207 protein-coding genes, 1 tRNA gene and 3 pseudogenes are annotated in these 223,147 nt (G+C 60.1%); 111 read left to right on the top strand and 100 right to left on the bottom strand.

From position 1 onward, the window contains the following. Window positions 1-22: 22 nt before the first annotated feature. A complete protein-coding gene (locus tag DJFAAGMI_RS21910; protein WP_211459134.1) occupies window positions 23-1,963 on the bottom strand; it encodes an ATP-binding response regulator in 1,941 nt (646 codons plus the stop codon). A 91-nt stretch (window positions 1,964-2,054) separates the two neighbouring features. Between DJFAAGMI_RS21910 and DJFAAGMI_RS21905 the strand changes: the two genes are divergently transcribed. Next, entirely contained in the window at window positions 2,055-2,843 is a 789-nt protein-coding gene (locus DJFAAGMI_RS21905) for an SIR2 family NAD-dependent protein deacylase (protein WP_211459132.1), read from the top strand. Window positions 2,844-2,855: 12 nt separating this feature from the next. Here DJFAAGMI_RS21905 and DJFAAGMI_RS21900 read toward each other — a convergent pair whose 3' ends face one another. The 6 genes from DJFAAGMI_RS21900 to DJFAAGMI_RS21875 form a co-directional block, all read right to left on the bottom strand. Next, on the bottom strand, window positions 2,856-3,455 hold the full coding sequence (locus tag DJFAAGMI_RS21900; RefSeq protein WP_019042193.1) for a chromate transporter: 600 nt from the start codon (window positions 3,453-3,455) through the stop codon (window positions 2,856-2,858). Beyond that, window positions 3,452-4,039, bottom strand: coding sequence for a chromate transporter (locus DJFAAGMI_RS21895; RefSeq protein WP_211459130.1), 588 nt, complete (start codon window positions 4,037-4,039; stop codon window positions 3,452-3,454). The genes DJFAAGMI_RS21900 and DJFAAGMI_RS21895 overlap by 4 nt, the downstream gene beginning before the upstream one ends. A 157-nt stretch (window positions 4,040-4,196) precedes the next feature. Next, on the bottom strand, window positions 4,197-4,844 hold the full coding sequence (locus DJFAAGMI_RS21890) for a GntR family transcriptional regulator (RefSeq protein WP_003053771.1): 648 nt from the start codon (window positions 4,842-4,844) through the stop codon (window positions 4,197-4,199). A gap of 145 nt (window positions 4,845-4,989) precedes the next feature. Further along, window positions 4,990-5,736: an aspartate/glutamate racemase family protein gene (locus DJFAAGMI_RS21885; protein WP_211459128.1), complete on the bottom strand. Its 747-nt coding sequence runs from the start codon at window positions 5,734-5,736 to the stop codon at window positions 4,990-4,992. Window positions 5,737-5,751: 15 nt separating this feature from the next. Further along, the gene (gene hydA, locus DJFAAGMI_RS21880; protein WP_211459126.1) at window positions 5,752-7,185 is read right to left on the bottom strand and encodes a dihydropyrimidinase; all 1,434 of its coding nucleotides are present in this window, start codon (window positions 7,183-7,185) and stop codon (window positions 5,752-5,754) included. Between the two features lie 155 nt (window positions 7,186-7,340). Further along, window positions 7,341-8,645: an MFS transporter gene (locus DJFAAGMI_RS21875; RefSeq protein WP_003053774.1), complete on the bottom strand. Its 1,305-nt coding sequence runs from the start codon at window positions 8,643-8,645 to the stop codon at window positions 7,341-7,343. A 273-nt stretch (window positions 8,646-8,918) separates the two neighbouring features. Here DJFAAGMI_RS21875 and DJFAAGMI_RS21870 point away from each other — a divergent pair, with 273 nt between their 5' ends. Together DJFAAGMI_RS21870 and DJFAAGMI_RS21865 are read left to right on the top strand one after the other, a co-directional pair. Then, window positions 8,919-9,650 (top strand): maleate cis-trans isomerase family protein, encoded by a 732-nt coding sequence (locus DJFAAGMI_RS21870; protein ID WP_211459125.1) that lies wholly within the window; start codon window positions 8,919-8,921, stop codon window positions 9,648-9,650. Between the two features lie 130 nt (window positions 9,651-9,780). Continuing rightward, complete coding sequence (locus tag DJFAAGMI_RS21865; RefSeq protein ID WP_211459123.1) at window positions 9,781-10,629, top strand: fumarylacetoacetate hydrolase family protein; 849 nt, start codon at window positions 9,781-9,783, stop codon at window positions 10,627-10,629. 81 nt (window positions 10,630-10,710) lie between these two features. Here DJFAAGMI_RS21865 and DJFAAGMI_RS21860 read toward each other — a convergent pair whose 3' ends face one another. Then, the gene (locus DJFAAGMI_RS21860) at window positions 10,711-11,244 is read right to left on the bottom strand and encodes a GAF domain-containing protein (protein WP_043005251.1); all 534 of its coding nucleotides are present in this window, start codon (window positions 11,242-11,244) and stop codon (window positions 10,711-10,713) included. Between the two features lie 84 nt (window positions 11,245-11,328). After that, window positions 11,329-11,583, bottom strand: coding sequence for a helix-turn-helix transcriptional regulator (locus tag DJFAAGMI_RS21855; RefSeq protein WP_003053782.1), 255 nt, complete (start codon window positions 11,581-11,583; stop codon window positions 11,329-11,331). Window positions 11,584-11,751: 168 nt separating this feature from the next. Between DJFAAGMI_RS21855 and cls the strand changes: the two genes are divergently transcribed. Together cls and DJFAAGMI_RS21845 are read left to right on the top strand one after the other, a co-directional pair. Beyond that, window positions 11,752-13,191, top strand: coding sequence for a cardiolipin synthase (gene cls, locus DJFAAGMI_RS21850; RefSeq protein WP_419095622.1), 1,440 nt, complete (start codon window positions 11,752-11,754; stop codon window positions 13,189-13,191). Next, entirely contained in the window at window positions 13,191-14,036 is an 846-nt protein-coding gene (locus tag DJFAAGMI_RS21845; RefSeq protein ID WP_211459119.1) for an NAD-dependent protein deacetylase, read from the top strand. The genes cls and DJFAAGMI_RS21845 overlap by 1 nt, the downstream gene beginning before the upstream one ends. 17 nt (window positions 14,037-14,053) lie before the next feature. On the opposite strand, the gene rtcA is transcribed toward DJFAAGMI_RS21845, so the two are convergent. From rtcA to DJFAAGMI_RS21825, 4 genes are all read right to left on the bottom strand, one after another. Next, on the bottom strand, window positions 14,054-15,091 hold the full coding sequence (gene rtcA / locus DJFAAGMI_RS21840) for an RNA 3'-terminal phosphate cyclase (protein WP_211459117.1): 1,038 nt from the start codon (window positions 15,089-15,091) through the stop codon (window positions 14,054-14,056). A 33-nt stretch (window positions 15,092-15,124) separates the two neighbouring features. Beyond that, window positions 15,125-15,973, bottom strand: a complete 849-nt coding sequence (locus DJFAAGMI_RS21835) for a nucleotidyltransferase domain-containing protein (RefSeq protein WP_211459115.1) — start codon at window positions 15,971-15,973, stop codon at window positions 15,125-15,127. Window positions 15,974-16,026: 53 nt separating this feature from the next. Next, window positions 16,027-17,253 carry an RtcB family protein gene (locus DJFAAGMI_RS21830; RefSeq protein WP_211459113.1) on the bottom strand — a complete coding sequence of 409 codons (1,227 nt, stop codon included), beginning with the start codon at window positions 17,251-17,253 and terminating at the stop codon, window positions 16,027-16,029. Between the two features lie 824 nt (window positions 17,254-18,077). Beyond that, complete coding sequence (locus DJFAAGMI_RS21825; RefSeq protein WP_211459111.1) at window positions 18,078-19,655, bottom strand: vWA domain-containing protein; 1,578 nt, start codon at window positions 19,653-19,655, stop codon at window positions 18,078-18,080. A 202-nt stretch (window positions 19,656-19,857) separates the two neighbouring features. Here DJFAAGMI_RS21825 and rtcR point away from each other — a divergent pair, with 202 nt between their 5' ends. Next, entirely contained in the window at window positions 19,858-21,468 is a 1,611-nt protein-coding gene (gene rtcR, locus DJFAAGMI_RS21820) for an RNA repair transcriptional activator RtcR (protein WP_211459109.1), read from the top strand. A gap of 102 nt (window positions 21,469-21,570) precedes the next feature. After that, window positions 21,571-23,010: an exodeoxyribonuclease I gene (gene sbcB, locus DJFAAGMI_RS21815; protein ID WP_211459107.1), complete on the top strand. Its 1,440-nt coding sequence runs from the start codon at window positions 21,571-21,573 to the stop codon at window positions 23,008-23,010. Between the two features lie 30 nt (window positions 23,011-23,040). On the opposite strand, the gene DJFAAGMI_RS21810 is transcribed toward sbcB, so the two are convergent. Then, complete coding sequence (locus DJFAAGMI_RS21810; protein WP_211459105.1) at window positions 23,041-24,063, bottom strand: ABC transporter substrate-binding protein; 1,023 nt, start codon at window positions 24,061-24,063, stop codon at window positions 23,041-23,043. Between the two features lie 320 nt (window positions 24,064-24,383). On the opposite strand from DJFAAGMI_RS21810, the gene DJFAAGMI_RS21805 reads away from it, so the two are divergent. Then, window positions 24,384-25,037 carry a flavin reductase family protein gene (locus DJFAAGMI_RS21805; protein ID WP_211459103.1) on the top strand — a complete coding sequence of 218 codons (654 nt, stop codon included), beginning with the start codon at window positions 24,384-24,386 and terminating at the stop codon, window positions 25,035-25,037. 6 nt (window positions 25,038-25,043) lie between these two features. Here the strand turns inward: DJFAAGMI_RS21805 and DJFAAGMI_RS21800 are convergent, their stop codons facing one another. Together DJFAAGMI_RS21800 and DJFAAGMI_RS21795 are read right to left on the bottom strand one after the other, a co-directional pair. Beyond that, the gene (locus DJFAAGMI_RS21800) at window positions 25,044-25,661 is read right to left on the bottom strand and encodes an HD domain-containing protein (RefSeq protein ID WP_211459101.1); all 618 of its coding nucleotides are present in this window, start codon (window positions 25,659-25,661) and stop codon (window positions 25,044-25,046) included. A 62-nt stretch (window positions 25,662-25,723) separates the two neighbouring features. Beyond that, on the bottom strand, window positions 25,724-26,953 hold the full coding sequence (locus DJFAAGMI_RS21795; protein WP_211459098.1) for a nucleoside recognition domain-containing protein: 1,230 nt from the start codon (window positions 26,951-26,953) through the stop codon (window positions 25,724-25,726). 332 nt (window positions 26,954-27,285) lie between these two features. Between DJFAAGMI_RS21795 and DJFAAGMI_RS21790 the strand changes: the two genes are divergently transcribed. Continuing rightward, window positions 27,286-29,460, top strand: a complete 2,175-nt coding sequence (locus tag DJFAAGMI_RS21790) for an autotransporter-associated beta strand repeat-containing protein (RefSeq protein WP_211459096.1) — start codon at window positions 27,286-27,288, stop codon at window positions 29,458-29,460. A 317-nt stretch (window positions 29,461-29,777) separates the two neighbouring features. Next, window positions 29,778-30,203 carry a virulence factor MviN gene (locus DJFAAGMI_RS21785; RefSeq protein WP_211459094.1) on the top strand — a complete coding sequence of 142 codons (426 nt, stop codon included), beginning with the start codon at window positions 29,778-29,780 and terminating at the stop codon, window positions 30,201-30,203. 33 nt (window positions 30,204-30,236) lie between these two features. Here the strand turns inward: DJFAAGMI_RS21785 and DJFAAGMI_RS21780 are convergent, their stop codons facing one another. Further along, window positions 30,237-31,379, bottom strand: coding sequence for a PQQ-dependent sugar dehydrogenase (locus tag DJFAAGMI_RS21780; protein ID WP_211459092.1), 1,143 nt, complete (start codon window positions 31,377-31,379; stop codon window positions 30,237-30,239). Window positions 31,380-31,567: 188 nt separating this feature from the next. Here DJFAAGMI_RS21780 and DJFAAGMI_RS21775 point away from each other — a divergent pair, with 188 nt between their 5' ends. Together DJFAAGMI_RS21775 and DJFAAGMI_RS21770 are read left to right on the top strand one after the other, a co-directional pair. Continuing rightward, a complete protein-coding gene (locus tag DJFAAGMI_RS21775) occupies window positions 31,568-32,272 on the top strand; it encodes a YebC/PmpR family DNA-binding transcriptional regulator (protein WP_003053809.1) in 705 nt (234 codons plus the stop codon). A gap of 130 nt (window positions 32,273-32,402) precedes the next feature. Then, window positions 32,403-34,277, top strand: coding sequence for a hypothetical protein (locus DJFAAGMI_RS21770; RefSeq protein WP_249334676.1), 1,875 nt, complete (start codon window positions 32,403-32,405; stop codon window positions 34,275-34,277). A gap of 18 nt (window positions 34,278-34,295) precedes the next feature. On the opposite strand, the gene DJFAAGMI_RS21765 is transcribed toward DJFAAGMI_RS21770, so the two are convergent. Together DJFAAGMI_RS21765 and DJFAAGMI_RS21760 are read right to left on the bottom strand one after the other, a co-directional pair. Next, the gene (locus tag DJFAAGMI_RS21765; protein ID WP_211459090.1) at window positions 34,296-35,270 is read right to left on the bottom strand and encodes an NAD-dependent epimerase/dehydratase family protein; all 975 of its coding nucleotides are present in this window, start codon (window positions 35,268-35,270) and stop codon (window positions 34,296-34,298) included. A 205-nt stretch (window positions 35,271-35,475) separates the two neighbouring features. After that, complete coding sequence (locus DJFAAGMI_RS21760) at window positions 35,476-36,366, bottom strand: LysR family transcriptional regulator (protein WP_211459088.1); 891 nt, start codon at window positions 36,364-36,366, stop codon at window positions 35,476-35,478. 92 nt (window positions 36,367-36,458) lie between these two features. Between DJFAAGMI_RS21760 and DJFAAGMI_RS21755 the strand changes: the two genes are divergently transcribed. The 4 genes from DJFAAGMI_RS21755 to DJFAAGMI_RS21740 are packed head-to-tail and all read left to right on the top strand — an operon-like array spanning window position 36,459 to window position 40,435. Continuing rightward, window positions 36,459-37,436 (top strand): tripartite tricarboxylate transporter substrate binding protein, encoded by a 978-nt coding sequence (locus DJFAAGMI_RS21755; protein WP_211459086.1) that lies wholly within the window; start codon window positions 36,459-36,461, stop codon window positions 37,434-37,436. 2 nt (window positions 37,437-37,438) lie between these two features. Then, window positions 37,439-38,443 carry a Bug family tripartite tricarboxylate transporter substrate binding protein gene (locus DJFAAGMI_RS21750; protein WP_211459084.1) on the top strand — a complete coding sequence of 335 codons (1,005 nt, stop codon included), beginning with the start codon at window positions 37,439-37,441 and terminating at the stop codon, window positions 38,441-38,443. A gap of 23 nt (window positions 38,444-38,466) precedes the next feature. Next, window positions 38,467-39,534 (top strand): isocitrate/isopropylmalate dehydrogenase family protein, encoded by a 1,068-nt coding sequence (locus DJFAAGMI_RS21745; RefSeq protein WP_211459082.1) that lies wholly within the window; start codon window positions 38,467-38,469, stop codon window positions 39,532-39,534. A gap of 19 nt (window positions 39,535-39,553) precedes the next feature. Further along, on the top strand, window positions 39,554-40,435 hold the full coding sequence (locus DJFAAGMI_RS21740) for an amidohydrolase family protein (protein ID WP_211459080.1): 882 nt from the start codon (window positions 39,554-39,556) through the stop codon (window positions 40,433-40,435). A 34-nt stretch (window positions 40,436-40,469) separates the two neighbouring features. Here the strand turns inward: DJFAAGMI_RS21740 and DJFAAGMI_RS21735 are convergent, their stop codons facing one another. Next, on the bottom strand, window positions 40,470-41,063 hold the full coding sequence (locus tag DJFAAGMI_RS21735) for an isochorismatase family protein (protein WP_211459078.1): 594 nt from the start codon (window positions 41,061-41,063) through the stop codon (window positions 40,470-40,472). Window positions 41,064-41,171: 108 nt separating this feature from the next. Here DJFAAGMI_RS21735 and DJFAAGMI_RS21730 point away from each other — a divergent pair, with 108 nt between their 5' ends. Beyond that, window positions 41,172-42,152 carry a GlxA family transcriptional regulator gene (locus tag DJFAAGMI_RS21730; protein WP_211459076.1) on the top strand — a complete coding sequence of 327 codons (981 nt, stop codon included), beginning with the start codon at window positions 41,172-41,174 and terminating at the stop codon, window positions 42,150-42,152. Between the two features lie 216 nt (window positions 42,153-42,368). Here the strand turns inward: DJFAAGMI_RS21730 and DJFAAGMI_RS21725 are convergent, their stop codons facing one another. Both DJFAAGMI_RS21725 and DJFAAGMI_RS21720 read right to left on the bottom strand, forming a co-directional pair. Further along, window positions 42,369-43,163, bottom strand: coding sequence for an ornithine carbamoyltransferase (locus DJFAAGMI_RS21725; RefSeq protein WP_211459074.1), 795 nt, complete (start codon window positions 43,161-43,163; stop codon window positions 42,369-42,371). Window positions 43,164-43,315: 152 nt separating this feature from the next. Further along, window positions 43,316-43,897: an HD domain-containing protein gene (locus DJFAAGMI_RS21720; protein WP_211459072.1), complete on the bottom strand. Its 582-nt coding sequence runs from the start codon at window positions 43,895-43,897 to the stop codon at window positions 43,316-43,318. Window positions 43,898-44,506: 609 nt separating this feature from the next. Between DJFAAGMI_RS21720 and DJFAAGMI_RS25095 the strand changes: the two are divergent. Then, window positions 44,507-44,739, top strand: a pseudogene (locus DJFAAGMI_RS25095) (IS5/IS1182 family transposase); the annotation flags it as partial. Between the two features lie 94 nt (window positions 44,740-44,833). On the opposite strand, the gene DJFAAGMI_RS21715 reads toward DJFAAGMI_RS25095, so the two are convergent. The 3 genes from DJFAAGMI_RS21715 to DJFAAGMI_RS21705 all read right to left on the bottom strand — a co-directional run bounded on the left by DJFAAGMI_RS21715 (window position 44,834) and on the right by DJFAAGMI_RS21705 (window position 49,042). After that, a complete protein-coding gene (locus tag DJFAAGMI_RS21715; RefSeq protein WP_211459070.1) occupies window positions 44,834-46,414 on the bottom strand; it encodes an esterase-like activity of phytase family protein in 1,581 nt (526 codons plus the stop codon). 101 nt (window positions 46,415-46,515) lie between these two features. Beyond that, complete coding sequence (locus tag DJFAAGMI_RS21710; RefSeq protein WP_249334674.1) at window positions 46,516-47,658, bottom strand: porin; 1,143 nt, start codon at window positions 47,656-47,658, stop codon at window positions 46,516-46,518. A gap of 820 nt (window positions 47,659-48,478) precedes the next feature. Further along, window positions 48,479-49,042: a fasciclin domain-containing protein gene (locus tag DJFAAGMI_RS21705; RefSeq protein WP_211459068.1), complete on the bottom strand. Its 564-nt coding sequence runs from the start codon at window positions 49,040-49,042 to the stop codon at window positions 48,479-48,481. A 427-nt stretch (window positions 49,043-49,469) separates the two neighbouring features. Between DJFAAGMI_RS21705 and DJFAAGMI_RS21700 the strand changes: the two genes are divergently transcribed. The 3 genes from DJFAAGMI_RS21700 (at window position 49,470) to DJFAAGMI_RS21690 (ending at window position 51,764) form a co-directional block, all read left to right on the top strand. Then, window positions 49,470-50,045 (top strand): RNA polymerase sigma factor, encoded by a 576-nt coding sequence (locus DJFAAGMI_RS21700; protein ID WP_211459066.1) that lies wholly within the window; start codon window positions 49,470-49,472, stop codon window positions 50,043-50,045. Window positions 50,046-50,063: 18 nt separating this feature from the next. After that, the gene (locus DJFAAGMI_RS21695) at window positions 50,064-50,867 is read left to right on the top strand and encodes an anti-sigma factor (protein ID WP_211459060.1); all 804 of its coding nucleotides are present in this window, start codon (window positions 50,064-50,066) and stop codon (window positions 50,865-50,867) included. Between the two features lie 372 nt (window positions 50,868-51,239). Beyond that, complete coding sequence (locus DJFAAGMI_RS21690) at window positions 51,240-51,764, top strand: RrF2 family transcriptional regulator (protein WP_211459058.1); 525 nt, start codon at window positions 51,240-51,242, stop codon at window positions 51,762-51,764. A 76-nt stretch (window positions 51,765-51,840) separates the two neighbouring features. On the opposite strand, the pseudogene DJFAAGMI_RS21685 reads toward DJFAAGMI_RS21690, so the two are convergent. From DJFAAGMI_RS21685 to DJFAAGMI_RS21675, 3 genes and pseudogenes are all read right to left on the bottom strand, one after another. Then, a pseudogene (locus DJFAAGMI_RS21685) lies at window positions 51,841-53,000 on the bottom strand (NAD(P)/FAD-dependent oxidoreductase). Window positions 53,001-53,734: 734 nt separating this feature from the next. After that, window positions 53,735-54,718 (bottom strand): catalase family peroxidase, encoded by a 984-nt coding sequence (locus DJFAAGMI_RS21680; RefSeq protein ID WP_211459056.1) that lies wholly within the window; start codon window positions 54,716-54,718, stop codon window positions 53,735-53,737. A 49-nt stretch (window positions 54,719-54,767) separates the two neighbouring features. Beyond that, window positions 54,768-55,157: a COG4315 family predicted lipoprotein gene (locus tag DJFAAGMI_RS21675; RefSeq protein ID WP_211459054.1), complete on the bottom strand. Its 390-nt coding sequence runs from the start codon at window positions 55,155-55,157 to the stop codon at window positions 54,768-54,770. 270 nt (window positions 55,158-55,427) lie between these two features. Here DJFAAGMI_RS21675 and DJFAAGMI_RS21670 point away from each other — a divergent pair, with 270 nt between their 5' ends. Then, window positions 55,428-55,877: a MerR family transcriptional regulator gene (locus tag DJFAAGMI_RS21670; RefSeq protein WP_211459052.1), complete on the top strand. Its 450-nt coding sequence runs from the start codon at window positions 55,428-55,430 to the stop codon at window positions 55,875-55,877. Here the strand turns inward: DJFAAGMI_RS21670 and DJFAAGMI_RS21665 are convergent. Continuing rightward, a complete protein-coding gene (locus tag DJFAAGMI_RS21665) occupies window positions 55,862-56,548 on the bottom strand; it encodes a type 1 glutamine amidotransferase domain-containing protein (RefSeq protein ID WP_211459050.1) in 687 nt (228 codons plus the stop codon). The two genes, DJFAAGMI_RS21670 and DJFAAGMI_RS21665, sit on opposite strands and share 16 nt — an antisense overlap. Before the next feature lie 292 nt (window positions 56,549-56,840). Between DJFAAGMI_RS21665 and DJFAAGMI_RS21660 the strand changes: the two genes are divergently transcribed. After that, a complete protein-coding gene (locus tag DJFAAGMI_RS21660; protein ID WP_211459048.1) occupies window positions 56,841-57,641 on the top strand; it encodes a MetQ/NlpA family ABC transporter substrate-binding protein in 801 nt (266 codons plus the stop codon). A gap of 4 nt (window positions 57,642-57,645) precedes the next feature. Beyond that, entirely contained in the window at window positions 57,646-58,749 is a 1,104-nt protein-coding gene (locus tag DJFAAGMI_RS21655; protein WP_211459046.1) for a DUF6817 domain-containing protein, read from the top strand. A 117-nt stretch (window positions 58,750-58,866) separates the two neighbouring features. On the opposite strand, the gene upp is transcribed toward DJFAAGMI_RS21655, so the two are convergent. The 5 genes from upp to DJFAAGMI_RS21630 all read right to left on the bottom strand — a co-directional run bounded on the left by upp (window position 58,867) and on the right by DJFAAGMI_RS21630 (window position 65,116). After that, entirely contained in the window at window positions 58,867-59,499 is a 633-nt protein-coding gene (gene upp, locus DJFAAGMI_RS21650) for a uracil phosphoribosyltransferase (RefSeq protein ID WP_043005336.1), read from the bottom strand. A 111-nt stretch (window positions 59,500-59,610) separates the two neighbouring features. Beyond that, a complete protein-coding gene (locus DJFAAGMI_RS21645; protein WP_211459044.1) occupies window positions 59,611-60,585 on the bottom strand; it encodes a threo-3-hydroxy-L-aspartate ammonia-lyase in 975 nt (324 codons plus the stop codon). A 181-nt stretch (window positions 60,586-60,766) separates the two neighbouring features. Next, window positions 60,767-61,663: an enoyl-CoA hydratase-related protein gene (locus DJFAAGMI_RS21640; protein ID WP_211459042.1), complete on the bottom strand. Its 897-nt coding sequence runs from the start codon at window positions 61,661-61,663 to the stop codon at window positions 60,767-60,769. Window positions 61,664-61,755: 92 nt separating this feature from the next. After that, window positions 61,756-63,330: a methyl-accepting chemotaxis protein gene (locus DJFAAGMI_RS21635; protein ID WP_211459040.1), complete on the bottom strand. Its 1,575-nt coding sequence runs from the start codon at window positions 63,328-63,330 to the stop codon at window positions 61,756-61,758. 259 nt (window positions 63,331-63,589) lie between these two features. Then, window positions 63,590-65,116, bottom strand: coding sequence for a helicase HerA-like C-terminal domain-containing protein (locus DJFAAGMI_RS21630; protein ID WP_211459038.1), 1,527 nt, complete (start codon window positions 65,114-65,116; stop codon window positions 63,590-63,592). A gap of 80 nt (window positions 65,117-65,196) precedes the next feature. On the opposite strand from DJFAAGMI_RS21630, the gene DJFAAGMI_RS21625 reads away from it, so the two are divergent. From DJFAAGMI_RS21625 to DJFAAGMI_RS21565, 13 genes are all read left to right on the top strand, one after another. Further along, window positions 65,197-65,916: a YebC/PmpR family DNA-binding transcriptional regulator gene (locus DJFAAGMI_RS21625; protein WP_043373644.1), complete on the top strand. Its 720-nt coding sequence runs from the start codon at window positions 65,197-65,199 to the stop codon at window positions 65,914-65,916. Further along, a complete protein-coding gene (purD, locus tag DJFAAGMI_RS21620) occupies window positions 65,913-67,205 on the top strand; it encodes a phosphoribosylamine--glycine ligase (RefSeq protein WP_043005274.1) in 1,293 nt (430 codons plus the stop codon). The genes DJFAAGMI_RS21625 and purD overlap by 4 nt, the downstream gene beginning before the upstream one ends. Beyond that, on the top strand, window positions 67,205-68,158 hold the full coding sequence (hemF, locus tag DJFAAGMI_RS21615; protein WP_211459036.1) for an oxygen-dependent coproporphyrinogen oxidase: 954 nt from the start codon (window positions 67,205-67,207) through the stop codon (window positions 68,156-68,158). The genes purD and hemF overlap by 1 nt, the downstream gene beginning before the upstream one ends. A 250-nt stretch (window positions 68,159-68,408) precedes the next feature. Then, window positions 68,409-69,086, top strand: a complete 678-nt coding sequence (gene rsfS / locus DJFAAGMI_RS21610) for a ribosome silencing factor (protein ID WP_211459034.1) — start codon at window positions 68,409-68,411, stop codon at window positions 69,084-69,086. Next, entirely contained in the window at window positions 69,087-69,554 is a 468-nt protein-coding gene (rlmH, locus tag DJFAAGMI_RS21605) for a 23S rRNA (pseudouridine(1915)-N(3))-methyltransferase RlmH (protein ID WP_003053899.1), read from the top strand. It abuts the gene before it with no gap. Window positions 69,555-69,664: 110 nt separating this feature from the next. Continuing rightward, complete coding sequence (locus DJFAAGMI_RS21600) at window positions 69,665-70,279, top strand: Maf family protein (protein ID WP_211459032.1); 615 nt, start codon at window positions 69,665-69,667, stop codon at window positions 70,277-70,279. A 139-nt stretch (window positions 70,280-70,418) separates the two neighbouring features. After that, the gene (gene rng / locus DJFAAGMI_RS21595) at window positions 70,419-71,906 is read left to right on the top strand and encodes a ribonuclease G (RefSeq protein WP_211459030.1); all 1,488 of its coding nucleotides are present in this window, start codon (window positions 70,419-70,421) and stop codon (window positions 71,904-71,906) included. Window positions 71,907-72,157: 251 nt separating this feature from the next. Then, window positions 72,158-74,752, top strand: coding sequence for an EcoAI/FtnUII family type I restriction enzme subunit R (gene hsdR, locus DJFAAGMI_RS21590; protein ID WP_211459028.1), 2,595 nt, complete (start codon window positions 72,158-72,160; stop codon window positions 74,750-74,752). A 165-nt stretch (window positions 74,753-74,917) separates the two neighbouring features. Further along, window positions 74,918-76,408, top strand: coding sequence for a type I restriction-modification system subunit M (locus DJFAAGMI_RS21585; protein WP_211459026.1), 1,491 nt, complete (start codon window positions 74,918-74,920; stop codon window positions 76,406-76,408). Window positions 76,409-76,450: 42 nt separating this feature from the next. Further along, window positions 76,451-78,214: a restriction endonuclease subunit S gene (locus tag DJFAAGMI_RS21580; RefSeq protein WP_211459024.1), complete on the top strand. Its 1,764-nt coding sequence runs from the start codon at window positions 76,451-76,453 to the stop codon at window positions 78,212-78,214. Between the two features lie 87 nt (window positions 78,215-78,301). Beyond that, complete coding sequence (locus tag DJFAAGMI_RS21575; RefSeq protein ID WP_211459022.1) at window positions 78,302-79,129, top strand: HNH endonuclease; 828 nt, start codon at window positions 78,302-78,304, stop codon at window positions 79,127-79,129. Window positions 79,130-79,242: 113 nt separating this feature from the next. Continuing rightward, entirely contained in the window at window positions 79,243-80,784 is a 1,542-nt protein-coding gene (locus tag DJFAAGMI_RS21570) for a DUF262 domain-containing protein (RefSeq protein WP_211459020.1), read from the top strand. Then, a complete protein-coding gene (locus DJFAAGMI_RS21565) occupies window positions 80,781-82,826 on the top strand; it encodes a DUF262 domain-containing protein (protein ID WP_211459018.1) in 2,046 nt (681 codons plus the stop codon). Before DJFAAGMI_RS21570 ends, DJFAAGMI_RS21565 begins: the two co-directional genes overlap by 4 nt. 234 nt (window positions 82,827-83,060) lie before the next feature. On the opposite strand, the gene DJFAAGMI_RS21560 is transcribed toward DJFAAGMI_RS21565, so the two are convergent. Further along, window positions 83,061-84,851, bottom strand: a complete 1,791-nt coding sequence (locus DJFAAGMI_RS21560; RefSeq protein ID WP_211459016.1) for an acyl-CoA dehydrogenase — start codon at window positions 84,849-84,851, stop codon at window positions 83,061-83,063. 483 nt (window positions 84,852-85,334) lie between these two features. Here DJFAAGMI_RS21560 and DJFAAGMI_RS21555 point away from each other — a divergent pair, with 483 nt between their 5' ends. From DJFAAGMI_RS21555 to DJFAAGMI_RS21545, 3 genes are all read left to right on the top strand, one after another. Beyond that, window positions 85,335-86,315 carry a quinone oxidoreductase family protein gene (locus tag DJFAAGMI_RS21555; protein WP_211459015.1) on the top strand — a complete coding sequence of 327 codons (981 nt, stop codon included), beginning with the start codon at window positions 85,335-85,337 and terminating at the stop codon, window positions 86,313-86,315. A gap of 92 nt (window positions 86,316-86,407) precedes the next feature. Continuing rightward, on the top strand, window positions 86,408-87,064 hold the full coding sequence (locus DJFAAGMI_RS21550; protein WP_211459014.1) for a DsbA family protein: 657 nt from the start codon (window positions 86,408-86,410) through the stop codon (window positions 87,062-87,064). Next, the gene (locus DJFAAGMI_RS21545) at window positions 87,033-87,386 is read left to right on the top strand and encodes a Rieske (2Fe-2S) protein (RefSeq protein ID WP_211459013.1); all 354 of its coding nucleotides are present in this window, start codon (window positions 87,033-87,035) and stop codon (window positions 87,384-87,386) included. Before DJFAAGMI_RS21550 ends, DJFAAGMI_RS21545 begins: the two co-directional genes overlap by 32 nt. A gap of 137 nt (window positions 87,387-87,523) precedes the next feature. Here the strand turns inward: DJFAAGMI_RS21545 and DJFAAGMI_RS21540 are convergent, their stop codons facing one another. The 4 genes from DJFAAGMI_RS21540 to DJFAAGMI_RS21525 all read right to left on the bottom strand — a co-directional run bounded on the left by DJFAAGMI_RS21540 (window position 87,524) and on the right by DJFAAGMI_RS21525 (window position 91,559). Then, window positions 87,524-88,636: a porin gene (locus DJFAAGMI_RS21540; protein WP_249334671.1), complete on the bottom strand. Its 1,113-nt coding sequence runs from the start codon at window positions 88,634-88,636 to the stop codon at window positions 87,524-87,526. Window positions 88,637-88,877: 241 nt separating this feature from the next. After that, window positions 88,878-89,930, bottom strand: a complete 1,053-nt coding sequence (locus DJFAAGMI_RS21535; protein ID WP_211459012.1) for a Bug family tripartite tricarboxylate transporter substrate binding protein — start codon at window positions 89,928-89,930, stop codon at window positions 88,878-88,880. 99 nt (window positions 89,931-90,029) lie between these two features. Beyond that, the gene (locus tag DJFAAGMI_RS21530; protein ID WP_211459010.1) at window positions 90,030-90,632 is read right to left on the bottom strand and encodes an RBBP9/YdeN family alpha/beta hydrolase; all 603 of its coding nucleotides are present in this window, start codon (window positions 90,630-90,632) and stop codon (window positions 90,030-90,032) included. A 15-nt stretch (window positions 90,633-90,647) separates the two neighbouring features. Further along, on the bottom strand, window positions 90,648-91,559 hold the full coding sequence (locus tag DJFAAGMI_RS21525) for a TauD/TfdA dioxygenase family protein (protein ID WP_211459008.1): 912 nt from the start codon (window positions 91,557-91,559) through the stop codon (window positions 90,648-90,650). A 110-nt stretch (window positions 91,560-91,669) separates the two neighbouring features. On the opposite strand from DJFAAGMI_RS21525, the gene DJFAAGMI_RS21520 reads away from it, so the two are divergent. After that, window positions 91,670-92,692, top strand: a complete 1,023-nt coding sequence (locus DJFAAGMI_RS21520) for an AraC family transcriptional regulator (protein WP_043005288.1) — start codon at window positions 91,670-91,672, stop codon at window positions 92,690-92,692. Between the two features lie 78 nt (window positions 92,693-92,770). Here the strand turns inward: DJFAAGMI_RS21520 and DJFAAGMI_RS21515 are convergent, their stop codons facing one another. Both DJFAAGMI_RS21515 and DJFAAGMI_RS21510 read right to left on the bottom strand, forming a co-directional pair. After that, on the bottom strand, window positions 92,771-93,823 hold the full coding sequence (locus tag DJFAAGMI_RS21515; RefSeq protein ID WP_249334663.1) for a Bug family tripartite tricarboxylate transporter substrate binding protein: 1,053 nt from the start codon (window positions 93,821-93,823) through the stop codon (window positions 92,771-92,773). 20 nt (window positions 93,824-93,843) lie between these two features. Then, complete coding sequence (locus tag DJFAAGMI_RS21510) at window positions 93,844-93,990, bottom strand: hypothetical protein (protein ID WP_155293383.1); 147 nt, start codon at window positions 93,988-93,990, stop codon at window positions 93,844-93,846. A gap of 304 nt (window positions 93,991-94,294) precedes the next feature. Here DJFAAGMI_RS21510 and DJFAAGMI_RS21505 point away from each other — a divergent pair, with 304 nt between their 5' ends. Further along, entirely contained in the window at window positions 94,295-95,365 is a 1,071-nt protein-coding gene (locus tag DJFAAGMI_RS21505; protein WP_211459006.1) for a beta-keto acid cleavage family enzyme, read from the top strand. A 133-nt stretch (window positions 95,366-95,498) separates the two neighbouring features. Here the strand turns inward: DJFAAGMI_RS21505 and DJFAAGMI_RS21500 are convergent, their stop codons facing one another. Then, window positions 95,499-96,437, bottom strand: coding sequence for an MBL fold metallo-hydrolase (locus DJFAAGMI_RS21500; RefSeq protein WP_211459004.1), 939 nt, complete (start codon window positions 96,435-96,437; stop codon window positions 95,499-95,501). Between the two features lie 96 nt (window positions 96,438-96,533). Between DJFAAGMI_RS21500 and DJFAAGMI_RS21495 the strand changes: the two genes are divergently transcribed. Both DJFAAGMI_RS21495 and DJFAAGMI_RS21490 read left to right on the top strand, forming a co-directional pair. After that, window positions 96,534-97,127 (top strand): NUDIX domain-containing protein, encoded by a 594-nt coding sequence (locus DJFAAGMI_RS21495; RefSeq protein WP_211459002.1) that lies wholly within the window; start codon window positions 96,534-96,536, stop codon window positions 97,125-97,127. A 233-nt stretch (window positions 97,128-97,360) separates the two neighbouring features. Then, window positions 97,361-97,669, top strand: coding sequence for an ArsR/SmtB family transcription factor (locus DJFAAGMI_RS21490; RefSeq protein ID WP_003053925.1), 309 nt, complete (start codon window positions 97,361-97,363; stop codon window positions 97,667-97,669). Between the two features lie 59 nt (window positions 97,670-97,728). On the opposite strand, the gene DJFAAGMI_RS21485 is transcribed toward DJFAAGMI_RS21490, so the two are convergent. After that, complete coding sequence (locus DJFAAGMI_RS21485; RefSeq protein WP_211459000.1) at window positions 97,729-98,142, bottom strand: DsrE family protein; 414 nt, start codon at window positions 98,140-98,142, stop codon at window positions 97,729-97,731. A 160-nt stretch (window positions 98,143-98,302) separates the two neighbouring features. Here DJFAAGMI_RS21485 and DJFAAGMI_RS21480 point away from each other — a divergent pair, with 160 nt between their 5' ends. The 11 genes from DJFAAGMI_RS21480 to DJFAAGMI_RS21430 all read left to right on the top strand — a co-directional run bounded on the left by DJFAAGMI_RS21480 (window position 98,303) and on the right by DJFAAGMI_RS21430 (window position 108,235). Beyond that, window positions 98,303-99,337 (top strand): MBL fold metallo-hydrolase, encoded by a 1,035-nt coding sequence (locus DJFAAGMI_RS21480; RefSeq protein ID WP_211458991.1) that lies wholly within the window; start codon window positions 98,303-98,305, stop codon window positions 99,335-99,337. Next, window positions 99,334-99,828, top strand: a complete 495-nt coding sequence (locus tag DJFAAGMI_RS21475; RefSeq protein ID WP_211458990.1) for a thioredoxin domain-containing protein — start codon at window positions 99,334-99,336, stop codon at window positions 99,826-99,828. Before DJFAAGMI_RS21480 ends, DJFAAGMI_RS21475 begins: the two co-directional genes overlap by 4 nt. A gap of 115 nt (window positions 99,829-99,943) precedes the next feature. Beyond that, entirely contained in the window at window positions 99,944-100,264 is a 321-nt protein-coding gene (locus DJFAAGMI_RS21470) for a c-type cytochrome (RefSeq protein ID WP_167002751.1), read from the top strand. A 55-nt stretch (window positions 100,265-100,319) separates the two neighbouring features. Next, window positions 100,320-101,672 (top strand): sulfite dehydrogenase, encoded by a 1,353-nt coding sequence (gene soxC / locus DJFAAGMI_RS21465; protein WP_211458989.1) that lies wholly within the window; start codon window positions 100,320-100,322, stop codon window positions 101,670-101,672. Beyond that, entirely contained in the window at window positions 101,656-102,726 is a 1,071-nt protein-coding gene (locus tag DJFAAGMI_RS21460) for a c-type cytochrome (RefSeq protein WP_211458988.1), read from the top strand. The genes soxC and DJFAAGMI_RS21460 overlap by 17 nt, the downstream gene beginning before the upstream one ends. Before the next feature lie 36 nt (window positions 102,727-102,762). Further along, a complete protein-coding gene (soxY, locus tag DJFAAGMI_RS21455) occupies window positions 102,763-103,218 on the top strand; it encodes a thiosulfate oxidation carrier protein SoxY (protein WP_019042819.1) in 456 nt (151 codons plus the stop codon). Window positions 103,219-103,250: 32 nt separating this feature from the next. Next, window positions 103,251-103,562, top strand: coding sequence for a thiosulfate oxidation carrier complex protein SoxZ (gene soxZ, locus DJFAAGMI_RS21450; RefSeq protein WP_211458987.1), 312 nt, complete (start codon window positions 103,251-103,253; stop codon window positions 103,560-103,562). Window positions 103,563-103,640: 78 nt separating this feature from the next. Continuing rightward, a complete protein-coding gene (gene soxA / locus DJFAAGMI_RS21445) occupies window positions 103,641-104,450 on the top strand; it encodes a sulfur oxidation c-type cytochrome SoxA (RefSeq protein ID WP_211458986.1) in 810 nt (269 codons plus the stop codon). 9 nt (window positions 104,451-104,459) lie between these two features. Then, window positions 104,460-105,113, top strand: coding sequence for a sulfur oxidation c-type cytochrome SoxX (gene soxX / locus DJFAAGMI_RS21440; protein ID WP_211458984.1), 654 nt, complete (start codon window positions 104,460-104,462; stop codon window positions 105,111-105,113). Between the two features lie 182 nt (window positions 105,114-105,295). After that, entirely contained in the window at window positions 105,296-107,029 is a 1,734-nt protein-coding gene (gene soxB / locus DJFAAGMI_RS21435) for a thiosulfohydrolase SoxB (protein WP_211458982.1), read from the top strand. A gap of 96 nt (window positions 107,030-107,125) precedes the next feature. Further along, window positions 107,126-108,235 (top strand): YeeE/YedE family protein, encoded by a 1,110-nt coding sequence (locus DJFAAGMI_RS21430; protein WP_211458980.1) that lies wholly within the window; start codon window positions 107,126-107,128, stop codon window positions 108,233-108,235. A gap of 116 nt (window positions 108,236-108,351) precedes the next feature. Here DJFAAGMI_RS21430 and DJFAAGMI_RS21425 read toward each other — a convergent pair whose 3' ends face one another. From DJFAAGMI_RS21425 to lptF, 5 genes are read right to left on the bottom strand one after another with little or no spacing between them, the layout of a single operon-like run. Continuing rightward, complete coding sequence (locus DJFAAGMI_RS21425) at window positions 108,352-109,518, bottom strand: pyridoxal phosphate-dependent aminotransferase (protein WP_211458978.1); 1,167 nt, start codon at window positions 109,516-109,518, stop codon at window positions 108,352-108,354. Window positions 109,519-109,558: 40 nt separating this feature from the next. Then, window positions 109,559-110,500: a CysB family HTH-type transcriptional regulator gene (locus tag DJFAAGMI_RS21420; RefSeq protein WP_003075706.1), complete on the bottom strand. Its 942-nt coding sequence runs from the start codon at window positions 110,498-110,500 to the stop codon at window positions 109,559-109,561. 58 nt (window positions 110,501-110,558) lie between these two features. Continuing rightward, window positions 110,559-110,987 carry a sirohydrochlorin chelatase gene (locus DJFAAGMI_RS21415; RefSeq protein WP_211458976.1) on the bottom strand — a complete coding sequence of 143 codons (429 nt, stop codon included), beginning with the start codon at window positions 110,985-110,987 and terminating at the stop codon, window positions 110,559-110,561. Between the two features lie 2 nt (window positions 110,988-110,989). Continuing rightward, window positions 110,990-112,093: an LPS export ABC transporter permease LptG gene (gene lptG, locus DJFAAGMI_RS21410; protein WP_211458974.1), complete on the bottom strand. Its 1,104-nt coding sequence runs from the start codon at window positions 112,091-112,093 to the stop codon at window positions 110,990-110,992. After that, window positions 112,090-113,199, bottom strand: coding sequence for an LPS export ABC transporter permease LptF (gene lptF / locus DJFAAGMI_RS21405; protein ID WP_043005306.1), 1,110 nt, complete (start codon window positions 113,197-113,199; stop codon window positions 112,090-112,092). The genes lptG and lptF overlap by 4 nt, the downstream gene beginning before the upstream one ends. A 23-nt stretch (window positions 113,200-113,222) precedes the next feature. On the opposite strand from lptF, the gene DJFAAGMI_RS21400 reads away from it, so the two are divergent. From DJFAAGMI_RS21400 to DJFAAGMI_RS21390, 3 genes are read left to right on the top strand one after another with little or no spacing between them, the layout of a single operon-like run. Then, complete coding sequence (locus DJFAAGMI_RS21400) at window positions 113,223-114,779, top strand: leucyl aminopeptidase (protein WP_211458972.1); 1,557 nt, start codon at window positions 113,223-113,225, stop codon at window positions 114,777-114,779. A gap of 52 nt (window positions 114,780-114,831) precedes the next feature. Next, window positions 114,832-115,263, top strand: coding sequence for a DNA polymerase III subunit chi (locus DJFAAGMI_RS21395; RefSeq protein ID WP_211458970.1), 432 nt, complete (start codon window positions 114,832-114,834; stop codon window positions 115,261-115,263). 3 nt (window positions 115,264-115,266) lie between these two features. Continuing rightward, the gene (locus tag DJFAAGMI_RS21390) at window positions 115,267-116,079 is read left to right on the top strand and encodes a hypothetical protein (RefSeq protein ID WP_211458968.1); all 813 of its coding nucleotides are present in this window, start codon (window positions 115,267-115,269) and stop codon (window positions 116,077-116,079) included. A gap of 29 nt (window positions 116,080-116,108) precedes the next feature. Here the strand turns inward: DJFAAGMI_RS21390 and DJFAAGMI_RS21385 are convergent, their stop codons facing one another. Further along, a complete protein-coding gene (locus DJFAAGMI_RS21385; RefSeq protein ID WP_211458966.1) occupies window positions 116,109-117,128 on the bottom strand; it encodes a D-2-hydroxyacid dehydrogenase family protein in 1,020 nt (339 codons plus the stop codon). A gap of 653 nt (window positions 117,129-117,781) precedes the next feature. Between DJFAAGMI_RS21385 and DJFAAGMI_RS21380 the strand changes: the two genes are divergently transcribed. Both DJFAAGMI_RS21380 and DJFAAGMI_RS21375 read left to right on the top strand, forming a co-directional pair. Next, window positions 117,782-119,257 carry a sensor domain-containing diguanylate cyclase gene (locus DJFAAGMI_RS21380; protein WP_249334657.1) on the top strand — a complete coding sequence of 492 codons (1,476 nt, stop codon included), beginning with the start codon at window positions 117,782-117,784 and terminating at the stop codon, window positions 119,255-119,257. Between the two features lie 159 nt (window positions 119,258-119,416). Further along, complete coding sequence (locus DJFAAGMI_RS21375) at window positions 119,417-120,583, top strand: GGDEF domain-containing protein (RefSeq protein ID WP_211458964.1); 1,167 nt, start codon at window positions 119,417-119,419, stop codon at window positions 120,581-120,583. A gap of 11 nt (window positions 120,584-120,594) precedes the next feature. Here the strand turns inward: DJFAAGMI_RS21375 and DJFAAGMI_RS21370 are convergent, their stop codons facing one another. Then, complete coding sequence (locus DJFAAGMI_RS21370) at window positions 120,595-121,374, bottom strand: YoaK family protein (protein WP_029158460.1); 780 nt, start codon at window positions 121,372-121,374, stop codon at window positions 120,595-120,597. Window positions 121,375-121,516: 142 nt separating this feature from the next. Then, window positions 121,517-122,734, bottom strand: coding sequence for a GGDEF domain-containing protein (locus DJFAAGMI_RS21365; RefSeq protein ID WP_211458962.1), 1,218 nt, complete (start codon window positions 122,732-122,734; stop codon window positions 121,517-121,519). Window positions 122,735-123,054: 320 nt separating this feature from the next. Here DJFAAGMI_RS21365 and DJFAAGMI_RS21360 point away from each other — a divergent pair, with 320 nt between their 5' ends. Then, window positions 123,055-123,309, top strand: coding sequence for a putative hemolysin (locus tag DJFAAGMI_RS21360; protein WP_249334655.1), 255 nt, complete (start codon window positions 123,055-123,057; stop codon window positions 123,307-123,309). 402 nt (window positions 123,310-123,711) lie between these two features. Here DJFAAGMI_RS21360 and DJFAAGMI_RS21355 read toward each other — a convergent pair whose 3' ends face one another. The 4 genes from DJFAAGMI_RS21355 to DJFAAGMI_RS21340 all read right to left on the bottom strand — a co-directional run bounded on the left by DJFAAGMI_RS21355 (window position 123,712) and on the right by DJFAAGMI_RS21340 (window position 125,586). Beyond that, window positions 123,712-123,906: a hypothetical protein gene (locus tag DJFAAGMI_RS21355; protein ID WP_019042799.1), complete on the bottom strand. Its 195-nt coding sequence runs from the start codon at window positions 123,904-123,906 to the stop codon at window positions 123,712-123,714. A gap of 67 nt (window positions 123,907-123,973) precedes the next feature. Then, entirely contained in the window at window positions 123,974-124,144 is a 171-nt protein-coding gene (locus tag DJFAAGMI_RS21350; RefSeq protein ID WP_155293384.1) for a hypothetical protein, read from the bottom strand. Window positions 124,145-124,975: 831 nt separating this feature from the next. Next, a complete protein-coding gene (locus tag DJFAAGMI_RS21345) occupies window positions 124,976-125,323 on the bottom strand; it encodes a PRC-barrel domain-containing protein (RefSeq protein WP_043005313.1) in 348 nt (115 codons plus the stop codon). Between the two features lie 68 nt (window positions 125,324-125,391). Continuing rightward, a complete protein-coding gene (locus DJFAAGMI_RS21340; protein WP_249334653.1) occupies window positions 125,392-125,586 on the bottom strand; it encodes a hypothetical protein in 195 nt (64 codons plus the stop codon). 407 nt (window positions 125,587-125,993) lie between these two features. On the opposite strand from DJFAAGMI_RS21340, the gene DJFAAGMI_RS21335 reads away from it, so the two are divergent. Then, window positions 125,994-127,523 carry an EAL domain-containing protein gene (locus tag DJFAAGMI_RS21335; protein ID WP_211458956.1) on the top strand — a complete coding sequence of 510 codons (1,530 nt, stop codon included), beginning with the start codon at window positions 125,994-125,996 and terminating at the stop codon, window positions 127,521-127,523. Between the two features lie 290 nt (window positions 127,524-127,813). On the opposite strand, the gene DJFAAGMI_RS25090 is transcribed toward DJFAAGMI_RS21335, so the two are convergent. After that, the gene (locus DJFAAGMI_RS25090; protein ID WP_249334651.1) at window positions 127,814-128,218 is read right to left on the bottom strand and encodes a hypothetical protein; all 405 of its coding nucleotides are present in this window, start codon (window positions 128,216-128,218) and stop codon (window positions 127,814-127,816) included. Further along, entirely contained in the window at window positions 128,215-128,673 is a 459-nt protein-coding gene (locus tag DJFAAGMI_RS25085; protein ID WP_249334649.1) for a hypothetical protein, read from the bottom strand. The genes DJFAAGMI_RS25090 and DJFAAGMI_RS25085 overlap by 4 nt, the downstream gene beginning before the upstream one ends. Window positions 128,674-129,029: 356 nt before the next feature. Between DJFAAGMI_RS25085 and DJFAAGMI_RS21325 the strand changes: the two genes are divergently transcribed. Next, a complete protein-coding gene (locus DJFAAGMI_RS21325) occupies window positions 129,030-130,856 on the top strand; it encodes a clostripain-related cysteine peptidase (protein ID WP_211458954.1) in 1,827 nt (608 codons plus the stop codon). A gap of 227 nt (window positions 130,857-131,083) precedes the next feature. Here the strand turns inward: DJFAAGMI_RS21325 and DJFAAGMI_RS21320 are convergent, their stop codons facing one another. Next, the gene (locus DJFAAGMI_RS21320; protein WP_211458952.1) at window positions 131,084-131,527 is read right to left on the bottom strand and encodes a universal stress protein; all 444 of its coding nucleotides are present in this window, start codon (window positions 131,525-131,527) and stop codon (window positions 131,084-131,086) included. A 317-nt stretch (window positions 131,528-131,844) separates the two neighbouring features. On the opposite strand from DJFAAGMI_RS21320, the gene DJFAAGMI_RS21315 reads away from it, so the two are divergent. Continuing rightward, window positions 131,845-133,650 carry an alpha/beta fold hydrolase gene (locus DJFAAGMI_RS21315; protein WP_211458950.1) on the top strand — a complete coding sequence of 602 codons (1,806 nt, stop codon included), beginning with the start codon at window positions 131,845-131,847 and terminating at the stop codon, window positions 133,648-133,650. A gap of 96 nt (window positions 133,651-133,746) precedes the next feature. On the opposite strand, the gene DJFAAGMI_RS21310 is transcribed toward DJFAAGMI_RS21315, so the two are convergent. From DJFAAGMI_RS21310 to DJFAAGMI_RS21295, 4 genes are all read right to left on the bottom strand, one after another. Next, complete coding sequence (locus DJFAAGMI_RS21310) at window positions 133,747-134,388, bottom strand: FABP family protein (RefSeq protein WP_211458948.1); 642 nt, start codon at window positions 134,386-134,388, stop codon at window positions 133,747-133,749. A 115-nt stretch (window positions 134,389-134,503) separates the two neighbouring features. Beyond that, window positions 134,504-134,908 carry a hypothetical protein gene (locus tag DJFAAGMI_RS21305; protein ID WP_043005319.1) on the bottom strand — a complete coding sequence of 135 codons (405 nt, stop codon included), beginning with the start codon at window positions 134,906-134,908 and terminating at the stop codon, window positions 134,504-134,506. A 95-nt stretch (window positions 134,909-135,003) separates the two neighbouring features. Continuing rightward, complete coding sequence (locus tag DJFAAGMI_RS21300) at window positions 135,004-135,312, bottom strand: hypothetical protein (RefSeq protein ID WP_019042789.1); 309 nt, start codon at window positions 135,310-135,312, stop codon at window positions 135,004-135,006. An 18-nt stretch (window positions 135,313-135,330) separates the two neighbouring features. After that, a complete protein-coding gene (locus tag DJFAAGMI_RS21295) occupies window positions 135,331-135,918 on the bottom strand; it encodes a hypothetical protein (RefSeq protein WP_211458946.1) in 588 nt (195 codons plus the stop codon). Window positions 135,919-136,204: 286 nt separating this feature from the next. Between DJFAAGMI_RS21295 and DJFAAGMI_RS21290 the strand changes: the two genes are divergently transcribed. Beyond that, window positions 136,205-136,588: a hypothetical protein gene (locus tag DJFAAGMI_RS21290; protein WP_211458944.1), complete on the top strand. Its 384-nt coding sequence runs from the start codon at window positions 136,205-136,207 to the stop codon at window positions 136,586-136,588. Window positions 136,589-136,875: 287 nt separating this feature from the next. Here DJFAAGMI_RS21290 and DJFAAGMI_RS21285 read toward each other — a convergent pair whose 3' ends face one another. Continuing rightward, the gene (locus tag DJFAAGMI_RS21285) at window positions 136,876-137,337 is read right to left on the bottom strand and encodes a universal stress protein (protein WP_211458942.1); all 462 of its coding nucleotides are present in this window, start codon (window positions 137,335-137,337) and stop codon (window positions 136,876-136,878) included. 145 nt (window positions 137,338-137,482) lie between these two features. Then, window positions 137,483-137,728 carry a hypothetical protein gene (locus DJFAAGMI_RS21280; protein WP_211458940.1) on the bottom strand — a complete coding sequence of 82 codons (246 nt, stop codon included), beginning with the start codon at window positions 137,726-137,728 and terminating at the stop codon, window positions 137,483-137,485. Between the two features lie 29 nt (window positions 137,729-137,757). Here DJFAAGMI_RS21280 and DJFAAGMI_RS21275 point away from each other — a divergent pair, with 29 nt between their 5' ends. Continuing rightward, window positions 137,758-138,015 carry a hypothetical protein gene (locus DJFAAGMI_RS21275; RefSeq protein ID WP_211458938.1) on the top strand — a complete coding sequence of 86 codons (258 nt, stop codon included), beginning with the start codon at window positions 137,758-137,760 and terminating at the stop codon, window positions 138,013-138,015. Window positions 138,016-138,150: 135 nt separating this feature from the next. Here the strand turns inward: DJFAAGMI_RS21275 and DJFAAGMI_RS21270 are convergent, their stop codons facing one another. Both DJFAAGMI_RS21270 and lexA read right to left on the bottom strand, forming a co-directional pair. After that, window positions 138,151-138,543 (bottom strand): hypothetical protein, encoded by a 393-nt coding sequence (locus DJFAAGMI_RS21270; protein ID WP_211458936.1) that lies wholly within the window; start codon window positions 138,541-138,543, stop codon window positions 138,151-138,153. A 167-nt stretch (window positions 138,544-138,710) separates the two neighbouring features. Then, window positions 138,711-139,382, bottom strand: coding sequence for a transcriptional repressor LexA (gene lexA / locus DJFAAGMI_RS21265; protein WP_029158456.1), 672 nt, complete (start codon window positions 139,380-139,382; stop codon window positions 138,711-138,713). Between the two features lie 82 nt (window positions 139,383-139,464). Between lexA and DJFAAGMI_RS21260 the strand changes: the two genes are divergently transcribed. Then, entirely contained in the window at window positions 139,465-140,448 is a 984-nt protein-coding gene (locus tag DJFAAGMI_RS21260; RefSeq protein ID WP_211458934.1) for an asparaginase, read from the top strand. A gap of 275 nt (window positions 140,449-140,723) precedes the next feature. On the opposite strand, the gene adk is transcribed toward DJFAAGMI_RS21260, so the two are convergent. From adk to DJFAAGMI_RS21235, 5 genes are all read right to left on the bottom strand, one after another. Beyond that, window positions 140,724-141,380, bottom strand: coding sequence for an adenylate kinase (gene adk / locus DJFAAGMI_RS21255; protein ID WP_003054002.1), 657 nt, complete (start codon window positions 141,378-141,380; stop codon window positions 140,724-140,726). A gap of 390 nt (window positions 141,381-141,770) precedes the next feature. Then, entirely contained in the window at window positions 141,771-142,547 is a 777-nt protein-coding gene (gene kdsB / locus DJFAAGMI_RS21250; protein ID WP_211458932.1) for a 3-deoxy-manno-octulosonate cytidylyltransferase, read from the bottom strand. Between the two features lie 3 nt (window positions 142,548-142,550). Next, window positions 142,551-142,742, bottom strand: a complete 192-nt coding sequence (locus DJFAAGMI_RS21245) for a Trm112 family protein (protein ID WP_003054006.1) — start codon at window positions 142,740-142,742, stop codon at window positions 142,551-142,553. A 97-nt stretch (window positions 142,743-142,839) separates the two neighbouring features. Continuing rightward, a complete protein-coding gene (gene lpxK, locus DJFAAGMI_RS21240) occupies window positions 142,840-143,883 on the bottom strand; it encodes a tetraacyldisaccharide 4'-kinase (protein WP_211458930.1) in 1,044 nt (347 codons plus the stop codon). Between the two features lie 292 nt (window positions 143,884-144,175). Further along, window positions 144,176-145,078: a LysR family transcriptional regulator gene (locus DJFAAGMI_RS21235; protein ID WP_211458928.1), complete on the bottom strand. Its 903-nt coding sequence runs from the start codon at window positions 145,076-145,078 to the stop codon at window positions 144,176-144,178. 436 nt (window positions 145,079-145,514) lie between these two features. Between DJFAAGMI_RS21235 and dkgB the strand changes: the two genes are divergently transcribed. Next, window positions 145,515-146,321, top strand: a complete 807-nt coding sequence (dkgB, locus tag DJFAAGMI_RS21230; protein ID WP_211458926.1) for a 2,5-didehydrogluconate reductase DkgB — start codon at window positions 145,515-145,517, stop codon at window positions 146,319-146,321. 21 nt (window positions 146,322-146,342) lie between these two features. On the opposite strand, the gene DJFAAGMI_RS21225 is transcribed toward dkgB, so the two are convergent. Together DJFAAGMI_RS21225 and DJFAAGMI_RS21220 are read right to left on the bottom strand one after the other, a co-directional pair. Continuing rightward, window positions 146,343-147,182, bottom strand: coding sequence for a CHAD domain-containing protein (locus DJFAAGMI_RS21225; protein ID WP_211458924.1), 840 nt, complete (start codon window positions 147,180-147,182; stop codon window positions 146,343-146,345). 197 nt (window positions 147,183-147,379) lie between these two features. Continuing rightward, a complete protein-coding gene (locus tag DJFAAGMI_RS21220; RefSeq protein WP_211458922.1) occupies window positions 147,380-147,814 on the bottom strand; it encodes a hypothetical protein in 435 nt (144 codons plus the stop codon). A gap of 187 nt (window positions 147,815-148,001) precedes the next feature. Between DJFAAGMI_RS21220 and DJFAAGMI_RS21215 the strand changes: the two genes are divergently transcribed. The 6 genes from DJFAAGMI_RS21215 (at window position 148,002) to DJFAAGMI_RS21190 (ending at window position 155,092) form a co-directional block, all read left to right on the top strand. Then, a complete protein-coding gene (locus DJFAAGMI_RS21215; RefSeq protein ID WP_019042959.1) occupies window positions 148,002-148,451 on the top strand; it encodes an SRPBCC family protein in 450 nt (149 codons plus the stop codon). 411 nt (window positions 148,452-148,862) lie between these two features. After that, complete coding sequence (locus DJFAAGMI_RS21210) at window positions 148,863-149,345, top strand: GreA/GreB family elongation factor (protein ID WP_211458920.1); 483 nt, start codon at window positions 148,863-148,865, stop codon at window positions 149,343-149,345. Between the two features lie 428 nt (window positions 149,346-149,773). Beyond that, window positions 149,774-150,271 carry an RNA polymerase sigma factor gene (locus DJFAAGMI_RS21205; RefSeq protein WP_029158488.1) on the top strand — a complete coding sequence of 166 codons (498 nt, stop codon included), beginning with the start codon at window positions 149,774-149,776 and terminating at the stop codon, window positions 150,269-150,271. Window positions 150,272-150,351: 80 nt separating this feature from the next. Then, entirely contained in the window at window positions 150,352-151,509 is a 1,158-nt protein-coding gene (locus tag DJFAAGMI_RS21200) for a FecR family protein (RefSeq protein WP_211458918.1), read from the top strand. Window positions 151,510-151,639: 130 nt separating this feature from the next. Further along, window positions 151,640-154,054: a TonB-dependent siderophore receptor gene (locus DJFAAGMI_RS21195; protein WP_211458916.1), complete on the top strand. Its 2,415-nt coding sequence runs from the start codon at window positions 151,640-151,642 to the stop codon at window positions 154,052-154,054. Window positions 154,055-154,450: 396 nt separating this feature from the next. Next, window positions 154,451-155,092 carry a hypothetical protein gene (locus tag DJFAAGMI_RS21190; RefSeq protein WP_211458914.1) on the top strand — a complete coding sequence of 214 codons (642 nt, stop codon included), beginning with the start codon at window positions 154,451-154,453 and terminating at the stop codon, window positions 155,090-155,092. Between the two features lie 287 nt (window positions 155,093-155,379). Here the strand turns inward: DJFAAGMI_RS21190 and DJFAAGMI_RS21185 are convergent, their stop codons facing one another. Further along, entirely contained in the window at window positions 155,380-157,026 is a 1,647-nt protein-coding gene (locus DJFAAGMI_RS21185; protein WP_211458912.1) for a CehA/McbA family metallohydrolase domain-containing protein, read from the bottom strand. Window positions 157,027-157,052: 26 nt separating this feature from the next. On the opposite strand from DJFAAGMI_RS21185, the gene DJFAAGMI_RS21180 reads away from it, so the two are divergent. Together DJFAAGMI_RS21180 and DJFAAGMI_RS21175 are read left to right on the top strand one after the other, a co-directional pair. Next, the gene (locus tag DJFAAGMI_RS21180) at window positions 157,053-158,435 is read left to right on the top strand and encodes a PIN domain-containing protein (RefSeq protein WP_211458910.1); all 1,383 of its coding nucleotides are present in this window, start codon (window positions 157,053-157,055) and stop codon (window positions 158,433-158,435) included. Between the two features lie 16 nt (window positions 158,436-158,451). Then, the gene (locus tag DJFAAGMI_RS21175) at window positions 158,452-160,869 is read left to right on the top strand and encodes a hypothetical protein (RefSeq protein ID WP_211458908.1); all 2,418 of its coding nucleotides are present in this window, start codon (window positions 158,452-158,454) and stop codon (window positions 160,867-160,869) included. Between the two features lie 279 nt (window positions 160,870-161,148). On the opposite strand, the gene DJFAAGMI_RS21170 is transcribed toward DJFAAGMI_RS21175, so the two are convergent. Beyond that, the gene (locus tag DJFAAGMI_RS21170) at window positions 161,149-161,670 is read right to left on the bottom strand and encodes a P-loop nucleotide/nucleoside kinase family protein (RefSeq protein WP_211458906.1); all 522 of its coding nucleotides are present in this window, start codon (window positions 161,668-161,670) and stop codon (window positions 161,149-161,151) included. A gap of 406 nt (window positions 161,671-162,076) precedes the next feature. Between DJFAAGMI_RS21170 and DJFAAGMI_RS21165 the strand changes: the two are divergent. From DJFAAGMI_RS21165 to blaOXA, 4 genes and pseudogenes are all read left to right on the top strand, one after another. Next, window positions 162,077-162,595, top strand: a pseudogene (locus tag DJFAAGMI_RS21165) (sigma-70 family RNA polymerase sigma factor); the annotation flags it as partial. A gap of 34 nt (window positions 162,596-162,629) precedes the next feature. Then, on the top strand, window positions 162,630-163,700 hold the full coding sequence (locus DJFAAGMI_RS21160; protein WP_211458905.1) for a FecR domain-containing protein: 1,071 nt from the start codon (window positions 162,630-162,632) through the stop codon (window positions 163,698-163,700). Window positions 163,701-164,026: 326 nt separating this feature from the next. Next, entirely contained in the window at window positions 164,027-166,447 is a 2,421-nt protein-coding gene (locus tag DJFAAGMI_RS21155) for a TonB-dependent siderophore receptor (RefSeq protein WP_249334647.1), read from the top strand. Window positions 166,448-166,658: 211 nt separating this feature from the next. Beyond that, on the top strand, window positions 166,659-167,459 hold the full coding sequence (blaOXA, locus tag DJFAAGMI_RS21150; protein WP_211458904.1) for a class D beta-lactamase: 801 nt from the start codon (window positions 166,659-166,661) through the stop codon (window positions 167,457-167,459). Between the two features lie 198 nt (window positions 167,460-167,657). Here blaOXA and DJFAAGMI_RS21145 read toward each other — a convergent pair whose 3' ends face one another. After that, window positions 167,658-168,107 (bottom strand): winged helix-turn-helix transcriptional regulator, encoded by a 450-nt coding sequence (locus tag DJFAAGMI_RS21145; protein ID WP_211458903.1) that lies wholly within the window; start codon window positions 168,105-168,107, stop codon window positions 167,658-167,660. A gap of 97 nt (window positions 168,108-168,204) precedes the next feature. Here DJFAAGMI_RS21145 and DJFAAGMI_RS21140 point away from each other — a divergent pair, with 97 nt between their 5' ends. Continuing rightward, entirely contained in the window at window positions 168,205-169,422 is a 1,218-nt protein-coding gene (locus tag DJFAAGMI_RS21140) for an MFS transporter (RefSeq protein WP_211458902.1), read from the top strand. A gap of 178 nt (window positions 169,423-169,600) precedes the next feature. Here DJFAAGMI_RS21140 and tssA read toward each other — a convergent pair whose 3' ends face one another. Both tssA and DJFAAGMI_RS21130 read right to left on the bottom strand, forming a co-directional pair. After that, window positions 169,601-170,710 (bottom strand): type VI secretion system protein TssA, encoded by a 1,110-nt coding sequence (gene tssA / locus DJFAAGMI_RS21135; RefSeq protein ID WP_211458900.1) that lies wholly within the window; start codon window positions 170,708-170,710, stop codon window positions 169,601-169,603. A 541-nt stretch (window positions 170,711-171,251) separates the two neighbouring features. Beyond that, window positions 171,252-171,328: transfer RNA gene (locus DJFAAGMI_RS21130), tRNA-Val, on the bottom strand. 174 nt (window positions 171,329-171,502) lie between these two features. Between DJFAAGMI_RS21130 and DJFAAGMI_RS21125 the strand changes: the two genes are divergently transcribed. Further along, the gene (locus DJFAAGMI_RS21125; protein ID WP_211458898.1) at window positions 171,503-172,423 is read left to right on the top strand and encodes a Dyp-type peroxidase; all 921 of its coding nucleotides are present in this window, start codon (window positions 171,503-171,505) and stop codon (window positions 172,421-172,423) included. Between the two features lie 82 nt (window positions 172,424-172,505). On the opposite strand, the gene DJFAAGMI_RS21120 is transcribed toward DJFAAGMI_RS21125, so the two are convergent. Continuing rightward, entirely contained in the window at window positions 172,506-172,937 is a 432-nt protein-coding gene (locus tag DJFAAGMI_RS21120; protein ID WP_211458896.1) for an ExbD/TolR family protein, read from the bottom strand. A gap of 19 nt (window positions 172,938-172,956) precedes the next feature. After that, window positions 172,957-173,589: a MotA/TolQ/ExbB proton channel family protein gene (locus DJFAAGMI_RS21115; RefSeq protein ID WP_043007850.1), complete on the bottom strand. Its 633-nt coding sequence runs from the start codon at window positions 173,587-173,589 to the stop codon at window positions 172,957-172,959. A 438-nt stretch (window positions 173,590-174,027) separates the two neighbouring features. On the opposite strand from DJFAAGMI_RS21115, the gene xseA reads away from it, so the two are divergent. After that, window positions 174,028-175,374 carry an exodeoxyribonuclease VII large subunit gene (xseA, locus tag DJFAAGMI_RS21110; protein WP_419095621.1) on the top strand — a complete coding sequence of 449 codons (1,347 nt, stop codon included), beginning with the start codon at window positions 174,028-174,030 and terminating at the stop codon, window positions 175,372-175,374. 325 nt (window positions 175,375-175,699) lie between these two features. Further along, window positions 175,700-176,284, top strand: coding sequence for a superoxide dismutase (locus tag DJFAAGMI_RS21105; RefSeq protein WP_043007846.1), 585 nt, complete (start codon window positions 175,700-175,702; stop codon window positions 176,282-176,284). Window positions 176,285-176,469: 185 nt separating this feature from the next. Here the strand turns inward: DJFAAGMI_RS21105 and DJFAAGMI_RS21100 are convergent, their stop codons facing one another. Together DJFAAGMI_RS21100 and DJFAAGMI_RS21095 are read right to left on the bottom strand one after the other, a co-directional pair. Next, window positions 176,470-177,039 (bottom strand): SMI1/KNR4 family protein, encoded by a 570-nt coding sequence (locus DJFAAGMI_RS21100; protein WP_211458892.1) that lies wholly within the window; start codon window positions 177,037-177,039, stop codon window positions 176,470-176,472. A gap of 416 nt (window positions 177,040-177,455) precedes the next feature. Continuing rightward, the gene (locus DJFAAGMI_RS21095) at window positions 177,456-178,229 is read right to left on the bottom strand and encodes an AraC family transcriptional regulator (protein ID WP_211458890.1); all 774 of its coding nucleotides are present in this window, start codon (window positions 178,227-178,229) and stop codon (window positions 177,456-177,458) included. Between the two features lie 179 nt (window positions 178,230-178,408). On the opposite strand from DJFAAGMI_RS21095, the gene DJFAAGMI_RS21090 reads away from it, so the two are divergent. After that, window positions 178,409-179,644: an MFS transporter gene (locus DJFAAGMI_RS21090; protein WP_211458888.1), complete on the top strand. Its 1,236-nt coding sequence runs from the start codon at window positions 178,409-178,411 to the stop codon at window positions 179,642-179,644. Window positions 179,645-180,082: 438 nt separating this feature from the next. Then, a complete protein-coding gene (locus DJFAAGMI_RS21085; RefSeq protein ID WP_211458886.1) occupies window positions 180,083-180,451 on the top strand; it encodes a DUF1428 domain-containing protein in 369 nt (122 codons plus the stop codon). Between the two features lie 199 nt (window positions 180,452-180,650). Here DJFAAGMI_RS21085 and DJFAAGMI_RS21080 read toward each other — a convergent pair whose 3' ends face one another. The 4 genes from DJFAAGMI_RS21080 to DJFAAGMI_RS21065 all read right to left on the bottom strand — a co-directional run bounded on the left by DJFAAGMI_RS21080 (window position 180,651) and on the right by DJFAAGMI_RS21065 (window position 185,523). Then, the gene (locus tag DJFAAGMI_RS21080) at window positions 180,651-182,168 is read right to left on the bottom strand and encodes a PepSY domain-containing protein (protein WP_211458885.1); all 1,518 of its coding nucleotides are present in this window, start codon (window positions 182,166-182,168) and stop codon (window positions 180,651-180,653) included. 11 nt (window positions 182,169-182,179) lie between these two features. Beyond that, the gene (locus DJFAAGMI_RS21075) at window positions 182,180-184,366 is read right to left on the bottom strand and encodes a TonB-dependent receptor (RefSeq protein WP_211458884.1); all 2,187 of its coding nucleotides are present in this window, start codon (window positions 184,364-184,366) and stop codon (window positions 182,180-182,182) included. 90 nt (window positions 184,367-184,456) lie between these two features. Beyond that, window positions 184,457-184,816, bottom strand: coding sequence for a DUF2946 family protein (locus DJFAAGMI_RS21070; RefSeq protein WP_043007835.1), 360 nt, complete (start codon window positions 184,814-184,816; stop codon window positions 184,457-184,459). Window positions 184,817-185,229: 413 nt separating this feature from the next. Continuing rightward, window positions 185,230-185,523 (bottom strand): H-NS histone family protein, encoded by a 294-nt coding sequence (locus DJFAAGMI_RS21065; RefSeq protein WP_211458883.1) that lies wholly within the window; start codon window positions 185,521-185,523, stop codon window positions 185,230-185,232. Between the two features lie 321 nt (window positions 185,524-185,844). Here DJFAAGMI_RS21065 and DJFAAGMI_RS21060 point away from each other — a divergent pair, with 321 nt between their 5' ends. The 3 genes from DJFAAGMI_RS21060 (at window position 185,845) to DJFAAGMI_RS21050 (ending at window position 190,503) form a co-directional block, all read left to right on the top strand. Continuing rightward, window positions 185,845-186,189 (top strand): energy transducer TonB, encoded by a 345-nt coding sequence (locus DJFAAGMI_RS21060; protein ID WP_211458882.1) that lies wholly within the window; start codon window positions 185,845-185,847, stop codon window positions 186,187-186,189. 1,405 nt (window positions 186,190-187,594) lie between these two features. Beyond that, entirely contained in the window at window positions 187,595-188,737 is a 1,143-nt protein-coding gene (locus tag DJFAAGMI_RS21055; RefSeq protein ID WP_211458881.1) for an SIR2 family protein, read from the top strand. Then, window positions 188,734-190,503, top strand: coding sequence for an ATP-binding protein (locus DJFAAGMI_RS21050; RefSeq protein ID WP_211458880.1), 1,770 nt, complete (start codon window positions 188,734-188,736; stop codon window positions 190,501-190,503). The genes DJFAAGMI_RS21055 and DJFAAGMI_RS21050 overlap by 4 nt, the downstream gene beginning before the upstream one ends. 123 nt (window positions 190,504-190,626) lie before the next feature. Here the strand turns inward: DJFAAGMI_RS21050 and DJFAAGMI_RS21045 are convergent, their stop codons facing one another. From DJFAAGMI_RS21045 to DJFAAGMI_RS20990, 13 genes are all read right to left on the bottom strand, one after another. Further along, window positions 190,627-191,256 carry a hypothetical protein gene (locus tag DJFAAGMI_RS21045; RefSeq protein WP_211458879.1) on the bottom strand — a complete coding sequence of 210 codons (630 nt, stop codon included), beginning with the start codon at window positions 191,254-191,256 and terminating at the stop codon, window positions 190,627-190,629. Window positions 191,257-191,421: 165 nt separating this feature from the next. Then, window positions 191,422-191,838: a Mor transcription activator family protein gene (locus DJFAAGMI_RS21040; protein WP_249334645.1), complete on the bottom strand. Its 417-nt coding sequence runs from the start codon at window positions 191,836-191,838 to the stop codon at window positions 191,422-191,424. After that, complete coding sequence (locus tag DJFAAGMI_RS21035) at window positions 191,835-192,293, bottom strand: regulatory protein GemA (RefSeq protein ID WP_211458878.1); 459 nt, start codon at window positions 192,291-192,293, stop codon at window positions 191,835-191,837. The genes DJFAAGMI_RS21040 and DJFAAGMI_RS21035 overlap by 4 nt, the downstream gene beginning before the upstream one ends. A gap of 10 nt (window positions 192,294-192,303) precedes the next feature. Next, window positions 192,304-192,531: a hypothetical protein gene (locus DJFAAGMI_RS21030; protein WP_211458876.1), complete on the bottom strand. Its 228-nt coding sequence runs from the start codon at window positions 192,529-192,531 to the stop codon at window positions 192,304-192,306. Beyond that, window positions 192,528-193,157, bottom strand: a complete 630-nt coding sequence (locus DJFAAGMI_RS21025) for a DUF3164 family protein (RefSeq protein ID WP_211458874.1) — start codon at window positions 193,155-193,157, stop codon at window positions 192,528-192,530. Before DJFAAGMI_RS21025 ends, DJFAAGMI_RS21030 begins: the two co-directional genes overlap by 4 nt. A 31-nt stretch (window positions 193,158-193,188) precedes the next feature. Then, window positions 193,189-193,377: a hypothetical protein gene (locus DJFAAGMI_RS21020; protein ID WP_211458873.1), complete on the bottom strand. Its 189-nt coding sequence runs from the start codon at window positions 193,375-193,377 to the stop codon at window positions 193,189-193,191. Then, window positions 193,370-193,615, bottom strand: coding sequence for a hypothetical protein (locus DJFAAGMI_RS21015; protein WP_211458871.1), 246 nt, complete (start codon window positions 193,613-193,615; stop codon window positions 193,370-193,372). Before DJFAAGMI_RS21015 ends, DJFAAGMI_RS21020 begins: the two co-directional genes overlap by 8 nt. Next, window positions 193,599-194,060, bottom strand: coding sequence for a hypothetical protein (locus DJFAAGMI_RS21010; RefSeq protein WP_211458869.1), 462 nt, complete (start codon window positions 194,058-194,060; stop codon window positions 193,599-193,601). Before DJFAAGMI_RS21010 ends, DJFAAGMI_RS21015 begins: the two co-directional genes overlap by 17 nt. Continuing rightward, entirely contained in the window at window positions 194,057-194,650 is a 594-nt protein-coding gene (locus DJFAAGMI_RS21005) for a hypothetical protein (RefSeq protein WP_211458867.1), read from the bottom strand. Before DJFAAGMI_RS21005 ends, DJFAAGMI_RS21010 begins: the two co-directional genes overlap by 4 nt. Further along, window positions 194,647-194,796 carry a hypothetical protein gene (locus tag DJFAAGMI_RS25080; RefSeq protein WP_249334643.1) on the bottom strand — a complete coding sequence of 50 codons (150 nt, stop codon included), beginning with the start codon at window positions 194,794-194,796 and terminating at the stop codon, window positions 194,647-194,649. Before DJFAAGMI_RS25080 ends, DJFAAGMI_RS21005 begins: the two co-directional genes overlap by 4 nt. A gap of 12 nt (window positions 194,797-194,808) precedes the next feature. Next, a complete protein-coding gene (locus tag DJFAAGMI_RS21000) occupies window positions 194,809-195,345 on the bottom strand; it encodes an AAA family ATPase (protein ID WP_249334642.1) in 537 nt (178 codons plus the stop codon). A 103-nt stretch (window positions 195,346-195,448) separates the two neighbouring features. Beyond that, complete coding sequence (locus tag DJFAAGMI_RS20995) at window positions 195,449-197,638, bottom strand: Mu transposase C-terminal domain-containing protein (RefSeq protein WP_211458864.1); 2,190 nt, start codon at window positions 197,636-197,638, stop codon at window positions 195,449-195,451. Window positions 197,639-197,927: 289 nt separating this feature from the next. Then, window positions 197,928-198,164 carry a helix-turn-helix domain-containing protein gene (locus tag DJFAAGMI_RS20990; protein WP_211458863.1) on the bottom strand — a complete coding sequence of 79 codons (237 nt, stop codon included), beginning with the start codon at window positions 198,162-198,164 and terminating at the stop codon, window positions 197,928-197,930. 39 nt (window positions 198,165-198,203) lie between these two features. Between DJFAAGMI_RS20990 and DJFAAGMI_RS20985 the strand changes: the two genes are divergently transcribed. The 17 genes from DJFAAGMI_RS20985 to DJFAAGMI_RS20905 all read left to right on the top strand — a co-directional run bounded on the left by DJFAAGMI_RS20985 (window position 198,204) and on the right by DJFAAGMI_RS20905 (window position 213,382). After that, the gene (locus DJFAAGMI_RS20985; protein WP_249334640.1) at window positions 198,204-198,926 is read left to right on the top strand and encodes a S24 family peptidase; all 723 of its coding nucleotides are present in this window, start codon (window positions 198,204-198,206) and stop codon (window positions 198,924-198,926) included. 113 nt (window positions 198,927-199,039) lie between these two features. After that, window positions 199,040-200,125 carry a DUF3800 domain-containing protein gene (locus DJFAAGMI_RS20980; protein WP_211458862.1) on the top strand — a complete coding sequence of 362 codons (1,086 nt, stop codon included), beginning with the start codon at window positions 199,040-199,042 and terminating at the stop codon, window positions 200,123-200,125. A gap of 184 nt (window positions 200,126-200,309) precedes the next feature. Beyond that, window positions 200,310-200,954, top strand: coding sequence for a lysozyme (locus DJFAAGMI_RS20975; protein WP_211458861.1), 645 nt, complete (start codon window positions 200,310-200,312; stop codon window positions 200,952-200,954). Beyond that, a complete protein-coding gene (locus tag DJFAAGMI_RS20970) occupies window positions 200,951-201,478 on the top strand; it encodes a hypothetical protein (RefSeq protein ID WP_211458860.1) in 528 nt (175 codons plus the stop codon). The genes DJFAAGMI_RS20975 and DJFAAGMI_RS20970 overlap by 4 nt, the downstream gene beginning before the upstream one ends. A 24-nt stretch (window positions 201,479-201,502) precedes the next feature. Then, window positions 201,503-201,775 carry a hypothetical protein gene (locus DJFAAGMI_RS20965; protein ID WP_057092523.1) on the top strand — a complete coding sequence of 91 codons (273 nt, stop codon included), beginning with the start codon at window positions 201,503-201,505 and terminating at the stop codon, window positions 201,773-201,775. Then, the gene (locus tag DJFAAGMI_RS20960; RefSeq protein WP_057092522.1) at window positions 201,775-202,272 is read left to right on the top strand and encodes a DUF1804 family protein; all 498 of its coding nucleotides are present in this window, start codon (window positions 201,775-201,777) and stop codon (window positions 202,270-202,272) included. Before DJFAAGMI_RS20965 ends, DJFAAGMI_RS20960 begins: the two co-directional genes overlap by 1 nt. Window positions 202,273-202,274: 2 nt before the next feature. Continuing rightward, complete coding sequence (gene terL / locus DJFAAGMI_RS20955; protein WP_211458858.1) at window positions 202,275-203,945, top strand: phage terminase large subunit; 1,671 nt, start codon at window positions 202,275-202,277, stop codon at window positions 203,943-203,945. Continuing rightward, a complete protein-coding gene (locus DJFAAGMI_RS20950) occupies window positions 203,942-205,450 on the top strand; it encodes a hypothetical protein (RefSeq protein WP_249334638.1) in 1,509 nt (502 codons plus the stop codon). Before terL ends, DJFAAGMI_RS20950 begins: the two co-directional genes overlap by 4 nt. Next, a complete protein-coding gene (locus tag DJFAAGMI_RS20945) occupies window positions 205,443-206,399 on the top strand; it encodes a hypothetical protein (protein WP_211458857.1) in 957 nt (318 codons plus the stop codon). The genes DJFAAGMI_RS20950 and DJFAAGMI_RS20945 overlap by 8 nt, the downstream gene beginning before the upstream one ends. Before the next feature lie 118 nt (window positions 206,400-206,517). After that, window positions 206,518-207,591, top strand: a complete 1,074-nt coding sequence (locus DJFAAGMI_RS20940; protein WP_211458856.1) for an AlbA family DNA-binding domain-containing protein — start codon at window positions 206,518-206,520, stop codon at window positions 207,589-207,591. Window positions 207,592-207,716: 125 nt separating this feature from the next. Then, window positions 207,717-207,926, top strand: a complete 210-nt coding sequence (locus DJFAAGMI_RS20935) for a hypothetical protein (protein WP_211458855.1) — start codon at window positions 207,717-207,719, stop codon at window positions 207,924-207,926. A gap of 3 nt (window positions 207,927-207,929) precedes the next feature. Beyond that, a complete protein-coding gene (locus DJFAAGMI_RS20930; protein WP_211458854.1) occupies window positions 207,930-210,347 on the top strand; it encodes a phage major capsid protein in 2,418 nt (805 codons plus the stop codon). A gap of 134 nt (window positions 210,348-210,481) precedes the next feature. Beyond that, window positions 210,482-211,159, top strand: a complete 678-nt coding sequence (locus tag DJFAAGMI_RS20925) for a hypothetical protein (protein ID WP_211458853.1) — start codon at window positions 210,482-210,484, stop codon at window positions 211,157-211,159. Continuing rightward, entirely contained in the window at window positions 211,156-211,656 is a 501-nt protein-coding gene (locus DJFAAGMI_RS20920; RefSeq protein ID WP_211458851.1) for a hypothetical protein, read from the top strand. The genes DJFAAGMI_RS20925 and DJFAAGMI_RS20920 overlap by 4 nt, the downstream gene beginning before the upstream one ends. Continuing rightward, entirely contained in the window at window positions 211,653-212,162 is a 510-nt protein-coding gene (locus tag DJFAAGMI_RS20915) for a hypothetical protein (protein ID WP_211458849.1), read from the top strand. Before DJFAAGMI_RS20920 ends, DJFAAGMI_RS20915 begins: the two co-directional genes overlap by 4 nt. Continuing rightward, window positions 212,159-212,377 (top strand): DUF7210 family protein, encoded by a 219-nt coding sequence (locus tag DJFAAGMI_RS20910; RefSeq protein WP_211458847.1) that lies wholly within the window; start codon window positions 212,159-212,161, stop codon window positions 212,375-212,377. Before DJFAAGMI_RS20915 ends, DJFAAGMI_RS20910 begins: the two co-directional genes overlap by 4 nt. Window positions 212,378-212,380: 3 nt before the next feature. Then, window positions 212,381-213,382, top strand: a complete 1,002-nt coding sequence (locus DJFAAGMI_RS20905; protein WP_211458845.1) for a hypothetical protein — start codon at window positions 212,381-212,383, stop codon at window positions 213,380-213,382. A 103-nt stretch (window positions 213,383-213,485) separates the two neighbouring features. Here DJFAAGMI_RS20905 and DJFAAGMI_RS20900 read toward each other — a convergent pair whose 3' ends face one another. Next, window positions 213,486-213,644 carry a hypothetical protein gene (locus DJFAAGMI_RS20900; RefSeq protein WP_211458843.1) on the bottom strand — a complete coding sequence of 53 codons (159 nt, stop codon included), beginning with the start codon at window positions 213,642-213,644 and terminating at the stop codon, window positions 213,486-213,488. Window positions 213,645-213,663: 19 nt separating this feature from the next. Between DJFAAGMI_RS20900 and DJFAAGMI_RS20895 the strand changes: the two genes are divergently transcribed. The 5 genes from DJFAAGMI_RS20895 to DJFAAGMI_RS20875 all read left to right on the top strand — a co-directional run. Continuing rightward, window positions 213,664-216,873 (top strand): tape measure protein, encoded by a 3,210-nt coding sequence (locus tag DJFAAGMI_RS20895; protein WP_211458841.1) that lies wholly within the window; start codon window positions 213,664-213,666, stop codon window positions 216,871-216,873. Beyond that, window positions 216,870-217,265: a hypothetical protein gene (locus DJFAAGMI_RS20890; protein WP_179626342.1), complete on the top strand. Its 396-nt coding sequence runs from the start codon at window positions 216,870-216,872 to the stop codon at window positions 217,263-217,265. The genes DJFAAGMI_RS20895 and DJFAAGMI_RS20890 overlap by 4 nt, the downstream gene beginning before the upstream one ends. A 2-nt stretch (window positions 217,266-217,267) precedes the next feature. Then, window positions 217,268-220,861, top strand: coding sequence for a hypothetical protein (locus DJFAAGMI_RS20885; protein WP_211458839.1), 3,594 nt, complete (start codon window positions 217,268-217,270; stop codon window positions 220,859-220,861). A gap of 16 nt (window positions 220,862-220,877) precedes the next feature. After that, the gene (locus DJFAAGMI_RS20880; RefSeq protein ID WP_211458837.1) at window positions 220,878-222,047 is read left to right on the top strand and encodes a hypothetical protein; all 1,170 of its coding nucleotides are present in this window, start codon (window positions 220,878-220,880) and stop codon (window positions 222,045-222,047) included. Further along, the coding region (locus DJFAAGMI_RS20875) for a WD40/YVTN/BNR-like repeat-containing protein (protein ID WP_419095620.1) at window positions 222,044-223,147 on the top strand (1,104 nt) is incomplete at its 3' end. The genes DJFAAGMI_RS20880 and DJFAAGMI_RS20875, both read left to right, overlap by 4 nt.

The following is a 223,147-nucleotide window of genomic DNA, read 5'->3' as shown; positions in this document are numbered from 1 at the left end:
TTTGCGGGCGGCCGATCCGTTCTCAGGCGGCCGGCAGATCGGCCGGGGTCGTGCAGCCCGGGTGCAGCATGCGCTGTACGGTGCGTGCCAGCTCGCCAATATCCATGGGCTTGCTCAGCACGACATAGCGACATTCCCGGGCCTGAGGCAGTTCGGCCTCTTCGCTGCTGGTCATGAGAACGAGCGGAATGAGAATCTGCTTGCGGGCCAGCTCCTGCTGCATGTTCGCGATGCTCAAAGGAGCCGGGAACTCATCGGCGGCAATGATGAGGTCCACCTTCATGCCACTGTTGATATAGCGCAGCGCGACTTCTGGCAGGTAGGCGGTCACGACCTGGTAGTCAAGTCCGTACAGCACCTGGGCCATGGCATTGCGCGCGGCCAGGTCCGGCTCGATGAGCAAGATCGTTTCCTGCCGGCCTGCCGGGGTAGCCGCTTGCGGGACCTGCGCAGCAGCCGGCTGTGCACGCGGGAAGTACAGGCTCACGATGGTGCCCAGGCCCTGGGTGCTTTCGACTTCGATCAGGCCCTGGACATGGTCCATGAAGTTCTTGACCATGGGCAGGCCCAGGCCCGCGCCCTTGCCCTCGGGCTTGGTGGTGAAGAACATGTCGAAGATGCGGACCTTGATTTCTTCGCTCATGCCCATGCCGTTGTCTGCCACGCTGACCATGACATAGTCGCCCACATGGCCGGCACGCTTGAGCAGCACGTTCTCTGCGGTCAGCGTGATCTGGCCGTGTTCTTCGGTGGCATCGCGCGCATTGATGCAGAGATTGATCAGCGAGTTCTCGAAATACAGCTTGTCCACGCTGATGGGCCAGATGCTGGATGCCATGTGCAGCTGCAGTTCGGCGTTCTGGCCGACGGCCTTGCTCAGCAGAGGCTCCAGATCCTGCACCAGCGCACGGGGGTCGGCAGCGGCCAGCTGCATGGATTTGCGGCTGCTGAAGCCGGTCAGATGCGATGCCAGGCTGCCCGCTTTCTGAATCGTGTTGAGGATCACGTCCACATGCTCGAGCTGCTCGGGCTCGCCCAGCTGCTTTTCCAGCATGCCGGCATGCAGGCCGGTGATGAAAAGCAGGTTCTTCATGTCATGCGCGACACCGGCAGACAGCTGGTTCACCATGCCCATTTTCTGGGCCTGGGCGAGGTAGGTTTCAGCCTGATCCAGAGCCTGCTGTTTGAGCCTCAACTGGTGGCTCAGCGTGGTGATCTGGTCGCGCAGCTGGTTCTCGGACTGCCGGATGCTGTCTATGCCCAGATTGGCGCCGACCCAGTAGAGAATCCTGCCCTGCGCATTCTTGACCGGAGACAGCGAAGAAAAAAACCAGTGGAACTGGCCGTCATGGCGCTTGATGCGCAGCCGGTATCCCGTCGGCTTTTCGGTGATCAGGGCACGCGACAGCCCGGTGTTGACGGCGGCCAGATCGTCGGGGTGCACGATGTCGATCCAGATGCCTTCGCGCAGGCTCAGCGGGCGTACCTCGCGGTAGGCATACTCCTGCAGGGCCTGGTTGAACCAGGTCACTTCTCCATGGGGGGTGGCCATCCAGATCTGATAGGGCAGATGATCCAGAAAGGCCTCGAAGCGGTTGACATGGCCCAGCCCGAGTTCGTCATCGGGCTCAGGCGATGCGGTCTCGGCCTGCAATACATAGCACTGCACTGCGGGGAGCATTCCATCGTCCGGAATCGGTGAGAAATGCCAGAGCCCGGCGAGACCGGGCAAACGAGTTGTGGTTTCCCGGCCTGTTTCCATGCATTGGCCGACAGCCCGCCTGGCCGACTCGAACATCGCCAGCCCCGGCGTGGCAGGGGATTGACTGCCGGCCTGAAGAAGCCGCTGCATTGCGGGGTTGGCAAAGCGCAGTTCCAGCGTTCTGGCATCAACAACAGCCCATGCCAATGCTGCGGGCAGCATGGCTTGCTGAAGTGCGAACAATCGGCCCGACTCGTTCATGTGCTGGTGTGGTGCAATATCAGGCAGAGCAAACGCTCTGCACAGTGATTCAAGTATTCCACGATGCAACTTGATTTTTGGGGTCATTGCCTTGGTTCAAGCACTTATTGACAATTCTTCGGCGTCCTTGGGTGCGATTGCCTGCGTACGCCGCTGGCTGGGCGAAGCGCAGCGGTTGACCGTGCTTACCGGGGCCGGCGTCAGTGCCGAATCGGGAGTGCCGACCTTCAGGGACGCGGCCAGCGGATACTGGTCCCAGTTCAAGCCCGAGGAAATGGCCAGCGAGGCGGGATATCGTCGCGATCCGGCTCATGTCTGGCGCTGGTACCAGCACCGGCGATCCCTGCTTGCCAAGGTAGCTCCCAACAAGGGACATCTGGCGCTGGCGCGCTGGGCAACGCAGCATCCCGGGCAGATGACGCTCGTCACGCAGAACGTGGATGGGCTGCACCAGCAGGCGGGCAGCGAAGAGGTGCTGAGTCTGCATGGTGAGCTGAGCAGGAATCGTTGGCTGAATCGCCGCTGTGCGTTATGCGATCTCGAGCATGCTGTCCCTGGCGAGCCGCCGCATTGTGCTGCCTGCGGCAATTTGCTGCGGCCTGCGGTCGTCTGGTTCGGCGAGTCTTTGCCCGGTCAGACCTGGGCCAGGGCAGAGCAATGTCAGCTGATGCTGGTGATCGGCACATCGGGCGCCGTCTACCCGGCCGCAGGTCTGGCCAAGATCGCCAGGCGCAACCGGGCCCGCGTGGTCATTGTCAACCCGCATGCCAGCGAGCTGGACTCGGTGGCCGATCAGATGATTGCCATGCCGTCGGCGCTGGCGTTGCCCTTGCTGCTGGCAAGTCCAGAGGATGGCTCTCAGCCGGGACAGCCCTGCTGACTGCTGCCTCGACTAGACCCAGCCCAGCGCGCCTAGCGCCGCACCTGCAGCCAGCAGCCACAGCAGATGAATGCGGGTGCGCCATACCAGCAAGGTGCACGCAAGGCTTAGCAGCCATAGCTTCCAGTCCTTGCCTGGGCTGCCGCTGGCGCTGCCCAGCAGCCAGCCCGTGGCCAGCAGCAGCCCGATCACCAGCGGAGCCATGCCTTGCTTGAAGGCGCGCACGCCGCGCTTGTCACGGTTGCGCTGGCCCCAGCGCGAAGCCTGCCAGGTCAGCAGCGAGCTGGGCAGCAGAATGCCCACCATGCATACGGCAACACCGAGTGCACCCAGACCCCAGGCCGCAGGGCCGGTGCCGCCACCTGCATTCAGTCCCACGTTCCAGCCCAGCAGGGCGATGAACAGCACGTTGGGGCCGGGGGCTGCCTGGGCAATGGCGATGGAACTGGTGAACTGGGTTTCCGACAGCCAGTGGTTGCCGTCGACCAGATAGCGGTGCATATCGGGCGCGGCGGTGATGGCTCCACCCACGGCCATCAGCGACAGCGTCAGGAAGTAGACAAGCAGATGCAGCCAGTCCACGGTCTGCAGATCGATCACCAGCGTGTTCATGCCAGCCTCCGGTAGGTCAGCACGCAGCCGGTCGCGCCCACCAGCAGCAAGGCCCAGAACAGCGGCAGGCGCAGCACGGCGACCAGCACAAAGGCGGCAATGGCCAGCCCTGCGCAATACCATTTGCCCAGCGGGTGTTTGCGCAGCGTGCCGGCCAGCTTGAGACCCATGCCTGCGACCAGTCCCGCCGCCACGGCACCCATGCCGCGCAGGGCGCCGGCCACGGCCGGGTTGGCCGCGAACTGGGTATAGACCAGGGTGAGGCTGATGACCACCAGCATGGGAAAGGTCAGCATGCCGCACAGCCCCACGAGGGCACCGCGCCAGCCGAAGTAGCGCTCGCCCAGCATGATGGAAAGATTCACCACATTGGGGCCGGGCATGATCTGCGCCACGGCCCAGTCCTCCATGAACTCCTCATTGCTCAGCCATTGGCGCTTTTCGACCAGTTCGCGCTGCACCACGGCCAGCACGCCGCCAAAGCCCTGCAAGGCCAGAAAGGTCAGCGACCAGAAAAGTTCGCTCAGATGGGCTGGGCGTGGCCGCTGGGCTTGCGGCAAGGAATGTGGGGCGGGTGCGCTCATTGAAACGGCCTCAGGGCCTCTGGAGAAAGTGATGGCGATCAGCCGTGGATGCTAATGCGGGCGCCTCTGCCCGGATAGCTGCCAGCCATCTCCAGTCGAGAAGGGCGTATCGATCACTGCGATGGCTCCCGTTGCCGGATCGCGACGCCGGCTGTGATCAGAGGTCGCCCAGTATCTGTTCCAGATCGGCGTCGTCGGCATCGGCCTCCAGGCGCAGGCTGCCCTGTATGTGATCCAGATGGCTGAGCATCAGCTGTTCTGCCAGCTCGCCATTGCCCGCGACAATGGCATCGACCACGGCTTCGTGCTCGTCCACCAGGCAGCAGGTGTTGACTGCCGATTCATACAGCGAGATCGTCAGGCAGGTCAGTGTGGACAGTTCACGCATGCTGCGCAGAAGCGCGGAGTTGCCGGCCAGCTCCGCCAGCAGCACATGGAACTCGCCGGACAGGCGCACCGTGGCTCGCTTGTCGGAGTTGGCGCGAGCATCGCGCTCCTGCTTCAGATGGGCTTGCAGACGACGGATCTTGCCATTGTCCATGTGCAGGACGAGGCGGCGCACAATGCCCGGCTCTATCAGCCGGCGTGCTTCGAAGACGTCCAGTGCCTGTTCGATGCTGGGCTTGGCGACAAAGGCTCCGCGCTGCGGGAAAAGCTCCACCATCTGGTCGCGGGCCATGCGGGCCAGCACCTCGCGTACGCGAGCCCGGCTGGTGTTGAAGATATTGGCCAGCCGGTCTTCGCCGAGCTTGGTTCCCGGCAACAGCCGATGCTCATGGATGGCTGTGGCAATGCGGGCGGCCATTTCATCCACGGTAATTTCAGATCGAGATGTATTGCTTCGATTGTTCACTTTTGTAGTGCTTTTTGTCGACATGCTGCTGAATTCTAGTGTCAGACAGCATGCTGGCTCGCATCATCTCGATGAAGGTTATCCCGCAGCCGCGTGTTCAGGGTAGCTGGCTCAAGAGCTGGGTGAGTCCCGGGGGAAGATTCCTGAACTCCTTGCGTGGCGGCTTGGCAAAGCTGCCAGCGCGTGCCGCTGCGGGTGCCAGCGAGACCAGGCTTTGCGCGTGGTTGACGGCGCTGGAGACGCCATCGACGGCCGGCACCGGCAAGCGCTGCTTGATGGAGCGTGCCAGGCCGGCCAGCGGCGCGCCGGCAATGATCAGTACATCGGCGCCGTCTTCGCTGACCGCTGCTTCGCACAAGGCTTGCAGGCGTGCTCCATGATCGTCCTGTACGCTGGCAATGTCTCGCAGAGGCTCGTCCAGGCAGCGAATGCTGGCCAGCCGGTCTATGAGTCCGTTGCGCTCGACCATGTCTCTGTACCAGGCGGTAATGCGCCTGGAGATGGCAATGATGGAAAAGCGCTTGCCCAACATGCATGCGCTCATGAGCGCGGACTCCGTCATGCCCAGCACGGGAATGTCCAGGGCCTCGCGCAGGCCTTCGAGACCGGGGTCGCCAAAGGCCGCCAGGATGACGGCGTCATGCCGCGCGGCATGGGTGGCTGCCAGCTCGGCCACGGCATAGGCGGCAATCATGGCCTCAAAGCGCGTCTCGATATAGGCCACGCCCATGGGGGCGGTCAGCATGGTGATTTCCGTACCCGGAGCAGCGGACAGCCTGGCTTCTTTCTCTATCAAGCAAGTGACGCTCTCGGAGATATTGGGATTGATGATCAGCAGTTTCATGGTGTGTGCTCCAGTTCAGAAGCGGGGTGCGGGTCGCTTGGGCAGCAAGGTCGGGGCGCCACGCTGCAGGAATCGTCCCTGGCCGGCGCGAACCTGGAATCTCTCGCCATCCCAGACAATCTGGCCGCCCGACAGGGTCAGGCAGGGCCAGGCCTTGATCAACTGGCCTTCGTAAGGAGTATGGTCCACGTTGTGATGCAGGTCGCGGTTGCGAATGGTTCGCTCGCCCTCCTGCCAGACGACCAGGTCGGCATCGGCACCTATGGCGATGCTGCCCTTGCGCGGATGCAGTCCATAGACCTTGGCCGGGTTGGTGGAGGTCAGCTCCACGAAGCGGTTGAGTGTCATGCGTCCCGCCAGCACGCCATGGGTGTAGAGCAGGGACAGGCGGGTCTCGATGCCCGGGATGCCGTTTGGAATATGGCTGAAGGACACTTCCTGGCCACCCGGCTTTTTGCCTTCCGGGGCGTCGTAGTTGAATGGCGCATGGTCGGATGAGAACACGGTGAAGAGCCCGTCGTTGAGACCGTTCCAGATGACCTCCTGGTTGGCCTTGTCGCGTGGCGGCGGGCTGCATACGCACTTTGCGCCTTGGTAGCTGTCGTCCAGGCCCAGGTCTTCTGCGCTCAGGAACAGGTATTGAGGGCAGGTCTCGGCCATGATGTTCATGCCGTGGGAGCGCGCCCAGCGGATCTGCTCGACAGCCTCGCGGCCCGAGACATGGACGATGAGGATGGGCACATCGGCAAGCTCCGAGAGCGCGATGGCGCGGTGCGTGGCCTCGCGCTCCACCAGCATGGGGCGAGAGACTGCGTGATAGCGAGGGGCGGTGCGGCCGCTGGCTTCCAGGCGCTTGGTCAGCCATTGGATGCAGTCGGCATTCTCGGCATGGATCATGGCCGTGGCATCGTATTTGCGGGCCACGTCCAGGACATCGAGAATCTGGCCGTCATCAAGCTTCAGATCGTCATAGGTCATGTAGATCTTGAAGGAGGTATAGCCTTCCCGAATCAGCGCGGGCAACTCGTTCTCCAGTACTTCGGGCGTGGGGTCGCTGACGATCATGTGGAAACCATAGTCCACATAGGCCTTGCCTTCTGCGCGGCGATGGTAATCGGCCACGGCAGCGCGCAAGGACTGGCCTTTGGCCTGGGCGGCGAAGGGGATGATCGTGGTGGTGCCGCCGCAGGCCGCCGCACGCGTGCCGCTTTCGAAATCGTCTGCCATGCACACTGGCGGCTCCATGGGCTGATCCAGGTGGCAGTGGGCGTCGATGCCGCCCGGTGTGACGACCCGGCCTTGAGCGTCGTATTCGTGAGTGCCGGCGGGCAGCTGCTTGCCCAACTGGGCGATCTTGCCGTTGCGGATGCCGATGTCGGCTTCAAAGATGTCGCTGGCAGTCGCGACTTGTGCGTTGCGCACCACGATATCGAATTCGCAGGGGTTCATGTTCGGGATCGGTTTTACGGTGAGTGTGAGAGGCCAGTTACAGCTGGCATGACTGTGGCGAGGTTCCTGAACGATGACGTGTCATCGCTTCCAGCGAGGGGGCTGGTGCCGGGCGGGCAGGAGCGTGCCGCTCCTGCCGCCTTCGGGTCCGAGGTCTACACGGGTACTTTCTTGCTGTAGTCGATCAGCAGGGCCGAGCAGATGAACAAGCCCAGGCCTGCGCCGGTGAACATCATCAGTGCCATGAAGTAGGAGCCTGTTGCCTGCACGATCAGCCCCACGATGATGGGCACGCCAATTCCGGCGCAATTGCCGCCAAGGTTCATGACGCCGCCCAGAAAGCCGACGCGATTGCGCGTGCCGATCAGGGAGGGGATGCACCAGAACAGGCCGCACCAGCGCAGGAAGAACAGAGTGATCGACAGCAGGATGACGACCGTGACGGGGTCGGTGATCTGCGAGACGCCATAGATGGCGATGGTGGCGATGATGGATGCAATACCGAACAGGGTGCGCAGCACGGTGGCCTGGTTACCACCTTTCTCGCGCCATTTGTCGGCGATCCAGCCGCCGATCATTTCTCCCACGAAGCCGGAAAAGAACATGGCGAAAAGTGCGCCACCCATGGCTTTGATGTCCATGCCGTGCACCTTGGACAGGTAGGTGGGCATCCAGGTCAGCAGGCCATAAAAGAGCGCGTTGAAGCACATCCAGCCAAAGAACATGCCCCACACCGAGCGGTACTTGAAGAAGTCCAGCAGCTTGCCCTTGCTGGTTCCGGCGTCGGCCCTGGCATCTTCGGCATGTGCTGCTTCGATGTGACGGGCTTCGGCCTCGTTCACACCGGAATGCTCGCGAGGGTGATTGCGGATATAGGACCAGGCAAAGTAGCCAGCGATCATGGTGCCGACGCCCGCGACCACGAAGGAGATGCGCCAGGAGCCGAAGAAGGCGATCAGGCCCGCAATGATGATGGCTCCCAGGGCGGCCCCCAGCGGTGCGCCACCGTCAAGCAGCGTGGCGCCGCGACCGCGCTCGTTCTGGGACATCCAGATGCCGTTGAGCTTGCCTCCGGCCGGGTAGATGGGGGCTTCGGCGGCTCCCAGCCCCAGGCGTGTCAGCAGCAGAGAGAACCAGCCCGTGGTGAAGGCGGCGATGGTTTGAAACAGACCCCAGCCCAGGGTGGCGCCGGCGATGACGGAGCGCGGGCCATATTTGTCGGCAAGCATGCCTCCCGGGATCTGCATGAAGGCATAGGTCCAGAAAAACGAACTCAGCAGCAAACCCTGCATGGCAGGACTCAGATCGAATTCCTTGGCAATCATCGGCATGGCCACCGATAGCGAAGCACGGTCGATGTAGTTGATCGAGATGAGGAACAACATCATCAGGAAGATCTTCCATCGGACTTTGGTCGGAGCCTGTGTGTGCTCCGCTGCGGCTGTGGTCGGGATATGCATCTTCGGGGTCACTCCATCCAGGGTTGGTTGATGTGATGAAAATTTAAATGTCGACAATGTTGTAAACAATATAGAAAACACCTATACGACCAAATTGGCAACGAGATATCAGAATTTCTACAGTGCTGCAGACGAAGTGGAATGTATTTTCTGGCGAATTTAAGAAGTGATGCTTTTATTATTGTTGACAATATTGTTGACGTTTTGTGGTGAGCTGAGAACAATGTGATCCGGCCGCCGAGACGGTCGACCCTTCACGGAGAAACACAAGAGATGACTGCAACCAAGACATGCCTGGGCGTGCTGACGCCTTCCTCGAATACGGCGCTGGAGCCTCTGACCAGTGCGCTTGCCGCCAGCGCGGGTCGATGCTCGGCACATTTTTCGCGCTTCACGGTGACGGAGATTTCGTTGGCGCAGGCCGCGCTCAATCAGTTTGATGACAGCAGGATTCTTGCGGCCGCAGAGCTGTTGGCGGATGCCAAAGTGGATGTGATCGGCTGGAGTGGTACCGCCGCGGGCTGGCGCGGCTTTGACTGCGATCGGCAGCTATGCGAGCGCATCGAGCAGCGCACGGGCATCAAGGCGACGACGGCCATCCTGGCGCTCAATGAGCTGATGCAAAAGCTTTCCGTCAAGAAGCTGGCCATCGTGAGCCCCTATACCGCGGATGTGCAGCGATGTATCGTCAACAATTACCGCGCAGCCGGCGTGGAGACCACGGCTCACCGGCATCTGAACATTTCGGTCAATCACCGTTTTGCGCTCGTGGAGCCGGAGCAGCTGCTGGGGCTGATCGAAGAGGTGATCGAGGAGGGCGCCCCCGATGCGGTGGTGACTTACTGCACGAATCTGCATGCAGCGCAGCTGGCGGATCAGGTGGAGCGGCGCTGGAATGTGCCACTGCTCGATACTGTCAGCACTACGGTATGGGGGATGCTGCGTACGGCAGGACGTAATCCGGCAGATATCAAGGGATGGGGACGCTTGTTTGAGGTGGCGTGACAGCCGGTGGCTCAAGCATGGGCCGCCGGCAGGCGGTGGTGAAAGACGAGTCGAGGATGAGGCGCCTGGTGATGGAGTGCCTGGGTCTGTGCCGAGTGCCCGAAAGTGATGTCCGAGGAATGGAGAGACTATGAAACTGGTTCGATTTGGAGCTGTCGGCGAGGAAAAGCCCGGCCTGCTGGATGCGCAAGGGGTGTTGCGCGATGCCTCGAGCTGGGTGGCCGACTGGCGTGGCACCGAGCTGCAACCTGAAAAGCTGGCGCAATGGCGCGGCCGGCAAACCGAGGAGCTGCCGGCAGTGTCAGGAGCCCCCCGACTGGGCTGCCCGGTGGCGCAGGTAGGCAAGATCGTCTGCGTGGGCTTGAATTATGCGGACCATGCGGCAGAGGCAGGGGCTGCGCCACCGGCCGAGCCGGTGCTGTTCATGAAGGCGGTCACGGCCATCAGCGGGCCCAACGACGCCATACAGATCGTTCCGGCGGCGACCAAGGTGGACTGGGAGGTGGAGCTGGGTGTGGTCATCGGCAGCCGCGCCACGCGGGTGAGCGAGCAGGCTGCGCTGGGGCATGTGGCAGGCTATGTGCTGGGCAACGATGTGTCCGAGCGTGCCTGGCAGATGGAGCGCGGCGGCACCTGGGACAAGGGCAAAAGCCATGACAGTTTTGCCCCGCTGGGGCCCTGGCTGCTGACGGCCGACGAGGTGGCCGATCCGCACTGCATTGCGCTGTGGCTGGAAGTGAACGGCCAGCGCATGCAAAGCGGCAACACCCGCAATTTCATCTTTGGCGTGCCCAGGGTCATCAGCTACATCAGCCAGTTCATGACCCTGGAGGCAGGCGATGTGATTCTTACCGGAACGCCTGCAGGCGTGGGTCTGGGGCAAAAGCCGCAGCCCGTCTTTCTCAAGCCCGGCGACGTGGTGCGGCTGGGTGCCGACGGGCTGGGCGAGCAGCGTCAGGTCTGCGTGGCCGTGAACTGAGCTGCATTCCTCCTGGAGAGCTGGCTTTCAGAGCATTCCGGGAGACGCCGGATCGGAAGACATGCGCCTTTCTTCGGCCGGCTACGGATGCTGGGCCTGCTTGATGTCGATTCGTCTGGCGGTGATCTTGGCCACGCATTCGAGTTTTTGCAGGTCCTTGGCCGTCAGGCTTTCATCGGCAGCCTGACTGAAGCAGCACAGCGTGCCGTAGACCTTGCCGCTGGCCAGCACGATAGGGGTGCTCAGATGGGCGCCTACGCGAAAAGGCGTTGCCGGCAGCTTGGAAAAGGCCGGATGGGTGGCAGCATCATGGACCAGGCCGGGCAGAATGCCGTCGAGCACGCACTGGCAAAACGACTCTTCCAGAGGGCCACCGCCGCCGGTGGCAATCAATTCCTTGCCGGGGGCCGTATCGACATGCTGGAACATGCGTTGGCCGTTGCGGATCTCGGAGACAAAAATCACCTCCATATGCAGGTGCTGGCGCAGCTCCTGCAGGACCAGGCGCACGTTTTCATCGACCAGTTCGTCGCTTTGATCTGCCGTGGCCAGCAACAATTCGCTGACCTGTACCTCAAGTGCCTCGGGTGCGTAGTCCCAGTTGTGAATCGCCATCTCTCAAACCTCTGCATATCGCGCAAAAACTCGGTCCATTGTGGCCGAGCCAACAGGGTTCTCAAGTTAACAATACGTAAGACTTCAAAGTGAATCCTGGCCGGCTTGAGTCTGGATCAGCGCCAGCACCTGGGCATGCAGCTCGGCGGGTACGGCGATCAGCTCCATATTCAGCACACGGGCCATTTCCTGCAGGGTGGAAAAGCGCGGGTCGACATCGCCGGTTTCCGTGCGTTGCACTGCCATGCGCGACAGACCGGCGCGTTCGGCCAGATCGGCCTGGGTGATACGGGCAGCCTTGCGGGCCTGGGCCAAAGTCGTGATGAGTTCGGAAGTCATGCGTATCAATATACTCTTTGTAGCGCGGTACAAAAGCGTGGCGCCTGCTGGAGGGTGTTTCCCCGGAGCAGGCCGGGCGCCGCAGTCTGCCACGTCACTGCCATACTGCGAGGGCATGGTGGTGATGGTTCACGGAACAACAGGAGTGCGCAATTGGACTGGATAGCAATGCAGCTGAGCCACGAGAGCGTCAAGCTCTGGCTGTCCGTGGGCTGGTCGCTGTATGTCATCGTGGTGGGCATCTGGATCTTGCTGCAGCGCAGCCAGCCGATTGCCACGCTGAGCTGGCTGATGTCCATGGCGGCGCTGCCCGTGGTGGGCCTGCTGGTCTATTACTACTTCGGCCCGCAACGCATGAAGCGCCAGCGCATCAAGCGGCTGCGCTCGCGAAAGCGCTCGCGAGTGCGCAACAGCATGCAAAAGCTCAGGGAACGCATTCCGGCCCAGCAGGAGCGCCTGCGCCAGGTGGCGCGGCTGGTCGGCATGACCAGCGATTTCCCGGTAAGCACGGCCACCTCCATGCAGTTGCTGGTGGGCGGAGCCGCGACCTTTGATGCGATTGCGGAGGCCGTGAGCGCCGCACGCCACCATGTGCATCTGGAGTACTACATCTACGAGCCCGATCAGACCGGCACGGCCTTGCGTGATTTGCTGGTCGATAAAGCACGCGAAGGTGTGCAGGTGCGTTTGCTGGTGGATGCTCTGGGCTCCAAGAAGCTGGGGCGCAAATTTCTGGAGCCGCTGCTGCAGGCCGGGGCCGAGGTGCTGCGCTTTCACGACGCCAAGATAGGGCGGCGGCTGCGGCCTGTGGTCAACTTCCGCACCCACCGCAAGATTCTGGTCTGCGATGGCAAGGTGGGCTTTACGGGAGGCGTGAACGTCACCGACGAAGAGAACGAGCGCATCTGCGACGATGCCTATCACGACGTGCATCTGCGCGTCGAAGGCGCCGTCGTCAACTGGCTGCAGACGGTGTTTCTCGAGGACTGGGCCTACACCCGCAGCGATGATCCGCACCGCCTGCCCGACGATCTTGATGACCTGCTGCCCGACTGCGAAGACGGCTCCATGCCCATGCAGGTCGTGACTTCGGGGCCTGACGATCAGCTGGACGCCATCTACCGCGCCTATCTGGCGGCCATCAACGCGGCTCAGCAGCGCATCCTGCTGACCACACCGTATTTTGTGCCGACCGAAGGCGCACTGACGGCTCTCACCAATGCAGCGTTGCGCGGTGTGGAGGTCCGCATCCTCGTGCCCAAGAAGTCGGATTCGCTATTGGTGACGGCCGCTGCGCGCTCCTATTTTGACGAGCTGATTCGCTGTGGTGTGCACATCTATGAATATGCGGCCAGCATGTTGCATTCCAAGACGCTGGTGGTCGATGACAATATGGCCATGATTGGCACGGCCAATTTTGACTATCGCAGCTTTTTCCTCAATTACGAGGTCTGCGTGATCGGCTATGGGCCGGAGCTCAATCAGGCCATCGCTGCCCAGTTCGAGGCAGACCTGGGCCAGGCTCGAATGGTGCAATATCGCAGCGAGAAAGGTCTGCGGCGACGGTTGTTCGGCTCCATGGCCCGGCTGACATCGCCGCTGCTGTAATGAGTGAAACCGTGAACCATTGTGTGGACGCTCTGGCGCTGTGGCGCCTGCAGGACTGGCTGCATGCGCATCCGCGCGTGGTGGTCATTGGCGGTGCCGGCTGCAGCACCGAAGTCGGCATCCCCGACTATCGTGACCGCAACGGGCAGTGGAAACGTCCGCAGCCCGTGACCTATCAGGCCTTCATGGGCGATGCGCTGGTGCGTCAGCGCTACTGGGCGCGCTCCATGCTGGGCTGGCGCGTGATGGGCCAGGCGCGGCCCGGTGCCGCCCATCAGGCGCTGGCGCGGCTGGAGCAGCAAGGCCGGCTGGAGTTGCTGATTACCCAGAACGTCGATGGCCTGCATGATGCGGCCGGCAGTCAGAACATCGTGGACCTGCACGGTCGCATCGACACCGTGCGCTGCATGGACTGCGGCCAGCGCTCTGCCCGCGCCGATCTGCAAGTGCGGCTGCTGGCGCTGAACCCGGCCTGGGCCGAACTGTATGCGGCTCCTGCCCCTGATGGCGATGCCGATCTGCAAGGGCAGGACTTCAGCCGCTTTGTCGTGCCGGCCTGCCCGCATTGCGGCACGGGCCTGATCAAGCCCGATGTGGTGTTCTTCGGTGAGACCGTGCCGCGTGAGCGTGTGCAGGCCTGCATGGCTGCCGTCGCCAGGGCCGATGCACTGCTGATCGCCGGCTCTTCGTTGATGGTGTATTCGGGCTACCGCTTTGTGCTGGCAGCGCATGAGCAAGGTAAGTCCGTCGTGGCCATCAATCAGGGGGTGACGCGAGCCGACGCATTGCTGGATTTCAAGCTCGAGGCCGATGTGGGGCAGGTCTTGACGAGCCTGAGCCTCTAGCCGCTCCTGCAAGGGGATCAGCCCGGGGTGATCCGCACCCGATGGGCGTTCGCCCCGGACTCCGTCGTGATCCGCACAGGCAGAAAGCTCTGAATCACCGCGAAGTTGCTCAGTGCGTGGGGCGTCAGCTCCGTGCAGCTGTAGCTGGCGGGCTGCCCGCGCAAATGCACGGCCAGCGCCAGCGGCAGCACCCACTGGTCAGCCAGGTGCGGCCCCAGTGCGCCGTCGCTGCTTTGGTAACGGCGCATTTCCTGCGCAAGCTGGGTGGCCACGGTTTCGGCGGTTACGCCTTTTTCGCCGAATTCGGTAAAGACCTCGGTCACCTGCTCATGCACCAGCGTGCCCAGCAGCGCATTGCCAGGACCCTCGTTCTGGCGCACGCCGGCTTGGCGCAACTGCTCGGGCTGCCAGGCCATGAGGGCGGCCAGCTTGTTGAGTTCGCGCCGGGCAATCGACGAAGGCAGGGCCGGAGCAAGGCAATCCGCATACGCCTCGAGAGCGCTGCCTCGCTCGTTAAGGTCAAAAGGAGTCAGCGCTTCTCGGGCGCCGCCGATCACGGCCTCGAACTCGCCGCCTCCGGCAGGGTAGAAGCCGTGGCGCTGCAGTGTCAGCTGCACAGGCGCGCCAAGGCGGCGCAGCAGCGGCGCATAGCTGCGCTCCAGGAAATGGAAGGGCGGAGCCATGGGATTGTGCGTGCCGCCTCTGAGCTGGACACGGCTTTCGCCAGCAGCCAGCATCAGCGCGGGCCACACGGTCTGCAGCACCAGGGTGCAGCTTCCGGCTGAGCCCACATTGAACGCATAGCTGCCGCAGCGCACGGTGCCGGGCGTGAACTGCAGTGCCTGCGAATTCAGCTCTGCACCTTCCACCTGGGCGCTGCTGATTTCGCTGGCTGCGTGAACGCAGGTCAGGTGCTGGCGCATCAGCCCGGGCTTGGAGCGGCCCGCGCGGATCCGGGTCAAGGCAAAAGCCTGGCCCGTGCACATGGACAGGGCCAAGGCGCTGCGCAGTATCTGGCCGCCGCCTTCGCCCTGGGAGCCGTCGATTTCTATCATTGCTCTATTCCTCTTGTTCTTGATTTTTATTGATTACTGGGTGCTGAAACGCGTGACGGCTTCCAGCAAAAACGCATCGGCAGCCTGCATGGTTTCGGCGCTCAATGGCTTGGCCTGCGGCGCATATTGTTCGGCCAGGGTCAGCTCGGTCTGCAGAAAATCCTGTATGCGATGCCAGGGGGCGCTGGTGGCCGCTTCGCCGGCGCGCATCTTGACCGTCAGCAAGGCATTGAGTTCGCTCAGCAGGTCGGCATCATGCAGCAGCGCGGTTGCCAGCTCGGCAAAGCGCATGGGTGGCACGCCGCCGACCTCGCGTATCCAGCGCGCGGCCAGCAGCGGGCGCAGGGCGTAAAAGTATTTTTTGTACTTCACGACTTCGCTGTCCGGACGCAGGTGGTTCTTCATGGTCTTGCGGGCCATGGACAGATAGTGGTGATAGCCGCGCACGGGCGAAAAGCTCTGCAGCGCCAGCTTGTGCAGGCGCTCGACCCAGTCTGTCTCACTGCAATAGACCACGGGCGAGCGCAGCCATTCCAGTAGCACCGGGTTGGAAGCCTGCATCAGTTGCAGAGTCTTGCGCAGTTCCCAGCCGCTCACGTCCAGCTCGGCGCTCACAGGCAGCTCGATCACATCGCGGCCCGTGCGGGTGCGCAGATACCAGGGCAGGCGCGGCACATAGACAAAGCGCACGTCATAGTCGCTGTCGGGCGAAGCAAAGCCCCAGCCGCGGCTGCCTGACTCGCAGGCAAACAGCACCTTCACATCGTGTGCACGCTCAAGTGCCTTGAGCTGGGCTTGCACGGCACTGCGCATGGCGCCGGATATCGGGTGTGCGCTCAGCACGCTCTCTTGGGGCTTGAATTCTTGTTCAACGGTTTGCATGATGGCTCTCGTTCTTCTACAAGCAGCGAGAACCAATGCTCCCGCTGCATTTGCTAACCCTTGACGCAGATCACCTGCTTGAGGGTATGGACCACTTCCACCAGGTCCTTTTGGGCGGCCATGACGGCGTCGATGTCCTTGTAGGCCATGGGGATCTCGTCAATCACGCCCTCGTCCTTGCGGCATTCCACGCCTTCGGTGGCCTTGATCTGGTCAGCCACCGAGTACAGCTTTTTGGCCTTGGTGCGGCTCATTACGCGGCCCGCGCCGTGGCTGCAGCTTTCAAAGCTCTCGGGGTTGCCCAGGCCGCGCACGATATAGCTGCGCGCGCCCATGCTGCCGGGGATGATGCCCATCTCGCCGCGCCTGGCGCTCACGGCACCTTTGCGGGTGACAAACACATCCTCGCCAAAATGGCGTTCCTTTTGCACATAGTTGTGGTGGCAGTTCACGGCTTCCACATGGGCCTCGAAAGGCTTGGCAATCACCTTGCGCACGGTGGTGATCAGGTTGGCCATCATCACTTCGCGGTTGCTCATGGCGAACTTCTGCGCCCAGGACACCGCGCGCACATAGTCGCCAAAGTAGCGGGCTCCTTCTTCAAGGTAGGCTAGGTCCTGGTCGGGCAGATTGCGCTGGTGCAGCTCGGCATCCTTCTTGGCCAGCTCGATGAAGTGGTTGCCGATGGCATTGCCCACGCCACGCGAGCCAGAGTGCAGCATGAACCAGACAAAGCCCAGTTCGTCCAGGCACACTTCCACGAAGTGATTGCCGCTACCCAGAGTTCCCAGGTGTTTGCGGTTATTGGTCTTTTCCAGGCGAGGGTGCAGCTCGCACAGTGCGTCGAAGTCGTCCGCCAGCGTGGCCCACTTCTGGTCCACCAGCGCGGGAGGGTTCTCCCAGGCGCCAGGATCACGGCCACGGCTTTTGGGTGCCGATCCATGGGGCACGGCTTTCTCAATGGCCGAGCGCAGTGCGGCCAGGCTGTCGGGCAGGTCTTCGGCGCGCAGTGTGGTCTTGGCGGCCATCATGCCGCAACCGATATCCACGCCGACGGCTGCAGGGATGATCGCCTTGACGGTGGGAATCACCGAGCCGATGGTGGCACCAATGCCCAGGTGCACATCAGGCATGGCGGCGATATGTTTGAAGACAATGGGAAGGCGAGCAGCGTTGGACAGCTGTTGCCGGGCCTCGGCTTCCACGGGCACGCCCTTGGTCCACATCTTGACGGGCACGCCGCCAGTGACTTCCAGCAGTTGGTAATTGTGTTCGGACATCTTGATTTCCTTCGGGACTTGCGCAAACAGTAAGGCAACAATTGACTGCCTACTGAGGCGGTCGTCTTGCCTGAACCCGTTTTGCGCAAGTCGTTTCCTTGTTGTTCATGTCATGGATGGCGGTCTTGCAGCGACAAGGAGTGGTGAAACATCGTGCTCTACCAGGCTGAGCTACAACAGCTTTGCAACTGCTGGCGGGATTCGAACCCGCGACCACGAGATTAAAAGTCTGTAGTTCCACCGGCATTCGCTGCAGGGCAGCCAAACCGAAAATTCATCAGGACTCACGCTTGCGCAAGTCGTGTTCAAAAAAAAGACGGCGCGACCAGAGAAGCAAGACATAGCCATGACCGGTTTCCCGGCTTGGGAATCGAACCCGTGGCAACCGATGTAGTCCTGCTGGCATTCGCGCCAAACTCAAACCGTGGTGATGAATGTCTTGCTGCGACAAGGGTTGGGTGAAACATAACCCGTGCTGTACCTTTGGCTACCGCTCGTTGATCTTCCGATCCGACGAGGCGGGCAGGAATCGAACCTGCAATCCGGGCACCCATGTAGTTCCACCGGCATTCGCAGCCAGCCATTCAAACCGTTCAACTTCATTCAGGACATCTGCTGCGGGCGACAAGGGTTGGTGAGACGGGACAGTTTGGATATGTAGTCCCACCGGCATTCGCCAGCAACAGATGATCACTTCAACTCCGAGCTGCTAGCACGAACCTTGATACGTCGTTGCTCAGCCTTGTCGTACTTTTGTACTGACTGCGGCTAAGTGCCTCGTCTCAAACGCAAACCTTGGGTTTGCTGGCCCGCGCCATCAGCTCTCACTGGGACTCGAGAGCGATCTTTTCGATCTCGCCCACCCAGTGCTCGGCGCCAAGCCTGCCCTCGGCAAAACTTGCCACCACATCGAAAACCGCATCGCTGAAGCCGCCGACATTCAGAATGTCGCCACGCTCCATGGCCTGCGTCGTACCGTAGGGCTGGATGTCTATGCAGACCAGCCGGGCGTCGGGGTTGCGCTGCTTGATGCGCTCCCACTGCAACATGGTTTCAGTGGCACCGCGGCGCACACCGTCGACCCAGGACTCGTTGTCCGAGACCATGATCACCATATCCACCCTGGCCTTTTCATCGGCCAGCTGCTTCAGTGGTGCGCTGCAGTTGGTGCCGCCGCCGCCGATCTTTGCCAGCTTGGTTGCATTGGTCATTACCGAGTCGCGGCCGTTAAGTTCCAGCTTCACCACCTTTTGCTCGAAGGGCAGCACGCGGGCTGTCCTGTTCTTGCGCAGCACAGCGGCGGCCATCAGCCCGGCCACATCGATGCAGCGCACCGCCGTGGTGGCTCCGGCGCGATAACCCGTCACAGGGCTGTGCATGGAGCCCGATACATCGGGGCAGACCACTACCGCTCCCGCAAAGCAGGGCACATTGGCAATGGCATGCTCCATGGCATCCTGCAGCGCATCGCGCACCTGGGCCGGTACTTGCTCACCGGCAGCCTGGTAGGCCGACAGCAACTGGTAGGGCATGGCACGGGCCCTGGCCACGGCGTCGGTATCTCCCAGCTTGCGGGCGATCAGTTCCGCCATTCCCTTGATCTCGAACACGCCGTGGCGTGCAAAGGTGTTCAGGTTCTGGCGCACCATCTGCCATGAGCCGCTGCGGGCGATCTGCGCCCATTGCTGGGCGTTCAGCTCCAGCGCGGTCAACATCTGAAACGGCACATCAGGCAGCTCGGCACTCACCAGGCCCTGGGCCGCATCGCGCTTGAAACGCTCGAAGGCCTGGGTGATGGGAGGCAGAGATGCCTCATCAAAAGGCTTGCCGATCAACCAGGCAAACCATGCGGAACGCCAGGCCTCCTGAGGCTTGGGGTGCACCATCTTCACCACATCGGCCAGCGATGGCTGCTTGCCCACCGCAGCGCTGAGCAGCTGCTTCTCGCTCGCATTGAGCAGCCAGTTCTGCACCAGCTTCTTGGGTGCCGAGCCCAGGGACTTGCGACCCATGGCGCCGCTGCGCACGATCTGAACAAAGTTGCGCAGCATCTTGCCGTTGTCGATCACGCGGCCAAACACCTGGCTCAGCAGCGCGGTATCCCAGACGGCCAGCGCGGCAGCCAGGGTGGCTGGCATGTCCTTCATATAGCCGCGTTGGCGGGCATAGACGGCCGTCTGGGCGGTAAAGCGCGTGTCCACTTCCAGCACCAGATTGCCCAGCTGCTCCAGTTGATCCTGACCATCCGCATAGAAAGTCTGGCTCAGGCAGCCGGTCACGGCCATCTGGGCCAGCTGGTGGCGGGGGCTGAAGGCATAGGCTGCTGCGCTTTGCTGATTGACCGTGTTGGCGGCTGCAGCCAGTGCGCCGCGGCTGGTTTGAAACAATTGCGTGTTGACCATTCTTCTTCTCCTGTTTGCATTCAACTTGCAGATGCTTTGGTTATTGCAAGCGGTGTGCCAACTTCTTGAAGAGGGAGTGATTAATTTGCAATCCATTGAATTTATTGGATAAATTTCATTTCAACTGTTTGTTGTGGTAGATGTGGTGGAAGAGGGATTGAAAGATTATTAGAATTAAAGATAGATATTTATCTGGAAAGATATGTCCAAAAAGAATGTGGTGATTGGCTTCATGGGCACGCAGCTTGATTCAGGGCAGGGAGCAGGGCGCTGGAGCAAGTGGCGGCCCACGGTGTCTCTGATGCAGCACGAAGACCAGGTGATAGACCGGCTGGAGCTGCTGTACTCCAGCCGCTATGACAAGCTGGCGCAGACCCTGGTGCAGGACATTGCCAATGTCTCGCCCGAAACCCGGGTCAACCTGGTGGACTCCGAGGTCCAGGACCCCTGGGACTTTGGCGAGATGTATGCCGCGCTTTATGACTGGGCGCGCAATTACCGTTTTGATACCGAGCGTGAGAATTACTGGGTGCACATCACCACGGGCACCCATGTGGCCCAGATCTGCATGTTCCTGATGGTGGAGTCGCGCCAGATACCGGGTGTGCTGCTGCAAACCTCGCCACCGCGCAAGCAGCAGGCGGGCTCGCCGGGCAGCATGATCCTGATCGATCTGGACCTTACGCGCTACGAAGCCCTGGCCCAGCGCTTCCATCAGGCCCAGACCGAGGCGCTGGACTTCCTCAAGAACGGCATTGCCACGCGCAACCCGCAGTTCAACCAGTTGATTGAAGAGATAGAGCGCGTGGCGATTCGCTCGCGTGCACCGATTCTTTTCACCGGGCCCACGGGTGCGGGCAAGTCGCATCTGGCGCGGCGCATCTTCGAGCTCAAGAAATCGCGCCACCAGGTGGTCGGCGATTTTGTCGAGGTCAACTGCGCTACCTTGCGCGGCGACGGCGCGGCCTCCACCTTGTTCGGCCACAGAAAGGGCGCGTTCACCGGGGCCGCAGCAGACCGTGCTGGCCTGCTGCGGACGGCGCATGAAGGCGTGCTGTTTCTCGACGAGATCGGCGAGCTCGGTCTGGACGAGCAGGCCATGCTGCTCAAGGCCGTGGAGGAAAAGCGCTTTTTCCCCATGGGCAGCGACAAGGAGGTCAGCAGCGACTTCCAGCTCATAGCCGGCACCCATCGCGATCTGCGCGTCGATGTGGCCGAGGGGCGCTTTCGCGAAGACCTGTTCGCGCGTATCAATCTCTGGTCCTATACCTTGCCAGGCCTGGCACAGCGCCCCGAGGATCTGGAGCCCAATATCGACCACCTGCTGCTGCGCGCCGTGGCCGAGACCGGCAGCTCCGTGCGTTTCAACGCCGAGGCCAGGGCGTTGTATCTGCAGTTCGCCAAGTCTGCCCAGGCTCCCTGGAGCGGCAACTTCCGCGACCTTGCGGCCAGCATCACGCGGCTGGCCACGCTGGCCGACAGCGGTCGCATCACGACCAGGCAGGTGGAGGCCGAGATCAAGCGCCTGGACTGGCTGTGGCAGCATTCGCAAAGCCATGTCCTGCCCAAGGCTGAGGTGGATCTGGGCGACTATCTGTCCGAAGACGCCATCGCCCAGATCGATCTGTTTGACCGCTTGCAACTGCAGTCCGTCATCGCCGTCTGCCGCGCATCGACTACGCTGTCCGATGCGGGTCGCAAACTGTTTGATCAGTCGCGCCAGCAGAAAGCCGTGGTCAACGATGCAGACCGGCTGCGTAAATTTCTGCACAAATTTGGTTTGAATTGGGAGCAGCTCAAACAATCATATTGATAGCTGCTTGCGCTTTATCCATAAGGGATAAAGGCCAAAAAGGCTTGAAGTTGATGGGGCTGAGTCCTAAGCTGTGCCGGTTCGCAGGCATACTTCGGGCCCATGGCTCATACCTTCTTCTGGCACGACTACGAAACCTTTGGCGCTCAGCCGCGCTATGACCGTCCCGCGCAGTTTGCGGGCATACGCACGGATGACCAGCTCAACGAGATCGGCGAGCCCGTGATGTGGTATTGCCAGCCGGCCAATGACTATCTGCCCGATCCGCAATCCTGCCTGATCACGGGCATCACGCCCCAGCGTGCACTGCAGGAAGGCGTTGCCGAGCATGAGTTTGCAGCGTTGATCGAGGCCGAGCTGGCGCAGCCCGGTACCGTGGGCGTGGGCTACAACACCATTCGATTCGACGACGAAATCACGCGCTTCATGTTCTGGCGCAATCTCACCGACCCCTATGCGCGTGAGTGGCAGAACGGCTGCGGCCGCTGGGATTTGCTGGATGTGGTGCGCATGGTCTATGCGCTGCGTCCCGATGGCATTCAGTGGCCGACCAAGGAGGACGGCACGCCCAGCTTCAAACTCGAGGACCTGGCCCGCGCCAATGGTCTGCTGCACGAGCAGGCACACGATGCGCTGAGCGATGTGCGCGCCACGATCGCCCTGGCTCGGCTGATCCGAGAAAAGCAGCCGCGCCTGTTTGACTTTGCCTTTGGTCTGCATAAAAAGGAAGGCGCTCTGCGCGAGATGGGCCTGCCCGCCACGCAGGAGCACGCACGCCCGTTTCTGCATGTGACCGGCATGATCAGCCCCGCACGTGGTTGCATCGGCGTGATGTGGCCGCTGGCTACCCACCCCACCAACAAGAACGAGGTGATTTGCTGGGACTTGGCAGCTGACCCTTCGGAGCTGGCCGGCATCAGCATCGAAGACCTGCGTCTGCGCCTGTTTACGCGCCAGGCCGAGTTGCCCGAGGGTGTGAGCCGTCTGCCCATCAAGAGCATCCACGTCAACAAGTCGCCCATGGTGGTGGGCAGCCTCAAGACCCTGAGCCCGGCCATGGCCGAAAAATGGGGCGTGGACATGGAGCTGGCGATGCAGAATGCGGCGATCGCCCGCGACCTGCCCGATATGAGCGCGCAATGGAAGGCCGTCTTCACGCGCGAGGCGGGTGAGCCGCTGGATGCCGACCAGGATCTGTATGGCGGCTTTGTAGGCAACGAGGACCGCCGCCGTCTGGAGCGCATCAAGCGCCTCTCGCCCCAGGAGCTGGCGCTGGACAAGACCGGCTTTGATGACGCACGCCTGACCGAGCTGGTCTGGCGCTACCGTGCGCGCAACTTCCCGCAGACCCTCAATGCCGGCGAGCAGCAGCGCTGGGAGCAGCACCGCGCTGCCTGCCTGATCGAAGGCCAGGGTGGGGCACGCACGGCGGAGCAGATGTTCGCCATGATCGACACCCTGTCCGAAACCGCCGATGAGCGCGCCGAGGAGATTCTGGGCGAGCTCTACGACTATGCCGACGCCATGGTGCCCGAGGCCTGAGGCCTCGGCGGTGGCTGACTCTATGCAGGCCTAGCGTTTGGGCAGGATGTCCAGCTCTGCTGCGGTGGGCAGGAAGCTGCCGTTCCATACGGCGTTGGCCGGCACCGGGTTCTTGGTGGCATAGGCCTTGGCAACCTGCTCGGCCATCCTGGCCAGGCGCTCGGTGCGCAACTGGCCAAAGCCTTCTTCACGTGCGCCCTTGCTGTCGATGGCGGTCTCGATCGTCAGCTTCAGGCGTTTGACCTCCTGCGGCACGTTGACCAGCCCGTCCTTGGCTTTCATGGAGGCAATGGCGGCTTCGGGATTGGCAATCCCTTCCCTGGCACCCCGCGCAAAGGCCTTGAGGAAGGCGCGTACGGCTTCCGGCTTTTCGGCAATCAGCCTGGGGCTGGCGATGATCACATTGCCGTAGAGCTGAACGCCGTGCGTGGCGTAGGGCAGGACCACCACATCCTCGCGCTTGATGCCGCGGGCCTCCAGATTGAGCAGGCTGGTGAAGGTATAGCCGGTGACGGCATCCAGGTCGCCGCGCGCCAGCATGGTTTCGCGCAGCTGCGGCTCCATGGTGCTCCATTGCACCTCGCCCACGCCATTGGCCTGGGCGAAGATGGGGAAGGTGCGGCGGCCGGCGTCAAAGATGGGGGCTCCCATTTTCTTGCCCGTCAGGTCGGCGGCCTTGGTGATGCCTGACTTCCTGAGTGCCATCACCGAGGCCGGTGTGGTGTTGTAGATCACCATGATCGCCACGGGCTTGATGGGCGCGTCGGGGTTGTTGGCGTGGAATTCCATCAGTGCAGCGAGGTCGGCAAAGCCCAGATCATGGGTGCCGGAGGCCACGCGCTGGATGGCGCCTGCGCCGCTGGCAGCCTCCACATTCACATCCAGACCGGCCTGTTTGAAATAGCCTTTTTGCTCGGGGTGGACAAACAGGGCTGCAGGTCCTTCGAAGCGCCAGTCCAGCTGGAACTTGAGCGGCGTGTCCGCCGCCTGGGCAGCGCCCCAGCTCAGGGCTGCAGCGGCCGTGGCGGCCTGAAGAAAGGTTCGTTTGCGCATATGACTCCTTGGTTTATCGATGGCGAAGGGACTGCTGCCTGTGCGCAAGATCGATGCCAATGTGTATACAAAGCGTGAACCGCTGGAGAGGGCACTGCGACGGTGCGTGCCGGACCTGCATGTCCGGCTCTGGTGCATGGGGCGCCTGCGATGGTGCGTGGCCGTGCGCAGATCGAGAGCGGGTCGGCCGGAGGCGTCCGGCATGAATATTGCAGTCCTGCACAGCTTCAGGGCTGCTGCTGATTGCGCAGCCTGCTATCGAATCCATACCAGATCCGCCGCCAGGGCGATAACGGCCGCAAGGGCCGGGAGAGACTGCAATGACCGAAATTGATTTTGCGCAACTGGACACCTATGCCCGCTACAAGCTGATGGCTAGCCTGATCGTGCCGCGCCCGATTGCACTCGTGACCACGCTGGGAGTCGATGGCACGGTAAACGCGGCGCCTTTCAGCATGTTCAACATGATGGGCGAGGACCCGCCGGTGGTCATGCTCAGCGTCAACAAGCGCCAGGATATGGTGCAGAAGGACACGGCCACCAATATCCTGCGCACGGGCGAGTTCGTGGTGCACATCACCGACGAGGCCATGGCCGCCGCCATGCACCGTTGCGGCGACAGCCTGCCGCCCGAGCACAGCGAGTTGCAGCACACAGGCCTGACAGCGACCCCGTCGCAGAGCGTGCAGCCGCCGCGCATTGCCCAAGCGCCAGTGGCCTTTGAATGCGTGTTGCACGAGACGCTGGAGACCGAGAGTCGCTATGTCTTTATCGGCCGCGTCCAGTGGCTGGCCGTGCGCGAAGGGCTGGTGGACACCGAGAAATGGCGGGTGCGTCTGCAGGAGTTCTTCCCGGTGGGGCGTTTCGGGGCCAGCTTCTACGTCAACTGCCGCGACCGCTTTGCCGTCGAGGCCCATGAGGGCAGGGCGCCCGCGCTGAGCGCCACGGCCAGCACGGTCATTGACGAGATGTAGACCTGTTCAGGTGATCCGCTGCAGATTGCTGCGGGCCTGGGCCTCCAGCAGTTGCCGAAAGTGCGGTGTGGCATAGATGAAGGCCTGGTCCAGAAAGCCGCGCAGCACCTGCTTGCGCTTGAAGCCATAGACCAGACGCGGCACCCAGGCATATTCGGCGGCGACCTGACGGTCGTATTCGGCAAAACGTACCGGGTCGGCACCCAGAATCGCCAGATCGATATCGACCAGCAACCTGGCATCGGCCTGCGTGGGTGTGGCGGTGTGGCAGGTTGCCATGATCAGCTCATGCACCCGACGGCAGCAGGCCTCGGGCGCGCCACTGTCCTGCAGTGCCTGAGCCGCCCAGTCGGCGCTGCGCAGCTCGTTGTCGCTGGCCTTGATGTCGTAGACGGCATCGTGAAACCAGAGTGCCACAGCCACTTCGCCGGGCCGCTGCGCCTGTTCCCAGACGCAGTCGAGTTGGCCCAGGCATTCGGCCAGATGCTGCTGGGTGTGATAGTGGCGCTGGGGTTCGGCCCAGGCCTCGAGCAGGCGTGGCAGCAGATCTGCGGGCGGCGTCAGCCCCAGAGCCTGCCATGTGCGCTGCCAGGAGGCCTGGAACAGGGAAGCTGCGATGTCCATGGCATTGCTCTTTCCGGTTGATTTGATGAAAAATGGCTTGCAACGCCCGCCAGTTCAGGGATTCATCCAAAAAACTGATAGCAAACCACGATGGCGGCGACCACGCCGGCCAGCTCGGCCACCAGCGCGCAGGGCACGGCATGGCGCGCGCGCTGAATGCCCACGGCTCCAAAGTACACGGCCAGCACATAGAACGTGGTTTCGGTGCTGCCCTGAATCGTGGCTGCGGCCAGAGCCGCAAAACTGTCCACACCCTGGCTTTGCATGGTCTCGATCAGCATGGCGCGTGCCGCGCTGCCGGAAAAGGGCTTGACCAGCGCCGTGGGCAGGGCATCGACAAAGCGGGCATCCATGCCCAGAACGTCCACCGTCCAGCGGATGGCCGATAGCGCATATTCCAGTGCCCCCGAGGCGCGAAACACGCCAACGGCGCAAAGCATGGCGACCAGATAGGGCAGCAGGTTCCTGGCTACATCAAAGCCCTCCTTGGCGCCCTCGATAAAGCTGTCGTACACGGCCACCTTGCGCAATGCGCCCAGGCCCACGAACAGCACGATCAGCGCAAACAGCGTGAGGTTGCCCATGAGCGCGGAAAGCTGGGCCAGCGCCGCTGCGCTGAGCGTGGCCAGAAAGGCCATGAAGGCTGCCAGCGACAGCCCCACGGGCAGCAGATAGGCCAGCACCACGGGGCTGAAGAGAGGCAGCCGCTGCACGAGTGCGACGCTAAGCAGGCCCACCAGCGTGGAGGCGGAAGTGGCCAGCAGAATCGGCAGGAAGACCAGCGTCGGATCGGCCGCCCCCTGCTGCATGCGGTACATGAAGATGGTGACCGGCAGCAGCGTCAGCGACGAGGCATTGAGCACGAGAAACAGGATCTGCGCATTGGTCGCGCTGTCGGGCTGGGGGTTCAACTCCTGCAGTGCGCGCATCGCCTTGAGCCCCATTGGCGTGGCCGCGTTGTCCAGCCCCAGGCCGTTGGCGGCAAAGTTCAGCGTGATCAGACCGAGCGCGGGGTGGCCGCGCGGTACCTCGGGCATGAGCTTGGCAAACAGCGGGCCCAGCATTTTTGCCAGCCATTCGACCACGCCTGCCTTTTCTGCGATGCGCAGAAAGCCCAGCCACAGCGTGAGCGTGCCAAACAGCAGCACCATCACTTCGACCGACAGCCTGGCCATGGCAAACAGGGCCTGCACCATGGCCGAGAACACCTGGGCCTGACCGCCGAGCAACCATTGCGCGAGCGCCGCCACGGCCGCCACCAAGAAAAAACCGAGCCACAAGGCATTGAGCATATGAGCGCCTGTTCTGTACTGCTGCCGATTGTGGCGCGAAACCAGGGGTGAATGATGCCTGGCGCCCGCTATCCATCGCAGATGCGAAGGCCGGTTCGAGAGAAGCAAGGAGCGCTGGTCCGGCTTGAGTCCGGCAGCTTCAGACGTTCAATGGCGGCCTGCAGCCGCGGTCGCTCGAACCTTGCCTGGCACGCCGGTTGCAGCCAACCCTGGCAGCTACAGGCGCAAGCTGCAGGAGGGAATAACCGTACCGTACCGACTTGTTATGTCACGACGGTTTCATAGTTGGTCTTGAACATGGCGAGCTTTCGTCCATAGAGATCCGTTAGCGTATGCAAACTTCCGTTCATTTTTCGGCGCCCAGGACAAGCTTCGCGCTCCGCGCCGTCGCCCTGGCAACTCTCCTGACCCTGGCAGCATGCGGCGGCGGCGGGAGCGCCGAAGAGACCGCCGAGGGCTATGTCATCCCCGGCCCGCCCGCAGGACTGGGCACGGAGACGTTCAACACCACTCCGCAAGCCGCCGCCAGCATGCCTGCGTCGCGCACGGATGTGCCCAGGTACCGGGAAGATGCCACGGTCTACAACTCCGGCAGACACGATGCAACGGCCGACGGCAACAATTCCTGCTACGCCGATCACACAACCAACAGCACGCTGCGCATCCTGTCGGGCTTTCTCGATATCTGGGAGCCTTCCGAGCGCAAGATGAACGGCTTCAAGGCTTCCGACTATGCCGGCATTTTTGCCGCCGGTGCGACCACGCCGGACAAGAATGTGGCCGGCAAGGAAGCTTGTGATGCGTTCGCCCTGACCACCTGGAATGGCGTCTGGCATGTGCTGACTGCCGACAACACCAATGGCACGCCAGGTCAGGCGCCAACGGCCGGGACTACGGGATCGGTCAAGAGGAACGATCTGTTCCTGCAGAACATGGCGTATTCCTCCAAGCTGACCACACAGACCAGCTACACCGATGCGCAGAAGGAAGATATCAAGCTGGACGATACCGGCAACAAGGTCACTCGCACCGTCATGGGCGGCTCGCTGGGCCCGCTGGGCCAAGCCTGGGACGATCTTGCGAAGAATCCCAAATCGGGATGGGGCGACACCAGCACGCAGACCAATCCCGAATTCGGCGCGGTGCTTCAGTTTGTGGACAATGCCACGGTGGGCAACATTGCTTCGGACAACGGGCCCAAGGGCTTCTACAAGTTTGCCCGTCCCTACCGCTGGTCTGCAGCAGACAGCAGCCTTCCGGTGGTCAAGGTACTGCCCGAGCTGCTGTCGCGCCGCGCGGCAGGCGATGACGCGGCGGCAGCCCAGACGAAAGCACAGCAGGACTCCGATTTCCCCAGCGGCCACACTGCCGAATTCGTGCGCTACTCCATGGCCGTTGCTTACGTGGCACCGCAGCGCTTCCATGAAGCTGTCGCCCGTGGACTGGAGGCCGGAGAGAACCGCATCCGCGCAGGCATGCACTCGGCATTGGGCGTCATGGGCGGGCGCATGCTTGGCTCCTCCGTCTGGATGCCCTTCCTCAAAGGTGCTGGGGATCGGGGCCTCTCATATACCGAAGCCCAGCGTGCGGTCGTTTTCCAGCAGGCCCAGGATCAGCTGCGGACCAGGCTCGGCGCGAAGACCGGGGTCGAGCTTTGGAATATCGCCCACTCGGCCAGTGTCAGCGAAGACCGTTTCGCGGATTTCCAGGCTGCCAGAGCCGATTATCTGCGCCGCCTGACCTTTGGCTTTGCCAAGGACAGCGCCAAGGCAGGCAAGCCGGCCGTCGTGCCAAAGGGCATGGAAACTCTGCTGGAAACCCGTTTCCCCTACTTAAGTGCCGACCAGCGACGCGCAGTGCTCAAGACCACGGCCATTGATTCGGGCTATCCGGTGCTGGACGACGAGGAAGGCTTTGGCCGCCTGAACCTGTTCGATGCGGCCAGCGGCTATGGCCGGTTTGAGGCCGACGTCAGCGTCACCATGAACAACCGTACCGACGGCTTCTGCGTCTCGGGCTTCTGCTCCTTTGACCGCTGGCGCAACGACATCAGCGGCGGCGGCAAGCTGACCAAACGCGGAGACGGCACGCTGGCATTGACAGGTACCAATACCTACAGCGGTGGCACCATCATTGCTGCGGGCACATTGCGCGCCGACTCTTCGTCCGCGATGGGCAAGGGGGCGGTCTATGTCGATGGCGGCACGCTGGCCACCAGCGGTCTCCAGGTCAATGTGGCAAGCAGCTACACCCAGAAATCCGGTACGCTGAATCTGGCGCTGTCCGCAAGCAGCGCTGGTGCGCTGGTGGTGAGCGAGCATGCAGCGCTGGCTGGCGCGCTGAAGGTGAGCTTTACCCAGGGATACGTTCCCAAGGCCGGTGACCAGATCGTGGTGCTCACCGCCAAGGGTGTACACAACAGGTTCGATAGCGTTGCCGTGGATGGCTTTGCCAAATCCACCGTGAGCTATGGCGATACCAAGGTGACCATTACGCTGGCCAGCTGAGCCAGCTGAGCCAGCTGAGCCAGCTGAGCCAGCTGAGCCAGCTGAGCCAGCTTGCCAGTCAAGGGCCTGCGCGGTTCGGCCGCGCAGGCCTTTTTGCTTTCGGGGCGCATGCATGCTCTCAGTGGCCAGCCTCGATGGCCAGATATCGCCCGACCTGAGCATGGGCGTCTTTGAGTACCGCGCCTGGCACTGGACCGCGAAGCTGGCCGCTGCCCGCAGTAGGATGTCAGCGGTCACGCACCCCATGTCTAGGGACGGCTGCGTACCGTCACGGCAGTCACGCCGATTCGCAGGATCAGACGGGAAGCCTTGCATTGATGAAAACAACGAAGACGCTTTGGGAGCAGCCGCACGGCAAAGGCCTGTCGCTGCTGATGTGCCTGTTCGGAATTCTGGGCCTGATGAGCGGCTGGATGCTGCTGGAGGCGGATTTTTCCGACGGCTGGCACGCTTCAGGACGAGCCTGGTGGGCGCTGTTGCTGCAGGCCCTGCTGGCGCTGAACTCGGCTCTGTGCTTCACGCTGGTGTGGCTGCTGTGGACTCGCAATCGCGCAGCGGTGTTGGTGGGCGCTCTTTATGTGGCTCTTGGCATTGCCAGCCAGGGCGCCATGTCCTGGTATGTCTCCAGGCTGGGCAGCCGTATCGATGCGTTGTCCATCGGCTTCTGGTTTGCCGAAGCCTTGTTCTGGTCGGCCATTGTGGCTTATTTGTACTGGCTGCGGCGGCGGGCTGTACTGTGCTGAGCATCGCCGCAGCTGCTGGGAGGCGAGGGCTGCTCAGGGCTTTGCCAGCACGCGCAGCAATTGACCATCGGATGAATCGGTGAGCAGGTACAGCAGGCCGTCCGGTCCCTGGCGCACATCGCGCACGCGCTGGCTCAGACGCGGCAGCAACACTTCGGTGGCGGTGACCTTGCCATCGGCAATCTGCAGGCGCTGCAGTTGCATGGCCTTGAGCGCACCCGTGATGAACGAGCCTTTCCAGGCCACGCCATAGCGCTCGCTGCTCAGATAGGCGAGTCCCGAGGTAGCGATGGACGGTACCCAGTAATGTCGGGGCTGCTCCATTCCTGCCTTCTCGGTGATGCCGGCGCCAATCTTGCCGCCCCCATAGTTTTCGCCATAGGTGATGACGGGCCAGCCGTAATTCTTGCCCGGCTCGATGCGGTTGAGTTCGTCACCGCCCTGCGGGCCATGTTCTGTCATCCAGAGCTCGTCTCCTGGCCCCAGCGCGGCACCCTGGCTGTTGCGGTGGCCATAGCTCCAGATCTCGGCCAGCGCATCGGGCCTGCCAGCAAAAGGGTTGTCGCGAGGCACGCTGCCATCCTTGTTGACGCGTACGATCTTGCCCAGATGGGTCTGCAGGTTCTGGGCCTCCTGCATGGCCTTGTAGCGCTCTCCGAGTGTCAGAAACAGTGAGCCGTCGGGTTTGCCGTTCACCTTGCGTTCGACGATGCGGCAGCCGAAGTGCAGGGCTGAATCGATCTTGGGGCGCTGGCTGAACAGAATCTGCACGTTTTCAAGGGAGCCTGCGTCGGCTGAAAGCCGGGCTTTGGCCATGGCCGTGCTGTTCTTGCCTCGGTCCGCACCCTGATCCGGCTCCGAGAAGCAGAAATAGAGCTGGCGGTTGCTGGCAAAGTTGCTGTCCAGCACCACGTCCAGCAGGCCGCCTTGCCCGGCTGCGGCGATGGCGGGAAGGCCTTTGAGAGGGGCGTTGAGCCTGCCCCCGGCCTCCACAATGCGCATGCGGCCAGGGCGCTCTGTCACCAGATAGCGTCCGTCCGGCAAAAAGGCCAGTGCCCAGGGGTGCTCCAGTCCTGTTGCCACGGTTTGGGTGCCCAGCTCGGCGGCAGCCAGGGCCTGCGAACCGAGCAGGGCCAGCACGCTGCAACTCAGGGCTTGAATGGTGATGCGATGCATGTTTTTTCCTCTTTGGTGGCTGGGTGGTAGTGCGCTGTTTGCCTGTGTTTGTGACCCGGGCTTGATGCAGTTTGCCAACAAAAGATTGCGCGCAGGTGTATAAATCCGGCTTTTGCTCGCCGCAGTTTGGCGAGCGGCCTGTGTGTGCACAACGCAGGCTTGGACCATATTCAACAAGGAACGCAGCCATGGGCGCGCAATGGAAAGCAAAGGGCAAGGCGCTGGTCGCCGATGCCAAGGGTAAGCTGTTTGGCAAGCTGGTCAAGGAAATCATGGTTGCTGCGCGCCTGGGCGGCGGCGATCCTGCAGCCAATTCGCGTCTGCGCATGGCGGTGGAAGCGGCCCGCAAGGCTTCCATGCCCAAGGACACGCTGGATCGTGCCATCAAGAAGGGTGCCGGCGTTGGCGCCGACGCCGTGAACTACTCCAGCGTGCTGTTTGAAGGCTACGCCCCCCATCGCGTGCCCGTGATGGTGGAGTGCCTGACCGATAATCCCAATCGCACGGCTCCCAATATGCGCGTCTGCTTCCGCAAGGGCCAGATGAGCGCCGTGGCCTGGGATTTTGACCATGTGGGCATGATCGAAGGCGAGCCTGAAAACGGCGCCGACGTCGAAATGGCTGCCATCGAAGCCGGCGCGCAAGACTTCGAAGCTGGCGAAGAAGAAGGCACCACCTTGTTCATTACCGATATTGCCGATCTGGACGCCGTGAGCAAGGCTTTGCCCGCGCAAGGCATCAAGGTGCTGTCGGTCAAGCTGGGCTACAAGGCCAAGAACCCCATCAGCATGAGCAGCCTGTCTGCCGAGCAGCAGGAAGAAGTGCAGGAATTCCTGGCCGGTCTGGAAAACGACGACGACGTGCAGCATGTCTACGCCGGTCTGGTGGACTGAAGCCATTGCAGCATGTCAAAGAGAGCGGCCCTGGAGCCGCTCTTTTTTTGCCCTGAGTCGTCCCAGGCCTGCGGGCAGGTAGCGGCTTTCTATACTGCAAGTCTGCTGAACTGTCTTGTGGATCGACTTCATGGTTTTCTTGCCTCGCATCCCCGCGCCTGTTTCCCTGACCGCCATGGCGGTGGCCTTGTTGCTGGCGGGCCCTGCGCCGCAGGCGGCTGAACCGGCAAGGCAGACGGGGGCTGCCGGACAGGCGGATTCGCCCGCCGAACAGGATTCGCTTTTTTTCAGGCTGCGCCGTGCCGTGGTTGAGGCCGCACAGGCCAAGCGCTGGGACGAGGCCATCGCCCAGGCGCACAAGCTGCTGGACATGACGCTGCCGCGCGGCAATCCCTACGAACAGCTCGATGCTTCGGGCTTGCTCTACGCCTTGCTCTATCAGCAAGGGCAGTACCCGCAGGCCGTGTTGCAGACCGACCAGATGATGGCTCTGGCTGCAGCCGACGGCTACGACCCGGTCAGCGGACAGATGCAGGCGCTGATACAGCGCGGCCTGACGGCCGCCATGATGGCCGGCGATCAAGGCGCACTGACTCGCTATCTGCAGGCGCTCAAGCAGGAGTCCAAGGCTTTTGTGCCGCTGTGGCAGTGGAATACGGCAGACCAGCAACTGCGCTACCAGGCCGCTCAGCTCAGCGTGCCGCTGGTGCAGGGGCGCTGGGTCCTGGTCCAGCTGGAGCCGGCCAGGGATCGCAAGGAGGTCGCGAATCTGGAGTATGTCTATCTGAAGCCCGATGGCAGGCGCCTGCGGGTCCGCATGCGGCTTGGCTATGACGATGCTCTGAAAGACATGGACACTGCAGCCAGGCAGAAGTCGTTGCAGCAGGAACATGGCATTTTTGCCAGTGAGCAGATGCCAGAGCCTGGGCTGAGGATGCCGGCCCTGCCGTTCGCCGATGCTGTGCAAAGCCAGCAGGCCAGCCGCGAGAAAAGAGAAGAGGGGAGGCCCGATGTCCTGCATCTGGAGTGGGGGCTGGTGCGCGGTAACTGGAAACTGAGCCTGCACGCCGAGCAAATGGATAGCGAGCGTGATAGCGCGCTGCAGCAGCTACCCCAGCTGTGGCAGGCCATGCAGTGGCCCAAAGCGCCCGAGTTGCCGCCCGAGCTACCGCGCCAGGAGCGCGAGGTGAGCCAGACCTGGCGGGTCGATGACGACTGGTCCAGGGCCGGTCAACTGGCCCGCGCGGCCTTGGCCGATGCGCAGTTCCCCGCCGAGCTGGCACGCCTGAATACGGTGGCTGGCATCTCGGCCTTCAAGGCCGGTCAGCAAGCCGAGGCTGGCCGCTATCTGGATCAGGCACTGCAGGCCTGGCCCTATGTCAGCCTGTTCAGGCTGGAGTCCGAGCTGGTAGACCTGGCCCAGCAATATGGGGCAGAGCTGGCGGCGCAGCAGGGTCGCGACGCCGATGCCGCGCGACTGATGCGTCAGTACCTGCGCAATGCCGGCGGGCTGCAGAACATCTGGGTGCAGGCCCGGGACCCGAAGGTGGCCGACCTGGAAAATCGGCATACCGGCATGGTGCTGCCCATGCGTGCGGCGGGTTTTCATCTGCAGGAACCAAGGCACTCGCAGCGCATGATGTACCGCGATCTGATGACCGGACAACTGCTGGGCCTGACCACGGGGCTGAAAATCCCCGAGTCCGACGAAGCGCAGGAGAAGCTGTTGCGCACAGCGTTGGAAAAGCAGTTCCGCTTGAAGGCGGGGAGCATGAAGAAGCGCAGCTTCACTGCGCAGACGCGCTCCAGGGACCGCCGGCCTGAAGGTCGCCAATGGACGTTTGAAGTGAGCCCGCAGGAGAGCCGGCCGGGCGCAGATCCTGTCAAGCGTGTCGTCTTCTGGATTGTCGACCAGGGCGAAAGCCGCGCCATCCTGCGCGCCTCGGTGGCGAGCTTGCGCGAGCAAACTCGGGCCGAGCAGCTGGCCCAGGCGCTGAGCTGGTAGCTTTTTAACTATTGATACTTATTTGATAGCTGCTTTCGAAGGCTGGGCAAGGGATTGCTGCTGATTACTCTGAAATTCCTCGGCAATCAGCGTCAGCCCCTGCCGGTAGCTGGTGACGGCAAACCCCGGAAATGCCTGCTTGAACTTGCTGGAGTCAAACAGATTGTCGTGGGCATAGCGGGCCAGCAGCTCTTGCAGCTCGGCCACGGGTTTTGAGATCAGGCCGGCTGCGCCCAGTGCCCAGCGGGGCAGCCTGTGATTGCGGCAAGAGCGGCCAAAGCTCTGGCTGGCCCAGTCGATCAACTGCTTGTAGTTGGGGCGTGCATCGTCGCATGGCAGATGCCAGGTCTGGCCATAAGCATCGGGCGTGTTGCCCAGCAAAGCCAGTGAGCGGCTGGCATCGGGCGTCCAGATCAGGGTGCGCAGACGATCGTCTCGCACCGGGGCCAGCGGTGTCTTGCCGGCCTTGAGCCTGTCAATCACCAAAGTGTTGGTAATGCTCTGCGTCTGGGCCGGGCCGTAGAACTCGGGCGCCCGCGCGATCAGCACGGGGATCTCTCCGCGTGCCATCTCGGACAGCACCATCTCGGCCATGGCGGCGCGCACCCTGCCTTTGCGCCCCACTGGGGCGAATGCCGTCTGTTCGGTCTGCAGCTGTGCGTCCTGCGGATACATGTAGGTGTTGTCGAAATAGACAAATGGGGCCCCCGCAGCGCGGCTGGCCGCCAGGGCGTTGTGAAGCATGCTTGGAAACTGCTGCTCCCAGAGCTGGGTATCGGGAGGCAGGCCTGCGGTGAAATAGACCACACTGCTGCCTTGAACGGCTCTGGCTGTTTGCTCGGCATCGAGCAGGTCGGCGGCTTCGAGCATGTCCGAGTCATGTATCTTGCGCGGCCTGCGGCTCACCAGCTTGAGCTCATCGGTGTAGTTGCGCTTGAGTTCGCGCGCCAACTCGGTGGCGATCTGCCCGTTGGCGCCCAATATGGTCTGCATTCCTGCTCCTTGATGAAGAGTTTCACCAGCCTTGATGACCGGGAATGACGCAAGCGTAAGCTTGAAGCTTGGTTCAAGGTCAAGCCCAATTTGCGCAGGAATGACGGGCCTGCCCGCTCAGCCCGTAAGGAGAGCAGGCTTGGGCGAGGAATAGCCGCTACACCGGCAGCTCTAATCAGGCAGTCATCTACTCACAGCTTTGCGCTCAGTCCAACTGCTGGATATGAACCAGTCGCAAGGCCCTCTGGAGTTCCTGAGCCATGGCAGAAAGTGCCTTGCCCCGTCGCGAGATCAAACCGATGCTGCGTAGTACCTGCGGCTCTACCAACGGGATGCCGCAGAGATCGGTCCCGCTGATTGCGTGCTGAGGGACTGCGCCCACGCCCACCCCGCGCCGAACCAGGCTGAGCAGGCTGGGGACATGTTGGACTTCGCATACCCAATGGGGTCGGGTGACGGTGTCTGACAGAGCCTGGTCGATGAGCAGGCGATTGCCGCTGCCTTGCGCTTGGGTGACACAGTCCTGATGTGCCAGCTCACTCCAGCAAATGCTGCTGCGGGTGGCAAGAGGATGGTCTTTGCGGCAGGCCAGCACAAAAGACTCCGAAGCCAGTTCTTCGAAGTCGAGGTCAGGCTCGCTGGCTCCGAGATAGCCGATTCCGAAATCCACTTCGGAGCGCGCCACGGTCAGCAGGATGTCTGCAGCGGGTTGATCCAGGATGCGCAGCCGAATGCGAGGAAACTGCTTCTTGATCTGATGGATGGCGCTCGCCACCACCGTATCCACGACAGAAGGGATGCAGGCAATGGTCACCAGACCGTGCAGCCGTTCGTTGAGTTCGGTCATCCCGATCAGCGAGGCCTCCAGCTCGGCCAGCACATGCTGGGCACGAGGCAAGAAAACACGTCCCATGGCATTGAGTTCCACTTTGCGAGTGGTGCGCTCCAGAAGCTTGAGCGACAAGGCTTGCTCCAGTTTCTCGACCCGTCTTGATAAGGCTGGTTGGGAGATGTGCAGCAGCTCGGCTGCGCGCTTGAAACTGGCCAGCTCCGCCACAGCCACAAAGGCCTTGAGATCAGCAATGTCGAAATTCATTTGAAAAACGCATCAATTAGAAGATTTTTTGCAATTTACTGCATTAATTAAATCACTGATCATTCGTCCAGAACATAAGAAACGGAGACGAAATGCAAGGCTTGGGTGATTTCAGAAAAGCGTGGCTCGCTGCTGCCGCTGGATTGATGCTGGTGAACTCGGCAGCAGCTCAGGGAAAGTGGCCCGAGCGTCCCATCACGCTGGTTGTTCCTTTTGTGGCGGGTGGCGGTACAGACAGCATCGCACGTGACATTGCCAGCCAGTTGTCAAATCGCTTTGGCCAACCAGTTGTCGTTGACAACAAGGGTGGGGCAGGTGGCTCCATAGGTGCGAACTTTGTGGCAAAAGCCAAGCCCGATGGCTACACGCTGCTGTTTGCAACATCCACTTTCGCGACGAACGCAGCCATTGATCCCAAGCTGCCCTACAAGCCGGAAACTGACTTTGCTCCGGTGGCAATGATCGGTCGTGGGCCTCTGCTTTTGGTCACCAACAAGGCTCTGGGGGCGAAGTCGGTCGCGGACCTGCCAAAGATTGCCAAAACACGCGAAGGCGGCATCAATTACTGTTCAGCTGGCGCAGGCAGCATCAACCACCTGTCTGGCGAACTTTTCAGGCAGCAGGCGACACTTCCAATGACGCATGTCCCCTTCAAAGGCAGCGGCCCCGCTGCGCTGGAACTGCTGGCAGGTCGTGTGGATGCATTCTTTGCCACGGTGCCGACCATTCTTCCTCACCTCAAGACCGGCAAGCTGGAGCTTCTGGCCGTCACCAGTGCTCAGCGCTCCAGCCTGTTTCCACAGGTGCCCACCATGGCAGAAGCCGGGATCAAGGGCTATGACGTGACCACTTGGTGGGGTGTGCTTGCGCCAGCCGGGGTGTCACCAGAGATCGTGAATCAGCTCAATCAGGCCGTCAATGCAGCCGCCGCCGCTGAGCCAGTGCGCTCGCGTCTCAAGCATGAAGGCGCAACGCCTATTTCCCTGAGCCCGAAAGCCTTTGCCGCGGAACTTCACGATGAGTTGGGCAAATGGAAAGCGGTGGCAAGCAAGCCCGGCATGGAGCTCTGAGCATGTTGCCATCCCACGACCCATCAGGCTTGGTGTCGAGAAGACAGTTGCTGGCTGCCATCTGCGCTGGCTCTGCAGCGGTGGCCACGAGCATGGCAAGAGCACAGGCAGGCTTTCCAGGGCGGCCAGTCACTGTTGTCGTTCCGTATGCGCCAGGAGGACAGGGCGATGTATTCGCACGACTGATTTCCAACGATCTGGGCAAGGCGCTTGGGCAATCTGTCATCGTTGACAACCGTCCTGGCGCCAGTGGAGCGCTGGGCACACGCATGGTGGTGCGCGCTCCAGCCGATGGACTGACACTGCTGCTGGGCCAGACCGGAGAGATCGCCATCAATGGTGCGGCCATGAAGAGCCCGGGCTATGACAGTCTGAAGGATCTGCAAGGCTTGGCCCTGGTTGGCGACTCTCCGCTGGTGCTGGCGGTTCCCGCCGGCGCGCCATGGAAATCGCTGGACGACCTGATCGCCGCTGCCAAGGCAGCGCCGGGCAAGGTGGCATACGCTTCGTCCGGTACGGCAACGCCGGGGCATTTGGCAGCTGCAGCTCTTGCAGATGCCGCCAAAGTGCAGATGGTCCATATTCCGTACAAGGGAGCCGGCCAGGCGATCACCGACCTCATTGGAGCGCAGGTGCAGTTCTTCATGGCCAGCACGCCATCCATCCTGTCACATATCAAAGGCGGCAAGGTGCGGGCATTGGCGGTCACCGGTCTGGAGCCCATCGCGGCGCTGCCTGGGGTGCCCACGGTTGCAGAGAAATTTCCGGGCTTCGAATTCAGCCTCTGGGGTGGTTACTTCGCGCCCAGGCAGACGCCGGCGCCGGTGGTGCAACTTCTGTCGCAAAGAATCAACCAGATCGTGCAGCAGCCCGCGTTGAAGGCACGCTTCGAGGCAGAAGGCACTTTGGTCAAAAGCTATACGCCGCAGGAGGTGGATGCTTTTGTCCGCAAGGAAATCGCCAAATACCGGCAACTGGTCCGAAGCACTTCCGTATTGATTGACTAAGCGTTGAAAAAAGAAAGTTGAGTATGAAACTGGTTGTATTGCCCGGCGATGGAATCGGCCCGGAAACCATGGCCGCCACGGTGGAGGTGCTGGAGGCTGTATCTCATAAGTTTGATCTGAATCTGGCCCTTGACCACGATATCGCCGGCCACGAAAGCCTGCGCAAATATGGTGCGACGGTCACGCCGGAACTTCTGGCCAAGGTCAAGGCAGCCGATGGCCTGATGCTCGGTCCCATGGCCACCTATGACTTCAAGGACGAAGCCAAGGGCGAGATCAACCCTTCCAAGTTCTTCCGCAAGGAGCTGGACTTGTTTGCCAACATCCGGCCTGCGCGAACCTGGGCTGGCGTGCCACACAAGGTGGATGATTTCGATCTGGTCGTGGTTCGTGAGAACACCGAAGGCTTCTACGCAGATCGCAACATTGCATCGGGCGGCAGCGAAATGCTGATCACGCCCGACGTGGTCGTCTCTCTTCGCCGGATCACCCGCGAATGCTGCGCACGCGTGGCACGCTCGGCCTTCGAGCTGGCTCAGCGCCGGCGCAAGCATGTCAGCATCGTCCACAAGGCCAATGTGCTCAAGCTGGGCGATGGCATGTTCATTGAAGAATGTCAGCGTGTTGCCAAGGATTTCCCGGAGATCGAAGTTGACGAGTTCATCGTCGACGCGATGATGGCCCATGTGGTGCGTGCACCTCAACGCTTCGACGTCATCGTCACGACCAATATGTTCGGTGACATCCTCTCTGACCTGACGGCCGAGCTGTCCGGCAGTCTGGGCCTGGGAGGCTCCGTCAACGCCGGCCGGCAATATGCGATGGGGCAAGCGGCTCATGGATCTGCGCCGGACATCGCAGGCCAGGACATTGCCAATCCGTTTTCGCTGATCTTGTCGGCCAGCCAGTTGCTGAACTGGTACGGTCAGCGCAGCAATGACATGCGTTTTGTGCGGGCCAGCGAGGCTATCGTCACCTGTGCCGGCCAGGCTGTCGAGCACGGCGAGGCCACGCGCGATGTGGGCGGTCAGCTCGGCACCGCTGCCACAGGCCGCAAGCTGTCACAGCTTATCGCTGCGTTGACGCGGTGAAGCCAGGCAAGGCGAAGTCATGGAGCTAGTTGAGCGAAGTTCAAGGACGGAGGCAGGGCCTCCGGCTTTCCGCTGCGACACGCACACCCATGTATTCGGGCCGCAGCAGCAATATTCCATGGATCCGATGCGGCACTACACACCGCATCAAGCATCTGCGCAGGCGCTGTGGCAACATTTGCAGGCTATAGGCATGCAGCGTGTGGTGCTGGTGCAGCCAAGCGTTTACGGGTTTGACAACCAGTGCCTGCTGGATGCCCTGGCCGAGCTCGGCGACAGTGCGCGTGGCGTGGCAGTAGCACCGCGCGACGTCAGCGAAGCTCAGCTGAAGGTCTGGCATGCAGCAGGTGTGCGAGCAATCCGCGTGAATCTGCAAAGCTCTGGCAACGAAGACGTCGCCTCGGCTTGCAACGAACTCTCTTACTGGAGTGAGCGCGTTTGCCATCTGGGCTGGAGTATCCAGCTGTACATGGCATATCCGGTGCTGCAAGCCGTGAGCACGCACCTGAGTCGGTTGCCGGGGTCTTTTGTCCTAGACCATTTCGCAATGGTGCCGTTCTCGGCTGCAGCCTCTCAAGATGACGGATTGCTGCTGCGGCTTGCTGAAAGTGGCCGCATATTTGTCAAGCTTTCCGCGCCTTATCGTCTGGCTGATGCGCAATGGGCCCGCGCCTGGGCAAGACATCTGGTGAGCCATGCTCCACACGGAATACTGTGGGGCAGTGACTGGCCGCATACAGCCAGGGATGCAGGCGTCCCGGCCTTGGAGCCTAGTCAGTTTCGCACGGTGCCTACCCAGACCATCCAACAGGACATGGGGCACTGGCTGATGGATGACGATGAGCAGCAACAGGTGCTGGTGAAAAATCCGGCGCGCCTGTTCGGCTGGGCTTCAGGTTAAGTGCTCAGTTAAAGCCACCGGACCCCGCCAAACTTCAGTGCAGCGTAGCGCCCGAGGAGACGACGACACCGTACAAATCGGCAATGGTCGCCAGCGCGCAATGATGCAGCTGCTCTGCCTCTACGTCTGCCACGGCACTGCGCAGCGGGCGTGTGGCGCAGGCATCGGCCACGACGGTTGGCTGGTTGCCGCGCAGAAAGGCGCCTTCGGCCGTGAATGTCACGCACATATGGGTCATGAAGCCGATGATGATGAGTTGCTGGCGACCTGCTGCGTCCACCAGCTCGCCGAGATTGGTTCCTACAAAACTGTTGGGGGCATGCTTCACCACCACGGCTTCGTCGGCCATGGGTGCCACGCTGGCGTGAATCTGCCCGATGTCCTTCGTGATGTCGTAGGGAGAGCCCGTGCCGCCGTCATGCATCACATGAATGATCTTTGTTCCCGCTGCACGTGCGCGGGCAAGCAGGGCTGAGGCTGCTTCCAGCGCAGGCTTCCAGCCCGTGAGTTCCATCACGCCGTGTGTGTAGGTGTTCTGGTAGTCCACCAGCACCAAGGTGGCGTTGGCCAGGTTGGCAGGCGATTCGTCGAGGGCGTTGAGTTCTCTCAGGGTCCTGGAGGGGGTCATGGTCCGGCTTCCTTATCAATGTTGAGCGATGAAGGAATGGTAGGAACGTGGAGTGGTGTCTGCAATGTCATATAACATGCAGATTCAGACATTTTCTGCAAGCAACACATGGAACGCCTCATCGTCATCGTCCTGTTCGATCAGGTGGATCTGCTGGACATGACGGGTCCCGCCGAGGTGTTCTCGCTACTCGAGCGCGAGATGGATCAGCCCACAGGCTATCGTGTGGTGCTGGCGGCCGAGACATTGGAGGCGGTGCAGACCTCCGCGGGTGTGCGCGTGCTGCCCGATACCACCTTTGCCCAATTGGCGCGCAAGCGCATCGACACTCTGGTAGTGCCAGGTGCGGTGCAAAGGAATGCGGCGCGCGAGCTGCGCGCCGTGGTCGACCCGCAGGTCGTATCTTGGGTGAAGAAGCTGGCTGCCCGTACCCGCCGCGTTACCTCTGTCTGCGTGGGCGCACATGTGCTCGCCGCGGCAGGGCTGCTGGATGGCAAGCGTGTCACCACGCACTGGTCCACCGCGCAGCAACTGGCGGCAGAGTACCCGGCCGTGACCGTGGATGCCGAGCCGATCTTTATCCGCGAGGGCAATCTGTGGACGGGGGCGGGTCTTACAGCCTGTCTCGATCTGGCACTGGCCTTGGTGGCAGACGACTTCGGTGAGGCAGCTGCACAGCGTGTGGCCCGGCAGCTCGTCATGTTCCTGAAGCGGCCCGGCGGGCAGAGCCAGTTCAGCGTAGCCATAGCCCAGCCTTCGACCACACGTCGCATGGACGCGCTACGCCATTACATAGCGCAGAACGTTGCGAGACCGCTCACGCTGCCGGTCTTGGCCGAGCGAATCCATGTCAGCGAGCGACAACTGACCCGCCTGTTCAAGACCGAGTTGTGCACCACACCTGCCGCGTACATTGAGTCCGTGCGTGTGGAGATGGCACGCAATCGCCTTGAAACGTCTGATGAGCCATTGGTGCGCATTGCCACTGCCTGCGGCCTGGGCACTACCGATACGCTGACTCGCGCGTTCCGCAGGCAACTGAACACCACGCCTGCCGAGTACCGCAGCCGATTTCGCACCCATGAATGAAGAGGCTGGGCAGAGAACCGGTAACTCATGCGTAGCTATTGCGCAGGCGATCAGGCCAGGTATCACCGGTTCGCAGCTTGCACGCGCTGCCGCTCAGATTGGCTTGCTTGCTTTGCTTTGCCAAGCTTTCGGTGGAAGCGGACATCGGATGCCAGGTCAGGCATAGTGGCTGCGTTTATCAGAGACTGGCATCAATCTCTGCATTGATACGGAAGCTCAGCGGGCGAGCAGGTATCGCAGAATTGCTTTTTGCACGGGCAGCAATAACGACTTTTGACTGTACCCGGAGAAGCGGGGATATTGAACCGGGTCAAATGCAATCTCGCGCCCAATGGAAAATGGCGGTGTAGCAAGCAGCATGGGCATGCCCATGCAATCCAGATCGGCCACAGTGAGTGATTTAGCCATTGCTTCGGCACCGCCTGGCCAGCCATCGGTAATGACAATGTCAGCGGCTCGGGATGGGGTTGATGCAAATTCAACGTATGGCAGGGTCTCATGCAGCCGTTCATCGCAGATATGCATGATTGGCAGTTGCAGCGAGAAAGCCAGCTCGTGCCACGACCGCAGCACATTGGTCGTCGGGCCCCACAAACAGATGCGGGCTTGCTCGATGGGCGCTATCGACCTGTCAATGTAGAAAGCGTCAGTCAGCACCTCACATGGATGCCCCAAACCGGACATGGCATTGATTACCGGGCGTTGTGACGCAAAGGCAAACTCCGCGAGGCGCTGGTGATTGGATTCCCTCACGACATAGACATCGTAAAAAGGGTCGAGATAGCCGGCCAGATCGGCAGCTCTCTCGGGCGTTTTGAGCAAATTGGGCAACTCGACAAATGACAAGCCAAGCTCTTGAAACGCCTGGATGAAGCTTGTGCGAGTGCGAATGCCGTTGCCTTCAAACGACCAGGCCACCTTGCCCTGCAGAGGTCGGCAGGGCGTATCGACGAGCGCCCAAATGGCACGCACTCGCTCAGTGTTCAGTTGCGAAAGGTCGATAAGGTTCATGACATGCCGCTCGACGAGACTCCAGGCCGTATCTCAGAGACTTTACCTTCAAGCGCCGCAGTCTGGCGAGCCACCCCAACTCCACACTTCGTCGGCGTCTGTGCTTGACCGGGAGTTGCGATTGACCTGCTGCGGCTTTCGTCCGATTGCAGTCACTGAGAACTGGCTTTTTCGGCCAATCTCTGGCGTGTGGCTTCATCAATGATGCTACGCATCAATGCGAACAGAGGATCGGCGCTTGTGTGTTTCTGACCGTAGGTCAGATTGAACTCGTAGTCGAAATCAGGAGGATTGATCCCCTGGTTGTGCTGAAGGATTGTTTCAAGCTTATCCAATGCTTTGACAGCTTTTGCTTCGGGTGAGGCTGCATCCTCATACTCCTGCCACAGTGCCAGGATGTCGGCCCGCTGGGCTTCGTCGAGGGAACGAGTCAGATGTAGAAGGTCGGTCTTTTCCTGCGCACTCTTGTCAGGATGCTGGTTTTTCTCGATGGCTGGAATGTCCCCATGAATGGCTTCGCCCAAATCATGAACGATGCACATTTTGAGAATCTTCAGCATGTCCATGCCAGCAAGCTCGTCCGCGAAGGTCATAGCCATCAGGCACAGGCGCCATGTATGTTCGGCGGTGCTTTCCGCTCTGCCCGTCGAGGTGTGAGAGCTTCGGAGCACGCTCTTGAGCTTTTCGGCCTCTTGGAGAAAGGCTAGACGGCCCTTGATGTCAGCGATATTCATACCCGATTCTATAAAGCGTCTCATAACCCAGACCGTTGCATACCCAAAGCCCGGCTGAACCGCCTTCAGCTATGCTGCAAGCCCCGTACACGTTCTTTCGCACCAACTCAGATCGCATGGCCTGTGACTTGGCGCGATCTACGTAATATTTGAGATTGATGAGACCTCCGATATCCGTCGTTATCGCCTGCAGTGTGATGGCAGCAATCTGCGCCAGCGTAGGTTGGATTGGCATCACAGAGCATCAGCTCACAACCGGGGGGAAGCTTGGTATTGCCACCTCTTACGGACTGAGTGCCGTAGTGAGTGGTTGGTTGTTCATTGCCGCTGCATTTGGTTTTGCCGGAATCTTGGCGTCACGTTCGGGCTTTAGAAATGTCATCTGGCTTGGCTTGTCAGTTATCTATTTTTCATTTCTGGCAATCTTCTGCTATCGAGCCTAGCGACCCTGGCTCTGGCCTCTGGCTTGAACCAATCTGTCTATGGTGGCCGACTTACCTTGTCCATCAGGTTGCATGAAACTTTGCAAAAATTCTCGACAGCACCTTGTTGTTGTCTTCGCCTTTGCGGGGGCTGGAAATCGGGCCCTCCTCCAATGCACGCAGGCGGCGTTGCCGCCATCCATTGAGGCAGCGGGGCATCGCAGGCCGTATTTACAGGTGACCCGTTGAGAGCTTCGGGCCACTGGATAGGCATTACCGGGTGGGAGCCCGACGCAAGGATGTATGCAGGCTTTGGCAAGCCGCGAATCCATTTTCGTACGGCGGCTGGAGATCAACGAAGCGCTGCTGACGTTGGCACCGGCGATCATCTGTGCGTGCTTCGTGGATCGGTGTTGTTAGCCACTCTTTATGAAAGTGGCTGTCGCGGCCCGGCTGGCGCCGATGCGGCGCCCTGGGGTATACAGCACAGAGCGGCTTGTGCGGCCGCTGTCTTTCAGAGAGCGCCGTATTCGCTCAACTTCTTGCTGAACTTGAAGGTCCACAGTCGCTGCGCACGGTCATTGACGTCATTGGTGGTGAAGCGCAGGCTCTCCGCCCCCTTGGCGCACCTGCCATCGTTCACGATCTTGCCGTCGGCGTCCACCATGCATTGGGTGACGTCCGAGGCTTCGATCTCCTTGCCGCTAGCATCCAGCACGGCCAGAGAGACACCGAAGTCGGTGTCGTTGGTCAGCGCCAACGTGTAGTCATCGACCAGTGCCAGGCCCTCGGCCTTTTCAGCTGCCCAGCCGGTGGCATTCAAGTTGAAGAGCCGTGTTTTCTTGAGCGCCACCACCTTGGAGTAGTCCGAGCCATTGACCGGCTTTCCGGTCAGGCTGCTCTTTTCCAGGTCGGAGCCCAGCGCGGTGATGTCGGTGGCGTTGGCCGGAAACTCGATCAGCACCAGATCGTTAAAAACTTTCTTGTCTTTGCCCGTGCCTTGCTCAATGGCGATGAACTTTCCATTGCCCAACGAAACCACATCCCCCAGCTTGGCGTTGCCGGTCTTGCCCTGGTGGTACCAGCTGCCGTCGACGGGCAAAGCAAACAAACGGGTTTTCTCGGTGGTCGGGTCAAACTCCACCCAGCGCACAAAGCGGGCGTAGTCACGCACGTTTTCCGACTTGCCGGTTGCATCGGGTACGGCGGCAGTGGTGTAGTCGGCCTTGCCGTCGTTCAGCGGACTTTGTAGAAAACCGTGTAGCTTGCCGCTGGCCGCATCGATGCTCAGCCCTTCCATGCCACGGTTGGCGCGGCGTTTGGCGAGGATGGCAGGCAGATCGGCCGCGCCAGTGCCGGGCTTGTATTTCTTGAGGATGATGCCGGTAGCCGGGTCGATCTTCACGATGAAGGGGCCGTATTCATCGGACACCCACAGCACATTGCGTGCAGCATCCACCACCACGGATTCGGTGTCCAAGCCGAACTCACTGTAGCCCTTGGCCTTACCGGGGTAGGTGAAGGAGTCGTCCAGAACTTGCTCGCCTGTGTTGCCCGTGATGCCCCGTGGCTGAACACGACCATTGGCATTCTGCGCGGCGCTGAACTTGACCGGCAGGCTCGAGACGAGCCTGGCTCCGTCCTTGCCGAGAGTGATCACGCCAATGGACGGCGTGAAGTTGGGCGAAGGAAACACCGTGGAACTGGAGAAGCCCGTGGGGTTGGAGCCGTCGGTGATCTGGGTGACCGGGCCGGTGGTGGCGTTCGGGCCGCGGTCGGTAATGGCGTAGAACTCCAACGTGCCGTCGGCGCGCCTGCCCTTCAAAGCCAGGCCCGAACCGTAGGCCGGCAGAAAGCCCTTGGGGAAATCAGCCTTGGTGGCAGGGTGGCGGCCTTCATAGGGGAAATAGAACTTGTCGTCGAACTGGACGTCCTGCCGCGTGACGATGGCGCTGATGCTGCCGACGCCGCTGGTCTGAGTGACCGTCTCGGAGCTAGCGGCCTGGAGCGGGCGAGTGTCGGCGCAGGCGCTCAGCAAGGTAACCGTGACGGCGGTCGCTGCCATCAGGCAGGAGGAAGAGGTGAGGTAGCGCATGGCGGGTATGGCTTGAAAGAAAGATGGAAGTCACCAAGCCCGACGAGGCGAAGGCCTGCTGGGCTTTGGAGACTTCTTTGCGCAAAGAGGCGTCGTGCCGCTCAGAATGAGTGGCTGATGCCGATATCCACGCCAGTCGACCCGGTGTTGGCTACACCTGCAGGGCCGCCGATCAGGCCAATGCTGGCGCCATTCTTGTTGTTGACACGCGCAATCCCTGCGTACATGGAGGTGCGCTTGGAGAAGTCGTAGACGTATCCGATCGAATACTTGTCGGTCTTGCCGCCGCTGCGCGTGAGTGCTGTGGCGTTACCGCTGAACTTGGCACTGGCGTACTTGACGCGGAAGCTGCCCGGCCCCACGGGGATGGTGGCACCCAGGTAGACGCCGTCCACCTTTCCGGAGGTTGCGCCGCTGACCGGCTTCCACTTCAGGCTGTTGTATCCGCCATTGAGCACGAAACTGCCGAAGTTGTATGAAGCGCCCAGCACCAGGTCTTCCAGATCGCTGGTTGCGGCGATGGCGCTGGGCGAAGTCACGGCTGCAGTGCCGTCGATCTTGCCGTAGCCGATACCCACGTTCAGAGGACCCGAGCGATAGCCCAAGTTGCCGCCAATGTATCTGCGGGCCTTGCTTGCTCCAGAGTTCGAGGCGTTCTCATCACCAAAGGAAACCGAGAACTGGCCGTAGACACCACCCAGGTCGCGTGGCAGGAAGTAGCCCACGGAGTTGCTGATGCGCGTGCGATCCACCGTGCCGCTTTGGCTGGCTGCGTTATAGGCCGTCTGGCGGATCGTCTGGAACAGGTTGGCCTGCACGCCGGTGGTCGTGTCGGGGCCCCCGAAGGCGGTGAAGATGTTGTAGCTTGGGGTGTAGTCGCGCCCCAGACGGATTTCACCCCAGGAATTGTTGATCAGCCCGATGGTGGAGCGGCGCTCGAAGCCCAGAGAGCCGCTGCTGCCGCCACTGCCGGCGTCAGGGTTGAGGCCACCTTCGAGCCAGAACTGAGCATGGTTGCCGCCGCCGAGGTTTTCGGTGCCGCGAAAGCCAATCAGGCTGGTCTTGCCTTGGCTGGAGTTCAAGGCATTGAGCCTGTTGCTGCCTGTCTTGGCACTGGTGATGCCGACGTCCACTATGCCAAATATGGTGATGGAGGATTGTGCCAAGGCAACGCTGGAAGAAGAGGCGACGAATGCACCAATCACGATTGCCAGATTGCGCGAGCGCGTTTTTTGATTTTTCATTGGCGAGATACGAACGGAACTTATCAGAGGGATTGACGGTGGCTTCTTGCAACCGCTGGGCGAACTCTAAGCAACACATAAGTACTTTTTGTGACGCTTGTGCTGGGTGACATGAAAGTCACAGCAGAGGTGCATGCGCAGCGTTCCAGGCAGCAAACCCCCTCTTGCCGCAACGTTCGATGTTGGCGAGCCGATGTTCAGTCCGGTTTCCACGAAACGCTGCTGAAGTTGGCGGCAGCGATCATCTGTGTGCGTTTGGTGTAGCGGTGGCACTGGCCACTTCAACCCGTCACACAAGTGGTCTGGCCTATGACCAGCCGCTTGCCTTTTCCATTGGGAACCCGCTTTTAGTTGCAGCTACCGCCAGCTTCTGGCCTGTATCAGCCAGCCTCCGAGGGCTGCTCACGACGACGGATTCAACCGATCGCTTGCATGATCGCTAGCCAGCGCCTGCTCTCGGCGGGAGCGGTCACTCGACGCAGGGCAATCTGGACGAGGTCTGGCCGTAAGTTTGCATGCCGGTTAGCGGTCATTGGCGAGGGCCTGTGATCGACCCAATGCCCAGTGCGGGGCAACTGTTCTGACTCACAAGGACCGCCTGGCAGTACGACCACTGATACGTTGGCGCGAAGCCTTTTCGCACTTGATTCGGCTTCGCGCCTCGTCTCAATCAAGACTCTCCGATTGGTTGCTTGAATTCACACCTATTGGACTTGGGGAAATTGAGCAGCCAATCCTATTTTGTTGTCCTGATACTGCATTTTGGCCACTCAAATTTGCGGCCAGGGATCGAGACAATACCCTCGTGACAACCCTTCCGTTACTTGGGCAGTAGCACCTTGTCTACTACATGAATCACGCCGTTGGATTGGTATACGTCAGGAATGGTCACAGTGGCCATGCCACCTTTTTCATCCATCAGCATAATTTTCTGTCCACTGGACTTGGCCGTAAGAGTGCCGCCACTGACGGTTTTGATCATGGCCTTGCCGTTTCCGTCCTTGATCATCTTGCTCAGTGCTGCTGCATCCCATTTGCCCGGTACGACGTGGTAGGTGAGGATGGTCGTCAGCATCCCTTTGTTTTCAGGCTTAAGCAGCGTGTCTACGGTGCCAGCTGGAAGCGCATCAAACGCCGCATTGGTAGGCGCAAAGACCGTAAATGGACCAGGTCCCTTGAGCGTGTCGACGAGGCCAGCAGCTTTGACCGCTGCAACCAACGTGGTGTGATCCTTGGAGTTGACCGCGTTGTCGATGATGTCCTTGGTAGGCAGCATGGGCGCACCACCAACCATCACATCAGCCATCGCTGCGACGGAGGCCGCAGTCATCGAGATGGCCAGACCGAACGAAGCCAACTTGCGTGCAGATTGAATCGAGAACATGGATGCTCCTTGATGTACAAGCCGAAAAATGCCGGCTGTAAGGAATACGCAGCCACTTCCTGTCTGGATTCATTGAATTTTGCTATTCAATTTTTGCAAGCGATGAGACGGATGCACGGGCACAAAGCAAGGCTGCCTCTGACTTTATTTCAGCGGGAGAAGTCGGTGCCCCGTCTGCGAGGTATTCGGGTAGTTCGTCAGGTCACGCTCCGCAATTCGCGGCGCTGCGATGCCCGACGCTTGAAGTACACGTCCTTTGACGAGATGCACTCAAGATTCTGAGAATATTTTTTGGGCACGATTCGTGCATTGCCCACATCCAGAAGCTCAGTTGCTGCGTATAGGGATATACCCAAGGTCGGCATCATGCCTTGGCAGTTATCCAACAGCGCGGCATGAAGGAGGTGCTTCTGATCACAATGGCTGCATGAGCGCCAATACACCGGACCACGAACTGATGGACTTACTCGATCGCGTAGCAACTCGGGATGAGGTTGCTCTCAAGCTTCTGTACGATCAGACTGCCTCTCGGCTGTATGGTCTGGCTTTGCGCATCCTCGGCAATAAGGAGTGGGCCGAGGATGTGTTGCAAGAGAGCTTTCTGGGTATTTGGCGCAGTGCTGGGACTTACCGGGACTCGCTCAGTCCGCCCATGGCCTGGATGGGCATGCTAGTGCGCAGCCGAGCCCTGGACTTTTTGCGCAGACGTAAAGCAGAGCGTCTGCATCTCAATACTCCCATTGAGGATGTCGACGCGCTGGCACAGGACAAGGACACGCAAGGGCCCATGCAGTTGGTGGAGGCTAGCGAACAAGCAGCAGCGCTTCATCAGTGTCTGCAACGGCTGGAGCCGCCCCAGCGCCAAGTAGTGAGCTTGGCCTATCTGAGGGATATAAGCCATACCGAGCTGGCCAGCAGCCTGAAGCTGCCACTGGGGACCGTCAAAACATGGGTACGCCGCAGCCTGGAGCAACTGCGCAAATGCATGGCACGCCATGTCTGAGTGCCAGGAGTCCACATCATGAATCTGACCCGAAACCCTGAATTGCTCGATCGCTTGGCAGCCTCCTATTCTCTGGGCACCTTGCACGGCGGAGCGCGCCGGCGTTTTGAGCAAATGGCTCGTGAGTATCCTCAGGTTCGTGCAGCGGCCTTGCTCTGGCAAGGTCGCTGGTCAGCCTTTTCCGAGGTGCAGGCTCCGGTGCAGCCCGACCCGGTAGTCTGGACACGCATCGCCAACCTGCTACAAGCAGAGGGGTCCAGCGCTAGGCTGGCTCGGCAGCGTGAAGCAGCCACATCGAAGTCGCCTGCAGGAGCACTGGCATGGTGGCGCGGACTCGCACTGGCAGGCGGCTTGGCTACGGTGGCGGCAACCTCGGTGGGGCTTTGGTCGCATCAAGGGCTGAGAGAAACCACGCAGCAGAAATTGTCTGCGCTGCAGACCCAGCTCCAGATGGCGCAGGCTGATTTGCAGGCGGCACCCCAAATTCAATATGTGGCGGTACTGGCCGACGGCAAAGCCGATGCGTCCATGCTGGTGACCTTCGATCCCCAGCACCAACAACTGGTGCTGCAGCGCGTGAGCGGCTTCAAGGAGGCAGAAAACAAGTCTCTGCAATTGTGGGCTTTACCTCATCAGGGCGCGCCACGTTCCCTGGGGGTCATGGGTGACGGCAAGCTTGAACAGCTCACGGCGCAAGAGACCGATGTGAAAGCGATCCCTGCCCTGGCTATCAGTCTGGAGCCCAAAGGCGGCGTACCCAGCTCAACGGGTCCGACTGGCCCAGTGCTGTTCAAAGGGGCACTCATTCGCCGAGATCTTTGAACCATGTCTGCGCCGACTCTGCGGATAGCTGCACTCAATTAACTAAAAGCTGTCGAGATTCAAGGGCCGCTCGGGACAACAGATTCCACTCAACGCTTACAAAAGAGGTAACTCGGAATTCCTGAGATTCCAGGGGCCACTTCAAGATGCAGAGCAATGTCTCCGTGCCCTGACTGCTTTCAGTCTGCTGCCTGTTACAACCCTCTCGTTTATCCAACCCATTCATTTTGCTTTCCACTCGTTATCGGAACGCCAACCAGTGGCAGAGATAGAGTGCCTGGAAATTGACCTGTTGTGCCCGGATGAGTCCCCTCTGTAGCATGGCAGTAACCCTTGCGACTAAACTAAGCACGTATTAGTCGGAGTTATGCGATGAGTTTTTTGAGCGCAGGTGTCGAATACGGTTTGCATTGCATGCTGTACCTGGTCCACTCCGCCGAGCATGGCGTTGCGGAGGCCAGCACGCGTGACCTTGCAGATATGCAGGGCGTATCTGTGGAGTACGTCGCCAAGCTCTTTACCAAGCTCGGGCATGCCGGACTCGTACGTGCGGCAGAGGGTGTTCGCGGCGGTTTCTCCCTGGCGCTTCCAGCCGAAGAAATTACGGTGAAAGACGTCGTTGAGGCCATTGATGGTGTCAAGCCAGTTTTCGATTGCAAGGAAGTACGAGAGCGTTGTGCTGTCTTCGGCGAGGTGCCACCCGCCTGGGCCACACGTGGTACCTGTTCCATTCATGCCGTGATGGTAGGGGCAGAGAAGGCCATGCGTGACGAACTCAACCGGCACACGCTTGCGGACCTTGCCAGCCGGACCAGGTCTAAAGCGCCGAAGAGCCACGAAGCCAAGGTCATCGAGTGGTTTGGTGCGCGCTCGGCAGCCCGGCGCTCGGCTTCCTAGGTCGGATTTTGGCCGGGCACCAAGACCCGGCTCTCTTGCAGAAGGGGCACGGAGCCCCTGTTAGCAATTGCTTGGATTAGGCGACGACTATTCGTAAGGGGTCAGCCGATTGCAGCGCTTCGGCGCGATTCGCCGAAGGCGGGTAAATCCATTCGGTGTTGATTTTCTTTTTGAGTGCCTTGGCTTCCGCTCCAATCAGCTTGACCGAACGTTCCCACCCTTCGGTATAGACCGCGCCCCAAGGGCCAAGGTCGAGGCAAGTCACATACTTCGGCTGGCTATAAGGAATCGACGCGAGCCCAAGCAGGTCGGCTGCAACATTGTGTCCGGCGGAGCGGCCGAGATTCATTGCGTGCTGGCAAGACATCATCGCAACGTGGCCGTGCTCGTCGGTCGCGGCATAGGCAACATCTCCCGTTGCATAGACGGAGGGTGCCGCCTTCACGCGCAGATTCTTGTCGACGTGCAATCGGCCGTATGCGTCCCGCTCTCCGGGGATTTGGGAGGTGAGTTCATTCGCGCGAGCACCTGCCGTCCACACGACCGTGCTCGCATCGATGCGCTGGCCCGCTGATGTGACCAACCCATGTTTATCGATGGCCGTCACCCCTGCACCCAGAACCACAGTGACGCCAAGCTCGGCGAGCGCCTGTTCAATTACTGGTCGCGGGCCTGGACCGAGGTCCGGACCGATGTCATTGTTACGTTCGACAATGACGACATTTACATCTGCGCTTTCACCCAAGGCTGCGCGCAACCGGGCAGGCATTTCCGCGGCAGTCTCAATTCCGGTAAATCCACCGCCGACAACGACAAGAGTGCGTCTGGCCTCAGTGTCGGGCTGCGCATGAAGCCCTTGAATGTGCGCTTCAAGAGTGGCCGCGTCCTCCACTTGGTCTACGTTGAAGGCGTGCTCGGTGAGCCCAGGGATATCGGGGCGAAAAGCTTGCTCCCGGCGGCAAGCACAAGTCGGTCGTAGGAAACCTGAACACCTTGTCCCTGCGCATTGACGAGCACGAGCTGTTGCTGCACGTCAATTTTTTCGACACTGCCTTCCATGAATTTCACGCCAACTGCATCAAGCAGCTCGGTCAGTTTGACGCGCATGCTGTTTGGGGCTTCCTCGTACAAGCGAGGTCGAACATGTAGCTCAGGCAGTGGGGCAACAAGCACTACTTCGATGTCAGAACGCTTTTGCATATCCAAGACGCGCGCCGCAGCAAGGGCGCTCCACATGTCAGCAAAGCCAGCACCAACAATCACGATGCGTTGAGTATTCACGATTTACCTTCATCCCACGAACCACGGCATGCCTGGTGAGCCCGAAGGCTCACCAAGGTCAGGTAGAAGTGTCGACAGTTGGCGTGCAGGAGACCGCCTTGGTTCGGCAAATCAGAAGCTGCCGGTCGAACACATAACTACGACAATGATAGTCGGAGTTAAGGTGGGACGCATAAAATGCAGGATTTCCAGCCGAAGGAAGGGGACTTCGGCTGTTGCAAGAGATACGAGGGTCTCTGAGAGGGAATGCCTGAGGAGTTGCCTCCGATGTGCCTAATTCGGGATTAGTCTTGCTCCAAGAAATTTGATTGCTTCGCCTTGTCCATAGCATTCTTGAGGCGAGCCAGGGCAGCTGCGTGCGAGGTTGAATCAGGGCCATTTGCACGGTGCACAAGCCGATGATTAAAGCGTCCGAAGCGCCTTGATAGGCTCCACGGAAACGCGCCTCGTGTGCTCTACGACCAAGCGCGCCAAGATGCCGTAAGTCAAGGCATCCATGTTTGATGGCAGTTCGTGAATGACAGAACTCACCTTAGAGCCGTCGTCGACAGGGAGGCCTGTAAGGACGGCTTCTGGCCGATCATCGGCCTACGAAGATCGGCTGGTAGCTTGCTTTCCAGGCTCGCGCTTGCTTGGACCTGGCCATGCTGGAGCCTAAGGAGGAATGTACTGAGCTTGATCCTCGGAGTTCATTGACCACTCAAGCGCTTGCCAAATGACACCGCATAGGCCTGGGAGCGAAAGCGGAGCACCGGATCATTGGTGGGCGCAATGCCGTCGGCCATCACCATCGGATCAAAGTTGATCGGCTCGCACAAGCCTCCTTTCTGAGTCGAAGCGCTGGTGATCGTCAAGGTGCCAGCCTTGAATTCAGGTCGCTGCGCGGGCCATGACTGCGTGGGGTCATCCTGCGCATCACCTGGCTGTCCGACCGTCACCAGCATGTCCCAGCGAGCCGGTTTTTCTGATGTGCTGCGGATCAATGCGGTTTCCAGAAAGTCCGACCCAGCCGTCTTCAGCGCCTCATTGCTTAGCGGCTTCTCTCCCTCCTGCGGTACGAAGCGCCAGCGCACCAGAGTCACCTTGTCCTGTGCATTGATGAACTTGAAGGTGTGAATGCCAAAGAATGCGCTACGGGTGTAGCTGTCGGGAGGGTTGTGGCTGGCCAGGTATTGCGCCTGAGCCAGGTTGTCAGGATGGGTGGCTTTGAATGCTTTGAGCTTTTCCGGGTCCGGCTTGCCGGTGGCTGGATCGGGGCGCTGAGCTTCAGTCAAGTCCAGAAATGTTGCGGGGTGGGCGGCGCCGAACATGGGGGTGTTCAACATGGACATCTGGTGTACCTGACCCTGAGGGAGCTTGAATTGCAGGGCCATTCCACGCGCGCTTTGGGCAACATCTGGCACCCTGGGGTTTCCTCCTGCCAGCGAGAAGCGCGCAATCACCGGAACGGCTTGGCCGGAAAACAGTGTGGAGCGTGAGTATCTGGCGGCCTCGGCGGTAGCGGTGAATTCGCCCACCGCGCAGCTCCCCTTGATGTGATTGCGGCGCTCTCCCTGGTGAACGCCAAAGGTTGCTTCCAGGGCCTGGACCACCCGCTGTGCCGTCACTTCCGGCTCGGCTGCCTGCGTGAAAACTGGCGGCACCAGCATGGCACAGCTCAGCGCGAGCTTCATTTTTCGGAGCTTCATTGTTTCTTCCTCTTGATGATCCAGGCTTGATTGCTTAGGGTTTGGCGATGTGCCAGCTGTTGTTGAGCAATCCGTCTCCCGTTCTGTCTCCGGGCTTGACATCCTTGGCCCAGTAATAAAGAGGACGGCCCTTGTAGGCCCATTGCTGATCACCGTTGTCGCGGGCAACCAGGCTCCAGTCACCGGTAGCCGTCGCACCCGGAGCCACCATCAGAGGTGGCCAGTTTGTGGCGCAGCCACCGTTGCATACGCTCTTGCCGGATCCGGCGGCATCTTTGTCGAAGACATAGAGCGTCATCTGATTGGGGCCCACGAGCACGCCATTCATGGCAGAAGCGGGCGTCTGCCCCTGGGCGGTAGTTGTCACGGCACAGGCTGCCAGGAACACCGAGGTGAGGGTGGCGAAGGAAGCGCGACGGGTCATGGAGATCTCCTTGAGGTTGACCTGCTGTAAACAGTTCAATGACGCTGTTTATTCCATTGAAGACTCTGCCTTTTCATCCTTCGAGGCTGCCCAGGCGGAAATCGCCTTACACCGTGCCGCGCAAGGCGATCTGCCCATTGGTACCCGAGTGGGTCTGGGATTCCACTCTTTGACGCATAGGCTTCACCAGCCTCGACGACCGGGAATGGTGCAGGCGTGAGCTTGAAGCCTGGTTCAAGGTCAAGCGCGGATTGCGCGAGAATGGCGCACATGAAGATCGGAGAACTCGCCCAGCGCACAGGCTTGGCCGCATCGCGCATTCGCTTTTACGAGCGCATCGGGCTGCTGGGCGTTGCCCGGCGCCAGGCCAACGGCTATCGCAGCTATCCCGAAGAGGCGGTGCTGGCGCTCAGGCTGATTGCCACGGCGCAGCGGGCCGGCTTCAGCTTGCAGGAGCTGCGCCAGCTGCTGCCCGAGGATCTGGAGCAGTGGCAGCATGACGAGTTGCTGGCCACACTGCATCACAAGCTGCAGAGCATTGATCTGATGCTGGCACAGCTGACGCAAAATCGCGCCGATCTGGGCGAGCTGATCGCCCATATCGAAGCCAGACCCGAAGACATGGACTGCGCCGCCAATGCTCGGCGTGTGCTGTCGCAGATGCGCTTGCTGGGGCGGGACGAGGAGGCGGCGGGCCGGCCTGCTCAGCCCAGCAACTGAGCCACCTGCAGGGCAGTGGCCCGGGCCGATTGCGGGTTCTGCCCCGTCACCAACCTGCCGTCTGTCACGACCTTGGAGACAAAGGGCAGCCAGGCTTTCTCATACCGGGCACCGCGCTGGCGCATCAGCGCTTCGGCGTTGTACGGCACTTTGCCGGCCACGCCGGCCAGCCTTTCTTCCAGCCAGGAAAAACCAGTCAGCCTGCGTCCGGCGACCAGCAGCGAGCCGTCGGACAGACGGGTTTCGAGCAGACCGCAATAGCCGTGACAGACCGAGGCAACGACGCCACCGCGCTCATGGATGTCGCGCGTGATGCGCTGCAGCTCCTGCGAGGATGGAAAGTCCCACATCACTGCATGGCCGCCGGTGAAATAAATGGCATCAAAGTCCTGCGCGTCCACGGCGTCAGGAGCGGCCGTATTGGAGAGCAGGGCCATGCGCGCTGCATTCGCCAGCCATGCCCTGGCCGTGGCATCCCGGTTCGGCCATTTCAGCGAGCGCGGCTCCAGTGGCGAGCGGCCACCCAGCGGGCTGACCAGGTGCTGCGCATAACCCCGCCGGGCAAAGACTTCCCAGGCATGGCTGAGCTCCGACAGCCACAGGCCGGTGGGCTCGGCAGGGTCATCGTAGTGGGCGACGTTGCTGACGACGTGAAGAATGCGACGAGGCATGGGGTGTCTCCTGTGGCTACCAACTTAAGCTTGAAGTGCAGTTCAATGTCAAGCTCGCGATGTGCTTGAGAAATTCCTGTTTTGATAGCTTTCATCGCTTGATGGGTAAGGGATTGAGATGTTTTTGTTGGTATTTTCCGAGCCACGCTGCCAGCCATCCTGCTTTGTGATGGGGGCGGGCCTCAGCCTGGCTGCCGAGGTTTGCTTTATGCGTTAAGTTTCAAGCAGCTGTCCCTGAGCGTGCACATGCTTGGTGGACCCGAGTTTCCCGGATTTGTCTTGAAAGGTGCCCATGGTGCACAAGCGTTCTCTCGTAAAAGCCCTGGCAGTTGCCGCCCTGGTAGCTGCCGCATTGCTGGCCCAGGCACAGGATCTGGCCGTGACTGTCGGCGTGACGGCAGGCCCCCACGCCCAGATTGCCGAAGTGGCCAAGCAGGTTGCAGCCAGGCAGGGCCTGAAGGTCAGGCTGGTGGAATTTGGCGACTTCATCCAGCCCAATGCGGCGCTGTCTACCGGCGATCTTGACGCCAACATCTACCAGCATCAGCCCTTCCTCGATGCCCAGAACAAGGACCGAGGCTACAAGCTGGTGCCCGTGGCCAAGGCCGTGAATCAGCAAATGGGCGTGTACTCCAGAAAGATCAGGAAGCTGGCCGATCTCAAGAGCGGCGCGCGCGTGGGCATTCCCAACGATCCCACCAATGGCTCGCGTGCTCTGATGGTGCTGGCCAAGCAGGGATTGATCACACTCAAGGCCGATGCCGGTGCGCGTGCCTCGGTGCTGGACATCACGGCCAACCCGAAAAAGCTCAAGTTTGTCGAGCTCGAAGCCGCCCAGTTGGCCCGCGCCCTTGATGATCTGGATGCCGCGGCTGTCAACAGCAGCTACGCCGTGGCAGCCGGCCTGTCCCCCCAGGGCGACTCGCTGGCGCTGGAAGATGTGAACACGCCTTATGTGACCGTGCTCATCGTCACGCGCGCCGGTCATGAAAACAGCAAAGGTTTGCAGGCCTTTGTGAAGGCCTACCAGTCACCCGAGGTCAAGGCCTTTGTGGAAAAGACCTTCAAGGGTGCCTACACAACTGCATGGTGAGCGCATGAATCAGCCCTGGAATCAACTGGATGAGGCGCTGTTCGAACGCGCCAAGACTTTGCTGGACGAAGAATGGCTGAGCCGTGACGCCGATCTGGCGCCGCTGCTGCCTGTGGTGCTGGAGCGCGGCGTGGGTCAGGATTGGCACAAGGCCGGCACTTTTCGCCACCATCTGGCAGGCGTGGCGCGCTCTCTGGCGCTGTGGCAGCAGCCCAGGGAGGTGCGCCAGCTGGGTCTGCTGCACAGTGTCTACGGCAATGCCTTTGTCGATCTGGTCAAGTTCGATGCCGGCAACGAGCGCGAGCAGCTTAAGAGCCTGGTCGGGGAGCAGGCCGAGCATCTGGTCTATCTGTTCTGCACCATGAGCCGTACTCAGTTCGTGCAAAAGCTGCTGGCCGGCGAGCTGGGTGCCGATGGCAGCCTGCAGATCGAGCGTAACGGCCCCGAGCCGCGCGAGACCATCAGGCTCACGGCCTATGAAGTAGCGGTGTTCGCGATCGTCAGCATGGCCGACAGCATGGAGCAGTGGTTCAGCTGGCAGGAAGACATCTATTCGCGCTTCCCGGCCGTGGACCACAGTCGCCAGCAGGCCGTGCACTGGGCGGCGTCGCTGTGGCCCGGCCCCATGCGCCCGAGCAGCCGCATGCTCAGCCAGATCAGCGGCCTGGGCCAGGCGCTGCAGCATCCTGCGCTCAAGACCCAGCTGCCGCTGCCGCCCGTGTTTGCGAACTGCAGCCAGCTGCTGAGCGCGGGCAACGAGGCTGTGGCCGTGGCGCTGTACTGGTCGGTGATTCAGCTCGATCAGCCGCTGGTCGATCTGGACGCTGCCACCGCCACGCTGGAGCAGGCCGTGGCCCTCAACCCCTGGGTGGGCGAGCCGCAGATGGTGCTGGCCCAGCTCTATCTGAGCGCTGGCCGCAGCGCCGATGCCGCTCGTGCCGCCGAGAGCGCGCTGCAGTGCTTTTGCACCTGGGGCAATGCCTGGGACAAGCGCGTGCAGTGGGATGCCTGGATCGCCTGGACGCGTATCTTGCTGCAGTCGGCCCTGCAGGACAGCTGGCCTGCTCGGCTGGACAAGCTCAACAACATGGCGCTGAATCAGATCTGAACTGGATCTGAAATTGATAGCTGTCAGCGCTTGATACATAAGCGCTGCAGGCTGTTTTAGGCATGAAAAAGCCCCAAGGCTTTGCGCCTGGGGCTTTTTGTTGGCAAGCAGCCGTGCTTACTTGGTGCCAAAGATACGGTCGCCCGCATCACCCAGGCCGGGCAGGATGTAGCCATGGCTGTCCAGCTCGCGGTCCACCGCGGCGGTGTAGATGTCCACGTCGGGGTGGGCGGCCTGCATGGTCTTCACGCCTTCGGGGGCGGCCAGCAGGCACATGAACTTGATGGACTTGGGAGCGCTCTTGTCCTTGAGCTGCTGCACGGCCGCCACGGCCGAGTTGCCGGTGGCCAGCATGGGGTCGACCACGATCACGTCGCGCTCGCCCATGTTCTCGGGCATCTTGTAGTAGTACTCGACGGGCTTGAGGGTCTCGGGGTCGCGGAACAGGCCGATGTGACCGATACGGGCACCGGGCACCACGTTGAGCATGCCATCCAGGAAGCCGTTGCCTGCGCGCAGGATGGAGACCAGCGCCAGTTTTTTGCCGTCAATGACCTTGCCCATGGTCTTTTCCATGGGGGTTTCGATCTCGATGTCCTGCAGCGGGAAGTCGCGCGTCAGCTCATAGGCCATCAGGGTGGACAGCTCGCCCAGCATGCGGCGAAAGCTGTTGGTGCTGGCTTCCTTGCGGCGCATCAGCGTCAGTTTGTGCTGGACCAGAGGGTGGTCGATCAAATGCAGAGTGCTCATGTTCTTGGTCTTTGTGGTGAAGGCAGGCAGGCCCGCTTGTGGCGGGCTCGTGCTTGCAAAATTGAGATCAGGCGGATGCGGGCCGGGCCGCAACGGACGCTATTTTCGCTGTCACTCGGACAGCAGGCTGGCAAAACGCTCTAAATCCACATTGCCACCACTGATCACGATGCCCGCGCGCTTGCCCTTGAGCGGCAGACCGCCGTGGATGGCGGCTGCCAGCGAGAGCGCGCCCGTAGGCTCGACCACGATTTTCATGCGCTCTGCGTAAAAGCGCATGGCCTGGACCAATTGCTCGTCGTTGACAGTCAGCACCTCGCTCACGCGCTGCTGGATGATGGCAAAGGTTAGATCGCCTGCTGCCTGGGTTTGGGCACCGTCGGCAATGGTGCGCGGTGTATCGATCTTGACGATATGGCCTGCACGCAGCGACTGCTGCACATCGTTGCCGGCTTCGGGCTCGACGCCGATCACCTTGCATTGCGGAGCCAGGGCGTTGGCGGCCAGCAGACTGCCCGAGAGCAGACCGCCGCCGCCCAGGCAGACAAACAGATAGTCCAGGTCCGGCACTTCCTCCAGCAGCTCCTTGACGGCCGTGCCCTGGCCGGCGATCACGTCGCGGTGGTTGTAGGGCGGGATCAAGGTCATGCCGCGCTCGGTCGCCAGCTTGTGGGCGATGGCTTCGCGGTCTTCGGTGAAGCGGTTGTAGGTGACGACCTGGGCGCCATAGCCGCGCGTGGCCGCCATCTTGGAAGCTGGTGCATCCTCGGGCATGACGATCAGGGCCGGCATGTCCAGCAGCTGGGCCGCCTGGGCAATGGCCTGGGCATGGTTGCCGGAGGAAAAGGCCAGTGCGCCGCCTTTGCGCTGCTCGGGCGTGAACTGCGCCAGAGCGTTGTAGGCGCCGCGGAATTTGAAAGCGCCTATGCGCTGCAGGTTCTCGCATTTGAAGAACAGGCGCGCGCCCAACTGTTCGTCCATGGTGCGGCTGGTCAGCACCGGCGTGCGGTGGGCTACGCCCTGCAGGCGCTGGGCAGCGGCCACGACATCGTCATAAGTGGGCAGGGGGGCGTTGTTTGTGCTCATGGCAAGACAGGCTGGGGTGGTACTGAATCCATGATAACGGGGCCCCGCACACTTCGAGCCGATTTGCTGCGTTGCGGCTCGGCTACCTGTCGATGGCGCCCAGCGGGCCATCGAGAAGAGAGAGGAGTACCAGTAAAAAAGGCATGCAGCCCTTTACTAGTAAGCGCTGATAGCTATTAAATCAGGATCTATCGCTTGCTGGAGGCAGTGCTGGTGCAAACGCCTGCAGCGGCTCCAGCGAAGGGAAGTCGCCAGCGCGCTTGGCCTGCATGGCACTCACGGCCTCCATGACATGCCGGTTGCTCCAAATGCCGCTCTGCACCCAGCCCATTTGCTGCAGCGAGTCGCTCACGCTGTGATCGCGCGCATAGTTGATCACCTGCTTGCTGCCCCAGATGGCCACGGGCGGCTTGGCTGCAATTTCGCGCGCGCAGGCGAGAGCTGCTGTGACGGTGGCTTCGGGCGTGTCGTGGACAGCGTTGACCAGGCCGTGACTGGCGGCCTCCTGCGCAGTCATGCGGCGGCCGGTGTAGGCCAGCTCCTTGACGATGCCCAGTGGCATCAGTTTGGGCAGGCGCTGCAGGCTGCCCAGGTCGGCGGTCATGCCGATATTGATCTCCTGCACGCAGAAAAAGGACTCGGCGCTGGCATAGCGTATGCATGCGGTGGCCACCAGATCCAGTCCGCCACCCACGCAGGCGCCCTGGATGGCGCAGATCACGGGCATGCGCAGGGCTTCGATCTTGTTGAAGGTGGATTGCAACTGGGCCAGGGTGTCGATGATGGCGGCGCGGCCCTCGGGCGTGCGGTCATTGGGCGCAAAGGCAGGGTCGGCAAAGGTATCGAGTGCCATGCCGGCGCAAAAATGCTTGCCCGTGCTGCTGATCACCAGCGCGCGTGACTGGCCGCTGCGCTGCAGCGTATCCAGCACCAGGTCCAGCTCCTGCCAGAACCTGGGGTTCAGGGTGTTGAAGGCATCGGGGCGGTTGAGCACCAGATGGGCGATATGGTCGACCAGGTCCAGGCGAAAGCTGCTCAGACCGGCGGTCAGCAAGGTGTCGTCAGAGGTATGGGGCATGCCGCATGGTGTCTTGCGGCGCCGAGCGGGCCAGTCACAAGCGTGACTGCCCCGGGCAAACCGGGGTAGCCGGCAGGCATGCCCCTGCCGGCTCAGACCGTCAGCGCCGGCGCTCTGTCTGCGGCCTGGACCTTGAATACGGACACCATGCCGGTCAGGCGCTGGGCCTGGTCGCTCAGCGAGACGGCGGCCGCCGTGGATTCCTCGACCAGGGCGGCATTCTGCTGCGTCATCTGGTCCAGGTTGGTCACGGCCTGGTTGACCTGGCTGATGCCGTCATGCTGCTCCATGGCCGAGGCACTGATCTCGCCAATCATGTCCGAGACCTTGCCGACGCTGCTGACGATTTCCTCCATCACGCGCCCCGCCTGGGAGACCTGGTCTGCGCCTTCCTGGGCGGCGTCCACGGAGGTGGTGATGAGCGCCTTGATCTCCTTGGCCGCCTCGGCACTGCGGTGAGCCAGGGCGCGCACTTCGCCGGCGACCACGGCAAAGCCTCGGCCTTGTTCGCCGGCGCGCGCGGCCTCGACCGCCGCGTTGAGGGCCAGGATATTGGTCTGGAAGGCGATGGAGTCGATCACGCCGATGATGTCGGAGATGCGGTGTGCGCTGTCGCTGATGCGTCCCATGCTGCTGACCACGGACTGCACCACATGGCCGCCGCGCTGAGCGACCTGTGCAGCATTGCCTGCCAGATGGTTGGCCTGGCGGGCGGTGTCCGAAGCCTGGGCGACGGTGGCGGTCAGCTGTTCCATGCTGGCCGCGGTTTCCTCAAGATTGGCGGCGGTCTGCTCGGTGCGTGCAGACAGGTCGTGGTTGCCGGTGGCGATTTCGGCCGATGCGGTGCTGATGGAGTGCACGCTGGTGCGTACATCGGCCACCAGGCTGCGTAGCTGGGCAGCCATGGTCGAGACGGAGCTCAGCAGGCGGCCGAACTCGTCATGGCGGTCGTTGCTGGCGGTCACCGTGAGGTCGCCCTGTGCAATGGCCTGGGTCAGCTCCACGGCTTCATTCAGAGGCTGGGTGATAGAGCGGGTCAGTGCCAGCGCCAGGCCCAGTGCGGCGGTCAGCACCAGGGCCTGCACCGCCCAGGACAGCCAGATCGCTTTTTGCTGGTCTTGCTGCAACTGAAGGCTGGCGGCGTCGCGCTGCTGCTCCTGCAGCTTCACAAAGTCCTGCAGCGAATCGACATAACGGCCGATGGCGCCCAGATACTGCAGGCGGATGAAGTCGCGCATGGCTTCGATATCGCCGGTCAGCTTGATCTCCCGCGCCTGCTTGTTCAGCGCCAGAACTTCGGCACGCACGGCTGCAATCTTCTGCAGGGCAGCCTTGTCGGCATCGCTTTGAGCCAGTTTGATGACCTGTGCCTGCAGCGCCCCATTGACGGCCACGCCTTCGCTGACACGCTCGTCCATGCGCTGGGTCAGCGCTTCGTCGGTGGTCATATTGCTGGTGAGCACACGCTCGCCCGTGGTCTCGGTGGCACCTTTCCACTGAAGGGCGAGATTGATGCGATTGTCATAGTCGGTCAGGGTCTGCATGCCGGCCTGCAGGGCCTGGGTGGACGAGTGCTGGTTCCATAGCGAGACGGCCAGCATCATGGTCAGAAGCCCGCCCAAAGTGCACCACAGCTTGGTGGATACACGCCATTGATTGAATTGCATTGGCTGTAAATTTGCAAAAGCACTGCCCGGCCGGAGCGAACTGGTGGTCTGCGGCAAGACTGGGCAGCGTGGTTAGCGTAGAGGAAAGAAGCGGCTGTGCCTGCTGGCAGCAGCACATGTCCAAGAGACTGGCGGTTGGCACCAGGGGATGGATTTATTATGTATCGACATAATGACTGCCGCCTTGAGCGCTTTCTGTCCGAAGGCCATAAAAAAAGGCCTGCTGACGCAGGCCTTGGAGCGAGTGAGTGCGTTGGAATCAGCGCTTCTTGTTGCCCAGAATGCCGCCCAGCACGCCGCGCAGAATCTCCTTGCCCAGGCTGTTGCCCACGGTGCGTACCGTGGACTTGGCCATGGTCTGCACCAGGCCGTCGTGCTGGCCGCCGCGCGGGCCGGTGCGGCCGAACAGCAGCTCCTTGAGGCCGTCCATCATGGAGTCTGTGGCGCCGCCTTGCGCGGCCGCTCCGGCCGCTGCAGGTGCATCGCCGGGCTTGGCGGGCACGGCGCTGGCAGTACGGTCGCGCAATATCTCGAAGGCCGATTCGCGGTCCACGGCTTTTTCATAGACGCCGGCGACCAGGGAACCCTCGATCAGCGCTTTGCGCTGCTCGGCCGTGATGGGGCCGAGCTGGCTGCCGGGCGGAATCACGAACACGCGCTCGGTCACGCTGGGGCGGCCTTTTTCGTCGAGGAAGCTGATCAGGGCCTCGCCCACTGCCAGCTCGGTGATGGCGGCGGCAATATCCAGGCCCGGGTTGGGGCGCATGGTGGAGGCGGCCGAGGCCACGGCTTTCTGGTCGCGCGGGGTGAAGGCGCGCAGGGCGTGCTGCACACGGTTGCCCAACTGGCCGAGCACGCTGTCGGGAACGTCCAGCGGGTTCTGGGTGACGAAGTACACGCCCACGCCCTTGGAGCGCACCAGGCGCACGACCAGTTCGATGCGTTCGATCAGCACCTTGGGTGCATCGTTGAACAGCAGGTGGGCCTCGTCAAAGAAAAACACGAGCTTGGGCTTCTCGGGGTCGCCGATTTCCGGCAGCTGCTCGAACAGTTCGGACAGAAGCCAGAGCAAAAAGGTCGAGTACAGGCGCGGCGCATTCATCAGCTTGTCGGCCGCCAGCACGTTGATCACGCCCATGCCGTTGGCATCGGTCTGCATCAGGTCGTTGATGTCGAGCATGGGCTCGCCGAAGAACTTGTCGCCACCCTGGCTTTCAATGGTCAGCAGGCCGCGCTGTATGGCGCCCACGCTGGCCGAGCTGATATTGCCGTACTGGGTGGTGAACTGCTTGGCGTTGTCGCCCACAAAGTTCAGCATGGCGCGCAGATCCTTGAGGTCCAGCAGCAGCATGCCGTTGTCGTCGGCAATCTTGAACACCAGATTGAGCACGCCCATCTGGGTCTCGTTCAGATTCAGCATGCGGCCGATGAGCAGAGGGCCCATGTCCGAGATGGTGGCGCGTACGGGGTGGCCCTGCTCGCCGAACACATCCCACAGCGTGGCGGGGCAGGCCAGGGGCTGGGGCAGCGTCAGGCCGCGCTCCTTGAGCGAGGCGGCCAGCTTGCCTTCGATCTTGCCGGCCTGGCTGATGCCGCTCAGGTCTCCCTTGACGTCGGCCATGAAAACCGGCACGCCGATCTGCGAGAAGCTTTCGGCCAGTTTTTGCAGCGTGACGGTCTTGCCGGTACCGGTGGCGCCTGTGATCAGGCCATGCCGATTGGCCAGTCCGGGCAGCAGTACACATTCTGTGGCAGAGTGCTGGGCAATCAAAAGGGGTGAAGCCATTTCGGGTTTCCTCTGGGGGGGCATGCAGTCAAAAGTAAAATCGCTCCCGCTAGGTTAAATCAAATATCAAAGGATTCCCTGTGGCAGGACACAGCAAATGGGCCAACATCCAGCACCGCAAGGGTCGCCAGGATGAAAAACGTGGTCGCATCTGGACGCGCATCATTCGTGAAATCATGGTTGCCGCCCGCCAGGGTGGGGGCGATCTGAGCGCCAACCCGCGTCTGCGTCTGGCGGTGGACAAGGCCAAGGCGGCCAATATGCCGGCCGACAATATCAAGCGCAATATCGACAAGGCCACCGGCAACCTCGACGGCGTGACCTACGAGGAAATCCGTTACGAAGGCTATGGCATAGGCGGCGCGGCCATCATTGTCGACACAATGACGGACAATCGCGTGCGTACGGTGGCCGATGTTCGCCACGCATTCAGCAAGTACGGCGGCAATATGGGTACCGAAGGCTCGGTGGCCTTCCAGTTCAAGCATGTGGGTCAAATCATGTTTGCCCCCGGTACGGACGAAGAAAAAGTCATGGAGATCGCGCTGGAAGCCGGTGCCGAGGATGTGATCACCGATGACGAAGGTGGCATCGAGGTGCTGACGGCCCCCGGCGACTTTGAAGCCGTGCGTGACGCACTGCAGGCCGCCGGCTTTACCGCCGACATGGCCGAGGTGACCATGCGCCCCGAAAATACAATCGCTCTCGAAGGCGATGATGCAGCTCGCATGCAGAAGCTGCTGGACATGATTGAAGACTTGGATGACGTTCAGGACGTCTACCACAACGCAGAAATATGAAAATTCTTGTGATTGGCGGCGGTGGCCGTGAGCACGCTCTGGCGTGGAAGTTGGCCGAATCGCCCAAGGCGACCAAGGTCTATGTGGCTCCCGGTAACGGTGGCACTGCCCTGGCTGGCGGCAAGCTGGAGAACCTCAACATCACCGATGTGAAGGCTCTGCGCGAATGGGCCCAGGCTGAAAAGATTGCCGTGACGGTGGTGGGGCCCGAGGCTCCGCTGGCGGCCGGTGTGGTCGATGAGTTCCGTGCCCACGGACTCAAGGTCTTCGGCCCGACCAAGACTGCAGCCCAGCTGGAGTCTTCCAAGGCCTATTCCAAGGACTTCATGGCGCGCCACAGCATTCCCACGGCGCAATATGAAACCTTCACCGACGCCGTCGCGGCCCACGCCTATGTGGATCGCCTGGGTGCTCCCATCGTCATCAAGGCCGACGGCCTGGCTGCCGGCAAGGGCGTGGTGGTGGCCATGTCGCTGCAGGAAGCCCATGATGCCGTGGACTTCATGCTGGTGGACAACAAGTACGGGGTCCAGCACAACGAAGGCGGTGCACGCGTCGTGATTGAGGAGTTCCTCGAAGGTGAGGAAGCCAGCTTCATCGTGCTGTGCGACGGCAAGAACGTGCTGGCGCTGGCGACCAGCCAGGACCACAAGCGCTTGAAGGATGGCGACCAAGGTCCCAATACCGGCGGCATGGGCGCTTATTCGCCTGCGCCCGTGGTGACGGCCGATGTGCATGCCCGCGCCATGCGCGAGATCATCCTGCCCACCATCCGCGGCATGGAAAAAGACGGCGTGCCCTACACCGGCTTCCTGTATGCAGGTCTGATGATCGACAAGGCCGGCCATCTCAAGACGCTGGAATTCAACTGCCGCATGGGCGATCCGGAAACCCAGCCCATCATGATGCGCCTGAAGAGCGACCTGGTGGACGTGATGCTGGCTGCCTGCGAAGGCAAACTGGACCAGTTGGAGCTGCAGTGGGACCGCCGCACCGCATTGGGCGTGGTCATGGCTGCTGCCGGCTACCCCGAAGACCCGCGCAAGGGCGATGTCATCACCGGTCTGCCTGCCGCCGCCGACGATGCCATGGTCTTCCATGCCGGCACCCAACTGGGCGACGACGGCCAGCCCGTGACCAGCGGTGGCCGCGTGCTGTGCGTGACCGTGCTGGCCGACAGCGTCAAGCAGGCGCAGCAGAAGGTGTATGACGTGGCACGTGGCATCCACTTCGATGGCGCCCAATATCGCCGCGACATCGGCTTCCGCGCCGTCAAGAAAGCCGACTGATGACCCAGGCATCCTCATCTTCTGTGGCTGATCAGCTGCCTGCGGCCGAGGTGCGTGAGTACCTGATGGGTCTGCAGACCCGCATCACCGAGGCGCTGGAAGCGATCGAAGGCGAGGGTGGTGCGCGGTTTCTGGCAGATGCCTGGCACAAGGAGCCGGGCGAGAAGCTGCAAGGCAACGGCGTCACCAAGATCATGGAGGGCGGGCGCGTGTTCGAGCGCGCAGGCTGCGGTTTCTCGCATGTGCGCGGGCCACAGCTGCCGCCTTCGGCCACACAGCACCGGCCCGAGCTGGCAGGGGCCCCGTTCGAGGCCATGGGCGTGTCGCTGGTGTTTCATCCACGCAACCCCCTGGTTCCCACGGTGCACATGAATGTGCGCATGATCTCGGCCGGCCATGAGGGGCAGCCCAAGACCTGCTGGTTTGGCGGCGGTATGGATTTGACGCCGGTCTACGGCTTCGAGGAAGACGCCGTGCATTTCCACCAGAGCTGTCGCGATGCGCTGGCGCCATTTGGCGAGCCGCTCTATCCGCGCTTCAAGCAATGGTGCGACGAGTATTTCTTTCTCAAGCATCGCAACGAGCAGCGCGGCATTGGCGGCATATTCTTCGATGATTTCAGCGAACTGGGACAGCAGCAGAGCTTTGCCATGCTGCGTTCGGTTGGCGATGCCTTTCTGAAGGCCTATCTGCCCATCGTGGAGCGACGCCGGAATGCGCAGTACACGCAGCAGCAGGTGGATTTCCAGCGCTACCGGCGTGGCCGCTATGTGGAATTCAACCTGGTCTGGGACCGGGGCACGCATTTCGGCCTGCAGTCCGGCGGTCGCACGGAGTCCATCCTGCTGTCCATGCCTCCTCATGCGGACTGGAGCTATCAGCGTGAGGATGCACCCGGTACGCCCGAGCGCGATCTGCTTGAAAAGTACCTGATTCGCCGTGACTGGCTCTGAGGCGCAGGCCTCTGTCCGGTAGGCCGGATTCCCCTGTTGATCGGGCATAAAGCCCTGTCAGCAGGGAAATTTTTAGAAAACTATAATTTCCATAGCTGGATGCGCGCTAATGACTGGCGCGTCAACCTTTTTCAATGCGTGAAGAGCACAGGCCCCTGGCGGTCTGGACGCCTATGTCAACCCAACCCTGATACGGGTGTGGCGCGGCACACGCTATATTGATCCCATCATTTACTGATTCCATCGCCTGATGACCACCTCCACCAAATCGGATTCCGCAGCCAAGCGCGACGTCGCCAAACTCCAGCGAGCCATTGTTGACGGCCTCGAAGACGTCAAGGCCCACGACATCCAGGTGTTCAACACCGAAGCGCTGTCCCCGCTGTTCGAGCGCGTGATCGTGGCCTCGGGTACCTCCAATCGCCAGACCAAGGCACTTGCCTCCAGCGTGCGCGAAGCCGTCAAGGAAGCAGGCTTTCCCGTGCCCCGTCAGGAAGGTGAGCAAAACGGCGAATGGATCATCGTGGATTGCGGCTCGGTGGTCTGCCACATCATGCAGCCGGCCATTCGCCAGTACTACCGCCTGGAAGAAATCTGGGGCGAGACACCGGTGCGTATGAAGATCGGTGCCGCCAAGCCTAAGCCCGCCGAAGTGGCCGCCAAGAAGCTGGCCGCCAGGCAGGCCGTGGACAAGGCCGCTGCGGAAAACACTGTGGTCGAGAAAAAACCTGCTGCCAAGAAGGCTGCGGCCAAGAAGCCCGCCACCAAGACAGCCGCTGGTGCCAAGCCTGCAGCCAAGAAGCCCGCTGCCAAGTCCGCCGCCGCCAAGACGGTCAAGACCGTGGTCGTCAAGCCCAGCACTCCCCGTACTGCCAAGCCGGCTGCCGCCAAACCCGCAGCCAAGCGTGCTCCTCGCGCCAAGGCCTAAATGAAGCTGACCATCGTGGCCGTAGGCCTGCATGTGCCCGACTGGGCGCAGACGGCCTACGACGATTACGCCAAGCGCTTTCCGCCCGAACTCAAGGTTGAACTCAAGGCTGTCAAGACCGAGCCGCGCGGCTCCAAGACGCTGGAGACCCTGTATGCGGCAGAGCGCAAGCGTATCGAAGCCGCCATCCCCAGAGGCACCCGCATCGTGGTGCTCGACGAGCGCGGCACCAATCTGACCACCAAGGCGCTAGCCCAGCGCCTCAAGGGCTGGCAGCTCGAGAGCGACGACGTGGCCCTGGTCATTGGCGGCCCCGACGGTCTGGACCCCGAGTTCAAGGCTGCCGCCCATGAGCGTATCCGTCTCTCTGACCTGACCTTGCCGCATGCCATGGTGCGCGTGCTGCTGATCGAGCAGCTCTATCGCGCCTGGTCGGTCAATGCCGGTCATCCCTATCACCGCGAATAAGCGCTTGTGATCGGACTCTGCGTGCAATTTTACGCAGTGCGTGATACTATGATTTTGATAGCCTGTCGCGCTTGATATATGGGCGCTAGAGGCCATTTTTAATCAAAATCATGGCGCCATTTCTCTATCTTGCATCCCAAAGCCCCCGCCGTCGTCAACTGCTCGAGCAGTTGGGCGTGGCGCATGAATTGCTGCTGCCCAATGCAGCCGGCGATATCGCCGAGGATGCCGAAGCCATAGAGGCCGAGCTGGCCGGGGAAGATCCCCATGACTATGTGCAGCGCGTGACGGCGGGCAAGCTCGCTGCGGCCGTGGCCCGCCATGCACGGCGCGGTCTGCCGGCTGCGCCCATTCTGTGCTCGGACACCACCGTGGCCCTGGGCCGACAGATTCTGGGCAAGCCCGCCGATGCCGAAGACGCACGACGCATCCTGCGTCTGCTCTCCGGGGCCGAACACGAGGTGCTGACTGCCGTGGCGCTGCAAAGCGGTGCCCGGCGTCTGCAGGCCCTGTCGGTGTCCACCGTGCGCTTTGCGCCCATGACCGAGGCTCAGATCGATGCCTATGTGCTTTCGGGCGAGCCCATGGGCAAGGCTGGTGCCTATGGCATACAGGGCAGGGCTGCCGCGCATATTGCGCAGATCCGCGGCAGCTATTCGGCCATCATGGGCCTGCCCGTTTACGAAACTGCCGAGCTTTTGCGCCAGCTGGGCTGGCCGCTCTGAACCTTTGGCGCAATCGACACTCTGTTCTTGAGGCTTCCCCAAGGGAAGGTCTGCATGGCAGCTGTCTTGCGCCAGCCATGCGCGCGTCGCACACTGGGCGCAGCAAAAGCCAGGACATATAAAGAAAGAACGACAGTCAATGCAGCAAGATATTTTGATCAACTGGTCGCCGCAGGAAACGCGGGTGGCGATTGTCGAGAATGGCGCCGTGCAGGAGCTGCACATGGAGCGCCCGCTGGAGCGGGGACTCGTCGGCAATATCTATCTGGGCAAGGTCTCGCGTGTGCTGCCCGGCATGCAGTCCGCCTTCATCGATATCGGCCTGGAGCGTGCGGCCTTTCTGCATGTGGCCGATGTCTGGCAGCGCCAGGAAAGCGGCGAAGCTCCGATGTTCGCGCGCAAGGACCAGCCGCTGATACCCATCGAAAAGCAGGTGTTCGAAGGCCAGTCCATCATGGTGCAGGTCATCAAGGACCCCATAGGGACCAAGGGTGCGCGCCTGTCGACGCAGATCAGCATTGCCGGGCGCCTGCTGGTGTTTCTGCCGCAGGACGACCATATCGGCATCTCCCAGAAAATTCCCCAGAACGAGCGCGATGCCTTGCGGGCCCGCCTGCAGGAGCTGGTCGGCACCAAGGAGGGCGGCGGTGGCGGCGGCTTCATTCTGCGCACCAATGGCGAGGAGTCCAGCGATGCCGAGCTGGCCGATGACATCCGCTATCTGCGCAAGACCTGGGCGCGCATCAAGGATGCGGCGCAGAAGCTGCCCGTCATGTCGGTGATGCACCAGGATCTGAACCTGCTGCAGCGTGTGCTGCGGGATCTGGTCGGCGAGAACACTCAGAGCATTCGCATCGATTCGCGCGAGCAGTTTGCGCTGCTCAAGAGCTTTGGCCAGGAATACATGCCGGCGGCCGTACCCAAGCTGGCGCTGTACAAGGGCGAGAGGCCGATTTTCGACCTCTACAACATCGACGAGGAAATCGCGCGTGCGCTGGGGCGGCGTGTGGATCTGAAGTCGGGCGGCTATCTGATCGTCGATCAGACCGAAGCCCTGACCACTATCGATGTGAATACCGGCGGCTATGTCGGTGCACGCAATTTTGACGACACCATCTTCAAGACCAATCTGGAAGCGGCGCAAGCCATTGCGCGTCAGTTGCGGCTGCGCAATCTGGGCGGCATCGTCATCGTGGACTTCATCGACATGGTGCGCGAGGAGCATCAGGGCGAAGTGCTCTCCGAATTCCGCCGCCAGCTGGCGCGCGACCGCGTCAAGACCATGGCCGGCGGCTTCTCTCAGTTGGGCCTGGTGGAGATGACACGCAAGCGTACGCGCGAGTCGCTCGCCCATATGCTGTGCGAGCCCTGTGCCGCCTGCTCCGGCAAGGGCAACGTCAAGACTGCGCGCAGCATCTGCTACGAGGTTCTGCGCGAAATCCTGCGCGAAGCGCGCCAGTTCAATCCGCATGAGTTCCGCGTTGTGGCATCCCCCAAGGTGGTGGAGATGTTCCTCGACGAGGAAAGCCAGCATCTGGCCAGTCTTTCGGACTTCATCGGCAAGCCCATTTCGCTGCAGGCAGAGACTGCGATGGCGCAGGAGCAATACGATATCGTGCTGCTGTGAGTGAGAGTGCATTCAGTGTCATTTGATTTGAAAATCATTTTCCAAATTTAGACAATGCTCAAAGTAATTTGTTGCTCAACTTCTCCAAACTGATTTACTTGCATTTGGCATTTCCAGGTAGCAGAAGTGTGGGGAGTTAGGCGACGCCTACGGATTAAATGGAAAACTCCTGCGAATCTAAATGACCACGAGGCCTGACTGAGGGCCTGTACATCCGCGTCATAATCCCGGTGAAAAGCAATGAGGATGGCATGGACAAGAAGCAGCTTAGCGAAGCCGACATTTGTGCGAAATTCATCAGCCCGGCTGTGTTGAATGCTGGTTGGAGCGAGTTGGATCAGATCTACCGTGAGTACACCATTGCTCCAGGGCGTATTGTGGTCAGAGGGCAGAAGGCCCAGCGCAATCTGCAGTCAGTTTTGCGTGCAGATTACTTGCTGTGCCATCAATATGGTCAGCCTTTGGCCGTTATTGAGGCCAAAGACAACTGCCATACCGTCGGTGCGGGCATGCAACAAGCCGCTGAATATGCGCAGCGCATGGGGGTGCCTTTTGCATTTGCCAGCAACGGCGACGGTTTTGTATTCAGGGATGCCAGCCTGCTTTTCAACGGGCAGTTGTTGACCGACCTCGGAATGGATGAGTTCCCATCGCCTGCGCGGCTTTGGGCGCTATTTCAGCAATGGAAAGGCTGGTCAGCTGAACAAACCCGTGTGAATGGCTTCGCCTACCACCAAGGTGACAACGGCCGTGTGCCGCGCTACTACCAGTTGCACGCCATCAACCGCACGTTGGAGGCGGTAGCCGCGGGGCAAAACCGTGTGTTGCTAGTCATGGCCACAGGCACCGGCAAAACTTACACCGCCTTCCAGATCATCTGGCGCCTTCTCAAAAGCGGGGCTAAAAAGCGGGTGTTGTTCCTCGCCGACCGAAACATCCTGGTGGACCAGACCATGGTGGGCGACTTCAAGCCCTTCAAGGGTGGAATGGCCAAGCTCAGCCCCAACGCCAAAGGCATTGAGCGTGTGGATGCCAATGGAGTCACCACAGTGGATGAGCTGGAGCTGGCTGTCACCAAAGGCAAGAAAAGCACAGGTGGCAAGCAAGTCATCAAAGCCTATGAGGTGTATCTGGGCCTGTACCAAGCCGTTACCGGCAAGAGCGGGGCGGATGATGTGTACAAACAGTTCAGTCCCGACTTTTTTGACCTCATCATCATTGACGAATGCCACCGTGGCAGCGCCAATGAAGATTCGGCATGGCGCGAGATTCTGGACTACTTCAGCAGTGCTACGCAGGTGGGGCTGACGGCTACGCCCAAAGAAACCGAGGATGCCTCCAACATCCACTACTTTGGCGAGCCCGTCTACACCTACACCCTCAAGGAAGGCATTGAAGACGGCTTCCTGGCCCCGTACAAAGTTGTGCGCGTCGATCTGGATCGTGACACCTTCGGCTGGCGGCCCCCCAAGGGCATGCTGGACGACAACGGACACCCCATTGAAGACCGCATCTACAACGCGGCTGACATGAACCGCAACCTGGTGCTGGGCCTGCGCGACCGCGTGGTGGCGGGCAAAATTACCGAATACCTCAAGGGCACCGACCGCAACGCCAAAACCATTGTGTTCTGCGAAGACGTGGACCATGCCCAGCGCATGACGGCCGCGCTGGCGCAGGCCAACAAAGACATCTGCGCGACCCGCCACAAATATGTGATGCAGATCACTGGCGACAACGAGGTAGGCAAGCGCGAGCTGGACAACTTCATCGACCCTGACAGCCCAGACCCCGTGATTGCCGTCACCAGCAAGCTGATGAGCACTGGTGTGGATGCCCAGACCTGCAAGCTCGTGGTTCTGGATCAGAACATCAAGTCCATGACGCTGTTCAAGCAAATCATTGGGCGTGGCACGCGGTTGAACGAAGAGCATGGCAAGCAGTTCTTCACGATTTTGGATTTCAAGCGTGCCACGGAGCTGTTTGCAGACAAGGACTTTGACGGTGAGCCCGTGCAGATCTACCAGCCCACGGGTGATGACGATGTGGTGCCACCATCGCCCACGGATGATGAAAGCACCGTGATCGACGGCGACAGCTGGTTGCCAGACGCGGATGGCGATGGCCAGGGTGACGGCAGCTCCGTGCCGGGCGGCAACACCAAGGACCCGGCAGGCCTCTATGGCGATGGGACTGGTGGTAGCGCTGGCGCGGCAGGCGACACGGACAAGCCGCGCAAATACCAGATCGGCAGCCGCGTCACCGTGGCCATTGCCCGTGAGCGCGTGCAATACCTGGACGCCAACGGCAAGCTGGTCACGGAAAGCCTGCGCGACTTCACCCGCATCAACCTGGCCAAAAAATATGAATCGCTGGACGCCTTTATGCAGGCCTGGAGCAGCGCTGACCGCAAGCAAGCCTTGATCGAGGAGCTGCAGCACCATGGCGTGCTGCTTGATGTGCTGACCGAAGAGTTGTCACTGGAAAAGGGCGACGGCAGCAGCCTGCAAGGGGCTGACCCGTTCGACGTGCTGCTGCACGTCGCCTATGACCAGCCCATACTTACTCGCAGTGAACGGGCCAAACGGGCCAGGAAGAAGCTGCACGACGATGGCATCTACGCCAAGTACGGTGAAACCGCCCGCAAGGTGCTGGACGCTTTGATCGACAAGTACGCAGACGAGGGCATTGCTGCCATTGAAAATACCGATGTGCTCAAGGTCCAGCCCTTGAGCCAGATGGGCTCGCCAGTGGAGTTGATCAAGAGCTTTGGCGGCTCCAAGCTCAATTACCAGACTGCCATCGCCCATCTGGGCCAAGCTATCTACCAGCCAGGCCATCCATAAGCTTGCAAAATGTATAGCTGCCCACGCTTTTCTGAAAAGCGTGGGCAGCATTTTTTACACGACTTACGCAAAACGGGTTCGGGCAAGGCGACAGCTTCAGAAGGCAGGCTGTTGTTGCATTCTTGTTTACGTAAGTCCTAATTCAGATATCCAGAAGTTCGCAGCATGTCCAATCTGTCATCCATCATCAAATCCATCCAAGACACCATGCGCCAGGACAGTGGGGTGGATGGAGATGCCCAGCGGCTGTCTCAACTGACCTGGCTGCTGTTCCTGAAGGTGCTTGATGCCCTGGAAGAAGAGCTGGAGTTCACCAGAGACAACTACCAAAGCCCTATCCCCGAAGCACTGCGCTGGCGCAACTGGGCCGCTGACGAAGAAGGCATGACGGGCGAAGCCTTGCTGGACTTTGTGGACAACCAGCTCATCCCTACGCTCGCCAGTCTGCCCGGCAGCATCGAGCAAAACCCGCGCGCCTATGTGCTGCGCAGCGTGTTCGACGACACCTACAACTACATGAAAAGCGGCCACCTGCTGCGCCAGGTTATCAACAAGCTGGCCGTCATCGACTTCAACCGCCAGGCCGAGCGCCACCAGTTCAACGACCTGTACGAAAAGCTGCTCAAAGACCTGCAGGCCGCAGGCAACGCGGGCGAGTTCTACACGCCCCGCGCCGTCACCCAGTTCATGACCGATATCGTCAACCCCCAGCTGGGTGAAACCGTCATGGACCCTGCCACCGGCACCGGCGGCTTTCTGGTCTGCGCCATCGAGCATTTGCGCCAGCAAGCCCAGACGCCCGAGCAGCAGGCCCTGCTGCAAACCGCCGTGCGCGGCGTGGAGAAAAAGCCGCTGCCCCACAGTCTGTGTGTGACCAACCTCATGCTGCACGGCATTGAAGTGCCCAGCCAGATCAAGAATGACAACACCTTGAGCCGCCCGCTGCGCGACTACGGCCGGGCCGACCAAGTGGACATCATCCTCACCAACCCGCCTTTTGGCGGCACCGAGGAGCCGGGTATTGAAGACGGTTTTCCCGCCGACCTGCGCAGCCGCGAAACGGCTGATTTGTTCATGATTCTCATCATGAAGCTGCTCAAAGACGGCGGCCGCGCCGCCGTGGTGCTGCCCGATGGCTTTTTGTTTGGCGAAGGCAGCAAAAGCCGCATCAAGGAAAAGCTGCTCACCGAGTGCAATCTGCACACCATCGTGCGCCTGCCCAATGGTGTGTTCAACCCTTACACCGGTATTAAGACCAATATCCTGTTCTTCACCAAGGGCCAGCCCACGCAAGACGTTTGGTACTACGAGCACCCATACCCCGTGGGCGTGAAGAACTACAACAAGACCAAGCCCATCAACATCAAAGAATTCGATGTGGAGAAAGCTTGGTGGGGCAGCGCCACAGACGGCTACGCCAGCCGCGAGCAGACCGAGCAGGCGTGGAAGGTCAGCATCGACACCTTGCGCGCCGCTAACTGGAATCTGGACCAGAAAAACCCCCATGTGGGCGAGCAAGTCAGCCATGACCCGGATGAACTGCTGGCGCAATACCAGCAACTGCAGACTGACGCACAGGCCCTGCGCAGCCAGTTGCAAGCCATGCTGGCCCAGTCGCTGGCGGGTGGTGTAGATGCTGCTGCATCGAAGAAGTAATAGCCGCTAGCGCTTGATAACAAAGGATTTCAGGGTCAAACCATGCTGAACACAAGCAATGACCAGCGCAAGCTGCTACCTAATTTTGAACAACTGTTTGCCACTACCGCCCAAGCTCCCGGCGGTGTGGCCCGTCTGCGCGAGCTGATCTTGACGCTGGCCGTGCAGGGCAAGCTGGTGCCTCAGGATACAAATGATGAACCGGCCAGCGAATTGCTGAAAAAGATTCGCGCAGAGAAAGACCGGCTGATTGCGGAAGGGAAGATCAAAAAGGACAAACCGCTGGCGGAAATTACGGAAGAAGAAAAGCCGTTTGAATTGCCGGTGGGGTGGGAGTGGGTAAGATTTGGAAAATTGCCTTTTTCTAGCAGTACTGGCTTGGATCGTGGGCGTGATCAGCAAAGCGAATCACTTGCTTATCCATATTTTAAAATGAACAATATAGCGAATAGTGGTGGCGTCACATATTCAGCTTTAATTCGGGTTAATGCAAATGATGAAGAGTTGCAAAAATTTAAATTAAAGATAGGCGACTTCTTATTTAATACTAGAAACAGCCGTGAACTAGTCGGTAAAACTTGTGTTATTGAATTTCTTCCAGAAGAAAACACAATATTTAACAATAATATCCTTGTTTCGCGTTTTCACGGAAAAATTGAAGCAAATTTTATTGATGCATGGTTTCGTAGTCCACTAGGTCAAATAAGGCTTGATCAGATTAAGTCGGCGACTACCAATGTTTGTGCAATTTATCAAGGCAATTTGTTCCATTTTTTGTGTCCCATCCCGCCCCTCGCCGAACAATCCCGCATCGTCACCCGCGTTGAAGAACTGATGCGCCTCTGCGATGCGCTGGAGGAAAAAGGCCAGCTGGAACACACCCAGCACCAGCAATTGCTGCAAGCTTTGCTGGACAGCCTCACCCAAACCCAAAGCGCGCAAGAACTGGCGCGCAACTGGCAGCGGCTGGCGCAGCACTTTGACCTGCTCATCGACCGCCCCGAAGCCGTGGACGCACTGGAGCAAACCATCCTCCAACTCGCAGTACGTGGCTTGCTGGTGGAGCAGGATGCGAATGATGAGGCTGCGAGTGAATTGCTCAAGAAGATTCGGCTGAAAAAGGATCGATTGATTGCAGAGGGGAAAATTAAGAAAGATAAACCGCTGCCTGCGATTAATGATGATGAAAAGCCGTTTGACTTGCCGGCGAGGTGGGAGTGGGTGAGGATGAGTTCCCTTGGAGAGTCGTTTGATTACGGGTCATCCCAGAAATCGGTAGATGACAGTGCTGCTGTTCCCATCTTACGTATGGGTAATATTCAAGGTGGCCGAGTTGTCATGAGCAATTTGAAATATCTGAAGGACCTTCAGGGCGAATTGCCATACCTGTTTTTGCACAAAGGTGACCTACTTTTCAATCGTACAAATAGCTATGAGCTTGTGGGCAAGACAGGGTTGTTTGAGGGGTATTCACGCAAGGTGACTTTTGCCTCTTATCTCATTCGCATACGGCTTATGAATGGCTTGGTTAATTCCGAGTACATCAATGCTTACATGAACACTCGCGACTGCCGCGAAAATGAGATCGAACCGGATTTGACTCAACAGACCGGTCAAGCAAACTACAACGGCACCAAGTTAAAAAGCATTCGAGTTCCTCTTCCTCCCTTCGACGAACAATCCCGCATCGTCGCCCGCGTCACCGAGCTACGCGCCCTGTGTCAGCAGTTGCGCGAAAAGCTCACCCAGGCGCGCAACACCCAGACCCAGTTAGCGCAGGCATGGGTAGAGCAGGCTGCGGCCTGAAAGCGGTTGGCTGCACCTCAGTAGACCGATCGTTAGTGCGCAAGCCAGGGTTGGCTTGCGCTTGTTGTGTGTAAGTAAAGAGATCTGATGTCTTTGTCTGTTGAAGTGGTAGAGCCCGTGCTGGTCGCACGCGGCTATGGCGAGAAGAATCGAACCAAGAAAAAGGTGGTCTACCAGCGTGGCAGCTCCTACCCGCTGTATCTGAACCTGCAAAGCAAAAATGGCACTACGGTGCTCGTGGCGCACCCGCAATCTGGCGTCGGAGCCGTGCAAGGGGCTGGCGTGCATGTGGGGAGCGGCTACTTTCACTCTTCCAATATGGGGCTGTTCCCCAAGCATATGCACACAGGGGCAACGCCGATTCCCTTTGGGCTGGGACTGACCTTTGACAGCGAAGTAGCACTGACGCGTTGTCTGGATTTTCTGGAGGGCGTACAGCCTGCGTCGTTGTCAGTATCTGATTCCCCATCAGGTAGTGATGCGTCTGCAGCGCTTGCACAAGACGCCGCGCTCCCGCCTGGTCAAGATGTGCAGACCCAGAGCACTCGCCGCGTTGGCCACAACAGCTTTCGCGAGGCGCTGGTGCAGTACTGGGGTGGGGTATGTGCCATCACAGGCGTAGCCAATACGGGCTTGTTGCGCGCATCACATATCAAACCGTGGGCAGCAAGTACCCCAGAGGAGCAAACCAACCCGTTCAATGGCTTGCTGCTGGCGCCACAGTGGGATGCTGCGTTTGACCGCGGGCTGATCACGCTGGATGCGGTTGGACAGGTGCTTGTATCCCCCCAACTGGCTGCGGCGGATGCCGCTTTGCTTGGGATTGGGGTGGGCATGCGCTTGCGCAAGCCGCTGCAGCCCCAGCACCAAGGGTTCATGGAGTATCACCGGCAGCATGTGTTTCAGGCCGCCTGAGTCGGCTAGATTCACGCGGAGCAGTTGCCGTGGAGAGGCGGCTGCATGTGCGCGTAGTGGTGGAGGAGCACCTGCGCATTCCCTATTTAGAAGAAAGAGCCACGATGGGAAGCATGAATGAGGGAGCAAGCATGGCGGCGATGCAGCCATTGCCTGAGCAGAGATCGTCACCGGCCAGCGCCGAGGTTTGCACGCTGCGAAATTGGCTGTGCGACCTGTCGCTGAATATTCCGCATTACCAGCGGCCCTACAAATGGGGCTTGGCGCAGGTACAGCAGTTGCTGCGTGATATTGAGCTGCAGGCTCAGACGACGGCACAGGACCAAGGGGCCAGCAGCTATCGCATGGGCACTGTGGTGGTGCATGTGGAGCAGGCTGAGGACCGCGAGGTGCAACTGCGGCATGCACTGCGCCATATCGTGGACGGGCAGCAGCGCACGGTGACCTTGTTGCTGGTGCTGCATGCCATGTGTGCAGAGTCCAAGCTGGTGCCAGAGGGGCAGCGCCAGCCTTGGCAGCAGGAGCTGCTGGCGCTGGAGCTGTTTGAGCCCCAGTTTCCCAGCCCGTTGTCGCACCAACTGGTGCAGGCCAACTACCAGGCGGTTGCCCGCCATATTCGACAGGCGCAGTGGGGGCAGATGCAGGCTTCGTTCTTGCTGGAGCGCTGCGAGCTGGTGCGCGTTGAGCTGCACAGCCTGACGGAGGCGTTTCAGTTCTTTGACGCACAAAACGGGCGTGGCAAGGCATTGTGCGTGCATGATTTGCTCAAGGCGTTTCATCTGCGGGCGTTGCGCCCGGTGGAGCTGGCGCTGCAGGGGCATGCCGTGCAGGCTTGGGAGAAGTGTTCGCAAGACGACCTAGAGCGGCTTTTTGCGCGCTTTTTGTTTCAGACCCGCCAGCGCAGCCGGGGGCGGGATGCGGAGTTTTTTGGCAAGCGGCATGTGGGCGTGTTCAAAGGCATCAGTCTGGAGAGCGGTGCGGCTGCGCCCATGAGCCGTGCGTGGCGCATGCTGGACGATGCTGTGCATTTGCTGGAGCGCCATACGGGCACGCGCGGTCGGGTCTGGCCTTGTCAGCTGGATGCGCCAGTGGTCAATGGGCTACGGTTTTTTGACTGGGTGCAGCATTACTGGGGTATGGGCTTTCACCTCAAGCAGGAAAAGGACCAGTTGCCGCCGTGGGCGCAAAAGCTGCAGCGGCCGCTGGCTGGTGAAGCCCATGAGATTTTGCTGACGCTGGGCCGCTATGCGGGGCGCGAGCGCAAGGGCGATTCGCATGTGCGGGCCGTGTTTGATGCGCTACTGATGTATTACCTGGACAAGTTTGGCGAGCAAGGCTTGTCGCAGGCCGTGGAGCTGGCCTTTGCCTGGGCCTATGCGCGCTTGCTGAACCGGCGGGTGATGGTGGGCAGCATGGACAAGTTTGTGAGCGAAAGCGGGGTCAACCCGTTTGCGGTACTGCGCGATGCAGTGACGCAGCAGGACTTTTTAGGGATGGCGTTGCCGGCTGCTTTTTATGGCAATAGCTACCAGGGCGGCGAGCAGTCGCGTCCCAAGGGGCTGGCAACCTTGGAAGGCTTGATGCGCAAGCTGGGCTACTGGCAGCAGAACACACAACAAGATGCCCAGAAGCAGGGCGCAGGAGAAAACGCATGAGCGACAAGCAGAAGCCACAGCTGCTGACGGTGCAGCGTGTGTTGAGTGACGGGATTTATTCGATCCCGGTGTACCAGCGCAATTACGCTTGGGGCGTGAGAGAAATTGGTCAGCTGATTGCCGATGTGCGTGACTATGCCCAGCGCAATGCACAGAGTCAGGCGCATGACTACTACATTGGCACTTTGGTGGTGTATGAGCGATACACAGAACAGAAGGCCCATTGGGAGGTGGTGGATGGCCAGCAGCGGCTGACGACGCTGAGTTTGCTGGTGTCCGTACTGCGCGCATTGCACCCGGAGCTGGCTGCCTCGATGCAGCGTATGCCATTGCAGTTTGAGTCGCGTGCGGCTTCCAGTCATGCGCTGCAGGCGGTGTTTTCTCAGCCATTGCACGCTGCTGCTTTGGCGCGGGAGGATGCGACAAAAGACAGTTCCGATGACGCCAGCGGCGCCAGCAGCATCTGGCAGGGGCGTGCAATCATCGAAAGCTTGCTGCGCGAAATACCAGGAGCTGAACGCAAGGAGTTCGCCACTTTCTTGCTGGAGCAAGTGCGACTGTTGCGGGTGGAGCTGCCGCCCCGTACCGATTTGAACCATTACTTTGAGGTAATGAATAACCGGGGGGAGCAACTGGCGCAGCACGAGGTGCTGAAAGCGCGCTTGCTGGGGACGCTGCAGCGGCAAGGCCAGCAGGCTGCGATGAAGGTGTTGCATGCGGTGTGGGATGCCTGCGCAGTGATGGATAGGTCGGTGCAGTCTGGGTTTGTGCCAGCTATGCGCAAAAGTTTGTTTGCTGCAGATGGCAGGCTGCTGCTTGTGAAAAGCCCGCAGGAGTTGCTGAGGTGCTTTGAGGGGAGTGATGACAAGGCCGTAGTGCCCAAGTCGTTATCGCAGCTGATAGTGGCAGGTTCTTCTGCAGCGGGTGTAAGGCATCAAACCAACAAGCTTTTAGCGGCAGAGGAGGAAGATGACGAAAGCAAGGCTCAGTTTGGAGCGGTGATTAATTTTCCGAACTTCTTGCTGCAGGTATTAGCCATGATGCCGGGGGATGCGTTGGCCAATACACCCTTGGACGACAAGCATCTGCTGACGGCGTTTGAACCATTGCTGCGCGGCGATGCAGAGCAGATTCAGGAGTTTGCGTACAGGCTGCTGCGCTGCCGGTTTTTGCTGGACCAGCATGTCATCAAGAGCAGTGTGGAGAGCCAGAGCGATGACGAGCATTGGCAACTGCAGCGCTGCAAGTTCAGAAACGACAAAGCTGTGTTGCAGTGGCTCAATGCCTTTGAAGTCACTGAGCAGGACTACGGAGAGCGCCTGCGCATGTTGCAGGCCGCACTGCATGTGTCGTACATGCTGCCCACGCGCAAGCACTGGCTGCAAGGCGTGCTGCGCTGGCTGTATCGGCAGGATGTGACCCAGGCGATTGACGCGCAAGCATTTTTGCTGGCGCTGGAGGAGCTGACTAAGGCCTTTGTGTTAGAGGAGGGGAGCAGTGCGACTTACGAAGAAATAGTGCGCCGTAAGGATTGTTTTTTTGTTCCGCCACAGCCTGACTCTGGCTTGATGAGGGCTTTGCCTAAGAAACTGGTGTATGGACGCGCGCGATTGATCGACTTTAATTTTCTGGACTACTTGCTGTGGCTGCAGGCCAAAAGTAAGAACGAGACCAGTGCACCGGAATGGCGTGAATTTGAATTCACCAGTACCCGCCGCTCTGTGGAGCACTTGCATCCGCAGACGGAGCTGTTTGCTGGCAATGCGTGGGCGGACGAGCATCTGCATGCTTTCGGCAATTTGTGCCTGGTCAGCCATGCAATGAATTCACGCCTGAGCAATTCCGGGCCGGAAGATAAGTTCAAGCAACTGATGAGCGAGAAGAAGAGTCAGAGCTTAAAGGCGCTTGCGATGAACTCAGTGTTTGCAGATCAGGGGCAGTGGTCGGCAGATTTGACTATGAGTCAGCATGCCAGGCAAATGCTCGCGCTATTGCAGAACGTCTTGGTATCTGATGGATTGACCGTTTGCGTGCCATCCTGATTGCGTAGCCATAGCCCAAGGCTTCACTTCCCGGACTGCGCAGACCACTTGTTCCACCCGAGGCGCGTGTTTGCCCGCGTGAGCGATGGCCCAGGAGTCTGCCTGGCAACTGGCCCCAGTGCGTTCTAGAGATGCAAAAAATAGCGGCTGGCGCTTTATCCATAAGCACCAGCCGCTATTTCCATGCATTTCTCGATAAGGCAGGGCGTCATTGCCCCGCCTTCAGGTGCACGATCAGAACAATTCCATGGGCAATGCCATCACGCTGGCCGCGCCGTTGATCACGGCATCGGCCTGGCCGGGCACCCGGGTCAGAATATGTTCGGCATAGAACTGAGCCGTGGCCAGCTTGGCCTGCATGAAGGCCGTGTCCTGGCCCTTGGACAAGAGCTCCTGCGCAGCCAGCACCGAGCGGCCCAGCTGCCAGCCTGCGACCAGATTGCCGGTGAGCATCAGATAGGGGACGCTGCCCGCATAAGCGGCATTGGGGTCGGCCTTGGCCTGAGCCACGATGAAGTCCACCACCTGCACAAAGGCCTGACGGGCCTGGGCCAAGTTCCTGGCAACGGCCTTGGCCGTATCGGTGCCGCTGGCATGGAGGGCGGCTTCGGTCTTCTCGATCTGGGAGGCAATCGCCTTGGCGGTCAGGCCGCCATCACGCGCGGTCTTACGGCCGACCAGGTCATTGGCCTGGATGGCGGTCGTGCCCTCATAGATGGTCAGGATCTTGGCGTCGCGGTAGTACTGGGCGGCGCCGGTTTCCTCGATAAAGCCCATGCCGCCATGCACCTGCACGCCCAGGCTGGTGACTTCCAGGCTCATTTCGGTGCTGTAGCCCTTGACCAGGGGCACCATGAATTCATAGAAGGTCTGGTTGGCCTGACGCACTTCGGCGTCCGGATGGTGGTGGGCGGCATCGTAGGCGGCAGCGGCGGCGGTTGCCATGGCGCGGCAGCCCTCGTTGCTGGCGCGCATGGTCATCAGCATGCGGCGCACATCGGGGTGGTGGATGATGGTGGCGCTGGCCTTGACCGAGCCGTCGACGGGACGGCTTTGCACGCGTTCCTTGGCGTAGGCCACGGCGTGCTGGTAGGCACGCTCGGCGACGGCAAGGCCCTGCAGGCCCACGGCATAGCGGGCGGCGTTCATCATGATGAACATGTATTCGAGGCCGCGGTTTTCCTCGCCCACGAGGTAGCCGATGGCTCCCCCGTTGTCGCCAAATTGCAGCACGGCCGTGGGCGAGGCCTTGATGCCCATCTTGTGCTCGATGCTGACGCAGTGCACATCATTGCGCTTGCCCAAGGAGCCGTCCTGGTTCACCAGGAACTTGGGCACGACAAACAGGCTGATCCCCTTGACGCCCTCGGGAGCACCGGCCACGCGGGCCAGCACCAGGTGGACGATGTTGTCCGCCATATCGTGCTCACCATAGGTGATGAAGATCTTGGTGCCGAAGACCTTGTAGCTGCTGTCGCCCTGAGGCTCGGCCCTGGTGCGCACCAGGGCCAGGTCGGAGCCGGCCTGGGGTTCGGTCAGGTTCATGGTGCCGGTCCACTCGCCGGTCACGAGCTTTTCCAGATAGGTGGACTTGAGCGCATCGCTGCCTGCAGTGAGCAGTGCCTCGATGGCACCGTCGGTCAGCAGCGGGCACAGCGCAAAGCTCAGGTTGGCGCTGTTGAGCATCTCGATACAGGCTGCGCCAATGGTCTTGGGCAGGCCCTGGCCGCCAAAGTCGGCTGGGTGCTGCAGGCCTTGCCAGCCGCCTTCGGCGTACTGCTTGAAGGCATCGGCAAAGCCCGGCGTCGTCGTGACGACGCCATCCTTGAAGGACGAGGGATTGAGGTCGCCGGGAACATTCAGGGGCGCGACCACGCCTTCGCAGAGCTTGGCGCATTCTTCGAGCACGGCCTGCGCGGTCTCCAGCCCCGCATCTTCAAAGCCGGGAATCTGGGCGACCTGCTCGATCTGGGCCAGATGCTCCATGTCGAACAGCATGTCTTTGATGGGCGCTTTGTAGGTCATCGTCTCTGTTTCCTTGAATGCCGGCCCGGCTGGCTGCCAGACCTGGGTTGTGCCTTGGATTGTTGGGGATGTTGCCTGCCATGGATGGCAGGGGCTTCCCTCGACTTCATGTCTGGCACCTGGCAAGAATGCCAGGTCCTCGCATTGGTTTGACGTTTACGTAAACGGAATGATTCTAGAGGCTGGGACGGGCTTGCCGCAGTCGCAGACGCGCAATATGGTGGGCAACGCTTGCGGCAAGCTTTCAATCAAAGAGAAACTTTGAAGTTAATTTTTTAGCCTGATATTTACCCGTGGTGTCGCGTAAAGACAAGAGAGCGGCGCTCTCGGGAAATGCCTTGCAGGCGAATTCCCATAAATTCAGTCCAGTCTGAATGGAGAGATAGCGGAGATATGGCTTAAGTCATTGATTTGTATCGATTCTGTTCGAGGTGAGGGCGTGTGCCGTATCACCTTTCGATTGGTATCTGACTGGGAGTTTGTATGGCAAAAGTAATCCGTTATCACGAAGTTGGCGGCCCCGAGGTGTTGCGACAGGAAGACATTGAAGTCGGCCAACCCGGTCCAGGTCAGGTTCGCCTCAAGCAGGGCGCTGTGGCCTTGAACTTTGCCGATACCTATTTCCGCTCCGGCTTGTATCCCGCGCCTTTGCCCGCGGGCGTGGGCAGCGAGGCTTGCGGCACGATCACGGCCGTGGGCGACGGCGTGACGGATTTCAAGGTCGGCGACCGCGTGACCTATACCGGCGCGCTGAACACCATCGGCGCTTACGCCACGGAGCGCCTGATTTCTGCTGCTCCCCTGATCCGTCTGCCTGACAACATCAGCTTTGAAACCGCGGCAGCCATCACCATGCGTGGACTGACCGCGGCTTATCTGATGCGCCGTATCTGGGACTTCAAGAAGGGCGACACCATCCTGCTGCATGCTGCAGCCGGTGGCGTGGGTCTGCTGGTATCGCAGTGGGCAAAGCTGGAAGGCCTGAACGTGATCGGCACAGTCTCCAGCGATGCCAAGGCCGAAGTGGCCAAGGCCAACGGTTGCGTTCACACCATCAACTACAGCCATGAAGACGTGGCCAAGCGCGTGCGTGAGCTGACCGATGGCGTGGGTGTGAATGCCGTCTTCGACAGCGTGGGCAAGGACACTTTCGAGGGCTCGCTCAACAGCCTGAAGGTGCGCGGGCTGATGGTCTGTCTGGGCACGGCTTCAGGCTCCATTGCCCCATTCAACCCGCAGATTCTGGCCGGCAAGGGCTCGCTCTTCCTGACCCGTCCCGCATCGGCGCATTACATCGCCGACCCCACGGAGCGTGCAGAGCTGGCCAACGAGCTGTTCGCCCATGTAGCCGAAGGCCGTATCAAGGTGGACATCAGCAAGCGCTATGCGCTGGAAGACGCCGTGCAGGCTCACTGCGACCTGGAAGCCCGCAAGATTGTGGGATCGGCCATCTTCACGCTCTGAGATATCGAAGGCAGCACTTCGGTATGAAAAGGGCTGAGCCATTCAGACCTTTTTTGCATCAACCTTGGTGACTGCCCAAAGAAACAAATGTCATGACTCAAAGCTCTGCTGCAACGACACTGCAGGTCGACTTTTCGCTGGACCTGATCTGCCCCTGGTGCTGGATCGGTCTGCGCAATCTGCTGGCCGCCCGTGAGATGCTGCTGGCCAGATATCCCGACCAGCAGCTTGCAATCCATTGGCATGCAGACACTCTGCTGCCCCGGATCCCGGAGCATGGAGTGCCTTACCAGGCCTTCTACGAAGCCCGGCTCGGCGGCCCCAGAGCCGTGGAGGTTCGCCGTGCCCAGGTGCGCTCGGCGGCCCACGCGGCGGGTCTGCAGATCAATCATGCGTTGATTGAAACCTTCCCCAGCACGCGCCTGGTTTGTGCGTTGGTCAACTACGCCCAGACTCTGCTCGATGGCGAATCCATGATCCGCTTTGTGGAGTCCATCTTTGCCGCTTACTTTGTGCAGGGCCGCGATATAGGCTCGGTCATGGTGCTGCAGCAGCTGGCGCATTCGGCGGCACTGGACTGGAATCCTTCCCGCTTTGATGCGCTGCGCTACCAAAGCGAGGCCAGCCATACCGGCGGCGTGCCGCATATGGTGTTCAACCAGCGTCTGCAGGTGACGGGCGCGGTGGCGCCCGCAGAGCTGCTGCGCGCCATGGAGCATGCCCGTGTTGCCGACAGCACCTTCGCCTGATACCGCATTGCTGGCTGCCGGCGCCGTGCGGGATTTGCCGCCTGGTGGGCGCAAGCTGGTCTTCACGCCTGGTGGCCAGAGCATCTTGCTGCTGAATGTCGAAGGCGAGTTCTATGCCTTGGAGAACAGCTGCCCGCATGCGGGTGCCTCCATGGCCGGCGGAAATTGCGATGCTCATGTGCTGAGTTGCCCCGCGCATGGACTCAAGTTCGATATCCGCAGCGGCAAGTGCACGGCATCGCCGCAGATGACGATTCCTCTCTACGAAGTCCTGGTCAGGGAGGGACTGCTCTGGCTCAAACCGCCTGACAACTGTTGCTGAACCATCGAGCGCTGATGTGCGATGAAGAAGGCCCGCAGATTTTCTCTGCGGGCCTTTTTTATGGTTTCAGGATTGATGCCCTCTGGCCGGCAACCGGCAACCGGCAACCGGCAGGTGCCGGTTGCCATGGACTGGACTCAGAACGTGTGGCGAATGCCGATGTCAAAGCCCGATGCATTGCCGCCAGCGACCGGGATCGGGCCCTGCAGAGCACCCGTGGCCACCGGCAGGTTGATGCTGCCGCGATTGTCTACATAGGCATAGGTGCCGTAGAGGGCGGTGCGCTTGGAGAGGTTGTGCACATAGCCCACGGCATACTTGTTGGAGCTGCTGCCGCTGTTGTCGTTGCGGCTCAGGCGCATGAAGCTCATGGGGATGTTGTCGTTGCCGACCTTCCAGATGGCGCCCAGCTGCCAGTAGCGCACATGGTTGGCGTTGTCCAGACCTGCCAGGCGGTTGCCGGTGCGGTGATCGGCAGCCAGAACCATGAGGCGGTGGCCCTCCCAGAGGTAGGAGGCGGCGGCATTGATCTGCCTGTAATCGTCGGCGGCGCGGTTCTTGGTGGTTGTGATGGCGACGGCAGCGTCCCAGTTATCGCCGCCATAGCCCAGGCGTGCACCATAGACGCGGCCGTCCTGACGGTTGGGGCCGGCATCGTTTTCGCCGAATGCCGTCATCAATTGATAGAACAGTCCCTTGCAACTCGAGCTGGAGCAGCCGGGCGAGAGGTAGCCAATGCTGTTCGACGCCCGAAAGCCCGTCACCGTCGTGCCGTGCAGCACATGCAGGCTCATGCCCACGCCCAGGCGAAAGGGGTCGTAGTTGAACATGTTCCAGAAGGCGGGCACATAGTCGCGGCCCAGACGTACCTCGCCCCATTGCTTGCTCTGCAGATAGACCAGGGACTTGCGGTTGAAGCTCAGGCCGTTGCTGCTGCCTGCCCCTGAAGGCTGGTTGTTGGTGTTGGAGGCCTGGCCGGTACCGTTGTCGGTATTGAGGCCCGCTTCCAGATCAAAGCCGGCGGCCAGACCGCTGCCGAGATCTTCGCGGCCCCGAAAGCCCAGACGGCTGGCCTGATTGCCACTGGAGGTCAGCATCTGGCGCGAGCCCGCACCCGCGCCGCGGTAGTTGGATACGGCCATATCCACCACGCCGTAGATCTGCACCGACGATTGCGCCGAAGCCGCCAGCGGCGCCAGCGTGCATGCGAGAGCGCTCAGCGCATTGAAAGCCATTTTTTTTGTAGTCATTCATGTCTCCTTGAACCGTTGAAAAAAGATGCCTGAAGGCAAACCGACGAGAAAAACAGCAACGCAAAGCCGGACCCGGGCCTGGGGATGGGCTTAAGGCGCAGGCAAGCCCCAGCTCGAATCCCGCAAATGGACTTGAGCCGGGTGCAGCCGCCCACGGTGCCAAAGTGGCACCGGGCAGAGGTCTTGAATCAGATTGGTAATGGAGCCGCTTGAGAGCAATTGCTCAAGGGCCCGGGCCTCAGTTCTCGGGCTTGTAGCCTATGGACTTGAGCAGGGCCGCCTGCTTGCGGCTGGCTTCTTTGAGGTCGGTCGTCATGTCGGCTGTGCTCAGCGGCTGGCCGGGCTCCATGCCCAGCGAAGCGAGCTGCTTGAGAACGGCCTCCTTGCGGAAATGCGTCAGCGCCACGTCCCGCAGCTTCTGCTGGATGGCTGCCGGGGCTTGCGGATGGGACCACACGGCAAACCAGCCTGGTTTGGAAAGCTGGGGGTAGCCCAGCTCCGTGAAGGTCGGCACCTCGGGCAAAGTCTGCAGGCGGCTCGGGTAGACGACTGCCAGCGCCTTGATCTTGCCGCTGCGAATCAGGGGCAGCGAAGTGGTGACTCCATCGAACATCACCGGGATATGGCCCCCCATGAGGTCCACCAGAGCAGGGGGCGAGCCCTTGTAGCCCACATGGCGCATATTGATCTTGGCCAACTGGCCCAGCAGCATGCCCGAGGTGTGACCCTTCAGGCCCGTGGCGTAGGAGGCAAAGTCCACGCCGTCGCGTTGCTGCCTGGCGTAGCTGATGAATTCGGGCAGCGTCTGAAAAGGCAGGTCCTTGTTGGCGACCATGACCAGACCGGTGCGTGTGAGCTGGGCCAGCGGAGTCAGGTCCTTGAACGGGTCGAAGCTGACTTTCTGGGCCTGCGGTGCCTCGCTCAGCGCTCCGTCCTGAATCACCAGGAAGGTGTAGCCGCTCTTTCCATGCGACTTGAGGTCCTGGATGCCGATGGCTCCCGAGGCTCCGGGCTTGGACTCCACGATCACGGGCTGCTTGAGCTCTTGCTGCATGCCCTCTGCCAGCAGGCGTGCCAGGGTGTCGGCAGTGCCGCCGGCGGGCCCGGTGACGATCAGGCGTATGGGCTTGGTCGGCCAGTCTGCGGTCTGCCCGGCTTGTGCGGGCAAGGCCAGGCCGGCGGCCACGGCCATGACGGCCAGGCCTAATTTCCGGCGCATTGCGCTGGCTGTCGCGGTGCGAGAACCTGCGGTGTCCACTGAATTGCGCGAGGCGGATGTTCTTGCCTTCATTGCTTGTCTCCTTCAACGGGGAGATCTGGCTCCCCATCTGCGCGCACCTTTTATATATTGTGGGTGGCTGCGCATTCATCGTGATGGTTATCGGGCGGCTCAGGCCGCCGGCTCGGGCTGTCGGGCTTCGATCCGCGCCTGCAAATCCTCGATCAGCTGTTTTGCCTGCGGCCAGGGGCCATGGCCCGAGGCCGGGTTCAGGTGGCCCTTGGGGCCCAGCTCCACCAGCTCGCTTCCCCAGTCGCGCGCAAAGCTGCGCGCGCGCTCCAACTGGGTCAGCGGGTCATTGCTGCTGGCTGCCAGCAGTGTGGGAAACGGCAGGCGCTGGCGCGGGATGGGCGTCCAGCCGTGGGCTGCCAGCACATCCTTGGGGGGGTAGCCGGCAGGCATCTGGGTTTCCACATCGGCGGGGGCAGCAAGCAGGGCTCCGAGAATGGGACGGGCTCGGCGCAGCGCCCAGTGCGCGACCATCATGCAGCCGGCGCTGTGCGCCACGATGATTACGGGGCCGTCGATGCCGTCCAGAGCCCGGTCTATGGCGTCCAGGCGGGCCTGGCAGCTGAGCTTGTCCTGTTCCAGCGGCGGCACGGTGACGCAGGGGATGGACTGCGCAGCCAGTTCCTTGGCCAGCAGCGTCTGCCAGTGCTCTTCCACATGGTCGCGCAGGCCGGGGATGATGAGAATCGTGTGGTTCAAGGTCATCTTCTGTCTCCTGGCTCAGTCCGTGGGGCCGCCGATGATGGCGGTGCGCTCCATCTTGCGGTGGCAGGGCTGGTAGTCCATCACTGCGTAGTGCTGGGTGGAGCGGTTGTCCCAGAAGGCTACGCTGTTCCTGCGCCATTTGAAGCGCACCTGGTACTCGGGAATCATGGCCTGGCTGGTCAGGTAGTTGAGCAGTTGCGAGGAGCCGGGCGATTTGTCCAGACCGAAGCGCACATTGGCGGGTGTGTTGTAGTTGGTGAAATGGGTGGTGAAGCTGCTGTTGACGAACAGAATCTTCTCGCCGGTTTCGGGGTGGATGCGCACCACGGGGTGCTCCGCGTCGGGGTATTGGGCCTTGAGTGCCAGGCGCTTTTCGATGGGCATGACGGCACCAAAGCTCGCTTCGATGCTGTGGCGGGCACGCAGGTGCTCGATCTTGACCTTAATGTCGTCTGGCAGGTTCTCATAGGCCATCACCATGTTCACCCACATGGTGTCGCCGCCCACGGGCGGGCACTCAACGCAGCGCAGCACGCAGCCCATGGGGGGCTGCTCGCGCCATGTCGCGTCGGTGTGCCAGGAGTTTTCGTTGCGGTCCAGAGGGCTGTCGGGGGTCTTGTAGATCTGCACCAGGCCGGGGTGCTCGGGGTGGCTGCCCACCACCGGGTGGTCTTCCAGTTCGCCAAACTTGCGTGCAAACGCCACATGCTCGGCGCGTGTGATGTCCTGGTCGCGGAAAAAGATCACGCGGTGCCTGAGCAGCGCCTGGCGGATCTCGGCCATCAGGCCTTCGTCCTCGGCGGCCGCACCCAGATGAACGTTGGACAGCTCCGCACCGATGGAGCAGGTCAGAGGATTGACTTCCAGAGAGCGGGTCAAAGAGCTGGAGCGGATAAGGGCGGGTGCTGCGCCAACCTCGTTTTTCATTGGGAAGTCTCCTTATAGAATCGATGCCGCCAGTGTGAAAACTCCCCCCGATCGGCGCTTGTCATTACATGACTGGTGCTTTGCAATTAGTGCCAAGTTAGTGAAACCCCATGGCCTCTCTCGTTCGCGCAGCCTGCTTGACCAATTACGCCGAAGTCGCCCAGGCTTCGGGGCTGAATGGCGCGCGCATGCTGCTCGATGCCGGTCTCAGCCCTGCGGTGCTCGACGAGCCGGATCTGATGATCCCTGTGGACAAGGTGGGGCGTTTGCTGCAGGCCTCGGCCACGCAGTCGGGCAATGAGAGCTTTGGTCTGTGCATGGCGCGCTCGCGCCTGCTGTCCAACATGGGCCCGGTGGGTCTGCTGATCCGCGATCAGGCCACGTTGCGCGATTCGCTGAATCTCCTGGTGCGTCATTTGGCCCTGCTCAACGGCGCCATGACGCTGGAGCTGGACGAGCAGGCCGACACGGTGCTGATCCGTGAGCTGTTGCTGGCCGGTCGTGCCCATGAGCCTACGCGCCAGCGCGTGGAGCTGGCGTTGGGCGTGATGGTGCGTGCCATCCGGCAGCTGATAGGTCGCGACTGGCAGCCGCGCAAGGTGTGTTTCGAGCATGCCGCGCCCAAGGACCTGAGCATGCACCACCTGATGTTCGGCCAGCGCGTGGAGTTCAACCAGGAGTTCAACTGCATTGTCTGCGCCAAGGCCGATCTCGATACGCGCAACGAGTTCGCCGACCCCGCCATGGTGCGTTATGCGCAAAAGCTGCTGGAGTCCGTGGCACCCGTGAGCGACGATGCGGTGCTGGACGATGTGCGCCGCACTATCTTGCTGCTCTTGCCCAGCGGCCGTTGCAGCATTGAGAAGGTCAGCGAGCACCTGGGTGTGGTGCCGCGCACCATTCAGCGCCGGCTGACGGAAAAAGGCCAGAGCTTTTCCTCGCTGATGAACGATATCCGCAAGGAGCTGGCCGTGCGCTATGTGTTCGAGAGCAACCGCTCTCTGACCGAAGTGGCCGAGTTGCTGGGCTTTACGGCCCCCAGCAGTTTTTCGCGCTGGTATCAGAGCCAGTTTGGCTGCAGTGCCAAGGACAGCCGCGCCAGGGCGCAACACGAAGGCCAGGGCGGCGCATAAAAAAGCGGGCCGCAAGGGCCCGCCAAACACACTACCAAGGTGCCGCCCTTGAGATGAGGACGGCTACGCCAGCTTCCTTCAGTTGCCGGCGACTCTGAGCTTGCTCAGAATTTTGCGGTTCTGCTCCACCGTGCTCAGCATTTTTTGCTGCAGCTGCGGCATGGTGCTCGGTTGGGGCGCATCAAAGCCCTGGCTTCTGAGCTGGGCCTGGAATTTGGGGGATTGGGTCACCTTGTCCATTTCCTGGCGCACCTTCTGGACCAAGGACGGGGGCGTGCTGCTCAGCACGAACAGGCCCACGCTGGCATCGGGCAGCACGAAGTCGGGCATGTTCTGTTCGGCAAAGCTGGGCACATCCGGCAGCAGCCGCGAGCGATTGGGCGAGACCACACCCAGGGCCTTGATCTTGCCGGCCTTGATCAGCGGGGCGGCATTGGTCACCACCTCAAAGGTCAGCTGCACCTGATTGCCGATCAGGTCGACGATGGCCGGGGCCGAGCCCTTGTAAGGCACGGCGGTGATCCTGCCGCCGCTTTTCTCGCTCAGCAGCTCGCCCAGCATGTCGGAGCGGGTGCCAGGACTCAGGTTGGCGATATTGATTGGGCCGCTGCTCTTTTGCGCGTAGTCCAGCACTTCCTGAATCTTGTTGGGCGGGAAGCTGTTGTTGGCTACCAGCATGTGCACCATGGACGCCACATCCGAGACATAGGTGAAGGTCTTGTGCACATCGAAAGGCGTCTTCACGGTGAGCGGAAAGTCGGTCCAGACGCTGGAGGGCGCAATCATCAGCGTGTGCCAGTCGGCGGGCGCATTCATCACGGCGCGCTCGGCAATCACGGCCGAGCCGCCGGGCTTGTTGTCCACCACCACGGGCTGGCCCAGATTGCTCTGCAGATGATCGGCCACCAGGCGCGCCACGCCGTCGGTGATGCCGCCCGGAGGTGCGGGAATGACGATGCGTATGGGCTTGCTGGGCCAGGTGGGAGCCGGGGTCTGGGCCTGCACAGCCGTGGCGGCCAGCAGGCCGGTACAAAGCACGGCGGCGCAGCAGCGCAGGCTTTGAGTCATGCTGCGCCTATGTTGCTTGCGTGATGGCGTGGCGGGTTCTGCGAAATTCACGGCGCTTGTCATGGAGGTCTCCTGTCGTTTTGTCATGGGGTCTGGCTGCCGATCTCGCCCTTGGCAGAGTGCAGATACGGCGCTGAATCGGCTGGCATGTCCTTGCGTGCAGGTGCCCGGGTGGAGGAATGCAGCAATTCATGATGGCTGGCGGCCAGTCGCCGGACTTGACGTTTCATGCCTGCGACTTCGCATTTGATGACTGCAGTACTCCGCACTTACCCGAGGCGAGCGATGTCGTTTGCAGGCTGCGGCAGCTTGGGTCTGCGGCCCGCAAAGCTCTTGGCGCAGCTTTGCTGCCTGTCTCGCTTTCAGGCGTGGCTTGCCGGCCCTGTCGTGATTGAGAAAGCGCGTGTCCTGAAATGCAAAGTGGCATCCCGCACCGCGTTTGATACTGGCCTCACGCACCGGCAAGGGACTGAAATGCCCTGTTGCCGCTGGTCCAGACACTGATTTCCCGCACTCAAACCGGAGACGACAACCATGAACTTTCTTGACGGTCACCTGTATCCCGAAAACCAGCAGCCGCTGATCATCACGGCCGCTCCCTACGCACCGGGCTGGATTCCCTCGGACTTTCCCGAGGACATTCCCGTCACCATGGAAGAGCAGATCCAGAAGGCCGTGGACTGCTATGAGGCCGGCGCCACCGTGCTGCATCTGCATGTGCGCGAAGACGACGGCAAGGGCAGCAAGCGCCTGTCCAAGTTCAACGAGCTGATCGCCGGTGTGCGCGAGCGGGTTCCCGAGATGATCATCCAGGTCGGCGGCTCCATCAGCTTTGCGCCCGAAGGCCCGGGCGGCGAAGCCAAGTGGCTCTCCGACGACACGCGCCACATGCTGGCCGAACTGACTCCGGTGCCCGATCAAGTGACGGTGACCGTCAACACCACGCAGATGAATGTGACCGAGCATGCCGGCGAAGACGACTTCCGCGGTGTCTCGCGCGGCTTCCCGCATCTGCACAAGACCTACAAGGACATGATTGTTCCTTCGAACCCCAGCTTCGTCGAGGAACATATCCGCCGCCTGTCCGAAAAGGGCATCCAGAGCGCCTTCCAGGTCTACAACATCAACAGTTTCGAGACCATCGAGCGCATGATCCGCCGCGGCGTCTACAAGGGCCCTCTGGTCATGAACTGGGTCGCCATCAGCGGCGGCATGGACCAGGCCAATATCTACAACCTGGCCAATATGCTGCGCGCCGTACCCGACAACGCCATCGTGACCGTGGAGAGCTCGGTGCTGAACGTGCTGCCCATCAATATGATCGGCATGGCCCTTGGCCTGCATGTGCGCTGCGGGATCGAAGACGTGCTGTGGAACCAGACCCGCACGGGCAAGATGAGCACCGTTGAGCAGATCAAGCAGCTGGTGCGTATTGCGGGCGAGTTCGGGCGCCCGATTGCCACGGCCCAGCAGGCCCGCGAGATCAAGCAGATCGGCGTGTTCTACGAAACTGCCGAGGAAACCTTGGCCAGGAACGGCTTTGCGCCCAACCGCAAGGGCGCCAACCAGGGCTTTCTGCGCAAGCCCATGGACGCCGTGGCCTGAGTCTCAAAGCCCGGGTAACCGGGACCGGCTCAGCTAGCCGCTGTGCGCTTGTCACGCTTGCCTGGTGGATGCGTGGCCGGCGCCTGGCCCCGCCGACTTCCTCGAGAGGTCGGCTTTTTTTATTTCTCTGGATTCAAGCCCGCAGGTAAAGTTCGTCGCCCTGCGCGTTGCGCTGCTGCAGGATTTCTCCGGCCGCCAGTAGCTCGTCCAGATGCTGGGAAATGCTGCGCGCCTCGGCCCCCTGTACCCATGGCGCATCAAAGCCCGGCGGGTAGAGCAGGCGCTGCTCGACCATCTGGGCGAGCGTCATGGGCCGCTGCGCCAGCCATTCGAGAAGGCGTGCACCGCGCTCGTCAATGACCGCAGCAAAGCGCTTGAGGTCTCGCAGAAACGTCTCGCGTTCCGTGTAGATACCCTTGTGGTGCGAGGTCACCCAGACCCGGGCCTCGATCTCGGGCAGCCGCGCCAGGCTGCGGCGAAAGTCCGCCAGACAGGAGCAGGCATCGCCGTAATAGGGCCCGAAGCCCGTCAGGTCGATATCGCCGATAAAGGCAACTCCCTCGGGCTCGATCAGCAGCACGCTGTGGCCCGCCGTATGGCCCGGCATATGAATGGCGCGAATCTGCGACTGGCCCAGATCCCAGACGGCTCCATCTTCGTAGCCCTTGGCATCGGGTCTGGGGGCGTAGAAGAATTCGCTCTCCAGCTTGCTGCGCATGATGTCGGCCTGGATCGAATCGGCCCAGCCAAAGGTGGCTACCAGGCCATCCCAGCTTTGCAAGGCCGCCAGATCGCTCAGGTGAGCAAAGACCTGCGCGTCTGGCAGGCGGTGCAGGCCGGCCATATGGTCCTCATGCACATGGCCCATCACCACCAGTTCGGCGGCATCGAACTCGGCTCCGATATGGTTGGCCACGATAGGCGTGTCCAGTACCGCCAGCGTGTCGCTGCCGCGGATCATGATCTGGTTGCCGTCCGGATATTTGCCGCCCTTGGCGCCGCGAAACACCGTCACGCGGCCGAACTGGTGGCGCTGTATGTCTGTCTGGGCTGTGTCGATGGGATGCATCATGGTCTGAGTGGAGGAAAGTGAAGCCGGCTTCTGCGAAGATTAAGACCTTGGATGTATCTGCGCTGTCACCACAGCGCTTTGAAAGACGAGTCGGAGATGACCCAACAAGACAAACAGGCTCAAGAAAGCCATCTGATTGAGCACCCCATCAAGAGCGAGCTGGTACACCAGGGCAGTTTTCTGCAGGTCAGGCTCGATACCGTGCGCCTGCCCCATGGCGGGCAGGCCACGCGCGAGTATGTGGTGCACCCCGGCGCTGTGGTGGTGATCGGGCTGCTCGACGATGGCCGCGTGCTGCTGGAGCGGCAGTTTCGCTACCCCGTGGGCCAGGTCATGACGGAGTTTCCCGCAGGCAAGCTCGATGCGGGCGAGCTGCCGCTGATCTGTGCCCAGCGCGAGCTGCTGGAGGAAACCGGCTACAGCGCGCGCGAATGGGCCTATGCCGGGCCCATGCATCTGGCGATCGGCTACTCCGACGAGATCATTCACATCTTCTTCGCGCGCGGCCTGACTGCGGGCGAGCGCCAGCTCGACGCCGACGAGTTTCTGGATGTCTGCAGCATGACGGCTGCCGAACTGCTGGATGGCGTGCGCACCGGGCAGGTCACTGACGCCAAGACCCTGAGCTGCTGCCTGTGGCTGCAGAACGTGCAAAGCGGTGCCTGGTCTCTGGACTGGAAGCCAGCCTGATTTTTTGATAGCTGCTTGCGCACATCAGCAATGGATTTCAGATAGGAAAGTTCCTAAAATCATTGTCAATCAAGCGCTAGCTGCTTCTTTTTTGGGATTGCCTGATGACCATCAGTGTTTGTCGTTGGGCGATGATAGAGGCTGCATGACCTTCCTATAAACTGGCGCCATGCACCACGGCACGCAATCCAGACGGGACGCTTGCAGGCTGCCAAGGTGCCCAGGAGTGTTTCATGGAATCGTCAGAGCTTGAGGATGACAGCGTGTTCGAGAGTGCGGCCGAGCTGTTCAAGGCCATGGCCGCGCCCATGCGGCTGAAGATCATCAGCGCGCTGTGCAATGGAGAGAAAAACGTCTCCGAGCTGCTGGCTTCCATAGACACGACCCAGCCCAATATGTCGCAGCATCTGAACACGCTGTACCAGTCCGGCATCCTGGGGCGCAGGCGCGAAGGGGTCAGCATCTACTACTTCATCGCCAACGAGAAGGTCGTCCATATGTGCCGCACCATCTGCGTGCAGATTGCCATCGAACAGAACTGAGGGCTGGAGCCCCCGGAGCAAAGGCGCCTGCGGCGCCTTTTTTCATGCGCGCTTTCGGCTCAGGGCTTGAGATAGACAAATCCCTCCCTGGCCTGCAGGCGCGCCACTTCGGCCACGCCCGAGGGGACGACCGACGCTTCCATCAGCAAGCTGGAGGCTTCGAGCTTGCGTGTCTGCAGCGTGTTGTTGCAGACCTTGAACTCTACGCCGCGCCCCGCCAGTGCGCTGACCTGGCCGCTGAACTCTCGGCCCTTGCTGTCCTTGGCGTTGCTCAGCAGAAAGTCTATGCCGGGCCCGTGGGTGACCACCACGATCTTGTCGGTGGGCGAGGCATTGAGCTCGTTGGTGATATTGCCGAGTATGGCGGCCGCCGTCTCCACGCCAGTGTTGACGTGATAGACCACTTTCACATCCTGAGCGGCGGCAATTGCCGTGCACAGGGCAAAGCTCAGGGCAACAAGTTGGCGCTTCATCGAAGGTCTCCTGTGGTGTCTGTGGGCATCAGGGAAGATGCTGCTGGTTAAATATTGCCACTTGCTTATATTAATGAGGAGGCAGGCATTCAAAAATAGGGCAAGCGCTAGTGACGGCTTCGATGGCGCCGGTCGCTGCCCACGCAAGGGAGACACCGCGATGACAAGCTGGGCAGGAGCTGCGCTGAGGAGATTTGCAGGAATGGCAATCGCAGCGGCCATCGCAGCGCCAGGTGCAGCGGCTGCGCATGATGCGCGCCCCGTGGCCGGCACTCCTGTGGCGGGCACCCCCGTGGCAGGCACTTCTGTGGCGGCCAATGCACCCGTCATGGCGCTGCAGCAGGTGGCGCCCAATGTGTTTTTCGTGCAGGGCGTATCGGCGCTGGGCAGTGCGGCCAATCGCAATTTCATCTCCAATGCGGGCTTTGTCATCACAGGCGATAGCGTGGTCGTGATCGATGCGCTGGGCTCGCCCGCGCTGGCCGAGGAGCTGGTGCAGAAAATCCGGGCTCTGACGTCCAAGCCCATCAGCCATGTGCTGCTGACCCACTATCACGCGGACCATATCTATGGCCTGCAGGTGTTCGAGGCACTGGGCGCGAAGATCGTGGCCCATGCCCAGGCGCGTGAATACATCAACTCCGAGACCGCGCATCTGCGGCTTGAGGCCTCGCGCAAGGATCTGGCTCCCTGGGTCGACCAGGGCACACGCCTGGTACCGGCGAATCAATGGGTGTCGGGCGACAGCTCCACGCTCAGGATCGGGGGCGTGGACTTTGTGTTGCAGCACATGGGGCCTTCGCATACGCCGGAGGATACGGCCATCTTCCTGCCGCAAAGCGGCGTGCTCTTCATCGGCGATGTGGTGTTTCGCAACCGCATACCCTATGTGGGCCAGGCCGATAGTCGGCACTGGATTGCCGCGCTGGACGAATTGCTCAAGCTGCCCGTCAAGGTCATGGTGCCGGGACATGGCCCGGCCTCCGAGCAACCGCGCCAGGACATGCAGCTGACGCGTGACTATCTGCACTATCTGCGCGAGGCCATGGGCAAGGCCGCAGCCAATCTCGACCCGTTTGACGAGGCCTATCAGGCGACGGACTGGTCCAGATTTTCGGCCTACCCGCTGTTCAAGGAAGCCAATCGCATGAATGCCTACAACACCTTTTTGCTGATGGAGCAGGAAAAGCCGTGACGGCCACGGCGCGCTTCCTTGATGCCCGCAGAAGACTGTGTTTGCAGTTGCTGCTGGCGGGCGCGGCACCGGCGTGGGCGGCGCTCGATGCTTCGGAGCGTCTGCTGCCCACCAGCCAGAGTCTGCGGCATGACCTGGCCTTGGCGCTGGCCCGCAAGCAGCCGCTGGTGGTGATGGCCAGCCTGCATGGCTGCCCGTTCTGCAAGCTGGTGCGCGAGCATCATCTGCTGCCGCTGCAGCGCTCCGGGGCCTTGGTGACCCAGATTCATTTTCTGTCGCGTGAGGCTTTGCAGGACTGGAATGGCGCGGCGACCACGCATGGCGACATGGTCAGGCAACTGGGCATCGAGGTCGCGCCGACCGTGCTCTTCTATGGGGCCGCTCACAAGGAGGTGGCCGAGGGCTTGAGCGGCAGCTCCATCCCCGACTTTTATGGCGCTTATCTGGAGCAGCGAATGCAGACGGCCCGCGCGGCGGTGCAGGGGCGTTGAACTCGTTGTTCCTGCTCGGGAATAACGAGGGTTAGCGCGGGATTTCAAATTGGGCATCCTGTCCGATACTTTAAATAACAACATGCTTATATATAAATATAAGGAGACCCAAGCGATGAAGACTGCATCCTGGCTGAGTGGCTTGACGGTATTGCTGGGGCTGGCTGTTCCTGCGCTGGCGCAGGCGGATCAGGCGCTGGCGCAGAAGAACGCCTGCATGGCCTGCCATGCGGCGCAGCAGAAACTGGTAGGCCCGGCGTTTCAGGACGTGGCCAGCAAATATGCGGCCCAGGCCGATGCACAGGCCTATCTGGTCAAGAGCATCAAGGCCGGCGGCTCCGGCAAATGGGGGCCGGTGCCCATGCCTGCCCAGCCCGCACTCAGCGATGCCGACACCCAGACACTGGCGGCCTGGATTCTCAAGGGTGCCAGATGAGACAGGCGCCTCGCGCTTTCCCGGCAAGCACCAATAGCGATCAAAGAGAGAGCTTATGCAAAGCCAGTTGATGGGCAAGGTGCGCAAGGCACCCGAGAATTTCGTGCGCTCAGGCGATGTCGGCACCGTGTTTGCCGAGGGCAGGGCCGGCCGGCGGGACTTCATCCGCGGGGCTTTCGCGGCCGCAGCGGCCGGCGCTGCAGTCGTCCATGCGCAGGGCCGGCAGGCCGTGAGCGGCGATGGGGACCCGAATATTCTGGAGCTGCCCGCGCACAGCAAGGGCCTGGGTCAGCCGGTGGTCACCGACGGCTACGGCAAGCCTTCCAGATACGAGGCCAATGTGCAGCGCCGCCAGAGCCCGGGGCTGACCCAGACCAAGCAGGCTTCGGTATCGTTTGCGCCGCTGCAGTCGCTGTTCGGCATCGTCACGCCCAGCGGTCTGCATTTCGAGCGTCACCACCAGGGCTGGTGGGATATCGACCCCTCCAGGCACAGGCTGATGATCAATGGCCTGGTGAAGAATCCCAAGGTCTTCACCATGGACGAGATCATGCGTCTGCCTTCGGTGTCGCGCTTTCACTTCATCGAATGCGGCGCCAATACCGGCATGGAGTGGGGCAATGTGGCCGTGCCCACGGTGCAGTACACGCACGGCATGCTGTCGTGCAGCGAGTTCACGGGCGTGCCCCTGATCACCTTGCTGGAGATGGCCGGTGCCGATCTGAAAAAAGGCAGGTTCATCCTGGCCGAGGGGGCGGACGGCTCGTCGATGACGCGCACCATTCCCGTGGAGCTGATCACTTCCGGCGAAGTGCTGGTCGCCTACGGCCAGAACGGTGAGATGCTGCGGCCCGAGCAGGGCTATCCGCTGCGCCTGGTGGTGCCGGGCGTACAGGGCGTGAGCTGGGTGAAATACCTGCGCCGCATCGAAGTGGGCGACATGCCTTATGCGGCCAAGGACGAGGCCATCCACTATGTGGATCTGATGCCTGACGGACAGCACCGCCAGTACTCGAGCATCCAGGAATGCAAGAGCGTGGTCACCACGCCGTCTGGCGGCCAGATGCTGCTGGACAAGGGCTTCTACAGCATCACGGGCCTGGCCTGGTCGGGGCGCGGCAAGGTCAGGCGCGTGGATGTGAGCGTGGACGGCGGTCGCAACTGGCGCACGGCCCGGCTCGAAGGGCCGGTGATGGACAAGTGCCTGACGCGCTTTCATCTGGATTGGGTCTGGAATGGCGAGGAATGCATCATCCAGAGCCGCGCCATGGATGAGACAGGCTATGTGCAGCCCAGCAACCAGCAGCTGCGTGCCGCACGTGGAACGCGCTCCATCTATCACAACAACTCCATCCAGTCCTGGGCGGTACGAGCCAACGGGGAGGTCGCCAATGTTCAGCTTGCGTAAACCGCTGGTGCTGCTGGCGCTGCTGGCCATGGGCGTGGCTGCCGGGCCCGCTGCGGCGCAGGGCAAGTCTGGCGAAGACCGCTATCCCGGCGTGGGCCGCAATGCCACGGGCAAGGAGGTTCTGGCCTGGGATATCGATGTGCGCCCGGATTTCAAGGGGCTGCCTCCGGGCTCGGGGTCCGTGCAAAAAGGCATGGATGTATGGGAGGCGAAGTGCGCGTCCTGCCACGGGGTGTTCGGCGAATCCAATGAGGTGTTCAGCCCGCTGGTCGGCGGCACCACGGCCGAGGACATCAGGACCGGCCATGTGGCGCGGCTCAAGGACCCCGCCTTTCCGGGGCGCACGACCCTGATGAAGGTGGCCACGGTCTCCACGCTGTGGGATTACATCAATCGCGCCATGCCCTGGAATGCGCCCAAGTCGCTGTCCACCGAGGAGGTGTATGCCGTCACCGCCTATCTGCTCAACCTCGGCGGCGTGGTGCCCGAGAACTTCACACTCAGCGACAGCAATATCGCCGAGGTACAGCAGAAGCTGCCCAACCGCAACGGCATGACGACACGGCATGCGCTGTGGCCCGGCAACGAGTTCGGCAAAGGCGCCAGGCCCGATGTGCTGGCCACTGCCTGCATGAGCAACTGCGGCCCCGCGCCCACGCTGCGCTCGGCTTTGCCCGAGCATGCCGGCAACAACCACGGCAATCTGGCCCAGCAGAACCGGCTGGTCGGTGCCCAGCGCGGCATAACCACCGATGGCGGTGCCAGCAAGGCCGCCCAGCCGGGGTCCGCCGGGAAATCGGGCAGCGCAGCACCGACGGCCTTGCTGGAAAAGAACGCCTGCATGGCCTGCCATGGCATGACGCAAAAACTCGTCGGCCCGGCCTTCAGCGACATTGCCGGCAAGCACGGCGGCCAGCTGGACTATCTGGCCGGCAAGGTCAAGACCGGAGGCTCGGGTGTCTGGGGATCAACACCCATGCCGCCTCAGCCCAATCTCAGCGATGCTGATGCCAGGGTGATTGCCCAGTGGCTGGCTGCCGGGGCCAAGCCCTGAGCCCGCTTGTGTGATGTGAATGAAAAGGAGACAACGATGAAACGTAGAGACGCCCTCAGGAACAGCGCGGCCGTGCTCGGCATGCTGATGGCCGCCGGCCTGCTGCCGCAGGCTGCGCAGGCGGCCTATAACAAGACCGCCTTCGACGCCAAGACCGTGGCCGATGTGCTCAAGGCCATGGGTGCTGCTGCGCCTGCCGAGAGCAAGGACGTGACGCTGACGGCGCCCGACATCGCCGAGAACGGGGCCGTCGTGCCCCTGGGAGCCGCGACCAGCCTGCCCAATGTGAAGCAGATGCTGGTGCTGGTGGAAAAGAACCCCAATACGCTGGTGGCGGCCTTCACCGTCAACGAGGCGCTGGACGCCAATTTCCTGACCCGCGCCAAGCTGGGCCAGTCCTCGGATGTGTATGCGGTGGCCATCACCAACGATGGCAAGGCCTTCTACGCCAAGAAGGAAGTCAAGGTCACCCTCGGTGGCTGCGGCGGCTGATTGCAACCCATCATCTGAAACAGGAGAAGAACATGGCTGATCCGATGCGTATTCGTGCCCAGGCTGCCGGTGACAAGACTACCGTGCGCGTGCTGATGTCCCATGAGATGGAGACCGGCCAGCGCAAGGATGCGGAAGGCAAGACCGTGCCCGCATGGTTTATTCAGGAGGTGACGGCCGCGCACAACGGCAAGCAGGTGCTGCAGGCCGAATGGGGGCCTGCGGTTTCCAAGAACCCGTTTCTGCAGTTCATGGTCAAGGGGGCCAAGGCGGGGGACAAGATCTCGGTGAGCTGGAAGGACAACAAGGGCGAGACCCGCACCGATGAAGCGACCGTGAGCTGAGCATGGCAGAGACACCGGCTGGCCGGCGGCCAGCCTTCATCCGAGTCCAGAATCAATCAAAAAACAGAGAGGTGCCCCATGAGACATTCCTCCCCGGGCCAGGCGGCTGCCGCCGTGCTGGCCTTGTGCATGGCCGCGCCGGTGCTGGCGCAAAAGTCCACGGCCGACGGCATTGCCGAGTACCGCGAGATGCTGCAGGACGGCAACCCTGCCGAGCTGTTCGAGATGAAGGGCGAGGAGCTGTGGAAGCAAAGGCGCGGCCCGCGCAAGGCGTCCATGGAGCAGTGCGATCTGGGCAAGGGGCCGGGCGTGGTCAAGGGTGCATTTGTAGAGCTGCCGCGCTATTTTGCCGACACGGGCAAGGTGCAGGATCTGGAGTCGCGCCTGCTGACCTGCATGGACAGGCTGCAGGGGCTGGACGCGCAAAAGATTGCGGCAACACCGTTCGGCAAGGACGAGCAAAAGAACATGGAAGGGCTGGTGGCCTGGATTTCATCGCAGTCCAAAGGCATGAAGTTCAACCTGCCCCAAGGCCATGGGCAGGAAAGACAGATGTATGAGGCGGGCAAGCGCCTGTTCTATATGCGCGGCGGCCCGCATGACTTTGCCTGTGCCTCCTGCCATGGTGCGGACGGCAAGCGCATCCGCATGCAGGATCTGCCCAATCTGACCAAAAACCCGGGCGCAGCGGAAGGCTTTGGCGCCTGGCCGGCTTATCGCGTCTCATCGGGCGAGCTGTGGAGCATGCAGCGCCGCCTCAACGACTGCTTCCGTCAGCAGCGCTTTCCCTATCCCGGCTATGCCAGCGATGTGACGGTGGCGCTGGAAGTGTTCATGGGCGTCAACGGCAAGGGCGGGACCTCGACCGCACCGGCCATCAAGCGATAAGGAGGCCCTATGCGCAAGCAAAAATACATGTCGTACCTGGCCGTCGCCGCATCGCTGCTGGTGTTGGGCTGTGCCTCCGTCGACGGGGCTGCGGACATCGATGCCTTGACGGCCAGGATGGTGCAGACCTCTTTTCGCGATCAGGGCATCGCCAAGGTCGATCGCCTGCAGCAGGACGAATCGAATGCGGCCTGCAGCGCTGCCGATGCTTCCGGCAAGCCGCTGGCGCCTGAGCGTGCACAGGGCATCGAAGCTGCCAATCTCAAGACCATCAAATGGCCTCAGGATGGCAAGCTGGTCGGAGACTGGAAAGAGGGCGAGAAGATCGCCCAGAACGGCCGGGGCATGACCTGGAGCGACAAGGCGGGCAGCGCCAACGGCGGCAATTGCTACAACTGCCACCAGATCAGCAAGGAAGAAATCTCCTTTGGCACGCTGGGCCCCAGTCTCTACAACTACGGCAAGATTCGCGGCATCAAGGATCCGTCCAGCCCCGACTCCAAGGCCATCGTCGAGTACACCTGGGGCAAGATCTGGAACGCCAAGGCCTACAACGCATGCTCGGGCATGCCGCGCTTCGGTCACTCCGGCATCCTCACCGAAGCGCAGACGCGAGATCTTGTCGCGCTGCTGGTCGATCCGGCCTCTCCCGTCAACAAATAGCTTTTTTCGAGCGGCGCCGCTGCTTGCCCGTCTCGCAGTGCCGAGCCATTCGGCAGGGGAGCGAGACCGGGCGACGCAGCATTGCGGACATGGCTTGTGCCAGTTGGGGTAGCGCGGGGCGTCCTGTCGACGGAAGTGCCCGTGCTTGCCCCTGTTTGGAACAAGTACCAACGGATATCACCATGAGTCTTTCCAAACGTGAATTTCTGCAGGTGCTGGCGGCGGCCAGTGTCTCAGGCATGGGCTTGCAGCGCCATGCCTACGCCGATCAGTCCCTGGCCGACAAGGCCTTGTATGAGGTGGCGCCGTTCGGCAATGTGTCGCTGCTGCACATGACGGACTGCCATGCCCAGCTCAATCCGGTGCACTTTCGCGAGCCCAGCGTCAATCTCGGTATCGGGGCCATGAAGAACCAGCGCCCGCATCTGGTAGGCGAGCATCTGCTGCGCTCCGCGGGCATCAAGCCTGGTACGGCTTCGGCCCATGCATTCAGCTATCTGGATTTCGAGGCGGCAGCCAGGCGCTATGGCAAGGTGGGCGGGTTTGCCCATCTGTCCACGCTGGTCAAGCGCATGCGCGCCTCGCGCCCGGGCGCCTTGCTGCTGGACGGCGGCGATACCTGGCAGGGCTCGGCCACTTCGCTGTGGACCAATGCCCAGGACATGGTCGATGCCTGCAAGCTGCTGGGCGTGGACGTGATGACGGGCCACTGGGAGTTCACCTATGGCATGCAGCGTGTGCAGGAGATCATCGACAAGGACTTCGGCTCGCAGCTCGACTTTGTGGCGCAGAACGTCAAGACGGCCGATTTCGGCGACCCGGTGTTCAAGCCCTATGTGATCCGAGAGATCAACGGCGTGCCCGTGGCCATCATCGGTCAGGCCTTTCCGTACACGCCGATCGCCAACCCGCGCTATATGGTGGCGGACTGGAGCTTCGGCATCCAGGACGACAACCTGCAGAAGATGGTGGACGAGGTTCGCGCCAAGGGCGCCAAGGTGGTGGTCGTGCTCTCGCACAACGGCATGGACGTGGACCTCAAGATGGCCAGCCGCGTGCGCGGCATCGACGCCATCTTGGGCGGCCATACGCATGACGGCATGCCCGTGCCCACGCTGGTGCAGAACGCAGGCGGCAAGACCATCGTCACCAATGCAGGTTCGAACGGCAAGTTTCTCGGGGTGCTGGACTTCGATGTCAGGGACGGCCAGGTGCGCGGCTTCCAGTACCGGCTGCTGCCGGTGTTCGCCAACATCCTGCCTGCCGATGCCCAGATGCAGGCACTGATCACCCGGGTGCGTGCGCCCTACGAAAGCCGGCTGGGCGAAGTACTGGCGCGCACCGACGGCACGCTGTACCGCCGCGGCAACTTCAACGGCACGGGCGACCAACTGCTGCTGGACGCCATGATGGAGGTGCAGAATGCGCCGATTGCCTTCTCGCCGGGCTTTCGCTGGGGGACCTCGCTGCTGGCCGGGCAGGACATCACGCGCGAATGGCTGATGGACATGACGGCCACCACCTATTCCTACGCCACGGTGACCGAGATGACGGGCGCCACGATCAAGACCGTGCTCGAAGACGTGGCCGACAATCTCTTCAACCCCGACCCGTACTACCAGCAGGGCGGCGACATGGTGCGCGTGGGCGGTCTGCAATACCAGTGCGACCCGGTGGCCGGCGCGGGTCGGCGCATCAGCGACATGCGCCTGAACGGCCAGTTGCTGGAGGCGGACAAGAAATACAAGGTGGCCGGCTGGGCGCCAGTGGCCGAGGAAGCCAGGACGGCCGGCAACAAGCCGATCTGGGAGCTGGTCGAGCCCTGGCTCAAGGACCGCAAGACGCTTGGGCCGCGCCGGCTCGACGAGCCCCGACTGATCAATGTCGGCGGCAACCAGGGGCTGGCCAAGGCCTGATGAAAGCCGATTCGAGAACCGATTAAGACAGTGTTAGCGCGCGGGCTGGGGTATATGCCAATGCCTTGAAGCCGGGCCGCGCCGTCCAATGCCCGCATGAGTCCTGCCGAGTTTGAATCCCTGACGGCCACCGTTCTGGTGGCCATTTTGTTGCTGGCCGCCGTGCTGGGCTTTGTGATGCGCGAGACCCGCTTTTGCACCGTGGGCGCCATCAGCGATGTGGTCTATCTGCAGGACTGGGGGCGGGCGCGCCAGTGGTGCATGGCCATTGCCGTGAGCATGCTGGGCTTCACGGCGCTGGCGCTGTACGGCCAGTTGCAGGTGGGCGATGCCCTCTATGCCAGCCGCCGCCTGCTGTGGCTGTCGGCCCTGGCGGGAGGACTGCTGTTTGGCGCAGGCATGGTGCTGGCATCGGGTTGCGGGGCCCGGAATCTGACCCGGCTGGGCAGCGGCAGCCTCAAGGCGCTGGTGGTGCTGCTGGTCATGGGCGTGGCCGCCTTTGCAACGCTCAAGGGCATTACCGCCGTGGCGCGTGTGCGCTGGCTGGACAGCGTGCATCTTGAATTCGCGGGCCCGGCCCTGCTGCCCGAGTGGCTGGCCGGTCATGTCGCCTGGCCCTTGGCGCTGCTGCGCGGCCTGCTGGGCCTGGGGCTGGGGGGCTTGCTCTTGCTGCTGGCCTTCGATCTCCGGCCCGGTGCCGAGCGCAGCCGGGCCCTGCTGCTGGGCGGGCTGCTGGTCGGCTTGTGCGTGACGGCAGCCTGGTGGCTGGGCGGCCATCTGGCGCTGGTGGCCGAGCACCCCGAGACGCTGGAGCAGGTCTATGCCGCGACCTACAGCGGCCGCATCGAGGCCTTCAGCTTTGTCACGCCGGTGGCGCACACGCTGGACTGGCTGATGTTCTTCAGCGATCGCAACAAGGTGCTGACCTGGGGCATTGCCTCGGTGGCAGGCGTGGTCCTGGGCAGCTTTGTCCATGCGCTGTGGCGCCGGGACTTCCAGTGGCAGGGCTTTGCCGACCGCAGGGACCTGGCCCGCCATCTGCTGGGCGGACTGCTGATGGGCATTGGCGGGGTGACGGCCATGGGCTGCACCGTGGGCCAGGGCATCAGTGCGATTTCCATGCTCAGCCTGGGCAGCTTTGTGGCGCTGGCCGGCATTGTGCTGGGGGCGGTGCTGATGCTGCGCCATCTGGCAGAGACAGCATGAAGCAAAGCAGATTCGATAGCTGCTTGCGCTTGCTGATAAACAGATTCAGCATGAAAACATGCTGAAAATGAGAAAAGGAGAGCGATAGGCGCTCCTTTTTAAAGGGCCGCAGCGTTTCAGAGCTTGCGCAGGCGCGCGGCTGCCTCGATCAGGGTTTCGTCCTTTTTGGCAAAGCAAAAACGCACCACGCGCTGATCGAAGCCGTCGCCGTAGAAGGCCGACAGCGGAATCGCGGCCACGCCGATTTCCTTGACCAGCCACTGACAGAACTCGGCCTCGTTGAGATCCGAGACCGAGGAGATGTCGGCACACAGGAAATAGGTGCCGGCCGTGGGCAGCAGCTTCAGGCGCGAGCCCTGCAGGCCGCCGAGGAACAGATCGCGCTTGGCCTGATAGAAGGCCGACAGCTCCAGATAGGGCGCAGGGTCCTGCATGTACTGCGCGAGACCCGCCTGCATGGGCGTGTTCACGGTGAACACATTGAACTGGTGCACCTTGCGGAATTCGGCGCTGAGGGCTGCGGGCGCGGCCACGGTGCCGACCTTCCAGCCCGTGACATGGTAGGTCTTGCCAAAGCTGGAGACGATGAAGGCGCGCTCGGCCAGGCCCGGGTAGCGGGCGCTGCTCAGATGCTGGGCGCCGTCGAAGACCATGTGCTCATAGACCTCGTCGCTGATCAGCAGCACATTGGTGGGTGCCAGCAGGGCTTCGAGCTGGCGCATTTCCGCATCGGTCCAGATGGTGGCGCTGGGGTTGTGCGGGCTGTTGATGATCAGCAGGCGCGTGCGCGGCGTGATGGCAGCTGCGATCGAGGCAAAGTCGGGGCGGAAGCTGCCTGGCGTCAGCGGCACCCGCACGGCCACGCCGCCGGCCATCTCGATATTGGGCACATAGCTGTCGTAGCAGGGGTCGAGCACGATGACTTCGTCGCCTGCATGCACGGTGGCCAGGATGGCGGTGAGAATGGCCTGGGTGGCGCCGGCGGTAATGGTGATCTCGCTGCCCGCGTCATAGCGGCGGCCGTGCAGCGCTTCGATCTTGGCGGCCACGGCCTCGCGCAGCGCGGGCCAGCCCGTCATGGGCGGGTACTGGTTGTGACCGGCGCGCATGGCGTCGTTGACAGCGTCGAGCAGCCTGGGGTCGCAACCGAAGTCGGGGAAGCCCTGGCCCAGATTGACGGCCTTGTGTTCGGCGGCCAGCGCCGACATGACGGTGAAAATGGTGGTGCCCACATTGGGCAGCTTGCTGGGGAAGTTGGGAGTCACGATAGTCTTGCAATGCATGGGCCGGGCGCACAGGCACCGGCCCTTGAGGCGGGCCGGATCAGAGCCCGAAGTCGTCCACGCTGCCGTTCATGGCGCGCATGATGAGGTCGCGCGAGAGACGGTCGCTGAGCAGCTCGGCAAACCGGTAGACGAAGTTGCGCAGGTATGCGCCGCGCTTGATGGCCACACGGGCCACGCTGGTGCCGAACAGATGGCCGACGGGGCGCACCACCAGGTCGTTGACGGTGTCGTCGCGCATGGCCATCTCGGCCACGATGCCGATGCCCAGGCCCAGACGCACATAGGTCTTGATCACGTCGGCATCGATGGCTTCCAGCACGATATGCGGATGCAGGCGGCGCATCTCGAAGGCATGGTCGATCTTGCCGCGTCCGGTAAAGGACGGGTGGTAGGTGATCAGGGCCTCCTGGGCGATGTCCTCCAGCGTGATGCGCTCTTTCTGCGCCAGCGGGTGGCCCGTGGGGATGACCAGCACATGCTGCCATTCGTAGCAGGGCAGGGTCACCAGGTCGGGGTAGTCGGCCAGCGATTCGGTGGCCATGCCGATCTCGGCCACTTCGTCGATCACCATGCGTGCGACTTCGGCTGGCGTGGCCTGGTGCAGGCTGATGGTGACCTTGGGGTAGAGCTCGCGCAGGCGTGCCACGGCGGGCGGCAGCACATAGCGGGCCTGGGTGTGGGTGGTGGCGATGCTCAGCGTGCCGCTGTCCTGGGCGCTGTATTGCTCGCCGATGCGCTTGAGGTTGCCCACCTCGCGCATGATCAGCTCTATGCTCTTGAGGACTTCCTGTCCAGGCTCGGTGATGCGCTTGAGACGCTTGCCGTGGCGCGCAAAGATATCGATGCCCAGCTCTTCCTCAAGCTCGATGATGGCTTTGGAGACTCCGGGCTGGGAGGTGTGCAGGGCCTTGGCCGCCTCGGTGAGGTTGAGATTGCGGCGGGCGGCTTCCTGGACGAAGCGGAATTGATGCAGGTTCATGACAGCATGGACTAAGAACTCGCATCATTATGCTTCAAATATCTAAAGAAGCTATTTTTTATTTGAAATCTGTATGTTTGAGTGCTTCGGCCCCGCCGACGGCCTCTATCGCCAGTTGTGCCAGCAGGGCCGTGACGCGCGGATTCTCGCCGGCTGCGGTCTGCAGATCGAACTGGCAGCCGAGGTGCTGCCGGCGCAGTTCGTCCAGCAGGCGCGGAATGTCTTCACGCGCATGTTTGCCGGTGCCGAGGAACAGCGGCAGCACGATCAGATGCTGGACGCCCTGGGCAATCAGGCTCTGCGTGGCGGCAGGCAGATCCGGTGCGCAGGCGTCCAGATAGGCGCAGATGCAGGGCAGGCCGGGCTGCATGGCCTGCAGCAGCTGGTGCACGGCCTCTATGGGCTGGCGCCAGAGGGGGTCTCTGGAGCCATGGGCCAGCAGGATCAGGCCGGCCCGGCCTGGAGAGTGATTGGCTGCGTCATCCATGGCTAGCGCCTCAGTACCAGCCAGCCAAAGGCCGAGAGCGACAGCGCGGTGTAGAGCAGGCCCGGCGCAGCGGCGGCCAGCCAGGGCCACCAGGACTGCAGGGTGCCGATATAGCCGAACACGTTGTTGAGCAGGAAGAAGCTGATGCCGGCCATCACCCCGCCAAACACATAGGCCGTGATGCCGCCCGAGCGGAAATGCAGATAGGCAAAAGGCAGGGCGAGCACCACCATCACCAGGCAGCTCAGCGGGTAGAAGACCTTGCGCCAGAACTCGATTTCGTACTTCTGCGCGGCCTGACCGTTGTCCTGCAGATGGCGTATGAACTGGAACAGCGCAATCGTGGTCATGCGATCGGGCTTGAGCAGCGCGCCAGAAACCATGGCCGCCGTGACCTTGGTGGGCCAGTTCATGCTGGCTTCGTTGATCTGGCTGAGCTTGGTGACATCGCCATCCTGGGCCACCTTGCTGCCTTGCACGTCCTGCAGCGTCCACTGCTCCTTGTCTTCATCGACCTGTGCCGACTTGGCGTTGATCTGCGCGGCGATACGGCCCTTGCTGTCGAACTCGAAGATGCGCACATTGACGAAGTCGCCTGGGCTTTTGACGGCGCCGACGTTGATGGCGACCGAGTGATTGCCCTGTTTTTCCTTGAGCCAGGCGCCGGTGGCGCCCCGGGAGATCTGGCCCTTGCTGACCACGCGCAGTTTCTGGCTGAAGTTGTCGGCAGCAGGGGCAATGTAGTCGCCCACCAGCACCGTGAGCAGCACAAAGCTCATGCCCAGAATCAGCAGCGTGCGCAGTGCCAACCACGGGCCCATGCCGCTGGTGCGCATGATGGTGAATTCCGAGCTCTGGGCGAACTTGGCCATCACGAAGATGGCGCCGATCAGCACGGCAATCGGCATCAGCTCGTAGAGGTGGCCCGGAATGGACAGGGCCACGAACAGCAGGGCGCGCGTGGCGGTGTAGCCGGCGTTGCCGCTGCCCACCCAGCGCATTTCATCGACCAGGTCGAAGAAGAAGAACAGCGCCAGAAAGGCCAGCGAGACATACAGGACGGCCTGTATGACCTCGCGATAGATCAGGTTGCGCAGGACTTTCATCGTGCCACCTCCTTGCGGGCGCCCGAGCGCTGCAGCAGATCGCGCGGCGACCAGCGGAAATGGCGCGCCAGCAGCACCAGCACGCTGACCGTGAGGATGCTGCCGTGCAGCAGACCCAGCAGGCCCCACATGCCTATCTTGTTGGCGCTGACCCAGCTCTCGCCCAGGGTCATGAGGTTGTAGTAAACGATAAAGGCGAAGAGGGCGATCATCAGGCTGCTGCTATTGCCCGCACGCGGGTTCACGCTGGAGATGGCCAGACCCAGGATGACGAAGTTGAGCGCGGCAAACGGCAGGCCCAGACGCCATGCGAGCACGGAGCGGGCAATCGGTTCATCCTTGCCGATCAAGTCCTTGGTGGGCATGCTGCGTGCCGCCATCTCCTCGATGGCAACGGGGTTGTCGTTGTCGACCTGCACACCGTATTCCTTGAATTCGGTGATGCGCACCGAGCCATCGTCGCTGCGTGTCTCCATGCGCTGGCCATCCTCGAGAATCACCATGCGCTGGCCCTTGATGACGGCCAGATGCGCGCCCTTGGCCGAGGTCACGGACTCCTTGCCCGGGTCACGCGAGACCACGAAGACATTGCTGGCCGCCATGTCCGAGGGGGAGTCCTTGTCCACGAAGAACACGCGTGTGCCGCCCGCCGATTCCTGGAACTCGCCGGGTGCGATGCGATCCAAGTCGCTGCGCTGCTGGAACTGGGTCTTGATCTGCTCGATTTGCTGATAGGACCAGGGCAGCACGCCCAGGGCCAGGACGGCAGTGATGAGAATCACCGGCCAGGCAAAGCGCAGCAAGGGTTTGAGCAGGCTGGCCAGACCCTGGCCGGCAGCAAACCAGATGACCATCTCGCTGTCGCGATACATGCGCGACAGCGAGCCCACAATGGCAACAAACAGACTCAGGCCCAAAATGGTGGGGAGTTGTCCGAGCACGGTGAAACCCATGACCAGCATCACGTCGGAAGGGCTGACACTGCCCTTGTAAGCCTGACCCAGGGTGCGGATCAGCATCATGGTCATCACCACAGTGATCAGAACCACGGCCGTCGCGCCAAAGCTGCGGGCCAGCTCTTTGCGTATGGATGAATCGAATAACATTGGCTAAAAGGAAAACACCGATTATGAACTTTGAACTGAAGGCTCTGACCGCTGCTGCCGCAGCGCGTGAAAAATGTGATCTGTTGCTGGTGCTGGTGTCCGAGCAGGCAGCTTCGGGCACATTCGGCAGCGACGCCATCGGAGCCATGGTGGCTCACGCGGTGAAACAGGGGGATTTTGCCCTGTCTTGCGGCAAGCAATTGCCTTTGTATCAAGTGCCCGCCATTGCCGCACGCCGTGTGGTGCTGCTGGGCGCGGGGTCCGGCTCCGCCAGGGATGTGCGCAATGCGCTGGCCGGCTGTGGCGCGGTGCTCAAGACCGACGGCATTGCCAAGGCCGTGGTGAGCTTTGCCTTTGACGCCAGCGCCCAGGCGGTGGCGGCTGCCGTGCAGGCGGTTGCCGACGCGACCTACCTCTATACCCACACCAAATCCCAGGCCAAGCCCATTGCACTGACCAAGGTCGTGCTCGGTGTGTCGTCCAAGGCCGCTGCGGTTACCGCTGCTTTCCATACTGCCGTGGCGCAGCAGGAAGGCGTGAACACGGCCCGCGAATGGGCCAACCGTCCGGCCAATCATGCAACGCCCACCTTGCTGGCCAATGCGGCCAAGAGCATTGCCAAGGCCGCACGCATGAGCTGCAAGATCCACGGCCCTGCCGAAGTGGCCAAGCTGGGCATGGGCGCCTTCATGGCGGTGGCCCAGGGCTCGCGCGAGCCTCTGCGCTTTATCGAACTGCACTACAACGGTGGGGCCAAGAGCGAGGCCCCCATCGTGCTGGTGGGCAAGGGCATCACTTTCGACACCGGCGGCATCTCGCTCAAGCCTGCGGCCGAGATGGACGAGATGAAGTTCGACATGGGCGGCGCTGCCAGCGTGCTGGGCGTGTTCCAGGCATTGGCCAGGCTGCAGCCCGCCATCAACGTCGTGGGCCTGATCCCCGCCTGCGAGAACATGCCCGACGGCGCAGCCGTCAAGCCCGGCGATGTGGTGACCAGCATGAGCGGCCAGACCATCGAGATTCTCAACACCGACGCCGAGGGCCGTCTGGTGCTGTGCGATGTGCTGCACTACGCGGCACGCTTCAAGCCTGCGGCACTGGTCGATATGGCCACGCTGACCGGTGCCTGCGTGATCGCCCTGGGCGGCTTGCGCAGCGGCCTGTTCTCGACCAGCGACGAGTTGGCAGCGGCCTTGCAGACTGCGGGTGATGCGGCGCTCGACCCTTGCTGGCGCATGCCTCTGGACGAGGAGTATGCCGATGGCCTCAAGAGCAATTTTGCGGACATGGGCAATGTGGCAGGGCGCGCTGCGGGTGCTGTGACGGCCGCGAAGTTCCTGCAGAAGTTCGTGGGTGATATTCCCTGGGCGCATCTGGACATCGCCGGCACCGCCTGGAAGAGCGGTGCAGCCAAGGGTGCCACCGGTCGCCCCGTCGGTCTGCTGGTGCACTATCTGCTGGGCCAGCAAGGCAAGGTTGCCGCTGCACCCGCGACGGCCAAGGGCCCGGCGCCGCGCAAGAGCACTGCCAAGCCTGCGGCCTCGCGCCGCACGCGTGTGACCGCCAAGGCCTCGACTTAAGGAAAGCCGGCAGGAGCAGCCCGGTTTCGGACTGCTCCTGCCGCCAATAGCTGTGACAGAAATTGCCTTTCATTTCAACGCGCCGGACAAGCTGGGCTATGTGTGCCGCTTCGCACGCAAGGCTTTGCGTCATGGTGCGCGCCTCGTGGTACTGGGCGACGGCGCCGCGCTGAGCCGGCTTTCGCCGCGCTTGTGGAGCGTCTCGGCCACGGACTTTCTGGCCCATGCTTCCGAGTCCGAGGGAGCGCAGATGCTTGCGGCGTCCCCCATCATCCTGGCCGAACACCTGCAGGACCTGCCCCATCACGATGTGCTGGTCAACCTCACGCCGCAGGTGCCTGCCGAGTTCGAGCGCTTTGCGCGTGTGGTGGAGATCGTGTCCTCCGGCGATGAAATGGATCGCCAGGATGCGCGTGTCCGCTGGCGCGACTATGCTGCGCGTGGTTTTTCCATCGTCCGGCACGACCTGAATCTCAAGGGCTAGGTCATGAACTCCTCATCCAAAGTTCCGCCACGCTTTGTCCCCACCCTGACCGAGGTGGTCCAGCCCGAAGCTGCCGCGCCCGAAGACGCTGCAGACAGAGCTCAGCCGGCGGCGCCGCAGCAATCGCAGGGAGTTGTGCAGCAGGTGCTAGGCCCGCGGACTCTGGGAGGCAGCGTCGTCCCTCTGGCGCGGCCGTCGTTTCACACCTCATGGCTGGCGGACGGCCTCTACGGTCGCGGCCGACCTGCAGGTATCCCGCATCAGCTGCCTCCTTTGCCCGAATCCCTGCCGCCGCAGCAGTCATTTGCGCAAGGCATGGCTGAGGAGGTGGCGGAAGCAATATCGGCCGGGCAGGTGGAGCCTGAGACTGAGACCGAGTTGGCAACTGCCGAACTCGCGGAGGCATTTCCGCTCGCAGACCCGGCGGAGCAGCCCGCCGTGATGGACGCTGGCCAACCCCAGGATGAAGAACTTCAATCCGGGTCTGAGGCACTCGATGAGGAAGCTGCAGAGCCACTCGTCCAGACACAGGATCTGGAGCAGGCCGTTGAACCTGCCCCGGTCTTTGGGGCAGCCGGCCTGCAGCAGGCGCTGGATGCGCACGGTGCCGTGGTGACCGAAGAGTATCTGGTCCACAGACTCATGCAGCGGGTGGACCTGGTGCTGGAGCAAAAGCTCAGGGAAGCGATAGCGCAGGTCGTGGAAGCGCAGACCCGATCCATGGTGCTGCGCCTGCGTGAAGAGGTGGAGACCGTGGTGCGTCAGTCGGTCTACGAGGCGGTGGAGGCCGAGCTTGCGCAGCAGACCCGGCAATAGCCGATAGCCGCTGGCAGCGGCATCCCAGCCTAGCGGTTCAGGCGCAGCGGACCGTTGAAAACCTCGGGGTTCAGAATATTGCTGGGCTGGCCGTTGGCAAAGTTCACCACGTTCTCGAACGCCGCGCGGAAATACAGCTCATAGCTGTCCTGCTCCACATAGCCGATATGGGGTGTGCAGATGCAGTTCTCCAGCCTCAGCAAGGCATGGCCTTGCAGTATCGGCTCGCTTTCGAAGACATCGATGGCAGCCAGGCCTGGGCGGCCGCGGTTCAGTGCGCAGAGCAAGGCTTCGGGCTCCACCAGCTCGGCGCGCGATGTGTTGACGAACAGGGCGGTCGGTTTCATCCGCGCCAGATCCTGTGCCGTCACGATGCCCCGCGTTGCGTCGTTCAGACGCAGATGCAGCGACAACACATCGCATTGCTCGAAAAAGGCTTCCTTGGAGGGGGCGCTCAGATAGCCGTCGGCCTCGGCCTTGTGGCGCGAGGCTTCGCTGCCCCAGACACAGACCTGCATGCCGAAAGCCTTGCCATAGCCCGCCAGCAACTGGCCGATGCGGCCATAGCCCCAGATGCCCAGCATGCGTCCGCGCAGCACGCTGCCAAGCCCGAAGTTGGGCGGCATGGATGCCGCCTTGAGTCCCGACTGCTGCCAGGCACCATGTTTGAGATTGGCGATGTATTGCGGCAGGCGGCGCATGGCCGACATGATCAGCGACCATGTCAGCTCTGCCGGCGCAATCGGAGAGCCCACGCCTTCCGCAATCGCCACGCCACGCTCACTGCAGGCCTGCACATCGATATGCGCGCCCGCCTTGCCTGTCTGCGCGATCAGCTTGAGCCGGGGCAATTTATCAAGCAGCTGGCGCGAGATCTGGGTGCGCTCGCGAATCAGGACAATGACATCCGCATCGCGCAGCCTGACCGATAGCTGCCCCACACCCTTGATGGTGTTGGTGTAGACCTTGGCGTTGAAGGCATCGAGCAGCTTGGCGCAATCGAGCTTGCGAACCGCGTCTTGGTAATCGTCCAGGATAACGATGTTCACCACTGGCATCCTTAAATAAGTGGCTGAGTTTATTGAATGAAATTCAATGCGATCAAAGGCTTAGGATTGCTCTCGTGAAAACTTACGCCAAATCGACGCCACCAGATTCCCTGCGTGCACACCCTACACACACCAGAGCTTAGCTCAGGTTTGGCACCGGTTTTGAAAGTCAGGCTGACGCATGGCATTGGCAGCTGCTTGATGACCAGGCCGCAAGAAGCTCGCGGGTTGCGAATGCCATTGTGATCCAGGCCGGAGATGGTCCGTGGCTTGCAGTGGCTGTGACTGGCAAAACTGGGGTTTACCGGTATGCCCGAACTAGTACGCAGACGACCGGTGCGTCAGCGCATCGAGGCAGCACGACCCGTAAACGCCGTACTGCAGGGATCTCGCTGCATCTGCGGCACGGCTGCGTCAGGCCCGACCGTTCGAGCCTGGCCGATGTGCAGCAGCTTTGCAATATCTTCCGCTTGACTCAGAGGCCAAAGGTTGGCGCGTCCGGTCTGCTGACCAGGTAGTCATTTTCGGTGCGTTGCCAAATCCAAACCAGTTCGCAAAGCGGTCCACAAACCGGTCCACAAACCGGTTCATATAGGCAAAACGCTTGTCAAACATTTCATATATGTCCAATCATTAATACCTCTACCGACCGCTTGCTCAATACTGGTGCAGATATCGGTGACTGTGCGGGTGTCAGGGTCGGTCAGAAATTAATGTGTCGCGGCGTTCCCAATCAAGGTGAGAATGTGGCGATGGAGAAGAATAGTTATATCTCGTCACTTTCTGATTCTCGCCTGGAGGCCCAATCGCAATTGCTTGAGGTGGCCGTGGCCCAGGCATTTAATGCCGTGGTGATAACCGATGCCGAAATGACCGGCGGCGGCCCGTTCATTCGCTATTGCAACAAGGCATTTACCAGCATGAGCGGTTACTCCGCAGCGGAGCTGCTGGGCCGGTCTCCGCGGATATTGCAGGGCCCCGAGACGGACCCGCAGGTGATTGAGCAATTGCGCCAATGCCTTGCCGAGGGACGCTTTTTCGAAGGCAGTGCAGTCAATTACCGCAAGGATGGAACGCCATACCATGTGTCCTGGAATATCTCTGCCGTGCGGGATGTCGACGGGAAGATCACGCATTTTGTATCCGTGCAGCAGGATGTGACGCGGCAGGTGGAAAGCGAAAGGCAGCGGGATTTGATGATCCAGGCATTGAACTCGGCCAATGCGCCGGTATTCATTACCGATCGCAATGGCTGTCTCGTGTTCGTCAATGATGCATTTGAGCGTCAGACGGGTTATTGCGCCGCTGAAGTAATGGGCCACACGCCGGCCATGCTGCACTCCGGCTCTCATACGGCTCAGTTTTATGACGAGTTGCGCGATGCCCTGGCGCGCGGAGAAAACTTCAGCCGGACTTTTATCAACCGGCGCAAGGATGGCGAGCTCTACCATGCCTCCCAGAGCATTTCGGCGCTGCGCGATGTCCGGCACCGGATAACGCACTATGTGAGCATTTCCAAAGACATCAGCGACCTGGTTCAGCGTGAACAGGAACTGCTGGTGCGGGCCTACCGGGATGATCTGAAGGGCTTGCCCAACCGCAGTGCCGGAAGCTATGAGCTGGAAAATTGCCAGCGAATTGCCGAGCGACAAGGCGTTCCCTATGCGCTGATCATGTGCGACGTCGATCTGTTCAAGCAGGTCAACGATCAGTTCGGCCATGAAGCCGGCGACCAGGTTCTGCAGCAGATCGCAAAAGTCCTCAGGAGCACCGTACGGTCCTCGGAGCATGTTGCGCGCTGGGGTGGCGAGGAATTCCTGATCATCCTACCGGGCGTCGGCCTGCAGGCGGCCCTGGAGCTGGCCGAGCGGCTGCGCCGCAGCATCGCATCGCACAGTTACACAGCGGCAGGAGCCATCACCATGTCGTTCGGCGTGGGCGGCTGGCAGCCAGGTGAAGCCTCTGCGCAACTGCTACGCCGCACCGACATGGCCTTGTACCGGGCCAAGAGTTCGGGCCGCAATCAGGTCCAGAGGGCTCGCTACCCGGGCTGGGGTGACGAACCCGAGCGCAGCAGCGATGGCTCTCGTGACGCCTGGCCCGTCCCGCTCACCGGAGCCGGTAGCTGATATTTGTCGGGAAATCGATTTCTCGGATTTTGGACACTTGCTAACATCGCCCCGAATTCAACAGTCCACTGATCAAACGGACTCCTTCTTCCTAACCTCAGAGCATGGGTAGCCACCAATGTGTAGCCGCGCGAATGAGCTTTACTGATCGGCTGATTCATGCCTAGCAATTTGCAGCTCTATTTGTTGGTCGCGCCGGTGTGCATTACCGCGCTTGGCGCGCTCATGGCTTTTTGCTGGTTGGCGCAGCGTCGCTCCGTGTTCCTGCTCTCGACGGCCTGCGGTCTGACGCTGACGGGGATTGCCCTGGGGCTGCAATGTTTGATGCCTGCCGGTGAGCTGGTGAAATGGGCTGTTTACACCGGACCTGTATATCTGCTGGGGGCCTGGCTCTGCACCTGGGGAGTTGCCCAGAAATTCTCCGTTTCCTCCTATCCCAAGACCTCGGCCCTGGTGTCCATCATCGTTGTAGCTGCGCTCTATGAATACAGCGTCGTGCAGGACAATATTGCGGCGCGGGTGCTTTGGCTCAATACCGGGCTGGGCATCATTCACTTCATTCCCTTTCCTGCCATCGCGCTGAAAAAGGTCAAGCGTGACGGGCTGGAAAAGCTGCTGTACTGGTCTTACGGCGTGTTCGCCATCTATACGGTGCTGCGACCGGTCATGGTGCTGTACCTGGGCTTCAGCGAGCTTCAGGACATGCTCAGCTCTATCTACTGGCTGGTCACCATGCTGGGCTCGCTGCTGTTCAGTCTGGTCTTCTCGGGACTGATGCTCATTGTTTCCATGGCGGATGCCATGTCCAAGCTCAGGGAGGAGCGCAACCACGACGCGCTCACCGGGGTATTGAACCGTCGCAGCTTCTGGGAGCTTGCTGAGCCGCTGGTCCGCGATCGAAAAGCGCAGCCGATCTCGGTGGTCGTGGCTGATCTGGACCACTTCAAGCGGGTCAATGACAGCTGGGGGCACGAGTTCGGCGACAAGGTGCTCAAGGCCGCAGCGCAAGTCATACAGGCAGGGGTGCGCGGCACCGACCTGGTTGCCCGCTTTGGCGGCGAGGAGTTCGTGCTGTTGCTGACCAATGCCGACATCGAGACCGCAGGGCGGGTGGCCCAACGCATCCGTGCTGGAATCAGCGAAGCCATAGACGCTTTGCCCGACGGTCAGCGCGTGACCTTGAGCCTGGGCATCGTGGCATGTCCCTTGGGCAGCGACTTGCGCGAGGCCGTGATGCAGGCTGACCGGCAACTCTACAAGGCCAAGGAGCAGGGGCGCGACCAGGTTGTCGTGCTCGATCCGACGGGTTCCGCAGCAGCGGCTTGAGCCGCAGGCGCTCAGCCCTTCTTGCTGAAGAGCGAGGGCCGCTCCGTCGCCTGCGCGGCATCGCGAAGAAAGGGCGGTACCGACAGGGCGAGCAAGAGAGCGGCCAGCGGTACCACGCAGATAAAGCCTATATGCTTGAAGCCCAGGGCGCCGGTAATGCCGCCCAGCACGAACATCAGGATCAGTCCTGCCGAAACCTGCATGCGGCGCCAGTCATGCCGGACCAGGGACGGCAGGGGCAGGCCGGCCTGGGCGTGGCGCTTCCAGAAGAACATCTTGCCCAGCTCCATCCCCAGATCCGTGAAATTGCCGGTCATGTGCGTGGTGCGCGTGCTGCCGCCTGAAGTCTTGGAGCCCACTGCATTTTGCAGCCCCATCATGAATGACAGCAGCAGCACAGTCAGCGGCACCGCGAACGGGGTGTTCCACGTCAGGGTGACGGCGCCCATCAGGCCGAAGGCGATCAGCATCAGCGCTTCCAGCATCAGGGGCAGGGCATAGACGCTGTAGAGATGCCGTTTGCGCCCCCAGTTGACCAGCACTGCGCAAACGGCCGCGCCGGTCGTGAAGGCGATGATGGCGCCCAGCGCATTCAGCAGCAGCGTGGCGTTTTCCAGCACCATGCCGTCGGCCACCTGCGAGGCGAAGCCCGTCATGTGCGAGGTATACATGCGCAGCACCAGAAATCCGCCTGCATTGACCGCGCCGGCGTTGAAGGCCAGCAGCAGACCCAGGGCGACATTGGTGGACGGCGTGCGGTGCCGGTTGGTGAGATGGCGAAGTCTGCGCATCAAGGATTCCACTGACAAAAGTGCAGCCATGGCGGATGCAGCAATGCCGGCGAGCCGGGCACCAGCAACCCATGGTGAATCATTGATTGTGGGCCAAATTGGATCAACGAGCTGTCCGGTGCGTGATGGCCGGATGCCTGGCCTACATCAGCAGGGCCATGGGATGGTCTGCCGGCATGGTCTGCTCGAAGCTGATGTCCGGGTAGAGGCGGCCCTCCACATGCACGCGATCACGCCCTGCATTCTTGGCGCTGTAGAGCAGCTGGTCAGCCTGGCGCAGCGCTCCTTCGAGCTGGTTGGCATTGTGGATGGCGGTGATGCCAAAGCTCAGCGTCACGGCCGGCCCGTCGGGCAGCACCTTCTGGTCGCTTCTCAGTTCCAGGCCTATGCGCCTGGCGACCTGCTCGGCGCCCGGCAAATCGATGCGGGTCAGCAGCACCATGAATTCCTCGCCGCCAAAGCGTGCCACCAGATCATTGCTGCGCACATTGTGCTGCATGGCGCTGGCGACCAGCTGCAGCACCTCGTCGCCCTTGTCATGTCCCCAGTTGTCGTTGATGCGCTTGAAGTGATCAATGTCGCTGGCTACCAGCGCCATGGGATACAGGCGCTTGTCGGCCAGGCGGTGCTGTGCGGTTTCGCCAAAGGCGCGGCGATTCAGTACCTGGGTCAGAGCATCCAGATCACGCTCGGTGCGCAGCTGGCGCACGGTGTCGCGGATGGTGACGGCGCAGATCAGCACGGTGAAGAGCAGCGCAAAAAACAGAATGCTCATCAGCGTGGTCAGCCAGTAGGTCGAGTTGGCCTGCATGGCATCGCTGAGGCCGTTATGCGCGAAAGTCGCCACCAGCGTCGGGCGCAGCATGGTGAGGACGGCATAGGACAGATAGGACCACAGCAAGGTCCTGTCCAGCCAGTCGCTGGACAGGCCCCGCCTGAGGACTGCGGGCACCGGCAGCAGAAGAATCAGAGCGACGCCTATGCTGAACGCGTGCAGCCGGCCCTCGGGGTTCTGCGTCAGATTGGCGAAGTAGTACAGCGATGCCAGGGTGATGGAGCACAGAGTAAGGGCGGCGAGCGGATGCATCGGCACACGCCGGCGCTCTGAAAAACTCTTGGACAGACACCATGCTCCCGCCAGAAACAGCCCGTTGACGAGAACGACATAGTGGTTGAGGACCTCGAACTTCAGCACGCTGCGAATGCTGACGGACACGGCCGTCAGCATGAACGCGGCGCACAGCCAGAGCAGAAAGCGTTGCCTACGCTGGGTCACCCAGCACCCACCGAGCAAAGCCGCGAGAAACAGCAGGGACAGCGATGGCATCAGCACATAGATGTAGTCGTTGCTCGTATGCATACACGCAGCCCTTCTGCTAGTGATTACCAACAGACAGGCCAGACTGGCCATATCTCTCATGGAATCTAAATGCCATGGCGATCGGCAATGTGTCAGTCGCTGATCTTCCGGATCAGAAATTAACAACTTCTTGCGATTTCTGACAGTTCCCTTTTTCCTTTTTTTGGGGGGAAATGACTAAAAGTGACATTTGCTGACAGCGTGCGCCTGGATGGCTGGCACAAACCCTTGGCCCAAATGGGTGAAGCCCTGATGAAATGGCTCTGAAGCATGACTTTATGAGGCACGGCGAGAGGGTGGGCATTTGCTACATTGGGCCCATGAAGAAAGTACTTGAAACCACCGGCGCCGTTCTTGGCGCGATTGTCATCAGCGGCTGTGCACAGCCTCAGGCCACACCGCCTGCCGCGCCCATGGTCGGCATGGCCAATCCGGCCTCGGTCTACTGCGCCAAGCTGGGCGGCAAGACCCGTATCGAGAAGACGGGCGCTGGCGAGCGCGGCATCTGCGTGCTGCCCGACGGCAAGGAAATCGACGAGTGGGAACTGTTCCGCCGCGACCACCCCGCCCGCTAACGGTGCCCTGATCCTGGCACCGGGCGGGCCTGTCCACCGGGGCGAGACGGTGCAGCTGTGCTGCGCATGAGCTGCATGCCGGCAGGGCTGACCTGCATCTGGCCGGGGTCAAGGCTGCCGCTGCGGCCCGCGCAAGCTCGCTGCGGTGACCAGGAATGGCAAAGGCCCGCCGGGTAGCAAACCTTGCGGGCCTTGATGTACATGTCGAACTACATGCCGAACTAAATAAATACTTGCTGAATTTGTGAGCGCCTTGCGCTTTCTCTATATGCATTTCAAGGTGTTTTTATCCTGAAATCTATGTATGAGTTGCGCTAGCAGCTTTGATTTCTATAGCTGCAGGCGGGCTAATTGATGACCATGACGCTGCCGCCGCGGATGGGCGATGTGCGTGGCGGCAGGTCAGGGCTTTTCGCGCAGGCACTGGACGGTGTGGGCATCCAGCCATTCGGCGTGCATGCCCGGGCAGGCGAAATCATCACGCACGGACTTGGTGAGGGTGGTGGGTTCGTCCGCCTGGGCGCTGGGAGTTGCCAGCCACAGGGCACCCATGCCGATGGCGGCGACGAGGATCAGGGATTCGATGATCTTTTCCATGATGTTTCTCCGGTCTGGCGCTTATCAATCAAGCGCATATAGCTATCAGAATTGATGGATTAAGCGTTCAAAGCGGCCAGGCTTCGGGCGTGGTTGCAATGACGGCGACGGCGCCGATGAGGCCCAGCAGCGCAAGCACCCATTGCGCGGCACTCAGAAGCTTTGCTCCAAGGCCGGGGCGAGCAGGAGCAGGACCGCCAGGAGCAGCGCGAGCAGGGCGGTGGGGATGTGTGGCCATTTCACAGGCCCCCCTTCTCGCGCAGGCGCTGCACGAGGTCTTCATCAACGGGCTGAGGGACGGTGCTGTACAGCATGGAACTTCCTTTTGGCGAGAGGCAGGCCCGCTGCATGGGCGGGGGCGAATAAAAAGGCCAGTGCTCTTGCGAGCAGGCGAAACCAACGAAGGTGCGGAGTGAATGCGCTTCGCGCTCTGGCGGGGAAAACGAGGGCTGAGGCACGGATCTGCAAGCAGCGATTGCATTGGATTTTACTGTTATTTTTATCAGTGCTGTTCATTTGTACAGTAGTTTAGATCTGGCCTGTATAGCGCGTCAACAGGCATGAACGCAGGGTGTTGTGTGGCTGCAGCGGATGTCTGCGGGCAAAGAAAAGCCCACCGGCTTTCGCGGGTGGGCTTTTGAATAAAGGCCGATGCCTTGCGGCGTGCCTGAGGAAGCGGAGGGAGGGTCAGAGAACCTCAGGCTCGGCAGAAAACGATAGGCGTCTTCACCATCGGGTGTGACGACTGCAGCACTCCGGCGATCCGGCGATCCGGCGATCCGGCGCAGCCTACGGTTGGTGCACTGCAGTATCCGTAAAGCGTATTTCAGGCCTTGATTTTGAGCAAGACCCTCTGCCCGGATGATCACACCGGATGGCCCCGCTTGACCCTGCGGGGAGAGGTTGCGTTTAAGGCCCGCGGGGCCGGGAGGCTACATTTGAAAATCTCCGGGCAAAAAAAAGCCTACCGCGAGGTGGGCTGAACTCCAACAGGATGGCGGCCGGCACTCACCGGCCTGCAGTTCTTCTTCGGATCGGGCGCAAGCGCTTGCGCGGCTGCGCGCCGGGCTTAGACAAAGGGCACACCGTAGTGGTCGTAGACGCGGCGGCCGTAGTCGTCGGTGTATTCGGGCAATGCGCCACCTGCGTAGTGAGGGGCGTTTTCAAGCCGTTCCTTGGTGACGGAAACCACGTAACCGCCTTGACTGGGCTCGTATTTGAGGCTGTCCCACGGCAGGGGATAGAGATCCGAGCCTATGCCCAGGAAACCGCCAAATTGCATCACTGCATATCGAACCTTGCCGCTGAGCTTGTCGATCATCAGTGAGTCGATGGACCCCAGCTTGTCGCCGTTGGGGTTGTAGACATTGGTGCCGTTGACACGATCGGATGAGATGACAGGTGAGGCTGATTGCATTCCTGCTCCTTTCTTTGCGTGGTTCAGAACAGCGCTGGCGCACAGGGCCAGCGCTGAGGCGTGCACTTTCAGTGCTGGGGCGTCTTGTGCTGCTGCCCCTGCTGCTGCTGGGCAGGATTCTTTTGCTGGCCGGGGCTCTGCTGCTGTTGCTGGCCGGGCTGGTTGGTGTTCTGGCCTGGCTGGCGTTGCCCAGGGCTTTGCTGCTGCTGTTGCTGCTTGTCCTGCTGGTTGGGGCTGTGCTGCTGGTTGGCTTGTTGCGTCATTTCCTTCACTCCTTCAGGTTGGTGATCAGCAAACCGGTTGGCTTGCTGAGGGCCCATGGTCACCGACCCAGGAAAAACCCTTCTGTAGGAGAACGGGGCGCAAGCCTGAAAACTGTGAGTGAGCCGCCATTACGTAGCATTTGGTTTACGTTTGAGGCGGAACTCTCGATATTCCTCACACAAGCCATCAAAAAGTGGCGTGGGTGACGGCCCGGCGCAAGGTGCACGCAGGCCTGGAGTCATGGAGCAGGCTTTGCTGGTTGACGTATGGCCAGGAAGCAAGTGCGCAGCCTCTTGCAGGTGCATTGCCGGACTTCAGGGTAAACATTCTGATACAAAGAAGGCCCTCTGGTATTTTGGGGGCTGAACATAGAATGACATTTCAATAGGCATATACAAATCAATCAATGAATAAATTATCTGGAATAAATAAAAACCCAGTAAAAATAAGAATTTTGATTTATTTATTGCCTGTCGCAGGATTATTTTCAGGAATTTTTTTCGGCAGCAGACTTGATTTCCATCATTTTGATAATCAAGCTGAAATACAGCATTCATTCATCTTGAAGCGAGCCATGAGGGAGAGGCAGGAGGAAACAAAAATCTTCGATGCTCTTGACTCAAAAAAAGAAAACTGCAGTCTTGATGATATTCAGGAGATGAAAGGCTATCTTTCCCAGTCTAAATATATAGCGGATATAGGGAGAGTGATTGGTGGGAGAATAAGATGCACCGCAATGTCGGGATTGGTCGATGGAATAGTGCTTTCGGAATCCGCTTCAAAGCAGCGAAATGATGGGGCATTGGTATGGCAGAATGTTGAATTCTCGCAGCTCAGTAAAGAAACAGGATCGGTTGCCTTGCGTGGCAGTGTGGCTATCTTCACCCATGGGGATTTGTATGACGATCTTGCTGCGGAAGGTACCAACTCAGTGGTGCAGATTAACTCGAGAGATCAGGAGATAATATATTGGTATTCCCGAGTTTTGGATAATTACCGGCTCAAGAAAGAAGAGTTTATATCCGGGTATATCTGGCCGCAGCTTCAAAAAACGAGTTGCCTGTCGGATATTTGCGTTCAGTCAGAATTCAGGGTTTCGTGCCGACTCAACACCCTGGTATTGTCAGCGTTGGGTTTGACGATTGGCCTGCTGTTGGCGATAACCATCGGGATGCGCTGGCGAGTCAAGCACGGGCTGCGTTACAGGCTGGTCGAAGCCATGAGGTCAAGGCAGATCTTTATGGAGTATCAGCCCCTGCTTGCTGTCGCAGACAAAAGAGTCGTCGGGGCGGAGGCACTGGCTCGTTGGCGGCATGATGAAGTTGGCTCGGTCTCGCCCGATATATTCATCCCTTTGATTCAAAAAATGGGTTTGCGAAAGGAATTCACCAGATATATTGTCACCAGCATTATCGAGGAGCTGGAGGCCAAGCTCAAGTCAGAGAAAGATTTTTATGTGGGTATCAATGTCTTTCCTGCAGATCTTGAAGAAGATGATTTCTTCCTGTTTTTGCATTCGACTCTGAAAAGAATGAATATTCCTGCAGAAAAAATTGTTCTGGAAGTGACTGAAGGCAGCCAGTTCAGTGTTGATGATCCGGCGAGAATTTTCGAAAGATACCGATCATTGGGAGTGAAGATCTATATCGATGATTTTGGTGTGGGGTACTCCAACATCAGTCGCATGCTTGAAGGTGGTATCGACGGTATCAAGCTGGACAGGGTTTTCATCAGATCCGTGGATTCGCAGGCCGAGACGAATTCCATTTTTGATAACGTGGTGGCAATGACGCAAAAAATAGGAGTGCAGATCCTCATTGAAGGAGTAGAGACACTTGAACAGCATCAATACATTGCCAGGCTGGCTCCCGGGGCGATTGGCCAAGGCTGGTTCTATGGCCGCCCCGGACCGGCCAGCGCTCTGACTGTCCATTGACGGTGGGGCCGGCTCGCATGGCACCCGGGTCAGCCGCGTGAGCTGCAGCAAGTTTGGGCAATCACCTCTTTGGCCGGAAGGTGCAGCTTCTGGAATGCACAGCGCGTGAATGGAGAGCGATCAACCGAAGCCGCCGCACAAGCAATCGACAGACATGCCGAGGCTGGGCCTGATTATCAATTTTGATAGCTTAAAGCACTTATTGGTTAAGCGTTTGAGGCCGATTTACCTCTAAGTATCGGTTGCGCTGCCATTTCCCTGCTGCGACTGGCGGGCAGCAGAATTGCCGTTCAGGCCAGGCAGTTCAGGTCGTAGCCGACCATGAAGAGCGAGGCTTCCATGGCGCGCATGCGATCGGGCTGGGCGGCAAACAGGCCCGGGGTCTTGCGCAGGGTTTCGGCCATGACCCAGGCCAGCCGGACCTTGGCGCCGGCCCAGCGCTGGGGAGTGCCTTGGCTGGTGTAGAGCAGGGTGCCCGGCGACGGTGGCTGGGCAAACAGGCAAGCCAGTTTGTGCTGGGGCTTCTGGCTGCCGCCGGCAAGGGGAAAGCTCAGCGTGTCGGGCAACTGGCGTGTGCGGCTGTGGCGACGCCAGAATTCCACCAGCGCAGCCGCTGCGGCACTGACGCGCGAGTCATAGATGGGCAGACCTTCTGCCGAATAGAACGCATGCACCTTGGTGAGCATGGAGTTCATGAGCTGTACCGCCGGAAAGCCGCTGCGCAGATTGGCCGTGCCAGCGCCATCTCCTGGTGGGTCTGGGCAATGTAGTGACTGATGTGGTGGCCAAGGCCCACGAGAAAGGGCCGTGCACCTTCCTTGGGGTTGCGCTCGCCGCCCCAGTCCAGCACATCGCTGCAGGCGGCCAGCGTGGCTGCGGCATCGTCGGCCTGCACGGCGGCGCGCAGCCTGGCAGACAGGGCAGCGGTCTTGGCGCACGACTCGGCCCAGTCGCCCGTTGTCAGGCCGGTCGCCCGCCAGCGGTAGTGGTGAGGCACCAGATCGGCAAAGCAGGTGGTGGCTTTCAAGCCTTTGGGCACATAGGTGGAGGCGCGAATGTCCAGCTGAATCTGTCGCTGCGGCAGTGTGGCTGCGAGCCAGTCGGTGAAGCCAGCCACTTCGGGCTGTTGCAGAAATTCGGTGCGATTCATGGGTTTCCTGGGGCCGGTTGGATTGCTGGCAAGGCTCATTCGCGCTTTGCCCTGCGCGATGATTATGGCGCCTGTCGGATCAATTTTGATAGCTGCAGGCGCTTTATTCATCAGTGCTTGGGCCTGCTCCTTCTCTAGGGCAGACAGTTGAATCCTGCTTGCAGGGACGGGCGGCAAGGAACGTGTGCGCACCCTGAAAAAGCCGATAGAAGTCGATTCATGGAGCGGGGCCTTGATGGACTGATCGATGGATCCGTTTGCGCTGCCAAATACCTGATTCCAGTGATTGTTGCTGTCTACCTCAAAAGCTGTAATTCCTATTCATTAAATATTTCAAAAAGTAATGGGAGACGGCGATGCAATGGATTCGATGGTGGGGAATGTTGTTGCTCACGATGCTGCTGATCGCCTGCGGCGGAGGCGACGGTGACAGGCCACGCGCAAAAACCACGATGCTGGTCTATCTGGTTGCCTCGGATCTGATTGCCAGCGCGGAGGGCGATCTCACCCATATGCTGGCAGCGGCCAGCAGCAAGGACATCAACGTGGTTCTGCAGGTCGGCGGCGGCTCGGCTGCAGGCTCGGTGGCCGGTGTCGATCTGACGCAGACGGTGCGCTACCGGCTGACTCCTGCCTCAGCCCCTTCGAATGGCAGGGGCTGGGCTCTGGAGCGACTGCCTCAGGCAGAGCAGCCAGGTGCCCAGGTGGCCATGAACAAGGCCGATACCTTGCGCAACTTCATTCAGTGGGGAGCACGCCATTACCCCGCTCAGCAATATGCGCTGACGCTCTGGAACCATGGTGGCGGGCCGGTCGCGGGATTCGGCTGGGACGAGGCATATGGCGGTGGTAAATCCATGAGCGTGAAGGACATCACCAGTGCAATCCAGCAGGCCAATGTCAGGCTGGAGCTGCTGGGCTTTGACGCCTGCCTGATGTCCAGCCTGGAAGTGGCTGCCTCGCTACAGCCCTATGTCAACTATTTGGTGGCTTCGGAAGAGGTGACCACTGGCTGGGACTGGACCAGACTGGTGCAGTACATGGTGGACAACCCCCTGGCCAGGGGCGATGCCCTGGGCAAGACCATCGTGGACACCTACAAGCAACAGAATGGCTCGCTCGACTTCACGGCCTATGCGGTGACCGACCTCCAGCAGATCCCGGCTCTGATTGCCGTGCTGGAAAAGGCTGCTGCCAGCCTGCATCAGTCGCTGCAGAGCGGCGGGCTCGACACCTGGGTGCAACTGGCTGCGGCACGGCGCAATGCCGAGGACTTCCAGACCAATATCTTCAACACGCAGTTTGATCTGGTGGACGTGCTTTCCTGGGTCAATGAGCTTGCCGCGCGCAATCTGCTGAGCCGCTCGATGCAGCAGGACATTCGCACTGCATTCGACCGTGCGGTGATTCACAAGGATGGCGGCGAGGACGAAGCCTACGGCCTGATGATGTACTTCCCGCGCTATTCCACGCTGAACTCTCGCCTGCTGGCGCAGTACGCGGAGCTGGACTTCTCTGCCCCTATCAAAGGCTTTGTGCAGGCCTATGCCGCTTTTGCCGGCAGCTCGCTGATGCCGCAAATCACGGTGACCAGCCCGGTGCTCAGCGGCAATGCCTTCAGTGCGCTGGTGAGCAGCAATATGCCGGGCCTGGGCCGTGTCTTTGACCGGGGCTATGCCGTGCTCACGCAAAACGGCGTGGCACTGGCCATGCAGCAACTGGGTGTGAACGGTAATGAAGTTCGTCTGCCTCAGTCCCAGGTCTGGCCGCATCTCGATGGGCAGGTGATCACCATGCTGCCCGAGAACGATGAGGACACGGTGTTCATGATCCCTGTCAGGATGCTTGACGAATATGGTAGCGAAGCTGATGGCATGCTTTATGCGCTGCAGGATGACCAGGGCCGCCTGGTCGTGAAGTACAAGCTTTCCTCGCAGGGCCTTGCGGGTATCGGCCTGGCCATGGCCGAGATTGAAGAAGACGAAGAATTCCATCCGCTCGTCTTGAACGCGCAAGGGCAGTTAGTGGATTCCGGCGTCGAGCTGATCGCCCCGGAAGGCGACTGGATCATCGAGATGCAGGCAGTCCGTGGAAGCGGCTACAAGCTCTATGCCGCAGCCTCCGATCTGGTCGGACGCCTCAGGATTTCGCCCACTTCGGTGGATCTGGTCACGGCGAACTGAAGCTTGCCCAAAGCAAAAGGCCATCGACAGATGGCCTTTTCATTCCGTGCCTGAGCTTTGCCATACTCTTTCGTCCCGTATCCCGGTGCTCTCTTCGTGGGCTAGTTGGCCGTGTTCGGTGCTATAGGCATACGCTTTGCTGGCCCGCTTGAAAAGCCCTCAACGCACGAAAGCGCCCGGGCGTTGCCGGTCTGCCGAGTGCCGCCGCGAGTCTTTGCCGCGCAGCCTCAGGGACGGTGCACCAGCACCGGGATGCTGCTGTTGATCAGCACGCGCTGGGTTTCGCTACCCAGCAAAATGCCGGCGATGCCCTTGCGGCCATGCGATGCCATGCAGATCAGATCGCAATGGTTTTCCTGGGCTGTCTTGATGATGGCCTGGTTGACGGAGATACCGGTCGCCCGCAGCGCCTTGCACTCCACGCCTGAGGCTGCGGCAATGTCGGCCGCAGTCTGCAGTACCTTGTCGGCTTCCTTCTGGGCACTCTTGTCAAACTCGGCAGAGTTGTACGACATCAGTGCCTCGGCGCCGTAGATGATGGCGGAGTAGTCCGGCATCACGTACAGCGCGGTTACCTGCGCGCCTTGCTCCTTGGCCAGCTGTATGCCTGCGTGCAGCGCTGCTTCGGAGAGTTTCGAGCCATCCGTAGGAATCAAAATATGCTTGAACATGTCTGCCTCCTTGCGCTCCGGCGCGCATATGGTTGCCAGGTGAAATGGGCCGATTGCCGTTCCCATACTCACACTCGGAAGTAGCCAATGCAAGATTGGGAGTGTTGATTCATGCGGTAGCTTGATCAAAATCAAGAGATGAAAAATTATGGGAAAGCGGATTAATCTTCCGTAAATAAATCGCTGATAGCTATTAAGAAAATAGTTGTGGCATTGGATTGCTTTCAGCAAATACCTGATTCCAGTGATTGTCCGTATCTACCCTGAAATATGTAATTGCTCTTGCCTTGGTTTTTCAAAAAGTAAGAGGAAGAGCAATGAAATCGATGCAATGGTTGGGGCTGATACCGCTGGCCGCGTTGCTGGTGGGTTGTGGCGGCTCCGATGTGGAGCCGGAAACCAAAGATCCGCTGGCCACATACAAGAATCAGAAGCTGAGCTGGGGCAGCTGCGATGCGTATTTTTCGAAGTACTCCTCGGAAGGCTCTGAACGCTACATCAGCAAGCTCGGTAGTCGTTTGCAGTGTGCAGATATCGAGGCTCCGCTGGATTACAAGCATCCCGACGGACTGAAGATCAAGGTCTCGGCCCTCAGGGTGCGGGCTGCCGATGCTCCCGACAAAAAGCCTCATCTGTTCTTCAATCCCGGCGGGCCCGGTAGCGATGGCCTCAACTTGTCCCTGGCATATTCCCAGATGCTTGCCGGCGGCAACCCGAATACCGCCCTCGGCGCGATGTACAAAAAGGTCAGTGATAGCTTCAACTTCGTCGGGTTCTCGCCCAGAGGGGTGGGAGCCAGCACCAATTTGCTGTGCAGCGGCAACGAGCAGGTCTATCCGCAGGATCCCTCGGCGGATGGAGAGAACGCAGAGAACATCCGCAGAATCAGCGATGCTGCCAGATACATGGCTGTCAACTGCCAGAAGAACCCGATCTCCGATTTCATCAATACCGATGCCACGGCACGTGACATGGATCTGATGCGCCACCTGTTCGGCGACGAGAAAATGCATTACTACGGCATTTCCTATGGAACCTGGCTGGGCTTCTGGTATGCGGGCCTCTTTCCCGAGCGTGTCGGCCCGATGGTCGTCGACAGCAATATGAACTTCAGCCAGAGCATTCATGCGGCCAGCATCAGTTACGAAGTAGGCAAGATTCACAGCTTTGCCAACCATATTGCTCCCTATGCCGCGCGCCACAACAGCAGCCTGGGCATGGGCACCAGCACGCAGGAGATTGTGGACAGACTGAAAAGGCTCGCGTCACCTTTGAATCAAATGCTGGTGCAGAGCAGCTTCCGGGCCGAGCCCAACACGATTGCCAGCGAGCTTCTCTATGCCCGCATGCTCATGGATGCCAGCGGCTATCTGCGCAATGGCATGCAGCCTTCCGACATTGCCAGCCAGTTGCAGAACATTCATGTCAGCACCGGTGATCCTGATGTGGATGCGAGCATTCCAGACAAGGCTTCCAGCATCGGCAGCGGGATATCGATGTTGAACGATCCGCAGTACTGGACAGCGGCCGCGCCGTTTTCTGCGGACAACTCCGACTCGGTCTTCAATACGGTGGTTTGCAACGACGAACTCTTGCTGGAGCGAGATCCGGTCTACTGGGTCAACAAGGGCTTCGAGCTGGCGCGAACGCTGCCCATAGCCAACAACCGTATTGCGGGCCAGCCCTGCCTGTACTGGAAACGACAGGCGCAGTTCTCCAAGCCGTCGATCGCCAGTCTGAAGACCGCAAGGATGCTCATGGTGCAAAGCGAGTTCGACGTGCCCACACCGCTGGCAGGTGCCATGGAGACCTTCGAACAGCTTCCGGCCACCAGCATGGTCTATGTCAAGAACGAAGGCAGCCATGGCCTGATGGTCTATCAGACCGAGTGCGTGGACCTGACGGTCATGAACTATCTGCTGGGTCAGGCACCAGCACGGCGCTTGACACAATGCCAGGGCAAGCCCTTGCCGCTGGATGCCCAAGTGCAGAATCTGCAGGCTCGCAGCATGAGGACCTTGCCGACATCAGGGCAGGAACCCAGCAATTTTGAAGATCCGGAACTGGCTCGGACGCTGCTTGAGCGCCTGCGCAAGGCCGTCGGTTCAGCATCATTGCTCTGAGGCCGTGCCGCGCAAGCATCGAGCAGCGCAATGCCTCGCTGCATGGGGTGCCCGGGGCGTGCGCGACGCTTGCGACAACGCCCGGGCTATTCGCCATCAGATTTCGACTGCAGCTCTTGCCGTGGGGTTGGGCGTGGGCTCGCCAATCTTGTGCAGGGTGTTGCGGTCGGTATGGGCAAAGGGTTCACTCTTACCGGGGATGGTGAGCGTGGTTTCCTGCTCGTACGACCAGGTGCCGTCGGCGTGCTTGGTGACGGTGATGGTGTAGGCGTCGGTTCTGAAGGCGTGCTCCAGAAACGGGTTGCTGGAGATGCCGTTGACCGTGGAGCCGCGTACGGCCTTGAGGGTGAAGCTGGTGGCGTCTGCCGTGGTTTTTCCCGTGGCCATGGCCGTCTGCCCGCGCGGGATGCTCAGGGTCTGAATGATGTTGCCGGTGGCGGGCTCCCACAGCCAGTAGCCGACCTGGTCGTGAAAGGTTTCCACGTCGTCGGGCTTGACGATGCGCGTGTGATAGCGCAGACCGTAGAAAAGTTGGGGGCCATTGGTCTGCGCATCGATGGGTTGCAGCTCCATGTGCTCGATGAAGGCCTGCTTTTCGGGGCCGTCGGCCTTGGGGTTGATGTCCAGGCCGCGCCTGCCGGTCCAGATGCCGGCCATGCCGGTGAAGGGGCCGAGATTGGCCAGGGTGTTCACATCGGGTGTGGGCTCGGTGTAGATGTCCTTGGGAAAGTTTTCCATATCGTGTAACGAGCTTTCACTTTGAATCTGGTGAAGCCAGTTTACAAGCCGCGGGTCGAGGTGAAATTGACGGCGGTCAGGATGCCGGACGCACCAGAGCTGCCGCTGAGAGCAGTCAGGTGCTTTCTTCGGTCGTGAGCGTGAAGCGTGCACTCTCGCCGCGCTGGGCGGCATCACGTGTGAGAAAGATCAGCACGCGGTAGCTGGCACCCCTCTCGACGCGGAAGGTACAGATGTTTTGCCTGGCCGAGCCTGCGCACAGCGGCTGGGCATTGCCGTCCTTGAAGATGTTCATCTGGCTGGACGGATTGTTGGTGTTGAGCGTGACGGTCATGCGCTGGAAGGGGCGCGTTTCCAGTCCGTATTGCACAACCCCATTGCCGGTGATCTGGCCGCTGTAGGAGTTGGAGTAGCCGCCCGGCGTCGTGAAGGCGGCCTGAGCCATTGAGCTGCTGCTGAGGTGTAGTGTCATGAGACTGAGCAGGGCAGCAGTTGCAAGCATCGGTTGGAAGCGGGTCATGCAACTCTCCTGAAGATTCTGGACAGGATGGCGCCCCTGACGCTGCGGCAGGCGTCTATGCAGACAGCCGGGCCGCCATCTCCCTCCACTGCGCCCTAGCGGCAGGAGACATTGCGCCAGCTGAATTTGCCGTCATTGAAGAACTCTGTCCATACCGACATGATGGGAGCCTGGCGGTAAGAAAACGTAATCTGGTTAGGGATCTTCGGCCCCAGCGCAGCGGGCTGGCCGTTCTTGTCGAAGACCTTGACGATGAAAAGCGTGACGCCGCCGTCTTCGTCGGTGTTGAGAACGACCCGGTAGTCCTTGGTGAAGATATCCCAGTCGAATTGCTTGGTCACATACGTGTGCAGCCGGACAAAGGCGCGATTCGCGTTCTTGGCGGCAGGATTAACTTTTCTCATGTTCACACTCCCAGTTGCTCAACCACATGCCGCAGAACCTGCGAGCTGACATTTCTTTGCATTTGAGTGATGTTGTATCAAGCGGATGTAAGTAAGTATGTAGGCACTTACAGATCGCTCCGATGGATAGCTCTGATCCCGTTTGTGAGCTTGCAGGAAGCCCGGAGGCAGCACTTTGCCGGTGCGGCTGTCATCTTTTCTTGATGAAGTAAGCGTGCTAAGTAACGGAGTGAAAAGATAGTTTTTGTCAATTGAGTCAAGCCTGTGCAGATGTGGAAATCCGCTCTGCATTCCAGGGCCGAGAAGCGAACCCAAACGGATGGTATGTCGATGTTCGCGAACAGAATTCGCGGCGTGAATTGCTCGATTGCCTATCTCGATTCGAGCAAGAAAAATCATGGCCAAGCTGCGCTGGCCCTGGGGGTTACGGCATAGGACTTCGAAGCAGGCGGCGCTGGCTTCATCCACCCGTTTTCTCCTCATGCCGCTGCCTTGAGTCGTGGGGGCAATGTCGGTAAGGCTGTTGAGCCGGCTCGCATTACCGGATCGCCCATCCATGAAGCCACCGCGCGCAAGCTGATTGCCCTGGAGCGCTTCAGTGGGCACGACTGAGCCGGTACAGCCAGGACCGACCAGAGCGCAGGGCTAGGCATGGTCGAGGCATCCATCGATGCATTGACATGACGGAGACGGCAGCCCGAGACCGCAGATTCCTAGGGTTTCACCGGGCCTGCTCTCTTAATCCAGCTATTGACAGCCTTAAACCCTGAGCCTATTGGTGATGTGTATTTTGTTTCAGACGAAGTTTTAGGTAAATTGTGCGTAGGAAAATTCTGAAAGTGATGTGCAAATGGCGATTTAGCCTGGTGCGCTATTGAATTCAAGAAAACTCATGCCTCACCACCTGCAATACACATTTGCCTCCCGTCTGGATGCCTGGATCAGGCACATGAAGATGGCCAAGCCGTGCAATACGCAGCAGATGGCCTATGAGCTGGTGATCGACAGCTGGGTGCATGTCAACGCGGAGCTTGGCGCTTCACAGGAGTTCCTGAGGGCTTTGCGTCGGCGCCGTCTGTGCGAGGAGCATGGCTGGCGAGGCGTGAATACCAGCGTGGCACATTGGGATCTGGACGATGACCGGACGGTGCGGATCTATCTGCACGAAGACGGCTCCATCGTGGTGCAGCAAATGGATTCGCAGAATCTCCAGATCCTGTTCACCTTGCCCGGGCAACGAGAGCGCTTGGGTGAGACATCGGCACGATGTGCCTAGCACCCAAAAAAATGCCCGCGCAAGGCGGGCAAGTTTCGGGGTCCCTTCGACTCCGTTCTGCAGCTCACACAGTCAATGCATTTGAATAGTTGGCAGAGGCTTCAGCCTCGGTTGCCGTTTATCGCTCTTGCACTGTTGCTGACGCGTTTGAACGGTCGCCAGGTTGCCCCATCGGGTGCGGCCGGCAGCTTAAGCTGGCTGGCCTGCATTGCTAAGCAGTCATGGTCTATCGGTGGTTGGCGTTCATGCGCGCAAAGATAGATCCGCTACCTGATATTTTGCGCTCCTTAGTGCTTGCCGGTTGAGGCGGGCCGGTGCACCAGCACCGGGACATGGCTGTGCGTCAGAACGCGCTGGGTTTCGCTGCCCAGCAAAATTCCGCCTATGCCTTTGCGGCCATGGGAGGCCATGCAGATCAGGTCGCATTGCAATTCCTGGGCCTGCTTAACAATGGCTTGGTAGACAGACGCGTGAGTGACTCGCACGAAGTTGCAGGGCACACCTTCAGGCCTGGCGATCTGGTCAACGAATTGCAGGGCCGCATCGGCATCGCTGTTGGCACTGCGCTCGAATTCCTCGCTGTTATAGGTCAGCAGGGCATCCGCGCCATAGATGATGGCGCGGTAATCGGGCATGACATACAGGCCGGTCACCTTGGCGCCTTGCTCACGTGCAAGCAGAATGCCTGCCCGCACGGCTGCCTCGGACAGTTTGGTGCCATCGGTGGGAATGAGCAGGTGCTTGAACATGTTCAATCTCCTGATACCGGAAGATGTGCCTGAGTGCCAATTTATTCCAATATTTCAGGCTGCGCAATGTTCAGAACCTTGTCTGGAGCAGGGCGATGAACGGAGGGAAATTCTGCCCAGGTCAAGGCAACGGTGTCGTGCTGGCTTACTCCTCCGGTGAAGCAGGAACGCGATTGAGGATCTCGCCGGTGGCTTCCATCTCGAACTGCTGCGGATTGAGCCAGTTGACCTTCTGGTGATCGGAGGTTTCGAAGTAAATGGAAGACGGGCGTATGGAGACGCCATGCGGCATGTCGACTTCGTCAAAACTCTGATAGACCAGAATCAGACGCAGGTTGCCGTTGGCGTCTTTGGCCTGTATGTGCTGCAAGAGCTTGCGGTAGGCACTCATAGGACGCCCTCGTTGACATGTGTGTATGAATGTTTCCACTGTCGAGAAGGGGCCGCAATACCCTGATCCGGGTACTGCGATGGCGGATATTCGCGCCTGACAAGGAGTTGTGCCGTTTGCGGGCTGCTGCAAAAGGCGTTTCTGCAGGCAGGAGCAGCCTGAACGTCCGGCAAAAAATTTACATGGCGATCCAGATCGTTTTGCGCCGACGAAATGAAGTTTTTCGTCGCGGTACTGGCGGCAGTGGCATCTCGCGCCATCTGCCGATCAACGGGGCAGAAACTTGAGAGGACGCCTGCGGCCTACAGCGAATCAGCCAGTCAGGCGGGCGGGCGTATGGAAGCCTTGCTGCATCAGCTGCAGGTCTGTCGCGAATCGCGCTTGTGCCGCATGAGCGCAGTGATCCCAAGCCCGTCGTGCTTTCAGGCTTGCCGGGTTGCCTGCTCATTGAGAACCATGCGTTCCAGCGCGGCGCAGACATCGGCCATGCGCCCGGAGATCAGCAGGCATTCGGGTTGCTTGCGTGGTTCACGCTGAACGATTTTGAGCAGCCGTGCAGAGGAGGGCTGCGCCGCCTCGGCGGCGATGGGCGAGGTGGTGGCCAAGGTCCGAGGATGAAGCACGCGGCTGCCAAGGCGGCTGCGGCCGCGATTGGCACGCATGACCGGAATGCTGATTTGTGCTGCCTTGGGGCGATGAGCCTTGCAGGAGGCGGTCTCCGTGGCAGCTGTGCTCGTGTCACCAGGAGGATGCAAGGACGATAGGCTTTTCGGTGTCCGGCGAGTCAAAGACTGCAGTGATGTGGCGAATCCCATTTGACAACTCCTCTTGATGACCTTGCGGCATGGATAAGGGCAGGATTGCGTACTTCCGGCAAAGCTCCGCCCAGGGCGAAGCTCAGCAGCTTCGCGCCTACCACCTGGGCTCGAGAGGGAAAGAGGCTTGATGCACCTCCGGGAGGTGCCGACAGGCCGTCTGGCCGCTACATGAACATGCTGTTGCGGATCAGGCCAACGGCCAGGCCTTCGATGGCGAATGGCTCTTCAGGCGAGACGTGAATGATCTTGTAGTCGGGGTTTTCGGGCAGCAGCTCGATGCCCTGCGGCGTACGCTTGAAGCGCTTGACGGTGACGTCGTCACCGAGGCGGGCCACCACAATCTGGCCGTTGCGCGCTTCATGCGTGGCCTGTACCGCCAGCAGGTCGCCGTCCATGATGCCGGCGTCACGCATGGACATGCCGCGCACCTTGAGCAGGTAGTCGGGCTTGGCGGCAAACAGGCTGGGCTCGACCGAATAGCTTTGATCGATATGTTCCTGGGCCAGAATAGGCGAGCCGGCTGCGACGCGGCCGACCAGGGGCAGCACCAGCGGAGCCAGGGCCGTGAGCGGCAGCGCAAAGCTGGCACCGCGTGCTGCATTGATGGTGCGCACGGTGTCGGCGCGCAGGCGAATGCCGCGCGATGTGCCGCTGACCAGATCGATGACGCCCTTGCGGGCCAGCGCCTGCAAATGCTCTTCTGCAGCATTGGCTGATTTGAAGCCAAAGGTGCTGGCAATCTCGGCCCGGGTAGGGGGCGCACCCGTGCGAGCGATGGTGGACTGGATGAGGTCCAGAATCTGCTGCTGGCGGGGAGTGAGCTTGGGGTGGTCCATGGGCATTCCTTGATCGATCGATGATGAATACTGTGTGTTCATCCAGTACCTGTATTTTTAATCAGTTTAAAGAGGACTGCAAGTGGAACGTGACAAAAAAATCGTCATCCTGGGCACGGGCGGCACGATTGCCGGTGTCGCCGAGCAGGCCGGCACCAGCGTGGGCTACCGCGCGGCCCAGCTGGGCGTGGCTCAGCTGCTGCAGGCCGTGCCGGACCTGGAGCGCGTTGCTGCTGCGTCGCTGCATACGGAGCAACTGGCGCAGCTGGACAGCAAGGATATGGATCACGCCACCTGGCATGCGCTCGCGCTGCGCTGTGCCGAGCTGCTCGCGCGTGGTGATGTGAGCGGCATCGTGATCACCCACGGCACCGACACCCTGGAGGAAACCGCCTGGTTTCTGCAATGCGTTCTGCGTCCGGCAAAGCCCGTGGTGCTGACCTGTGCCATGCGCCCGGCCACAGCCATCTCCGCCGACGGCCCGGGCAATCTGCGTGATGCCGTGGCCTGCGCAGCCGATGCACAGACCGCTGGCCGGGGCGTGCTGGCGGTGGTGGCGGGCAGGGTGTTCAACGCCCGCCAGGTGCGCAAGGTGCATCCTTACCGTGTGGATGCCTTTGATGGCAGTGGCACCGGCCCGCAGGGCTGGGTGGAAGAGGGGCGGGTGCGCTGGGCAACGGGTGGGCTGCCGAGGGCAGCTGCGGCTGGCTTGCCTGCAATCGCTTTACCGCCCTCAGGTCAATGGCCTCAGGTGGAGTTGCTGCACAGCCATGCGGGCTGCAACAGTGCCGTGGCGTTGGCGGTGATGCAGGCTTGGCATGCGGCAGGCGTGCGTGCCGTGGTAGTGGTGGGCACCGGCAATGGCACGGTCCATCAGGCATTGGGGGCAGCCCTGGACTGGGCGCAGGTGCAGGGCATGGTTTTGTGCATCACGACCCGGTGCGAAGAGGGGCCGGTGGTGCAGGCTCAGGGAACGCAGGACGACCATGTGAGCAGTCTGCCTGCGGCCAAAGCCAGAATCAGCCTGATGCTGGAGCTGATGGGCTGGCCTCGCGCACTGGGTTGATGCTATTATTTTGAGAGCTTCTATCCTAAGTGCAACCTGGAATCTATGATGTTTTTTATCTAAAAACTAATGATTGTGAGCGCGGATAGCTATGAATATTGATGGCAGCAGCTCCACCTCGGTGCAGTTTGCCCGCATCGGATGGATTACCGCCGAACGGCAGGGAGCTTGAGGCTCGAGAACAAAAAAGGCCGGTGAAGACACCGGCCTTTTTTTCCCAAAGATACCCTACCGCCATAAGTCGGCAAGGCTCCATGAGTGAGTGATCAGGGCGATCAGGAAGCCAGAGCGGCCAGAGCGCGCTCGGTGATTTCTTCCACGCTACCTGTGCCGCTGATGGCACGGTACTTGGGGGCCGCTGCTGCGTCGGCCTTGGCCCAGTTGCTGTAGTAGTCCACCAGAGGACGGGTCTGGTTGCTGTAGACGTCCAGGCGCTTCTTGACGGTTTCTTCTTTGTCGTCTTCGCGCTGCACCAGGTCTTCACCGGTCACATCGTCCTTGCCTTCCACCTTGGGAGGGTTGAACTTGACGTGGTAGGTGCGGCCCGAGGCGGGGTGGCTGCGGCGGCCGCTCATGCGTTCGATGATGGCGTCGAAGGGCACATCGATTTCCAGCACATAGTCCAGCTTCACGCCGGCGGCCTTCATGGCGTCGGCTTGGGGGATGGTGCGGGGGAAGCCGTCAAACAGGAAGCCCTTGGCGCAGTCGGGCTGGGCAATGCGTTCCTTGACCAGGTTGATGATCAGATCGTCGCTGACCAGCTGGCCGGCGTCCATCACGGCCTTGGCTTGCAGACCCAGAGGGGTGCCAGCCTTGACGGCGGCGCGCAGCATGTCGCCCGTGGAGATTTGAGGGATACCGTACTTTTGGCAAATGAAGGCCGCCTGAGTGCCTTTGCCGGCGCCGGGTGCACCCAACAAAATCAGTTTCATGGAAATCCTTGAGGAGAGTAGAAATTCTTGCTGGCCCAGGCAGACGGGTGGTCGTCCGTAGTCCCCGGGCCGTATTTTTTCGCGGGCAAGGATAGCACGCACAAGACCAACACAGGCTTACACAATTCAGTCAAGGCTGTCACAAGTGCGGCCAATTGAAGGCATGTATCCGCTGCAAACGCGATTGCTGTAGTTGTAATCCAGGTGCCGAAGCCGTTACATATGCTATTCGGACTATGCGGAAAGTATAGCGATCGGCGCTTTCCTGGACTGGCCCAGGGCCCTTTGGGGTGGCGTGCGCGGGCAGGGCTGCTGCCGGCTTGATGCGTGAGCAGCCCTGGATGAAGACGGCCTGCGGACCGGTGTCGCCAAAGTGCGCAGGTCTTTTACTCAGCCAGCAAAAACAGCGCGCACGCGCTCAAGGTCTTCGGGCGTGTCTACGCCGGCACCCGGTGCATCGGGCGTGATATGCACGGCAATGCGGTGGCCGTGCCAGAGGGCGCGCAACTGCTCCAGCTGTTCCATGGCTTCGGTCGGCGCGGGTGCCAGTTGCGGGAACTCGCGCAGAAAACCAGCCTTGTAGCTATAGATGCCAATATGGCGCAGCGGTGTGAAACCTGTGTGACCGGCCTTGGGGGCTGCCGTCTGCCACCAGGCTTCATCGCCGTGGTCGCGCGAGAAAGGGATGGGCGCGCGGCTGAAATAGCTGGCCAGACCCTTGGCGTCACAGACAACCTTCACCACATTCGGGTTGCGGTAATCCGTCAGGCTATCAATAGGATGGGCGGCCGTGCCCATGCTGGCTTCGGGGCGGGCCAGCAGCAGTTGCGCCACGGCCTCGATGAGCTTGGGGTCGATCAGCGGCTCGTCGCCCTGCACATTGACGACCACATCGTCGCCGGACAGGCCCAGTTGCGCACAGGCTTCGGCCAGACGGTCGCTGCCGCTAGGATGATCCTTGCGCGTCAGGATGGCCTGGATGCCATGCTGGGCGCAGGCCGCCACGATGCTTTCGTCGTCGGCCGCTACCACGCAGCGGGCTGCGCCGGCCAGGGTCGCACGCTGGGCCACGCGCACCACCATAGGCAGGCCGGCAATATCGGCCAGCGGCTTGCCGGGCAGGCGGGTCGAGGACAGGCGGGCCGGGATCAGTACCGTATAGCTCATGGCTTATTGCTTTTCTTCTTCCAGCTCGTCGTCGGACAGGGTGCGGGCTTCGTTTTCCAGCAGCACCGGGATGCCGTCGCGCACGGGGTAGGCCAAACGCGCGCTGTGGCTGATCAGCTCCTGATGCTCGCGGTCAAAGCGCAGCGGGCCCTTGGTGACGGGGCAGACCAGCAGTTCGAGAAGTTTGGCGTCCATGGAATATTCCTGCAAAACGGGATGAGGGCGCCAGCAGGGGGCTGGCGCTGCAAAAAAGGGGTGATCAGCCGAGGCCGATCCATAGGCTCAATGATAGTCAGGCTGGCTTGCCATCGCGGGGAATATTGGCGTTGGCCTTGGCCAGCTGCGCGTCCAGCAGCTCCCAGAAGGCCTGCGGCAGCTGCAGTTGCAGAGGCACGGCCCAGGCTTCGGGATGCCTGCGCCAGAGCTTGACGGCGTCTTTTTCTGTGCAAATCAAGGGCTTGTCGTTTCCCAGCTTGCGCGAGAAGCTCTCGAAATCATAGTGATCGGGCAAGGCCTGGGTCGCTGCCGCAGTGATGCCCTGGGCGGCCAGCATGGCAAAAAAGGACTCGGGGCGTGCCACGGCGGCCACGGCCTCCGGGCTCTGGTCGGCCAGACTGCGCAGCGGGATGCTCTGGCCATGGCCGTTGTGGGCGGTGTCGGCCAGGCTGCGCTGCAGCGCGAAGGTCGGGGCCGTGCCCGGCGGCCTGGGCGGCTGGCCCGCATGCAGTGTGGCCGTCACCGGGCGGGGCCAGGGCTCGCGCAAAGGGCCTGCGGGCAGCAGAAAGCCGTTTCCGACTCCTTCATCATTGAAGATGCACAGCTCCACATCACGTGCCAGGGCCAGATGTTGCAGGCCGTCATCGCTCACGATCACATCGACCTGCGGGTAGCGCTGGCGCAGGGCTTGCGCTGCCTCCAGGCGCCTGGAGGCGACAAAGACCGGCACGCCGGTGCTGCGCGCCAGCAGGGCGGGTTCGTCGCCGACTTCGCTGGCGGGGCTGTCCGGCAGGGCCTCGCGGCAATCCTGCCCGTTCTCGATCCTGCGGCCATAACCGCGCGAGATGATGGCCGGCTGCCAGCCCCTGGCTTTGAGGTGGGCCACTACGGCCTGAGTCACGGGGGTTTTGCCCGCGCCGCCTGCAATCACATTGCCGACGACGATGACCGGCAGCCCCGTGCTTTGCTGGCGGCTGCGCATGCGTCTGGCGTTCCAGGCCTGCAGCAATCCATAGAGCCGCGACAGCGGCCACAGCAGCCAGGCACCCGCTCCACGCTGGCGCCAGAGGGCGCGCAAGCCATGTTGCGAGGAGGATGCTTGGGCGGTGTTTTGAGGCATAGGGGTTCGGATCATACGGGCGCGGCCGGAGTTCCCGCTGCCAACCGGCCTGTGAAGCGCAAATACCTGGGCCCTGATCCCGGCAGCCTGAGGTCAGAAGCTGCCAAAGAGGCGACCCAGCGCCACGATGATGGCAAGGGCTGCAGGGCAAGGCGGAAGGCCTGATTCTGCCGTCCAGCCATGGCGCTCCCTGCTGCGGCGGCACAGCCTCGCTGCAAGTGCTGTGCTGCAGGCCTATTGCGCAGCCTCATCACGATACAGGTACGGCAGCCGCGGGGCCGGCTCGGGCCGCTCAGGTCTCGAAGGGGCGGCTGCCCAGCGTTTCCACCACATGGTCCACAAAGCAGGTGATGCGCGCCGTCAGCGCAGTATTTCGATAGTAGACCGCGTTAATGGGCTGACAGATATCCAGCGTCTGCTTGCCGAACAGCTGCACCAGACTTCCTTGCTCGCGGTCAGCGCGGGTCATGAAGTCCGACAGGCAGACGATGCCCAGGCCGGCCAGCGCCATGTGCCGCAGCGTCTCGCCGCTGGAAGATGCAATGTCCGGGCGAATGTGCACAGCGTTGCCGTCGGCGTCGCGCAGCGGCCAGTCATTGAGCGATTCGGGCTGGGTAAAGCCCAGCAGGCTGTGCTGGTTGAGCTGTGCCGGATTGGCGGGCATGCCGTGGCGCTTGAGATAGGCCGGGCTGGCCAGCACGCGGATGCGGCTGATGCCCACAGGGCGGGCATGGAGCGTGGAGTCCTTGAGCACGCCGATGCGGAATGCCACGTCGGTGCGCCTTTCAAGAAGGTCGATGATGCCTTCGTTGGAATTCAGCTCCAGCTCCACCTCGGGGTAGCGCGCACGAAATCCTGCAATCAGCGGCACCAGCACATGCAGCATGAAGGGCGTAGCTGCATCGACACGCAACCTTCCCGCCGGACGCATGCGTCGCGCGGCCATCAGTTCCTCCGCTTCGTCGACCGATGCAAGAATGGTGCGGGCATGCTGCAAGAAAGTAGTGCCTTCCTCGGTCAGCGCCAGGCGTCTGGTGGTGCGGCGCAGCAGCGTGGTCTGCAGCTTTTCTTCCAGCCGCCCCAGCGTGCGGCTGGTGGCTGAAATCGTCAGACCCAGCAGTTCCGATGCTGCCGTGATGGACCCCGTGTCCACGACGGCCACAAAGGCCTGCAGTTCGTCGAGCGTGGTCTTCATTGTTGAATTTGGTTCAAGAAAAATGGGGGGTGCCAAGCTTGATCTGCAAATATTAATCCAGGACACCGCGCCGGAAACCTGTCCGTGGTTCTGTTGTTCGCCCTGGTCAACGGCGTGTTGCCGGATTCACCTCCATGGAACTGGCGCCCGTGATTGCCGATGGCGCTTAGACCAATGCTCCGCTGCTTCCCGCAGCGGGCATGGCGCTCAGGTCGGGTCAGGCGTGTGCAGTGGGTAGAGATCATGAAAATTGGTGACCGCTGCTGCAAGATTCTGGTTCTATATTTGATTTGGTTTCAAGAGTATTTGTGAAATACAAGGCTTAATCCGCGAATATGAACGCGGCAAACTTCAGGCATCGGGAAAGCCGGTAGGGCCAGCAGACATGCAGGCTCCGGACGGGCTGCAGCCCTCAATCTCATTCAGGAGTGATTTCATGAGCCATATTCCTTCCTTCGGCGTCGGTACTTTCCGCCTCAACGGTCAGGTCGTGATCGATTCCGTGCGCAACGCACTCGATGTGGGTTACCGCGCGGTCGACACAGCCCAGATCTATGGCAACGAAGCCGAAGTCGGCCAGGCGATTGCAGACAGCGGTGTGGCGCGCAGCGATCTGTTTGTGACCACCAAGATCTGGACCGAAAACTACAGCCGCGCCAAGCTGATCCCCAGCCTGCAGGACAGCCTCAAGAAACTGCGTTGCGATTATGTGGACCTGACCCTGATCCACTGGCCCGCACCCGGCAACGGCGTGGAGCTGTCCGAGTACATGGAAGCCCTGGCCGAAGCCAAGGCCCGGGGCCTGACCCGCCAGATCGGTATCTCCAACTTCAATATCGAGCTGACCCGCCAGGCCATCGCCGCCGTGGGCCAGGGCGAGATTGCCACCAACCAGATCGAGCTGAGCCCCTATCTGCAAGGCCGCAAGCTGACGGCCTTCCTCAAGGAGCAGGGCATTCAGGTCACTTCCTACATGACCCTGGCCTACGGCAAGGTGCTCAAGGACCCGGTGCTGGCGGAGATTGCGGCCAAGCACCAGGCCACGGTGGCGCAGGTGGCGCTGGCCTGGGCGCTGCAGCTGGGTTATGCGGTGATTCCGTCGTCCACCAAGCGCGAAAACCTGGCCAGCAACCTGCTGGCGCGCGATCTGAAGCTGGACGCCGATGACATGGCGCTGATCGCAGCGCTGGAGCGCAACGGCCGCGAAGTCAGCCCCGAGGGCCTGGCTCCTGTCTGGGACTGATAACGGCGCCGTCATGAGCGCTCAAGCCTGCTTGAGTATCCGATCCTTGCGCAGCAAGCAGGAGAGGGCGCTCAGGCGGTGCTTGCGTTTCTTTCTGAGCCAGCGTCTTATTTCTTTCGCCTGATCCGGAGAAGGGATCAGGCGCGGGTTCTGCCTGAGCAGGCTTTCGCTGACAGCAAGGTCATTCAGCTCGCCAAGCGGCTGCTGGATTTTCTGCAGCCGCTTGAGCAGGCGGCGATGGTCTACGGGCAGCACAGGCCCGAACAGCTCCAGCAGATAACGTGTTTTCTTGCCGGCCTTTCTGACATCGTGAAAGGCTTCAAGGTCTGGCCTGCCGGAGGTGATCGCCCGCTTGATGCATCGGCGCAGCTGTCTCACTGATTGCGCAACCCGGGCCTGTGCAAGAACTCGCAGTCGCAGCTGACCGGACCCAGGGCCCAAGCTGGCCGACGTTTGCGCCAGAGCTTCCTGCAAGCGCGCCTGTATATAAGGGGGCGAAAGGTTTTCCCGGCCAGCCTGCAGAGCGGATTCACGGGCGGTCGCTAGGGCAGCAATGCCGGCTGCGCTGCATTTGTCGTTACGTCTCAGCAGCTCGATCAAAATGTCGTAATCGCGCGCCATGCCTGCTGCGCTGGCAATCGATTTCAGGCAGCTGCGCTGCCGTGCATACTCTCGTGCCTCCATCAGAGGCCGGTAAAACCACCACAACGTCAGCAGGCTTCGCAAGGTGACGCGCAATTGATGGATCCCCTCGACGTCAGGTACCCGTGCAATGTCCCGGGCCTGTTCGACTGCCGAGTCGACGAGCGGGGTTGCGAGAGCTGAAAACGCCGCTTTGGCGCCGGATTTGCCTTTGCCCATACGAACTCCCGGGGCCGTTGTCATGAGGCTGCGACAGGCGGCGATGCGCAATGCGGCAATCGCCGATGTTCGCCACAGTGTGCCATGTTCCGTGCCTCTGGCCGTATGGGGAACGCTGCCAGGATTCCGGCAGCTGTGTATGCAGATCGGCAGCGGCTCGGGTTGCGAAGAGCCTGAACATGCGCCTGAAGATCAGGCTATGGCAGATGGGCGACGAACACGGCCAAGCTCAAAGCCGGTTCCTCACAGCGGCCACCGGGCGCAGCCTGGTCTGGCCCAGGCTGGCCCCACTCGGCATTGAGCCAGTCCTTTTCGACAATATCTGCGGCAATGGATGCAAGCTTCGCTTCGGGGTCGACGGCGCAGCCGAAAGGCAGCCGGCCATGCGCGGCGGATACAAGGCTGAAGCGTAGCTGCCTGGTCTGTGCCTCATGCCAGCAATAGAAAAGCATGGGCGTATTTCCGCTCAATTGGTCCTGTCTGGCTGCCATGACCTGCCCGATGAAATCGGCAAGGGCTTCTGCACTGATGCCCAGAGACTCCTCATCGTTTGGAGAAAAGCACCATAGATTGGACGATGCTTCGTGGTTGATGTCGGTGGCATCGACGACGATCTCGTCATCGCGCGCCATGGTTAGCCATCTGCTTAATGTCGGCGAATCTTGCATGGGGTTTGGGTGCGGAGCCGAAGCTGCCTGTCCGCGGTATAGGTGTGATGGCGTTGCGCCGAGGAGGCGGCTGATGAACATCCAAGAAAGCCTGGTAGCCAGCTGCGGTGATGAGGGCTAAGCTTGTTGGCCTCTATTTCAGGAGTCTCGCATGCCACAGACCATTCGACTGCACCGTGTGATCAAAGCTCCGCCCGAACGCGTCTATCGGGCCTTCACGACCCCCGAGGCCATGGTCAAGTGGCTGCCTCCGCATGGTTTCGCGGCGCAGGTGCATGAATTTGACGCACGCGTGGGCGGCCGCTACCGCATGAGCTTCATCAATTTTTCCGCTAACAGCAAAAACAGCTTTGGCGGTGAGTTTCTGGAACTGGTACCGGGCCGACGCATACGCCATACCGATCGATTCGAGGACGCCAACCTGCCCGGCGAGATGATCACCACCGTTGATCTGAAGGAGGTCTTTTGCGGCACCGAGCTGCATGTGGTGCAGGAAGGCGTTCCCGACATGATTCCAGAGCAGGCCTGCTATCTGGGCTGGCAGGAATCACTGCAATTGCTTGCCCTCCTGGTGGAGCCAACCATCCCTGATGGAGCGTGAGGGCGGTCGTGCCCCTGAAAGCGGAATATGGGGCCTCAGGATCATTCCCTGGGGCTCACAACCACAAGCGCCATCTGTTGTCTGCATTGGCAAATATTCAGCACTGAGAGCGGTTTAAAAAGAAGCCTGCCGCAAGCTGCTTTGCGCCTCGTGCCATGGCCTGAAAATCGACAACAGCTATCAATAGTGGAGCTGGTTGCGTATGTCTAACATTGATTTCAATATCAAATGTATTTGAAATCAATATATAGAAGCGCAGCCAGCTATAAATTTTGAGTCTCAGAGGCCTATGGCGCATTGCGGCTTATCGGCCTGTGAATAGGCGCTGACCTAGCCAATGGGACGCGTCGAACGGTGAACAGGCCCTTCATAATCGAGGCCCCCAACTTGTTCGAGATGCCTCTTTTCGCTATGGATAAATTGTTGTTGCGGCAGCAGGTGCTGGAACGGCTCGCGGAGGACCTTCTGCAGGCCGAGAAGGCCGCTATGGCTGCTCATGAAGCGGCGACTCATGAGGAAAACATCGCCGAGAACAAGTACGACACATTGGGCCTCGAAGCTGCTTACCTGGCTACCGGCCAAGCTCGTCGCGCAGAAGCCATCCGCCAGGCGATGGCTGATTGGCGTCAGTTCCGCCCGCAACCCTACGACGCCAGCAAAGGGATTCAGCTCGGCGCGCTGTTCTGTCTGGTGGATTCGGACGACAAGCAACAACAGTTTTTTCTCGGACCGGATGGAGGGAATATGAAGCTGGGCAGCGGCGCAGATCCCATTCAGGTCATCAGCAGCAAAGCGCCTTTGGGCAGGGCGGTGCTGGGCAAGTGCGAGGGGGATGAGGCGTCGATACAGATCGCTTCAACCCGCCAGCAGTTTGAGGTGCTGTGGGTTTACTAAGCCGTGAGCGAGCTCATGCTGAAGTGATCGGCAGTGATTCGTTCCCAGCCGCCTGGCCTGGCCCGATGCCGTGGCCAGCAAGCGTCTGACGTGAGCGCAGCATCAGCCTGCGCCTGATTTCGGACTCGCAAGCGAGATGGTGTTTTCGGTCATGAGCTGAATTTCTGCTCACCGACCCTGACGGCTGTTTCTGGCTACTTGCTGTCGACAGTGGGCACAGTCATGCCGATCAACGCAGGGTCGAATGGGGCCGGGGCTGATCCGTACCCATGGCTCGCATCACATCGCATGCATTTATTGAGAATAAGTCGCATTAACAATCTATAATTTTGCCGTGTAGTTGATCGCAACTCTTTGCGCCAGGGCTCCAAGGCTGTCTTATCGCCGCGCACGTTCGACCTCACTTATTGCTACTGGCTTTTTGGATCGTGCTGACCCGCTACTACAGAGACCTGTTGAATTTCTGCATGCGCAAAGTGAGAGACCGCGATACTGCGGCTGACTTGGCGCAGGAAAGCTATGCCCGTGTGCTTTCCATGCAGCAGAAGGGGCAGGTCATTCTTGAGCCAGGTGCGCTGTTGAGGCAGGTGGCCTTGCGCGCCAAAATCGATATGGATAGACGCGCTGAGGTGCGCCAGCATCAAAGTATCGATTCTTTGGAGGAGCTGGATCAGCCTGCGAGCCCTCTGCATCTGCAGCCCGAGCATGCCTATGCATCGTCCCAGAGCATTCAAGCGTATCTTGACACTATCGAGGGGCTGCCGCCTCGGTGTCGTGATGCCTTCTGCATGTACATCTTCGATGAGTTGCCCAACAAGGAGATTGCAGAGCGTCTGGGAGTGTCGCTGAGCATGGTGAATCAGTACATCAGCCGTGGAAAACTTGCCTGTGCTGCGCGCAGAATGGAACTTGATAATGTCGAGTGATCGCGAATTTGCGTTCGTTTTGCGTAGCTGCTTCGCCGAGGGCGAATTCTTGCCGCGCCCCGCGCATCCCTATCCATAAGATGAGTCACTCTTTTGCATCCCAGCGCAATGTGCCAGCCTCCTTTGACGAGGCTGAGGAAGCGCGCGAGCTTGCGGATTTTTTCAGTCGACAGAATCCGCTAGAGGTGGCGGCCGTCGAATGGCACTCTCGCTGGGAGCAAGGCTTGAGCGAGAGCGAGCATGAAGCCCTGCGTCAGTGGTTGGCTGAGGATGCGGCACATGACGCGGCATTTCGTCGTCTGGCGCAAGACATGGCGGTGCTGCGCTCTGCTCCTTCCGACATGGTTGCAAAAGCACGATCCTCGTTCGAGCGCGAAGCCATTGCCGGTGGTGGAGCTTCTGCGCAGTCTGCCGGTGGGCCCGCGAAACCGAAGGCGATGGAGGGATGGGCGCGCGCCGGCGCTCTGTTGAATTGGATGCAGCCGCGCTCTGCCTTGGTCGCTGCCTGTTGTGCTGCGCTCTTTGCGGCAGGGATTGGATGGCACCAATGGATGCAGCCGACATTCGATAGCAGCTATGTTGCGCAGAAGGGGCAGCAAAAGCTTGTCACCTTGCCAGATGGCACCGAGCTCGCCATGGACGCCGACACGCAGGCCCAAGTCACCATGTACCGCGACCGCCGAGAGGTGCGGATTGCTGATGGACAAATCATGTTCTCGGTTGCCGCCGATCCCAAGAAGCCATTCCATGTTCTCGCTGGGCCTGCGCGTGTCACGGTGCTGGGTACACGGTTTTCCGTTCGCTATCGCAACCAGGGGGCCGATGCCGGGGCTGTCAATGTTTCGGTGGAGAAGGGCCATGTACAGGTCGCCAGTTCCTACAGCAGCGCCAACGCGAAGGCCGATCTACCTGTCGAATTGCTGGCAGGGCAAGGCCTGAGGGTGTCATCGAGCGGCGTATTAGGCCAGGTGGCCAGTGTCGCTCCCGGCAGTGTCGCTCTATGGCGCAAGGGCTTGGTGCGTTTTGATAACACCGCCTTGGTGGATGCATTGTTTGAACTGGAGCGCTACGGGTCTACGGGTCTGGAGATTCGCGACCCGGCGGTCGCTGCAATGACCATCGGCGGCAGCTACCAGATTGATAGACCCGGGGAATTTGCGCGCATGCTGACTCAGATACTGCCTGTGAAGCTGGTCAGCGAACCATCTGGGAAGACCGAAATCGTCAGCGCGCCTTGAGCACTTTCAGGCGCGATGCGGGAATTTCAAATTTTCTTCGTACTAGGGGTGTATTTCTGGTGATCTGATGCGTCTTAAAGAGTAGTGAGTTTTATTTTCATTCATTACTCGACGTTCGGAATCCCTCTCCATGCGCTTCACGCAGCCTCATTTTCAGCCCGCTCCTCTTGCTCTGGCCGCAGCCCTGGCCGTCCTCTCTCCGGTGATTGCGCAGGCGCAATCCGCTGCTGAGAATGCCAAAAGCATCAGTTTCACGATCACTGCCCAGCCCTTGGGGAGCGCACTTAACGAGCTGGCAGCAGCCGCTGGCACTTCCATTGGGTTTGCTCCCGCGCTGGTCGCCGGCAAGACAGCGCGTCCCGTGCATGGAGCGCTCACGCTCAGGCAGGCGGCGGAGCAGATGCTGGCCGGAAGTGGTCTGGTTGCGGTCCCTCAAGGAGGAGGCCTGGTCATCAAAGCGATCGCGCCAAACGATGACTCCTCATCCCTGGCCACCGTCACTGTGACTGCCCAGCTCGAGAGGGACGGCGTGACCGAGGGTACGGGCAGTTACACCCAGACCGGTCCCAGCAGGACAGCAACGGGACTGAATCTCTCGCTGCGCGAGACACCTCAGTCCGTGACCGTGATGACGCGTCAGCGCATGGATGACTTCAAGCTGGAGACCCTGACCGATGTGATGGAGCAGACCCCCGGCATCGCCGTGTACAGGCAGAACAACGCCACCGACTTTCAAGCGCGCGGGGCGAAGGTCAACCTGCAGACCGACGGCATGGCACAACTGAGCAGTGGCTGGTATTACCTGACCAGCACCATGTTTTCGCTCGACGACATGGCTGAGATTGACCGGATCGAAGTCCTCAAAGGTTCGTCCGGTCTGGTTGTGGGCAAGGGTGACTACGGCGCCACAGTCAACATGATCCGCAAACGACCGACCCGCGAATTTCAGGCCAGCGTGCGTGCCAATGTGGGGAGTTGGGATACTTATCGAACACAGGCCGATGTGAGCGGCCCACTGAACGAAGCGGGCACGGTTCGGGGGCGTCTGGTTGCCTCCGCCATGGACGCAGGTGGTTTCCGCGACCATGAAAAGAGCCGCAGCAAGATGCTGTTTGGGGCACTTGAAGCGGACATCACCCCTGGCACAGTCCTCAACCTTGGCATGACCTATCGCGAACGCGATGCGCAAGGCATTGGCACCACGCAGCCGATCCAGCGATACACGCGCTCAGGCTCTGAGGTTGCGTGGTTGCCCCGCTCGTTCAACACCGGCGCCCCCTGGGGGGGATATACGCAAAAAGGCCTCAACATCTTCGGCAGCCTGGAGCAGAGGCTGGCGGATAACTGGGCCGCTACGCTCAAGTTCTCACATCAGAACGTCTCCATGGACGATATGAAGGCTGGCTACTTCTACGACCAGGACCGCGCCAGCTTTGGTCGATGGCGCAATATGGAGACCGATAACTGGAGCGTCAATCTGGATGTGAAGGGGACATTCGAGCTGCTGGGGCGCTCGCATGAGCTCCTGGCAGGTGCGGGCGTATCGCGCTTTCACAGCAATGTGCAGTTGCCGCTGAATGCGTTGAACCTGGTGCCGCTGGGCAATCTCGGCATCAACATGGCACAAGGAGGCGCTGTGCTGCCTCAGCCCGACTTCAGTGTCTTGAACTATGGCAACAACAAGTTCAGCCAGAAGCAGCGTTATGCCTATGCCGCGGGGCGCTTCCGGCTGGCGGATACTCTGCAACTGATCACGGGGTTGCGCGTTACGCGGTTTGAAGAGCGTGACATCACACCATACTGGTGGAACTATGACATGAAGGAAAACGGCGTGATCACCCCCTATGCCGGGTTGGTCTACGAGGTGCAGCCGAACGTGTCGCTGTATGCAAGCTATGCCAACATTTTCCAGCCGCAAACGGCTCAGGATGCACGGGGTGCAACACTGGCACCGGAACAGGGCAACACCTATGAGATCGGCGCCAAGGGGGAGTTTTTCGACAAGCGCTTGAACGCCAGCATCGCTCACTTCTGGATGAAGACGGAAAACACCGCAGAGGAAAGCGGTGATCTCACTCCAGCGGGCAATACGGCCTATCGTTCGGTCTCTTCTGCCACGCGGCGTGGCTGGGAGCTGGAGTTGGCGGGCGAGCTCGCGCGCGGCTGGCAGGCACAGGGCAGCCTGGTGCAGCAAAGCAGCTCACTCACCAGCGCCAGTCAATATCCCAAATACCAGTTCAAGCTGGGCACGACCTATCGTTTCGACGCAGGCTTCTTGCGTGGGCTGACTGTGGGAGCCGCCACACGTTGGCAAGGCAAGACGTCTATGAGCAATAGCGCCGCCACTTTGTCGCAGAGAGGTTACGCGGTGCTGGACCTGATGGCGCGCTATCAAGTCGACAAGCATCTGTCGTTCAGCCTGAACGTGAACAATGCACTGGACAAGAAGTACATGGCCGGTCTCACCAACTTTACGGCGGCAGGCTTGTTCTATACCTGGGGTGCTCCGCGCAGCGTCAATGTAGGGATGCGTTATGACTTTTGAACGCCGACATTCAAGGTCATCCAGAGGACGGCCTGAACCAGCTTCGATGGCAGATCAGACGCCAAGGTGAAGCAGGGCCTGGCTGCATATCTGGACCGGACTTCGGGTCGGTTCGGTGCGGTTCTTCATCCGCGTCAACGGAACGCCTAGCGGTTCCCCGCAAGGCGTCACGCGCTGAATGCAGTGCGAACGGCCACGGATGCTGATCGCCACTATCTGAGGCGAGCAGGTAGCAGATAGTGGAGGCAGGGCCTGATCGTCGTAGCCTGCCCAGCCTTTGTTATGTGCTGCTCGACACCGGGTCTGGGTTGCAGGCCGGTGTCGGGCTGGAAGAAATCCAAGCGGCGCCAATAGGCCGAGCGCATTGGATGCAAGTTTGAGGACAAGGATTACCTAGTGCATTTACCTGATGTATTTCATCGAACGGCTCTGTGCCTGTTGAGCAGCAGCGTCCTATGGTGTTCGGCAAAGGCGCAAGCGGAGTATCTCTGGGTGCAGCCCGAAGGGGCGGAGGTCCGTGCCTACGTGGGAGAGCTGCACCGCCCTTTGGAAAAGTTGCCTGCCTTGCTGGAGCCCAGGGCAATGCAAGCGGATGGCAAGGCACTGCCAGTGCAGGCTGCGATCAACCATATCGTTGTTCCCCAACCTGTCAGCGATCTGCGCTTCACTGCTACCGGGTTCGATGATGGCGTTCTTACCTACTATCAAGCCCGCTACGGTCGCCAGGGCATCCAGGCCCTGAACGACCTGGAGCTGGTTCCGACCCAAGCTGATGGAAACACCTTTCGATTGATGTTCAAGGGACGGCCCGTCGCTGCCAGTCAGGTGAACATCGAAACGGAGGAGGGGTGGCGGCGTTCACTGGCTCCGTCAAAGGACGGTACGGTGAGCTTTACGCCGTCCTTCCCTGGCCTGTATGTGCTTGAGGTATCGGCTCGTGTAAATGATGCAGCGGTGACTGTGGGCGTTAGGAAATATCACGATGTGCGCTATACGGCGACGCTCAGCTTTACTGTCCCTCAGCCAGAGGGGAGGTGAGTTGTCCAGCGGTGGAGGCGCACCTCTATCGACTCTGCCAAGAAGCGCAGGCCAGTCATCGCGATAGCTGAGGTGAAGGACGGTGTCTGCTGCGAAGCTGCCATCGGCATGAATTTCGTGCATGGCTGCTAAGGGTCTATCGCACCAAGTCAAGACATGCAAAAGGCGGTCTCCCGGAGTTGCTGCGATTCCCCGGACGGGTGTGGTGCAACACTCGGCAGCGGCACAAGTTCGTGGAACAAAAATGCCCGGCGGTGAGCCGGGCAGTTCAGGGGAGAGTGCAGAAATTACTTGGCTGCCGTCTTCACAAACACCGGATTCGAATAGAACCACAGGTCGCCGTAGTTGCGCGCATTGATCTTGTTGAAGCGCGCCACATGGTCGGTACCGTCATCGGTCTTCAGATCGGGCAACGGTTCGCCGTTCGCTGTCTCTCCGGCCACATCGGTGCCCAGGTTGGTGCCGCGCAAACGGAAGTACTGGTCGCCGGTGGCTTTCACCGTGGTGGTCACGGTGTAGTAGCCCTCGGAGTCAAGCTTCCAGTCCGCACGGGTAAAGCGCTTGAGCACGCGGGTCGATGGGTTGGTGGCTTCATCGTAGCCAGGGGTGCCCGGGGTCTTGCGGCCGGTGACATTGCCCGCGATCAGGTCGATATGGTCCACCACGGGTTTGACGTTGGCATACAGCCCGCTGCCCAGCTGGTATTCGAAATTGTTGCGATCCGGGCTCTTGAAGCGGATGGTGATGCTCAGGTCTTCGCCGCTTAGTGCCGACACTTCAGAGCCCATCTCGCCCGTGGCCTTGGCGCTCTTCACCTTGAAGTCCAGCGCATTGATCAGATCGCCATACACGGCAAACAGCTTGCCGGTGCGCAGCGTGGCCAGCAGCGATTGTGGGTCCTTGATATCGCCCCACAGGTAGTTCTTGGCATATTCGCCCGGCGCGTAGCCACTGCTGTATTTGCCTTGCGACATGGTGAAGTGGTAGTCGGAGTCGGCCACGTTCCAGATACGGCGTCCTTCGGACAGCAGCGCATCCCAGGTCCCTCCGAGCTTGGCCACCATATAGTCCACGCCGCCATAGGTGCGCGAAGGCAGGTTGGCTTCGATGTAGTCGCTGGTGTAGCCTCCGCGGTCCGGCTCCATCTGGTTGCCCACCATGCCTTCGAGGGTGAAGACAATATTGGGTGCCAGATCATTCATCTCACGCAGTTGGGCAATCGTGTATTTGCCAGGGTTGCGAGATGGGTGGTTGATCTGCAGATAGCTCGTGCTGGGGTAGTTCTGCTTGAGCCAGGCAATCGCGGCCATGGCTTCGGCATGGGTGTTGTAGCCGGTGCCTGCCTTGGGGCCCCAGACCGCCACATCTTCGGGCTTGAACAGTGCCGCGTCGCGGTTGGTGAACAGATACTCGAACTGGCTGGCGGCCTTGAGCGCACCTGCCGACATCGGGTTGTCGGTCAAGATGCCGACGTTGCCGTGGTCGTGCGAAGGCATATCCCATTCAAAGGACGAGAAGATCACCTTGTCGGCGTACTTGCCCTGGGCCTGGAGCTCCTTGATGCGTGGCACCTGGAATTTGGCCATGGCTTCCGACATCGGAATCTGCGGATTCAGACGGTTGCCGTCATTGTCCCAACTGGTCAGGCGCAGATGATCGGACAGCGTAGCCCAGTCCAGACCAAAGCGGTCAAAAGCGGAGGCCAGCACTTTGTCCAAGGTGTTTATCTGCTGCGCATCGTCGGACTGCATGGTGTGCACATGCAGGTCACCCGTGGTCCAGCGGCCTTGTACGACCGGTGGCTGGGGTGTGGTGGGGAGGGGATCAGAATCGTCGGAGCCTCCGCATGCCACCAGCACGGCAGTGCTGAGGAAGAGTGTGGCAGCGGCATAGGCAACGCGTTTGGGGGCGAAGCCGGGGGATGCAGTTTTCATGACAGCGAATACAAGGAGGCAAGGCTTTGCAGCCCATCCACATGGCATGTGGATTGGTGAAAACCCGCAGTCTCCGCCTGTGCCGTGACAACCCAATGACAGCGGAGGAGCGGAATGCTTCATCCGCTCATCGGCAGCGTTCGACCCAATTGCGACATCCGCCTCGTTGTGTTCGGCGCCGCAAAGCAGCCGTTGCAACCGTCTATAGATTCGACATCGCTCTAGGGGACGAGCTCAAGACGCCGTTGCTGGGTTTTGAGGAAAGAGAGCAGCCGGAGGCGATGTATCGAGGTAGTCGATGGGGCTCGGTCACCTACAATCCAGATACGATTTCCAGCTGGATGGCTATGGCGGATGACGGACAACTTTTCATTTTGTGCGACACCAATGTGGGTGCACGTGATGCTCACCTTTTTCGAAAGAAAGGTGGGCCACTGCTCATTGACATGCTCCGCTCGAAGAGGGCTAAGCTTTTGGTGCCGGAAGTTCTGCGCATGGAGTACATCAAGCAGTTCGCGCTCGCCGGTGACGAAGCCTTGCAAAAAGCGGTAAGAGAGGTGGATAGGTTGAAGACGCTTTGCGGATTCGACCTTTTTGAATTGCTTCCGAAGTCACAGTTTGGAGAAGCTCAGGCCCGTGAAATTTTGGAGCAGCTTGAGGACATTATTCATCCTGTGCCAACGACGCCGGCACTAAAAATTGCTGCGTCCGACCGCACCATAGCGAACAAGCGGCCGACGTCAAAGTCGGATCATGGATACAAAGATTGCCTTATCTGGGAGAGCATTCTGACGCTGCCCTCAGGATCCGAAGTGCTGTTCGTGACGCGGGACGAAGTTGGCTTTTTCGATAACGGAGTTCTCGCGGCCAGCCTAGCGAAGGAGGCCGCAGCAAAGGGATTGGTACTAACTGCATACGGCACGACTGAGGCGAAGGGCGTGACACCGCTGGTTGAAGCGTTGAAGGCGCGATTTGTAGATCTTGCCGCCATGCGCACCGCCGACATGCTAATGGGCGACCATCCTTTGGTTCAGGCGCACATGAAGTTTGAGCGCGCAGCACCAGTTCTGCCATTAGCGCCCGCCGAGGTGGTACCGCAGGTGGTGATCGAGCCCGCTGAGTTGGATGCATTGCTGGCAGCCCGTACGAGGCATCTCAGCCTCATCGACGCCAAGGCTCTCGGGTTCGTTGGGTTCCTGAACCAGATGGGTAAGCAACAGGCCATCGACCTGCTCGTGCAGTCAGGCATAGCAGAGAATGCCGCCAGGAACGCACTTGAACGTTTGGCCTTGGCTGGCCTGATAAGGGATACCGGCCACAACTATTTGGCGGTTCAGGGAGACCTTCTGAATATGGCTGTGCAGCAGGCTGAGGCTGAGATGATTGAACTCAATGGGTTAGGAGGCTGAAGCAGTGGAGTCGTCTATGCGCATCAAAGTCCTTGAGCGTCTGGCTCAGTCAAAAACCCCCGCAGCGGACGAGGCAACCAGGCGCGCGTGCGAGCAAGCAATCGCCGTGCTCGCTGACGGAGTCGAGTACGAAGCTCTTGAATTCAGCCTTGATGTGCTGCTCACAGTGGGATTCCGGCACAGTAAAGAGGTGGCGGTCGCTGCGGACGCCTTCCTTCGCACGGTTGAGGCCCGCTCTCTGGTGCATTTGGATGATCATGTGGCACAGCTGGAAACACTGTCCCAGTACCGCAATGCTCGCAGGTTGATGTCCAAAGCCATCGATCTGCTCAACGCACTGCGCTACTTGGAAACCCCTGCTGTTGTCGACAGCTTGCTGTGGGCATCGAAGCATGAAGAAGTGTCGGTGCGTAAAGCAGCGTTCTCAGACTTAGGCGGCCTAGCCAAGTACAACATCTCGGTTTACTTTGGCGATGGCACATCCGCAGGGATCGGTTCGATACCGCAGGTGATAGTCATCGACGTCCTGGAGGGGAAGGTTGATGAGTATCTGAGGACCCACCTGGGTGGCGTGCTGACACTCTTGGGAGGCCTTCTGTCAACATCTATGGAGTCGACGAACTGGTCGTCAACCGGTGTGACGCTGTCTCGCGCAGTGGCCCCGGCGCATGAGGGTGTGGTCGATGTCCGCAGGCGTAGCATTTCTTTGGTCAAAAGGCTCTACCAGCTCGTTGAAACCAAATCGCAAAAGCTGTCTGTTATTGGAGCGATGAACACAGCAGCACGAGGTGATGGCAGAGGCGTCATCGACAAGGGCTATTTGGACATGATTTCCGCAAATGCCCTGGAGGTCCTGCGGTTCTTTGGCGACATCGCCAAAGAGGAAGAAGACCTACAAATCATCCAGAAGCTCGAGCACAACAGCTACTGGATTCACTTCCACAGTGCCTCGGCGGAGGTTAAGGCGGCTGCGCTGGAGGTGAAGACGATCATCGACGCCAACGCAGAGTACGGCATCTACAAGGCGCTTGTTGGCTTCGAAGGCATCTTTGGCGATTGGACGAAGGATCGCAAGGATGAGTCTTACACGCTGGGTTCTCGGGAATCCAGGGTGAAGCAGTGCAAGGGCTTGGCGGCTCAGGTTCCAGCCGAAGGCTTTGCTGTGTGGCGTGCTCGGATAGTGAGGTTCGCTCAGACTGAGTCTGACGATCTCGCGACGTTTCCCGTCTTCTATGAGTTTCTTGCCGATGTCGCGGCTACCTACCCTGAATTCGCTCTCGACTTGCTCACGGAGGACGCTGAACAGCTTTCAAAGTTTCTCATTCCGTTGCTCCGCGGTGTCTGGGACAGCGAGAGGAGAGCTCAGCTTCTTCCACTCATGACCAAATGGATAGATGAAGCTCAGGCGGAGGACACCTCGCTCCTCGCTGCCTGCGCAAAGGTCTTCTTGTCGACCAAGGATGTCGACTTCAGCATCCTTGAGAAGATTCTGGAAAAGGCGACCTTGCTTCACGACGTATTTGCTATCCGCCAAGTTGCATCGGTAGCCGTCGGCAGGTCCGACGCGGAAGCGGTGCAGGCAGAATTGAAGAGGCTTTTCCTGCGCGCCTTGCCGCGCCTTACTGAACTGGGAGATGCGGGCTGGGTCCGCGAGATTTGGTACAGGAAAGAGGCGACGGAGATGGTCGCCGAGTTTTCGTCTGATGAGCGTCGCGAGGTGCTGAAGAACCTGCGCTTCTTGCCGCAGATCGACTACCAAGCCGAGGATGTGCTCGCGGCCATCGCAGAGCGAGAGCCTCATTTGGTGGTCGAATTTCTGTGCGACCGACTCTACGAGCCTGACCAGCACGTCGCTGCAGTTGCTGAGAAGGCGGGGGGCGACTACGAAGAGCTGCCCTACCAATTCCAAACACTGCAAGACAGCTTATCCAAAGACCCAAAAGTGGTGGTCGCAGAGGTGATGGACCGCTATTCTGCTGACGACACTCTCTTTGAGTTCAGAGGTGCAAAGCTGCTGCAGGCAATCTTTCCCCAATTTTCTGAGAGTTTCCAGGCAGAGCTTGTTCGTCTTGTTCGCGAAGGCAGTGATAAGGAGCTCGACTTCGTTGCGGGTGTTCTGCGAGCCTACAGCGGAGAGGCTTTCATTCAGCCGGTTGCCAAGGAACTCATTAAGCGATTGCCCCGTAGCAGTCCGCTCATATCCGAGGTCGAGATGGCGCTCCAGAACACTGGTGTGGTGTCGGGCGTGTTCGGGATAGCAGAGGCGTACGACAGTAAGCGGAGCGAGGTGCTTGACTGGCTTCAAGACCCCAACGAGCGCATCCGCACCTTTGCTGCCAAGTACATCGCCGACCTCCAGACTATGAGTGAAATTGAGCGTCGACGTGCGGAAGAATTCGTCGCCTTGCGGAAGTTCGAGTACGGCGAGGATTAGCTGCTCAGCCGCGGGGGGCCACGGGGCTTGGATAAGGAACACGACGGGCGGTCCGCTTGGTGGAGCTGTCGTTCACCATCGGAGCCACTCCACCCATTGCGGTAAACAACGCCGTCTAGCATCGACCAGACCTCGAGACTGCAGACGCTGAGCCCCTTCCGTCCGACACTTTGAGCTTCCGCAGACCCGCCATTCGCCATTGGCAGGTATTGGCCGAAAGCCGCGCCACCATTGATTCAAGGCGGCTCTCGACCTCGGTGACGCACTCAAGAAGAGGTGTCAGTGATGAATTACCAGATTGAAGCCTTCTCGTGACGATGGCTCAACAAAGTGTTTTGTGATCTGCTCGAACTGCTCGTCCGTTGTCTGGAATGGGTGATCGCCCGATAAGTTCCTGAGACGCAAACGCTGTTTGCATTCTTCGTCCGGCACATCGAGGAAGTGCAAGTAATGAGACGCGCCCGCTTTTTCAAAAATGCTGCGGCCCCATGCCCTTGCATTGAGGGTGTTGGAAGGGAAGTCCAGCACCACCGAGGTTCCTGACTTCAGAAGAGCAACGATGTGCGACTCCATTGCTGCTCTCAGCCGGCCCGAGAGCCTTATGTAGTCTGAGATGGAGCGAAGTTCATCGGGATAAAGCCGTGCCAGCCAGACATCCTCGCTGATGATCACCGTCTGCGGATGGGATGCGAGCTGTTTGGCAAGTGTGGATTTTCCAGCAGCAATCTTTCCGCAGACGAGGTGCAGCGAGCCTGTCCCTGACTGCCTGGCAGACAAGTTTTCGGCAGGTGTGAGGTTCATTCTTTCCATCTCCTTTAACAGTGCCCTGGAGACAGAAAACCCACCTCCAGGGTGGGTTGCATGGCTATACGGTCGCGAGCTATCCCACCTTCAATTTGAAGATGCCAATAATTCGTTGGGTAACGCAGTAGGCCATCCAGGGATGCTAGCAGATTGGACATGCGTTGCTCTTGCAGCAGCTGCTCGTGATCAACTTGAGTGCGCGGCATGCGAGCTGCTGCAGGCATTCGCTGGCCAGCTCGAAAATGCTCTTGCTGCTGACAAGGCGGCGGTGGTGGTCGAACCATGACGTTGATGCAGGGCCTGGTTGTGCAACAAGCAACGGGGGCAGGGCCATTGACCAAGCGGACTCGCAAAGAGCAATTTGATTAGACGCTAGAATGAGAATAGTTCTCACTATCAAATAATGCCGCGTCATCGCGGTCTACCGTCTGTGACCGCATCTTCCTCTGCTCCTGCTGATCCCGTTCACGCGCTGTACGTTGAGCATCATGGCTGGCTACAGCATTGGCTGCGGCGCAAGCTGGGCAATGCCTTCGAGGCATCAGACATTGCTCACGACACATTTGTCAACGTCATCGTCTCCGGGATGGCGACGCGCATCGAGCAGCCACGGCCTTTCCTGGTCACAGTGGCCAAGAACCTGGTCATTCGTCACTACCGCCGTCGTGTGCTGGAGCAAGCCTATCTGGATGCTGTGGCGCTACTGGCAGAAGATCTGGTGCCGCCACCAGAGGAGCGCTTGATTGCTCTTGAGTCGTTGCAGGCAGTCGATCAGGTATTGGATGCTCTGGCTCCGAAGGCACGCGAAGCATTCTTGTTGGCACATCTGGAAGGCCTTACTTACGCCGCCATTGCAGAGCGGCTTGGTGTCTCGATGACTTCGGTGAAACGCTATCTGATGCAGGCGCATCGTCAGTGCTTCTCCTGGCGCTTTCCTGATCCGCTCCTGTTTCGTCATGACCAATCGCTCTACCTTCCGCCTGGCGGCCCCTGCACCGGGCACTGGTGCACAACTGCGTGCCGGTGGTGCTCCCTTGGATGCTGCCGTTGCTGAAGCTGCCGCAGACTGGTTTACGCGTCTTCACGGCGGTGCCGTTACGACAGCAGAGAAACAGAGCTGGCGTCAGTGGCATGACGCCCACCCAGACCATGCCCGTGCCTGGCAACATTTGCAGTCCATTACCGGTGCATTGCAGGGTTTGAATGCGGACGGTGTGGGCTATCGAACCTTGCACACTGGGCCCGCATCCGCGTCACGCCGCCGTTTGCTGGGCTTGTTCGTGGGCGTGGGAACGGCGGCAGGTACGGGCTGGATGGTCACGCGCACACCGCAATGGCGGCAACTGGCGGCGGACTATCGCAGCGGTACCGGCGAACGCCAGCGTCACACATTGCCCGACGGTACCGAGCTGCTGCTGGGTACGCGCAGCGCGGTGGCACTGAACTTTGCACGCCCTGAGCGCCGCGTGCGTTTGCTGCAGGGCGAAGCCCTGTTCACCACCGGCCATCCGCAGGGCGAATTGGGCGAGTTGCCTTTTGTGGTTGAGACCGCCGAAGGACGTGTACGTGCCATAGGTACGCGCTTTACAGTGCGGCAGAACAGCGGCATGACGCAGGTGGCGGTGTTCGAGGGGGCCGTGGAGATACACCCCGTCGATGCTTCCCCAGGCAGCTCACCTTTGCGACTTGATGCAGGGCAGGTCGTCGTTTTTGAGCGCACGCACGCGCATGATCCAGGCGTTGCGGGTGAGCGCGAGCTGGCCTGGAGTCAAGGGCAGTTGTGGGTGGACAACGAGCGCCTCGATGATTTCCTGGTCGAGCTGGGACGCTACCGCAGTGGCTGGCTACGCGTGGACCCTGCAGTGGCCGGGCTGCGCTTTTCAGGCGTCTTCCCTCTGGGGGCAGAAGGAGGCGTCGCCAATACCGATGCGGTTCTGGCAATGCTCCCGAGTTCATTGCCAGTGCAGGTGCGCTGGCGCTCACAGTGGTGGGTGAGAGTGGAGGCGGCCCAAGCCAGCGGTCATTGAGGTAACGGTGGTAGTGCTTCTCGCCTGTCTTGCCGTCTAGGATTCCGGCCGATTGAGTGCCTGGCTGGGCCGGCCTGTTTCTCGATCTCTCATGCTCCGGAATCCAATCCAGAAGCGGCTTGCAGCCATAACTTTCAACGCCTCCGAAAAATATTTGCACGGGAGCTGACCCGATTCGAACTCTCAGGCTTCTTTATTTCCGAAAGCTTTCATTCATTGCCATCGGATTTCAAAGACTGTCCAACGTCATGCACCTTCAAACTTATAAGCGGCCGGCGCGCCGCCTTTTCGCTCCATCCATACTGGCTCATTCCGTGCATTGGGCTTTGTGTGCAAGCGTCATCGCCACATCGCCGCTGGCCGTGACCGCCGCTCACGCCCAAACCACGCAGCAGCACAGCTATGACATCCCCGCCGGATCGTTGGATACGGCTTTGCGCAGCGCAGCCGGTCAAGCAGGCGTGGCGCTGATCTTTACGCCGGAACAGACGGCAGGCCGAAGCAGCAGCGGGCTGCGCGGCAGCTACACCGTAGAGGGGGCTTTTGGAGCGCTGCTCAAGGGCACTGACTGGCAAGCCGTGCGCCAGAGCAATGGCGGCTGGGCGTTGCGCCGTGTGCCGCAGATAAGCCAGACCGCTGTCGGAGCCGCAGCGGGGGAAACCGAGATGGCAGCGGTCACGGTGACCGCAGCTGCCGAGCGCCCGGCTGTGGCTGAGGGCACATACACGCCCACAGGAACTGTGGCCACGGCTACCCGTATGGGTATGACGCTGCGTGAAACGCCGCAATCCGTGAGCGTCGTTACGCGCCAGCTGATGGACGATATGGCGTTGACGGCCATGTCCGACGTGCTGGAGAAAACCCCTGGCATCACCGTGGGCCGCAACGACAGCGAGCGCTACACCTTTTATTCACGCGGCTTCACCATCGAGAACTTCCAGTTCGATGGCGTGCCCAACACCATGGACTCGGCCAACCAGTACACGACCTCGCTGGCCGACAGCGCCATTTACGAGCGTGTGGAGGTTGTCAAAGGCGCAACCGGCCTGTTGACCGGGGCGGGCAACCCATCGGCAGTGGTCAATCTGGTGCGCAAAAAGCCCACCAAGGAGCTCGCAGCCTCGGTGGAAGTGGGCGCAGGTTCATGGAACCGTTACCGCTCTACCGCCGATGTTTCCGGCCCGCTGAATGCGACCGGGACGGTGCGCGGCCGCGTAGTGGTGGCTGGACAAAATGCCGAGTCCAATGTGGACTACTACAGCCGGGACACCCGCAATTTCTATGCCATCGTCGAGGCAGACCTCACGCCCAACACGCTGCTGAGCCTGGGCTTCGACTACATGCAGTCCAAGGCCGATGGCTCGACCTTCGGCCATTTGCCGTTGTTCTACAGCGATGGCACGCGCACCGATTTCAGCCGCTCGGTCAATCCGGCTGCGCGCTGGTCTTACTGGAACAACGACAGTCGCAACCTGTTTGGCAGTCTGAAGCATGATTTTGGTGGCGGCTGGGTGCTGGATGCATCGGCCAGCCACCTCACGCAGTCGCGTGACGTGGTCTACGGTGCGGCCTATAACGGCACCGTGAACCGGGTGACGGGGGCGGGTATCCGCATGATCGCGGGCACCATTCCCACGCAGACCGACGTCAACACCTTCAACGCTGCATTGAACGGCAAGTTTCAGCTGCTGGGGCGTAGCCATGATGTGATGCTGGGTGCGGGCTATTCGCGTCAGCACCGGGCAGCCCAGTTGTCGAACACGGTCTGGACGAACATCCCCAATTACTTTGCCTGGGACGGCAACATCGCTCAGCCCACGTTCACGCGCAACTCGGACCGTGAGATCGTGGTGCTGGAAAAGGGTTTGTCGGCGGCTACCCGCCTGCGGCCCACGGATGACCTGTCGGTGATTCTGGGTGCACGCGCCAGCTGGTACGACATGCTGGACACCAACACGGCGCTGGCCACGGGCAAGACCAGCCTGAACAACGACCTGCAGGTGAACCGCAAGATCACGCCCTATGCAGGCCTGGTCTATGACCTGAACCCGCGGTGGTCCGTGTACGGCAGCGTGACCAATATCTTCAACCCGCAGACCTATTACAAGGATGCAAGCGGCAACCCTTTGTCCCCGCTGACGGGGCTGAGCAAGGAGGTGGGCGTGAAGGGTGAGCTGCTGGATGGCAAGCTCAACACCAGCGTTGCGCTGTTCCACATCAAGCAAAAGAATGCGGCGCAGTACCAGGGCGTGAACGGGGCCAGTGGTGAAGAGATCTACACCGCCATCGATGGCATCACCAGCCGGGGCCTGGAGGCAGAGCTGTCCGGCAGCATCGCGCCGGGCTGGAACCTGTTCGGGGGGTATACCTACCGCACGTCCAAGGCGCCGGCACAGCCTGATGTGGTCACGCCAGCGGTGAATACCAATCAGCCCCGCCATCTGCTCAAGCTGGGCAGCACCTACCGCCTGCGCGGTGACTGGTCGCGCTGGACCGTGGGTGGCAATGTCACCTGGCAAACCGAAACCTATTACCAGCAACCCAGCGCACCTTACTGGCGTGCCACCCAGCCGTCATACGCCGTGGTCGGGCTGATGGCACGTTATGAGATGGACAAGCACTGGTCAATGTCGATCAACGTGAACAATCTGTTCGACAAGACCTATATGCCGGGTCTGGGCTCTTACGGCACGGGCGTCTATGGCGATCCGCGCAATGTGCTGGTGACAGCGCGCTACCGGTTCTGAGGGCAGGGCGTGTAGCGCTCGACGATGCTAAATGCCGACTGGCTGTTTGGCATCGTCATTCATCTTCGGCGTGTCCGCCGCTGCCATGCAGGGAAGACCGTAAATGCTCGCATATGGCCGAAAGCAACAACTGCACAGGAACCGCAGAAGAGGTCCATCCTCGCTGCCCAGGTTCCCTCGAGCAGGTTCCGTTGACCTTTAAACTGTTCGCATGAATCGACGAAGTTTGGTCTTATCGGCCTTGGCTGCAGGGTTTGCTCAAATAGCAGTGGCGGGTCAGCCATTTCAGGAAATGACGGAGTGGTCCCGGTTTTTCACGGAAGCCGATGCTCAAGGCAGCATTGTTGTGCTTGATGCGCGAGCTCCAGCCGAAACGACCCTGGTCTACAACGCCTCGCGTGCCCATCGCCGTTACTCGCCGGCCTCTACTTTCAAGATCCCGCACAGCCTGTTCGCACTTGATGCGGGGCTGCTGCGTGACGAATTTCAGGTCATCCCCTGGGATGGCATGAAGCGTCCGACGCCCGCATGGAACATGGACCAGAACCTGCGCTCGGCGATGAGAAATTCCACCGTCTGGGTGTATGAGCGCTTTGCGAAGGAACTCGGCGATGTGCGCGAGACCGAGTACATGCGAAAGATCGGGTATGGCAATGCCGTCGCCACGGGCGACAAGCCGTTCTGGGTTGAGGGCGACCTGGCCATCTCATCCTTCGAGCAGATTGCTTTCCTGCAGCGGCTGTACCGCAATCAACTGCCTTTCCAGGTCGAACACCAACGACTTGTGAAGGATGTAATGGTCAATGAAGCCGGCCCTGACTGGATACTGCGTGCAAAAACGGGCTGGACCGGTCAAATTGGATGGTGGGTGGGCTGGGTGGAGTGGCCCAGCGGCCCCGTCTTCTTCGCGTTGAACATGGATACTCCGAACAGGCTCGGCGACCTTGCCAAACGCCAGAGCATTGCCCGCAAGGTTCTGCTTTCCATGAACGCGCTGCCGACTGCGCCCTAGATGCCGGCTCAAGGCTCGCAAATTGCCGCCAGGCTTGCTGCCCCGCAGAGCCTGCGAGGACTTGCTGCCACGTTCGCGGGTTCCACGGAGGTACTAGCGCGAACCTGGAAGACCGGCTTGCAAGCTCTGATCTCCCCATCCCATTGAGGCGGCCTCAAACCCGAGATGAGTCTCATGCTGCCATGAGCGAGCGGCGAGCTATATCGCTTTTCCAATCACAACCACATCGTTGAACGTCAGGCTTCGTCCGTCAGCACTTTGCACTTGCATGCGGGCAATGGGTTGACCGCTGGCTGTCTCCACAAGCCTCGAATGATGTTCATTGTGGTGAAAAAGGTTGTCCTCACCCCACTGGCGCAGCCCGACGACGATAGGAAACAGGGTCTGTCCTTTTGCCGTGAGCATGTACTGCTGATAAGCCGTGCCGTCCGCTGCGGGTTGTGCCTCCAGGATGCCTGCTTCCACCAATGCCTTGAGTCTGCCGGCCAGGATATTGCGTGCCACACCCAGATTTTTCTGGAAGTCGCTGAACCGGCTGATGCCGTCAAAGGCGTCTCGCACGATCAGCAGTGACCAGCGGTCACCGATGACATCAAGTGCCCGCGCTACCGGGCAAGTTGCGGTATCCATGCGTTTGCGTTCTGCCATCAGACCAGCTCCATCAAGTTTTCCGTCTTTTCTGGTTGCATTTTAAAACCAACTTCACTATGCTCAATCTGGTTTTATATTGAAACTAGATTTGACAATGTCTCAGAATTCTCCCCGTGTTGCACCGGCCATGCCACGAAAGCTCGTGGCTCTTTATTCCTGTACCAGCGGTGCAAGCGTCGCCAACGTTTACTTTGCGCAGCCGTTGCTCGACCGATTGGCGGCGGACTTTGGCGTCTCGCTCGGCGCGATTGGTGGTGTGGTTACTGCAACGCAGGCTGGCTCGGTGCTTGCCTTGCTATTCCTCGTGCCTCTGGGGGACCAGCTTGATCGCCGTCGGCTCGCCCGATGGCAGCTGGTCAGCCTTGTTCTTGCTCTTGTCTGGCTGGCGATGGTCCAGAGCGCCATCGGCCTGATGGCGGGCATGCTGGTCGTGGGACTGCTTGGCACTGCGATGACACAGGGGATGATTGCCTACGCGGCAAGCGTTGCTGCACCTCAGGAGCGAGGACGGGTGGTGGGAGCCGCTCAGGCGGGTGTGGTCGTGGGGCTGTTGCTCGCGAGAGTCTGGTCCGGAGTGATTGCGGATCTGAGCAGTTGGCGCGGCGTGTATGCCGGCTCGGCGGTGCTCATGTGCATGCTTGCCGCGCTGATCTGGCGAAACTTGCCGCCTCAGATAGCGCCTGTTCAGCGTCTGTCGTATTTCGAACTTGTCGGCTCGATGCTTGCACTGCTGCGGACGAACCGGGTACTTCAGATTCGAGGCATGCTGGCGCTGCTGATGTTCGCCGTGTTCAGCATCTTCTGGAGTGCGCTGGCTCTGCCACTGAGTGCTCCACCGTTGTCGCTGCCGCATTCGGCGATTGGCGCATTTGGGCTGATCGGCGCAGCAGGGGCCCTCATTGCCGGCCGAGCCGGCCGATGGGCCGACCGGGGCTTGAGTCACAGGGTCAGCGCGGCAGCCCTGGTTTTGCTACTGCTTGCGTGGATACCGCTGAGTTTTCTGGACGTATCGCTGTGGTGGCTGGCTGTCGGTATCCTGCTGCTCGACCTGGGCTGCCAGGCACTGCATGTCACCAACCAGGCCATGATTTTTGAAAGTTCGACACAGGCGCATAGCCGGCTGGTCGCTTGCTACATGCTGTTCTACGCGATGGGCAGCGGCGCCGGTGCACTGGCTTCCACCGCAGTCTATGCGCGGGGTGGCTGGATTGGCGTCTGCATATTGGGCGCCTGCGTGAGTGTGGTTGCGTTCATGGTCTGGGCAGCGAGCGTGCAACGAAGCGGCGCTCGAAGCGTCTGCGCTCAGTCATGAAAATGCTTGCCCATACCTGAGCCGGTTTCACTACGGGCTCAGCGCCGCACGCATCTCCTTGGCAAGCGGCAAGATCCGCTGTGGGCCTCCGGCTCAGCCGCAACCGGAGCATGCGTTAGGTTCAGCCGGAATATACAGAGGCTAGGCTGTGCTGCCTTGTGGTGAGCTCGAGACCGCGTTAGCCATTGTTGTTCACTCGTGCGTGGCTGCTCACGCCTAGCATCTCTTCGAGTTGAGCCAGTTCATCATCGTTCTTGATGACATGCTTGAGCCACTCATGCAGAGGCAACCGGGCCCAGCGCGCGGCCTTCTGGGCCATATAGGCGGCAGGGCTGGATGGCTCGGTACGTTCAAAGAAGGCGGCGACCTGCTCGAGAAGAGCAATGGCATCTGCGCGAGTACGCACAGGCGTGTCGGAGTGCGATCCGTATTCCGATCCCGTTGGCGCAGGCACGCGAGCGGCATTTTCGAAAGGTGCGGAATCGGCAGCGGCCTCATCAGCGGTGGGCAACTGAATGAGTTCATCATTGGCGCCCCAACGCCGAGCAAGATGCTGAAGATCTTCCAATGCAGCCCATATGGCTGCAAAGCTGGGGGCTTCATCGCCCAGTCTGTCATTCAGCGTGTCCTCCAAGGACTTCGACGCTGCACGGAATTGAGCCAGTTGCGCGGCCAGCACTTTCAGGCTGCTGTCGGGAACCGAGGATCGCTGTTTCTCCAGCTCTTCAAGAGTTGTTTTGCCCTTCACAATTTCATGCGCTTCGGAAGGATGGCGCCGTAGCGCTTGATCCAGCGCCACTGCGGCTTGCCAGGCCAGCATATTGATGCGAATGCTGCCGGACTGCAGCAGAGGTGCATTTCCCAACTGCTCTACGGAGCGTTTGAGAAACCAGCTGATATTGCCGATACGAGCCCCCATATCGCCATCTTCCGGCTGCGGGTGAAGGCTGTCCCAATAGCGAGCTGCCAAAGCGCCGAGCAATGCATAGCCTTGCGTCAGACCAGGCAGGCCGTGCTGGCTGGCCAAGGCGTCAGTAAGCCATATGGCTAGTCGAAGGTCTTTGGTTTGCTCCTGAAGCAATTGAATGCAACGCTGCGTGACAAATGGCAGGTCTGCTTCCTTGCGGGCCGTGATCCATTCACCTTGATCGAGTGACGGATCTTCCTGTTGACGCGCACTCTGTATTTCGTCGAACTCCGTGCTCAGCAGCATGTCTGGTCCACCAGGATCCTCGGTCGTGACGGGCCGCAGCAGATCATTGAGGTCAAAGAGTGTGATGGACGACATGGGCTGGAGTTGATGTGTGTCAGAGCAAAAAATCAAGCGTATATGCAATAAATTCTGAAAGTATTGAGGAATATCCAGAGTCTGCAAGATTTCACGAGTTCGCCTGTGCCACCCGCCTGCGGGCAGGTGACTTCCTCGCTGTGCTGCATTTCTGGTAAGCGATGTTCTGCCTCGCGGCACCCGCCAGTCCGGCGGTTGACTGTTTTCCAGGAGCTCTTGCTTAACGAAGCAGGGCTGGTTGGAGCCTGAGGGAGACGACAAAGACGCGCATCAGGAGTCACTGATCTACTGGTGCTTGAGACCTCGATGAAGTCTTCAGTGTCAGATGCTCCCAGCTCCCGACATTGCTGGTACTGTTTCTTTGGTTCAACCGGCGCCGGTGTAGCCATAGCCGGACTGAAGTTGCAGGGCGGGATAAGCAAGTTTTTGCGTGCCATCCATTCATCGCGTTTTGACGCGCCTGTTCCGAAATGCAAAAACAAAAAAGCCCGCTGTGAAGCGGGCTGTCTTGTTTGCAAGCTCTGGTTTTGCTTGCGATATTTGGTAGGCGCGATTGGACTCGAACCAACGACCCCCACCATGTCAAGGTGGTGCTCTAACCAGCTGAGCTACGCGCCTGTCGTCGATGGGATGAATTCTAGCAGCGGAAAAATGGTGGTTTGGGCAAAGTCGCGACTTTTTTGCGTTCGAGCCCCATTTTTCTCATTCTGCTACCTGGTCAAGGCTTGGCTGGGGACTGCTGATTCGCTACTAAACTTTGATGTGTTTTCCATCCAATGAATCGGCAACCCCATGACAAAAGCACAAGCAGGCATTCTGGCGTCTCTTCCTGAGCAGGGACGCTATGTTTTTTTCACCTTGGCCGGTGCAGGTACAGATTTGCAGGACAGCCTGAGGAAATTGCAGGCAAATGCTGACGGTCAGCAGGTAGTGGTGGGTCTGGGCCTGCAGGTGCTGCAGCAACTGGACAGGAAGCTGCCGCTGATGCGCGAGTTCCCCCCGCTCAAGGGCCCTGAGTTCGCAGCGCCCAGCACACCTTACGCGCTGTGCCTGTGGCTGCGTAACGACCAGCGCGGTGAACTGGTCACTTTGACGGCTAGGCTGGCGACCTTGCTGGCGCCGGCCTTCAAGCTTGATCATGTGGTGGATGCCTTTGTGCACCAGCGCTCGGATAACGGCCACGGCCGGGATCTGACGGGCTATGAAGACGGCACCGAGAACCCCGAGGAGGAGGATGCCGTGGCTGCCGGCATTGCAGCAGAGCAGGGGGCTGGGCTGGATGGCTGCAGCTACTGGGCCTTGCAGCAGTGGCAGCACGACTATTCGGCCTTTGAAGGCATGAGCACCATTCAGCAGGACCATGCCGTGGGTCGCCGTCGCAGCGACAACGAGGAGCTGGACGATGCTCCGGAGTCGGCCCATGTCAAGCGCACGGCGCAGGAGAGCTTTGAGCCTGAAGCCTTTGTGGTGCGCCGCTCCATGCCCTGGTGGAGCGTCAGTCCGCAGGGCAGCGATCACAGCGGATTGATGTTCTCTGCCTTTGGTTGCAGCTTTGACGCGTTCGAGGCCCAGATGCGCCGCATGCTGGGCATGGATGACGGTATCAGCGACGGGCTGTTTCGTTTCTCCAGGCCGCTGACGGGTTGCTATTTCTGGTGCCCGCCGGTGTCTGGCGGCAGGCTGGATCTGACGGCGCTGGGCCTGCAGGCCTGAGTCAGGACGCGAGGGTAAAGAAAAACGGGCCAGATGGCCCGTTTTTTGTATTTCACCCATAAGGGGATGGAAGCGGGAGTGCCTAGTTGGCCTTGCCTGCGGTGACTGATGACTGGGTCGCAAACGTGATCTGCGACAGTCCGGCGTGGCGGGCCGCCTCCATGACGGTCACGACCGACTGGTGCGGGGAGTTGGCATCGGCGCTGATGATGACCACGCTGTCACGGCCTGCCGTTGCCGCGCCGGAAAGAGCGGCGGCGACGGAGGAGACGCTACGGTCATCCACGCCTTGCTTGTTGACGGAGTAGCGCCCGTCGGCAGAGACACCGACGATGATTTCCTTGGGCCGGTCGCGTTGCTGGTCGGCGTCTGCCACGGGCAGGGTCAGTTGCAGCTCGGTGAACTTGCTGTAAGTGGTGGAGAGCATCAGAAAGATCAGCACCACCAGCAGCACGTCGATGAAGGCGATCAGATTGATCTCGGGCTCATCGCGGTGACGAGGACGGAAGTTCATGATGGATGCGTTCCGCTTCTTACTTGGCAGGCTTGAGGCGGCCCAGATGGCGCACGAACTGCTCGGACGCCAGCTCCATGCCCAGCAGGTAGCCGTCCACCCGCGCGCGGAAATAGCGCCAGAAGATCAGCGACGGAATGGCCACCATCAGACCGAATGCCGTGTTGTAGAGCGCGATCGAGATGCCATGAGCGAGCTGGGCGGGATTGCCGGCGCCTGAGCTGGCACCGGGCTGGGAGCCGAAAATCTCGATCATGCCGATCACCGTGCCCAGCAGGCCCAGCAGCGGCGCTGCCGAGGCGATGGTAGCCAGGGCGCTCAAATACTTTTCGAGCTTGTGGGCGGCGGCGCGTCCTGCGCCTTCCATGGCCGAGCGCAGCTCTTCCTCACTGCTTTCGGGATGTGCCTGGCGAGTGCGAAGGCCGGTGGCCAGCACCTCACCTAGTACCGAGCTTTGCGCCAGTTGCTGGGTGGTTTCTGCACTGGGCAGGTTTTTGTTGGAGACCGAAATCGCTTCGTTGAGCAAATTGGCCGGCGCAACCTTGCTGGCTTTCAGCGAGGCAAAGCGCTCAAAAATCAGGGCCAGAGCCAGAATCGAGCAGGCAATCAAAGGCCAGATAGGCCATCCTGCGGCTTGTATGATCGACAGCAACGTTGCTCTCCCTCGTCGTTCTGAAATTGCAGCCGACGATTATCACCCACTGTCGTGCGGTTGCGAGTCGTTTTTGCGGGCCTGATATGTTGACTTGAGTCAGCGCAGCAAGATCGTCAGGCGAGGCTTGAGCGATTGGAGCTTGTTCAGGCAGCAGGGCACGCGGTGCTTGCGTTTCTTTGCGAATGCTTTCGCTTATATCACAGAAATCTGTGGATAACTTTGTGATCTAGTCGTCGTGCCGGCAGGTTGTTTGCGCTGCAGTGAAGGCATGTTACGAGTTTGACAGCTGTGTGAATGACAATAAATTGTTTTAAATCAATAAGATGGGTTTTGTTCTTAAGGTGATTTTTAGAGTCGTCCCGGATTTGTCGCCGACAAGGCTGGACGCCGACATCTGTGGAGAATCCGGCCCGCGTAAGACCTCGCTGACACCGCATGAATTCAATGTTTGAACGATCAAACCCAGCAGCCACGCAGCATGTATGGGAAGTTAGCGCGCTATGCCACGCCATTGGTGATGCCTTGCAGGCGCGCTTCAATCCAGTTGCGGTGCGTGGCGAACTCAGTGGCTTTTCGCGCGCAGCCAGCGGGCATTGCTATTTCAACCTCAAGGATGCGAGCGGGCAGATTCGCTGCGCCATGTTCCGCCGTGCGGCCGAGCAGGTCGGTTTCTCGCCACGTGATGGCGAGCTGGTCGAAGTCAGAGGGCGCCTAGGCGTCTACGAGCAGCGCGGTGATTTGCAACTGGTGGTGGAGACCATGCAGCGAGCCGGGCAGGGGGCTCTGTTCGAGCAGTTTTTGCGCCTCAAGGCCCAACTGGAGTCAGAGGGGCTGTTCGACCCTGCACGCAAGAGGCCGCTGCCTCCTTTGCCGCGCGGCATCGGCCTGGTCACGTCCCTGGGGGCGGCCGCCTTGCATGACGTGGTGACGGCGCTGCGCCGTCGTGTGCCGCATATCCCGGTGGTGATCGTGCCAGCTCTGGTACAAGGCGCACAGGCGCCGCAGTCACTGGTGCAGGCACTGTCAAAGCTGTATCGGCTGGCGCAAGACGGGCAGGGCCCAAGCGGCAATCTGACTGCTGACTCCGCACGGAAGCCGGTGATTGACACCATCTTGCTGGTGCGCGGTGGCGGTTCGCTGGAAGACCTCTGGGCTTTCAACGACGAACAGCTGGCGCGCACCATTGTGCAAAGCCCGGTGCCGCTGATCAGTGGCGTGGGCCATGAGACTGATTTCACCATTGCCGATTTCTGCGCCGATCTGCGCGCGCCCACGCCCACGGCAGCGGCCGAGCTGGTGACCCAGCCGCGCGAGGTCTGGTTGGGCGCGTTGGGCCTGATGGGAGACCGTCTGGACAACGCCGTGCAGCGTGTGATGGATCGCCAGGCCCAGCGCCTGGATATGGCGGCCCAGCGCCTGGGCCGACCCAGCGAGCAGCTGACACGCAATCAGTTGCAGCTCAGCCGACAAGCGCAGCGTCTGCGCCATGCGATGCTACTTAAATTGCAGCATCTATCGCAGAGCCAGCAAGCGCTTCAGGCTTATTTTCCTAATATTCTCCGGCGCAGCCTGGAGCAGCAAAGGCACAAGCTCGATCGTATCGACCTGCGCATGCAGTTGCTGGACCCCCGCCTGGTGCTGCAGCGCGGCTATGCCTTGCTGACGGATGAGCAGGGCAGGCCTGTGACAAAGGTTGGACAGGCCCTGCCGGGAGCGGCGCTGAAGGCCCAGTTGTCGGACGGGGCGGTGGATGTGGTGGTCACTCAGCCGCGTCTGCTTTGAGGCTTGCCAGCCACAAGCTGGCCACAAAACACCTCCACGCTCACCGGGTTCTTCATCAGAACTCTTTTGCAATCGGCGCAGGCAATGCAGTAGGGTCCAGCGTTCATGCGCTGTAAGCCGTGAGCGCATGCTTTTTCCTGCGTGCGCAATAGTCCTGATGAATGGCGCGCAGCCTCTCAGTTCTTTCTACAATGGTTCGGTTAGTGCAATACTTGACGTCTGCAGTACAGCAATGTGCTTGCCGCCCTGGCCGGCAAAACGGTCACCGCTCAGGCGCCATGGCACTGGACGGCTCCCAAAAATTTCAACCACGAGGAAAACCATCATGGAACGCACCCTGCCCCCCCTGCCATACGCTATTGATGCACTGGCTCCGTTCGGCTACAGCCAGGAAACGCTGGAATTCCATCACGGCAAGCACCATAACGCCTATGTGGTGAACCTGAACAACCTGCAAAAGGGTACAGAGTTCGAAAACATGGATCTGGAAGAAGTCGTCAAGAAGTCTTCCGGCGGCATCTACAACAACGCTGCCCAGATCTGGAACCACACCTTCTTCTGGAACTGCATGACTCCCAACGGCGGCGCAGAACCTACAGGCGCTCTGGCCGATGCCATCAACAAGAAGTGGGGCTCCTACGCCGAGTTCAAGAAGGCTTTCGTGGCTTCGGCTGCTGGCAATTTCGGTTCTGGCTGGACCTGGCTGGTGAAGAAGGCCGACGGTTCCGTGGACATCGTCAACATGGGCGCTGCCGGTACCCCCCTGACCACCGCCGACAAGGCGCTGCTGACCGTGGACGTGTGGGAACACGCTTACTACATCGACTACCGCAACCTGCGTCCCAAGTTTGTCGAAACCTTCCTGGAAAAGCTGGTGAACTGGAAGTTCGCTGAAGCCAACTTCGCTTGATGCTGCACAGCTGCGGTCTCTGACCGCAGGCCGTCTGCATTGACGAATGGGCCCACGATATTGCTATCGTGGGCCCATTGTTTTTTGCGTTGGTGTGCCGGGAGCGACGGCGAAGGTTGCCGGACGGGGCCCGGTGATGCCTCGCCGCCATTGCCCGCCGGTGGCCCGATCTGCATAGCCTGGCTTCATTCAAGTTCGTCTAGCGGGCCGTTCAGGAACTCCTCTCTGTCGGAGTCGATGGAATCGGCTGCCGCCTGCAGGTAGGCGCCGAAGCTGGGCGCGATCCACTGGATCTGGTCGGGGTCGTGTACGTAGGCGATGATCTGGCCACGCTGGCCTTCAGGACCGGGGTGTTGATCGACCAGCAGCACGATATCTCCGTAAAAGCTGGCAAATGGCTGCCAGCCGGCCTGCCACCAGCGCCCACTCAGGCGTGGGTCCTGTGACGCAGGACCGGCCAGGTCCCACATGCGTTGGGCCCGCTTTTCCATGCCGGCTGCCTGGGTCGTTGCCTGTGCTGGCGTGAGAAGGTCCAGTGCATCCACAAAGCCCGGCCGCTGGAATAGGGGCTGGGTGCTGTCGGAACTGCTGCCCGCCGTCAGACGCCAGAGGGCTGCGAGATCGGGATCCAGCGGCCCGAGCTTTGCCGCCAGAGCGGCCAGCTCTTGCTCGCTGGCCGGAGGCATCGGATCGAAGGGCAACTGGAATGCGGCATAAACGGCCTGTAAATGCGCAAGATACTGATCAGGTCTCATGGTGATTGGAGCGCCTTCATCGGAAGTGGATGGATTGGAGAGAGGCGGCCGTTGGGCTCGGAGATCGGAGTGGGAAGTTCAGGGAGTGACCCATGTTCGCAGGAAACTGCGACCGATCGAGGCTTAGGAGACCTCGCAATGGGAGAGCTTCCAGAGGGTACGCCAGTCAGAGGAGTATTTCTGCGCTGAATGGGCCGACGCCGGTGATGTCGCATGTTCTTTGGCGAGGTTTTGCAGCTAGTTCGGCGGACGCAGTGGCGCATCGATCGGCTTTTCGTGAGCCGGTCGCTTTGAGATACGAGGAGATTCAGCTTGGGGCAGCTCGTCCCTGGCTCAGAGGACGCTCACAGATGGACTATGGCTGGCCGTTCGATATTGATCGCGTTCGAAGAGCTGTAGCCAGATGAGGCACGGAGTCATTGGTAGAAACTGGACGGCGGGGTCTTGAAGTGGCGCCTGAACATCGCAGCAAACGCACTCGGGCTGGAGTAGCCGCAGTCCAGGGCCACATCGATGAGCTTGTCGCCCTCGGCGATCCGGCGCAAGGCGTGGAGCAGGCGCGCCTGTTCACGCCACTGCGCGAAAGTCATACCGGTTTCCTTGGCAAAAAGCCGGTGCAATGTTCGCTCGGCCACGCCTATGGATTGCGCCCAGTCGGCGGCACTGGATGTATCCGAGGGATGTTCGGACAAGGCATCGCATATCGAGCGTATCCGCGTGTCGACCGGCATGGGCAGGTGCAGCGGTATGGTGCTGGAGACTCGAAGTTCGTAGACCAGCAAGTCCAACAGCAAGGCTTCGCGGCCTTCAACCTGTGCGGTTGGCGCAATTCTGACGGCTTCGACCAGCAGTTCGCGCAATAACGGCGATACGTTGATGACGCAACTTTCGGCGGGCAGATTCGCAATCTTTGTCTCGTCGATGTACGCGGTGCGCATCAGCACATCACCGGACATGGTCACATTGTGTCGCAGCCCCGCGAGCATCCACAGAGCCCGGTTGGGCGGAACCACCCAGGAGCCGATGTCCGAGTGCACCACCATCACACCATCGGTGGCGTACAGCAGCTGCCCCCTAGGGTGTGAGTGCCATCCAGTAGAGCTTCCCGTCGGCCAGGCGTTCTCCATGACGACCAAAGGGCGCGGCAGGTTGTCAAAGTGCTTGTGCTCTTCTGATGGATGGGCGTGCATGGCAGAAACTCTACAGAAGTTGGCAGATCAGCGTGCGACTGCCGTTCAGCTTCTCGGTACGCTTGAGTGCTGGCAGTGACCTTGATCATCCTCAAGGTCTAGATGCCCGAATCCATTTTGTCCATTGGGTCTGTCGAACTTCTCATTCGCAGGCTTCCATCTGCTCTATGAGCCTTTCCATGTCTGCGAAATCTGCAACGCTCGACGCGCCGGCCGTGTCATCTTCTGGATCAGTGGCGGAGCAAAAGCCACACGGCTTTTTGCTGCCCATCGTCGGAGGCGCGGCCTTTGCCCACCTGCTCAACGACCTGATCCAGGCCATGCTGCCGTCGATCTATCCTCTGCTCAAGTCGAATTTCTCGCTCAGCTTCGGGCAGATCGGCATCATCGCCCTTGTTTATCAGGTCACAGCCTCCCTGCTGCAACCCTGGATCGGGATGTACACCGACAAGCATCCCAAGCCCTACCTGCTGCCTTCTGGCATGGTGATGACCTTGATTGGCATTGCACTGATAGCCACGGCAAATTCCTTTCCCATGCTGCTGATCGCCTCGGCCGTCATCGGCGTGGGCTCTGCCACTTTCCACCCCGAAGCATCGCGCATAGCGCGTCTGGCGTCGGGTGGCCGCTTCGGCACGGCGCAGTCCACCTTCCAGGTCGGCGGCAATACCGGAAGCGCCATCGGGCCGCTTCTCACGGCCGCCATCGTCATACCGCTCGGCCAGGGCGGAGTAGCCTGGTTCATGCTCGTGGCACTGGTCGCCATTTTTGTGCTGTATCGCCTTACGGTGTGGGTGCAGCATCATGGTCAGGCCAAGGCCAAGAGTCTGGCCAGGAGCCATGGAGCCGGCCTCAGCCGGGCCCATGTGATCCAGGCCGTGATCGTCATCTGTATTCTGATGTTTGCGAAATTTGTCTACATCGCATCGTTCACGAATTACTTCACCTTCTACTTGATCGAGCGCTTCGACCTCAGCGTGCAGCAAAGCCAGATGTTCCTTTTCATGTTCCTCGCTGCTGTCGCTGCTGGAACGTTCGCGGGCGGTCCGGTGGGTGATCGCATGGGGCGTAAGGCCGTCATCTGGATTTCCTTTCTCGGCGTTGCTCCGTTCGCCCTCGCGCTTCCCTACGCAAACCTGTTCTGGACGGCGGTACTGGCCATCACCGTGGGTCTGGTGATGTCATCGGCATTCGCAGCACTGGTTGTCTACGCACAGGAGGCTGTTCCCGGTCGCGTGGGACTGGTATCTGGCCTGATGTTTGGTCTGATGTTCGGCATTGGTGGCATCGGCGCCGCCGGCCTTGGCGAACTGGCAGATATAAAGGGCATCGTCTGGGTCTACGGAGTCACATCGTTCCTGCCTTTGCTGGGTCTGGCCACAGCCTTTCTCCCCAGCACGCACCACAAGGCGTGATCTTCAGGCCTGTGACGATCGCTTCCGGGCCATGTCCTGCAAGGGCGCGCGGCTTCCAGATGCCCGCAATGCAAGTCCGCTGATGGACACCTGCTTCGCGCAGGCAGAGTCAAGGTCTAGCTGCGGGCGATCCGGCCAGAAGCCGTCGGTCACAAACGTCAGCCTTTGTGCACAGTAGCGGCGGTACCATCGAACCCAAAGCCGTCACCACCTTCCCGGCGAACCAGCCAATCAAGCCTAGGGCCAGCATGCCTGGGCATTGGTCTGGTTGCAGTTCGCCACAGACAATGTTGAATGCTCAGGCTCGGCTTCCATTGCCCGAGCCTGAGCTGCGAGCCCAAAGGGTCCACGTTGAAAGCAATGCAGCGGCGGACCCGGCGGGCATTCTGTAGCGGTGTTGTTCAAGCACCGACGGGCCAACTTGGCAGGAGTGAAAACATGTCATATATCGATGGTTTCGTGATCGCAGTCCCCACCGCCAACAAGGAAAAATTCATCGAGCACGCACGCAAGCTCGATCCGATATTCATCGAACTGGGGGCAATCCGCGTGATAGAGGGGTGGGGCGATGATGTCCCCGAGGGCAAGGTCACGGATTTCCGGCGCTCCGTCCTGGCCACGGCCGAAGAGACGGTGGCTTTCTCCTGGGTTGAATGGCCGGACAAGGCCACGCGCGATGCCGCCATGAAGAAGATGATGGAGGACCCGCGCATGGACCCGTCAGCTCCCGGCAACCCGCCCATGCCCTTCGACGGCATGCGCATGATCTTCGGTGGCTTTGAACAGGTCGTCGAGGTGAAGGCATGAACCCTGCACCGTGCCACTGATTGAGGGTTGCTGATTGGCTCGCCAACGGCCTCACTTCACAGTTGGCTGCGGCATCGGCTTGCGTCAATCCCCGGCGCAAGCGCAGCCGGGAATGTGCAACGCCCGACCCGGAACAAGGCCGGGCGTCTTTTCATGGCGATGGCACGCGAGTCTGGGCAGTAGCCCTATACGGCCCAGATCAGGCTCGGAGCTTGTGGCTGATGAATAGCTTGAGCCGTCTGTAGCCCAGCACGATGCCTGTGAGTGCCAGCGCAAATGCACCCAGGCTGAGCAAGACCAGCATGACATCTCGCGGCCAAGCACTGCGCAGCATCCACGGCAAGTCCCAGCTGTGCAGGAAATTGAACAACCACCTGCCTGTACGCTGGCTACGGTCCAGGCTCAGCACCACATCACCGGAGTACGGGCTGATGTAGACGATGGTGCTGCCCGGATCCTCGAACTGCACCCTGAGTACGGGTAGCTCGCGCGCCGCTGCCGCATACATGGAGGCCGCGCCCCGACGGTAGTAGTAGGCGTCGTATTCGTTCAACCAGGCGGTGGAGCGTATGGCATAGGGCAGCAGCCTCTGCGCAGCCTGCTCCAGCAGAGACCGCTCAAGTGTGCGCTCCACCTTGGGAGCCACCGCATTTGCGGGCAGCACGCGGGCGTCACCCGCTCCGTCAAAGGCCAGCAGATAGGGGTGCCCGTTCAGCCATTTCCATTCGATCTCGCGCGTGTCAAAGCCCTGGGCATCGAGCAGTGTCAGTGCTTGGTGCGTGGAGAGTCCAAAGCTCGTGGCACCAGTGACCGCATGCTGGTAGGCGCGCAGGTCGGGACGGGTTCCCTGCGGGCTGAAGAGTCCCAGTGGATTCATGGACATCAGACCGCTGAAAATCCAGCAGGTCATCACTGCCCCGAATACGAGGCCCGTGATGTGGTGCCAGCGCATCTGGAACTCCCGATAAGGAGTCTTGGAGCCAGATTTGTAGCGGCCATTGAAGCGCCATCGCCAGATGCCCACGAAGGTGCCGGTGATCGCAGACAAGGTTCCCAAGCCGGATAGGCCGATGACCAACCAGCTCCATACGGGATCCCTGGAGCCATCGCGGAACATGTATACCCAGTGAAGCCAAGCCCCCACGTAGTTCCAGTAGCGTTGATGACGCGGCACATCCATGACCACCTCACCAGTGCTTGAGGAGATGTACAGCAGGCTTGATGCGGAATCATCCATCTGGACCTTGATGAGAGGCCTATGGGGATTCAGCAGGGCCGAGTGCGTCCAGCGATCGTCCTGGGTTCGACCTTGCAGAACGCCATTCGCTCCAGACGCGAATGCCCGGGCGCTATGCAGTGCGGTTGCGTCATCGGGTGGCGGAGCAACAGCGCCCGTCCCGGCATCAACGACTCGCAGCGTGCCGTCAGCCTCCCTGAGCCGGTAGCTGGGGCGGCCTGCAATCGTGGTGAGTGTGAGCTGCTGCACCTTGTCCGGAGATGGGCTGTGCTTGAGCGCGGACTCGACCGGGAGGCAGCACTGACCGGTGCTCAGAGAGGGCAGTGCGCGCAGATGCTCGGACGGCAGCAGCTTGGGGTAGCCGACAAAGAGCATGACCACTCCGCTGAAGACCCATAGGGCCATCAGCACACAGGCAGCCACTGCTGTCCATCGATGCACCAGGAACACCAACCGTTTGGCATGGGCGGAAGTCCACATCAGCGGCCCGATCAGAAACGATGGTTCAAAGTCAGCTCGACACGTCGTCCTTCCCCGACAAACCACTGGGTATTGGTGTAGTAGGAAGTCGTGAAGTAGTGCTTGTCGAAGAGGTTGAACCCGCGCACTGTGAGCGTGGTGGCCTTGGTTGCCTTCCATTGCAGCGCCAGGTCAGCGGTGGTGTATGCCGGCAGCTTCAAGGTGTTTGCGTTATCTGCATAGCGCTTGCCCACATGGCGCAGACCGCCGGACAGCGTCCAGTCAGGCACGAGCTTCCAGCTGACCCAGACATTGGCAACGCGTTCCGGTACGTCCGTCGGCACATTGCCGTTACGCGAGACCGTAACGCCGCCTGCCGACTCGCTGAAATCGTCATAACGAGCCCTGAGCAAGGCGATGTTGGCATCGATCTGCACCGTCTTGCCAAGCGGCATCGATAGCGTGCCTTCAATTCCCCTGGACGAACGTTCGCCAACCTGCACGCGCAAGGCAGGGTTGGCGGGATCTCGTGTCAGCAGATTGTTCTTGGTGATGGAATATGCGGCAAGCGTCCAGTCTCCCTTGCCCTCCCAGAACGATTGCTTGACGCCGATCTCGAACTGTTTTCCGGTCGATACATCGAAGGTGGAATTGGCCGTCGACAGCAGAAGCAGGCCGCTGACGGGATCTGCCGCCCTGGAGGCTTGTGCATAGAGTGACAGATCGGGGTCCAGCTTGTAGACGGTGCCAAGGCGCCAACCGGTATTGGAATAGCTGCGCTTGAAGGCTTGATTGCCGGCGACCAGATCCTGGCGTGAGAGGTCCGTGTGGTCGAAGCGCGCGCCCACCACGACAGACCAGCGATCGGTCAGTTCCAGCCTGTCTTCCGCGAACAGCGCATACTGCTCGGCCTTGTTCTGGTAGCGGGGAATGAAAGGGACGGAGCTGTTGTAGTTGCCTGGGACCGGGTTGTAGGGATCCACGGAGCCCGAGCTGCCTGTGTAGGTGTTGTTGGTGTGCTGAAACGATGCCCGATTGACGTCGAACCCCAGGGAGACCTGATTGGCGCGCCCGAACAGACTGCCGCTGAAGCTCACATCCGTCGTGTTGCCTGTCTGGGTCTGGTCGTGACCGATTTCCGTATTGTCCGAGCGGTCGATCAGGCCCGTGGCCGTGTTGTATCGATAGGCTTCCGCATTGCGCCAATAGCGATCACTGCCGATGTGATAGAGCTTGCTGCGCACCACCACCTTGCTGCTGGGGGCCCATTGGGCGAGCAACTCGGTCCAGCGGTCCTTGTACTGAATGCGGCTGTCCGCGACGTTGTAGTTGCGCTCACGGATGGCTGGGTCCTGGACCCCATTGATCAGCGGTGTGCCGAAGTAGCGCATGGGCTTTTGCCTGCCCTGTGCATGCGACAGCTGCAGGTTGAGATCCGGGGTCACATCCCAGCGCAATGCGCCGGAGACTGTGCGATTGCTGGAGTCCCCGCGGTCCACCGAGCCCTGTGATTGATCGCCGCTGACATCCAGGCGGTAGGACCACTGGTCGTTGATTGCGCCGCCGCTGCCAAAGGCCAGCGCACGCCTGCCATTGGTTCCTGCCGTGGCCTGGATTTCGTTCTGAACAGGCCCGCGTGCCGGCTTTTTGGGGATCACGTTGACCACGCCGCCAATGGCGCCGTCACCATAGATCACGGATGCCGGTCCACGTAGAACCTCAATACGCTCGATGGACCAGGTGTCGAAGGGAAAGCTCACCCCGACGCCGCCGTACTGACGCGTGCCGTCGTATAGACGCATGACCGAGGTGGTGTCCGTGAAACCTCTTGCCGAGAGAGAGCTGCCGCTATTGCCCGGATGTCCGAGGCTGGTGATGCCGGTAGATCGCGTGATGGCGTCGACGAGAGCCGTGTCGCCGCGAGCCTCCAGTTGCTCGCGCGTGGTGACCTCGACACTGGCCGGTGTATCGCGTGCACTGAGGTCAAGCCGGCTGCCGGTGCTTACCGCGCGCTCCAGAGAGGTATTGCCCGAAGAGTGAACGGTGACCGTGTCCAGGGTGACATCGGCCTGCGCCCAACCCGCTGAATAGGCCGCGAGAAGAGGCGCGGCTAGCGATAGCTGGGCAACGGTCAGCGCCACATGCCTGCGTTGGAATGGTAGGGACGAAACAGAGCGAGCGCTGCCATCAGGCGTCGCACCAAAAGAGTAAGAGGTCATGGGAAAACTGCGTGCAAGTGGAATCGGCCGGGCAGGGCTGAGCCCGACGGCGATAAGGTGCGGCCGTCTCAGTAGACGGGCACAGCTGACTTACACGAGTGCTGGTGGTCCTCGCGGGGGCAAAGCGGCCCCCACCAGCGCGGCAATGCGCGCAGAAACCACGGGATGCAGTGCCAGGCCGAGCGGCTGTGGCTGTACAAGATGCTGGGAGGTATAGGCCGGAGGTGCTGTGATGGTCAGGCACAGGGGGCAGTCCAGCGAATGATGCAGACCGGGTGTGGCTTGCCCGTCGTCATCCAGCATGATCACCTGCATGCTGCCGCTTGAGGTACAAACAACCTCGATGACTTTGGGATGCACGATGGGTGATGCGACTGCAATTCCCAAAGTCAGCATGAACCACGCCAAAACCAGGCGGGTCAGTGACAGGGAGTTACGCAGCGCTTGCATGGTCGCGCATTATGAAGCCTTCGCGCGGGAACTGAGCAAAGACCTGCGTTTGCCGCGTTTGAGCAGAGTCGAGTCACTCTAATCTTTATGCAATCGAATCCAGCATTCTTGCCAAGGCCTTGCTCTCAAAAGCCTGCGATAAAAAGCGCCTGGTCTTCCAGAGGCCGGGTGTGCTTTTGCTCCTGACCGCGGCAAGCGGTTTCTGGGGCAGCATCGTCCAAGTCTCTGTGGTCAATGAGTTTGCGACGGCCGTGTCGCCAGGAGCGGGGCGTCAGCAGGCCGGTGCAGCCAGTATTTGACGAAGTGACAGTGAGAGAGACCATAAGCCTCAGCGATGCACCGGAAAAGGTGTCGCCGACAGACCGTCGGTCGTGACTGTCTCCGTAAAGAAAAAGTGGCCGCTAGGGCCACTTTTAAATCGCAAACTGCGAACGGTCTTGATCCTTGATCCAGTTCGGCGGCTTTCCTCGGCCGGTCCAGGTCTGGCCAGTCACCGGGTCGCGGTATTTGGGAGCCACTGTGCCTGCCTCGCGCTTTTGCTTTTGCTTGGCTGGAGGAAAGACATCGTCCTGTGTCAGGCCGAAAGCCTCAATCAAATTCTTGATCTTTTGCACCGCGTCCGAGACTTCGGTCTTTCGGGCCGCAGCAATCTGTTGCTCAAGAGCCTCGCGTTGCGCCAACAAATCCTTATAAGAATGTGTACTCATCTAAAAGAGGTCCTATGTAAAGTTATGAACCAGCATTAAAGGGATGCACCCATACATGAGATACGTCGTTTATGCAGTTGGTTCACTTTCAGTCGAAAGTGACCGCGTACATTGTGTCTTGGTTTGAGGTAGGTCAACTTCAAAAAACTCAGGCGCAACACAAAAAAACGATTCTCGTGGGTTGCGCTGATCTGCGCTCAGGCATCTCGCAGGGCTCATATTCCATCGCAAGCGATGGAATGCCTGGCTGAGTTCAGATGGCCGCAATCTTTGAAACTTGAGGAGTCAGGGTCTACCGTGACTCGTATATATGATCGCAATATGAATTCAACCTACCGTCTGCTGATTGCTGTCGCCGCAGTTGGCGGCTTTGTCGCCTGCTCGGCCCACGGTTCGGATGCAAGTATTTCACCGACATCTCAAATTCCAACGCCGAATTCCGATCTGCAGCCCCGATCCAATAACAAGGTAAAAGTCGTCGTCCGCGTGTTTGTCGAGGCAGATGGTCAGCAAACACAGGCACAAGTGAGCGAGTCCAGCGGAAATCCCAAAATTGACAAGGCCGCGCTGGAGACGGTTGCTGGTTGGAAATTTGTACCTGGAAAGCGCGATGGCATTGCCCATCCTATGTGGCACGTCGTTCCACTTATTTTCCAGCTGAATTAATCAGAGCGCGACTGGTCATCCATCGACACGCATGCCGAACTTCCGGGCTCGGGTCAGTCTGGGGCAGCGGGACAAGATCGCTGAATGGCTGTGGGGAAGTGATCGTTCTGGCGCCGAGGGCTGGCGGTTGCAATGGCGGGCGCTCGAGTGAATTCCTGTTCTTGGCGGCAAAGCACCAACTTGTTGCAAGCCAGGCCTCAAGAAACGAATAGAGCGCCTTAATGCAGAGAGCCAGGTCATGGTCTCGGTGCCAACGTCGTAGAAAAACTGTGAAGTCCCAGGGCCAGGGCATTCACCAACAGCACATGGCCTGGGTGATGGCTCCGGTGATCAGTGAGAAAACAACACCTTCTGGGCCTGAACGCTTGCCAATTTGTCAGCCTTGGTGCCAAGGCCTGTGCTACTTTGTGCCAAAGGCCGCGCAACGCAACTGTGGGGGAGTGACCGTTTTGGCACAGAGGCTTGCACAGGGAAATTCTGGGTTTGCTAATGCTGGCGCGGGCTTTCGCCCAATTCTGGCCTTAAGAGTCGTTTCGTAGCGATTGGCTCGAAACGGGTTGGCCTAAGTACAAAAAGGGCCTCAATGACCTGTTTTTGGGCCGACATGGTTCGCGCTAGAGACTGGTGCGCATCCACGGATTGGCGGCGGCGTGTCAACTAGGATTGCTGACGTGGGCGTTTGCAAGTTGGGCGTAATGATTCGGCAGACATGTTAGAGGCATGGAAAATCAAGTACTTAGCTGAATTCTTATTTTCCACTTCTTAACGCCCAACTTGCTTGAATCTGGGCGCACAAGATTGAAGATTGGCTAGGGGTCCTATAAAGCTTGGGTGAGCCAAGCTCCCTGGCCGATGTAGGCAGATCAATTGCTTGCCGTTTGGACTTCGTAACGAACAAAAATCTCTTCAAATAGTAGATTGATTCGCGTTCTGCCTGCCCCACGGAAAAGCTATCGAGTAGCTCTGAGCTAGGATACGATTGGTTTCAGAAATAGGAGAGAACATGTTCAATGTCCTTAAGCAGGAGCCGCAGCCGAATGTGTATCAGATGTGGTTTGCTACTCAGCCCGATTCGCTCTGGATCACTAGAACGACTTGGGCAAATTTGTGTGCCAAGGTGACATCGGTGGGAGAGGTCTCGGGTCCTGCTCCTTACTTTGGCAACCCAAAGGTCAAAGCTGACATCTACAACGCAGCTGGACAGTGCACTCAGCGTGGAGCCGAAATCAGTGCTCCCGGTACCTACAAAACTTGGCGTCAGATCTCGCAGCCGCATTGGGCGAGTGCGTGATTGGCAAGGTTGGATAGCGCCCCTGAGCCATAGGCATTTTGTGTATCCGCACTTGGCGCTCACGATTTGAAGTTATATGCACTGACTCTCAAAGAGCCATGAAAAAGGATGGGAATGTTTGAATCGATTCAGCCACTGGATATATATAATAAAAATATCAACATACTCATTGGATCTGGTGCTTCAGCAGACTTGTTTCCAACTCTCGGTCTTGCGATAAAAGGGACTAATGGTGACTGGGAGACGATCGAGACTTTGGCTACAAGGTTTGAAAGCTTGCACGATAAAAGAACTGCATTGTTCATGCATTACTATAATAAGTGCATTTTCCCGGTTCAAACCTTTAAAATCAGTTCCGTGACATCTGAAAAGGGTAAAGTAAATCTCGAAAATTACGAGATTTTTTTAAAAACCCTTCTTGGACTGCTGGAGAGAAGAAAAGATCTTAATCGTAAGATCAATATATTTACAACTAACTACGATGGGTGCTTAGCGCATAGCGCGGACAAAATTCTAACGGAGGGATCGTATGATTTTGTCGTCAATGATGGTACTTCTGGTTTTCACACCAAAAACCTCCATGCCAAGAATTTCAACACCTTTCAGTGTCAAACCGGTATATTTGAGCGCAGCAACTATGGTGTTCCACAGCTAAACATAATTCATCTGCACGGTTCTGTATATTGGTCAAAAAATGGTGATGGAATTAAGGTTGATTATTCAAGCGACTTCAAGCATCTAATTCATAAGAGGACACTGGAGAAGATTAGACAGTTCTCTGATTATATTGTGACGGAAGGTGGTCGAACGGCAAAAATCCCGTATGTAAATTTCACGTCTTCGCAAAGACAGAGTTTCTGGGATGAATATAATAAGTTGCCTATCGTCAATCCGACGAAATGGAAGTTTCATGAAACTGTATTCGAAGAGCATTATTATCAGATGTTAAGGCTTTTGAGTTATGAACTTGAAAAGCCAAATTCCATTCTAATAACATTCGGCTTTTCATTTGCTGACGAACATATCAGAAAGCTTATTCAGCGCTCTCTTTCTAACCCGCAGCTTCAAACATTCATTTGCTGCTATAGTCAATCAAGTGCATTAAGCCTTAAAGAAGAGTTCAAGCTCTGGAAAAATGTCACAGTCATAGGTCCGCCAGATGGGTTGAGGTTGGACTTCACCAATTTTAATAAGTATATTCTATCTCTCAAGCCTGAAAAGTACGAACCGGAAGATAATGCAGAGGATCCTCTATGAGTATAATCGTTGGAGAGGTTATTTCTGTCTCAGGTGTTCGAATTTCTCTGAGAATTTTCGAAGACTCTAGTCAGGAGTCTATTTTTTATGATGGGGTGAAGTATCGCGGAGTTTCGCTTAGGGAGCATATTTCTATTCAGCGTGGTTTTATAGATATCGTCTGCCTTGTAGAGGGTGAATATCTTGATGAGCGTAAATTAGATACCGAAGCAGAGAAAACACAGTACATCCGAAAAGTTGACGTTCGACCAATCGGCTACATCGTAGATGATAAGTTCTTTGAAGGCGTTAAATATATGCCGATGATCAGGGATAAAGCATCTCTGCTGAGTGAACTGTCGGTGGGTAAGATCTACGGTACTGAGGGTAAGAGTGAATTCTCTATCGGCGCAATGCTGAAGGAAAACGTGCCTATCAACCTGCCTTGGGCACGGATTTTTAACAGCCACCTTGGAATATTTGGAAACACTGGTAGTGGAAAGTCCAACACACTGGCAAAGCTTTACACAACTCTTTTTAACGAAAAACTTCCAGCTCTTAAGAATAAAAGTCAGTTTGTAATAATTGACTTCAACGGTGAATACACTGAAGATCAAATCCTCCCATCGAAGGACAAAAAAATAACTGTGCTGGATTCCAAAAAAGGAGCACATAAATTTAAAATTGAGGCTGCGCACTTCTGGGATGCAGAAACACTAAGTCTTCTTTTTCAGGCCACTACCAACACACAACAGCCTTTTTTGAGGAGAGTTTTGAGCGGGAGAGAGAAATTTAAAGATGTTCCTCTTAAACGCTACATCGAGAAAACTTTCGAGAAAGCTTTTAGTGCTGGAGAGCAAAAGCCGGATGCGCTTGAATTGAGTCGCGAAATAGCAAGAATTATTAAATGTGAAGAATTAGAGAAGTACCTAAAAGAAATAACCTTCAATGCTAAGAACAAGTCTTTTAGAGATTCGAATAACACATACTACAACTCAAATGGTGACGGATTTAGTGCAGTTTTAAAGCCTATTCTCGATAAGAATGTAGATGTTAGTGAACTAGATCAATTCACTGAGCTCATCTTGAGGTGTTACCTACAGCTCTGCTCTGATGTGGTGCTTGGACATGCTCAGTACGAACACATTCAGCCTGTACTTTCTAGAGCGAAATCATCAATTACGGCACTTCGCAACGTAATTGAGGTCGTAAAGGTGCCACCGCCACCTCATCTTCTGCATGTCATTTCTCTCAAGAAGTGTAAGAACGAGATAAAAAAAATCTTACCCTTACTTGTCGCAAAAAATTTTTATACAAACCACAAGGAATCTGATAACTTGAAGAGTCCTCCCACTAAGACTCTTCATCTCATCATTGACGAGGCTCATAACATTCTGTCCGAACAGTCAGCACGTGAGCATGAAATTTGGAAGGATTACCGTCTTGAGCTGTTTGAGGAGATAATTAAAGAGGGGCGCAAGTATGGTGTCTACCTTACTCTTTCTAGCCAGCGCCCTGCAGACATTTCTCCCACGATCGTTTCTCAGATTCATAATTTCTTTATCCACCGGCTTGTAAATGAGCGAGACCTTATGCTACTGGATAACACTATTAGCACACTGGACTCTTCTTCGAAGGCACTAATACCTACTCTTGCCAAAGGCTGTTGCGTGGTTACAGGCACCGCTTTTGATTTGCCCATGATCTTGAAGATAGATCCCTTACTGAAAGAGCATCGTCCTAGTAGTGATGACGTAAATCTAGAAGAGCTTTGGGAATTGTCGTGACCATGCAGTTGTAGAAAAGGCTGCAAAGAAATGATTTTTCACTCGTTCCCTGCAGCCGTAAATTCAGTGTCTAGATATTCTTGGAATTTTTCTTTAAAAATTGTATTTTTGCTGAATTTTTGATTATGCTGAGTCCCACAACTCTAATGCCTTTGCTTTTTCAAGCTCCACCGTTTTTGCCGCGATTTCGTTCTTTATTTTATTGCTCTCAGAACGTTTGCTGGAGTATTCGAGTAGAGAAGGAAATCGTCGACTTTCGAAGCTCGGATTAATGCTGTACTTATAGCCGTTGGTACCATCACTTTCCCACTCAGCGATTTTTCCTGGCCTTTGATTGAGAAAGCCGTGCTTGGCAAGTACGGAGCCGAGTGGGTTAATTGCGCGGCGATAGGATGAAGCAGTGTAGGGCTCAGTGACATCTTTGCTGGAATAAGTTGTAGCGTGTGGATCAGAATTTTCTCTATGAGGCCATTGATCTGGATTTCCAATTGCTTTTCGGCATATATCAGGCAATTGCGCGATAAGACTAGCGAAGTCATCCTTCAATTTGCGGAGAGAATCGATACCTTCGGTATTTACTTTTTCTGCATTGTGTTCGATGCATCGGCGAACATTGCCATTCATCCATCTTGTTACGTCAGGAACCATTTCGGAAGCGAATCGCTCGAAAAGTTCATCAAGTTCGACATGGATTGGTGCGAGCTTGGATTCAAGATTACTTATCTCGGATTGAATTTTCTGGCTAGCTTTCATATTTTCCTTTGGCCGTAATGCCTTCATACGAAGGAGGATGAACAGTCCAATTGCAAAGAAAGTTAATGCGAATTGTTAGAGGGAATTATGCAATAGGCTAATCTTCTTTGGAGGAAAAAAGCCCAACCAATCATGGTCGGGCTTTTTTTGTGGAGAAGGACGGGTTTAAAAGAGTGTCCGCTGCCTCCGGTCGAGCGGGGCTGTCACACCCATGCTGGCCACGATGCGAACCACTTGGCCCTCAGTGAGACCATATTCGGTGGCGATCTCCCGAGCAGTCTTGTTGGTCGCGTACTCTGCTGCAATCCGCGTATTGCGCACGGCCTGGAGCGCTCTTTCCGCTTTCGGCAACTGAAAATGAGGCAGGCCTCCGTACTCCTCTGCCAGCTTTAAAAGCGCGTCGATGCCAATGACTGCGGCATAGGGATGATCTTCAGTGACGCGCTCTGGCGTTGGAAAGTACACCCGTAGTCCACCCCATTTTTGAACCAGCGCCATGGTGGCTTGCAGCCCCACCAGGCGCTCAAACTCTTGCAGCAGCGGCGGCAGCAGGTCGATGGGAACTGTAAAAGTCTGGGTCATTTCACCTGTGCCTGACGCTTGGCCCGGTCCAGCATGGACTTCAGCGCCTCAATGACCGTGCTAGCCTGGGCGGTTGGCAGAAATTTCACATCCGACACCTCAGTGCCGATGGTTCGGCCCACGAAGGCGAGCAGGGCGGTGGGACTGCCGTCGCGCAGGCCACCAGCTTCATCGAGCTTCTTCCAGAGCCACTTGATCTTCTCAGGCTGACCGAATGGCTTGAAGCTGCTGGACTTGGGCTGGAAGCCCAGCTTGGCCATGTGAGCCAGCACCTTGGCACGACCCGCTGCGTCCAGATCCGCGGAGCTGGCCACCCCCGTGATTTCGACCAGGTGGAAGCGGTAGTCATCCTCCGTCCAGCCCAGGGCCGTGCGCCCCTGATGGATGTGGCCCAGCTCACGGCGGCGCTGATCTTTTGCAGCAAAAGGTGAGGTATGAGCAACAAAGCGGGTCATGTCTCCTCCTTTAAACGTCCATAGGGCCGATGGCTTTCTTGATGCAGCAGCTCAAGACATGGCCATTTCCAAGATTGATGTCCAGGGTGCTACCGTTCTGGCAGTTCAGACCGATGACCGTGCGCAGGGTGAAGTCCACGATCTTGGTCGTCTGCACCAAGGGCAGTGATTGGGCACCCTCGCTGGTGCACACGGAGTGAGCGACATCGGCGGTAGAGGCAAAGCGTGTAGTTGTCATACGGCAGCCAGATCCAGGTTGATGGCGTCATAAGCGCCGGTGGTTTCATTGCGCTTATAGAAGCGGATATAGGGCTTGGTGCTGGCGACCTGGATGCTGTCTGAGATGGCTTTCATGGCCGTCTGCCAGTCTTCGTCCTTGATGTCCAGGCGGCGCAGGCCCAGCACGCGGCCTGTGTTGATCAGGCCTTGCTTGTCGACCTGAAAGGCATCGGAGACCAGAACTTTGATGTTGTCGTTGGCTCCTTCGGCCCAGCGTGTCACGCACTGGTCGATCAAGGACTTGGCCGCTTGGAGCTGCTCGCCAAAGGTGATCTGGTCCTGCATCTGGCGCACGACCTTCAACTTGCCGTCAAACGTCATGAGTGTGAAGTTGCCCTTGGTGCCGCGAACCTTGACCCCGTATTGCTCCACGCTGGTTTCCACAAAGGCAGTTACGTCGCCCATGGAGTCCAGCTTGAACTTGGCCAGATCCTTGCTCCTGGCTTCGGCCTGGGTGCAAAGGTCGCGCACCAGCTGGTCGCGCAGCTTGTCGATGTCGGAGACCTTGGTTTCGGGGACCAGGTCACCCTTGGCGTTTTCCCAATAGCCTGCGGGGATCTCGGGAAGAGAGATTTGCTGATTCATACGTTCTTTCTGGTGATGGTGATTGGCTGGTTCAAGGAAACACGGAGCGCATCTCGGCGTAGCCGGTGATGGCTGCGATCAGGAAGCCCAAGGCCATGAGGAGCACAAAGATGAAGAGCGTCAGGGCCAGCTTTTCGCGGCGGGACATAGGGGCTGTGCTGGCGTGCTCGATGGTCCAGGCGGGCAGAGGGCGCTGTTGGGGTTGAGTGGTCTTAGGCATGTTGGAGTTCTCCTTTGAGCAGTTGAGACAGGCGTTCGCGGTGCATATGGGTGAAGTCGGAGTAGTCGTCTGCGGCGCAGGCGATGGCATAGCGGCGGTCGATGCTGTAAGCACGCATCAGCCGCCTGGCGCGGCGTTTGATCCAGCCCAAGGGCGGACGGTGGTAGTCGGCTTCGCTCATGGGCAGCGCAAGGCCAATCACCAAGGGCAGGCAGCCGTCTTTAACGAGGTGATGCATGGCTGACCTCCTGGATATGGGTAATGGGGATGACCTTGCGGCCACCTCTGATCTGCAGTGCGCGAGGCACGGGTGGAGCGCTGGCCTCCCGGTGGCTGCATTGACGGCAGGCTTGCCAGTGCTGCATGTCGCGAGGGCTGGATGTGGGCGCGTCACGGTGGGCAAATGCGCGGCATTGCTCTGCAGTGATGACATGGTCGTCGCCACTGGCCTCTGCCGTCAGGTGCGGGCAGGTGTAGCGACCGAAGGTGTGAATCACCTTTTCTGCAATGCGGTCCGTCTTGGCCGTGCCATTTCCGTAGCAACCACTCGCATTGAGCACTTGGCTCAGCGCCGCTGCGCTGATGCCGAGCTGGCGTGCGATGCGTGCTCGCACCGACTCGGGCCGCTGCGCACGCTCCAGAAGGATTGCGAACCAAGGCTCATTCATGTAGCCGGGCTTCATGCAATCTCCTTCCTGGCCTTAGTCAGCGCAGGCGCTTGGGGACCGATGTCGCGCTTGAGTACATAGCGCAATGCGCCATTGACTCGCTTCTTGCTGACCTCGACCGCGTCAGGGTAGGCCTCGCTCCAAGCCCTGAGCAGGCGACCGATGACAGCCTGTAAATAGACCGTGTTGTCGCCAGCATTGGCCAAGACTGACACCGCGTCGACGCTGGTCAGAACATTGCGGATGCGCAGGAGATTCCACAGGCGCGCAGATATCTGATCGGCGACCGTGAGCTTGTTGGGGCGCATCATCGCGGGCTTGCATTTGCCTTCCGCCAGCGACGCGTACAGAGCCGCTTTACAGGTCTGGACGCCTGCAGGGGTCAGCTCCCAGGAAAACCGCTGAGTGGGGCAGGGGGCTGCCAGCCTGCGCTGCTCCAGCAGCTTGCAGGCCCTGCGAGCGTCCTTACCCTCTGTCAGTTCGGGCACGATCTTCTGCAGCTCGGCCACTGTGAAGGGCTGCACTGCATGGGCGGTATAGCGACCCAGCGCAATCAAGGTGGCAGGCATGAACCAGCCGTAAGGCTTCACCGAGGCGGTTGTCATGGCTTGACCCCTTTGCGGCCCAGCGGCTTACCGTTGAACTCAGGGCACAGGGGCAAGCCCTTGATGTGCTCCAGCGTGACCTTGGTCCAGCCATTGGCGTCCGCCCAGGCCTCAATGTTGGCAATGGCATTGAGCAGCAGCCGCATGCGACCCTCAGCCTAGGCCAACATCTCGGGCAGCACCTCGTCGGCAATCTCGATTTCGGCCTTGGCTGCGACCGTGGCCTTGACGTCTGCCAGTGAGATCGGCTGCAGCTCCACCACCTTGGCCACGCGGCTGGCGATGTGGCCGAAGCGCGCCACCTTCATGGGGAAGTGCTCCATGCCGACCAGAAAGCACATGGTGCCTGTCAAGTCGGTGATGTCACGGATCAGCTCGAGCAGACTGGCGGTGGTGCCCACCAGAAAGTCGGCCTCATCGATGATCATCGGCACCATCTCGACCGCCAGCTTGCCGATGATGCGCGACTGCACCTCGGTATTGCGCCCGGTCTTGGCTAGGCCCATGCGCTCGGCCAGCTCATCGAGCATGGCGCGTTTGGTCCAGGTGCTCTTGGCGCGCACGAACACCCAGCCACTGTCAGCGGCCCAGCGCTCCGTCAGCTCGGACTTGCCAATGCCATAACGGCCCTGGACCAGCACCAGACTTGCCTCGCGAGCACCACGTTTTTCCACCAGCTTTTGGGCTTCGGACAAGCGCTTAAAGTTTTCAGTTTTGACAAAGCCTCGTTTCACAGTACATTTCTCCTGCTCGTATTTCTCAAAAAATCTCTGGCACGCTCTGTGACGGTTGCCGCCGTCACAGAGCACTCTTCAAATCGGGCTCATTGCCCGCGTCGTTCCATCCCAATCCCCGCCCCTCGTAGTAGTCGCGCAGATCTGCATAGCTCTCCGATGCCGTGTAGTTGCGCAGCCATGTGCCGTCTGCTTCGGTCCATTGGTCCTGGTTGCGCATGAGCCACTCGTAGCGCTCGCTCGGTCCGTTGAAGAAAGGCCTGCTAGCGGCTGCTTGCGCGGCTGCTTCCGTGGAGGGAGAGTTGATGGCGGAGACAGGTGTCTCCACGAAGGAGGGCACCTTCACGAATGGGGTGCTTGGCTCCGGCAGGGAAAGGGGTGTGGTGTCCATGGCTGGACCCAGCTCGCGCAGGGCGGTGTCGATCTGCAGCTCGCGGCGCTTGACGGCCTGGGCCACGCGTTTTTCGCGGGCCATCTGAATGACGGGCTTGGGGAAGTAGTCGATGCGGTTGGCATCCCACTGGGCCTCGCAGACGAACTCACCGCCCAGCGTGTAAATCAACACATAGTTCGGGTTGTGAATGTCGTAGCGCACGCTGACTTCGCGGCCATCGATATCGCGGCGCATCAGGTCGGGTGCCTGGTAGAACTGATTGAAGAACTGCACCTGACCGCGCTTGGCGGTGCGGATCACGCTCGGCATGAACAAGGTGCGCAGCTCCAGCTCCGAAGGCTTCTCCTGCAGCGCTGGGTCAAAGCAGGCGTCAAACGCTTCCATTGGCGTGGGGTGCTTGCCATCCGTGCGCTTGGGCAGACCGCGATGGCGGTGCTGCGTGTTGTATTCGTGGACCATCACTTCGATGCCATCCACGAACTGCTTCCAGGTCGGAGCCTTGGGAGTGAGCGTGATGACCTCTCCGGTCTGCTCCGAACGCTTGATGGCGCGTTGCTCCTTGGCCAGGACTGCTGCGACCTTGCGGAAGGTCCCTGCATCCACATCGCCGCCCTGAAAGCTCCCGAACTTGCGCGCAGCGTTGATGGCATGGGTCTGCCAACTGCGCTCGATAATCCCGTGCCCCTGTGGTTTGCCGGGCAGGCCCAGGCGGTGATCGATGCCAAGGCGAGCACAGATGCCATCTATCGGGCAGTCCATGGCCTTGGCTGTTTCGCCTGCGCCGTTGTCACCATACAGAATGGCAGGAATGCCGTATTGGCCGACTGCGTGGCGCAAAGCATCACCCACCGCAATCACGTTCTCAGACAGATTGACTGACCAGCCCACGATCAGGCGCGTGGCGGCATCCAGCACCACGGTCAGCTCAGGCGCGAAGGGGGCACCATGGTCTGGGTGGCGAACCTTGGCTTTAAAGGTGTGACCGTCGATCACAAACACATCGGCAAAAGCCAACATGGAGGTATCGCGGCGTTTAAATGGCAGCTTGGTGTCGCGCTGTGCGCCGGTATGGCGAGCCTTGATCAGCGCCACGCTGGCGTCGGCAGACTGCCCCAGCTTGTCCAGAACGCGCCGGGCGCGGTGGTACAGCTTGCGCCATTCATCGAAATCGCGGCCCAGCATGCGGGTGACTTCTTTGGCAGCGCCGCTCAGTTTGCGAAAGCGGTGGTCCTTGCTGTGGAACAGGCCCAGCACTGCAGCGACATCGTCATCAACTTGTGGTGTCGATTCAGACTGGGGAGCTGCTGGCAGGAGTCCAAACCAGCCGTTGTTGCGATGCATGCCCACCCAGCGCTCCAGTGAACGGGCACTGACCTCTCCACCACGAGCGCGCTGGTTCGCTTGCCGTGCAATGCTCTGAGCTTCGGCTCCAGCTTCGCCTGTGACGATGCGTGCGGCCAGCAACTGGCACGCGCGACGCAGGCCATGCAGGGGCACCAGCTCAAGCACTAGCTTGACCAAGCGCACGCGGGCGTCGGCAACATCTTTCTCTGCTTGGCTCGGCACACGGACGCTAGTGCTGTGGACCGAGGTTGTGGGGGCAGGCGACACGAAGCTTCGCACTGCAGGTGTATCCACCACTGCGAGTGCCTTGGTGCCAGCAGCTTGAATTGCGTTGGTGGCGATAGCCAGGCGTGTCTCTTCAGGCAGAGCTGAGCAGTCAAACTCGACACCGCCACCAACTCGGCCAGTTCTGGGGCGGCTGGGAATGCTCAGGCGAATGAGTTTTTCTCGGGTGCGCTTGGCGCAGGAGGGCATGCCCGGCAGGCCCGCGATCTCTCGGGCAGTGAGCCAAGTCATGATCGGTGCTCCTGTTTGCGTGACACACGCAGTGATTGAGCTGTGGGCTGCGAAGTGAGACCTAGTACTGCACGAACTTCAGCAACCTGGCCTGCCATTCGTTCGGGCCGGGAAATTGGGCGCAACGCTGTGCAAACGGCGTTGTACGAAAGCTGATATCGGCGCGCGAAGCCCTGGAGCGAGCCGTAGTGCTCTTGAATGTATTTGCGAGCACTGATCTCTCCCCATGGATTCAGTCCACAGGCGAGTACGACCAGATGCCCATCGCGAGTCAGCTTGAGGCGAGGTTTCATTTCTCTCCCCCGCGTTTCAACTTGTTCATGCGATGTGGTTCGTATTGACCGGGCCAGATGCGGTTGACGGGCTGCTCAATCAGATTGGCAATGGCATCTGCGACACGTCGCGAAGTTGAGCGGCCGTGAATGACATTGCTGACAGTCATACGTGAAAGACTCAACTGATCCGCCATGGCAGCCGGTGTCGTTCCCCGCATACGGATCTCAGCTTTAATTTGTTCTGGATGCATTTGCTGCTACGCTATTGGTTCAAAAGGAAACGTTTCAAGTTGAACCGTATTCTTGGTTCAAAACGAAACGCAGTCAATAGCTATATGCAAAAAAATCCTCAAAGCACCCAATTGCCATCGGTAGATGAAGTCGTTGCTCGCATTGCAGGCGCGCTGGGGCCCGGGTGGATGGCCTTGATGGAGGTTCAGCCTGAAACGGTCAGGACTTGGCGTAAGCGGGGAGAAGTACCCGTGAAGCAGCTACTTAGAGCCGCAAGGCACTCAGGTCGTACCGTTGAGCACTTCAGTGCGCAGGCTGGTGCAGAAAGTCGAGCAGGGTCGACGCGGGTTTATCAAGACGATGGTGAGTTCACCCAGATCGAGGTTCTGGACGCTTGCATGAGTGCAGGAAATGGTGCGACCAACGGTGAGCAGGAAGTTCTGGGCCGCTTGGCGTTCCGAACTGCGTGGCTTCGCTCCAAGGGGCTCAATCGCAATAACGCAAAGATAGTTCGGGTGCGCGGTAACTCGATGTCTGATCGCATCAATGATGGTGACATTCTACTGGTCGACACTTCGGTGAATGCTTTGGCACATGACGGCGTTTATGTGATTGAGCTCGAAGGGGAAGACTACGTAAAGCTGCTGCAGCGGGACTTCAGCACTGGTGGTGTGAAAGTTATCAGCTACAACCCGGACTACCCAGTTCAGACTCTGGAAGGTGAAGCTGCAAACCGGTTGAGAATAACAGGCCGAGTTGTGTGGCACGGCGGTGAAATATGATACGGTTAGTTAATTGATAATGGCGTGAATTAGGTAATTATTGACGCTTTTATCGCGCTCTTACTTTGATAGAAAAAATACACAGATATTGATTTGTCCAGAAGATTTTAAATATGCATATTTTTATTGATGAATCAGGGCTTTTTTCAGTCTCTTCGAAATCGCAGGCATGGAGTACTGTTGGTGGAGTTGTAATTCCAGATGGTTCTTTAGAGAAAGTAGGAGAATCACTTGCCAAACTGAAAGCCGAATATGGACTAGGAATTGATGAAGAGTTCAAGCGAAACCGCCCGGACTGTGCATCAGAACCCTATCAGGAATTTCTGAAGTCGTTGGATAAGGCTGGATGCACACTGCACGCAGTGTCTACCGTTAGCGATTCTGCAAGTGGCGTTGAGGATCTGGAGAAGCATAGAGATAGCACGATTGCCGCAATTCGCAATTATTCTTCCTCGAAGGAAAGAGATCTTGAACTTTATGCTGAAGAAGTTGTTGCGCTTGTAAGGAGCTTAAGTAGACAGGAATTTAATCAATGCATCCTGCAAGTACAAATGATATGCGAAATGCTCCCAAAAATAATTTCTCACTATGCCGGAATTTTACCTGAAGAGCTTGGTAGATTTAAGTGGGTTATTGATAAAAAAAATATTAATAAAGAAAATAAATATGAGAAATGCTTTAAGGATATTTATATTGGGATGATTATGGTAGGCTCTGCGAATCAGAATTCTGCTATCATAACAGGCAGAAATTATGAGGCATTTAATAGGGCTTTTTCTCCAAAGGTAAATACTGGTGAGCTTCTGAGGTCATTTTCAAAAGAGACGGGAATAGATAGAAGTCATCTAAAAAATTCTATAGTGCCAGTTTCTTTTTCTAAGCTATTGGAGAATGAATTTAGTCTTGAAGATTCAAAGCGATCTATTGGACTTCAAGTCGCAGATTTACTTATATCGAGTGTAAATCGCTGTTTAAAACAAAACTATACTAATAACAAAAAAATGGCTAAAGCTTTAGGGCGGCTGATGATTAATTCTCCGAGAGTCGATGGTTGGAGCCTTACTGTCAGAGCCTGTGGTAACCCAAGATCAATTAAAAATGCTCCTGCCAATTTAATAAAGCTTATGGACGCTTCATCTAAACATTTATACAGTAAAAAACTTAAAGAAAATTACTCCAAGGCATTGTCTTTAATTTAATTAATGACTGTTCCCTGATAATTGAAGACAATACAACTGATATTACGGTAGTCAGTTGTCTTGCAAGCAACAACTAACTCTCTTCGGCTTTTCGGGGTTGTGATACCTTAATAATAGAATTGCCCTCTCGGGCCAGCATTTGCGGGCCTTTTTTGTTTTCGCGTGCCCCACGAAAGTCGAGGGCATGGCAAACAAACTCTCCCTCGGTAAAACGGTTCTGCGCTTCGGCATCCCACTCGTGCTGGGTGGTGGTGCGTATGTCACCTATATCTCAGGCTACGAGGACGGACCTGCCAAGCGTGATGGCAGGCCGCAATTCAAGAATGTGGTCTATGCCGATGTACTGGCAGCGGGCCTCCCAACGGCTTGTCTGGGGCTGACCAGAACTGCCAGCTCGGTGCCTGTAGTACTGGGCGATTACTGGTCCGATGAGCAATGCATGGTCGTGGGCAGTCAGGTGCTGGCCAAGGGGCAGGCCAGGGTGCTGGACTGCATCAAGGTGCCAGTGTCCCAGCCAATATTGGATGCCTTTTCCAGCCACGGTCATAACAATGGCGAGCCATCGACCTGCGCCAGTCGTGCCATGGGTCTGCTCAATGCGAAGCGCTATGAAGAAGCCTGCGACGCGCTGGCTCATGCGCCGAGTGGCACGCCCGTCTGGAGCTACACCAAGACCGGCAGGCGCAATGCCAAGGGCGAGTGGGAGTACCGCTTTGTCCAGGGCCTCTACAACCGCCGTTTAAAAGAGCGCACCGATTGCCTGCAGGGCGTGGCCTTGCTCCGCGCCAACTACGACTTCGCCACCGGCACCTGGAAGTCGCAGCCATGAAGCGCTTTCTGGCATTCATCACCCCTGGAGTGCTGGCACTGGCTTTGCTGTTGTACCTGGCGCTTGCCTTGGGCATGTGGCACTTGAAGACCAAGTCTCAGCTCGTAGCCACCGAACTGCAGCAGTTGCAGGGCAGCGTTGCCACCCAGAACCGCATCGCCAAGGCTGAGCTGGAGCGCCTGACAGTTGAGCGCAACGCTGCTCAAGCCAGGCTGGATCAGCTTTACCAACAGCAGGAAAAAACCGATGCCCAGGCAGTCCAAGAAATCGCTCGCCTTACTGGTGAGCTTGAGCAGCGCCCTGTGCGGGTGCGCATCGTCCCCCAGCCCGCTGCCGGTGGGGCAGGTGGTTGTCGCGCCGCAGGTGAGCAAGCCGCCAGCACCGACCCTGGTGCAGCAGACGCAGCCGAGGCCTACGGGCTACTTCCAGCAGCAAATTCTGCGCGCTTTGCAGGAGTGATTCAGGAGATTGAAACCCTTAACGCGGCCTATGCGTCCTGCCGGTCGCTGCTGCTGCACCCATGACTCGCCACAAAAAACAGAGGAACCATGTCACTCGAAAAAGACGAACTGATGCTGCTGGGAAAGATCGACGGCAAGCTCGACGGCATTACCGCGCATCTCAATCGCCAGGACCAACGCATTCAAGAGCTGGATGAACGCGTGGATCAGCGCCTCAACTCCATTGATACCCGGCTGCGCGAGGTCGAGAAGAAGGCTGCGGTCGCGGGCGCGGTGTCAGGCGGTGCCGTGGCGGTAGGCACGGCGCTGATCGTCGAGGGCATCAAGACGTATTTCCGTGGCGGAGGCCTGGGCAACTAATGGCGCACGGCAAAGAAAAGCGTACCCAACTGCGCGGCTTGTATGTGTTTCAGCGCATGGCCATGGAAGCGGCCTGCAAGAAGCTCGGCGTGCCGCGCAGCACCGGCAACCGCTGGAAGCAGGAGGCGGCAGACAAGGGCGACGATTGGGAAACGGCCCGCGCTGCCGTGGCCATGGGCGATGAGAACTTCAAAAACCTCTCGGCCAAGCTGCTGGAGGACTACCTCATTCAGCACCAGGCCACCATGGATCTGCTGCGTGAGGCCAAGGATATGGGGCCGCGCGATCGTGCCGAGACGCTGGCCAGCATGAGCGACAGCTTCAACAAGACCATGTCCAGCTTCAAGCGTCTCAATCCCGAGCTGAACCGCCAGGCTGTGCAGTTGGACATCCTTCAACGCTTTGCCGCGTTTGCCCAGCAGCGCTATCCGCAGCACTTGGCCGCTCTGGTCGAGATGCTGGAGCCGTTTGGCGAAGAGCTGGCCAAGGTGAAATAGCCATGGCCAAGAACAGCAAGGATTTTCTGGCGGGCCTGACAGCGCTGGCCGATGACCTGCGCAAACAGATCGACGCCAACCTGGACGGCTGGGACACCAATCCTGCAGCCATTGCCGAGCGCCGCCGCAAGGTTTGCGACCCGGTCAATGGCTACGAGTATTGGGACCGCAACTACTTCCCTCACTATGGCCGGGCCGAGCCCAGCGAGCTGCACAAGTACCTCTACAAGCGCTTGCCTGAAATAGTGAACACTGCTGCGGGGCAGCGCGACGCCATTGCGGCCCCGCGTGGCGAGGCGAAGTCCACCAAGATCAGCATGAGCTTTGTGTCTTGGTGTCTGGTCACCGGAGCCAAGTGGTACGCCATCATCGTGATGGACGCCTTTGAGCAGGCTGCAGAAATGCTGGAGGCCATTAAGGCCGAGCTGGAAGCTAACCCGCGCATTGCCAACGATTTTCCCGAAGCCTGTGGGCAGGGGCGTGTCTGGCGGGCGGGCGTGATCGTGACGGCCAACGGTCGTAAGGTTGAAGCGTTCGGCTCCAGCAAGAAGATCCGGGGCCGCCGCCACGGCGCGCACCGCCCGGATCTGGCGATTTGCGACGACATCGAGAACGACGAGAACGTCAACACGCCGGCCCAACGCGACAAGCTACAGGCTTTTGTGACCAAGAGCGTGCTGTCCCTGGGGCCGCCCGATGACTCCATGGACGCCATTCTGGTGGGCACAGTACTGCACTACGACAGCGTGCTGGCGCGTTTTCTGAAAAACCCGCTGTGGAATCGCAAAGTCTTTAAAGCCATCATCCAGTGGCCCGAGCGCATGGATCTGTGGGAGCAGTTTGAAGGCTTTCTGCTCAATGCCGACACGCCCCAGGAGGGCGAAGCTGCGGCCATGGCTCTATATAGAGAGCACCAAGCCGAGATGGAAAAAGGCAGCAAGGTGTCCTGGCCAGCGCTGCGCCCCTTGGTCAAGCTGATGATCCGCCGCGCCCGTGAAGGGCACTCGGCCTTTGACTCCGAGCAGCAGAACGACCCGACAGCCGGGGAGGATGCGCCATTCGCCAACTCCATCCGCTTCTGGGTCAACCGCCTGGCGGAGTGGGTGTTTTACGGCGCATGTGACCCCAGCTTGGGAAGGGCAGGCAACAGCCGCGACCCCAGCGCCATTGGAGTCGGCGGCTACAACCGCGAGACCGGCATCATGGATGTGGTCGAGGCCGCTATCCGTAAGCGCGTGCCCGATCGCATCATCAGCGACGTGATCGAGATGCAGCGCGAGTACTGCTGCGTTGTCTGGGGCTTCGAATCCGTGCAGTTCCAGGAATTCCTGCGCACTGAGCTGGTCAAGCGCAGCGCCCAGCAGGGCATCCCGGTACCGGCTCGTCCGCTCTTGCCGATCAGCGACAAGCTGCTGCGCATCGAAAGCCTGCAGCCTCATATGCACAACGGCTTGATCCGTGTGCACAGCAGCCAGACCACGCTGATTGACCAGTTCAGGCATTTTCCCAAGGCCGATCACGACGACGGTCCTGACATGGTCCAGATGCTCTACATGCTGGCCGTCACAGGCGGCATTGCTGCGGCCACACAGGGCGGCAACAACCACCAGGTACAGACCGCCCGCGAGCGCTACGCCCGCCAGGCCTCACGAATGTTCAGGAGAAATACATGAAGCCCCAGGCATGGAGCCGGTTCAAATCATTTCTGGGTTTTGACCAGGCAGCGGTCGCGCAAGGCGTGGACCAAGCACACCACACCCAGCCCATGCGTGAAGCCGCCAGCGCCCAGGGCAATAGTGATGAAGGGTGGCGGAAGCTCAGCGGCGGCGGGCTCGATAGCTTGAACGATCGCGATCTGGCACCGATGGCCCAGGACCGCATGCAGAAGCTGGCTGAATACCTGTGGCAAAGCAATCTGCTGGCCAACCGTCTGACCGAACTGCCCCTGGCCTATCTGCTGGCCGAGGGCGTCACTCTGCAGTGCCAGGACGAAGAGCACCAGGCACTGCTCAATACATTCTGGACCGACCCCATCAATAACTGGCCGCTCAAGCTGCAGGGCAGGGTGCGCGCCCTGGGCCTGTTGGGTGAGCAGTGCTATATCGCCAATGTGCGCGACGGCGATGGCTTTGTGCGGCTGGGTTACTTGGACCCACGCCAGATCGCCACCGTGGTCAATGACCCCGGCAATCCAGAGCAGCCCATTGGTGTCATCACCAAGCGCGACAACCGGGGGCGTCAATATAAATACAGAGTAATCGTCCTGGGCGAGGACGCGGAGCTGTTCAGTGAGAACACCTGCCGGATTCGCGCTGATGAATTCACAGACGGTGAGTGTCTGCTCTACCAGCTCAATAAATTTCCCAATGGCAGCCGTGGGCGCTCCGACCTTCTGGGGCAGATGGACTGGCTGGATGCCTATGACGAGTTCCTGTTCAATGAGCTGGACCGCATTGGCTACCTGCGTTCTTTTGTCTGGGACGTGGAGCTGAAGGGCGCGGACGACGCCAAGGTCAAGGAATATGAGAAGACCTTTGTGCCGCCTGCTCCCAACAGCACCTTTGTCCATAACGACAGCGTTACGCTGGAAGCCAAGAGCCCGAGCCTGCAGGCAGCCGACACCAGCGAGAGCGCCCGCTTGCTGAGAAACCATGTGCTCGGCGGCAGCACCATGCCCGAGCATTGGTTTGGTGGCGGCGGGGATGTGAACCGCGCTGCAGCCTCGGAGATGGGTGAGCCCACCTTCAAGATGTACAGCATGCGCCAGTCCTTCCTCAAGATCATGCTGGAGGAGATAGGCCGCCATGTGTTGCTGTGCCAGGCACGAACCCAAGGCGTCACTCCTGACTGGTCGGAAGAAAAATGGCAGGTGACTGCGGTCTTCCCTGAACTGCTCAATCGTGACGTCACCAAATTTGCCAGCGCGATGCAAACCTTGGCCGCGTCCGTGGTGCAGATGATCGAGGCCGGGCTGATGACCGAAGAGACCGCCCTCAAGATCGTGGCTGACGTGGCCCAGCGCTTTGGCCAGGACTTTGATGCCAAGGCCGAGCTGGAAGCAGCACGCAAGGAAGCTGCCGAGCGCAAGGCCAAGAGAGACGCTGAAGACGTGTTCACCAATTTGCCTGCAGACCTGGCCGCCGCACGGGCTGAGGCATCTGGACAGAGCCATGGCTAAGAAAGCCAGCAGCGGGCAGGAGCTGGGCCAAAAGCCAGATAAGGCATTTGAGGCTGAGCTGGCCAGGCGCTTGCGCGAACGAGCTCAACTGCTCCTGGCTGGAGAAACCCAGGTTCTGCTGCTACTCAAAGAGGCTCGCGATCAGATCTTGGTCACGTTGGCAGGCTTGCCTGCGGATTGGCAGCAGCTACAGCTTTCGCGCTTATTAGGGCAGATCGAGGACGTTCTGGCTGGAGCAACCAGCCGCGCCGGTGCCCTATTTGAAATGCGTATGCAGGATGCCTGGACCCTGGGCGAGGATTTCGTGGACAAGCCCCTGGCCATTATTGGCCACCGCGTGGAACTGCAACTGGCCCAACTCGATGTGGGCGTGCTCAAGCAAATGAAAGCGTTTGGCTCCCTGCGGCTCAAGGACGTGGGCAACGAAGCTGCCCGCAAGATTGGTCAGCAGTTGGGCCAGACCACCATTGGCGCGCAGACGCCATACCAGGCCATCCAGGCAGTACAGAAGATTCTCGGGGCCGAGTCACCCAGGCGCGCGGCCACCATAGTTCGCACGGAAGTCAGCCGGGCGTTTGCCGTGGCCTCCAATGAACGCTTGCAACAGGCCGAGCCCCTGGTGCCTGGCCTGGGCAAGCAGTGGCGGCGCAGCGGCAAGATCCACAGTCGCTGGAATCACGACATCATCGACGGCCAGGTCGTGGAGGCCAGCAAGCCCTTCAAGGTGCCCAACCCTGGCGGCGGTATCGACAAGATGCAGTGCCCGCATGACCCCAGGGCTCCCGTCGAGCAGATCATTCACTGCGGGTGCATTTCTATCCCGTGGATGAAGAACTGGCGGGTGATGACGCCGGGTGCCAAGCCTTTCACCGAGCGCGAGCTGCAACTGGATGGGCGCAAGGCTGCGTTGGATCAGGCTGCGAAGAGGGCGGGAGGGCGTAAAGAGTGAAAGGCCTCCGTGATAGCTTTAAACCAAGTTCAGGTGGCGTGGCCCCAATTGCTTCGTTTGGAAGCCCTCTGCGTTGATTTAAAGTACGTTTAAACGGACTACTGTTGAGGAGGGGTCAATGAATTTTGAGTCTGGCGATGTGCCAAGCCGTGCCCACGAACTGTTTCACCGACTGGAGACTCAAGGTGCTACCTATGTCAAGGCTTTGGTGGAGGAAAAAAAGAGCGAAGAACTATTTCTGGATTTCAAAAGAATCGCAACGGACTCTTCTGCGAACGCATTAAATCCTTCTGATCGAGATAATTTTAAAAAAGCACTATCAGGTTTTGCTAATTCTGAAGGGGGTGTGATCCTGTGGGGTGCTGAAACTGTAAAAATCGAGGGGGTTGAGAGCCTGAAGTTTCCAGATGGATATGCCGACACAGCGCGTTTTGTTTCGTTGCTGGAGGACGCAATATCAGGATGTACTGTCCCTCCCGTGCCCGGCGTTCGATCAATCAAGATTCCATTAACGGATGATGATTCAAAAGGATTAGTTGCCACTTTGGTGCCAGCTAGTCACTATGCGCCTCATCAGACAACAGATGATTCTCGTGCGTACTTTATGCGGGCTGGGTCATCTTTTGCACGTGTACCGCATGGAATTCTGGCAGGGATGTTTGGTCGTCGTCCGGCTCCGAAAATTTTGCTGAACCAAATAGTCAAAAGTTGTTATGTTGGTTTAGAGGACGGGAGAAATATCCCTCATTTAAAATTTGAGCTGGAGCTATGCAACTCTTCGAACGTTGTTGCGAGGGATGCCTTCCTTTCTTGGAGTTTCAATAAAGCTGGGTCAAGGATGGCTGATTTGAGAGTAACTTTTGCAAAGCCTGGATTGCCTTGGCATTTAGAGAGATCGAGCCCCCGAAGCGGATCATTAATAGTTCAAGACGGTTATAAATTGGCTCCTTATTCAAAATACCCAGTTTTAACCTTTGATTTAAGCAACTTTGGACTGGCCAATGAAGCTATAGATATTGATTTCCATTTTGGGTGCGATGGTGCCGTACCAGGACATTGCCGACTATTTATTGACAGAGATGATCTCAAGAGCGCTGTAGAAGACTTGGGGAAATTGCCTCTTGGCTACGGAGATGGATTTAATTATTTAAAGCTGGGAAATCGTATTCTTGGGCTTCCATCTTTTTGGTAGTGTGCTTAAGCGAGCTTCATCTTTTTAGGGCCAGCATTCGCGGGCCTTATTTATATGTGGCCCACTAGGCACAGTCACCCCATCGCAATGCCGCGCTCTGCGGCTCATTTTCGATGGAGTGGCCCATGTCCGAATCCGAGACAAAAGAAACCAAGCTGACGGCAGCCGATGCTGCCAAGCGCGTCCAGCGCATCGTCCTGGAGCCTGCAGAAGGCAAGGACAAGTTAAAAGAAAAGCGTCTCGCGGTTTCCGCCGATGAAGTGCTGTCCTTCAAGGACTACGGCACCCACATCGTCGTGGTGACTGTGGACGGTCAGAAGCTGACTGGCAAATAAGCCATGCTCAAGCTCATCCCTCACGGCACGGGCTTTGATCGCCTGACGGAGGCGGTCACTTCCGAGTTCGGTCAGTTGATCGAGCTAGTGCGCCAGGCGGTACGCGACAAGCTGCGCCTGACGGTCAATGGCGACTACTACGTGGACATGCGTGGCATCTGGCCTGACCGGGCCGTGGTGCAGGTCAAGGGTCGCCTCTACAGCTACGCCTACACGGTCAACGCAGATAACACCGTGGCGCTGGCTGAAGGCGAAGAGGTGGTGGCGCAGTTCCAGCCTGTGTCTGATAAGACGGGGGCCATCTTTCCCGATATCTCCGAGGCAGACCGTGCAGCGGGGAGAGTCAAGCTTTCAGAGATCGTGCGCGAATCTCAGGAGGCTGCGGCCTTCCGTGAAGCCCAGGACGGCACGATTGAAGTCACGCTGATTCGTGCGGGCCGCAGCGGCAACCGTAACTACTACCCCGACCAGGCACTGCGTGAAGCGGCACCCATGTTTGAAGGCGTGCGCGTCTTTGCCAAGTCTGACGCCGATCACAGCGCGGGCAAGGGCAAGGATGTGCGCAATCTGATCGGCGGCATCTACAGCGTGCGCTTCGTCGAAGGCAAGACGCCCGACACCGGCAGCCTGGTCGGAACCTTTAAAGCCATCGACCCTAGCGACTCCACGGTCACCAAGATGGTCGGCTCCGTCAAACGGGGCATGCAGGGGCTGCTGGGCCTGTCGATTGACGCGGACGCCCGCACCCGCAAACGCCCCAGCGGCAGCGAGACCCTGCGCGAAGCCGTGAAGTTCACCAAGGTTCACTCGGTGGACCTGATTGTCGAGCCAGGCGCGGGCGGCGGCCTGGACCGTCTGACCGAAGCCGCCGCCGATCCCAGTACCTCTCCCCCTGAATCTCAAGAAGGAAGCCAAACCATGCCTTTGTGGAAGCAACGCATGCTGGAGGCCATCAAGGCCAAAGACCCGGCGAAGCATGCCGCCATCAAACTGGACACGATCACCGACGACGAGGTGGTCAATCTGCATGAATCTGTTTGCGGCCCGCTGGTCCCTGAGCCTGGAACGCAGCGAGTGACCGAGGCCCAGGGCGACAATGCGCCGCTGACCCGCGCCGACCTGCAGGTGTATGAGTTGCGTGGTGCCGCCCGTGAGCGCATCAACACGGCCAGGCTGCCCCAGGCAGCCAAGGAGCGCCTGCTGAGCCAGGTGGCGACCGCTGGCGCTGATCGCCTGACCGAAGCTGCCGTGGGTGATCTGATCAAGGCAGAAGGCGACTACATCGCCCGCATGACGGAGTCGGGTACGGTGCGCGTGCCTGCGTTCGGTAATGGCTCCATCAACGTGGAAGACCGCAGCGTGTCGATCCGCGAGATGCTGACGGCGTTTTTCGACCCCACGCACAAGGAGCACCGCAACGTGCAGTCGCTGCGCGAGTGCTACATCGAGATCACGGGCGACCGCCGTGTCACCGGCCAGATCCGTGACTGCGATCTGGGCCGCATGGCCGAGAGCCTGGGCGTCATGCGTGAGTCGGTCACCAGCAGCACCTGGAGCGATGCGCTGGGCGATAGCATCACCCGCCGCATGCAGGCGGTCTACACCGGCCTGACCAACCTGGACGCCTGGCGTCGTGTGGCCACGACCGCGCCGATCAAAGACTTCCGCACCCAGGAACGCATCCGCATCGGCGGCTACGGCAACCTGCCTGCAGTCGCTCAAGGCGCTGCCTATCAGTCGCTGAATTCGCCTACTGACGACAAAGCCACCTTTGCGGTGACCAAGCGCGGCGGCACCGAAGACGTGACACTGGAAGCGATCAAGAACGACGATGTCCAGGCGCTGCGTCGCATTCCCACCGAGCTGGCACTGGCGGCCAAGAACACGCTCTATGAGTTCGTGTTCGACTTCTTCCGCATCAATGGCCTGATCTATGACACCAAGGCGCTGTACCACGCCGACCACAACAACCTGTTCACGGGCGCACTGACGGCTTCCGAGTTTGCGTTGCATCGCTTGGCCATGCTCAAGCAGACCCGTGCGGGCAGCGCCAAGCGTCTGGCCACAGGCCCAGCAGCGATCATGGTGCCCTTCGAGCTGCAGGAAACGGCCTATGACCTGTTCGTGCGCGGCCAGAACCTGGACAAGACCTTTGTTCAGACCATCAACCCCGAGGTGATCCCCGTCAGCTATTGGACGGATGCCAACGACTGGTGCACGGTCGCTGACCCTCTGGTGCTGCCGGTGCTGGAGGTTGGCTTCCTCGACGGCCAGGAAGAACCGGAGCTGTTTGTGCAGGACCAGCCCAACGGCGGCTCCATGTTTAGCAACGACAAGCTGACCTACAAGATCCGCCACATCTACGGCGGCACCGTCTTGGTCGACGGTGAAAAGGGCACGACCAAGGCTGTTGTCGCGTAAGTCGCCCGGCCCGTCAGCCCCCATCCAGGCCTGCCCCAACCGGGGCGGGTTTGCAAAGTCACCAGCCTGGCCCGGAGCCTTTGCAAACCCATGGTCGATTTTTTCCATTCCCTCTTTAAACACTAGGAGCCGTCGTGGCGCTTGAGGATTTTCAGAATCTGGTCAAGGACATGGTCTCGGACCGGGATGATGCGATCACCGCTGAAGTACGCGACCGCGCCCTTGATCAGGCGCGCATGCGCTACAGCGAAGACGTGCCGCGCCTGGAGCTGGAGGAGGTGGTGTGGCCTGCTACTGGCGTCTTTGGACCGGTGCCTGCAGGCTGGACGGATAGCGCAGTCATCCAGTCTGTGGAGTTTCCGGTGGGGCGGCGTCCAGCCTCTTTGGTGTTAGCGGACGCTTACAGAACGGCGAACGGCTGGGGTTTGGAGAGCGAGCATGCGTTACCTGGCAATGCCTTGATCCGGGTGAGCTTCCTGGTTCCCCATGTGCTGGACGCCACTGCCGACAGCATTCCCCAGCGTCATCGCCTGGCCGTGGCTTCGTTTGCGGCCCATCTCCTGTGCCAGCAACTGGCCACGCGCTTTGCAGGCGATCGCGAGACCACGCTCGGCTCGGACATGTCTCGCACGGAGAGCTGCTCGCGCAACTATGCGGCCCGTGCCAAAGACTACCGCGCGGCCTATTTTGCAGGCATTGGTCAGCTGGACCCGGTGCTTCAGGATGCGGTCGCTGGCTCTGCCGTGTCGGCGGTGGTGAGTTGGCCGCGCCGTAATCCGCGTCACCGCCTGGTGAGCAGGGGCGGCCTATGAACCTCGACATCAGCCTGGGCGATCTGAGCGCCATCGAGCGCGGCCTGCGCCAGGAGCCTGACTACACCCGCCAGGTGCTGGAGGCCACTATGCACCAGGCCACGCTGCTGGTGCAGCGCGAGTGGCAGGAGAACATGCCGCGCGTCAGTGGCATCACAGCCCGCAGCATCACCAGCGATGTGGCCAGCACGCCTGCCGGGGTGCTCGGCATTGTGGGCAGCAGCCAGCCCACGGCCTTGTTTATTGAGCTGGGCACCCAACCCCACATGCCGCCGATCAAGGCCATCGAACCCTGGGTCAAGGCCGTGCTGGGCATTCGTGAGCCAAAGGAAGTCAAACGAGTGGCCTTCCTGGTCGCCAGAAAGATTGCGCGCGAAGGGACCGCCCCGCAGCGCCCCATGGAGCGGGCGGCCCTGGCCACGCGCGGCCAGGTCATCGCGATGTTTGAAGGCGCTGCCGCCCAGATTCTCAACTTCATCACAGGAGGCAAGGCATGACTGCCGCCACTTTGTCTGCTGCCCGCAGGGCGCTGTTGGCCGTCCTGGCCGCAGTGCCTGCTGTGGGCATGGTTCATTCTCGGGAGCGCTTTGCCGCCAGTGAAGCGGAGTTTCGCAAGCTCTATCTTTACAGCCCGGCGCAGGCTGACGACGACTTCGGACTGGATCCCCATATCCGTGGCTGGTATGTGCGTCGCACTGCGACCACCGAGGTCAACGCCAACGGTCGCATCCTCAACGAGCACCGATGGTTGATCCTTGGCTACATGGCTTTTAAAGATGCCGTGGAGAGTGAGCTGATCTTTGACGACCTGGTCGAGCGCATCCGCTCTGCCGTGCGCGTGGACACCACGCTCGGCTTGCCCGGCATGTTGGGCGGCTCCATTCATGAAGAGCGCGGCGTGCAGGTGGCCAGTGCTGGCCCGGTCATGTTTGCCGGGGTGCTGTGTCACAGCGCCATGCTGGAGATGAGCACCCGCAGCTGGGTGGAATGGAGGAAGCCATGAAACCCAGCTCCCGCCGCAAGGCCGCACTGGCCCAGCACGCCATGGTCTCTGTGATCTTGAAGGCGGAGCACGAGCACCTGGGATCTCTGCACCAGCCAGGCGCTGAGATCTCTGTGCACCCCGATACCGCGCAATGGCTGGAGGCCATGGGCGTCGCCGCACCCGCTCCACCCACAGCTCAAACCCCATCTCAACCTGTCAACACAAAGGACTGACCTATGTCTGATGACGTCATCAAACGCATTTTTGCCCCTGCCGCATTGGTCGGCCAGATCTATGCCCGCGAGTACGGGAGCACCACTGCGCCGCTGCCCATTGGCAACGTGCTGGCTGCCGAGCTGTCGCACAAGGAGGATGTGAAAAAGCAACCTAATATGACCACACTGGGCGGGGGCACGCACTCCGAGATCCGCCGCGTCACGGAGGTGGAGCTGGCGATGACGCTGGCCGACATCAATCCGATCAACCTGGCGCGCGCCACGCAGGGCACAGTCAGCGGGGTGGAGCAGGGGCAGATCAGCAATGAGACCCTGAAGGTGACGCGCGGCGGCTTGTTGCGCACCAAGCATTTGCAGCCCAGCAATGTCGTCTTGACCAAAGGCACGACACAAGGCACGGCCACCGTGACCGATGAAGAGCATTTGGACGTCAAGAAGGGCGACCTGGTCGCGCTGGCCCATACGGGGGCCACTGACGTGACGGTGCGCATCGGTGATAGCGTGGCCACAGCCACGGCACTGACCATGGCGGGCAACTACTCGGTCACGGCAGCAGGTATCCAGCTCGATCCCGCTGCTCCCGATGTCACGGATGGCAAGGGCATCTGGGTCAACTACAAATACCAAACCGTTGGCGATGTGGTGCCTGCGGCGGGCAACTATGAAGTGCGCCCGGCTGGCATCTTCGTGTTCCAGGACGCGACGGGGCTGGCTGAGGGTGAAGAGGTCAAGGTTGCGTACTCTCACGTGGGCTATGCCGTGATCGAGGCCTTGACCACCAAGCCGAAGGAGCTGGAGATCATCCTGGAGGGGCTGAACGAGGCCGATGACGGCAAACTGGCCATCGTGGAAATTTGGCGCGCAAGTCAGGGCGTGGCATCATCCATCGCGCTGTTGCAGGAAAGCGGGTTCATCAACCTGAAGGTGACCGGCTCGGTCCTGATGGACTCCACCAAGGTGGGCAACGGCATCAGCAAGTACTACCGCGTGCGCAAGACCTGACGCCGCACCAGACCCTTTAAAAGACTAAGGCCAGCACTCGCTGGCCTTTTTTGTTGGCGCTCAAAAACCGACAGTGATGCCTGAAAGCCGCTTTCAAGCAGCGTCACCGTCTGGGGCCAAGAAACATCTGCAGCCCGATCCACAGGACATAGGCACCGAGCAGGCCATAGGCCACTGCCGCAAGTGCCATGCCTGCACGCACAGACACTCCTGCACCCACCAGGAAGGCGATGCATGCAATGAAGGCGATGAGACGAGTCATCCGCCCATTGTAGGAATCCATGACAGATAAGCAAATCAGCCTGCAGATCGACACCGGGGTCACGGGACGTGAGTCCATCGTGGGCCTGGCTGACGATCTGGAGAACGTTGCCAAGGTCCTGGAGGGCGAGGTTGCAGTTGAGGCGCGCACGGCGGCTGCCAGGCTGCGCGAATTGGCCCAGCAGGACGCCGCGATCACCACGTTCACCAAGCTGGAGGCCGAGGCCAAGTCAACGGCTGCCAGCTTGCGCCTGGCCGAAACGGAGGCCAAGAACTACGGTCGCCAGATTTCGGCGCTTGGCCCGCCGACAGAAAAAGAAGCAGCAGCGCTGCGGCAGCTCAATGCAGCTGCGGATAGTGCCCGCTCCACGTTTGAGCAGCAGAAGCAGGCCCTGTCCCAGGCCCAAGGTGAGCTGCAGCGCTTTGGTGTCGCTGGCCAGAATGCCCAGCAGGCGCAGCAGCGCTTGCGCCAGGAGGTGGAGCAAGTCCGTGAATCGGTGCTCACGTTGGTGCCCGCTCACCAAGGTGCTGCGGCAGGCGCACAGAATGCCGCCGCCAGCATGGTGCGCAGCCACCGCCAGATCGGTGATGGCGTGGAGTCCATCAGCAAGCAGCTGGACCGGCTGCAGAAGTTCTATATAGGACTGCAGTCGCTGCAGGGCCTTAAAAATCTCGCCTTCGACCTGGCTGCCACTGCTGACCAGGCCAACAACCTGCAGGCCCGCATGAAGCTGGTCACGGGTGAGGGCGAGAACTTCACGCGATCGTGGGAGGGTGTGACTGAGGTCGCACTGCGCACCCACAGTGCGCTTGAAGACACCGGGGTGCTGTTTTCTCGCATCGCCCAGGCCGGTCGCGATGCCGGTCTGAGTGCCGAGAAGGCCAGCCTGCAGAGCCTGAGCCTCACGGAAACCATCAACCAGGCGGTGCAGATTGGTGGCTCCAGCGCAGAGGCCTCATCCGCCGCCATCACGCAATTGATCCAGGGCCTGCAAAGCGGCGTGTTGCGCGGCGAGGAATTCAACAGTGTCATGGAGCAGGCACCGCGCCTGGCACGTGCTTTGGCCGATGGTCTGGGCGTGACCACGGGCGAGCTGCGCAAGATGGCTGAGTCTGGCCTGCTGACCACGCAGACGGTGATTGCTGCCCTGCAGGGCCAAAGTGCAGCCGTTGCCGCAGAGTTCCAACGCTTGCCTCCCACAGTGGGCCGGGCCATGCAGGACCTGTCCACGCAGTGGTCCCTGTACGTGCAAAAGGTGGACCAGGCCAATGGTGCCAGCGCCGCAGCGGCCAAAGCCATTCAATTGCTGGCCAATAACCTGCAGAGCATTGCGGGCCTGCTGATGGATTTAGGCCAGGCTGCGGCGGCATTCACTGCATTGCGCCTGGCGCAGCACTTTCTGGGCATTGGCCAGGCGACGCAAGTGGCTGCTACAGGCATTGCTGCCGCTAATGCCCAGCTCGTGGCCACTCAGGCGGCAGCCGCAGGAGCTGCAGCCAGTACCAGCCGATTTGCGGCGGTCATGGGTGGCCTCAAGACATTCACTCTGGTTGGCATTGTTTCCAACATCAAAGATATCGGTACCTGGATAGGGGAGAGCGCGGCCAAGCTGGCTGGATACAAGGACCGCACCGAAGAGCTGGAAAAGGCGGACAAGGCCGCTGCCGCAGCGGCGCGTGAATTAGCGGCAGCCCGTGCCGCCGAGGCCCAGAAAACCCAGGATGCGGCAGACAAGCTATTTGATTTGTCCAAGGCTGCACGCAATGCCGTCGCTGAGTTTGAGCAGCTCACAAAATCCGGCAAAGCTAGTGCCGATGCCTTAAAGAGCGTCACCGAAGGTTTTGATTTAACCAAGATTCAAGGCATCAAGGATTTTGCTGCCACCTTGGATAAGTTGGGCGAGACCGCAAAGATTACGGCCAGCGAAACCGAGGCAGCTTGGACCAAGGCTTTGTCGGGCAAGGATTTAGCGGTATTCGAAGCCAATGCGCGGGCGGCATTTTTGGGGAGCAGCCGTGAAGCGCAGCGCCTGGCGCAACTAACCGATGCAGTTCTGACCGAAGCGATTAAACGCGCTGGTCTGGAATATGACGTACTTCGGGGAAATATTTCCGCTGCATCTCGCAGTGCGATTAATGACACCCAGGCGCTTATTGACCAACTCGGAAAACTCAAGGAAGAGGGTGTCGACACCGGGCGAGTACTGAATGCGAGTTTCAGCAAAGCCATTGAAAGCGCGGACAGCGAAGCCGCATTAAAGGCTATTCGAGAACAAATCGAATCGGTGCGCAGTGCATTGGGTCAGCCGCTGGCCGATGGCTTGCTTGACCAGGCTAAAAAGAAAGCCGATGCGCTCAAGGATGCTCTGGACGCAGCCACGCCAGGCATTAATAGCGTGCGCGAGGCATTCAAGCAGTTGGGCATTACCTCGGATGAAACGCTCAAGAAGACGGCAGCCGATGCAAAAGCTGCCTATGACGTGCTGCGCGACAGCGGCACGGCCAGTGCCCGAGAAATGGGCGAAGCCTTTAAAAAATCTGCTGATGCTGCGATTGCCGCCAACAAAGGCATTGCGCCAGCCTGGGTCCAGGCCGAGGCTGCCATGCGCGGATATGAGGTGGCGGTCGACAGCGCCGGGCGGGCCACGCTCAGGCTCAAGGGCTCGGTCGACGATTCGGCGGGCTCACACAGCCGGGCAGCCAATGCCGTCGACCAGCACCGCACGGCCCTGGAGCGACTGAACGCCGAGCGTGAGCGAGAAATCGCCTCCCAAGAAAAAGCCAATGAGCTGGCCACCCGTGAGCTGCAGCTCTTGGAAGCCAAGCGCAATGCGGGAACTATTCGCGGGGCCGATGCGGTTCCAGCTTTCGAGAGCAAGGCCCAGGCCGATGCCTGGCTGGCCAAGTGGAAAGAGCAGTACGCCAGGGACAACCCGTTTTCAACGCAAAGCGGTGGCCAGCTCGGCAACTTCATGCATGACATGACCATGTTCGAGTGGAACCGTGAGGTGGATGCGATGGAGCTGCGCAACACCATGAAGGGCAACGGCAATGCCGAGACCTCCAGCAAGACGCCGCTGGAAGCCATGGTCTCGCGTCAGGTCTCCACCATCAATCTGCAGCTCAACGGCCAGCCCTATGGCCAGGTCAACACGGACCCGGCAGGTGCCGCCTCGCTGAACCAGTTTCTCGGAGAGCTGAGCCGCCAGAAAGGGGCCTCGTCCTCATGATCACGCTTACCTACAACGGCACCACGGCCCATATCAGCGACCGCCTGGATTGGCAGGACGAGTTCAGCTGGAGCCCGGTCGACCAGGCCACCAGCTACAGCACCACAGGCGCGCTGCTGGTGGATGTGGCTTTAAAGCAGGCCGGTCGCCCGATCACGCTGATGGGCACCGAGACCGCCGCCTGGATCACGCGGGCGCTGTGCTCAACGCTGCAGGCTTGGGCCGAGCTGCCCGGCATCCAGCTCACCCTGGTGCTGCGTGGCCAGGCCCGCCAAGTCATGTTCGACCACGCCAAGGGCGGCTTTACAGGTCAGCCCGTTTTCAAGCTGCAGGACGGCGAGGAATCTCCCGAGCAGCTGTATTTGCCGACTTTCCGATTTATTGAGGTTTGACGATGGCCATTTTGCAAGGCGATATCCAGCTGCGAGCCAGCCGAGTCATGGACGATGTGCCCGAGGGCGGTGGCGGGCCGTCCACGGTCGTGATCGAGTCCAGTCAGGAAAACGCCGTGATGCCCGACATTTCCGAGATGGATCGGGCCACGGGCCGCGCCAATCTGCGTCAGGTGCATGTGGGCGTGGACACTGAAGACCGCGACACCTACCAGGGCAGCAATGTCATCGTGGCCAAGCCGCCCGAAGACCCCAATGTGTCCATCACCCTGTTTTCCACGGGCGAGGTCTATGACACCCGCGCTCAGGCACAGGCCCGGCTGGAGGCCTACTTGAACAAGGGGGCCGAGTGGGCGGGCTACCTCTATGAGAACCACATCAAGGGCCAGCGCGTCATTCAGATTTTCCAGCGCCCCGGTACCGAGCTGCCAGCCGTGGGCAAGACCCTGGTTCTGGTTGGCAATGAAGGCTTGGCCAACGAGCAGGAGCAATATGTCCGCGCCATTCGCGTGACCAGCGTGGAGCGCACCTTCACCTACGACACCGACCGGGACTATCAGGCCGTGGTGGTGACGGTGGAGCTGTCCGACGCCTTGCGCTATGACTTCACCGGGTCCCCAGCCAGCCGCCAGTTTGCCCGGCAGATCAATAGCGCACATCTGCGCGATACCGTGGTGGCCGATGCGGGCAGCTATGTGGGCGTCACGCCTTTGCAGAAGGCCGCAGCCCTGGGCGATTTCACGATCATTGCCAAGACGATCATGACCCAGATCGTGCCCTCGGCCCAGAGCGAGACGCCCATCCCCGCGACCATTCCTTATGCGGCGGCAGGCTTTCCGGTCTCTGCGGCCGAGGCCGTGACCTTCAGCTCATCGCAGACCTGGAACACCACCACCAGCCTGGCCCTGCCCGGTGGCTGCCTGCCGGGTTCGCTCTCCATCGTGGTGGGCGGCGTCACCTTGACCGACAAGGGTGGCATTCTGATGTCGGGCACCCAACAGATCGGGCTGGTGGACTATGCCAATGGCATCGTCACCTCCAGCTCGGGCAGCTATGACGGCAGCAAGACCATCAGTTACCGGCCTGCCGCCTATATGCAGCGCGTGCCGCAGTCCAGCGAGATCCGCATCACGGCAGAGAACCGCAGCCAGAGCTACACGGGCTTCATCACGCCGCTGCCGGCGCGCGGCACGCTGTCCTTTAGCTACCGGGCGCAGGGCCGCTGGTATGTGCTGTCGGACGCCGGCGACGGCGCGCTGCGTGGCACCGACTCCAGCTATGGCGCAGGCACCTATAGCGCCGAGACCGGCAGCTTTGTCGTCACGCTGGGTGCCTTGCCTGATGTGGGTAGCTCCATCGTCCAGCACTGGGGCGTGCCGACTCAGGAAACCGTGCAGCCTGCCGCTGACCTGCTGATCAGCCAGACCATTGCCCTGGCCTTGCCTGCAGGACAGGCGCTGTATCCCGGCGCTTTTGATATCAAGTGGATGGATGGCACTACCCAGCGCACCGCCACGGCCACCGCCGCGTGGCAGCTTCAGGGGGACGCCACGGGCGAAGTGCGGGTAGGGCGCTCCGAGGTGCTGTTTGCGCCCAGGCTGCTGCCAGCTGTGGGCACGGTGCTCGATGTCACGGTCGACACCGCCCCTGCGGTCGAGGTGAACCTGCAGCACCCCTCGCGCAACGGCCAGGGCCGCCTGGCGGTCTCTGCCGGCCAGGGGGCACTGGTTCCCTATACGGTCGAAGTCGAGTGGAACACGCTGACCGACCAGAGCGTGCTCGGTCTCTACACCCGAGACCAGCTCAAGGAAATGGGCGTGACGCTGGTCGACCCGACCCAGATCGCCCGCGATGACGGCAACGGCAAGCTGATGCTCAACGGCGTGCAGGTCGGCACGGTCACCTACAGCACGGGAGCGGTGGACTTCAACCCCGATGTCGTCATCAAGATCCCCAAGCCGGTCTATTCGTCCAGCCAGGTCAGCGGCGGCGGCTTCAATGGCGAGGTGGCCCAGTACCGCCTCAACTACGAGGGCATCGAGTACCTGAGTGCGCCCTCGATCTATCCCAATGACGAAAGCGGCTACGTCAAGATCCGCTTTCGCACCACGGGCAGCGCAACGCGCCGCACGCTGCAGGTCGCGTTTGCGCCTGAGTTTGATCTGGTCACGGGCGTGCAGGCCCCGGTGGTTCCCGGTTCGGTCGTGCTGATGCCTTCCAGCGGTCAGCCCTGGAGCGATGACGGCAGGGGCGTGCTGCGGGTGCTGACCTCGGGCGGCTTTGTGGCGCGCGGCTCGGTCAACTACGCCACGGGCCGCGTAGGCCTGACCTCATGGACTCCGGGCAACGCCAACCAACTACGCCGGGCAGGCTGCATCACCACCTTGGGTGACGCCATCAGCAGCGCCTATGTATTCCGCACGGCTGCAGCGCCGCTGCGCCCCGGCTCCCTCACGGTGCAGGTGCCCAGGGCCTCGGGCGGCTCGCAGAACGTCAGCGCCGGCATTGATGGCACCATCACGGCTCCCGGTGTGGTCGGCACGGTGGACTATGAAACAGGCCTGGTGCGCCTGGGCTTCGGTGCCCTGGTCGTGGCCGCAGGCAATGAGGCCGAGCCCTGGTATGACGCGGCCAACGTCCAGCAGGACGGCAGGATCTTTAAACCGCAGCCCGTGGTCGCCAGTGCCTTGCGCTGTTCGGCGGTGGCTTATGCCTACTTGCCCATGAATGCCGACATCATCGGCATCGACCCGGTGCGCCTGCCTAGCGACGGCAAGGTGCCGATCTTCCGGTCTGGCTCCTTGTGCGTAGTGGGCCACACCAAGACCAGCGCCCAGCTCAACGTCAGCAACAACATGACCGTCAACCTTGCCCGCGTGCGCCTGTCCCGCGTGGTGGTGAGGGATGCCAACGGCAAGACCCTGAATACCGGCTATTCCGTCGACCTGGAGGCCGGGCTGGTCACCTTTACCGATGTGTCTGCCATGACCATGCCGGTGACGATTGAGGATCGCATCGAAGACATGGCCACGGCCACCGATGTGCAGATCTCGGGCGAGATCACCTTCAACCGGGCGCTGACCCATGACTACCCCAAGGACGGCACCTATGTCTCCAGCGCCCTGCAGGCCAGCGACCGCCGCGCTCGGGTGAGTCTGGCCTTTGCGCAAAAGACTTGGGTCGATAACGCTTGGTCTGACGTACTCATGGGGCAGGAGCCGCCTGCCAAGTACGACCAGGGCGTCGCGCCCATCGAGATCACCAACGCAGGTGGCAGCACCGAGCGCTGGGTGCTTGAGTTCACATCGACCAGCCAATTCCGCGTGATTGGCGAGCATGTGGGCGTGATTGCCACGGGCGACATCAACAGCGTCTGCTCGCCGCTCAACCCGGCCACGGGCAAGCCGTATTTCACGATCCAGCCCCTGGGCTGGGGCAGCGGCTGGGCCGTGGGGAACATCCTGCGCATCAACACCGTGGGCGCGATCTACCCCTTCTGGGTCGTGCGAACCATCCAGCCGGGGCCTGAGACCGGCATCGAGCACAGCTTTTCCATCCTGGCGCGCGGTGATGTGAACCGCCCGCAGTCCAACTGAATTCCTGGAGAGAGTTATGGCATCCCCTGTAGATACCTCAGTCAAGCACGCATACAGCTCCATGACCGGGGCACCCGCCATCGGCGGCACAGTCGGCTCCCTGATCGGCGCGCTCGACGCCTTCCTGGTCAATGGCTGGGGCGCAAAGGCCGTGGATTCGGCGGTCATCAGCAACGGCATCTGCCGCCTGAGTTTTGCCAGCGGCAAGAGTGCGGCAGAGGCACATGCCGTCATCACGGTGACCGGGGCAACGCCCTCGGCCTTGAATGGCGAGCAGAAGGTGACGGCTGTCGCCAATGGCTGGGTGGAGTTCAAGACAGCGCTGCCGGACGGAGCCGTCACCGGCTCCATCAGTTTCAAGATGGCTCCGCTGGGCTGGGAGAAGGTCTTTGCTGGTACGAACAAGGCCGTGTACAGGCAAATTGATCCGGCATCGACGCGTATGTTCTACCGCGTCGACGATAGCAATGCCTCTTATGCCAGGGTGCAGATGTACGAGTCCATGACAGATGTGGACACGGGCATTGCGGCTGCGCCTACGAACGTCACCGGTGGCTACTACTGGCACAAGCGCTACAGCTCGGGCACCTCTTATTGGGTGTTTGCCGGTGATTCGCGCGGCTTTTACCTTGTCTTGTTTCCGTATAGCACTACGCCGACGAACGCCAGCTATGCCGGTATTTCCTGCTACGTGGGCGATCTCAACAGCTTGCGCAGCGGTGATGCATGGTGCGGCGTGTTGTCTGGGGCGACCGACACCGAATTCACGCAGACCAGTGGCTGCGTGTTCCAAACAGCTGGATCGACGGGCATTTCCATCAAGCGCTTGGCGCACGGCATGGGCGGCGCAGCTCAATGCGGCCGTAAAGCATTCGGCAATGTCAACGTCGTGTCTGGCTCGGATAGCTATCTGGGCTCGTTTCCGTCCGTGGTTGACAACAGCCTGCAACTGTCCGCGATTTATCTGACGGATGGCCCATCTACTGCACCGGCCCGGGGGGTAATGCCGGGCGCTTACCACTGCCCTCAGTCCAATGTCCTTGCGTCGCTGGGTGGGAACGTGGCCCTTACAGCTGGGCAAGGATCGTTTACGGGAAAGCAGATACTGAGCTTTGCTGTTGGAGTTCCTGCTTCCACCGCTGGGGTGGGATTTTTTGACGTCACCGGCCCCTGGAGGCAGTCATGAAAAGCCTGGTCTGGCGTCTGTGCGGCCTGGATACGCTGGGGGCAGATCTGGCCTTGCAGCAGATCGTCGGCTGGGCGGCGGCGGGCGATGTCGTGCCCACATCGATCCAGGCCAGCGTGGCCCCGCTCTCGGGCTCGCTCAATGAGCTGATCTCGGGGGCAACTGCCGAAGTCGTGTTTTCTGGCGCGGCGGTGCGTCAGCCCGGTTTCTATATTGAGCTGGGCTTTGCAAGCGCCGTGGAGCTGCTGGACTTCCGTTTTAGAGGGCCGGATGCGACCCGCTGGCCTTGTGCCTATATGTTGACGGCTGCAGGCGCGGACTCGATTTACCGGGGCGGCCCGATCTGGGTGGCCGGGGCGCTGAGCGCAGGGGAGAGCACGCCCCCCGATGTGGAGAAAATCAGCGCCGATCTGACCAGCCTCACTGCGGGGCCATCGGGCGGCATCTATGGGGCAGGCGTTTCGGCCTATGGCGGGGTCGTGGCATGCGCTCCGCATGCCCAGTCGCCCTACCTGTCCAAGGACTTCGGCGTCACATGGTCACGGCCATCGGGTGCACCAGGCTTGCAGTATTCGCGTGCGGCAGTCTCCGATGACGGCGGCGTCATCCTTTTCTCGAACTATGGCGGGCCGCTCTACCTGAGTACCAATGCCGGAGCCTCCTTTGCTGCCGTGGATGGTGCGGGCTCGCGCGGCTGGGAGTCCTGCGCTGTCTCGGGGGACGGCAGCACGCTGCTGGCCGCAGATGGCACCGCTGGCGGTGGCCTCTGGCGCTCTACCGATGGGGGTGCGACCTGGGCCATATGCGCAGGAGCCGGTGCAAAGGCCTGGCTGGGGGTCAGCGTTTCGGCCTTGGGCGATATCGTGCTTGCGACCGCTGCAAGCAGCTCGCCATCGATCAGCTTTGATGGGGGTGCAACCTGGGCCGAAGTCGCTGGAGTTCCGTCTGCACCTCTGACCCGCTGCGCTGTCTCCAGGAACGGCACTGCATTGGCGGTCTGCGCCCGTGCCGGATGGATCTATGCCAGCTGGGACGGTGGCCTCTCTTGGAGCCGTGACACGCTGGCGGCATCGTCGGAGTGGCGCAATATTGCGCTGTCG

The sequence above is a fragment of the Comamonas brasiliensis genome (genome assembly GCF_018292285.1).
GTDB lineage: Bacteria > Pseudomonadota > Gammaproteobacteria > Burkholderiales > Burkholderiaceae_C > Comamonas > Comamonas brasiliensis.
The sequence above is the reverse complement of the archived record's forward strand: the minus strand, read 5'-3'. Positions and strand labels throughout refer to the sequence as shown.

Coding starts and splice junctions, on each gene's coding strand:
- DJFAAGMI_RS21910 (WP_211459134.1), bottom strand. CDS start 1,963: ATGAACGAGTCGGGCCGATTGTTCGCACTTCAGCAAGCCATGCTGCCC.
- DJFAAGMI_RS21900 (WP_019042193.1), bottom strand. CDS start 3,455: ATGAACACGCTGGTGATCGATCTGCAGACCGTGGACTGGCTGCATCTG.
- DJFAAGMI_RS21895 (WP_211459130.1), bottom strand. CDS start 4,039: ATGAGCGCACCCGCCCCACATTCCTTGCCGCAAGCCCAGCGGCCACGC.
- DJFAAGMI_RS21890 (WP_003053771.1), bottom strand. CDS start 4,844: ATGGCCGCCCGCATTGCCACAGCCATCCATGAGCATCGGCTGTTGCCG.
- DJFAAGMI_RS21885 (WP_211459128.1), bottom strand. CDS start 5,736: ATGAAACTGCTGATCATCAATCCCAATATCTCCGAGAGCGTCACTTGC.
- hydA (WP_211459126.1), bottom strand. CDS start 7,185: ATGAACCCCTGCGAATTCGATATCGTGGTGCGCAACGCACAAGTCGCG.
- DJFAAGMI_RS21875 (WP_003053774.1), bottom strand. CDS start 8,645: ATGCATATCCCGACCACAGCCGCAGCGGAGCACACACAGGCTCCGACC.
- DJFAAGMI_RS21870 (WP_211459125.1), top strand. CDS start 8,919: ATGACTGCAACCAAGACATGCCTGGGCGTGCTGACGCCTTCCTCGAAT.
- DJFAAGMI_RS21865 (WP_211459123.1), top strand. CDS start 9,781: ATGAAACTGGTTCGATTTGGAGCTGTCGGCGAGGAAAAGCCCGGCCTG.
- DJFAAGMI_RS21860 (WP_043005251.1), bottom strand. CDS start 11,244: ATGGCGATTCACAACTGGGACTACGCACCCGAGGCACTTGAGGTACAG.
- DJFAAGMI_RS21855 (WP_003053782.1), bottom strand. CDS start 11,583: ATGACTTCCGAACTCATCACGACTTTGGCCCAGGCCCGCAAGGCTGCC.
- cls (WP_419095622.1), top strand. CDS start 11,752: ATGCAGCTGAGCCACGAGAGCGTCAAGCTCTGGCTGTCCGTGGGCTGG.
- DJFAAGMI_RS21845 (WP_211459119.1), top strand. CDS start 13,191: ATGAGTGAAACCGTGAACCATTGTGTGGACGCTCTGGCGCTGTGGCGC.
- rtcA (WP_211459117.1), bottom strand. CDS start 15,091: ATGATAGAAATCGACGGCTCCCAGGGCGAAGGCGGCGGCCAGATACTG.
- DJFAAGMI_RS21835 (WP_211459115.1), bottom strand. CDS start 15,973: ATGCAAACCGTTGAACAAGAATTCAAGCCCCAAGAGAGCGTGCTGAGC.
- DJFAAGMI_RS21830 (WP_211459113.1), bottom strand. CDS start 17,253: ATGTCCGAACACAATTACCAACTGCTGGAAGTCACTGGCGGCGTGCCC.
- DJFAAGMI_RS21825 (WP_211459111.1), bottom strand. CDS start 19,655: ATGGTCAACACGCAATTGTTTCAAACCAGCCGCGGCGCACTGGCTGCA.
- rtcR (WP_211459109.1), top strand. CDS start 19,858: ATGTCCAAAAAGAATGTGGTGATTGGCTTCATGGGCACGCAGCTTGAT.
- sbcB (WP_211459107.1), top strand. CDS start 21,571: ATGGCTCATACCTTCTTCTGGCACGACTACGAAACCTTTGGCGCTCAG.
- DJFAAGMI_RS21810 (WP_211459105.1), bottom strand. CDS start 24,063: ATGCGCAAACGAACCTTTCTTCAGGCCGCCACGGCCGCTGCAGCCCTG.
- DJFAAGMI_RS21805 (WP_211459103.1), top strand. CDS start 24,384: ATGACCGAAATTGATTTTGCGCAACTGGACACCTATGCCCGCTACAAG.
- DJFAAGMI_RS21800 (WP_211459101.1), bottom strand. CDS start 25,661: ATGGACATCGCAGCTTCCCTGTTCCAGGCCTCCTGGCAGCGCACATGG.
- DJFAAGMI_RS21795 (WP_211459098.1), bottom strand. CDS start 26,953: ATGCTCAATGCCTTGTGGCTCGGTTTTTTCTTGGTGGCGGCCGTGGCG.
- DJFAAGMI_RS21790 (WP_211459096.1), top strand. CDS start 27,286: ATGCAAACTTCCGTTCATTTTTCGGCGCCCAGGACAAGCTTCGCGCTC.
- DJFAAGMI_RS21785 (WP_211459094.1), top strand. CDS start 29,778: ATGAAAACAACGAAGACGCTTTGGGAGCAGCCGCACGGCAAAGGCCTG.
- DJFAAGMI_RS21780 (WP_211459092.1), bottom strand. CDS start 31,379: ATGCATCGCATCACCATTCAAGCCCTGAGTTGCAGCGTGCTGGCCCTG.
- DJFAAGMI_RS21775 (WP_003053809.1), top strand. CDS start 31,568: ATGGGCGCGCAATGGAAAGCAAAGGGCAAGGCGCTGGTCGCCGATGCC.
- DJFAAGMI_RS21770 (WP_249334676.1), top strand. CDS start 32,403: ATGGTTTTCTTGCCTCGCATCCCCGCGCCTGTTTCCCTGACCGCCATG.
- DJFAAGMI_RS21765 (WP_211459090.1), bottom strand. CDS start 35,270: ATGCAGACCATATTGGGCGCCAACGGGCAGATCGCCACCGAGTTGGCG.
- DJFAAGMI_RS21760 (WP_211459088.1), bottom strand. CDS start 36,366: ATGAATTTCGACATTGCTGATCTCAAGGCCTTTGTGGCTGTGGCGGAG.
- DJFAAGMI_RS21755 (WP_211459086.1), top strand. CDS start 36,459: ATGCAAGGCTTGGGTGATTTCAGAAAAGCGTGGCTCGCTGCTGCCGCT.
- DJFAAGMI_RS21750 (WP_211459084.1), top strand. CDS start 37,439: ATGTTGCCATCCCACGACCCATCAGGCTTGGTGTCGAGAAGACAGTTG.
- DJFAAGMI_RS21745 (WP_211459082.1), top strand. CDS start 38,467: ATGAAACTGGTTGTATTGCCCGGCGATGGAATCGGCCCGGAAACCATG.
- DJFAAGMI_RS21740 (WP_211459080.1), top strand. CDS start 39,554: ATGGAGCTAGTTGAGCGAAGTTCAAGGACGGAGGCAGGGCCTCCGGCT.
- DJFAAGMI_RS21735 (WP_211459078.1), bottom strand. CDS start 41,063: ATGACCCCCTCCAGGACCCTGAGAGAACTCAACGCCCTCGACGAATCG.
- DJFAAGMI_RS21730 (WP_211459076.1), top strand. CDS start 41,172: ATGGAACGCCTCATCGTCATCGTCCTGTTCGATCAGGTGGATCTGCTG.
- DJFAAGMI_RS21725 (WP_211459074.1), bottom strand. CDS start 43,163: ATGAACCTTATCGACCTTTCGCAACTGAACACTGAGCGAGTGCGTGCC.
- DJFAAGMI_RS21720 (WP_211459072.1), bottom strand. CDS start 43,897: ATGAATATCGCTGACATCAAGGGCCGTCTAGCCTTTCTCCAAGAGGCC.
- DJFAAGMI_RS21715 (WP_211459070.1), bottom strand. CDS start 46,414: ATGCGCTACCTCACCTCTTCCTCCTGCCTGATGGCAGCGACCGCCGTC.
- DJFAAGMI_RS21710 (WP_249334674.1), bottom strand. CDS start 47,658: ATGAAAAATCAAAAAACGCGCTCGCGCAATCTGGCAATCGTGATTGGT.
- DJFAAGMI_RS21705 (WP_211459068.1), bottom strand. CDS start 49,042: ATGTTCTCGATTCAATCTGCACGCAAGTTGGCTTCGTTCGGTCTGGCC.
- DJFAAGMI_RS21700 (WP_211459066.1), top strand. CDS start 49,470: ATGAGCGCCAATACACCGGACCACGAACTGATGGACTTACTCGATCGC.
- DJFAAGMI_RS21695 (WP_211459060.1), top strand. CDS start 50,064: ATGAATCTGACCCGAAACCCTGAATTGCTCGATCGCTTGGCAGCCTCC.
- DJFAAGMI_RS21690 (WP_211459058.1), top strand. CDS start 51,240: ATGAGTTTTTTGAGCGCAGGTGTCGAATACGGTTTGCATTGCATGCTG.
- DJFAAGMI_RS21680 (WP_211459056.1), bottom strand. CDS start 54,718: ATGAAGCTCGCGCTGAGCTGTGCCATGCTGGTGCCGCCAGTTTTCACG.
- DJFAAGMI_RS21675 (WP_211459054.1), bottom strand. CDS start 55,157: ATGACCCGTCGCGCTTCCTTCGCCACCCTCACCTCGGTGTTCCTGGCA.
- DJFAAGMI_RS21670 (WP_211459052.1), top strand. CDS start 55,428: ATGAAGATCGGAGAACTCGCCCAGCGCACAGGCTTGGCCGCATCGCGC.
- DJFAAGMI_RS21665 (WP_211459050.1), bottom strand. CDS start 56,548: ATGCCTCGTCGCATTCTTCACGTCGTCAGCAACGTCGCCCACTACGAT.
- DJFAAGMI_RS21660 (WP_211459048.1), top strand. CDS start 56,841: ATGGTGCACAAGCGTTCTCTCGTAAAAGCCCTGGCAGTTGCCGCCCTG.
- DJFAAGMI_RS21655 (WP_211459046.1), top strand. CDS start 57,646: ATGAATCAGCCCTGGAATCAACTGGATGAGGCGCTGTTCGAACGCGCC.
- upp (WP_043005336.1), bottom strand. CDS start 59,499: ATGAGCACTCTGCATTTGATCGACCACCCTCTGGTCCAGCACAAACTG.
- DJFAAGMI_RS21645 (WP_211459044.1), bottom strand. CDS start 60,585: ATGAGCACAAACAACGCCCCCCTGCCCACTTATGACGATGTCGTGGCC.
- DJFAAGMI_RS21640 (WP_211459042.1), bottom strand. CDS start 61,663: ATGCCCCATACCTCTGACGACACCTTGCTGACCGCCGGTCTGAGCAGC.
- DJFAAGMI_RS21635 (WP_211459040.1), bottom strand. CDS start 63,330: ATGCAATTCAATCAATGGCGTGTATCCACCAAGCTGTGGTGCACTTTG.
- DJFAAGMI_RS21630 (WP_211459038.1), bottom strand. CDS start 65,116: ATGGCTTCACCCCTTTTGATTGCCCAGCACTCTGCCACAGAATGTGTA.
- purD (WP_043005274.1), top strand. CDS start 65,913: ATGAAAATTCTTGTGATTGGCGGCGGTGGCCGTGAGCACGCTCTGGCG.
- hemF (WP_211459036.1), top strand. CDS start 67,205: ATGACCCAGGCATCCTCATCTTCTGTGGCTGATCAGCTGCCTGCGGCC.
- rsfS (WP_211459034.1), top strand. CDS start 68,409: ATGACCACCTCCACCAAATCGGATTCCGCAGCCAAGCGCGACGTCGCC.
- rlmH (WP_003053899.1), top strand. CDS start 69,087: ATGAAGCTGACCATCGTGGCCGTAGGCCTGCATGTGCCCGACTGGGCG.
- DJFAAGMI_RS21600 (WP_211459032.1), top strand. CDS start 69,665: ATGGCGCCATTTCTCTATCTTGCATCCCAAAGCCCCCGCCGTCGTCAA.
- rng (WP_211459030.1), top strand. CDS start 70,419: ATGCAGCAAGATATTTTGATCAACTGGTCGCCGCAGGAAACGCGGGTG.
- hsdR (WP_211459028.1), top strand. CDS start 72,158: ATGGACAAGAAGCAGCTTAGCGAAGCCGACATTTGTGCGAAATTCATC.
- DJFAAGMI_RS21585 (WP_211459026.1), top strand. CDS start 74,918: ATGTCCAATCTGTCATCCATCATCAAATCCATCCAAGACACCATGCGC.
- DJFAAGMI_RS21580 (WP_211459024.1), top strand. CDS start 76,451: ATGCTGAACACAAGCAATGACCAGCGCAAGCTGCTACCTAATTTTGAA.
- DJFAAGMI_RS21575 (WP_211459022.1), top strand. CDS start 78,302: ATGTCTTTGTCTGTTGAAGTGGTAGAGCCCGTGCTGGTCGCACGCGGC.
- DJFAAGMI_RS21570 (WP_211459020.1), top strand. CDS start 79,243: ATGAATGAGGGAGCAAGCATGGCGGCGATGCAGCCATTGCCTGAGCAG.
- DJFAAGMI_RS21565 (WP_211459018.1), top strand. CDS start 80,781: ATGAGCGACAAGCAGAAGCCACAGCTGCTGACGGTGCAGCGTGTGTTG.
- DJFAAGMI_RS21560 (WP_211459016.1), bottom strand. CDS start 84,851: ATGACCTACAAAGCGCCCATCAAAGACATGCTGTTCGACATGGAGCAT.
- DJFAAGMI_RS21555 (WP_211459015.1), top strand. CDS start 85,335: ATGGCAAAAGTAATCCGTTATCACGAAGTTGGCGGCCCCGAGGTGTTG.
- DJFAAGMI_RS21550 (WP_211459014.1), top strand. CDS start 86,408: ATGACTCAAAGCTCTGCTGCAACGACACTGCAGGTCGACTTTTCGCTG.
- DJFAAGMI_RS21545 (WP_211459013.1), top strand. CDS start 87,033: ATGCCCGTGTTGCCGACAGCACCTTCGCCTGATACCGCATTGCTGGCT.
- DJFAAGMI_RS21540 (WP_249334671.1), bottom strand. CDS start 88,636: ATGACTACAAAAAAAATGGCTTTCAATGCGCTGAGCGCTCTCGCATGC.
- DJFAAGMI_RS21535 (WP_211459012.1), bottom strand. CDS start 89,930: ATGAAGGCAAGAACATCCGCCTCGCGCAATTCAGTGGACACCGCAGGT.
- DJFAAGMI_RS21530 (WP_211459010.1), bottom strand. CDS start 90,632: ATGACCTTGAACCACACGATTCTCATCATCCCCGGCCTGCGCGACCAT.
- DJFAAGMI_RS21525 (WP_211459008.1), bottom strand. CDS start 91,559: ATGAAAAACGAGGTTGGCGCAGCACCCGCCCTTATCCGCTCCAGCTCT.
- DJFAAGMI_RS21520 (WP_043005288.1), top strand. CDS start 91,670: ATGGCCTCTCTCGTTCGCGCAGCCTGCTTGACCAATTACGCCGAAGTC.
- DJFAAGMI_RS21515 (WP_249334663.1), bottom strand. CDS start 93,823: ATGACAAGCGCCGTGAATTTCGCAGAACCCGCCACGCCATCACGCAAG.
- DJFAAGMI_RS21510 (WP_155293383.1), bottom strand. CDS start 93,990: ATGAAACGTCAAGTCCGGCGACTGGCCGCCAGCCATCATGAATTGCTG.
- DJFAAGMI_RS21505 (WP_211459006.1), top strand. CDS start 94,295: ATGAACTTTCTTGACGGTCACCTGTATCCCGAAAACCAGCAGCCGCTG.
- DJFAAGMI_RS21500 (WP_211459004.1), bottom strand. CDS start 96,437: ATGATGCATCCCATCGACACAGCCCAGACAGACATACAGCGCCACCAG.
- DJFAAGMI_RS21495 (WP_211459002.1), top strand. CDS start 96,534: ATGACCCAACAAGACAAACAGGCTCAAGAAAGCCATCTGATTGAGCAC.
- DJFAAGMI_RS21490 (WP_003053925.1), top strand. CDS start 97,361: ATGGAATCGTCAGAGCTTGAGGATGACAGCGTGTTCGAGAGTGCGGCC.
- DJFAAGMI_RS21485 (WP_211459000.1), bottom strand. CDS start 98,142: ATGAAGCGCCAACTTGTTGCCCTGAGCTTTGCCCTGTGCACGGCAATT.
- DJFAAGMI_RS21480 (WP_211458991.1), top strand. CDS start 98,303: ATGACAAGCTGGGCAGGAGCTGCGCTGAGGAGATTTGCAGGAATGGCA.
- DJFAAGMI_RS21470 (WP_167002751.1), top strand. CDS start 99,944: ATGAAGACTGCATCCTGGCTGAGTGGCTTGACGGTATTGCTGGGGCTG.
- soxC (WP_211458989.1), top strand. CDS start 100,320: ATGCAAAGCCAGTTGATGGGCAAGGTGCGCAAGGCACCCGAGAATTTC.
- DJFAAGMI_RS21460 (WP_211458988.1), top strand. CDS start 101,656: ATGTTCAGCTTGCGTAAACCGCTGGTGCTGCTGGCGCTGCTGGCCATG.
- soxY (WP_019042819.1), top strand. CDS start 102,763: ATGAAACGTAGAGACGCCCTCAGGAACAGCGCGGCCGTGCTCGGCATG.
- soxZ (WP_211458987.1), top strand. CDS start 103,251: ATGGCTGATCCGATGCGTATTCGTGCCCAGGCTGCCGGTGACAAGACT.
- soxA (WP_211458986.1), top strand. CDS start 103,641: ATGAGACATTCCTCCCCGGGCCAGGCGGCTGCCGCCGTGCTGGCCTTG.
- soxX (WP_211458984.1), top strand. CDS start 104,460: ATGCGCAAGCAAAAATACATGTCGTACCTGGCCGTCGCCGCATCGCTG.
- soxB (WP_211458982.1), top strand. CDS start 105,296: ATGAGTCTTTCCAAACGTGAATTTCTGCAGGTGCTGGCGGCGGCCAGT.
- DJFAAGMI_RS21430 (WP_211458980.1), top strand. CDS start 107,126: ATGAGTCCTGCCGAGTTTGAATCCCTGACGGCCACCGTTCTGGTGGCC.
- DJFAAGMI_RS21425 (WP_211458978.1), bottom strand. CDS start 109,518: ATGCATTGCAAGACTATCGTGACTCCCAACTTCCCCAGCAAGCTGCCC.
- DJFAAGMI_RS21420 (WP_003075706.1), bottom strand. CDS start 110,500: ATGAACCTGCATCAATTCCGCTTCGTCCAGGAAGCCGCCCGCCGCAAT.
- DJFAAGMI_RS21415 (WP_211458976.1), bottom strand. CDS start 110,987: ATGGATGACGCAGCCAATCACTCTCCAGGCCGGGCCGGCCTGATCCTG.
- lptG (WP_211458974.1), bottom strand. CDS start 112,093: ATGAAAGTCCTGCGCAACCTGATCTATCGCGAGGTCATACAGGCCGTC.
- lptF (WP_043005306.1), bottom strand. CDS start 113,199: ATGTTATTCGATTCATCCATACGCAAAGAGCTGGCCCGCAGCTTTGGC.
- DJFAAGMI_RS21400 (WP_211458972.1), top strand. CDS start 113,223: ATGAACTTTGAACTGAAGGCTCTGACCGCTGCTGCCGCAGCGCGTGAA.
- DJFAAGMI_RS21390 (WP_211458968.1), top strand. CDS start 115,267: ATGAACTCCTCATCCAAAGTTCCGCCACGCTTTGTCCCCACCCTGACC.
- DJFAAGMI_RS21375 (WP_211458964.1), top strand. CDS start 119,417: ATGCCTAGCAATTTGCAGCTCTATTTGTTGGTCGCGCCGGTGTGCATT.
- DJFAAGMI_RS21370 (WP_029158460.1), bottom strand. CDS start 121,374: ATGCGCAGACTTCGCCATCTCACCAACCGGCACCGCACGCCGTCCACC.
- DJFAAGMI_RS21365 (WP_211458962.1), bottom strand. CDS start 122,734: ATGCATACGAGCAACGACTACATCTATGTGCTGATGCCATCGCTGTCC.
- DJFAAGMI_RS21360 (WP_249334655.1), top strand. CDS start 123,055: ATGAAGAAAGTACTTGAAACCACCGGCGCCGTTCTTGGCGCGATTGTC.
- DJFAAGMI_RS21355 (WP_019042799.1), bottom strand. CDS start 123,906: ATGGAAAAGATCATCGAATCCCTGATCCTCGTCGCCGCCATCGGCATG.
- DJFAAGMI_RS21350 (WP_155293384.1), bottom strand. CDS start 124,144: ATGGCCACACATCCCCACCGCCCTGCTCGCGCTGCTCCTGGCGGTCCT.
- DJFAAGMI_RS21345 (WP_043005313.1), bottom strand. CDS start 125,323: ATGCAATCAGCCTCACCTGTCATCTCATCCGATCGTGTCAACGGCACC.
- DJFAAGMI_RS21340 (WP_249334653.1), bottom strand. CDS start 125,586: ATGACGCAACAAGCCAACCAGCAGCACAGCCCCAACCAGCAGGACAAG.
- DJFAAGMI_RS21335 (WP_211458956.1), top strand. CDS start 125,994: ATGAATAAATTATCTGGAATAAATAAAAACCCAGTAAAAATAAGAATT.
- DJFAAGMI_RS25090 (WP_249334651.1), bottom strand. CDS start 128,218: ATGAACTCCATGCTCACCAAGGTGCATGCGTTCTATTCGGCAGAAGGT.
- DJFAAGMI_RS25085 (WP_249334649.1), bottom strand. CDS start 128,673: ATGAATCGCACCGAATTTCTGCAACAGCCCGAAGTGGCTGGCTTCACC.
- DJFAAGMI_RS21325 (WP_211458954.1), top strand. CDS start 129,030: ATGCAATGGATTCGATGGTGGGGAATGTTGTTGCTCACGATGCTGCTG.
- DJFAAGMI_RS21320 (WP_211458952.1), bottom strand. CDS start 131,527: ATGTTCAAGCATATTTTGATTCCTACGGATGGCTCGAAACTCTCCGAA.
- DJFAAGMI_RS21315 (WP_211458950.1), top strand. CDS start 131,845: ATGAAATCGATGCAATGGTTGGGGCTGATACCGCTGGCCGCGTTGCTG.
- DJFAAGMI_RS21310 (WP_211458948.1), bottom strand. CDS start 134,388: ATGGAAAACTTTCCCAAGGACATCTACACCGAGCCCACACCCGATGTG.
- DJFAAGMI_RS21305 (WP_043005319.1), bottom strand. CDS start 134,908: ATGACCCGCTTCCAACCGATGCTTGCAACTGCTGCCCTGCTCAGTCTC.
- DJFAAGMI_RS21300 (WP_019042789.1), bottom strand. CDS start 135,312: ATGAGAAAAGTTAATCCTGCCGCCAAGAACGCGAATCGCGCCTTTGTC.
- DJFAAGMI_RS21290 (WP_211458944.1), top strand. CDS start 136,205: ATGCCTCACCACCTGCAATACACATTTGCCTCCCGTCTGGATGCCTGG.
- DJFAAGMI_RS21285 (WP_211458942.1), bottom strand. CDS start 137,337: ATGTTCAAGCACCTGCTCATTCCCACCGATGGCACCAAACTGTCCGAG.
- DJFAAGMI_RS21280 (WP_211458940.1), bottom strand. CDS start 137,728: ATGAGTGCCTACCGCAAGCTCTTGCAGCACATACAGGCCAAAGACGCC.
- DJFAAGMI_RS21275 (WP_211458938.1), top strand. CDS start 137,758: ATGTTTCCACTGTCGAGAAGGGGCCGCAATACCCTGATCCGGGTACTG.
- DJFAAGMI_RS21270 (WP_211458936.1), bottom strand. CDS start 138,543: ATGGGATTCGCCACATCACTGCAGTCTTTGACTCGCCGGACACCGAAA.
- lexA (WP_029158456.1), bottom strand. CDS start 139,382: ATGGACCACCCCAAGCTCACTCCCCGCCAGCAGCAGATTCTGGACCTC.
- adk (WP_003054002.1), bottom strand. CDS start 141,380: ATGAAACTGATTTTGTTGGGTGCACCCGGCGCCGGCAAAGGCACTCAG.
- kdsB (WP_211458932.1), bottom strand. CDS start 142,547: ATGAGCTATACGGTACTGATCCCGGCCCGCCTGTCCTCGACCCGCCTG.
- DJFAAGMI_RS21245 (WP_003054006.1), bottom strand. CDS start 142,742: ATGGACGCCAAACTTCTCGAACTGCTGGTCTGCCCCGTCACCAAGGGC.
- lpxK (WP_211458930.1), bottom strand. CDS start 143,883: ATGCCTCAAAACACCGCCCAAGCATCCTCCTCGCAACATGGCTTGCGC.
- DJFAAGMI_RS21235 (WP_211458928.1), bottom strand. CDS start 145,078: ATGAAGACCACGCTCGACGAACTGCAGGCCTTTGTGGCCGTCGTGGAC.
- dkgB (WP_211458926.1), top strand. CDS start 145,515: ATGAGCCATATTCCTTCCTTCGGCGTCGGTACTTTCCGCCTCAACGGT.
- DJFAAGMI_RS21225 (WP_211458924.1), bottom strand. CDS start 147,182: ATGGGCAAAGGCAAATCCGGCGCCAAAGCGGCGTTTTCAGCTCTCGCA.
- DJFAAGMI_RS21220 (WP_211458922.1), bottom strand. CDS start 147,814: ATGGCGCGCGATGACGAGATCGTCGTCGATGCCACCGACATCAACCAC.
- DJFAAGMI_RS21215 (WP_019042959.1), top strand. CDS start 148,002: ATGCCACAGACCATTCGACTGCACCGTGTGATCAAAGCTCCGCCCGAA.
- DJFAAGMI_RS21210 (WP_211458920.1), top strand. CDS start 148,863: ATGGATAAATTGTTGTTGCGGCAGCAGGTGCTGGAACGGCTCGCGGAG.
- DJFAAGMI_RS21200 (WP_211458918.1), top strand. CDS start 150,352: ATGAGTCACTCTTTTGCATCCCAGCGCAATGTGCCAGCCTCCTTTGAC.
- DJFAAGMI_RS21195 (WP_211458916.1), top strand. CDS start 151,640: ATGCGCTTCACGCAGCCTCATTTTCAGCCCGCTCCTCTTGCTCTGGCC.
- DJFAAGMI_RS21185 (WP_211458912.1), bottom strand. CDS start 157,026: ATGAAAACTGCATCCCCCGGCTTCGCCCCCAAACGCGTTGCCTATGCC.
- DJFAAGMI_RS21175 (WP_211458908.1), top strand. CDS start 158,452: ATGCGCATCAAAGTCCTTGAGCGTCTGGCTCAGTCAAAAACCCCCGCA.
- DJFAAGMI_RS21170 (WP_211458906.1), bottom strand. CDS start 161,670: ATGAACCTCACACCTGCCGAAAACTTGTCTGCCAGGCAGTCAGGGACA.
- DJFAAGMI_RS21160 (WP_211458905.1), top strand. CDS start 162,630: ATGACCAATCGCTCTACCTTCCGCCTGGCGGCCCCTGCACCGGGCACT.
- blaOXA (WP_211458904.1), top strand. CDS start 166,659: ATGAATCGACGAAGTTTGGTCTTATCGGCCTTGGCTGCAGGGTTTGCT.
- DJFAAGMI_RS21145 (WP_211458903.1), bottom strand. CDS start 168,107: ATGGCAGAACGCAAACGCATGGATACCGCAACTTGCCCGGTAGCGCGG.
- DJFAAGMI_RS21140 (WP_211458902.1), top strand. CDS start 168,205: ATGTCTCAGAATTCTCCCCGTGTTGCACCGGCCATGCCACGAAAGCTC.
- tssA (WP_211458900.1), bottom strand. CDS start 170,710: ATGTCGTCCATCACACTCTTTGACCTCAATGATCTGCTGCGGCCCGTC.
- DJFAAGMI_RS21125 (WP_211458898.1), top strand. CDS start 171,503: ATGACAAAAGCACAAGCAGGCATTCTGGCGTCTCTTCCTGAGCAGGGA.
- DJFAAGMI_RS21120 (WP_211458896.1), bottom strand. CDS start 172,937: ATGAACTTCCGTCCTCGTCACCGCGATGAGCCCGAGATCAATCTGATC.
- xseA (WP_419095621.1), top strand. CDS start 174,028: ATGAATTCAATGTTTGAACGATCAAACCCAGCAGCCACGCAGCATGTA.
- DJFAAGMI_RS21105 (WP_043007846.1), top strand. CDS start 175,700: ATGGAACGCACCCTGCCCCCCCTGCCATACGCTATTGATGCACTGGCT.
- DJFAAGMI_RS21100 (WP_211458892.1), bottom strand. CDS start 177,039: ATGAGACCTGATCAGTATCTTGCGCATTTACAGGCCGTTTATGCCGCA.
- DJFAAGMI_RS21095 (WP_211458890.1), bottom strand. CDS start 178,229: ATGCACGCCCATCCATCAGAAGAGCACAAGCACTTTGACAACCTGCCG.
- DJFAAGMI_RS21090 (WP_211458888.1), top strand. CDS start 178,409: ATGTCTGCGAAATCTGCAACGCTCGACGCGCCGGCCGTGTCATCTTCT.
- DJFAAGMI_RS21085 (WP_211458886.1), top strand. CDS start 180,083: ATGTCATATATCGATGGTTTCGTGATCGCAGTCCCCACCGCCAACAAG.
- DJFAAGMI_RS21080 (WP_211458885.1), bottom strand. CDS start 182,168: ATGTGGACTTCCGCCCATGCCAAACGGTTGGTGTTCCTGGTGCATCGA.
- DJFAAGMI_RS21075 (WP_211458884.1), bottom strand. CDS start 184,366: ATGACCTCTTACTCTTTTGGTGCGACGCCTGATGGCAGCGCTCGCTCT.
- DJFAAGMI_RS21070 (WP_043007835.1), bottom strand. CDS start 184,816: ATGCAAGCGCTGCGTAACTCCCTGTCACTGACCCGCCTGGTTTTGGCG.
- DJFAAGMI_RS21065 (WP_211458883.1), bottom strand. CDS start 185,523: ATGAGTACACATTCTTATAAGGATTTGTTGGCGCAACGCGAGGCTCTT.
- DJFAAGMI_RS21060 (WP_211458882.1), top strand. CDS start 185,845: ATGAATTCAACCTACCGTCTGCTGATTGCTGTCGCCGCAGTTGGCGGC.
- DJFAAGMI_RS21055 (WP_211458881.1), top strand. CDS start 187,595: ATGTTTGAATCGATTCAGCCACTGGATATATATAATAAAAATATCAAC.
- DJFAAGMI_RS21050 (WP_211458880.1), top strand. CDS start 188,734: ATGAGTATAATCGTTGGAGAGGTTATTTCTGTCTCAGGTGTTCGAATT.
- DJFAAGMI_RS21045 (WP_211458879.1), bottom strand. CDS start 191,256: ATGAAAGCTAGCCAGAAAATTCAATCCGAGATAAGTAATCTTGAATCC.
- DJFAAGMI_RS21040 (WP_249334645.1), bottom strand. CDS start 191,838: ATGACCCAGACTTTTACAGTTCCCATCGACCTGCTGCCGCCGCTGCTG.
- DJFAAGMI_RS21035 (WP_211458878.1), bottom strand. CDS start 192,293: ATGACCCGCTTTGTTGCTCATACCTCACCTTTTGCTGCAAAAGATCAG.
- DJFAAGMI_RS21030 (WP_211458876.1), bottom strand. CDS start 192,531: ATGACAACTACACGCTTTGCCTCTACCGCCGATGTCGCTCACTCCGTG.
- DJFAAGMI_RS21025 (WP_211458874.1), bottom strand. CDS start 193,157: ATGAATCAGCAAATCTCTCTTCCCGAGATCCCCGCAGGCTATTGGGAA.
- DJFAAGMI_RS21020 (WP_211458873.1), bottom strand. CDS start 193,377: ATGCCTAAGACCACTCAACCCCAACAGCGCCCTCTGCCCGCCTGGACC.
- DJFAAGMI_RS21015 (WP_211458871.1), bottom strand. CDS start 193,615: ATGCATCACCTCGTTAAAGACGGCTGCCTGCCCTTGGTGATTGGCCTT.
- DJFAAGMI_RS21010 (WP_211458869.1), bottom strand. CDS start 194,060: ATGAAGCCCGGCTACATGAATGAGCCTTGGTTCGCAATCCTTCTGGAG.
- DJFAAGMI_RS21005 (WP_211458867.1), bottom strand. CDS start 194,650: ATGACAACCGCCTCGGTGAAGCCTTACGGCTGGTTCATGCCTGCCACC.
- DJFAAGMI_RS25080 (WP_249334643.1), bottom strand. CDS start 194,796: ATGCGGCTGCTGCTCAATGCCATTGCCAACATTGAGGCCTGGGCGGAC.
- DJFAAGMI_RS20995 (WP_211458864.1), bottom strand. CDS start 197,638: ATGACTTGGCTCACTGCCCGAGAGATCGCGGGCCTGCCGGGCATGCCC.
- DJFAAGMI_RS20990 (WP_211458863.1), bottom strand. CDS start 198,164: ATGCATCCAGAACAAATTAAAGCTGAGATCCGTATGCGGGGAACGACA.
- DJFAAGMI_RS20980 (WP_211458862.1), top strand. CDS start 199,040: ATGCATATTTTTATTGATGAATCAGGGCTTTTTTCAGTCTCTTCGAAA.
- DJFAAGMI_RS20975 (WP_211458861.1), top strand. CDS start 200,310: ATGGCAAACAAACTCTCCCTCGGTAAAACGGTTCTGCGCTTCGGCATC.
- DJFAAGMI_RS20970 (WP_211458860.1), top strand. CDS start 200,951: ATGAAGCGCTTTCTGGCATTCATCACCCCTGGAGTGCTGGCACTGGCT.
- DJFAAGMI_RS20965 (WP_057092523.1), top strand. CDS start 201,503: ATGTCACTCGAAAAAGACGAACTGATGCTGCTGGGAAAGATCGACGGC.
- DJFAAGMI_RS20960 (WP_057092522.1), top strand. CDS start 201,775: ATGGCGCACGGCAAAGAAAAGCGTACCCAACTGCGCGGCTTGTATGTG.
- terL (WP_211458858.1), top strand. CDS start 202,275: ATGGCCAAGAACAGCAAGGATTTTCTGGCGGGCCTGACAGCGCTGGCC.
- DJFAAGMI_RS20950 (WP_249334638.1), top strand. CDS start 203,942: ATGAAGCCCCAGGCATGGAGCCGGTTCAAATCATTTCTGGGTTTTGAC.
- DJFAAGMI_RS20945 (WP_211458857.1), top strand. CDS start 205,443: ATGGCTAAGAAAGCCAGCAGCGGGCAGGAGCTGGGCCAAAAGCCAGAT.
- DJFAAGMI_RS20940 (WP_211458856.1), top strand. CDS start 206,518: ATGAATTTTGAGTCTGGCGATGTGCCAAGCCGTGCCCACGAACTGTTT.
- DJFAAGMI_RS20935 (WP_211458855.1), top strand. CDS start 207,717: ATGTCCGAATCCGAGACAAAAGAAACCAAGCTGACGGCAGCCGATGCT.
- DJFAAGMI_RS20930 (WP_211458854.1), top strand. CDS start 207,930: ATGCTCAAGCTCATCCCTCACGGCACGGGCTTTGATCGCCTGACGGAG.
- DJFAAGMI_RS20920 (WP_211458851.1), top strand. CDS start 211,156: ATGAACCTCGACATCAGCCTGGGCGATCTGAGCGCCATCGAGCGCGGC.
- DJFAAGMI_RS20915 (WP_211458849.1), top strand. CDS start 211,653: ATGACTGCCGCCACTTTGTCTGCTGCCCGCAGGGCGCTGTTGGCCGTC.
- DJFAAGMI_RS20910 (WP_211458847.1), top strand. CDS start 212,159: ATGAAACCCAGCTCCCGCCGCAAGGCCGCACTGGCCCAGCACGCCATG.
- DJFAAGMI_RS20905 (WP_211458845.1), top strand. CDS start 212,381: ATGTCTGATGACGTCATCAAACGCATTTTTGCCCCTGCCGCATTGGTC.
- DJFAAGMI_RS20900 (WP_211458843.1), bottom strand. CDS start 213,644: ATGACTCGTCTCATCGCCTTCATTGCATGCATCGCCTTCCTGGTGGGT.
- DJFAAGMI_RS20895 (WP_211458841.1), top strand. CDS start 213,664: ATGACAGATAAGCAAATCAGCCTGCAGATCGACACCGGGGTCACGGGA.
- DJFAAGMI_RS20890 (WP_179626342.1), top strand. CDS start 216,870: ATGATCACGCTTACCTACAACGGCACCACGGCCCATATCAGCGACCGC.
- DJFAAGMI_RS20885 (WP_211458839.1), top strand. CDS start 217,268: ATGGCCATTTTGCAAGGCGATATCCAGCTGCGAGCCAGCCGAGTCATG.
- DJFAAGMI_RS20880 (WP_211458837.1), top strand. CDS start 220,878: ATGGCATCCCCTGTAGATACCTCAGTCAAGCACGCATACAGCTCCATG.